Consider the following 226,842-nt stretch of genomic DNA (forward strand, 5'->3'; position numbering starts at 1 on the left):
GATCTTCGCGCTCTCCGCGTTCCTCTCCGGCGGCACGCTGGTCCTCGGGCGGCGCCCGGCCCCGGACGCCGTCGCGAAGGCGATCACCGAGGACCGGATCACGGCGCTGTGGGCGGGTTCGCCGCAGTTCGTCAGCGCCCTGACCCGCGAGTTCGACACCACCGGCGACGACGTCAGCTGCCTCGACGTCCTCGTCTACGGCTGGGGCGCGCTCCCGCCGAAGACGCACGCGAGGCTGCTCGACCACGCCGGCGAGGACCTCGTCGTCCTGGGCATCTTCGGTCAGACCGAGGCGATCGCCTGCCACCGCTTCTGGCCCCGGCGCTGGCCGGAGACCTACGCGCGGACCGCTCCGGTGGTCAACTACGTCGGCCTGCCGAGCCCGCTGCTCGCCTCCGACGTCTTCGACGAGGAGGGGAACTCGCTGCGTGACCAGCCCGGCGTCCCGGGGGAGGTCGTGTACCGGACGCCGACCGTGGCCGCCGGCTACTACAAGAACGAGGCCGCGACCCGCGAGGCGTTCCGCGACGGCTGGTTCCACTCCGGGGACAGCGCCGCGTTCGACTCCGACGGGCTGCGCGTCGTCGTCGACCGGATCAAGGACATCGTCAAGACCGGTGGCGAGAACGTCTCCAGCCTCCGCGTCGAGTCGGCGCTCTACGAGCATCCCGGCGTCCTGCGGGCCGCGGTCGTGGGCCTGCCGCACGATCACTGGGGCGAGGCGGTGACCGCGGTCGTCGTGCCCGCCGCCGGCGTCGAGGTCACCGCCGAGGAGCTCATCGGGCACTGCCGGAGCAAGCTCGCGGGCTACGAGACCCCGAAGGCGGTCGTGTTCCTCGACGAGCTGCCCGAGACCGTCGGCGGCAAGGTCCTCAAGTACAAGCTGCGGGCCCGCTACGCCGAGCTGTTCGACGACGGGGTCTGAGCGCATGCGGATCGGGGTCAACGTCGGGCACTTCACCGGCCGGCCGCCGCGGGACCTCGTCGGGAAGGTGCGTGCCCTCGACGACGCCGGGTTCGCCTCGCTGTGGTTCGCGGAGGCCTACGGCTCGGACGTGTTCACGCCGCTCGCGTTCTGTGCCGCGCACACGAGCCGGATCCGCCTCGGCGCGGCGGTCGCCCAGATTCCGGCGCGCACGCCCGCGGCCACCGCGATGACGGCGACGACGCTGGACCACCTGAGCGAGGGCCGCGTCGTGCTCGGCCTCGGGGCGTCCGGCCCGCAGGTCTCGGAGGGCTGGCACGGCGTGCCCTACGCCCGGCCGCTCGCCCGCACCCGGGAGTACGTCGAGATCGTCCGGCGCGTGCTGGCCCGTCGCGAGCCGGTGGCGTACGACGGCGAGTTCTTCCGCCTCCCCGCCGACCCGGACGGTCTGGGCAAGCCGCTGCGCTCGTCGCTGCACCCGTACCGGGAGGCGTTGCCGGTGCACCTCGGCGCGGAAGGCCCGCGCAACGTCGCGCTCGCGGCAGAGATCGCCGACGGCTGGGCGGCGATGTTCTTCGCGCCGGCCTTCGACGACTTCTACCGGGCCGCGCTCGACGAGGGCTTCGCGCGGCGGCCGGGCGGGCGTCCGGCCGGGTTCGAGGTCGTGGCGACGGTGCCGGTGGTGATCGACGACGACGTCGAGCGTGCGGCCGACCGCATCCGGCCCGAGCTGGCGCTCTACATGGGCGGGATGGGCGCGCGCGGGGCCAACTTCCACCACGACGTCTTCGTCCGCATGGGCCACGGAGCCGTCGCCGAGCGGGTGCAGGAGCTCTACCTGGCCGGGCGCAAGGACGACGCGGCGGCGGCTGTCCCGACGGCGGTCGTGGAGCAGATCGCGCTGATCGGGCCGGTGGGCAAGGTGCGGCGCGACCTCGACCGGTGGGAGAGCACCGTCGTCGACGAGATCGCGATCCAGGGCCTGCCCGACGACGTGGCCGTGGTCGCGTCTCTCCTCTGACCCGGTTCCGCCCCGCCCCCGCCCCGCCCCGTCCCGGCCTGAGCGAAGGTGCACCTCGGTCAGAAGCTCCGGGGGCGGGCCTCGCTCCGGAATTGCGGACGGCCGCCGCCGGGGCATGATCGCGGCCATGGTGTCCGCCCACATCACGACCAGCGTCCTCGGCGAGCGCGACTTCGACAGCCCGATCGACGACCGCTGGTACGAGGACTACCGGCCCGGCGAGACGTTCGAGTACGGCTGGCTCGCGCTCGACGAGGACGAGGTCGTCGAGTACGCGACACGCTACGACCCGCAGCGCATCCACACCGACCCGACGTGGGCCGCCGAGTCCGGCCCGTTCGGCGGGCTCATCGCGAGCGGGTGGCAGACGGCCGGGCTGATGATGCGGATGTACTGCGACCACTACATCTCGGCGGTCGCGAGCCTGGCCTCGCCCGGCGTGGACGAGCTGCGCTGGTCGACCCCGCTGCGCCCCGGGGACCCCGTGCGGCTGCGGGTCACCGTCCGCGAGGCTCGGGTGTCGCGATCCAAGCCGGACCGCGGGCTCGTGCGGACCGACGTCTCCCTGCTCACCGAGGACGACCGGTGCCCGCTGAGCCTCACCGCGATGAACCTCATCGCGCTGCGCCCGACGACCTGACCGACCCGACCGAGATCACCGACCCGATCGAGATCACCGACCCGACCGAGATCACCGACCCAGCTCAGCGGCCATCGCGTCGAGGTCGGTGAGCAGGTCCGCGAGCCGGCGGCCGGGCACCGCGGCGGTCATCTGCCGGTCGAGCGCGAACACGACGTCGCGGGCGGCCTCCAGCCGGCGCCGGCCGTCGTCGGTCAGGTGGGTGGGCAGCGCACGCCCGTGCTCGCTCACCTCCGCGCGCCGCACGAGGCCCCCGTCCGCCAGCCCGCGGAGCACGACGTTCATCGACTGCCGCGTCACGAACGCGCCCCGGGCGAGCTCGGCGTTGGACAGGCCGGGCTGCGCGTCGAGCAGTTCCAGCGTGGCGTACTGCGGCACCGTCAGCCCGTGCGGCCGCAGGCCCTCGTCCATCCGCGAGCGCAGCGCCGACGCGGCGCGCTTGAGTCGGTAGCCGAGCATCGCGGTGGCTGGGGCGGTGGTGTGCTGGGCCATGTCAGGAGTTTGACATACGACGACGCCCGCGCCTACCGTCGCCCATGTCAGCACATTGACACACCGAGGAGCGCCACCATGCCCACCACGACGATCACCGTCGACACCGACGGCGAGCAGGTCACCCTCGTCAACATCTTCACCGTCGAGCCGGAGCGGCAGGCCGAGCTGGTCGACGCCCTCGACCGCGCCACCGCCGAGGTCTTCGTCGACGACCCCGGCTTCGTGTCCGCGAACCTGCACGCCAGCCTCGACAGCACCCGGGTGATCAACTACGCGCAGTGGGCCAGTAAAGAGGCCTACGAGAGGGCGCTGGCCCGCCCCGAGGTCCGCGAGCACATCGGCGAGGCCGCCGCGCTCGCGCAGGCGTACGACCCGACGCTCGTCCGGGTCCGCGCCATCCACCACGCCTGAGGCCGAGGGTTCAGGTCACCGCGGGCGACCCTTCGAACGTCGGCACCAGCGCCGGGTCGTTGAACGCCGTGATGCGCGCGATCCGACCGGCGGTCAGCGTCAGCACCTGCACCCCGTACGCCGCGTCCCCGCCGTCGTCCGTCCGGCGCCGGACGACGAAGGCGGGCTGCCCGTTGGCGCCCGTCGGCACCATCCGCCACTGCCCCGGCCGGCTGAGCACCCGCGCGCCGAGGAAGCCGATCACCGCGTCCCGGCCGGTGAACCACGTGGGCGTCGGGGGCATCTCCATCTCGACGTCGGCGCGCAGCAGCGCCACCAGCTCCGACGTGTCGGCGCGGGTGAACGCGTCGACGTAGGCCTCGAGCAGGGCCCGCGCATCAGGGGCCTCCGGCTCGGCGAGCTCGTCCGCGACCGGCGCGGCCTCGCCCATCCGGGCCCGGGCGCGGCGCAACGTGCCGTCGACCGCCGCATCCGTCGTGCCCAGCATCTCGGCCACCTCGGCGGTCCGGAAGGCGAGCACGTCGCGCAGGGTCAGCACGGCCCGTTGGCGCGGGGTGAGGAACTGGAGTGCGGCGACGAACGCGAGGCGCACCCCTGCCCTCGACGCGGCCACGGCGCCCGGGTCGTCGCCGGCCAGGAGCGCGTCGGGCACCGGCTGGAGCCAGGACACCGACGGCTCGCGCGGCGCGACCGCGATGCGGTGGTCCTCCGACGGCGGGCCCGCCCCGGAGGGCAGGGGTCGGCGCGACCGGGTCTCCAGCGCCGTCAGGGCGGCCCGCGTCGCGATCGCGTACAGCCACCGCCGCACCGACGAGCGGCCCTCGAACCCGCCGAACGCCCGCCATCCCCGCAGGTAGGTCTCCTGCACGAGGTCCTCGGCGTCGTGGATCGACCCGAGCATCCGGTAGCAGTGCGCGAGCAGTTCCGGCCGGTACGGCTCGGTCACGGCGCTGAACTCCATCGCGACTCCTCCCGCGCTGACGGTACTGCCTCGAGTCACTCGACCGGCCGCACGCCGGACCCCGTGACCAGCAGTTCCGGGTCGCTGCTGGGGTCCTTGGCGACCTCGACGACCGCGGCGCCGACGGCCTCCGGGGTCAGCAGCGGCGCCCGGCGCTGCGCGAACGTCTCCGGGTCGATGCCCTCGAGCGCCGCGTACCCGGCCACTCCGACCGCGCCGACCCCTCCCAGCGGCGTCATCTGCGGGAACAGCGTGACGAAGCGGAGTCCCAGGTCGGCCCGCTCGGACTCGCCGGCGGCGTAGGCGCGCATCTGGCGGACGGTCGCGTTGGCGCCCGCGTATCCACCGCTGAGCGGGGAGCCGAAGAGGGCCGCGCCGCTCGAGATCGACACGACGACGCTGCCCGGGGCCAGCGGCGTGCGCAGGGCGGCCCGGGTCCAGACGAACGCCTGTCGGGTGTCGACGTGCCAGGGCACGCTGAACGACTCCCACGTCTGTTCGGACAGCGGCGCCATGGGCGGCACGGCGCCGGCGTTGAGGACGAGTAGACCGGGACGGTGCTCCCGGAGGATCGTCTCCGCGAGGGCCTCGTCGGTGGCGTCCCCGACGACGGGTGTGAACGGCTCGCCGAGCTGGCCGCGGACGGCGAACAGGTCCTGCTCGCCGCGGGCGATGCCGACGACGGCGGTGCCGGCATCGACGAGCGCGGCCGCGATCGCGCGGCCGAAACCGCGGCTGGCGCCGGTGACGACGGCGGTGGTGGTTGCGGACATCGGAGGACTCCCCACGGGGCGGCGGTCTCGGTCCACATCGAGACCCGTCGTCGCGGGAGAATCCGTCGCGGCCGATGAGTGACGTGGGTCACAACGCTACTGGGGCCGAGGACGCGATCGCGCCGGTGATCCGCACGCTCCAACCTCAGAAGTGATGCGGCGCAACCGAGTCACGGTGACTCGGTTGCGCCACGGTCCTTGCCCTTCCGAGGAGGGACTGCCCACCGGTCGGTCCGGGCCGCAGACGGCGGGCGGGTGTCGAGTTCCGACGGTCGTGCGTCCCGGCATGTCGATTCCCGAGCACTTCCGACTCCGGACGCCGTAGCGACGACGTCGCGCGTTCGACGATGGGCGTGGCGCGGGACCCACCCCGCGGGAGCGGGAGAGAGACATGACCACCGTGGTGATCGGTGCTCGGGGCGCGGTCGGGCGGCACGTCGTCGAGGGGCTGCTGGCCGGGGGCGAGCACGTCCGGGCCTCGGTCCGGAACCTCGCCACCGCCGACTTCCCGGCGGCGGTCGAGGTCGTGCAGGCCGACCTCGCCGACCCGGACTCGATCACCCGGGCCCTCGCCGGCGCCGACCGGCTGTTCCTCTACGCACCCGAGAAGGGAGCGGCCGGCGTCGCCGAGACCATCCGACGGGCCGGGACCGGACACGTCGTCGTGCTGTCTTCCGGCAGCGTGCTGCTGCCCTGGGCGGTGGCCGGCAACGCGATCGCGGCCGAGCACGACGAGATGGAACGCGCCCTGGCCGGCTGCGCACCCCGGGTCACCCCGATCCGGCCGCTGGTCCTGGCCGGCAACGCCCTGAACTGGGCCCGCTCGATCCGCCGCGACCGCACCGTCGAGCTCGTCCACCCGGAGAGTCGTTCGGCGCCGGTCCACGAGGCCGACATCGCCGCCATCGCGGTCGCCGCGCTCACCGGCAGCGCCGCCGCGGACCCCTCGGGCCTGCTCACCGGCCCGGAGGTGCTCACCCAACGCCGTCAGGCCGAGCTGATCGGCGAGGCGCTGGGCGAGCCGATCCACGTCGAGGAGATCGACGAGCACCGCGCCCGCGAGAAGTTCGGCGCTGCGGGAGATCCCGCGACCGTCGACGCGATCCTGGCGTTCATCGCCCGCAACCGCCGCGACGGGGAGTCCCCGGCGACCCCGGTCGCGCGCGAGGTCCTCGGCCGCGAGCCGCTCTCCTTCGCGCGGTGGGCCCGCGACCACGTCGGCGACTTCCGCTGACTCGTCGCGACCCCCTCACCACGTGACCGGCAGCTCCGTGATGCCGCCGGTCAGGCTGTCCGGACGCAGCCGGAGCTCGTCGAGCGGCACCGCCACGCGGAGGTTCGGGACCCGCTCGGTCAGCGCCGCGAAGACCGCCCGCAGCTCGACCCGGGCGAGGCTCGCGCCGACGCAGTGGTGCGCCCCGTGGCCGAAGCCCAGGTGCGGGTTCGGCGCGCGGGTCTCGTCGAGGGTCCCGGGCGCGTCGAAGACCGACGGGTCCTGGTTAGCGGCGCCGATGGAGAGCACGACGGCGTCGCCGGGTGCGACGACGACGTCGCCGACGGCGACCTCGGTGTTGGCGTAGCGGATCAGGCCGCCGCCCCGACCGCCCCCGGGTACGGGCATCCGCAGGAGCTCCTCGACGAAGCCGGCGACGTCGTCGTCGGGCACGGAGTGGGCCGGACCCTCGTGCGGGAAGAGCCGCAGGACGCCGGCGTCGATCCGGTTCACGGTGGTCTCGTGGCCGGCGAAGAGCAGCGCGGTCGCGATCCCGGTGACCATCATGTCCGACAGGGCCGGGTCCTCGCGCTGGGCCGCGACGAGGTCGGAGAGGACGTCCTCGCCGGGGTGCTCCCGCTTCTCGGCGAGCAGGCCGTAGACGTAGGTCCCGAGCGCGGTGATGCCCGCCCGGCTCGACTCCCCGTCGAACGAGCCGGCCTGCTCCGACCAGCCCCGGAAGCGGTCGCGGTCGGCGTAGGGCACTCCGAGCAGCTCGCAGATCACGAGCGTGGGCAGCGGGACGGAGAGGGCGTCGTGCACGTCGGCGGGCTGCTCGCGGGCCAGCAGGTCGTCGATCAGGCCCGCCACGAGCTCGCGGACGTGGTCGTCGAGGGCCCGCATGCGGCGCGCGGAGAACGCGGGTGCCAGGAGCCGGCGCATCCGCTGGTGGAACTCCTGCTCGTGCTCCGGATCCCCGCTCGGCCCACCGAGCAGCATCCCGTCGTGCAGCCGCGCCGCCTTCTCGGGCTCGGGGTGCGAGCGACCCAGTCGGGGGTCGGCGAGCAGCGCCCGCACCTGCTCGTAGGAGGTGACGAGCCACGCCTCGTCGCCGGTCCGCGTCCGCACCCGGGTGATCGGTGCGTGCTCCCGCAGCGACGCGAGCTCCGGCGCGAGGCCGAGCGGATCGGGGGTGGCGAAGGGCAGCTGCGGCAGGGCGGTGTCCAGATCGGTCATGGCGAACCTCGCTCGGTGGGGGACTCTCATCGTGCGCCGCGGGGTGTGGTCCCCGCCTCCACCCGAGGGTCGAGACCGGGTGGATTCTCCCGGTTCACGACGGCGGGTTCACGACGGCGGGTCGGCGCCGGCGGGCGTCGCGGGCCCGCTCCGCATCTCCAGCCCGATCTGGGCGACGTCGACCGCGTCCAACGCGGACGCGAGCGCGGCGGCGCTGAACAGCCCGTCGTCGCGGGCGTCGAGCAGCGCCGTGCGCTGGGCCTCGTACACGGCGAGCCCGTAGGCCTTGCCGCCGCCCTGCTCGCGCTCCGGGTCGTCGGGCGGTGCCGGAACGGTGTCGGCCGCCCGCGTCAACAGGTCCAGCAGCGCCTGGCGTTCCTGCACCGTGGCCTCGTCGTCCACGGTGCCCCTGGCGGGATCCGGTCGCAGCACCCGCAGTACGACGACCGGCAGGAGACCACCCTGGACCAGCAGCGACGTCGCGGCGACCACGAAGGCGATCAGAACCAGGACCGAGCGCTGGGGCGTGGACTCGGGCAGGGTCTGCGCGGCGGCGACGGTCACCGCGCCGCGCATGCCCGCCCAGACCACCACGGTGCCCTCGCGGAATCCGAGCGGGTGGGCGAGCAGGTGGTCGATGTCGGCGAGGCTGCGGCGCACCCGCGTCCGGATCCGGTCGAGACGGCGTTCCGAGGGCGGCCGGCGCTCCCACCGGTCGCCCATCGCCGTCGGGTCGTCCAGCCGGGTCTGGAAGTCGGTCATCTGCGGCCGCATCCGCTCGACGCTCCGTGATTGCCGGTGCAGCAGGTAGAGGACCGGGGCGGTGTAGGCCGCCCGGACGGCCACCGTGATCACCCAGGCGCCCGCGCAGGCGACGACGAGGGTGCTGGTCGCGGTGCGGTCGTCGGGCACGTCGGCGAGCAGCCGGGACAGCTGCAGGCCCATGAGCAGGAACAGGGCGCCCTCGCCCAGGACCTCGACGGTGCGCCAGTTCTGGGTGTCGACGACGCGGTGCACGGGCGGCAGCACCCGGGGGGAGTGGTGCCCCGTGACCAGTCCGGCGACGACCGCAGCGACCAGTCCCGACGCGCCCGCCGCCTCGGCCGGCAGGGACGCGAGGAACGGCGTCGTGAAGGAGACCAGGCTGCTGACGTAGGCGTCGGAGATGCGGGCCCGCACCATGACGACGACGTGGGCGACCACAAATCCCACGACGGCGGCGATCGCCACGGCGAGCGCGAAGTCGCCGACGACGCCCCACACCGAGAGGGTGGCGCCCGCCCCGACGACCGCGGCCCGGAGCAGCACGAGGGCGCTGGCGTCGTTGAGCAGTCCCTCGCCCTCGAGCACGGCGACCACGCGTTCGGGGGCGCCCAGTCGTTTGACGATGGTCGTCGCGACGGCATCGGTCGGGCTCAGGATCGCTCCGAGCGCGAGTCCCCAGCCGAAGCCGATCCCAGGCAGTACCACGGCGAAGAAGAGGCCGAGTGCCACGCTCGTGGCGACCACGAGGACCACCGCGAATCCGCTGACCGGACGGAACTCCCGCCGGAAGTCCATGGCCGGCATCGCCGCCGCCGAGGCGTACAGCAGCGGCGGCAGCACGGCGGTCAGCAGCACCTCGGGCGGCACCGTGACGGCGGGCATGCCGGGGACCAGGCTCGCGGCGCCGCCGAGCACCACCAGCAGGAGCGGCCCGGCGATCCGCAGCCGTGCCCCGACCGTGGTGACGGCGGCGACGGCGAGGACACCCAGGACGATCCCGAACTCGAGCTGCACCGGATCCACCTCCGCCCGGGATCATCCCGAGCCACTCCGGCGGCTGCATGACCGGCAGGCCAGGACCACTAGGGTGGCGACACTGGTAGCGCTTCACTCCGACGGCGCCGGGCCTGATCGGGCAGAGGAGGTGCCGGTGGCGCAAGCAGTACAGGAGTCGGCGGCACCCATGTCCGTGCTGCTGGTCGAGGACGACGACGGCGACGCCCTGCTGGTCGCCGAGCACTTCGCCGACGCCGAGACGGTGAGCGGACTCGCGGTGTCCCTGCAGCGGGTCCGGACCGTGGCCGAGGCCGAGGAGGCCCTGGCCACCGTGGAGTGCGTGCTGCTCGACCTCGCCCTGCCCGACGCGCACGGACTCGACGCGCTGCAGCGGGTCCTGCGGGCCGGGGACGGTCCGGCGGTCGTGGTGCTGACCGGGCGGCACGACGAGATGCTGGGCGCCGAGGCCGTCGGGGCGGGCGCGCAGGACTACCTCCTCAAGGACTCCGTGGACGGTCCCTCGCTGACCCGGGCGCTGCGCTACGCCGCCGAGCGCGTCCGCGGCGAACGGGTCCGGCGCCAGCTCTGGGACGCCAACGCGCGTGCCGAGGAGAACTCCCGGCTGGAACGCGGGCTGCTCCCGACACCGCTGGTCGCCGACCCCGGCGTGCAGATCGCCGTCCGGTACGAGCCCGGTGGCCAGCGGCGGTTGCTCGGCGGCGACTTCTACGACGCCGTCGAGGGGCCGGACGGCACGCTGCACGTCGTCATCGGCGACGTCTGCGGGCACGGTCCCGACGAGGCGGCGCTCGGGGTGAACCTCCGGATCGCGTGGCGGGCGATGATCCTCTCGGGCGCCGACGAGGCCGCCCTGCTCCCGACGCTGAGCCGCCTGCTCGTCCACGAACGGGAGCTCCCCGGCCTGTTCGCGACGCTGGCCCTGCTCACCATCGACCTCGACGAGCGTCACGCGCGGGTCCGCCTCGCCGGTCATCCGCCGCCGATCCTGCTCCAGCAGGACGGGCCGGCGCAGCCCCTGCCCAGCACGCACCTGGGTCGGCCGATCGGCGTGCTGCCGGACGACCACTGGGAGGTCCTCGAGATGCCGCTCCCCGTCCAGTGGGCGTTGCTGCTCTACACCGACGGCCTCATCGAGGGTCGCCCGAACGCTGACTTCGACACGACCGGCACCGACCCGGACGGCGACGAGGGCGTGCTCGACACCGACGGCCTGCTCACGATCGTCGAGCAGTGCGTCGAGGACAGCGAGGATCGTGCCGTCCCCGCGACGCGCAACGGCGGATCGCACGGCCACCGGCCGTGGCCGCCGACCCCGAACCGGCTGCTCGACCGGTTGATCCTCCGGGTCGGGGAGCTGACCGACGAGCGCGCCGACGACGTCGCCGCCGTCCTGCTGGTCTCGCAGCGGTGAGCGCCGTGGAGACCGGGAGCCCGCAGGGGTCCGGAGGCGAGGTCGATCAGCGCTCCCTCAGCCGGCTGCTGGCCCTGTGCACGATCATCGGCCTGGTCGTGCTGCTGCTCGGGGGCCTGGTCACCGGGACCGCGATGGTCGCCCTCGACCGTCACCGGGCCGACCTCCTCGACCGGCTCGACCCCGCCCTGGTCGACGTCGCGCAGCTCAACGCCGCCCTGCTCGACCAGGAGACCGGCATCCGCGGGTACGTGCTCGGCGGGCAACAGGCCTTCCTCGATCCCTACACCCGCGGCCGCGACCTCGAGGCACAGCTCGCCGGCGACCTGCGCGGCCTGATCGGGCCGGCCGAGGGGCTGGGCGACCTCGAGGCGGTGGAAGCGCGCTCGGCGCAGTGGCGTGCGTCGTACGCCGACCCGGCGATCGCCGCGATGAACGCGCGGGCCCCGGCCCCGAACGCCGATGCCGGCAAGGTCGCGTTCGACGGGGTGCGCTCGTCGCTGACCTCGCTCACGACGGTGCTCACGGCCCGCCGCGACGCCGCGCGCCAGGCCCTCGACTCCGCGGTCGGCACGTTGCGACTGGTGACCATCCTCGTGCTGGTGGCGCTGGCGCTCGGGCTCGCCGTGCTCCTGCTGTGGTTGCGCCGGGTCGTCGTCCGCCCCACCGAGCGCCTGGCGGCCGAGGTCCGCGTCGTCGCGGACGGCGACCTCGAGTGGGAGGTCGCGGTCCAGGGCCCGCGTGAGATCGCCGGGCTCGGCCGCGACGTCGACGCGATGCGCCGCGCCCTGACCAGCGAGATGGCGAACATCGAGGCCGCACGCCGCGAGCTCGACGAGCAGGGCCGCGAGCTGCAGCGCTCGAACTCCGACCTCGAACAGTTCGCCTACGTCGCCTCGCACGACCTCCAGGAGCCGCTGCGCAAGGTCGCGAGCTTCTGCCAGCTGCTGCAGCGGCGCTACAGCGGCGAGCTCGACGAGCGCGCCGACCAGTACATCGAGTTCGCGGTCGACGGCGCCAAGCGGATGCAGGTGCTGATCAACGACCTGCTCGCGTTCTCCCGGGTCGGGCGCTCGGAGCTCGGCGACGAGGTGGTGGACGCGGGCACCGTCCTCGATCAGGCCACCGAGAACCTCGCGGGGGCCCTCGAGGAGAACGACGGGCGCATCACCCACGACCGGCTGCCGCGGGTTCGGGCCGATCCCGTGCTGCTGACCACGGTCTTCCAGAACCTGCTCGGCAACTCGCTGAAGTTCCGGGGCGAGGCGCCGCCGCGCGCCCACGTGAGCGCCACCCGCGACGGCGACCGCTGGCTGCTCCGGGTCACCGACAACGGCATCGGCATCGAGCACGAGTACGCCGAGCGCATCTTCACGATCTTCCAGCGACTGCATCCCAAGTCCACCTATCCCGGGACCGGGATCGGTCTGGCCATGTGCCGCAAGATCGTCGAGCATCACGGCGGGGCCATCTGGCTGGAGGACTCCGCCGGCGAGGGGACCACGTTCGTCGTCGCGCTCCCCGTCCTGCCCGAGGAACGGTCCGAGGAAGTGCCCGAGCAAGCGCCGACCCCCGGGGCGACCGCCCCGGGCAACCAGGAGGAGAGCCGTGTCTGATCCGGCCGAGATCGACGTGCTGCTGGTCGAGGACGACGAGGGCGACGTCCTGATGACCCGCGAGGCCTTCGAGCACCACAAGCTGCGCAACCAGCTCCACGTCGTCCCCGACGGCGTGGAGGCGCTCGCATTCCTGCGCCGGGAGGGCGAGCACGCCGGCGCGCCGCGGCCGGGCCTGATCCTGTTGGATCTCAACCTGCCCCGCAAGGACGGCCGCGAGGTGCTCGAGGAGATCAAGTCCGACGAGTCGCTGCGCAGCATCCCGGTGGTCGTCCTCACGACCTCCCAGGCGGAGGAGGACATCCTGCGCAGCTACAACCTCTACGCCAACGCCTACGTCGCGAAGCCCGTCGACTTCGAGCGGTTCATCGACGTGATCCGCCAGATCGACGACTTCTTCGTCAGCGTCGTGAAGCTGCCCCGCTGAGCCGCGTCACTCGGTGATCACGTCGATCGCGGTGAGCACGGCGAGGACGACGAGGAGCGCGGCGGCGATCCGGGTCAGCCACTGGTAGGGCACGACCCGGCGCAGCCGGCTGCCGCCGTAGACCGCGAGGACCGAGACGCCCCAGAGGGCGAGGACCGCGCCGATCCCGATGGCCAGCGGGTCGGCGTAGCGGGCGGTGAGCGTGGCGATGACGATCTGGGTCGGGTCGCCGAGCTCGGCGAGCAGGATGACCCCGAAGCTGGTGGCCACCACCCGCCAGCGTGAACCGGGCGTCCCGGCGAGCTCCAGGTCGTCGTCATCGTCGTCGTCCTCGCGCAGCAGCAGGAACGCGCCGACGAGGAAGACGACGACCAGCGCGATCTCGAGCGGCCGGCGGGGGAGCAGCGCCACGAGGCTCCCGGCGACGACCGCGAGCACGGTGTGCACGACGAACGCCGCCATCACCCCCACCAGCACCAGGCGCGGGGGGAAGCGGCTGCCGAGGACCACCGTGGCCAGGGCGCTGGTGTCGGGCAGCTCGGCGAGCGCGACGATCCCGAACGTGATGCCGGCGACGGCGAGGTTCACGGCGGTGGGCTACTTTCCTCGAGGGCGTGCCCGACCCTCCGGCACGGCGTTGACGAGACGCGGACGGTCTACCAGAACTTGATGCCGACGGCCTTGAGACGACGCTGGTGGAGCTGCTTCACCTTGTCGATGTCGTCGGAGGAGATGAGGTTCCCCCAGGCCTTGGACGCCTCCGTGCCCCGGTTGAGGAGTTCCTCCATCTCGTCGTCGACGATGTCGGCGCTCTGGATCACGCGGGAGCCGAAGCCGATGTGCCAGCGCTCGTCCCGCAGGACGAGCTCCATCCCCTTGTGGACGCCCGGCATCTTCACCGACAGCTGCGAGAGCGCCTTCAGCAGGGCGTGCTGGCCCGCGGTGAGGACCACGCCCTCCAGGATCATGTGGTAGAGCCCGACCGCGGAGGTCAGCTCCTCCTGGTCGTCGGCGAGGGCATAGGCGAGGGCCGGGAGGCGCTCCTCGAACAGTTCGAGCAGCTCCGGGCTGACCCGCTCACGGAGGACCTCGAGGCGCTCGGTCATGTTGGCGCCGGGGATACCGGCCACCTCTGAAACGACCCGGTCGAAGAACCGGGCGTGACGGGCCTCGTCCCGGGCCTGGGACCGGAAGCACGCCGCCATGGAGTCGTCGATCGTGGCCTTGGCCTCGAACGACGTCAGGTGCACGGCGACCGACGTCTCGCCCACGCAGAAGCCGGCGAGCAGCCCGAGGATCTGGTCGTACTCCTGGTCCTCGAGCTTGCCCCAGGCCTCGATGTCGGCCGTGAGGTCGATTGCGGTCTCGTCCCACTGCAACGAATCGGCGAGTTGGACGAAGTGGCCGTAACCGGTGATCATCTGATCGACATCCTCACATCTCCGGGAACTCGCCCGGTTCCAGCGCGCGGAAGTCCGACTTCTCGGCTCCGCAGATCGGGCACATCCAGTCGTCCGGGATGTCCTCGAAGGGCGTCCCGGGCGGGATGCCGCTGTCGGGGTCACCCTCCTCCGGATCGTAGATGAAGCCGCACATTTCGCAGAGCCAGCGGACGGCCTCCGGCCCGGCCATCGTCTGATCGACAGTCATGCCATCTCCTGACGGATCCCGACCGAAATCGACGCTGATACGCCGCAGAGGGGCGCCGGAACTCGTCCGGCGCCCCTCCGCGGCTTGTCTCGGGTCAGTCGTCCATCTGGGCGACGTACATCGTCACCTCAGGGGCGACTCCGATCTCCTCGAACTGCGGGGTCTCCCACGTCTGGATCTCCACGGCTTTCACCTCCTCGTGAGCGGATGTGGTCCTCGTGCATGGTCGGGGTTCACGGGACAAGGCGCCGTGAACCCCGCGGTCCTCACTCCGGCAGCGCGAAGACGAACAGCGCGTCGCCGGCCGCGGCACCCAGGAGGCCGGGCAGGAAGCCCTCGATCCAGCCACCCCAGCCGGTCGGCACGGCCAGGTACTGCCGGCCGTTCACCGAGTACGTCGACGGGCTCGAGTGGTGCCCGCTGCCGCACTGGAACGACCACAGCTGCTCGCCGGTCGAGGCGTCCAGGGCCACGAGTTCACCCGTCGGCGTGCCCTGGAACACGAGCCCGCCCGCGGTGGCCAGCGTCGAGGCGCACATCGGGTACTCGTTGTTCCAGCGCCACTTCTCCTCGCCCGTGAGCGGGTCGATGGCGGCCACGAACCCGTAGTGGTCGTCGAGGTCGACGGCGACGCCGGCCCCCCAGTACGGGATGCTCTCCTTGAACTCGCGGCGCCTGCGGGTCGCGGTCGCCCCGACCTCCTGGACCGGCACGTAGATCAGCCCCGTCTGGGGGCTGTAGCACATGTGGGTCCATTCCTTGCCGCCGGCCGGCCCCGGCCAGAAGTGCACCGGGACGCCTTCCTCGTCCGGGTAGACCTTCGGCGTGACCTTCCCGTCCGGGGTGATCTCGCCCCAGGTGATGCGGTCGACGAAGGGGAACACCCGCACCAGTTCGCCGTTGGTACGGTCCAGGACGAAGAAGTACCCGTTCTTGTCCGCGTGGGCGAGCAGCTTGCGCCCGTCCGGTGCGTCGAACAGGACGTTCTCCATCGTGGAGTCGTAGTCCCACAGGTCGTGCGGCGTGAACTGGTAGTGCCAGCGGATCTGGCCGGTGTTCACGTCGACCGCGATGGTCGAGTCGGTGTAGAGGTTGTCGCCCTCACGGACGCCGCCGTCGAAGTCCGGCGCCGGGTTGCCCGTGCCCTGGTAGAGCAGCTCGAGCTCCGGGTCGTAGCTCGGAGTGACCCAGCAGTTGGCCCCGCCGCGCTGCCAGGCCTCGCCGTCGTCCGGCCAGGTCTCCGAGCCGGGCTCGCCCGGCTTCGGGATGGTGTAGCAGCGCCAGCGGCGCTCGCCGGACTGGGCGTCGAAGGCGTCCAGGTGTCCCCGAAGGCCGAACTCCCCGCCGGAGCTCCCGACGATGACCATGTCCTTGACGATCAGCGGCGCGACGGTGCCGCTCTCCCCGGCTCGGACGTCGCCGTTGGTCACGTCCCAAACCAGGTCACCGGTCTGTGCGTCGAGCGCGATGATGTGCGCGTTGAGGGTGTAGAGGTACACCTTGCCGTGGCCCACGGCGACGCCGCGGTTGACGTTTCCGCAGCACAGCGAGACGTCGTAGGGCGAGGCGTGCTTGTAGCGCCAGAGCTCGTCGCCGGTGACGGCGTCGATGGCCCAGAGCTTGCCTTCCGGACCGGAGACGTACATGACGCCCTCGACGACCAGAGGGGACGCCTCGAACGAGTAGGTCGACGCACCGGAGGTCAGGCCGGCCATGCCGGCCTGGAAGACCCACGCGGGGGTCAACTTCTTGACGTTGTCCTTGGTGATCTGGTCCAGGCCGCTGTAGCGCTGCCCGTCGTAGGTGCCGTAGTAGGTGAGCCAGTTCTGCGGCTCCGACGTCGCGCCCTTGATGCGCTCGTAGTTGACGTCACCGGTGGCGGGCGCGTTGCCCTTGGTGGCGCTGAGGGTCTTGTGCGAGACGGCCTCGCCGGCGTCCACGTAGTCGGTCATGACGAATTCTCCTCTCTCGGTGTGGGCGCGAACTCAGGGACGAGGCTGGGGCGGACGGTCGATCTTGGCCGAGTCGGGGACCTCGCCACCGAACACGAGCGCCGCGGTCAGCCCGCGCCCCTCGTCGTTGCCGGTCGTGGAGCCGTAGTAGTAGGTCCCAGGTCCGCCGAGGCTGAGGCGGGCCGTACCCTTGGAGTGGTTGACCAACCAGATGATCTTGGGGTCACCGTTGTTGGGCAGCACCGCGCAGTGGGTGTTCTTGTCGTCGTTGATGAGCGTGAGCTCGACCTCGCCGCCCTCGGGGAACACGAGGATCGAGGGCTCCCAGATCAGCTCGTCCTCCGGGATCCGCACCGTCGCGCGCATGATCCCGTCGGAGCCCTTCTCGCCGTACCCGACGCTCCCGGTACCGAGCAGGCGGCCGAGGGCCGTCCTGTTCTGCCCGTCCAGGCCCGCTGCGTGCAACTCTTCTGATCGATTGTCCGTGGCCGTCATCGGCCGTACCTCCTCGTCTCGAATGCCCTACCTGTCGGCAGCGAGAGCGAGCGGAGCGAACGTCGTCGCGCGTCCTGCGGACGCGTTCCGGGCGTTGCCATGGGCTCCTCCAAGTCGTGCGCGCGAGATGTCCCCATCCGTGCGCACGGTGCCGCCACAGGTCTCTCTCGACCGTTGAGCTGATCTTTTCGACCGCCGGGCGGCAGGACACACGGTTCTTCCGGCGACCGAATGTGATCAGCCGATGAACGGTGTGTGCTGAGCCACACCCGACCCTAGGGAGCCGACCCGGGGTCGGCAAGGGGGAGCCGGGCCCCGGGCACATCTTGATCATCGACGCAACATGGGTTGTACCACCTGTGCGCAGCACAGACGGTGCCGCGACGACGTCGAGAAAACTTCCGTCCGGCGTGGCGACCCCCTCCGTTCGCCGGGGTCGATGTGCCCGACCGTCCGGGTTCGGCGCCGTGCGCTGTCCGCGTCCGGGGGAGGGAGCTATGGTCCTCTCGGGCGACACCGTCGACGGGGCCGTGTGTCCGCCCGGTGGGAGGCCGATCTGACGTGCAGGAGTTCGGGTCACCCGACACACTCGCCCGGATCGGCGCCGAGTGCGCCCACGCCGACAGCGTCGAGCTCAAGACCCTGCTCCTGCCCCCGGCCGGGCGAGCCGCCGAGGCCCTGACCGGGCGTGGCGCCCCGACCTGGAGCGTCCGCCAGGTGTACCTGCTCGACACCGCCGAGCTCGGCCTGGTCCGCGCGGGCGTGGAGATCCGCCTCCGACGGCGGGCGCGGGGTCGCTTCGACCTCGCGGTCTCGGCCCACCACAACGGCATCTCGCGCGATCGGATACCGCGGCGCGGTGTGCGGGTGGAGATCGACGTGGTGCCCGGGGGGATGTGGCAGGACGTCGAGGTCCGGCGCGAGATCGACTCCGCGGCGGCGGCCGAGGTGATCGCCGGCGTGGTCAAGTCGGGTGAGGTGCTCTCCCCGACGCAGCGGGCGTGGGCCTGCCGCGGCGGCGAGGAGGTCCTGGACGACGCCATGTTGTGGGACCTGCACGTGCACGGACCGCTGGTGGTGCGGCGGGTCAAGGTCTCGGCGCCGGCGCTGGGCCTGCGCCGCGCCGACCTCGAGCACTTCCGGTTCCCCAGCGGCCGTGAGCTCGTGGAGATCTCCACCCGGTGCTCGCCGCGGGAGGTGGGCCCGACCGCGACGGCGTTCGAGCAGCTCCTCGACGAGCGCGGCGTCGCGATCGCGCCGGGCTACCGGACGAAGACCGCGATGTGGCGCGAGGAGATCGACGGCGGGAGCTGACGCCGTCGTCGTGTCGGGCGGAGCCGACCGGCCTACGTCGAGGCGGTCACGGCTCTGGGTGCGGTCGCCCGCCGCGAGCTCGGCTGCGCTTTCGTCCGCTCGGCCCGCTTGCGTTCGTACCAGCGGTGGGCGCCCACCACCGCCCCGGCGACGGCCGCGACGGCCAGCAGTGCACCGGCGGAGTTACCGATCCAGGCCTCGGCGCGGTCGAAGGAGTTCCCGGCGAAGTAGCCGACCAGCACGACCGCGCTGGCCCAGGTGCTCGCGCCCGCCGCGTTCCAGATGGTGAACCGGCCCAGTGGCATGCGGCTCATCCCGGCCACCAGAGGGACCACCGCGCGCAGGATGCCGACCCAGCGCCCGCAGAACACCGCGATCGGGCCGCGGTCGTACAGGAGCTGCTCGCTGCGCTCCCACCGTCCCTCGCCCAACCACTGACCGGCCCGGCTCGAGCGCAACCGCGGTCCCCAGGACCGGCCCATCGCGTAGCCCGCCGCGTCCCCGAGGATCGAGGCCCCGACCGCCGTCGCGAGCATGATGCGCAGGTCGGCCTGCCCGGTCCCGGCCAGGGCGCCGCCGAGCGCCATGGCGGTCTCGCCCGGCAGGACCAGCCCGATGAACGCGGCGGACTCGCCGAACGCGAGCAGGCCGACGACGAGATAGATCGGCCAGCCGTGGACGCTTGCTACCAGCTCGCTGACGGCCGCCCACCCTCTCGTCCGGCGTTGTGGAGGTCCGGCCCGGCGCACGACGGGGGCCTCGGACGGCCGCGACGCTACCGGCCCGGTGCCGGCCGACCCGCGCGACCCCGGTCGGCGTCGCGGCCCGCCACGGCGTTCGGAGGTCACGGCGCGTCGCGGTGATCGCAGGCCCCGTCCCTCTACCGTGTGACTCTTGCGATCCATGAGGCGCACGGGACAGGAGTGACGTGGCTGTTCGGCGACAGCGTGTGAAGCGGTCCCCGTTCGTGTCTCGCTGGGCGGGGCTGTGGGCCGTCGTCGGGCTGGTCGTCGGTGTCGCCTCGGTGGTCCTGCTCGACCGCGGCCCCGCGACGACGCTGGCCGCCGGACCCGTCGTCGTGGTCCCGGTCGACGCCGCCGCCGCCGCTCCGGCGCGGCCCCGCCCGAGTGGCGGGTTGCTCTCGGTCGCCCGGCCCGGCGGCAAGGTCGTCGCGCTGACCTTCGACGACGGGCCGGCCGCGGACACTCCGAGGATCCTCGACGTCCTCGCCCGCAACGACGTCACCGCGACGTTCTGCGAGATCGGGCAGCAGGCCCGGGCGCGGCCGGACCTCGTACGGCGCGTCGTCGCGGCCGGCCACCGGCTCTGCAACCACACCATCACGCACGACCCCGCGATCGGCACCCGCACCCCGGCCGTCATGGACACGCAGCTGCGGGCCAGCCGGGACATGTTGGTGAGCGCCTCCGGCGGTGCGGACGTCGACTACTTCCGCGCCCCGGAAGGTCGGTGGACGCCGACCCTGCTGTCCCGGTCCGCCCAGGCCGGGATGCAGCCGCTCGGGTGGACGGTCGACACCCGCGACTGGACCCGGCCGGGCACGGCGGCGATCGTCGCGTCCGTCGAGCGCGGGGTCCGGCCCGGCGCGATCATCCTGTTCCACGACGGCGGCGGGCCGCGCGGGCAGACGGTCCAGGCGCTCCAACAGCTGATCCCGCGGTTGCGCGCGCAGGGGTACTCGTTCGTCTTCCCGTCCTGATCCCGACGGCGTGGCGAGCCCTCCCGCGGAGTCGACCACGGCCCGGGCTCGAACGCCGCGCGCAGCTACTCGCTCGCCGTCCCGCCCGGTCCGGCCAGCCGCTGCAGGGCCCGGACGAACGGCTCCCGGTCCGCCGCGTCGAGGCCGGACAGCAGCCGCGACTCGAGGTCCCGGATCGCGCTCCGGCACTCCAGTAGCAGGGTGCTGCCGTCGGGCGTGAGGGTGACGACCCGCCGGCGTCGGTCGTCCGGGTCCGGCGCCCGGCCGATCAGCCCCCGGGCCTGGAGGCGCTCGAGGATCGGGATCAGACGGGTCTGGTCGCGGCCGGTGGTCCCGGCGAGCTGGGCCTGGGTCGGTGCCGGGCCGGAGCCGAGCGCCGTGAGCACCACGTAGTCCCACATCGTGAGGTCCCGGGCCGCGAGGATCGGCGCCTCGGCCGCGGCGATCGCCCGCGTGAGGCGGTGGGCCAGCGCGCCGAGGTCAGGGCGGTCGTCGGCCACGGCGTGGACTCTATCGGCTTGACGAATCCATCTACATGAGTAGATGATATACTGATGCAGACGAATGCGGTGGCCGTTCATCGGCGGGCGCTCGACGTGGCGACCTCGCTCATCCGGGATGTGCGGACCGACCAGCTGAGCCGGCCGAGCCCGTGCGCCGGATGGGACCTGCGGGCGCTGCTCGAGCACATGGTCGGGCAGAACCACGGCTTCGCGGACGCCGTGGAGAGTGCGGCGGGCGTGCCGGTCGCCGCGTTCGCCCCGCGGGCGTTCACCGCGGCCGCGTGGGAGGCCTCGGCCGAGCGGGTCGCAGCGGCGTTCGAGGCGGCGCCGGGGGAGCGGGAGGTCCTGCTCGTCGAGATCTCCCCGGAGCGGCGCTTCCCGGTGTCGACGGCGCTCCGCTTCCACCTGCTCGACACCGTCGTGCACACCTGGGACGTCGCGACCACCGTCGGCCTGGAGTTCCGCCCGGACGACGACCTGGCCCAGCTCGTGCACGCCGGGGCGGCCGCGGTGCCGACGGGTCCGGGGCGGGAGGCGCCCGGTGCGGCGTTCGCCCCGCCGCTGGACGTCGAGGGCGACGATCCGTGGATGACGACGTTGGCGCTGCTCGGTCGGAGTGCGGCGTGATCAACGGGACCGCATGGTCGTCCCGCGGGCCCGGCTGCAGCCGTGGCGTCCCGGTGATCGTGATGCGGTCGGCGTTCGAGGGGATGCGGCCGGCTCGCCGTTGATCATCAGCACATGAGGCAGACCGACAGGCGCTTGGCGTCAGTGTCGGCGTGGTGTGCCCGTCGCGCCCGCGCCCGTCATCGCCTCGTTGATCAGGGGCACTCCAGGCGCGCCAGACGGGCTCGCGAGCTGCCTGACGTACCCCTCGTGCCCAGGAGAGGGGCCACCGGCTCCGGAGAGGGGTCCACCAGTCCATCTGACATAATGTCGATTATCGGATCGGGCGGGAGGGTCGGCGGGTAGCGGGCGACCCCGGTGAGCTTGCGTTCGAGCGCGCTGCAGCCCCTAGCGTCGTTCCCATGACCAGTCTTCCGACCGTCAGCCTCGGCAACGGCCTCGACGTCAGCGCGCTCGGGTTCGGGTCGATGGCGCTGTCCGACGTCTACGGCACCACCGACCCCGACGAGGCCGTCCGCACGCTGCACGCCGCGCTCGACGCCGGCGTCACCTTCCTCGACACCGCCGACGTCTACGGCACCCCGCGCGAGGGCACGACCGGCCCGGCCGGCACCAACGAGGAACTGCTCGGCCGCGTGCTGGCCGACCGGCGCGACGAGGTGCAGCTCGCCACCAAGTTCGGCATCACCGGCAAGGTCGGCGACGGCGCGGTGCCCACCCGCGGCGACCGCGACTACGTGCGGCAGGCCTGCGAGAACTCGCTGCGCCGCCTCGGCGTCGAGACCATCGACCTCTACTACATGCACCGCCGGCAGCTCGACCTGCCGATCACCGAGACCGTCGGGGCCATGGCCGAGCTGGTCGCCGAGGGCAAGGTCCGCCACCTCGGGCTCTCCGAGGTCACCGCCGCCGAGCTCGCCGAGGCGACCACCGTGCACCCGATCGCCGCGGTGCAGAGCGAGTGGAGCATCTGGTCCCGCGACGTCGAGGCCAACGTCGTGCCGAGGGCCGCGGAGCTCGGCGTCGGCTTCGTGCCCTACAGCCCGCTCGGGCGCGGGTTCCTCACCGGCACGGTCACCGCGGAGCGGGTGGCCTCGACGATGCTGTCCAAGCAGCCGCGGCTGGCCGACCACTTCGACGCCAACCAGAAGGTCGTCGAGGTCGTCCGGGAGGTCGCCGGCGAGCTCGACGTCACCGCCGCGCAGGTCGCCCTCGCCTGGGTCTACGCCCAGGGCGCGGCGTTCGGTCTGCCCACCGTCCCGATCCCCGGCACCCGGTCCGCGCAGCGCGTGGTCGAGAACGCCGGCGCCGTGGGGCTCATGCTGTCCGCGGACCAGAAGGCGCGCCTGGACGCGGCCGCCGACCTCGTCGAGGGCAGCCGCAACTTCACGTTCTCCTCCGACGACTGGATTTCGTCCGGCCGGGAGTGATCTAGGGTCCGGCCCGTGGAGATGCAGCGGATCAGGCTGGGTGGGCTCGACGTCGCGTACCTGACCAGTGGACCCGACGACGGCCCGCTCGCCGTCCTGCTGCACGGCTATCCCGACACCGCCCACTCGTGGCGCCACCTCGCGCCGGTCCTGGCCGCGCGGGGGTACCGGGTGGTCGCGCCGTTCCTGCGGGGCTACGCCCCGACCGGGCTCGCCCCGGACGGCAGCTACCAGACCGGCGCCCTCGTCGCGGATGCCGTCGCGCTGCGCCGGGCGCTCGGCGACGAGCGGCCCGCGCTGCTGGTCGGGCACGACTGGGGTGCGGTGGCGGCGTACGGCGCCGCGGTGCACGCGCCGGATCTCTGGTCGCGGGTGGTGACGCTGGCCGTGCCGCCGATGGAGTTCGCCGCGGTCGCCGCCCGGAACCGCGACGTCGGGTTGCTCGCCCGCCAGGCCCGCGCGAGCTGGTACATGCTCTTCCAGCAGCTCCCGGTCGTCTCCGAGGCGTCCATCCCCCGGCTCGTCCCGAGGCTCTGGGCCGACTGGTCCCCCGGCTACGACGCGTCCGAGGACGTGCCCCGGGTCCTGGCCGCGCTCGACTCCCCCGCCCGCCGCACCGCCGCGCTGCGCTACTACCGCGCCTGGGCGCAGCGGTGGCGGCAGCTGCCCCGCTACCGCCGTGAGGAGCGCGCGGTGTTCGGCATCCCGCGGCACCCGCTGCTCTACCTGTACGGCACCGAGGACGGCTGCCTGCGGCCCGAGTCGAGCGCCCTGGCCGCCGAGCTGATGCCGCCCGAGCGCGTGGTCGCGGTGCCCGGCGCCGGGCACTTCCTGCAGCTCGAGGCGCCCGAGCGGGTCGCCGCGGCGATCACGGCGTTCCTCGACGAGGAGCGCTAGAGGGCGTCGAACCCGGCGACGAGCCAGCGCCCGTCGTCGGGGTCGGGCTCCAGGACGACCCGGGCGCTGCGGGCGTCGCGGCGGGGTGCCGGGTCGCCGTCGCGGGTGGTGGTCTGGGTGTAGAGCACCACCGTCTCGACGCGCTCCGGTGTCGCGGTGACCACCCCGACGCCCGAGACCGTCGCCGACGAGGTGGCGTGCCCGTCGACAGCGGCCGGGACGACGAGGCCGGCGACGATCGCGTGGTTCTGCGCGGCGAAGGGCCCGGTCGTCGCGGTGTCGATGCGCTCGGCGTCCGCGTCGACGGTGCGCCAGTCGTAGCCCAGCAGCACCGGGGTGAGCGCCCCGGCCGCCTGCGCCGCGTCCCGCGCAGCCGCGTCGGTCTCCCCCGCGACGACCGCGCGCTTCGCGAGCAGCCCGACGACGACGGCGGCGGCGACCACCGCGACCGCGAGGCCCACCACGAGGAGCCGGGCGCGGGTCGTCACGGGACCTCCCGCAGGTCGCTCACGAGCCACCGGCCGTCCGCGCGGGTCAGCCCGGCGTCCACCCGCCAGGCCCGCTGCGACGACCCGTCGGCCACCCGCGCCGCGGCGAGCACGCGGGCGGAGTCGCCGTCGAGGGACTCCAGGCCCACCGCGCGCACGACGACGGCGGAGCCGGCCGCCGTCGGAGGCGTCCCGCTCTCGAGCCGCGCCCGCCAGGGCCCCGTCGCGCCGTCGACGGCCCGGGTGCGTGCGGTCGGCGACGAGGGTGCCGCGACGAGGTCGGTGAGGTGCGTCCGGACGGCGGTGAGGACCGCGGCCTCGTCGTCGGCGTGCGCCGAGGCCCGGCCGCCCACGACGCCGAGCACCACGCCGGCCACGACGAGCACGGCCAGCAGCGCGGCGAGCAGGATCGTGACGCGGGTGCCCGACAGACCCCGTGATCGCATCGCGCCCCTCCCCCTGCGAGGCCCTGATCATCGGGCCCGTGCCTCCCCCGCCGCGTGCCGATACCCGCAGTGCGGCCGTTCGACCGTCCAGAATTCTGCCGAATGGTCTAATAGACACAACCGTCCGGGCGGTACGTGCTAGGACCGCCCGGGCTGACCGCCCACCGTTCGTCGCGACGCGGTGACCGGTGGTGGGCGGCGCCGTCACACGGGTGGCCCTACGAAGTGCCACTGAGGCCACCGGAGGTGCCGCCGGACGACGCGGGCCTTCCGGAGCGGGGAGCCGTCGGTCACGGTGGAGTCACACGACGGCGTGGCCGCGCTGCCCGGTCGGCGACCCCGATCAGGTCGCGGCGACGACGTCAGGTGATCACGACCGGGTCGAGCGGGCTGTCCGTCCCGCACCGGGTGATCGCGTCTGGGGGGTTCGGGGCACGGGTGATCGAGGACGTGGAGCAGCAGACGGTGGCGCCGTGCGCGCCCGCGGGACGGCGAGCGCGGGGATGACCTCGCAGCGCGTCGACTCCGACGAGCATCCCGTCGGCCTGCTCGACTTCCTCCGCCGGCACGACGCCTCCGTCCAGGTGCTCGTGACCATGTTCGGTCACGCCTACGGCGCGTCCCCGCCGGAGGTCTTCCTGCTCACCCGCGCGGCGGTGCACAGCACCTGGGCCGAGCTCGGCGCGCTGGACGAGAACGCCCGCATCCTCGAGATGGGGCTGCTGCTGACCCGGACCGCCCGCAGCCTCGGCGGGCACGCCGCGCCGTCGACCCACCGGCCGCGGCCCACCCTGCCCCCGGCCCCGCGGTCCGTGCTGGCGGCGCGGTCGTTCGAACCCGGCTGGCGTCATCCCGATCCGTGGCGCCTGCTCGCCGCGGACGAGGCCCGCCCGCTGCGGGCGCTGCGCCACCTCGATCCGCTCGCCCGGGACCTCGCCGTGCTGCGCTGGCTGGGGGTGCCCGGCGACCGTGCGGCGCCCGAGCTCGGACTGCCGGTGCCCGGGTTCGCCGGTCGCCTCGACGACGCCATGCGGCAGTGGGCCGCCGTGGTGGCGGCCGCCGACCCGGGGACCGCCGACCGGTGAGCGGTGACCAGATGGACCCCCGCGACCTCGACCGGCTCGTCGCGTCCGCGCTCGCCGGTGAGCGCGGCGCGATGGACACCCTGCTGCGCATCCTGCGTCCGCTGGTGGTGCGGTACTGCCGCAGCCGCCTCGGCGGGTACGACCGGGTCAACGCCACCCCCGACGACGTCGCCCAGGAGGTCTGCCTCGCGGTCCTGCGGGCTCTGCCCGGCTACCAGGACCAGGGCCGGCCGTTCCTCGCGTTCGTCTACGGGATCGCCCAGCACAAGGTCGTCGACGCGCACCGCGCCGCCGGCCGGGACCGGTCCGACCCCGTCGACGAGCTCCCCGAGGGCGAGGACCTCCACGACGGCCCGGAGCAGCACGCCCTCGCGGCCGCCGACTCGAACGAGATGGCCGCGCTGATGGGCGAGCTGCCCGAGAAACAGCGGGAGGTGCTCCGCCTGCGCGTCGTCGTCGGCCTGTCCGCCGAGGAGACCGCGGAGGCCGTGGGGTCCACCGCCGGAGCCGTGCGGGTCGCCCAGCACCGGGCCCTGACGAAGCTCCGCCAGCTGATCACCGAGCGGGGCCTGGCGCCGCCCTCGTCGCCCGACCCCGCCGACGACGCCCCTCGCCGCCGGGGCGGCAGCCGCGGGCCCCGCCGGCCGGCGCACGCCCGCCCCGAGGAGCCCGCGGTCCCGGTGCCGGACTGGCAGGCGGCCCCGCGCACCGGCGACATCGCGCTGGACCGCCTGCTCGATCTCGCCGACGCCCACGTCGCGGGCGTGGCCCGCGACGCCGAGCCGCGCACCGGCCCCGTCGGGGTCACCGACCGCACGGACCAGCAGCGCCGGATCGACGCCGAGGACGCCCGCATGGCCGGGGCCGCCCGCCGCTTCCGCGGCGGGGCGTGACCCGACGTCGTGACTCAGTAGGCCGGTCGCAGCGGGAAGCCGGAGCGGCCGCGGTCGTCCAGCTTGACCCCGAGCACCTGGTGGAGCTGGATGTTGTTGAGGTCGAACCCGACCGCGCACGCGGGCATGTAGAGGTTCCACACCCGGGCCCGGCCCTGGCCCGCCTCGGCGACGCACTCGTCCCAGTTCGCCTCGAGGTTGGCCGTCCACGCCTTGAGCGTCTTGGAGTAGTGCTCGCGCAGGTTCTCCTCGTGGCGGATCTCGAACCCGGCGCCGTTCATCCTCGAGATGAGGAAGCCCGCGGGCAGCAGCTCGCCGTCGGGGAAGACGTAGCGGTCGATGAACGGGTCCGCGTGCGAGCGGTGCCGGGCGTCGGGCCGGGTGATGCAGTGGTTGAGCAGCCGGCCGCCCGTGCGCAGCTTCGAGTACAGGAACGAGAAGTACGACTTGAGCTGCGCCCGTCCGATGTGCTCGGTGAGCCCGATCGAGCTGACGGCGTCGAACTCGCCCTCGGGCACGTCGCGGTAGTCGCAGTGCCGGATCTCGACGAGGTCGGACAGGCCGCGGCGGGCGACCTCCTTCTGCGCCCACAGCGCCTGGTCCCGGGAGAGCGTCACGCCGAGGGCCTGGACGCCGTGGTGCTCGGCGGCGTGCATCGACATCTGGCCCCAGCCGCACCCGACGTCGAGCAGGCGCATCCCCGGCTTCAGCGCGAGCTTGTCCGCCACCAGCGCGTGCTTGGCGAACTGCGCCTCCTCCAGCGTCGCGGTCTCGCTCGGGTACGCGGCGCACGTGTAGGCCATCGACGGGCCGAGGACCAGCTCGTAGAAGCGGTTCGACACGTCGTAGTGGTGGGCGATCGCCTCGGCGTCGCGGGCCTTCGAGTGCATCCAGCCGTGCTGGCGGTGCTCCTGCGGCGGCGGCGCGAGGTTGCGGTGGCGCATCCGGACCGGGGCGAGCTTCAGCGCCGTCGTCGCGAGCGTCGCGGGCGACACGTCGGAGATGGTCAGCTCGCTCATCGCGGTCAGCGCGGTGTACAGGTCACCGTCGACGTCGAGGTGGCCGGACACGTACGCCCGGGCGAGCCCGAGGGTGTTCGGCGAGCCGGCCAGGTAGGCCAGCGCCGTCTCGGTCCGGATCTCGATCTCGGCGACGGAGCCGGCGCCGGTGGGCGTCGAGACACTTCCGTCGTAGGCGCGGACGGTGATCGGGGCGTCCTCCCCCAGCACCGGCCGGAACAGCTCGGCGACTCCCACGGCTCCTCCTCGTTCTCCCAGTTGCGGCGTCAGCCGGTGACGCACTTGGTGTAGAGATCCGGCAGCCGTCCCGCCGGGTCGTAGCGGGCCTTCAGGCGGCGGTAGGCCTCGCCGCCGTAGAGGGCGTCGAACTCCTCGCGGCTGTAGCTCGAGGTCGAGTACAGCGATTTGTGGCCGTCGAGCTCCATGAGCTTCTGCTCGATCAGGCGGTTGTGGTGGTCCGGAGCCATGCCCTCGGTCAGCAGGGCGTCCGACCAGAAGCCGACGTTGACGTAGGTCGTCCCCGGCTCCAGCGGGTACAGCGGCCAGGTCCGGGGGCCGGAGCCGGTGTCGCGCAGGCGCAGCGGGCACACCCAGACCGGCGAGATGCCGATCTCGGCGTGGAAGAACTCGAGGAACTCCGCGAGCCGGTCCGCCGGCACCTCGACGTCCTGGATGATCGGCTCCACGCCGGCCGCACCGGTCATCCGCGTCTGGATGCGCTCGGAGAGCCCGAAGCGTCGGTCGAGGGCGACGAGCCGGCGGTAGACGTCGGAGCGCCGGTAGCGGCCGGGCCAGAACCGGCGCACCAGCGGGTGCTGCACCCCGAGCGCCCGCGAGCACCAGAACCAGTCGGTGTCCCAGCGCCACAGGTAGTCGTGGATGCTCAGGTGGTCGGCCTCGTCCGCATCGGCCAGCCGCGCGATCGAGCGGTAGTAGACGTGCTGGCCGGTGTAGTCCGAGAGCTCCGGCGCCTCGTCGACCATCCGGCCCAGCGTCAGGAACTGCTCGGGGCGTCCGGACGCGGTCTCGGAGGGCCCGAAGACGGTGCCGTCGACGAAGTCGACCGCCTCGCCGTCGTACGAGCGTTCCGCGGCGATCACGTCGACGGCCTTCGCGAGCGCGGACGCGTCGTCGAAGCGGAGGTGCCGCAGCCGTACGAACGGCCGCACCGGCGCGAGCTCGATGCGCAGCGCCACCGCGTAGCCGAGGGTGCCGTAGGAGTTGGCGAGCCCGGCCCACAGGTCGGCGGCGTCGTTGTCCGGGGTGGCGGTGACGATCTCGCCCGCACCGGTCAGCACGTCCGCCGAGAGCACCGACTCGTGCGGCAGCCCGTCGCGGAACGACGTCGACTCGATGCCGAGCCCGACGACGGCGCCCCCGAGCGTGATCGTCTTGAGCTGCGGGACCACCAGCGGCATCAGCCCGTGCGGCAGCGTGGCCGCCACGAGGTCCTCGTAGGTGGTCATGCCCCCGACGTCGGCGGTGTGCGCTTCGGGATCGACGTGCAGCACTCGATCGAGACCGTCTACCTCGAGCCCGCCCCGGCCGTCACGGAACCGGAAGAGGTTCGACGTCTTCTTCTTCAACCGCACCGGGGCGTCGGCGGGCAGCGCCGCCAACCGAGCTCGTGCTGCTGCCACTGCCCCTTCGTGCGCAGCACTCCGAGCCACCGTCATCTCGCCACCCCTGCTCGCGCGGCGTCGGCTCCCCGGCACCGATCGGTTGTCCGGGACCGCAGCGTATGCCCGCATCGGACGGGTGGCACGGGGCTCGGCAGTGGGATCCTTCACCGTGGTGGTACATCCAGTCCGGACGAGAGGGGAAGGAATGGGTGAGCTCGGGACGTATCGGGCCAAACGGGATCCCGGGCGCACGCCGGAGCCGTTCGGCGAGGTCGGCGGGACCGACACGAACGCCGGGGGGCGCTTCGTCGTCCAGGAGCACCATGCCCGCCGGCTGCACTACGACGTGCGCCTCGAGCGCGGCGGCGTGCTGGTGTGCTGGGCGGTGCCCAAGGGGCTGCCGGAGAAGCCCGGCACCCCGCGCCTCGCGGTCCACACCGAGGACCACCCGCTCGAGTACCTCGACTTCCACGGCGACATCCCGAAGGGCGAGTACGGCGGCGGGAGCATGACCGTCTGGGACTCGGGGACCTACGAGACCGAGAAGTGGAGCGACGACGAGGTCGCGGTCACGCTGCGCGGGGAGCGGGTCGACGGGCGCTTCGTGTTCTTCCGGCCGGCGCGCAACGACGACCCGAAGGACTGGCTGGTCACCCGCCGCGTCGACGACGGGAGCACGGCGAAGGAGCGCTCCGCCGGAGCCGTCCAGTCCCCGCGGGTGTCGGTCGGCGGTCGGGCGATGAAGCTCTCGAACCTGGACAAGGAGCTCTACCCGGGGGCGGGCGGGCTGGGGACCAAGAACGCGGTCATCGACTACTACGCCCGCGTCGCCGACACGCTGCTCCCCCACCTCGCCGGCCGCCCGGTGACGCTGCGGCGCTTCCCGGACGGCATCGAGGCCGAGTCGTTCTACGAGAAGAACGCGGGACGCAACGCCCCGTCCTGGCTGCGCACCGTGGTCGTGCCCACGCCCGGCTCCTCGCGCGGGAGCTCGAGCGCGTCGTTCGTCGTGGTCGAGGAGCTCGCCGCGCTCGTCTACCTCGCCAACCTCGCCGTCCTCGAGCTCCACGTCCCGCAGTGGCGGGTCGACGCCGAGGACCACCCGCTGCCGCCCGACGAGCTCGTCTTCGACCTCGACCCCGGCCCCGGCACGGGCCTCCTCGAGTGCGCCGCCGTGGCGCGGCGCATCCGGGCGCGGCTCGACGACGACGGCCTCGTCGCGAGCGTGAAGACCAGCGGCTCGAAGGGCATGCAGATGACGGCGTCGGTCGAGCTCGGTCCCGACGCCGAGGCGTCGTCGACCTCCGAGTACGCCAAGCGCGTCGCCGAGGCGCTGGCGCGGGAGACCCCCGGGTCCGTCACGGCGGTCATGGCGAAGGAGCGCCGGCGCGGGAAGGTGTTCGTCGACTGGAGCCAGAACAACACCGCGAAGACCACCGTGGCGCCGTACTCGCTGCGGGCGCGGGCGGCCGACGGGGCTCCGACGGTGTCCACGCCGCTGACGTGGGCCGAGGTGGAGGAGTGCACCGATGCCACGGAGCTGGTGTTCTCGCCGGAGGAGGTGCTCGCGCGGATCGCCGAGCACGGAGACCTCTACGCGTCGGCGCTGTCGGACGGGGCGCCGCTGCCGTGAGGCAGCGGGTGACCGGGCCCAGCAACTCCGGAGACCTCACCGGTGCGGCCCGGTGCGCCGCTGCCGGGTGACCGGCGTCGGTCAGCCGCCGCCCAGCAGCCCGCCCGCCGTGCGGGCGACACCATTGACCACGCTGCCGCCGGTCTCGACGAGACCGCCGACGAGTCCCTGCTGTTGGCCCCCGGAGGACCCGCCCGACGACCCTCCGGACGGCTTCGACGGGGCCTTGGGCGAGCTCGACGGCGCCTTCGAGGCCGGCGCCGTCGTCGTCCTTGTGGCCGACCGGCCCTGCTCGGTGGACGTGGTCGGGGTGGCCGAGCGCGGGGTGGTGGTGGTCTTCGTCGTGGTGCTCGGCGTGAGCGTCGGCGTCGCCCGGACGACCGCGGCGGGCACGGCCCTCACGGGGACGATCGGCTCGGCGGCGGCCGGCGGCGCCACCACCTGCGGCGCGCCGACCTGCGGTGCGGCGAACACCCCCGCCGTCGCCGGGTCGGTCCCCGCGGCCCCGGGCGCGGCCTGGACGGTGCCCGAGCCGGCGTCGCGTCCGGAGCTCCCGCCGGCCCCGTTCCCGGGCAGCGGGCCGGGCGAGCCGGCCGTGTAGGTGTCGACGCGGGGCAACGGGTCACCGGAGTGGTCGTTGGCCAGCGAGGTGATGGCGAGCGGGACCGCGGTGGCCGCGGCGGCGACCGACACGATCGCGAGGCCCCAGCCCCGGAGCCGGCTCGGCCCGCCCCCCGCGGTGTGGCGGTGCCGGGTGAACGACGACGCGGGCAGACTCGCCGGGACGGAGGTCGGGGCGCCCGCCTCGTCGAGGTGGCGCTGCGCCCACGTGGGGAGCCCGGAGTCGGCCGACGAGGACCCACTCCGTGAGCGCCCGTGCCGCGACCGCGCCATCCGTCCCCCGTATCCGCCTCCGCTGGTGACTGACCGGACACTACTCCATGTGTCGTATCCCCCCAAGGTGGCCACGGAGTGACGTCTGATCATCGTCGTACGGTTTCGATCACGGTTTGTCGTCGCGCCGTGATCGCAATCGGGCGAATATCGGTCCATGTGGGGGTCGCTGACCGTGTCGGGGATCTCCTGGTCGCGTGACGGCCGCGGCGTGGACACCCGCGCGACGCCGCCGTCGGGCACACTGCGGCCCGTGATCCCGGTCGCGCGCAGTCATCCGTATCTCGCCGCTTCCAGGCCACGGGCCTTCGCGCACCGCGGGTGGCACGTCGGGGATCTCGCCGGCCTCGAGAACACGCTGGCGGCGTTCCGACGCGCCCGCGACGAGGGCTACTCGTACGTCGAGACCGATGTGCACGCCACCCGCGACGGGGTCCTCGTCGTGCACCACGACGCCACGCTGCGCCGCGTCGCCGGCCACCCGGGCGTGCTGCGCGCCATGGAGTGGGCCGACGTGGCGCCGGTGCGCGTGCGCGGGCGGGAGAAGCTCCCCCGCCTGGAGGAGGCGCTGGAGGCCCTGCCGGGGATGCGCTTCAACGTCGACCTCAAGTCCCCCGGCGCCCTGCGGCCCATGCTCGAACTGCTCGAGCGCGACGACGTCGCCGAGCGCGTGGCCGTGGCCAGCACCGACGAGGGCAGGCTGCGGGCGGTGCGGCAACGGTTCGGGGACCGCGTCGTCACCGGCGTGTCCGCGCGGGCGGCGCTGTCGCTGCGGACCCGCTCGGTGCTGCCGCGGGCTATCTCGCGCCACGTGCCGGTCGGCGGGGACCTCGCACAGCTCCCGGTGCGCTTCGGCGGGCTGCCGGTCGTCGACGCCACCAGCCTGCGGGCCGCCCACGCTGCCGGCCTGGAGGTGCACGTGTGGACGGTCGACCGGGCCTCGGAGATGCACCGCCTGCTCGACCTCGGCGTCGACGGCCTCATGACCGACCGCCCGGACCTGCTCCGGGACGTGCTCGCGGTGCGCGGGGCGTGGGAGGCTGCTCCCCCGGCGGTGTGATCTGTGCCGACCTCGGGTAACACACTCGTGAACACGTCGATGTGTGCCAGGGGTCGGATACGATCGCGCGTTGCATCGCGTGAGTCGGGTCACGACCACGTGTCCGACGAGTGTCACGGGAACGAACCGGGCCCGTCGGGCGTTGGGACCTGAGCGTCGCCGACGGATCCGTCCGGGAGCGGCGCGCACGCAGTCGAGGAAAGGACAGCATTCATGGCCGACCGCGTCCTCCGTGGAAGCCGCCTCGGAGCCGTCAGCTACGAGACCGACCGCGACCACGACCTCGCCCCCCGTCGCTCCTTCGCCTACCGGTGCCCCAAGGGACACGACTTCGAGGTGCCCTTCTCCGACGACGCCGAGGCGCCGGTCGCGTGGGAGTGCCGCCTCCATGGCGAGGAGGGCAAGCGCATCGACGGCACGGAGCCCGAGCAGAAGAAGAGCAAGCCGCCCAGGACCCACTGGGACATGCTGCTCGAGCGTCGTTCCGTGCCCGAGCTCGAGGAGCTCCTCGACGAGCGCCTCGGACTCCTCAAGGAGCGCCGCTCCGAGAGCGCCTGACGTCGCTCGAACGCTCCGTCACTCCTGTCGGGTGGCGGAGCGTTTTCGCGCGTTCAGACGATCCCGGACGGCCCAGGCGGTGATGCGCCACAGGGCCTCCCGGACGACGGCGCCGCTCATCTTCGAGGCCCCCGCCGCTCGCTCGGTGAACGTGATCGGGACCTCGCGGACGACGTGGCCGCCGCGCTGCACCCGGAACGCCATGTCGACCTGGAAGCAGTAGCCCTGCGACGAGACCGGCGTGCGCGTGACCTCGTCGAGCACCCCTCGGCGGTACAGCCGGAACCCGCCGGTGACGTCGCGCACCGGGAGCCGCAGCGCCCGCCGCGAGTACACGTTCGCGGACCGGGAGAGCGCGTTGCGGTACCAGGGCCAGTTCACGACGCGTCCGCCCGGGACGTAGCGCGACCCGAGCACGAGATCGGCGCCCTCGGCCCGCGCGCTCGCCAGCAGCGCGGGCAGGTCCTCGGGCGCGTGGGAACCGTCGGCGTCCATCTCCACCACCCAGCCGATCTCGGACGCCGGGTGGGTGGCCATGACGTGCGCGAACGCGTCGACGTAGGCGGCACCCAGCCCGCGGCGGGGGTGGTGGTGCAGCACGGACAGGCGCGGATCCCGGGCGGCGAGGTCGTCGGCCAGTGCGCCGGTGCCGTCGGGGCTCCCGTCGTCGACCACGAGCAGCCGGACCGCGGGCAGGGTCGCGAGGATCCGCTCGACGAGGCCGGGCAGGTTCTCGCGCTCGTCGTAGGTCGGGACGACCACGAGCACGCCCCGGCCGTCCGCGGGCGGCTCCGTCGGGTCGGAGGGACCGGCGGCCGTCGGGGAACCGTCGCGACGATCCGCCGTCATGCCGCGTCCCCCGGCGTCCCGGTCGAGCGCCGCCGTCTCACCGCCAGGCCCACTCCGGTGGCGGCCGCTGCGACCCCGAGCGCGGTGAGGACCCACTCCGGTGCCGGCCCGAGCCGCGTCGCCGGGGTCGTCGTCGTGCGCAGCGGGACGCGGTCGACGAGGACGCCGGGGGTGTAGAGCGCCCCGGTCCTGTCCAGGACCGCACCGTCCGGGGCGATGACGGCGCTCTGCCCGCTGGTGGCGGCGATGACGACGGCGCGGTCGTGCTCGATCGCCCGCAGCCGGCTCATCCCCTGCTGCTGGTAGGTCATGTTCGTGTCGCCGAAGGTGGCGTTGTTCGTCGGGACGGTGAGCAGGTCGGCGCCCGCGGTCACGGCGTCGCGGACGTCGTCGTCGAACACCACCTCGTAGCAGGTCGCGACGCCGAGCCGCGCCGGACCGGCGTGGATCATCGGCGTCCCGGTGCCGGGCTGGAAGTCGGTCACCCGGGCCACGTCGCTCGAGAACAGCGAGGCGAGCCCACGCAGCGGGATGTACTCGCCGAAGGGCAGCAGGTGGCGCTTGACGTACTGGTCGGTGGGACCGACGTGCGGGGTCCAGACGACGGCGGCGTTGCGCGGCCCCTCGACGTAGGCCGTGCCGTCGGCGTTGGTCGCGCCGCGCAGCACCGCGCCCACGACGACCGGCACCCCGATCTGGTCGGTGACGGCCTGGATCTCGGTGCGGGCGTCGGCGTTGGCGAACGGGTCGATGTCCGAGGAGTTCTCCGGCCAGATCACCAGGTCCGGGCGGGGACGCTGCCCGGCCGCGACCTGCGCGGCGAGCAGCCGGGTCTCGCGGACGTGGTTGTCGAGCACCGCCCGGCGCTGGCTCGCGAAGTCCAGGCCCGCCCGGGGCACGTTGCCCTGGACCGCGGCGACGGTGACGGTGCGGTCGCCCGGTTCGGCGGCGGCGTGGGCCGGGGTGGCGAGGCCGACGACGGGGCCGGCCAGCACCGCGACCAGCGCGCCGACCGCGACGAGGGCCCGCCGTCGGGGTGGTCGCCGCAGCGTCGTCAGCCACCAGAGCCCGGCGCCGGAGAGCACGACACCGAAGCTGACCAGCGGGGCGCCCCCGAGCGCGGCGAGCTTCGCGAACGCCCCGCCCGCCTGCCCGAACGCGAGCTTGGCCCACGGGAACCCGCCCCACGGGAGCCGCTCGATCAGCGCCTCGCCGGCGACCCACAGGCAGGCCACCCACAGCGGTGTCCCGGGGATCCGTCGGACGAGCGGGAAGAGCGCGACCGGGATCGCCGTCGCCAGCACGACGACCGCCAGCGCCCCCAGCCACACGGCGCCGACGTAGGTGCCGGTCCAGTGCAGCAGCGGGAACTCGTAGGCGAGCGCGGCCAGGACGCCCCACCCGAACGCCGCCCGGCACCGCCGCCCGTCGACCACGGCGCACAGCAGCGCGATCCCGAGCGGCGCCGCCCACCACCAGTCCAGCGGCGGGAAGGCGGCGAACAGGCCCAGCCCCGCGAGGACGGCTCCGAATACCCGGGCCACCGTTCCGAGCGAAGGGCCCCGTCGCTCGGACGGACGGGCCGTGGGCGCCCGTCGCCAGAACCCGGGCCGGCCCTCGGTGCTGGGCGAAGGGTCCCCTCGGTCCGCTAGATCGACCGACGGTGCCCCTCGCTCGGAATCGCCCGCGTTCAGCACGGGAGCAGGTCGTGCGGGCGGGTGTTGACCGCCTCGCACCCGTCTTCGGTCACCACCACGATGTCCTCGATCCGGGCGCCCCAGCGGTCGGGGAAATAGATGCCCGGCTCGATGGAGAACGCCATGCCCGGCTCGAGCGCGAGTTCGTTGCCCGCGACGATGTAGGGCTCCTCGTGCACCTCGAGGCCGATGCCGTGCCCGGTGCGGTGCACGAAGTACTCGCCGAACCCGGCGTCGCGGATGATCGCGCGGGCGGCCTCGTCGACGCTCTCGGCGGTCACGCCCGGGCGGGCCGCGGCGACCGCCGCGGCCTGGGCGCGCTGCAGGACCGCGTAGACGTCGGTGACCTCGTCGGTCGGCCCGCCGACGACGTAGGTGCGGGTGCAGTCGGAGTTGTAGCCCTCCGGCAGCGGCCCGCCGATGTCGACGACGACGACGTCGCCCGTCTCGATCACGCGGTCGGACACCTCGTGGTGGGGGCTGGCGCCGTTCGGTCCGGAGCCGACGATGACGAACGCGGCCTCGGAGTGCCCGGCCGCGACGATCCCGGCGGTGATGTCCGCGCCGACCTCCGCCTCGGTGCGCCCGGGCCGCAGCCAGCCGGGCACCTGGGCGTGGACGGCGTCGATGGCCGCACCGGCCCGGCGCAGGTACTCGACCTCGGCCGGGTCCTTGCGCATCCGGAGCTCGCGCAGCACCGGCGTCGCGAGCTCCTGGGTGGCCAGCGGCAGCGCGTCGCGCAGTCCGAGCACGTGCAGCGCGGGCATGTCGGCCGCGACGGCGACCCGCTTCGCGCCGTCGAGGCACGCCGCGACGAGTCCGTGCGGGTCCTCGCCGTCCACCCAGTCCAGGACGCGGATCCCGGCCTGGTCCACGCCGCTGCCGTCCAGCCCGGGCCGCTCGAGCCGGGGTACGACGAAGGCCGCGTCGTCCTGGGTCGGCAGGACCAGCGCGGAGAGCCGTTCGTGGGAGTGCTTCACGACCCCGGCGAGATACTGGAGATCCGGGCCGGGAGTGACGACGAGGGCGTCGACGCCGGCCGTCGCGGCCAGCCGGCGGGCCCGGTCGAGACGGGACGAGACCTGGTCGGCGAGCGGGGACCCCATGGTGGCGAGCCTAGGTGCCCCTGCCTCGTGAGTTCCAATCCGCCCTGCGCTCCCGCGGCGCCCGCTCAGGTCAGGATGGTGTGGACCGAGGTGATGCGGCCGTCGACCACGAGCACGATGTCCAGCCCGGTGACCACCGGCGCCTCGCCCTCCGGCCCGAACTCCCAGCCCAGCAGGCCCAGGTCGTCGCACTCGCGCAGTGGCCCCGCCGCCCGGAAGACGAACCCCGGGGCACCGTCGAGCAACGTCTGCACCTTCGCGTCGAGTGCGTCCCGGCCGGTCACCACGCCCTCGGGATCGTGCATGACGACGTCCTCGGTGTAGGTCCGGGCGATCGCCGCGCGGCGCCGGTCGCGGTCCCGCTCGCCGAAGACCTCGAGCAGGTTCGCGTGCATCAGGTCGGGAATCGTCGCGTCCATGACCACCAGAATGCCCGCATCGGACCGGGTGCCGGGTCTGTCCGGGTAGTCCGGTCGGTGGCGACTAGGTAGAAGTCCCCTCCCCCGCCGCGCCGTCGCCGGACAGGCTGGCGCCATGACGCACCCCGCGGACCACACCGCCCTGCTCGACCGGCTCGACGGCGAGCTCGCCGACCTCGGCACCCGTCTCTCCCGGGTCCGCGCCGACCTCGGGTCCCTGCGCGCCTCGACGCCGAACACGGGCGCGGCTCCCGCCGGCTCGACGCCGGGCGTACCGATGGCGCCCGCCGGCCCGGTCCGTGAGCCGGCGCCGCCGTATCCGGCCGGGCTCGGTCCCTGGTATCCGGGCGGGCCGGCGTCCGGCCCCGGCGCCGGTGGCGCTCCGTGGGGTCCGCGGCCCGCCTCCGCACCGACCGCACCCTGGCCCGCGCCGGCCCGTCCGGTGGCCCCGCCCCGATCGGCCGGCCCGGGCTTCCGCCTGCCCCGCCTCACGGGCGCGCGCCTGCTCGCGGTGACCGGGGCGGGGGTGACGCTGCTGGGCGTCGTGCTCCTGCTGGTCCTCGCGGCCTCGCGCGGCTGGTTCGGTCCCGAGGCGAGGGTGGTGCTCGGCGCCGTCGTCGGGCTGGGCCTCGTCGCGGCCGGCGTCGTGCTCCAATCCCGCCGGGCCGGTTCCCCCGACGACGACGCCGCGGACCCCGGCCCGGTCTCGCTCGCCGCGACCGGCATCACCGCGCTGTACCTCACCGTCGCGGCCGCCGCGTCCCTCTACGACTTCCTGCCCGCACCGGTCGCGCTCCTGCTCGCCCTGCTCGTCGCCGGTGGCGGGCTCGCCCTCGCGGACCGCTGGCGCCGCCACGGGCTGGCGCTCGGCGTCGTCGTCGGGGCCGGCGTGCTGCTGCCGCTCGTCGTGAACACCGCGGGCGCCCTGCTCGTGGCCCTGTTCGTCGTCCTCGTCGTCGTCACCCTCCCGGTGGCCGCGCGGCGCGGCTGGCCGTCGCTGGTCGGTGCCGCGGTCGCCGGGGCGTCGCTCGCCGGGCTCGTCGCGACGACGGTCGTCGCCGCGGTGTCCGGCGGTGCCGGGTGGCCGGCCGTCGAGCTCGCCGCGGCGATCGGGGCGCTCGTGCTCGTCGCCGGGCCGGCGGCGCTCCTGCTGGTCGCCACAGCGGGGACACCAGGGACCCGGCCGTCACGGGCCGTCGTCGTCGCCGGGATCGTGCTCGCGCTGCCGGTGCTCCCGCTGCTCTCGATCGCTGCGGTGCTGCCGCGCCCGGCGGGGGCGATCGTCGACGTCGTCGCGGTCGTCGTCCTGCTCGCCGTCGGGGCCCTCGCCGAGCGTGGACCGGGTCGCGTGCCCACGAGCCCGGTCCTCGCCACCACCGCGGCCACCGCGGCCGCCGTCGTCGGGCTCCAGGCGATCCCGCTGGCCCTGACCGGGGTCGCGCAGGGCGGGGTCCTCCTCGCGGTGGCGACGGTGCTCGCCGTCGTCGCCCGCGGCACCCGTCGGACCGGGGTGCTGCTCGCGGCCGGGGCGTTCGGCGCGATCGGGTTCGTCCTGGCGCTCGGCCGGGACCTGCCCGTGGACGTGGTGGTCGACGGCCAGGTGGGTGAGCGCGGGTCGCTGATCGCGATGGCGGTGGTCGGGCTGCTCGTGATCACGACGGCCGCCGCGCTCCTCGTGGCGCTCGGCCGGCTCGGGTACCTCGGCTCGCGTGAGCGCTCCGCGATCGCGACCGCCGTGCTCGGGCTCCTCGGGCTCTACGGCGCCGCCGGGCTCGTCGTGACGGTGGCCCTGGCGATCTCCCCGGACCGCACCGGGTTCCTCGTCGGGCACGTGCTCGTGACGATCTCCTGGACCGCGCTGGCGCTCGTCCTCCTGGTCCGGGGCCCCCGCGACGAGGCGGTGAGCCTGCCGCGGGTGCTCGGCGGCGTGCTCGTCGTCGCGGCGGTGGTCAAGCTGATCCTGTTCGATCTCGTCGCGCTGGACGGGCTCGCACGCGTCGCGGTGTTCCTCGGCGCGGGCCTGGTGCTGCTGGTGGCGGGCACGCGGTACGCCCGGTGGGTCACGGCGGGCACCGAGGACGCCCAGGATGCCTCCGCCACGATGTCGGACGAACCTGGCAGGCTTGCCGACCATGAGTGACGGCCCGGTGATGCTGCTGGACTCGGCGAGTCTGTGGTTCCGCGCGTTCTACGGGGTGCCCGCCTCGCTCACCGCCGACGACGGGACGCCGGTGAACGCGGTGCGCGGGTTCTGCGACATGGTCGCCCGGCTGGTGCGCGCCCGGCAGCCCGGCACCGTAGTCGCCTGCCTGGACCGGGACTGGCGCCCGGCGTTCCGCGTGCGCGCCATCCCGTCCTACAAGGCGCACCGCGTCGACACGTCGAACGGCATCGACCCCTCGGACCCGAACACCGGCGGCGGTCCCGACGCCGAGGCGGCTCCCGCGGAGCTCGGGGTCCAGGTCCCGATCATCCTCGACGTCCTCGCCGCGGCCGGGGTCCCGACGGCGGGTGCGGAGGGCTACGAGGCCGACGACGTGATCGGGACGCTGTGCGCGACGGAGGCGACCGCGCCCGTCGAGGTCGTCTCCGGGGACCGCGATCTGCTCCAGCTCGTCCGGGAGGAGCCGACCCCCACGCGGATCATCTACATCGCGCGGGGCGTCTCGAAGTACGAGGTGTACGGGCCCGAGGAGGTCGCCGCCCGCTACGGCGTCCCGGTCGCGCGCGCCGGCGACGGCTACGCCGAGATGGCGATGCTGCGCGGCGACCCCTCCGACGGGCTGCCCGGCGTGCCCGGGGTCGGCGAGAAGACCGCCGCGCAGGTGGTGTCGAAGTTCGACTCGTGGGCCGACCTCATCGGCGCCGTCGTCGAGGGCGGCGACCCGCGGCTGTCCTCGGCGGTCCGGGCCAAGATGGTGAAGGCCGCCGAGTACCTGACGGTGGCGCCCGGCGTCGTGCGGGTGGCGCCGGACGCGCCGATCGACTGGACCGGGACCACGCGCGCCCTCCCCCACGAGTCCGTCGACACCGACCGGCTCGCCGAGCTCTCCGAGCGCTGGAACCTCACCGGCTCGGTGGACCGGCTGACCGCGGCCCTGGCCGGGCGGGACGCCTAGCCGGGCCGGGGCACGGTCTTCGCGAGGGTCGCGGGGGCGCGGGCGAACCACGCCTCGGAGACGAGCTCCCCCAGCTCGTCGGCGCCGATCCGCTCGAGGTGCACGAGCACGCTGGCGTGCCCGTCGAAGTGCGGGGTCGTGAAGTAGACGTCGGGCTCCTCGGCGAGCAGGGCCTCCTTGGCGCCGAGGTCGGGGACCCGCGCCCCGAGGACCGGGCCGGGCTGCTCCGCCCAGCCGAGGTCGGTGAGATCGCGGGGGCGCAGGGGGCGCTCCCAGACGAACAACTTCCCCTTCACCTTCCACGACGCCGCCCCGCCGAACGTGGGCAGCTCCGCCACGCCGGGCAGCGCCGTCGCGTGCCGGCGCACGTCGTCCCAGGTCGCCATGTCGCGGAACGCTAGCGCGGCTGGCCGACCTCGTAGGTGCCGTTCTCGTCGACGATGTCCACCGGGACCTGTTGCGGGTGGCCGTCGACGGTCGCGGTGCAGACGAACGACGTGTCCGGCCGGACCCGCTGGTCGTCGGGGCAGGTCACGCCGGACACCTGCCGGTGCCAGTCCCGGGTGAGCACGTCGCTCACCCCCCGCTCGACGGTCGCCCGGTCCAGGACGTCGTAGCGGGCGAAGCGCGGACCGACGAGGAACGCGAGCAGTGCGACCACCACGGCGGCGATCACGACGACGCCCAGCACCACGCCGAGGAGCATCCGACGGACGCGGCGACGCCGCGCCGGGTCGCGGGCGGCGGGCGGGGCCCAGCCGGGCGCGGGCTGCTGCCAGGCCGGGGACGACCCGTGGGGGAAGCCGGGATGCGGCCAGGTCCCCGGGGTGGTCCGCCAGGCGGGCACTCCCGACGGCGGGGTGGGGTCGTCATCTGTGACGCCCTCCGGGGTCGCGCCGGCCGCCGACGTCTCCCCGCTCTGCGACCACCGGATGCCGGTCGCGGTCCGGGGCTCGCTGGGCTCGTCGGACCTGCTCGGCTCGTCGGACCGGGGCTGCTCGACGGCGGCAGGTGTCCCCTCCGCGGGCGTCCACGGGTTCTCGTCCGGCGTCGGAGCGGGGGTCTCCTCCGACGACGCGGCGTGGGAGTCCCCCGACGACGAGGGGGCCTCTCCCGGCGACGAAGCGGACGGGGCTCGGCCCTCGGCGGCCGAGGACTCCTCGCCGCCGGTGTCCCCGGCGCCCGTCGGGCTCGTCACGGGATCACACTCTCACGGCCCGTCGGCGCCCGACGGCCGACCACACCACCAGGGGCACGTCACGCACCTCGGAGGCTCCTCCGGCACGTCTGACGCGCCCCTGATCAACGTCGGTGGCGTCGCGAGTGCCGGAGCTCGCGACGAGAGGCACACCAGGCAGCTCGGACGGCGATCAGGCATGCCTCATGTGCTGTTGATCAACGGGAGAACGGGGCACTGAGGGCACCCAGGCGCGCGAGTCAGCTCTCCCCCACCGCGACCACCCCGCGCCGGATCGCGCGCCCGGCATCGGAGGCCGCGCGCCCCACCGGGTCCTCGCCGCCGCAGACCGCACGGATCTGGTCGAGCAGGTCGAGCACCTGGCGGCACCAGCGAACGAAGTCGCCCGCCGAGAGCTCGATCCCGTGCGAGCGGGCGGACGAGAGCACCGCCGACAGCGCGTCGCCCTTGGCCCAGCGGTGCACCGGCCAGGCGAAGCCGAGGTCGGGCTCACGGGTGCGGTCCAGGTGGTGGCGGCGTTCGTCGGCGACGAGGTCCTGCCACAGCTGCACGGTCGACGTCACCGCGCTCTCGGCGGCGTCGGGCACCCGCGGCATGCCGCCGTCGTCGCGTCGCGAGTCGTAGACCAGCGACGACGCGACCGCGGCCAGCTCGGCCGCGCCGAGCCCGACCCACACGCCGTGGCGCAGGCACTCGGCGACGAGCAGGTCCGACTCGCCCCACAGCCGCGCGAGCCGGCGGCCGTCGGCGGTCAGCTCCTCGCCGTCGAGGTACTCGCGCTCGGCCAGCAATCCGCGGATGCGGTCGAAGTTCCGGGCGAGGGAGTGGGTGGTCGAGCGGACCCGCTGCTCGAGCTGATCGTTCTCGCGGGCCAGCTTCGCGTGGCGCTCGGCCCAGCGGGCGCGGTCGTCGCGGTCGGAGCGCCCGTGCATCGGGTGGGAGCGCAGCGCGCGCCGCAGCGACGCGAGCTCCGGGTCTTCGGTGTCGGCCCCGCGACGGCGCCGCGAGCCCTGCCGGGACGGCGCTTGGAGGCCGGTCTCGCGCAGGGCGTTCGCGAGGTCGCGGCGCACCCGCGGCACCTTGTGGTCGACCCGCTTCGGGAGCTTCATCGTCCCGAGCGCGGTGACCGGGTCGGGGAAGTCGGCGATGGTGAGCCGGCCGGCCCACCGGTCCTCGGTGAGCACCAGCGGGCGGGGCTCCATCCCGCGCCCGGAGCGGTCCACCCCGGGGTCGATGACGACGGCCAGCCCGGCGCGCTTGCCGGACGGCACCGCGATGACGTCCCCGGTCCGCAGCGCCTCGAGCGACGCCGACGCCTCGGCCTTCGCCTGCGAGCGGCCCTGCCGGGCGAGCTGCTTCTCGCGCTCGGACAGCCGTCGCCGTAGGTCCATGTACTCCTGGAACCCGGCGAGCGACTCCTCGGTGCCGTCCTCGCCCGCCATCGCCTCGGCGTAGCCGTCGAGCGCCTCGCGGTTGCGCTCCACCCGCTTGGCGAGGTGCACGACGGAGCGGTCGGCCTGGAACTGCGCGAACGACTGCTCGAGCAGCTCGCGCGCGTCGGCGATCCCGAGCCGGTCGACGAGGTTGACGGCCATGTTGTAGCCCGGCCGGAACGACGAGCGCAGCGGGTACGTCCGGGTGGACGCGAGGCCCGCGACCTGCGCCGGGTCCATCCCCGGCGCCCAGAGCACGACCGCGTGGCCCTCGACGTCGATGCCGCGCCGCCCCGCCCGGCCGGTGAGCTGGGTGTACTCCCCCGGGGTCAGCTCGACGTGGGACTCGCCGTTGTACTTGACGAGCTTCTCCAGCACGACGGTGCGCGCCGGCATGTTGATCCCGAGCGCCAGCGTCTCGGTCGCGAACACGGCGCGCACGAGGCCGCGGACGAACAGCTCCTCGACGGTCTCCTTGAACGCGGGCAGCATCCCGGCGTGGTGGGCGGCGACCCCGCGCTCGAGGCCCTCGCGCCACTCCCAGTAGCCCAGGACGTCGAGGTCCGCGTCGGGCAGCGCCGAGGTCCGCCGGTCGACGATCGCGCGGATCTCCTCGACCTCGGAGGCCTCGGTGAGGCGCAGCCCGGAGCGCACGCACTGCGTGACCGCGGCGTCGCAGCCGGCGCGGCTGAAGATGAACGTGATGGCGGGCAGCAGCCCCGCCGCGTCGAGCCGCTCGATGACGTCGACGCGCGACGGCGGGCGGTACGACGGACCGGAGCGCCCGTTGCTGCGGCCCGGTCCCCCGGAGCCGCGGTCGTCACGACGCCGGCCACCGTCCCGGCCACGGCGCGGCGGCGGTCCGGAGCGGCTCCGCCGGTGCCCGCCGCCGTCGCGGTCGACCTCGGCGACGGCCTTGGCCAGCGTCGGGTCGACCTTGACCTCGTGCCCGCCCGCCTGCTGCTTCTCCTCGCTGAACAGGTCGAACATCCGCGACCCGACCACCATGTGCTGCCACAGCGGCACCGGACGGGTCTCGTCGACGACGACGGTGGTGTCCCCGCGGACCTCGACGAGCCAGTCGCCGAACTCCTCGGCGTTCGACACCGTGGCCGAGAGCGAGGCGAGTTGCACGTGGTCGGGCAGGTGGAGGATCACCTCCTCCCAGACCGCGCCGCGGAAGCGGTCGGCGAGGTAGTGCACCTCGTCCATCACCACGTACGCGAGGCCGTCGAGCGCCGGGGCGTCGGCGTAGAGCATGTTCCGCAGCACCTCGGTCGTCATGACGACGACGGGTGCGGACCCGTTGACGGCGGTGTCCCCGGTGAGCAGGCCGACCGAGTCCGCGCCGTGGCGGGCCGCGAGGTCGGCGTACTTCTGGTTGGAGAGCGCCTTGATCGGGGTGGTGTAGAAGCACTTCTGGCCCCGGGCGAGGGCCAGGTGCACCGCGAACTCCCCGACGACGGTCTTGCCCGCGCCGGTCGGCGCGCACACGAGCACGCCGTGCCCCTCCTCCAGCGCGAGGCACCCACGGCGCTGGAAGTCGTCGAGCTCGAAGCTCAGGGTGGGGACGAAGTTGCCGAGCTCGGGGTGCGCGGCGCGGGTGCGCGCCTGCGCGTAGGCCTCGGCGGGAGAGCGCATGGCCACACCCCCACCGTGTCACATCAGGGTGGCACCGCGCCCGATCAGGCGTACGACGGTCGCGTCACTCGCTGCGACGGGCCTCGTCCGTGACCGTCCCGCGGGCCGGGGCGGCCGGTTCGCCGGACTCGACCGGCTTCGGCTCGGAGCGCGCGTCGTCCTCCTTGAGCCCCCGGGTCTCGGCCTTGAAGATGCGCATCGACTGCCCCAGGCCGCGGGCCATGTCCGGCAGCTTCTTCGCGCTGAAGAGCAGCACAACACCGACAATTGCGACGATGATCCATTCGCTCACTGGTGAGCTCCCTCCGACAGCGGCGACGTCACTGCCGAGTCTACCGACGCCGGATCATCCGGTTCGCCCGTTCCGCGCAGGCGGGCGATGCGGACCTTCACCGCCGCGAGCCGCGCACGCAGCATCCCCGTGCGGTCGGAGAGGAGGTCGGTGAACGCGCCGAGCACGGTGGTCGTCCGCCCGACGGCGCGCAGCGTCCCGGTCAGGAGGAGCGCGAGCACCACGAGGGCCACGAGGACCGCGATGATGCTCCAGACGATGGGGCCGATCGACACGGCGCGATCGTAACGGTAGGTGCACTGCGTGCTCGTGAGCAGTAATTGACGCCATGGCGTCAATTAGTGCTCACGAGCCGTAGGCACCTAGGGCCTCGGCCGCCCGGTCGGCCCGGGCCGCCGCGAGCTCCGCCGGCCAGAGCACCTCGACGTGCTCGCCGAGCCCGAGCAGCAGACGCACCATCCACGCCCGGTCGCCGTAGCGCATCTGCACCCGCGCCCCGCCGTCGTCGTCGGCGACGACGTCCTCCATCGGGTAGTACTCGGCCACCCACCGGGCCGCCGGCGCGAGGCGCAGCGCGGCGAGCTGCTGGCGTCCGTCCGGGGTGAGCAGGCCCGCCGCGTCGGCCGGGACCTCGCGCGGGGTCGCCGTCGACGGCGGCGACGACGGCTCGTCCAGGACCTCGGCGTCGTCGACCCGGTCGAGCCGGAACATCCGGACCCCCTCGGCGCGGCGGCACCACGCCTCCAGGTAGGTGCTGCCGTCGACGAGGAGCAGCCGCATCGGGTCGACGTCACGGCGGCCGACGGCGTCCCGGGAGGCCGAGTAGTAGGTCAGGCGCAGCGCGCGGTGACGGGCCACGCCGTCGCGGACCGCCGCCTCGGCCGCCGCGTTGCCCGGCGCCCGCCCCAGCCCGACGGCGACCGCGTCCTCCACCGGCCCGTCCGTCGCCTGCCCGGAGGCCTGCTCGATCTTCGCGAGGGCGCGCTGGACGGCGTCGGTGTCGGCGACGCCGGGCGCGTCGGCCAGCGCGCGCAGCGCCACCGCGAGGGTGGCCGCCTCCGGCCCGGACATTCGCAGCGGGCGGGAGAGCCCGGCGTCGTAGACGACGGTGACGGTGTCGCCCTCGAAGGAGAGGTCGACCAGGTCGCCGGGGCCGTAGCCGGGCAGGCCGCACATCCACAGCAGCTCGAGGTCGCGGCGCAGCTGCGACTCGGTGATCCCGAACTCCGCCGCCGCGTCCGCGACCGGCACCCCCGGCCGCGCCAGCAGCCACGGCACCAGCGTGAGCAGCCGCGGCAGCCGGTCGGTGACACCTTCGGCGGTCATCGGGCGAGCTCCGCGGCCGGGGCGCCCGCGTCGGCGTCCCGCGCGGCCCGCAACGTGTCGATCACGGCCGCGCGCAGCTCCGGCGGCTCGAGCACCAGCGCGTCCGGGCCGTGCCCGGCGATCCAACGGGCCAGCGTCTCGATCCGGGAGAGGTCGAGCTCGACGACGTCCGGGTCGCCCTGCGGGTCCGGGCGTCCCGCGCGACGCAGCCCGGCGGCACGGCCGGGGACCAGCCGGACGCGGGCGGTGCCGGTCGCCGGGGGCGGGCCGGCCGAGCGCGCGACGAGATCGAGGAGGTCGACGCCCTCGGGCCGGGTGACCGCGCCGCGGGAGCCGACCGCGGTGACGTCGTCGGCGATGCGCGAGAGCCGGAAGCAGCGGACGTCGTCGCGGTCCCGGTCGTGCCCCACGAGGTACCAGCGGCCGCGGTAGGACACGACGCCCCAGGGCTCGACGGTGCGGGTGCGGGGGTCTGCCGCCGGGTGGCTGCGGTGGGTGAAGGTGACGACGCGTCCGGCCCGTGCGGCGGCGAGCAGCGGCGCGAACGCCGGCTCGGTGGTGCGCACCCGGGGCTGCACCTCGGACGCGGCGGCCGGGTCGACCTCCACGCCCGCGGCGCGCAGCTTGGTCACGGCGGTGCGTGCGGCGCCCGCGAGCTGCGGGGAGTCCCAGAGGCGGGCGGCGAGGGCGACGGCGGTCGCCTCGTCGGGGGCCAGGTCGATGGCCGCGAGCTCGTAGTCGCCGCGGGCGATGCGGTAGCCGTCGACGGTGTCGAACACCGACTGCTTCCCGGTCTCCAGCGGCACCCCGAGCTCCCGGAGCTCGGCCTTGTCCCGCTCGAACATCCGGTAGAAGGCCTCGTCGGTGCGGGCCTCCTCGTAGCCGGCGACGGTCGTGCGGATGCGCTCGGCCGTGAGGAACTGCCGGGTCGAGAGCAGCGCCAGCACGAGGTTCACCAGGCGCTCGGCACGCGCGGTCGGGGGCGGCACGACGCCGAGGGTAACGGGGACGACCGGAGCGACGGGGGATATCCGGGCCCATCGATCGACCGGGTGTTCGACAGCCCGCCGACCCGGCGCGCCCGATCGGTGCCCCGCCGGGTCAGGCCGAGTCGGCCCCGCCCCGAGCTGCGGACTGGATCTCCAGGCGTCCCTGGTCGTTGCGGTCCACCTCGAAGTGGTAGGTCTCCCGTGAGGTCCGCCCGTCCGCGGTGACGAACTCGAGCTGGGCGCGCGCCGAGGTGCCGTCGACCTGCACGTCGTCCGCGGAGACCGAGCTGATGCTGCTCCAGAAGCTCTGGTACCCGCCGAAGCCGCCGGAGGCGTTCTGGGCGTCACCGGAGAGGTAGGACCACGCACCGGGGATGTCGCCGGGCAGGCTCGCGTAGTAGTCGGACACCGTCATCCGGACGTCGTCCGAGCTGACCGGGTCGCCCGGGTTGCCCTGCAGGCCCGCCGGTGCCGGCGCGGCGGGGCTGTCCGGGGACAGCGGTGCCCCGGCGGCGGGCGGCACGGTGTCCGGCGCCGCGGCGGGCGGCACCGTCAGGGCGGGCGCGGTCGTCGGGGCGAGGGCGTGCGGAGCCGCCGCCTGCGCACCGGGGTGGTCGGAGCGGGTCGGGCCGACCGCGGCGACGGCCGCGCCCACCCCGGCGGAGAGCACGACGGCGGAGGCCGCGGCGACCGCGAGCACGCGGCGCCGGCCCGCGAACGGCCGCACCGCGCGGGCGGGCGTGGTCGGCGGCCCGGTCCGGGACGGACGGGCCGCCAGGGCCTCGTCGTCGGAGTCGGCGGGGTCGGCCGGGTCGTCGGGCTCCCCGGGAGTGCTCATGCCGATCGCCGGGGCGGTCGGTGGCCCGGGGACCGGCGGCTGCGCCGGCTCGTCCGCCGACGGGGTGCCCGCGCCGTCGTCCGGGGTGCCGGCGTCGGCGGCGGGGTCCACGGGCGGCGGGGCGGCGACCGGGGTCGACGACGGGTCGGGCTCCCGCGCGGCACGCGTCGCGAGCGCGGTGCGGAGCAGGGCGGTGTCGGGGCGGTGGGCCGGGTCCAGGCGCAGCATCGCGGACAGCGGCCGGCCGAGCACCCCCGCGCGCTGCGCGGGACGCAGCCGTCCCTCGGCCATCGCGTGCAGCACGCCGAGCGTGTTGTCCATGGGCCCGCACACCAGCTCGTTCTCGACCGCGGCGTAGAGCGTGGCGCCGAGGGAGAACACGTCGGAGGCGGGCGTCGGGTCCCCGCCGCGGGCGACCTCGGGCGCGAAGTAGCCGGGCGTCCCGGCCACCACGCCGCCCCCGGTCGCCGTGGTGTCCCACGAGGCCCGCGAGACCCCGAAGTCGGTGAGCTTGGCGACGCCGTCGTCGGTGAGCAGCACGTTCCCGGGCTTGACGTCGCCGTGGACGATGCCCGCCTCGTGCACCGCGGAGAGCGCGTCGGCGATCTGCGCACCGATCCGCGCCACCTCGCCCGGCGGCAGCGGGCCCCGCGCAGCGAGCACCGTCGCGAGCGAGCGCGAGGGCAGGTACTCCATGACCAGCCACGGCATCGAGTCCTGGGTGACCACGTCGAACACCGCGATGGCGCGGGAGTGCACCACCCGCGCTGCGATCCGGCCCTCGCGCAGCGCGCGGGTGCGGGCGGTGCGGACCTCGACCGGGTCGCCGTCGCGCGGCAGCGCGAGCTGCTTGACCGCGACCGTGCGCGCCAGCCGCCGGTCCCACGCCGTCCACACGACGCCCATCGCGCCGGTGCCGATGCACTCACCGACCCGGTAGCGCCCCCCGAGCAGCGTGCCCCCGACCGCCGGGTCGGGGACCGCGGGCTCGCGGTCGTGCAGGGTGCTCGGTTGCCCGCCCGGCGGCGCCACCACCCTGTCCGTGCGGTCCTGGTGCTCCATCGCTCTCGTGCCTGCCGTCCTCGTGATCGGTCGTGCGCTGGCTCGACGTCGCGGCCCCCGCGACGGGTCCCCGACGGACCGACCGATCACGCCGACGGCGTGACGATCGCGCTACAACGTCGCGATCAGCCGGTCCACCCGCTCGTCCACCGCGCGGAAGGGGTCCTTGCACAGGACGGTTCGTTGGGCCTGGTCGTTGAGTTTGAGATGCACCCAATCCACGGTGAAATCGCGACCGGCGTTCTGGGCGGCGGCGATGAAGTCGCCGCGGAGCTTCGCGCGGGTGGTCTGGGGCGGGGTGTCCTTCGCGGCCTCGATCTCGCCGTCGTCGGTCACCCGGTCGACGAGGTCCTTGCGCTGCAGGAGGTCGAACACCCCACGACCACGGCGGATGTCGTGGTAGGCGAGGTCGAGCTGGGCGATGCGCGGGCTGGAGAGCCCGAGGTCGCCCCGTGAGCGGTAGCGCTCGACGAGCTTGTGCTTGATGGCCCAGTCGATCTCGCGGTCGATCATCGACAGGTCCTGGCGCTCGACGGCGTCGAGCGTGCGGCCCCACAGCTCGAGCACCCGGTCGGTCACCGGGTCGCTCCCCCGGCGCGCGACGTGCTCGACGGCGCGGGCGTGGTACTCGCGCTGGATGTCCAGCGCACCCGCCTCCCGGCCGCCGGCGAGGCGCACCGGACGACGGCCGGTGAGGTCGTGGCTGATTTCGCGGATCGCGCGGATCGGGTTGTCCAGCGTGAAGTCCCGGAACTGGATCCCCTGCTCGATCATCTCCAGCACCAGGTGCGTGGTGCCGACCTTGAGCAGCGTGGTCACCTCGGACATGTTCGAGTCCCCGACGATGACGTGCAGCCGCCGGTAGCGCTCCGCGTCGGCGTGCGGCTCGTCGCGGGTGTTGATGATCGGACGGCTCCGCGTGGTCGCGGAGGAGACGCCCTCCCAGATGTGCTCCGCGCGCTGCGAGAGGCAGTACACGGCGCCGCGCGGGGTCTGCAGCACCTTGCCGGCGCCCGCGATGAGCTGGCGGGTGACCAGGAACGGCAGCAGCACGTCCGCGATGCGCGAGAACTCCCCGGACCGGCCGACGAGGTAGTTCTCGTGGCAGCCGTACGAGTTGCCCGCCGAGTCGGTGTTGTTCTTGAACAGGAAGATGTCCCCGCCGATGCCCTCGTCGGCGAGGCGGCGCTCGGCGTCGAGCAGCAGGTCCTCGAGGATGCGCTCGCCCGCCTTGTCGTGGGCCACGAGCTGCTCGAGCGAGTCGCACTCCGCGGTGGCGTACTCCGGGTGGGATCCGACGTCGAGATAGAGCCGTGACCCGTTGCGCAGGAAGACGTTCGAGGACCGTCCCCAGGAGACGACCCGTCGGAACAGATACCGCGCCACCTCGTCCGGCGAGAGTCGACGCTGACCGTGGAAGGTGCAGGTCACCCCGAACTCGGTCTCGATGCCGTAGATCCGCCGCTGCATGCCCTCCAGCCTAAGCGACTCGGAGCCGTCATGAGCCCCTTCGCGCGGGGTGGTGCCGGACCGCCGGGAAACCGGACACCGGGGTCTAGGGTGCCGTCACATGCTCCGGAGGCGGCGTGCCCGCGACGCGCAGGTGACCCCGCAGTCGGCCGCCCGGGCGGCCGCCGACGTGGTCCTGCCGCACACGATCACCTCGGGCGCCCGGGCCGGTCTGCGCCGCAGCCGCCGCTCGCTGCGGCCGGTCGGCCGGCTGGACCGGCGGCTGACCACCGCGATCGGGCGGCTGCCCCGCAGCTCCGTCGACGACGCGATGCTCGCCCTCACCCGGTCGGCGAACCACAGCGGGCTCTGGTTCGCGACGGCGTCCGTGCTGGTCGCGGGCTCGCGACGCACCCGCCGGGGCGCCATGCGCGGGTTGATGGCGATCGGTCTGGCGAGCCTCGCCGCGAACGGGCTCCTCAAGCCCCTGGTCCCCCGCCGGCGCCCGGCCGCCGACCTGCTGCCCGTCGAGCGGGCGCTGCCCGACCGGCCCACGTCGTCGTCGTTCCCGTCCGGTCACTCCGCGTCGGCGATGGCCTTCGCCGTCGGGGTCGCGATGGAGAGCCCCCGCACCGGGCTGGTGCTCGCCCCGCTGGCGGCCACGGTGGCCTACTCGCGCGTCCACGTCGGCGTGCACTGGAGCAGCGACGTGGCGGTCGGCTCGGTCCTCGGCGCCGGAGTGGCACTGCTCACCCGGCGCTGGCTGCCGGTCCGTCCGATCGACGAGGCCGTCGCCCGGCCCTGGGCGGGCGCCCCGGAGCTCGTCGACGGCGACGGACTCTCGATGGTGGTCAACTCCGGGTCCGGCCGGCCCGGCACCGACCCCGTCGAGGAGATCGCGGAGGCGCTGCCCAAGGCGCACCTGGTGCGGCTGGACCCCGGCGACGACCTGATGGCCCTGCTGCGGGAGGCCGCCGACCACCCCGGCACGCAGGCGCTGGGGATCGCGGGCGGCGACGGCTCGGTGGCCGCCGCGGCGCGGATGGCCGAGGACCTCGACCTGCCGCTGGCCGTGATGCCCGCGGGCACGCTGAACCACTTCGGGCGCGACGTCGGCGTGTACGACCTGCAGGAGGTCGTCGACGCGACCGGCTCCGGGGAGGCCGTCGCCGTCGACATCGGTGAGCTGCAGGCCTACTCCGCCTCGACCGGTCCGGCGGGCGGCGAGCGGGTCGTGTTCGTCAACACCGCCTCCTTCGGCGGCTACCCGGAGATGGTCCGCGAGCGCGAGCGGTGGGAGGACCACTGGGGCAAGTGGCCCGCCGCGTCCGCGGCGCTGATCCGCACCCTCGTGCGCGCCCGCCCGATCCGGTGCCGCATCGACGGCGACACGACGGCGGTGTGGATGCTCTTCGTCGGCAACGGTCCCTACGCGCCGTCGGGCATGGCGCCGTCGTACCGGCCGCGGCTCGACAGCGGGCTGCTGGAGGTCCGCTACCTCCGCGCCGACCGCCGGTTCTCCCGGGCACGCGCCGTGGTCGGGCTGCTGCTGGGCACGCTCGGCCACACCCGCACCTACGTCGAGCACACCGCCACGACGCTGGACGTGGAACTGCTCGACGGGCCGGTCGAGGTCGCGACCGACGGCGAGGTCATGGTCGCAGGCGAGCGGCTGTGCTTCTCGGTGGCCGACCACCCGGTGCCGGTGTACCGCCGGGACGAGTCCCGGTGGCCGGAGCGCACCTCTCCCTGGTGAGCCCGCGCCGTGGTAGCCAGGTCAGGCGTCCGCGCCGCCCGCGCCGGAGACCTCGTCGCCCGCGCCGGTGTCGTCCGCGCCGGCCTCGGCCTGCGCCGACGCACCCTCGGGCAGCAGCGCGGCGAGCGCCGTCCCGGAGATCCGGCGGAACGCGCGCCTGCCGCGGCGGGCACGGTCGAGCAGGGCGACCTCGAGGGCGTCGACGCCGAGGTTGCGGTCGTCGGAGCCCGACGACGAGGAGGACGACGAGCCCGACGACGACCCGTTCTGCGCCGACAGCGCCTCGAGCGCGATCCGCAGCGCGGCGCGGGTGTCGAGCCCGTCCTCGTAGGACGACTTGAGCGCGGCGGACACCGGCTCCGTCGTGCCGCCCATGACCACGAACCCGGGCTCGTCGGAGATCGAGCCGTCGTAGGTGATGCGGAAGAGCTGGTCGCGGTCCGGGGACTCCCCCACCGCGGCCACGCAGAGCTCGACCTCGAACGGCTTCTGCTGCTCGATGAAGCTCGCGCCGAGGATCTGGGCGTAGGCGTTGGCCAGGGCGCGCCCGGAGACGTCACGGCGGTCGTACGAGTAGCCCTGCACGTCCGCGTAGCGGATGCCGGCGCGGCGCAGGTTCTCGAACTCGTTGTACCGCCCGACGGCCGCGAACCCGAGCTGGTCGTAGATCTCGGAGACCTTGCGCAGCGACTTCGAGCGGTTCTCCGCGACGAACAGCACGCCGTCGGCGCACGTCAGCACCACGACGCTGCGACCGCGGGAGATGCCCTTGCGGGCGAGCTCCGAGCGGTCGCGCATCAGCTGGTCGACCGACGCGTAGAACGGCATCGTCATGGCGGGGAGGCTCCCTGGGAGAGGTGCGGGTGGGGGTCCGGACTCAGCCGCCGGGCCGCTCGCGGCGGCCGGCGACGACGGCCTCGGCGACCGTCTGCACGTCCTCGTGGGGCAGCCGGACCGCGCCCTCCGCGTCGATGGCGACCACGACGGGGTAGATGTTGCGGATCGTGTCCGGGCCGCCGGTCGCCGAGTCGTCGTCGGCGGCGTCGTAGAGGGCCTCGACGACGGTGCGCACGCAGGCGTCGCGGTCGGCCGCCGGGTCGTGCAGCTTCTTGAGCGACGACTTCGCGAACAGCGACCCGGAGCCCACCCCGGCGTACCCGACATGCTCCTCGTAGCGCCCGCCGACGACGTCGTAGGAGACGATCCGCCCCGCCCGGGCGGGATCCTCGACCTCGGCGTCGAAGCCCGCGAACAGCGGGACGAAGGACAGGCCCTGCATCGCCGCGCCGAGGTTGCCGCGGATCATCGAGGCGAGCTTGTTCGACTTGCCGTCGAACGTGAGCGGCACGCCCTCGAGCTTCTCGTAGTGCTGCAGCTCGACGGTGAACAGTCGCAGCGCGTCGACCGCGATCCCCGCGGTGCCGGCGATCCCGGCCGCGGAGAAGTCGTCGGTGACGTAGACCTTGTCCATGTCCCGCTGGGAGATCAGGTTGCCCATGGTCGCCCGGCGGTCACCGGCGATGACGACGCCGCCCGAGAAGACCGCCGCGACGATCGTCGTGCCGTGGGGCACCGACGCGAGCCCCTCCGGCGTCAGGCCACGGCCGTCGGAGGACGGCAGCAGGTCGGGGCGGGCGGTCGAGAGGAAGTCGACGAACGAGGACGTGCCGGCGTCGAAGTACGCGGCGGGCAGCCCCGGGTGGATCCGGGACGACGTGAGATCCATCGGCGGTCGTCGCTCCTCTTCCTCGCGGGCGGAACATCCGCCGTGGTCGGGCTGCGCCCTGATCGGGACACTGCCTGGTGAGACGGCACGGCGGGCCGGAACCCTAGTCCCGGCCCGCCGTGTCCGCACTGCCGACTCACCGCGCCACGGAGGGCGCGGGGAGTGGGGTCACTGGCCACCCTTCTGCACGTAGGCACGCACGAAGTCCTCGGCGTTCTCCTCGAGCACGTCGTCGATCTCGTCGAGGATGGTGTCGGTGTCCTCGCCGAGCTTCTCCCGGCGCTCCTGGCCGGCGGCGGTGGTGTCCTCGCCGCCTTCGCCGTCGTCGCCACCGCCCTGCCGCTGGGTCTGTTCCTGCGCCATGGCTGCCTCCCGGGTGCTGAAGGTGTTGCGAGCATGACCCTACCCGGCGAGGGCGCCGCAGGGCGGGACGAACATCACGCCGGTCGTCAGCCGCGGGTCAGGGCCTCGACCAGCGCGGTGGCGTTCGCGGAGTTGTCGATGAGCTCCCCGACGTGCCCGCGGGTGCCGCGCAGCGGCTCCAGGGTCGGGATCCGGACCAGCGACTCGCGCCCGAGGTCGAAGATGACCGAGTCCCACGACGCGGCCGCGACCTCCGTCGGGTAGCGCTCCAGGCAGCGGCCGCGGAAGTACGCGCGGGTGTCCTCGGGAGGCTCGGTGACGGCCCGGCGGACGTCGTCCTCGCTGACCAGGCGCTTGATCGAACCGCGCGTGACCAGGCGGTTGTAGAGCCCCTTGCCCTGGCGGACGTCGGAGTACTGCAGGTCGATGAGCGAGAGCTTCGGCGAGTCCCAGGGCAGGTTGTCGCGGTCCCGGTAGCTCTGGAGCAGCTTCAGCTTGGCCACCCAGTCCAGCCGGTCGGCGCAGGCGAGCGGGTCGCGCTCGAGGTCGTCGAGCACCGTGCCCCAGATGTCGAGGACCTCCTGGGTCATGGCGTCGATCTCACCGCCCTGGGTCTCCTCCTCGTGCTTCCAGGCGCGCTCGAAGTACTGCCGCTGAATCTCCAGGGCGGTCATCGTGGAGCCGTTCGCCAGCTCGACCTTGGTCTGGAGGGTGGGGTCGTGGCTGATGCGGTGGACGGAACGCACTGGTTCGAGCAGCCGAAGGTCGTCGAACCGGATGCCGTCCTCGATCATCGACAGGACCAGCGCCGAGGTCCCGACCTTGAGGAACGTCGAGTACTCGGAGAGGTTCGCGTCGCCGATGATGACGTGCAGGCGCCGGTACTTGTCGGCGTCGGCGTGCGGCTCGTCGCGGGTGTTGATGATCCCGCGCTTGAGCGTGGTCTCGAGGCCGACCTCCACCTCGATGTAGTCCGCGCGCTGCGAGAGCTGGTAGCCGGGCTCGTCGCCGGAGGACCCGAGCCCCACGCGCCCGGCCCCGGTGACCACCTGGCGGGACACGAAGAACGGCGTGAGCCCGGTGATGATGCTCGGGAAGGGGGTCTGGCGGGCGCACAGGTAGTTCTCGTGCGAGCCGTACGAGGCGCCCTTGCCGTCGATGTTGTTCTTGTAGAGCTGGATGCGTCCGGTGCCGGGGACGGTGGCGGCGCGGTCGGCCGCGTCCTCCATCACCCGCTCGCCCGCCTTGTCCCAGATGACCGCCCCGCGCGGGGTGGTCACCTCGGGGGCGGAGAACTCCGGGTGCGCGTGGTCGACGTAGAGCCGGGCGCCGTTGGTGAGGATGACGTTGGCGGCGCCGAGGTCGTCGAGGTCCCCGGTGTCCGGCGGCGGGCCGGCGCTCGGGCCCAGGTCGAAGCCGCGGGCGTCGCGCAGCGGGGACTCCACCTCGTAGTCCCACCGTGCGCGCCGGGCCCGCGGGACCTCCGCGGCCGCCGCGTAGGCCAGGACGACCTGGGTCGAGGTGATGACGGGGTTCGCCGTCGGGTCGCCCGGGACGGAGATGCCGTACTCGATCTCGGTGCCCATGATGCGCCGCGCGGTCATGGGCCCGACCCTAGTTGTCCGCCGGTTCCGCCGCCGTCGTCCGGGCCGCCGTGTCCGGTGCCGCGGCCGGTGCCCGTCGCCACACCAGGGCGAACACGACGAGCCCCGCCAGCGCGGCCACGACCATCGTCAGACCCATCGGCACCGCGGTGCGCCCGCCCCCGATCCCCACCAGCGGGGCGGCGAACCCGCCGACGAGGAACTGCGAGGTCCCGAGCAGCGCCGAGGCACTCCCGGCCCGGGAGGGATGCCCGGCCAGCGCCAGCGTCGTCGCGGAGGGCAGCACGAACCCGACCCCGCAGACGGTGACGAACAGGCCCGGGACCAGCGCCCACGGCCCGGCCGGTGTCAGGGCACCGAGCAGGACCGACGTCGAGCCGAGGACGGTGACGACGAGCCCGATCGCCACCGACCGCTGCGGGGACACCCGCTCGGCCGCGACGAGCCGGCCCGCCACCTGGGTCGCCGCGACGATCCCGACCGAGTTGACCGCGAACACTCCGCTGAACGCCTGCGGGGACAGCCCGTAGAGGTCCTGCAGCACGAACGTGGAGCCGGAGATGTAGGCGAACATCGCGGCGAACCCGAGCCCGGCCGCGCAGACGCAGGCGAGCACCCGCCGGTCGCCGAGCAGGATGCGGAACGACTCGCCGGTGGTGCGCAGGCCCGCCGTGACTCCCCCGCCCCGCGCCCGGGCCGCGCGGGGCAGGGACTCGGGCACCGCGAGCAGCACCCCGACCGCGAGCACCAGGCCCAGCGCGGCGAGCACCACGAACACCCCGCGCCACGACGTGACCCGCAGCAGCTGGCCGCCGACCACCGGCGCGACGATGGGGGCGACCCCGGAGACCAGCATCAGCGCCGCGAACCCGCGCGCGGCGGCCGGCCCGTCGTAGAGGTCGCGGACCACCGCCCGCGCCAGCACGATCCCGACCGCCCCGAGCAGCCCCTGGCCCAGCCGAAGCACGACGAGGGTCCCGACGTCGGGGGCGAGCGCGCACGCCGCGGAGAGCAGGGCGAACCCGAGTGCCCCGGCGACCAGCGGCCAGCGTCGCCCGAGGACGTCCGAGAGCGGCCCGGCGACCAGCTGACCCACGGCGAGGCCCACCACGCAGGCGGTGAGGGTGAGCGCCACCAGGGGGGCGGCGGCGCGCAGGTCGCTCGTGACGCCGGGCAGCGCCGGCAGGTAGGTGTCGATCGAGAGCGGGGCGGCGCCGGTGAGCCCGCCGAGCACGGCCAGGCGCGCGCCCCGTCGGAGGCGACCCTCGTGCTGCGGGCGTCCCGCACCGGCGGCGCCCGGGGCGCTCACCGGACGGCGCCGTCGTCGGGCGCGTCCTCTCCGTCGGGGCTGACAGCGGGCTGGACGGTCGGGGCGATCGCGAGGTCGGCCCCGTCGTCCTGCTCGGGGTCGGCGGCCAGCCAGCGGAGCAGGTGCTCGTGGACGCGGGGGTCGTTGAGCAGGTGGAAGTGGTGCGACGACGGCAGCGTCTCGACGTCGGTGATCGCGCCGCGGGCGGAGTCCACCGGCACGAGCAGGTCGCCGAGGATCGTCGCCAGGGGGTGGTGCTCGCTGGCGGTGATCGCGGCGGCCACCCCGTGGTGGGTGGAGTGCGCGAGCAGCGGGACGTCGGTGTCCGCGACGCCGGCGACGAGGTCGCGGATGCCGGCCGAGCGCCGGTCGAGGAACTCGCCCCAGGTGCGGGACTGTGCGTACTTCGCGAGCCGGCCCGCGAGCCGGTCGACCTGGTGGGCCAGCGGCGCCCCCCGGTGGGGCGAGCCGAGGTAGACCATCCGGCGCACGGCCCGGACCCACGGCTCGCCGGCGACGACCGCGGCGTGGCACGCGTGGCGCAGCACCAGCCCGCCCATGGAGTGCCCGACGAGGTCGAGGCGGCGGATCGGGACCGGCCAGCGCTCGGTGAGCTCGGCGAGCAGCACCGAGAGCGCGGCGCCGTTGTGGGCGATCCGCATCCCGGAGTTGTAGCGCAGCAGCAGCGGGACGGCGCCGACGCTCGAGGCGATCCGCTCGGCGTAGCCCTCCCCCGCGCTGTCCTCGTCGGCCAGGCGCCAGGCGTGCTCGGTCTCGCCGAGGCCGTGGACGAACAGCACGACGTGGCCGAGGTCGCGGTCCGGGTGGTCGGCGACGGTGTCGCGGATCGCCTCGGTCTCCATCGGCAGTGCGGCGTGCCGGGTCTCCCCCTCGGCGTCGATCGTCGAGGTGTGGAGGGCCATCGGAACGGCCAGGTCGTTGCTCACCGCGACCATGTGGTCCCCGACGAGGCCGTTGACCGCGCCCGCGATCACCGCGCCCGCGGGCCGCGAGGTGATCGGCGTCCACTCGGTGCGCCCGGACGCGGTCCGGTAGATCTCGGCGGCCAGGCCCACGCCGGTCCCCGCGGCGTGCCCGATCCCGCGGACGGCGGTGTAGACGCCGCCGGTGATGCCGTCGTGGAGCACCTGGACGGGGCGCGACGCCGGGCCCAGTCCGACCTTGCGGAGCGTGGCGAAGACGGTGTCCGAGATCGCGCGGTGGGTGCCCTCGACGGGCCGCGACACGATGTCGACGGTCTCGGACGCGACACCGGCCGCCCCCCGGACCTCGTTGCGAGGTGCGGGGAGCGGCCGGCGCTCGTCGTCCTGGGCGTCGTCGGCGCTCATGGCCCCGACGGTACCCGGTACTACAGGTACTGACCCGTGTTGGACGCGGTGTCGATCTCCTTGCCCTGGGTCTGCCCCTTGCCGGTGACGAGCGTGCGGATGTAGACGATCCGCTCGCCCTTCTTGCCCGAGATGCGGGCCCAGTCGTCGGGGTTGGTCGTGTTCGGCAGGTCCTCGGACTCGGCGAACTCGTCCACCACGGCGTCGAGCAGGTGCTGGACGCGCAGACCGGACTGCTTGGTCTCCAGGTGGGACTTGATCGCTGACTTCTTGGCCCGGCCCACGATGTTCTCGATCACCGCGCCGGAGTTGAAGTCCTTGAAGTAGAGGACCTCCTTGTCCCCGTTGGCGTAGGTGACCTCGAGGAACCGGTTGTCGTCGGTCTCGGCGTACATCCGCTCGACGACCCGCTCGATCATGCCGTCCAGGCACGCCTGGCGGTTGCCGCCGAACTCGGCGACGTCCTCCTCGTGCACGGGCAGGCCGTCGATCAGGTACTTCCCGAAGATGTCGATCGCCGCCTCGGCGTCCGGGCGCTCGATCTTGATCTTCACGTCGAGGCGTCCCGGGCGCAGGATCGCGGGGTCGATCATGTCCTCGCGGTTGGACGCGCCGATGACGATGACGTTCTCGAGCCCCTCGACACCGTCGATCTCGCTCAGGAGCTGCGGCACGATCGTCGTCTCGACGTCGCTGGAGACACCCGAGCCACGGGTCCGGAAGATCGAGTCCATCTCGTCGAAGAACACGATCACCGGGGTGCCCTCGGACGCCTTCTCACGCGCCCGCTGGAAGATCATCCGGATGTGCCGCTCGGTCTCGCCGACGAACTTGTTGAGCAGCTCCGGGCCCTTGATGTTGAGGAAGTGCGCCTTGACGTCGCGGCTGTCCTCGCCGCGGGTCTCCGCGACCTTCTTCGCCAGCGAGTTCGCCACCGCCTTGGCGATGAGCGTCTTCCCGCAGCCGGGCGGGCCGTAGAGCAGGACGCCCTTCGGCGGGCGGAGCTGGTAGGTGCGGAACAGCTCCGAGTGCAGGAACGGCAGCTCCACCGCGTCGCGGATGGAGTCGATCTGCCGCGAGAGGCCGCCGATGTCGGTGTACGCGACGTCCGGGACCTCTTCGAGGACGAGCTCCTCGACCTCGGCCTTCGGCACCTTCTCGTACGCGTAGCCGACCTTGGTGTCGACCATCAGCGAGTCGCCCGGCTTCAGCTCCGGGGCGTTCTCGTCGAGCAGCGAGTCCGCGAGGTGGATGACGCGCTCCTCGTCGGCGTTGCCGATGATGAGCGCCCGCGTCCGGGACCCGTCCTCGTCGGTGAGGATCTCGCGCAGGGCGCAGACCTCGCCGATGCGCTCGTAGTCGCCGGCTTCGACCACCGTCAGGGCCTCGTTGAGCCGCACCGACTGCCCGCGGGTCAGCTCCGAGGCCTCGACGGCCGGGGACACGGCGACCCGCATCTTGCGGCCCGACGTGAACACGTCGACCGTCGAGTCCTCGTGCACGGTCAGGAAGACGCCGTAGCTCGACGGCGGCTGCGCAAGACGGTCCACCTCCTCGCGGAGCGACACGAGCTGCGCCCGCGCCTCCTTGAGGGTCTCGGTGAGCTTGTCGTTGCGCTCGGTCAGTTGGGACACCCGCGCCGCCGAGTCCGCGAGCCGCTGCTCGAGGATCCGGGTATGACGTGGGGACTCGGTCAGCTTCCGACGCAGCAGGGCGACCTCTTCTTCGAGGAATCGCACCTGCGCCGCCATGTCCGCCGCGCCTCGGTCGCGGCCCTGGTCGGATCGGCCCCTGGGGTCGTCGTTCATGCTCACGGCGCCCTCCTCCCGCTACTCCGTGGCGCAACCGTACCCGTGAACACGGGTGTCCGTGGAGTAGCGAGCCGGTGACGGACTTCTCGCGTCGCGCTCTTGCGTTGCGTCACCGAGGGTGGTTCTTACCTGTCAAGTTGATCACTGAGAGTGCTTGACAGGTCGCTATCCGCGACTGGGCCGTCGCTGGACGCGAGGCGGCACGACCCCGTCCGCGAGGCGCCTCGCCGTCACCAGGAACGCGGTGTGGGCGATCATCCGGTGTTCCGGACGGACCGCGAGACCGACGCTGTGCCAGGGCCTGACCAGCGACTCCCACGCCTGCGGCTCGGTCCAGCAGGCCTGCTCGCGCAGCGCCTCGGTGAGGCTCGACAGCTGGGTGGTGGTGGCGACGTAGCCGACGAGGACCCCGCCCGGCACGAGCACCGTACGGACGGTCTCGAGCACCTCCCACGGAGCCGCCATGTCGAGGATGACGCGGTCGTAGGTCTCGGCCTGCCCGGCGGCGTCGGCGACGTCGCCGAGGTGCAGGGTCCAGTTCGACGGGTGCTCGCCGAGGAACTTCGCGACGTTGCGCTCGGCGTGGTCCAGGTGGTCGTCGCGGATCTCGTAGCTGGTGACCGTGCCCGCGGGGCCGACGGCACGCAGCAGGCTCAGGGTGAGCGCGCCCGAGCCGGCGCCCGCCTCGAGCACGTTCGCGCCCGGGAAGACGTCGCCCCACGTGACGATCTGGGCGGCGTCCTTCGGGTAGATCACCTGCGCGCCGCGGGGCATGGCGAGCACGTAGTCCGGGAGGAGCGGGCGCAGCGCCAGGTAGGGCGTGTTGGAGGCGGAGTGCACGACGCTGCCCTCGGGGGCGCCGATGAGCTTGTCGTGGGCGATCGCGCCGCGGTGGGTGTGGTAGCTCTGGCCCGGCTCCAGGACGAGGCTGAAGTGGCGGCCCTTGGGGTCGGTGAGCTGCACGCGGTCGCCGGGGAGGAAGGGCCCGCTGCGCGCGGGACCGCGGGGGACGTCCTCGTCGGGGTCGTCCCGTGCGGGGTCGGCGGTGCCTGGTGCGGGGTCGGCGCTGTGTGGTGCGGGGACGGCGCTGTGTGGTGCGGGGTCGGCGCTGTGTGGTGCGGGGTCGGCGCCGTCGTCCGGGGTGGCCACGACCCCGGCGTCGGCCGGCATCTCGTCGGCCGCGTCCTGGGGTCCGGTCACCTCGTCCTGCACGGCGCGCCAGCCTAGGCGGAGCGCCCCGGGTGACCGAGCGCCCGGTCCCCCGAGTCGGCCGGTCGTGGTGCGGGCTCGGTTCCCGCCCGCGTGGCCCGGCCCCTGTTGTCCGCGCTCGCCCGCCCCCGCGCTTCCTCGCCCGTGAGCCTCCACGCGCTCCTCCACTGGCCGGACCGAGCCGTGATCGTCAGTTCGGGAGCGACACGCGCAAGATTTGACGCGACTCGCGACCGAACTTCAGATCTTCTCCAGCGAGTCCCGCCCAGCCAGGGCTTCGCGAACGTTCCGGACGAACCGCTCCGGCTGCTCGTGGAGCTCGAACCAGTTCGTCCGGATGACCGTCCAGCCGTCGAGCACCAGGGCGTTCTGCCGATCGGCGTCACGAAGGAACGCGCGGAGGTCGCGGTGATAGGCCCAGCCGTCGATCTCGACGAGCACCCGCGGCTCGAGGAACGCGAGATCGAGGATCGCCGACCCGTAGCCGCGGAGCTGCAGGCCGTGGTCGGCGCGCCACCCGGCGATCCCGGCGCCGTGCAGCTCCCGGTGCGCGATCCGCTCGGCCTCGGAGCGGGCTCCGCCGGAGGCGAGGGTCAGCAGCTGTGCGGCGAGTGGGGCGCCGTACCGGCCCGAACCGCGCAGGTGTGCTCGTCGGAGTTGGGCGAGGCCGACCCCGGTCTGGAGAGCGCGGTCCATCAGCCGGGCGCCAACCAGGAGGCCGAGTGTCGCCACGGCCGCGAGGATCGTCGGCGCCTTCTTCGTCACCGCGACGCCGTCCACGATCACCCGGTCGGACGGCTCCACCGCCCGGCGGATGATCCGCACGCCGGCTCGCGGGCGCGGCCGGCACCCGTGCGGGACCGCGACCTCGATCTCGGACGCCGCCAGGTCGGTCATGCGCCACCAGAACGCGGCGGATCGTCCGGTGAGCGTCGCGTCCTCACCGAGGGACAGCATCGCGGCCCGGATGCGCGATCGTGGTGTGACCGGGTGGTCGGTGGCTCGCAGCACGCCGCACAGGTCACGCTCCCACCGGCCGCTCCGCACCCGCGCGGCGATCGCGGCCCGGGACAGCCCTGCGCTCATCGCCTGCGCCACGCTGATCACGCCGTCCTGGGTGCGGAACAGGGCCCGGAGGTGCTCTTCACATCGGTCGTCCTTCACGGGGGTTGGACGGCGCCGGCGCTCCATCGGCTCCCACTACGGCAAGATCAAGATTTCGGTCGCGAGTCGCAGCAAATCTTGCGCGTGTCGCTTCCGAACTCGTGATCATGGGCCGGCCGGCGCCGAATACCCGGGCGGGGCGGGAATCTCGGGCGGTTCCGTGAAGCGGACCGTGGCTGTCAGGGGGTCGTCGTAGCGTGCGGCGCATGATCGAAGCCGACCGCGCCGCGACCGGGGACACCCTCGCGGTGCCCCTCCCCCGCCCGGCGCCCGACGGCGCTCGTCCGGTCACCCCGCTGCGCCTCGACGAGGAACGCCCACGGCGCCGCCCGGCGCTCTCGCCCTCGCGCGCCGCCGACTTCAAGCAGTGCCCGCTGCTCTACCGGTTCCGCGTCGTCGACCGGCTGCCCGAGGAGCGGTCGCCGGCCCAGGTGCGGGGCATCGTCGTGCACGCGGTCCTCGAACGGCTCTTCGGCCTCCCGGCCCTGGAACGCGTCCCCACCCGGGCGCACGCCCTGCTCGCCGAGGTCGTCGCCGAGCTGACCGAGCAGGACCGCGCCCTGATCGACGAGGCCGACGCGGCCCGCCTGATCGACGCCTACTTCGCGATGGAGGACCCGAGGCGGCTGGCCCCGGAGGCGTGCGAGGTGTTCCTGGAGGCGGAGCTCGAGTCCGGGGTCGGGCTGCGCGGGTACGTCGACCGGCTCGACGTCAACGCCGCGGGCGACGTGCGCATCGTCGACTACAAGACCGGCACCGCCCCGCGCGCGGTCTTCGAGGCCCGGGCGCTCTTCCAGCTGAAGTTCTACGCGCTGGTGCTGCTGCGCAGCCGCGGCGTGCTGCCCCGCCAGCTCCGGCTGATGTACCTCGGCGACGGCGAGAGCCTCAGCTATCACCCGGAGCGCGACGAACTGGAACGGTTCGAGCGCACCCTCGTCGCGCTGTGGCAGGCGGTGCTGCGTGCGGCCCCGACCGGCGACTTCCGACCCAACCCCGGCCGGATGTGCGGGTGGTGCTCGCACCAGGCGACCTGCCCGGCCTTCGGCGGCACCCCGCCCGCGTACCCGGGCTGGCCGGATGATCTCCCTGCCCGATCGGGGGCAGACTGCGAGCCATGAGCTCCCCCGCGCCCGAGCCCTACTTCACGGTCGTCGACGTGGACACCGCCCAGGGCGGCACCGTCACCCGCGTCGAGGCCTCGGGGTCCACGGCCGGGCCCTGGTTCGCCGACGCCCAGCACATGGGGCCGCCGAGCGCGCTCCTGGTCCGCGCCCTGGAGCGCGAGTCCGGGCGGGACGACGTCCGGCTCGCCCGCATGACGGTGGAGGTGCTCGGCAAGGTGCCGGTCGGGGCGCTGGAGCTGCGCGCCCACGTCGCCCGGCCCGGCCGGACCATCGAGCTGGTGTCGGCCGAGCTCGCCGCGCCGGACCCGGCGTCCGGGAAGTCGCGGGCGGTGGCCCGGGCGGCCGGCTGGTTCCACGGGGTCGTCGACACGGCCGGGGTCGGGACGGTGCCCGGCTCCGCCATGCCTGGGCTGCCCGGGCCCGAGGAGGGGACCCGACGGGACATCCCGGACGGGTGGCTCCCCGGCTACCTGACCTCGGTCGACTGGCGCTGGATCGACGGCGGCCTCGACAAACCCGGGCCGGGGCGGGCGTGGGGGCGGGTGCTCACCCAGGTCGTCGCCGGCGAGGAGCCCTCCCCGGCGCAGCGCCTCGCCGCGCTGGCCGACTCGACGAACGGGGTCGCCTCGCGCCTCGACCTGCGCGACTGGCTCTTCGTCAACACCGACCTCACCCTGCACCTGCACCGGGCGCCCCGCGGCGAGTGGACGGGGCTGGACGCGGACAGCGTGATCGGGCCCGAGGGCACCGGGACCGCGTACTCGGTCCTGCACGACGAGGCGGGCCCGGTCGGGCGGGCCGCGCAGGCCCTCACGGTCCGGCCCCGCTGAGGCAGAAACCGAGGGTCTGACCCCGGCAGCCGGGTACGGACGCCGAGGCTCAGCCCCCGGCGACGCCCAGCTGGCTCGCCGTGGGGTCGGACGTCGACGGTGCCTCCGCCGGTGGCGGCGTGGCCCCCGGCATCGAGCTGACGCCGCCGTGGCCGGGCAGCACCGCGCGGCAGGACTGCAGCGAGGCGGTGACGATGCCGGTGCAGCCGAGGTCGGCGAGCTCGTCCATCACGTCGTTGACCCGGCTGCGGCGCACCATCGCCCGCACCGCGACCCAGCCGTCGAGCGACAGCGGCGCGACCGTCGGCGCCTGCACACCCGGCGTGACGCGGACCGCCTCGTCCTGGACCTGCTCCGGGCAGTCGTAGTCGAGCATCACGTACTGGCGGGCGAACACCACACCGCGCAGCCGCTCCACGAAGCGGTACTTGGACTTCATGATGTCGCCCGGGTCGGGTTGCTGGTCGAACTTGGCGTTCCGGTCCACGATCACGGCCTGCGACGACAGGATCGGGTCGCCGATCGTGGCCAACCCGTGCTGGGCGAGCGTGCGGCCGGTGGAGACGACGTCCGCGATGGCGTCGGCGACCTCGAGCTCGATCGACACCTCGACCGCGCCGTCCAGGCGGATGACGTCCTTGGCGGCGATGCGCTGCTGGGCGAGGTTGGCGCGCACCAGCCGGGGGAACGAGGTCGCGATCCGCTTGCCGGCGAGGTCCTGGACGGTCCAGCCGTGGGCCTGCGGGGCGGCGTAGCGGAACTGCGACTGGCCGAAGCCGAGCTCGAGGACCTCGTTGACCGACGCCGACGACTCCTCGGTCAGGTCGTGACCGGTGATGCCGAGGTGCAGCTGACCCTCGGAGACGTACGTCGCGATGTCCTTGGGACGCAGGTAGAAGAACTGCACCCCGTTCGCGTCGTCCGTGAGGGACAGGTCGCGGTTGTCCGACCGTTGCCGGTAGCCGGCGTCACGCAGCATGCGCGACGCCTCCTCGGCGAGGGATCCCTTGTTCGGGACGGCGACACGGAGCATGGCTGCTTCTCCTGGTGGACGCGATCAGGCTCGCGCCCGGCGGTGTGGAACGGGGATCAGAGGTACTTGTAGACATCCTCGAGCGTGAGGCCACGCCCGAGCATGATCACCTGGGTGCGGTAGAGCAGCTGGGAGACTTCCTCGGCCAACTTGTCGTCGGTCTCGTGCTCGGCGGCCAACCACACTTCCCCCGCCTCTTCGAGAACCTTCTTGCCCTGCGCGTGCACCCCGGCGTCGAGCGCGGCGACCGTGCCCGAGCCCTCGGGGCGGTCGCGTGCTTTCGTGCTGAGCTCCTCGAAGAGCTCCTCGAACGTCTTCACGTTGGACGATGGTCGCATCATCGGGTCCGTCCCCGCCCACCGGATGGTTCATCGCGCCGCGGGCGGTCGTCGCCGATCGGCGGGCGCGCCGCGGTCGGTGGCACCCCAGTAGGCCGAACGGCCTAACGTGCGCCGAGCGGAAGCAACCCCCGGAGATCGTCCACGGTGAGCCCCACCAGTGAATCCCGGAACGTCCGCCGCTCCCTCGCCGGCACGTCCACCCCGGCGGGCACCACCAGCACCGACGCTCCGGCCGCGGCCGCCGACGCCGTGCCCGTCGGGGAGTCCTCGACGGCGACGCACCACGCCGGGTCCACGTCGAGCAGCTCCGCGGCGCGCAGGTACGGGGCCGGGTCCGGCTTGGTCGCCGCCACCTCGTCCCCGCAGACCGTGACGTCGAAGAACTCGCGCCCGATGGTGTCCAGCGCGACCTCGGTGAGCTCCCGGTAGGTGCTCGTCACCAGCGCCGTCGGTAGTCCGGACGTACGCACCGTCGCGAGCGCCTCCCGGGCCCCGGGGCGCCACGGGAGGCCCCGGGCGAACACCTCGAAGGTGCGGTCGAGCAGCCAGCGGCCGTCCCGGTCGACGCCCTCGGCGTCGTCGGGGTCGGGCACCCCGACCTCGCGACGCACCGTCGTGACGGTGCGCCGCAGGCTCGAGCCGGTCAGGTCCTCCCGGGTCGCGGCCGAGAGCTCGCCGCCCAGGTGGGCGGCGAGCTCGGCCATCGTGATCGACCAGAGGCTCTCCGAGTCGACCAGGGTGCCGTCCATGTCCCAGAGGACGGCCGAGAGACCCGTCATGCGTTGAAGTACTTCGCCTCCGGGTGGTGCACGACCAGCGCGTCGGTCGACTGCTCCGGGTGGAGCTGGTCCTCCTCGGAGAGCTCGACCCCGATGCGGCTCGGGTCGAGCAGCTCGACGATCTTCGCCCGGTCCTCGACGTTCGGGCAGGCGCCGTAGCCCAGCGAGTAGCGGGCACCGCGGTAGCCGAGCTTGAAGTACTCGTGGACGTCGGCCGGGTCCTGGTCGGCCATCGTCGAGCCGTCCGCGAAGGAGAGCTCCTCACGGACGCGACGGTGCCAGTACTCCGCCAGCGCCTCGGTGAGCTGCACGCCCAGCCCGTGGACCTCCAGGTAGTCGCGGTAGGAGTTCTCCGCGAACAGCTGGTTGGCGAAGTCCGCGATGGGCTGGCCCATCGTCACGAGGTTCATCGGCATGACGTCCACGCCGCCGAGCTCACGGGCCTCGTCGCGCGTGCGGAAGAAGTCCGCGAGGCACAGGCGCCGGTCGCGCTTCTGGCGCGGGAACGAGAAGCGGTGCAGCTCGTTCGCGTCCGGCTTGGCCTCGTCGAGCACGACGACGTCCTGGCCCTCGGAGATCACCGGGAAGTACCCGGCGACGACCGCGGCGTGGGCGAGGATGCCCTCGGACTGCAGCCGGTCGAGCCAGTAGCGCAGCCGCGGCCGGCCCTCGGTCTCGACGAGCTCCTCGTAGGAGGGGCCGTCGTCGCCCTTCTGGCCGCGCAGGCCCCACTGCCCGAAGAACGTGGCGCGCTCGTCGAGCAGCGCCGAGAAGTCCTGCAGGCGCAGGCCGCGCACGACGCGGGTGCCCCAGAACGGCGGCTGCGGGACCTCGATGCGCCGGGCGACGTCAGACAGCGCGTCCGGGTCGAACGACGGGTTCTCGCCGCCGGCCTCCTCGTCGCGCTTGGCCTTGATCCGCTCGGAACGCTCGCGGCGCTCCTTGCGCTCGGCGGCCTTCTGCTGCTCCTCCTCCGACGGGCCCTCGCCGGTCATGACGGAGTCCATGAGCTTGAGGCCCTCGAACGCGTCCTTCGCGTACCGGACGTCGCCCTGGTAGACCTCGCCGAGGTCGTTCTCGACGTAGGAGCGGGTCAGCGCCGCGCCGCCGAGCAGCACGGGGTACTGCTCCGCGACCCCGCGGTCGTTCATCTCCTGCAGGTTGTCCTTCATGACCACGGTGGACTTCACCAGCAGCCCGGACATCCCGATGGCGTCGACCTTGTTCTCGTCCGCGGCCTCGAGGATGGCGTTGATCGGCTGCTTGATGCCGATGTTGACCACGTCGTAGCCGTTGTTCGACAGGATGATGTCGACGAGGTTCTTGCCGATGTCGTGGACGTCGCCCTTGACCGTCGCCAGCAGGATCTTGCCCTTGCCGGAGTTGTCGGACGCCTCCATGAACTGCTCGAGGTGCGCGACGGCGGCCTTCATGACCTCGGCCGAGGCGAGCACGAACGGCAGCTGCATCTTGCCGGCGCCGAACAGGTCACCGACGACCTTCATGCCGCCGAGCAGGTCGGAGTTGATGATGTCGAGCGGCTGCTTCTCCTGCATGCCGGCGTCGAGGTCCTCCTCGAGGCCGTTGCGGTCGCCGTCGATGATGCGCTGCGCGAGGCGCTCGAACAGCGGCATGGCGGCGAGCTTCTCGGCCCGCTCGTCCTTGGCGGACTGCGCCGAGACGCCCTCGAAGAGGTTCATGAAGTGCTGCAGCGGGTCGTGCTCCTCGCGCCGGTCGTAGACCAGGTCGAGCGCGGCCGCGCGCTGGTCCTCGTCGATCTGCGAGAACGGCAGGATCTTGGAGGCGTTGAGGATCGCGGTGTCGAGACCGGCGTCGACGCACTCGTTGAGGAAGACCGAGTTCAGCACCTGGCGCGCGGCCGGGTTGAGGCCGAACGAGATGTTCGACAGGCCGAGCGTCGTCTGGACCTGCGGGTACTTCTCCTTCAGCTGCTTGATCGCGTTGATCGTCTCGATGCCGTCCTTGCGGACCTCCTCCTGGCCGGTGGAGATCGGGAAGGTCAGGCAGTCGATGATGATGTCCTCGACCCGCATGCCCCAGTTCTCGGTGAGGTCCTCGATGAGGCGGAAGGCCACGCGGGTCTTCCACTCCGCGGTGCGGGCCTGTCCCTCCTCGTCGATGCAGAGGGCGACGACGGCGGCGCCGTGCTCGTGCACGAGCCGCATGATCTTCTGGAACCGCGAGTCGGGCCCGTCGCCGTCCTCGTAGTTCACCGAGTTGATCGCCGAGCGGCCGCCGAGCTGCTCGAGGCCGGCCTCGAGGACCTCGGGCTCGGTGGAGTCCAGCACCACCGGCAGCGTCGAGGCGGTGGACACGTCGTGGGACAGGCGGTCCATGTCGGCCCGGCCGTCACGCCCGACGTAGTCGATGCAGAGGTCCATCCAGTGCGCGCCCTCACGGGTCTGCGCCTTGGCGATCTCCACGCACTGCTCGTAGTCCTCCTCGACCATGGCCTCGCGGAACGCCTTCGAGCCGTTGGCGTTCGAGCGCTCGCCGATCATGAGGAGGCCGGTCTCCTGGCGGAACGGGACCGAGTGGTACATCGAGGAGATGCCCGGCTCCGGCTTCGGGTCCCGGGTGGCCGGCGTGAGGCCGCGGCAGGTCTCGGCGAGGGCGCGCACGTGGTCGTTCGTCGTGCCGCAGCAGCCGCCGACGAGCTGCAGGCCGTAGTCGGTGATGAACGAGGCGCAGTAGTCCGCGAGCTCCTGGGGCTGCAGCGGGTACTCCGGGCCGTTCGGGCCGAGCTCGGGCAGGCCGGCGTTCGGCATGACCGTCACCGGGATGCGGCTCTGGCGCGACAGCGCGCGCAGGTGCTCGCTCATCTCGGCCGGGCCGGTGGCGCAGTTCAGGCCGATGCCGTCGATGCCGAGCGGCTCGAGCGCCGTCAGGGCCGCCGTGATCTCGGAGCCGACCAGCATGGTGCCGGTCAGCTCGACGGTGACGTGGCAGATGACGGGGACACGGCGGCCGTACTGCTCCATCGCGCGGAACGCGCCGAGGATGGCCGACTTGGACTGCAGGAGGTCCTGACACGTCTCGACGAGGATCGCGTCGGCGCCGCCCTCGAGCTGGCCGAGCACGGACTCCACGTAGGCGTCGCGCAGCTGCGCGTACGGCGCGTGACCCAGCGTCGGCAGCTTGGTGCCGGGCCCGTTGGAGCCGAACACGAAGCGCGGACGGTCCGGGGTGGAGAACTCGTCGGCGGCCTGGCGGGCGATCTTCGTACCGGCCAGGGACAACTCCCGGATGCGGTCCGGGATGTCGTACTCGTTGAGGTTCGGCCAGTTGGTGCCGAAGGTGTTCGTCTCGATGATGTCCGAGCCCGCGTCGAGGTGCCCCTGGTGCACCGCGAGTACGGCGTCGGGACGCGAGACGTTCAGGATTTCGTTGCAGCCCTCGAGGTCCTGGAAGTCTTCGAGGGTGAGATCCTGGTCCTGCAACGCGGTGCCCATGGCACCATCGCCGATGAGGACGCGCTCGTGGAGTGCGGTCAGGAACGGTGACTCACTCTCGGTTGCCATCACACGATCGTAACGTGACATCCGGGGTCAACCGGTTCCCGTGCGAGCCTCATCACGACCCGTAAGCTTGCGCAGGTGTCCGACTCCGATCACCTCGACCCGACGCACGAGCTGACCGATCCGGTCATGCTCTGCGCGTTCGAGGGCTGGAACGACGCTGGTGACGCGGCCAGCACCGCCGTGGAGCATCTCGCGCTGAGCTGGGACGCCAGCGAGCTCGGCGCGATCGATCCCGAGGACTACTACGACTTCCAGGTGTCACGGCCCACGGTGCGTCTCGTCGACGGGATCAGCCGCGCGATCGACTGGCCGACCACCCGGTTCACGCTGTGTCGCCCGCCGGGCTCCGCGCGGGATCTGGTGCTGGTGCGGGGCATCGAGCCCAACATGCGGTGGCGCTCGTTCGTCGCGGAGATCGTGGCGAAGGCCGAGGAGCTCGGCATCACCACGGTGATCACGCTCGGGGCGCTGCTCGCGGACACCCCGCACACCCGCCCGGTGCCGGTCACCGGGTCGTCGTTCGACAAGGACTCGGCGGCCCGCCACGGCCTCTCCCGGTCCCGCTACCAGGGGCCGACCGGCATCACCGGGGTGCTCCAGGACGCGTGCGTGCAGGCCGGGATCCCGGCGATCTCGTTCTGGGCCGCCGTCCCGCACTACGTCTCGCAGCCGCCCGCGCCGAAGGCCACCATCGCGCTGCTGCAGCGGGTGGAGGAGGTCCTCGACGTCGAGGTTCCCCTCGGTGCGCTGCCCGAGCAGGCCGAGAAGTGGGAGCGGACCGTCTCCGAGATGGCCGACGAGGACGACGAGGTCCGCGAGTACGTCAAGGCCCTCGAGGAGGCCGGCGACGCCGAGAACGACCTCACCGAGGCCTCCGGTGAGGAGATCGCCGCCGACTTCGAGCGCTACCTGCGTCGCCGCGACCCGGGCAACGGTCCGGGTGGCGCCGGCGGGGTGGCGGGCGGCCCGAATCTGGGCGGTCCCTGGGAGCGGTAGGTCAACGCAGCGTGCGCGCCGCGTCGACGTCCAGCGCCGGGCCGCGCGGCAGGAGGCCGACCACGCTGCGTGGCGCCGGGCGCGGTGCGCCGAGCCCGAGCGCGGTCGCCGCGCGCACCCCGGGCACCGGGAACACGCGACCGACCGTGTCCACGACGACGCCCCGCGCCGGGTCCGCCTGCTCCCCCGGCCCGACCGGCACCACGTAGGCGCCCGACCCGGCGATGCGCACCGCGTCCACGGCGCGTGGTCCGGGGATCGTGGGGTCCGACGCCGGGGTGGGCGGTACCGGCGTCGGCAGCGTGCCCGCGACGGTGATCGCGGTGGCGACCCCGGGCCGGGCCGACGGCTGCGCGCAGACCACCGGGGCCGTGTCCACGCCGAGCAGCCGCGGGAAGTCGCGCGGGTAGGCGCCCAGGTCGACGCCGGCCGCCCGGGGCAGGCCGGCCACGGCCGCCGTCGGGACCGTCGCGATGCCGGGGTCGGCGCCGGGGGTCGGGTCCGCGAACCGGACGAGCTGCGCGACGACGGCCGGGACCTCCTGCACGCCCCGGTCGAGCACCAGCACGAACCGCGGTGACGCGGGCGGGCCGGTCGTCGCCACCGACCCGACGGCCAGGCCCAGCGCCCGGGTCGCCGGGTCGCTCGGCGGCACGCCGGCACCGGCGACCCGCGGCGGCACCAACGGCGCGCCCACCGGCAGCGTGCCGAGCAGCGCGGACCCGACGGGACGGGCGGGTTCCCCGGCGATCCCGAGCGCCCGGACGACCGCGCCCTGCGTCGGGTCCAGCGCCGCGCGGCGCCCGTCGGCGACGAGCCAGGTGACGCCGTCGTCGCCCCGCAGGAGCACGGCCTCGTCGCCGCCGAGGGGACGCCCCAGGGACGGGAAACCGCCGAGCACCGCCGTCGCCCGCTGCAGCGCGGCCGGGTCGGCCGCCGGGCCCGCGGCATCCCGCACCGCGTCGCACACCGCCCACGCGTCCGCGACCGGCGGGGTCCCGGTGTCGGGCAGCTCCGAGGGGGCGCCCGCCAGCCCGGCGGGTGCGGTCCGCGGGGCGGCGACGAGGGCGTCGTCGCGCACCGGCATCGGGTCCACCGCACCGTCTCCCGACGACGGGTCGGCGCGGGCCGGGTCGACGCCGGCGGCCAGCAGGCGGGCCGAGGCGAGATCGGTGGTGGGGACGAGCCGGTCCGGCCCGTGTGCGACGACCAAGAGCGTCCCGGACGGCGTGCCGCGCACGATCACCGCCGCCCGCCAGTCGGTGTCCCCGCGCACCAGGCCCACCACCGCGGCCACGCCGAGCGCGAGCACCCCGAGCGCCGCCCCGACGACGAGGGCTCGACGACGGGTCCGGCCGGGGTCCGCGCCCGACGGGTCGGCGTGCGGATCCCGCCCGACGAGCGCCGACTCCAGCCGCCGCGTGACCACGCGCTGGGCGTGGACGCGCGACGGCGTGGGCGGGGCCGCCCGCATCCCGCCGTCGGCGGACCCGCGCACCGGGCTCATGACATCGCGGTCAGCGGAGGGCCACGCCGAGCAGTGCGTCGAGGGCGTCGGTCACGCGCTCCCCGGCGTCCTGGACGGTCCCCGACGACGACCGGCGCAGCGCCTCGTCGGCCCAGGCGTCGACCGCGGTGAGCGCGCCGGGGCTGTCGAGGTCGTCGGCGAGGTGGAGCCGCACGCGCTCGATCATCCCGGCCGGATCCGGTCCCGAGCCCAGCGAGGCCGCCTCGCGCCAGCGGTGCAGCCGGGCCTGGCCGCCGGTGAGCAGGTCCGCGGTCCACGAGCGGTCGGTGCGCCAGTGCCCGGAGAGCAGGGCCAGACGGACGGCCATCGAGTCCACGCGGTCGCCCCGGAGCCGGGAGACGAAGACGAGGTTGCCCTTGGACTTCGACATCTTCTCGCCGTCGAGCCCGATCATCCCGGCGTGACAGTAGTGCCGGGCCATCGGGTGCATCCCGGTGAGGGCCTCGCCGTGCGCCGAGCCGAACTCGTGGTGCGGGAACGCGAGGTCCGAGCCGCCGCCCTGGACGTCGTAGGTGTCGCCGAGGCGGTTGAGGGCGATCGCGGTGCACTCGACGTGCCAGCCGGGTCGGCCGTCGCCGAGGTCGGAGGGCCAGGACGGCTCCCCCTCGCGCGCCATCCGCCAGAGCAGCGCGTCGAGTGCGTGGCGCTTGCCCGGACGGTCGGGGTCGCCGCCGCGCTCCGGGAACACCTCGGCCATCTGCCGGGTGGAGTACCGCGAGACGTAGCCGAAGTCGGCGGTGGCGGTGTGGTCGAAGTAGACGTCGGGGAACTCGGCGTCGTCGGCGCGGTAGGCCGCGCCCGAGGCGAGCAGCTTGCCGACGAGCTCGCTGATCTCGTCGACCGCCTCGACCGCCCCGATGTACTCGCGCGGCGGCAGCACCCGCAGCGACTCCATGTCCTCGCGGAAGAGCGCGGTCTCGCGCATCCCGAGGACCATCCAGTCGAAGGAGTCCCGTTCCGCGCGCTCGAGCAGCGGGTCGTCGATGTCGGTGACGTTCTGGACGTAGTGCACGTCGTGCCCGGCGTCGCGCCAGCTGCGGTTCACCAGGTCGAACGCGAGGTAGGTGGCCGCGTGGCCGAGGTGGGTGGCGTCGTACGGGGTGATGCCGCAGACGTACATCCCGGCGCCCGAGGGGCCGGGCGTCGTCGGGCGGATCTCCCCGCTCGACGTGTCGTAGAGCCGCAGCGGCGGCGGGGTGCCGGGTACCTGGGGAACCTCGACCGATGACCACGAGCGCATGGCCCCGACCCTAAGCCCCAGACCACCGTCGCCGGGGTCGAACCGTGGCGCACCGAACCGGGCCGGACACTCGCGCGAACACCCCGCTGGGACCCGGCCGGGTCCTGCCACAGGGTCGTCGCGGGCGAGCACGACGGCCCTGGTGTGACGGAAGGACCCGGCCGGGGCGGCCGGAGTCGCGGGGGGTTCGACTCCTGCCTACTGTCACAGTAACTCACCGCTAGCGCCGATCGGGTGGATCACCCGGTTGGGCGACCAGCGACGGCGTCACGTTCGTCACTCTGAGCCATCGCAGGGGCGAATGTCTCAGCGCCGACGGCTGTGGAGGTAGTCGCTGACGACCGCGGCGCCCAGCCCGTCGAGATCCGGCGCGACCACCCGGCCACCGCTGCGCCGGGCCACCATGTCGACGAACTCCTCGAGGCGCGGGTCCTCCCCGAGCATGAAGACGGTCAGCGCCGCCTTCAGCCGGGCGATGGCGTCCACCTCGTTCAGCGTCGCCCGCAGCGTCTCCGGGCTCGGCGGGTAGTCGAAGACCGCGTGCCCGTCCTGCTCCAGGTGCGCGGTCGGCTCGCCGTCGGTCACGACGAGCACGACGGGCGCCGCGTCGGAGTGCCGGCGCAGGTGGCGCCCCGCGAGGAGCAGCGCGTGGTGCAGGTTGGTGCCCTGCTCCCACGCCCCCTCCAGGCCGGTGAGCTCCCCCAGCTCCACGGTCTTCGCATGCCGCCCGAAGGTGATGATCTGCAGCGCGTCGCCCCGGAACCGCGTCGAGACGAGATGGTGCAGCGCCAGCGCGGTGCGCTTCATCGGCACCCACCGGCCGTCGGCGACCATCGACCACGAGGTGTCGACGCAGAGCGCCACCGCCGCCCGGGTGCGCTGCTCGGTCTCCACGATCTCCACGTCGGTCACGTCGAGGGCGCGCTCGTCCCCCGACGCGTGCCGCATCTCCGCGTTGAGCAGCGTCCGGGACACGTCCCAGCGCTCGGTGTCGCCGAACTCCCACGGCCGGGTCGCGCCGCTGGCCTCGCCCGCCGCGCCGCTGCGCTGCGTCTCCCGCTCGCCCCGCCGTGTCGACATCGACCCGACGACGTCGCGCAGCGCGGACTGCCCGAGCTGGCGCAGCGCCTTGGGCGAGAGCGTCAGCGAGCCGTCCGGCCCGCGCTCGAACACGCCCTGGCTCTCCAGCTCGCGCTCGAGCTCGGCGAGCCGCTGGGCGTCCACCCGGGCCTGCCGGCCCAGCGATGCCTCGAGCGCCTCGAGGTCGATGTCCTCCATCCGCGCGCCCGGGTAGGACTGCGAGAGCTGCTCGGACAGCGCGTCCAGCTGCGCGAGCTGTTCCATGGCCCGGGTCGCCTCGCCCATGCCCATCGGGTTGTCGCCCCGGAAGCGGCCCTGGCCGTCCCAGTCCTCCCCCGGCCGCATCGCCTGCAGCTGGGAGTCGAGGCGGGCGAGCTGCTCGGCCAGGCGCGGGTCCCCGAACGCGGACTGCATGAGGCTCTCGAGCTCGGCGCGCTGCTCGGGCGACAGCGAGTTCATCATCCGCTGGGCGGCCGCCGCCCGCTGCGCCAGCAGGTCGACGAGCTCCTCGACGTTGCCGGGGTTCTCCGGGAAGAACTGCCCGTGCTTCTCCATGAACTCGGAGAACTGCTCCTGCGTGTCCTCGCCCCGCCCGTGGGCGTCCAGGAGCTCGTTGAGGTCGGAGAGCATCTCCCGGACCCCGTCGACGTCCTCCTGGGTCGCGTTCTCCATCGCCTCCTTCATGCCCTGGAAGCGCTGGTCGAGCGCCTCCCGGCCGAGCAGGTCCTGGATCTGCTGGTAGGCCTGACGCGCCTCGGCGTTGCGCCAGTCGTAGTTCTCCAGCTCCCGGACGGCGCCGGCGGGCGAGTCCGGCAGCGCGTCGAGCGACATCTCGCGGAAGCGGGCGTCGTCGGAGTCCTCGGCCTGCAGCGAGTTCCGCTCGGCCTCGAGGGCCTGGTTGAGCAGCTCCCGGACCTCCTGGAGCGTCCCGTCGATCCGGTTCTCGCGCTGCAACCGGCGGCGCTGCTCGTGCAGGCGCCGCTGCAGGTCGTCGAGACCCTGCTGGTCGCGCAGGCCGCGGCGCATCAGCTCGCGCATCGCCTGCCGCGGGCTGGTGCCCTCCATGACGTCGCGCCCGAGGGCGTCCATGGCCTCGCGCACGTCGAACGGCGGCGCCAGCGGGTCGGGCCCGTCGTAGAAGCGGCCGTAGGTGTAGCGCCCGGAGCGGGGGCCGACCGGGCCGTGCCCGGCCGGCGTCGCGTCGTCGTTCCCGCCCACCCCGTCAGCCGCCATAGGCCACCGTCCCGGCGTCCTCGTCGTCGTCCTTGGCGAGCTTGCGGGTGAGGTAGAGGTGCTCGAGCGCCAGCTCGACGGCGCTGGCCAGCGGGCCGGGCGCCTCGGTGTCGCCCGCGCCGAGCCGCTCGGCGACGGTGCGCACCACCGGCACCGCCGGCAGCGTCGCCACCACCTCGCGGGCGGGTACCCGCTCCCCCGTCACCACCCGGCGGCCCTCCGCGACGGCGTCCGCGAGCGGGCCCAGGTCCACCCCGGCCAGGCGCTTGCGGGCGGTCTCGGCGATCGCGCGGCGCAGCAGGTGCGTCAGCAGCTCCTCCTCACGCCCCTCCTCGCCGGACTCGAACTCGAGCTTGCCGCGCAGCACCGGCGGCACCGACTCGAGGTCGACCGGCCGCGCGACGGCGGCGTCCTCGCCGGTGACGGCGGCCCGGCGCAGCGCCGCGGCGGCGACCGTCTCGGCCGCGGCGACCGAGAACCGCGCCGAGACGCCGGAGCGCTGGTCGATCGCGGAGGCGTTGCGCAGGTTGCGGGTGAAGCGGGCGATGACCTCGACGAGGTGGTCGGGCACCTCGGCGACGGTGTCGGACTCCTGCCGGATCAGCGCGATCTCGCCCTCGACCTCGAGCGGGTAGTGCGTGCGCACCTCGGCGCCGAACCGGTCCTTGAGCGGGGTGATGATCCGCCCGCGGTTCGTGTAGTCCTCGGGGTTCGCGCTGGCGACGAGCAGGATGTCCAGCGGCAGCCGCAGCGTGTAGCCGCGGACCTGGATGTCGCGCTCCTCCATGACGTTGAGCAGCGCGACCTGGATGCGCTCGGCGAGGTCGGGCAGCTCGTTGATCGTCACGATCCCGCGGTGGGTCCGCGGGACGAGGCCGTAGTGGATGGTCTCCGGGTCCCCGAGGCTGCGGCCCTCGGCGACCTTGACCGGGTCCACGTCGCCGATGAGGTCGGCGACGCTCGTGTCCGGGGTGGCGAGCTTCTCGGCGTACCGCACCGAGCGGTGGAGCCAGGAGACTCCCAGGGCGTCGCCCTCGACGGCGGCGCGGCGGATGCTCGCCGGGATGATCGGCTCCTCGGGGTGCTCGCCGAGCTCGGAGCCGGTGATCACCGGGGTCCATTCGTCGAGCAGGGCGACGAGGCTGCGCAGCAGGCGGGTCTTGCCCTGGCCGCGCTCGCCGAGCAGGACGACGTCGTGGCCGGCGAGGATCGCGCGCTCGAACTGCGGGAGCACGGTGCGCTCGAACCCGACGATGCCGGGCCAGGGGTTCTCGCCGGCCTTCAGGGTGGCCAGCAGGTTGTCGCGCAGCTCGTCGCGGACGCTGCGCGGGGTCTTCGCGGGGTGATCGCTCGCGCGGAGCTCACCGAGGGTCGTGGGGAGGCCGTCCGGCGAGGCCGGGGTGCCTGCGGTCCGATCGGCTGGGCGAGGAGAACTCACCTCCGCCACGCTACGACGACCTCGGCGCTCGTGCTCCCCGTTACCGGGGGACGGTTGATCCCCGGCTCCCGTCCCGGCCCCTCCGGGCGCGAACGACCCGAACGTGTCCGGCGTGCCGGTCGGTCGGGACGCCGACTCTCGACACCTACACGAGTTGACTCTGCGCTCCGGCCCGATCACCTCCGGTGACACGGGCTCCGTGCGACGAGGACCCGGGGGAACGAGTGGAGACGATGCTGGCGATCACCGGCGTGGTGGCGGCGGTCGGTGCGGTGCTCGCGCTGCTCGGGGGACTCGCGCTCTGGGTGCGGGCCGCGACCGGCCGCTGACCGTGACCCTGCTCGAGGAGGCCGGGCCCGTCGACCGGGTGCGCCGCGTGGCGGGCGCGGTCGTGGCCACACCCCCGCCGAAGGCGACGATCCTGCTCGCCGTCGTCGCCGCCCTGCTGCTCGGCCTCGCCGTCGTCGAGGTGCGCCCGCTCGCCGAGACGCACTGCGCCCCGGTCGGCGTGCCGCAGTACCGCGACCGCACTCCCCTGGCGGCCTCCGACCCGGTCGCGATCACCGTCGGGTCGATCGACGCGTGCTCGTCCCTGCTGCCGGTCGGGGTGGACGCCCAGCGGCGCATCGAGGTGCCGTCGGTGCACACCCCGGAGCAGGCCGGCTGGTACCGGCTCGGCCCGACGCCGGGCGCGGTGGGCCCGGCCGTCGTCGTCGGGCACATCAACGGCGACCACCGGGAGGGCGTCTTCGCCGATCTCGACGACGTCGGGTCCGGCGACCGCGTCGCGATCTCCCGCCAGGACGGCCGGACCGCGTTCTTCACCGTCACGAACGTCGTCCAGGCCGACAAGGACGCCTTCCCCACGACGGCGGTCTACGGCGACACCCGCGATGCCCAGCTCCGGCTCATCACCTGCGGCGGAGCGCTCGACCGCTCAGCCCACCGCTACGACGACAACGTGATCGTCTTCGCGACCTACGACGGCTGGTCGCCCACCCGCGCCTGATCGCACGACCCACCAGGAGGAGACACCCATGAAGCGCACGATCTCGGCGACCATCCTCGCCGCCGCCGTGCTGTCCGCACCGATCGCCGCGGCGGGCACCGCGTCGGCGGCGACCTACTACCCGAACTGCAAGGCCGCCTTCGCCGCCGGTCACCGGAACATCCACGTCGGCCAGCCCGGCTACCGCCTGCCGCTGGACCGCAACCACAACGGCGTCGCCTGCGAGTCCGGCGACCCCGCCGCCGCGAACGAGGGCGTCGGGTCGGGGAACCAGGACGTGGCCCCGTCGCACCCGGTGACCGGGTCGGGGACATCGAGCACCTCCGGCGGCTCGAACACCGCGATCGGTGCCACCGGCTCGACGGGCGGTGAGGTCGCCCTCGTGCCCGCGGGCGGCGCCGAGACCGGGGACGGCAGCACCGAGGGCCACACCGGCTGGTGGGTCGGCGGCGCGTTCCTGGCGGTCGTGGCCGGGCTGGTCACGGCGCGCCGCGTGCGGGTCGCCGGCCGGCGGTGAGCGCGCTCCGGGGGCCGGAGCTCAGGGAGTGACGACGCGCGACCCGCCGATCGGCAGGTCCCAGAGGTCGGCACGGTCGCGCCCGGTGCGCCGCCACTCCCGCCGCGTCTGTTCGAGCGGCTCGAGCACCGGCTCCCCGGAGAGCACGAAGGTCCCCCAGTGCACCGGCACCATCCGGCGCGCCCGCAGCGTCCCGGCGGCGCGGACGGCCTCCGTCGGGTCCATGTGGACGCTGCGCAGCAGCGCCCGCGGGCGGTACGCGCCGACCGGGAGCGCCGCGATCTCCAGGCGCCGGTGCCGGGCGGCGATGCGGGACAGGAACGGGCCGTACGCGGTGTCGCCCGCGTGGTAGATCGCGCGGCCGTCGGACCCGGTCACCACCCAGCCGCCCCAGAGACGACGGCAGGTGTCGGTGGCGGTGCGCCGCGACCAGTGCCGGGCCGGCACGAACTCGACCGACACCGGACCGGTGCGGCCGGACAGCGTCACCGAGGACCACCAGTCGAGCTCGGTGACGTCGGTGAACCCCCGGGCGCGCAGGAAGGGCCCGGTGTTGAGCCCGGCGAGCATCCGGGTCGAGCGCGGGAGCCGGGCGAGCGTGCGGACGTCGAGGTGGTCGTAGTGGTCGTGGCTCAGCAGGACCGCGTCGACGGGCGGGAGCTCCTCGACGGTGCGGCCGGGCGGGGTGAGTCGCCGCGCCGCACCGGGGATGCCGGGTGAGAGCACCGGATCGACCAGGACGGTGACGCCGTCCACGTAGAGCAGCGTCGACGCGTGCCCGAGCCAGGTGATCCCGAGCGTCCCGGCGACCGGCTCGGGCAGCGGCGCGTCGGCGGCCACCGGCACCGTCACCGCGTCGCGGCGCGCGACCTCGTCCCGCGGGAACGACCACCACAGCTGCAGCGCCCCCAGCGGGCCGAGCAGGTGCGAGTCGAGGCGGTGCCGGAAGTCCGGGGGCGCGGGCTCCCCGGTCCGGTCGGCACCGGCCCGGTTCAGAAGGCCGGCCACGGGATCGGCGGCCACCCGCCGGACGGGGACGGGAGCTCGTTCGCGTGCAGCAGGCGGTCCACCCGCGAGCGCAGCGCCTTCACCTCGGCGCGGGTGATGTGGTCGCCGATCTCGTCGCCCAGGGCGGCCGCGTTGCCGGGCGAGAGCGCGGCGCGCAGCCGTTTCAGCCCCGCCGTGACGTCGTCGTCGAGGGACTCGCCGACCCAGCCCCACAGCACCGTGCGCAGCTTCGTCTCCTGGTGCAGGCAGATGCCGTGGTCGACGCCGTAGACCCGGCCGTCGGCGCCGGCCAGGACGTGCCCGCCCTTGCGGTCCGCGTTGTTCACGACGACGTCGAGCGCGGCCATGGCCCGCAGCGCCGGGTCGTCGGCGTGCACGAGCAGTGCGGGCTCGCCGTCGTCCCCGCGGGCCCGCAGCACCGTCCGCCACCCCGGCCCGACGTCGCGCGGCGCGAGGATGTCCACGAGCTCGCGCTCCTCGTCGAGCTCGATCCACCGCTGCACCATGCCGGGCCCGAACGGGCCGTCGCGGTGCACCGTCGCGGGCACGACCCCGAAGCCGGAGGCCTTGCTGACCAGGTACGTCGCGACCTCGCGACCGGCGAGCGTCCCGTCCGGGAAGTCCCACAGCGGGCGCTCGCCGCGGACCGGCTTGTAGACGCACAGGCCCTCGACGCCGTCGAGGGTGACGGTGCAGAGCATCGTCGCGTTGGACGCCTCGGTGATCCGGCCCTGGACCTCGATCTCACCGCGGCGCAGCAGGTCCTCGACCTGGTCGACGGTCAGGTCCGCGACGGCGTCGTCGCTGGTGTCCTCGCGCTTCTCGGGACTGGTCACTCGCCGCTCGACACCGGTCTCACGACTCCGCGGGGACCCGACGGAAGCCGTTCTGGCGCGGGCAGACGTGGCCCTCGGAGTCCAGCGGCTGGGTGCAGAGGGGGCACAGGCGGCGGCCGGCGCCGACGACCCGCTCGGCGCGGGTGGCGAAGGCGCGCGCCCGCTCCGGGGAGAGGAAGACGCGCAGCGCGTCCGGGCCCTCGTCGGTGTCGTCGAGCACCACCGACTCGTCGACCTCCTCCTCGGTGACCGCGAGCAGTTCGACGACGACGCTGCGGGACTCGGCGTCCCAGCCCAGCCCCATCGTCCCGACCCGGAACTCCTCCTCGACCGGCACCTCCAGCGGCGAGGTGTCGACCTCGTTCTCCGGCGTGGTGGGCGGGACCTCCGCGCCGAAGCGGCGCGAGACCTCCTCGAGCAGCGTGCCGATCCGTTCCGAGAGCACCGACACCTGCTGCTTCTCCAGCAGCACCGACACGCGACGCGCCTCCTCGGAGGCCTGCAGGTAGAACGAGCGGTCGCCGGGCTCCCCGACCGTGCCGGCGATGAACCGGTCGGGCTGGCGGAAGACGTGGATCACCCTGGGCATGGCCCCTCGATCATGTCGTGCGTGGTCGGGTCGGGATGTGCGGGACTCCCGTCGGACTGGACTGGCGGTCAGTTTACGCCGGTGGACCCGCCGACCACCGCCTCGGAGCCGTCGTCCGCGGCCCCCTCGGCGCCCTCCTCCGGCTTGTCCTCGTCGGGCTTGGGGACCAACGACGACAGGTCACCACCGGTGTCGTTGACGCGCACGACGAAGGGCCGCGTCGGGGTGTAGCTGATCACACTGATCGAGCAGGGATCGACCGAGATGCGCTGGAACGAGTCCAGGTGCAGCCCGAGCGCATCCGCGATCACCGACTTGATCACGTCGCCGTGGCTGCACACGACCCACAGCGCCTTCGGGCCGTGCTCCTCGGCGATGCGCGCGGCGTGGCGGCGCACCGCGGCGACGCTGCGGTGCTGCATGTGCGCCAGCCCCTCGCCGCCGGGGAACACCGCGGCGGACGGGTGGGCCTGGACGACCTTCCAGAGGTCCTCCTTGCCCAGCTCGCCGAGCGTCTTGCCGGTCCAGTCGCCGTAGTCGACCTCGGAGAGCTCGTCGTCGACGACGGCGGTCAGGCCGCGTGCCTCGAGCAGGGGGGCGACGGTCTCCTCGCAGCGCTGCAGCGGCGAGCGCACGACGGCGGCGAGCGGGAGGACGGCGAGGCGGTCGACCAGGGACTTGGCCTGGGTGCGCCCGTGGTCGTCGAGGCCCACTCCGGTGGAGCGGCCGGCCAGGACCCCCGAGACGTTCGCCGTGGAGCGTCCGTGCCGGAGGAGGATCACCGTGGTCACGTCCGCCCACCCTAACGGCCGCCGTCAGACCGCGGCGATCATCCCGCCCGAGACGGCGAGCAGCACCAGCAGGCCGAGGATCACGCGGTACCAGACGAACAGGTACACGGTGTGCTGCTCGACGTAGCGCAGCAGCCACGCGATCGAGGCGTAGCCCACGACGAACGCGACGACGGTGGCCACCACCATCTGCGCCGGCGTGGGCTGGGCGCCCGGGCCGGAGGTGTCGGCGATGTCGGGCAGCGAGAACAGCCCGGCCGCGGTCACCGCGGGGATGGCGAGCAGGAAGCTGAAGCGCACCGCGGCCGGTCGCTGCAGGCCGAGGAAGAGCCCGGCCGACACCGTACCGCCCGAGCGCGAGACCCCCGGCAGCAGCGCGAGCGCCTGGGCGAGGCCCATGAGCACGCCGTCGCGCAGCGTCAGGTCCTCGACCGGTCGGCGCTGACGGCCGTAGCGCTCGGCCAGCCCCAGGACCACGCCGAAGACGATGAGCGAGGTCCCGATGAGCCACAGGTTGCGCGCCGGACCCTCGATCGCGTGCTTGAACAGCACGCCGAGGATGCTGATCGGCAGCGTGCCGATGATCACGTACCAGGCCAGCCGGTAGTCCAGGCCCCGCGCGTTCCGGTCCCGCAGCCCCGCGAACCAGGCCTTGATCAGTCGCCAGATGTCCGGCCAGAAGTAGATGAGGACCGCGGCCTCGGTGCCCAGCTGGGTGACCGCGGTGAACGCGGAGCCCGCGTCGTTGGCGAAGAAGACCTCCGCGACGATCCGCAGGTGGCCCGACGACGAGATCGGGAGGAACTCGGTCAGCCCCTGGACGAGTCCCAGGACGATTGCCTCGAGCCAGCTCATCTGCACGGGGACGGGACGGTAACGGACGAGCGGAACATCCCGGTTGCGGTGGGGTCCCGGCCCGGCGTCCGCGCCGAGCGGCGTCGCGCCCCCTATCCTGCTGCGCCGTGGAACAGCGACGCGTCGGCGCCAGCGGGCTGCGGGTCTCCCGGCTCGCGCTGGGCACGATGACCTGGGGTCGCGACACCGACGCCGACGAGGCGGGCGCGTCGCTGCTGGCGTTCCTCGACGCGGGCGGCACGCTCGTCGACACCGCCGACGTCTACGGCGACGGCGAGGCGGAGGCGATCCTCGGCGGGCTGTTCGCCGACGTGATCCCCCGCACGGAGGTCGTCCTCGCGACGAAGGGCGGGGCCCGCCGCGAGGACGGGCCGTTCGGCGGCGGGGCGTCGCGGTCGTCGCTGCTCGCCTCGCTCGACGCGTCCCTGGACCGGATGGGCACCGACTACGTCGATCTCTGGCAGCTGCACGCCTGGGACCCCGAGGTCCCGCTCGACGAGACCCTCTCCGCCGTCGATCTCGCGGTCTCCTCCGGCCGGGTCCGCTACGCCGGCGTCGCCAACTACGCGGGCTGGCAGCTCGCGGCCGCCGCCCGCTCGGCCGGCCTGCCGCTGGTGAGCGTGCAGTCGGAGTACTCACTGCTCGACCGGGGTGTCGAGGACGAGGTGCTGCCGGCCGCCACGTACCACGGGATGGGCCTGCTGCCCTGGGGCCCGCTCGGGCGCGGGGTGCTCACCGGGAAGTACCGCGACGGCACGCCCAACGACTCCCGGGGCGCCTCCGCGCACCTCGGCCCCTACGTCGGGCGCCACCGGACCGACCGCGCCGCCCGGATCGTCCAGGCCGTGGTCACCGCCGCGCACGGCCTCGGGACCTCCCCGCTCGCCGTCGCGCTCGCCTGGGTGCGGGACCGGCCGGGGGTGGTGGCGCCCGTGGTCGGGGCCCGCGACGGGGCGCAGCTGCTCGGGTCGCTCGCCGCCGAGGAGCTCACGCTGCCGCCGGCCATCCGCGGGGCCCTCGACGACGTGTCCTCGGCGCCGCTCGTCCCCGTGCCCTCCGGAGACCCCGGGACCGACGGGGTGATGGTGGAAGACGAGCCCGCCCCCTGGACATGAGCCGACGAGTCCTGCCGCCGCCGTCGCGCAGGACGTACGGTGGTTGCCGGACAGCGACCTGGAGGTTGCCCGTGAGTGACGCGACGGGGCTCGACCCCTCACAGGTGGCCCTCGAACCCGGCGTGGTCGAGGGCGACTGGGAGTACCAGCCGGTGCGCCTCCCGCCGGACGTGTCGCGGCTCTCGGCGACCACCGAGCTCGGGCTGCGCTCGCAGTTCGGCGGGTGGGAGCTCGCGCGGACGCTGCTCTACGCCGACGGCACCCGGAAGGTCTGGTTGCGGCGCAAGCTCTCCCGTCGGCTCGGGGCCCTCTCCGCCTGAGCCTCCGGGCTATGGCCGAGCCGGCCCTGCCGCCTTGTCGCGGGCTTTCGCGCCCGCCCGGGCGCCGGAGGCCACGACAAGGGCTGGGCGGCCGAGGTGCCGGGCCGCTCAGGGCGTGACGACCACGCGACCCGTCGTCGTGCGCGCGGCGATCGCGTCGAGGGCGTCGGGCAGGTCGGCCAGCGCGTACTCCGCGCCCACCAGCGGATCGATCGCGCGGCGCGCCCACAGCGCCTCGAGCTCCCGCTGCCACGCGTCCACGAGTTCCGGCGCGCGCTTGCGGTAGGCGGCCCAGTGCACGCCGATCACGTCGTAGTTCTTGACCAGCGCGTGGTTGGTCGGGGCGTCGGCGATCCGTCCGCCGGCGAACCCGATCACCAGGAGCCGACCCTCCCACGCGGTCACCCGGCGGGAGGCGTCGAAGGTGTCGCCGCCGACCGGGTCGTAGACGACGTCGGCGCCGCGCCCGTCGGTGAGGTCCTTCACCGCAGGGATGAGCGCATCGGGGGCGCCGTCGAGCACGATCACCTCGTGCGCCCCGAGACGACGGGCCACCTCGGCCTTGTCGGCCGACCCGACCGTCGCGATCACCCGGGCACCCGCCGCCACGCCGAGCTGGACCGCCGCCGCCCCCACCCCGCCGGCGGCCGCGTGCACGAGCAGGGTCTCCCCCGCGCGCAGCGAGGTCCGGTGGTGCAGCGCGCACCACCCGGTCTGGTACGCCACGAAGAACCCGGAGGCCTGCGCCGCCGTCATGCCCTCGGGCCACGGGTGCCAGGAGCTCAGCACGGCCTGCTCGGCGTACCCGCCGTGCGGCATGACGACGGGGCCGAAGATCCGCTCTCCCGTCGTCGGGTCGGTGCCCGCGACCTCGAGGCCCGGGGTGAACGGCAGCGGCGGCTTCTCCTGGTACGTGCCCCGGCAGTAGAGGATGTCGGCGAAGTTGACCGACGCCGCCTCGACCGCCACGAGCCGTTCTCCGTCGCCAGCGACCGGGTCGGGGAGGTCGGTGAGCTCCAGCACCTCGCGCGGCTCGCCGAACCGCGGCACCGTCCAGCCCCGCACTAGCCCTCCCAGGCGAGCTGCGGCGGCTCGTCGCCGGTCTTGGGCCCCGGCACCCCGCGGAACGCGTACGGGCCGGGGTCCCGGCCGGGCTGGACGTACCAGCACTCGCCCGCCTTGCCGTCGGCGAGCATCCGCTCCACCGCGTCGGCCACGTCGCCGGCGTCGAGCAGCGGGAACCCGGCGAACTGGTCGCGCAGGTGGGCGATCAGCGCGGTGTCGGCGAACCCGGGGCACAGCGCCATCGCCCGGATACCCTCGGGCGCGAGCGTGGCGGCGGCCGAGCGGACGTAGCCGACGACGGCGTGCTTGGTCAGCGTGTAGATCGCGTCGCCGGGCAGCGGCACCAGGCCGGCCAGCGACGCCGTCGCGATGATCGTCCCGCCGCCCGCGCGCCGGAGGGCGGGGACGGCCGCGGTCAGGCCGAAGACCACGTGGTCGACGTTCACCCCGACGACGCGGCGGTAGGCCTCGGTGTCGAGGTCGGTGATCCCGGACTGGCCGCCCACCGAGCCCGCGTTGAGGTGCACGAGGTCCAGGCGCCCGCCCCAGGTCTCGGCCTCGGCGACGGCGGCGGACATCGCGGCCTCGGAGGTGACGTCGCAGGCGATGGCCAGTCCCTCGACCTCCGCGGCGACCGCGGCGGCGGCCACCGCGTCCCGGTCGACGACGGCGACGCGCGCACCCGCCGTCGCCAATCGGCGGGCGACGGCCGCGCCGATGCCGGACGCGCCCCCGGTGACCAGGGCGACGGAGCCCTCGGTGATCAGCATGTCCGCAGGATCCTCTCCAGCACCCGGGTCCCGAAGTGCAGTGCGTCGACCGGCACCCGCTCGTCGATGCCGTGGAACAGGGCGGTGAAGTCGAGGTCCGGGGGCAGGCGCAGCGGGGCGAACCCGAAGCAGCGCATCCCGAGTTTCACGAACGCCTTCGCGTCGGTGCCGCCGGACATCATGTAGGGCAGCGTGCGGGCGTCGTCGTCCTCGGCCTTCACGGCGGCGGTGATGGTGTCGACGAGGTCGCCGTCGAACCCGGTCTCGACCGCCTCGAGGTTGCGGATCCACTCCCGCTCGACATCCGGGCCGAGGATCTCGTCGAGCTCGCGCTCGAACGCCTCCTGACGCCCCGGCAGGACGCGGCAGTCGACCGTGGCCTCGGCGACCGACGGGATGACGTTGGCCTTGTAGCCGGCGGAGAGCATCGTCGGGTTGGCGGTGTCGCGGGTGGTGGCACCGACGACGCGGGCCACCCCGCCCAGCTTGGCGACCGCGCCATCGAGGGCCGCGGCGGACTCCGTCGGGAACTCGATCCCGGTCAGCGTCGTGACCTCGTCGAAGAAGCCCTGCACGGTGTCGGTGAGCGTGAGCGGGAACCGGTGACGACCCAGCCGCGCGACGGCCTCGGACAGGACCGTCACGGCGTTCTCGTCGTGGATCATCGAGCCGTGCCCGGGGCGGGAGCGCACCCGAAGCTTCATCCAGGCGATCGACTTCTCGGCGGTCATCACCGGATAGACGCGGACGTCCTCCCCGAGCGTCACCGAGAACCCGCCCACCTCGCCGAGGGCCTCGGTGCAGCCCTCGAAGAGGTCCGGCCGGTGCTCGGCGAGCCAGTGCGAGCCGTACGCGCCGCCCGCCTCCTCGTCGGCGAGGAACGCGAACACGAGATCCCGCGGCGGCACCACGCCCTCGGCTTTGAACTGGCGCGCGAGCGCCAGGATCATCGCGTCCATGTCCTTCATGTCGACCGCGCCGCGACCCCAGACGTAGCCCTCGCGCACCGCGCCGGAGAGCGGGTGGACCGACCACTCGTCCGCGGCGAAGGGCACGACGTCGAGGTGACCGTGCACGAGCAGCGCCGGCCGTGACGGGTCGGCGCCTTTCAGACGGCAGAAGACGTTGTGCCGGCCCGGTGCTCCCGACTCGACGACCTCGGTCTCGTACCCGACCTCACGCAGCTTCGCGTCGACGTAGGCGGCGGCCTCGGCCTCGCCCGTGGTGGTCTCGAGCTCGCCGGTGTTGCTGCTGTCGATCTGGATCAGCTCGCTCGTGAGCTGCACGACCTCGTCCTCGGCGGCGCTGCCTGTCCGGGTCGAGCTCCGCTGCGCTCCGTCTCCCATGCGCCGCATCCTCTCACTGCGCCGACGGGCCGCAGCGCCGCTGGAGAACCTGACCCGGTGTGATCGTCGCGGCGGGGGGCTGTAAGCTTTCCCCTCGCAGGTCCGAGTGGCGGAATGGCAGACGCGCTAGCTTGAGGTGCTAGTCCCCGAGTAGGGGGTGGGGGTTCAAGTCCCCCCTCGGACACACACGAAGGGCCGTCGATCCGACGGCCCTTTTGTCATTCCCGACGACGGGTCGCGCGTGCCCGTCCACCCCTCGAACCGGAGCCTTCGATGCCGCAGGGAACCGTCCGTTGGTTCGACGTGGAGCGCGGTTTCGGCTTCCTCGCCCCCGACGAGGGCTCGCCGGACGTGTTCGTGCACGCCTCCGAGGTCGTCGGGGACGGGACGGTGCTGCGCGAAGGCCAGGCCGTCGTGTTCGAGATCGGCGAGAACGACCGCGGGCCCCAGGCGCTCCGCGTTCGCGTCACCGCCGACGCGGCCGCCGGCAGCACCGTGGGGCTGCTCGGCACCGTGAAGTGGTACGAGCCGGCCAAGGGATACGGCTTCGCGTCGCCGGACGGCGGCGGTCCCGACGTCTTCGTGCACAGCTCGGCGATCGTGACCGGCGGGGTGGTCGCCGAGGGACAGCGGGTGGCCTTCGTGGTGGTCGAGGGCGAGCGCGGCCCGCAGGCCGGACACGTGATCCCGCTCGGAGCCGACGTCGGCCCACCCGCCGCGACCGGCACCGCGGACGGTGCCGACGGCACGGTGGCCTGGTACGACGAGGACAAGGGTTTCGGCTTCATCACCCCCGACTCCGGCGCCGGGGACGTCTTCGTGCACGCCCGCGCCCTGGACGACGGGCTGACGTGGCTCGCGGAGGGCGACCGTGTCGCCTACGACGTGGCCGATGGGGAGAAGGGTCCCCAGGCCCGCGCCGTGGGCTTGGTCCGGGGCGCCGAGCCCCCGGCAGCGCCGCAGCGGTCGGCACCGGCCGCGAGGCCGGGATCGCGGAACGCACCCGCACGAGGCGGCGAGGGCGTCGTCGCGCGCTACGACGAGGAGCGCGGTTTCGGTTTCATCACCCCGGACGCCGGCGGCGACGATCTCTTCCTCCACGTGTCCGTGATCGTGGGGTCGGAGCCGCTGCAGAAGGGCGACCGGGTCCGCTACAAGGTGCGTCAGAGCGACCGGGGCCCGCAGGCCGACCGCGTCGAGCGCCTCTGAGCTCTCGGCCCTACCGGCCGAGGGAGCGATCGTGTTGTTCTCTCGTTCCCGACGACGGGTGCCGTTCCTGCGATCGCGCGGGCTCGGGTTTCGATGCCCAGGTATAGCGATCGGTACACTGGTCGTGTGGCGACCGGCGAGTGGCAGGTCTACGTCGTCGACGACGTGCGGTCCTGGATCGACACGCTCGACGACGTCGCACTGCGGCGCGTCGTGCAAGCCATCGACATGCTCGCCGACCACGGGCCGGGCCTCGGGCGGCCTCTCGTCGACACTCCTGTTCGCCTTCGACCCGTGGCGCGACAGCATCCTGCTCGTTGCCGGGGACAAGTCGGGGCGCTGGAACCAGTGGTATCGCGAGGCCATCCCTCTCGCCGAGCAACGGTACGAGGGCTATCTCAAGGATCGGCGAGACGAGGAGGAGCGCCAGACATGAGTGACCACGTGGCCTGGAGGGACATCCGGTCCGACTACGTCGAGCGTGCCGGCGGGGAGGAGGCCGTGGACGCGGGCAAGCAGGAGCTGCTCGCCGAGGTGGTCGGTCACCGCCTGGCCGAGGTGCGCCGGGCCCGAGGACTGACCCAGCAGCAGGTCGCCGATCGGATGGAGGTCACGAAGGGCCGTGTCTCCCAGATCGAGCGCGGCAAAGTCTCCGGGCAGGAAGTCCTGGCGCGCTACGCGGTGGCCCTCGGGGGTCGGCTCCACCAGGCGATCTACTTCGACGACGGCGACATCAGCGCTATCGCCTGAGCGAGGGCTCTCGCGGAGGCTGCTGCTCAGCCCGGAGATCACCTTCTACGCGACCGCGGCCGCGCAGTCGGCGGGCGCTTGACGCGATCGCGGCCGAACAGGGCAGCGTTGGAGCCGTCCCGCCCGACTCGAACCGCGCGACCGCCGACCGCGAGAGCCGAGGACCGATCGGCGGATGGCAGGCTGTGCGCTCGCCGGCGGCAGAGGAGGTGGGCCGGTGCGGCTCGTCGTCGACCCGGCCCGGCTCGCCCTGGCCGCGGTGCTCGCCGTCGTGTCCACCCACACCGCGATGAACCTGGGCGGTCCCGTCGGGGTCGCGGTCTACGCCGTGGTGATGGCGTGCGTGGTCCTGCTGGCGCTCCCGCTCCTGACCGACCTGCTCGAGAGGGCACCGTCCTGGGTCGCGCCGACGCTCGTCGTCCTCGGCCTGGCCGTGCTGATCGTCGGCTTCGTCCACGGCGTCCCGCCGTCCTGGGCCTATCCGCTGGGTGCGGGCAGTGACCGGGCCGACGCCCTCGACGTCGGGCTCGCGCGCCTCGCGGCCGGGCTCTACCCGTACACCGGTTTGACCTACCTGCAGAACCCGATCACGCCACTGCCCGGGTCGCTGGTCCTCGCCGCGCCGTTCTGGTGGCTGACCGGGTCGTCGGCCGCCCAGAACGTCTTCTGGACGGCCGCCCTGCTCCCCGTGCTGTGCGGCGGGTGGCGCCTGCGTCGGGAGGCGACGGTGCTGTGGCTGCTCGTCGTGATGGGCTGCCTGGAGGCCGGGCGCGAGTACCTCGTGGGCGACGACCTCGTGACGAGCGTCGTCCCCGCCGTGGCCGCCACGGTCTGGGTCCTGCACGCCCGGTCCCCCCGGGTCCTGGCAGCGGCCGCGGTCGCCCTCGGGATCGCGACCTGCACCCGGCCGCACCTCGCGCTCGTCGTCGTGATCGTCGCCGTGGCGGTCGGGCTGCGGGCCGGGCGACGCCGGGCGCTCCTGGTCGGCGGGGTCGCGGCGGCGACGTGGGCGGTGCTGATCGTGCCGTTCCTCCTCGGCGGTCCGGGGCGCTTCTCGCCGCTGCACGTGGGCGCCAAGGTCACCGGCGAGCGCGGCGTGCACCCGGCGATCGTCGTGATCACCGTTGTGGCCCTCGGGCTGCTCGCCGCGTTCCTGCGGTGGCTGCGGCCGGCCACCGACGCGGCCGTCGGCTGGTGCGCCGCCGCGGTGCTGTTCGCGCCGACCGTGCTCTCGGCCGGGCTGTGGCTGCTGCTCACCGGCGGCGTGTGGGACGCGGACCTGACCCTGGGGGCCGGTGCCGTGCCGTTCGCGGCGTGGGCGGTGGCCGTCCGGGATCGGTCGCCGTCGCTCGCGCGAGGGGAAGAGCCGGTCGCTCTAGCCTGCTGAGGGTTCCCCTCGCGCCACGGGGGCCGGCGAGAGGACGATGACCCGGTGCACGCCGCCGTGCCCCCGCCGCCGTCCCCGGTGTTCCTGCCCTGGGGGCCGTCGCACCTCGCCGTCCTGGCGATCACGGTCCTGGGGGCGGTCGCCCTCGTCGTGATCGGGCGGCGGGCCGGCGTCCGGACGGTCCGCGTGACGGGCCTGGTGCTCGCCGGCGTGCTCGTGCTGATGACGGCCGGGTACCAGATCAGCGCGTTCGACCCGGCGCACCCGTGGCTGACCCTGCCGCTGCAGCTCTCCGACCTCGCGCCCTACGCCGCCGCCTACGCGGTGGTGTCCGGGCGCCCGTGGGCCTACGCGCTGACGTACTACTGGGGTCTGACGCTGAGCGTCCAGGCCCTGCTCACCCCGGCCCTCGGCGGCGGCGACTTCCCGGCGCCGTCGTTCCTGGTGTTCTTCACCGACCACGTGCTGGTCGTGTGGATCGCGGTGCTGCTCACGTGGGGCATGCGGCGCCGCCCGACGTGGCACGACTACCGGTTCGCGCTGGCGGCGACCGTCGTGTGGGCCGCCCCGACGCAGGTGGTCAACGCGCTGTCCGGCGCGAACTACGGCTACCTCGACCACAAGCCCGAGACCGCCTCGCTGCTGAACCTGCTCGGGCCCTGGCCGTGGTATCTGCTGGTCGAGGCGGTCCTCGTCGTCGGGATCTGGGCGCTGATCACGCTCCCGTGGCAGCGCTCGACGGGGACGCGCCCTGCCGGAAGCGGCCGAAGCTGGTGGCCACGTCCGCGGTCGTCATCACGTTCGGCAGTATCGCCGACGGCACCTGCGCCACCCCCTCCGGAGAGTCCTCCCAGGTCTCGCCGCGGCCCGTCGGCGTGAGGTCGAGCAGCGAGGTCACGAAGGCCAGGTGCTCGATGCCCCGTCCGGTCGTCGCGTACGAGCGGTAGATCTGCGCGCCGTTCCGCACGAAGATCGTGAAGGCGAATCCCTCGCCCGCGCCGGTGTCGGTCGAGAACGAGGTGCCCCGGGAGGACACGGCGGGCATCGTCCAGCCCCGGTCCTGCCAGTAGCTCCGGATCTGCTCGAGCGGCATGTCCGAGATGTGCAGCCAGGTGACGTCGTGCTCGGCGAGCAGCCGCGGCGCGCTCGCGGGGACGTTGTCGGTGAACCAGGTGCAGCCGCCGCAGTAGCGGTCGGGTCCGCGGTCCATGAACTGGTAGACGGCGAGCGTGCCGCGGCCGTCGAAGAGATCGAGCAGGGTCCGGGGGCCGTCCGGGGTCGCGAAGACGTGGTCGGAGGGGAACGGCGTCACCGGGAGCCGACGACGGCGGGCCGCGACGGCGTCCCGGGCGTGGGTGAGGTCCTTCTCGGCGGTGAGCAGGTCGGCGCGGGCGCGTTCCCATTCCTCGGTGCTGACGACGGTGGTCATGGCTGGGTCTCCTGGGTCTGCTGGTCGAGATGGTCGGACAGTGCGGCGAGCGGGCCGTCCCAGTCGCGGGCCAGGGCGGCGAGGTAGCGCTGCGCCGTGCGCATGGGCGCCGACCGCAGTCGGTGCCGGATGCGGCGCCGCTCCCCCGGCTCGGTGGTGACGAGGCCCGCCTCCGCCAGCCGGTCGAGGTGCTTGGTGACGGCCTGGCGGGAGATCGGCACGCGGCCCGCGAGGTCGGTCGCGGTGGACGGGCCGTGCGCGGCCAGGTCGGCGAGGATCACGCGCCGGGTGGGGTCGGCGAGTGCGGCGAAGACCGCCTCGGCGACGCTCTCGTCGGTCCCCTCAGGCGGCATGGACGCCGTCGAGGTGGGCGGCCAGGTCGCCGAGCTCGTGGGCCCAGCCCGCCGTGTTGCCGCTGTGCGCCGAGGCGTGCTCCTCCGGGCCGAGCTGGGCGAAGCCGGTCTCGACGACCTGCAGCCGGGTGCCGGCGCCCGTCGGCTCCAGGATGAACTCGACGTAGGTCCGCCGCGGGTCCTCCTGCGGCAGGCCGGCGATCCGCCAGGTGAAGCCGAACACGCGGGGCTCCTCGACGCGCTCCACCCGCAGCTGCTGGTCGTGGCCCTCGGCGGTCCAGACGACGCGGGCGGCGCCGCCCGGGCGCAGGTCGATCTCGGCGCGGTCGCCGAACCACGCGGCGAGGCCATCGGCGGTGGTGATCGCGCTCCAGACCCGCTCCGGCGGGTGGGCGAGATCGATGCTGCGCTCGATCCGGTCGGGGAATCCCATGTCGCCTCCTGGTGCAACCGTGCGATTGCGATAAAAGCTATGGCAACCGGAGAGTTGCGTCAAGGGGCTGTGTCCGCGCTACTCCCCCGTCTCGCCGTCGGCCGCCTCGCGGAGCAGGTCGGCGTGGCCGTTGTGTCGGGCGTACTCCTCGATCATGTGGACGAGGATCCAGCGCAGGTTCATCGCCGGGGGTGGCTTCGGGTCGACGGCGAGGTGGTCGAGCCCGCCGTCGGCCAGTGCCTCGGCCACCCGCTCCCGGGAGCGCGCCACGGAGGTCTCCCACTGCGCGAGCAGTTCCTCCGGGGGCCGGTCGGCCGCCCACCGCCAGGCCTCCCGGTCGGTGTCCCAGGGCGGGGGCGGCGGCAGGCCCGCGAGATCCTCGGTGAACCAGCTGTCCTCGACCTGGGCCAGGTGCCCGAGGAGCCCGCCGAGGGTGATCGTCGAGGCCCCGACCGTGGTACGGAGCCCCTCGGCGTCGAGCCCGGCGCACTTCCAGCGCAGCGTCGCCCGTCCGAACTCGAGGAAGCCGAGCAGCGTCGCGGTCTCGTCACCCCGCATCGGCGGCTCGGGGCGACCGCGCAGGTCGAAGTCGTTCACGGTGCGTTGACTATCAGCGACCCCCGACAGTCACCGTGTCGCCCAGATGGGAGTCCCCTTCCGTTCCTGGGCCGGATGGAGCAGGGTCGCGGGCGTGACGAGCACCGAGCACCCCGCCACCGAGGACCGACCGGCTCCGCTCGGGCTGCGCCGCGACGGCCTGGACCCGGACCCGGAGGTCACGGAGCTGCGCGAACGGGACGGGGTGTGCCCGGTGACGACGCTCGCCGGCCACCGTGCCGAGCTCGTGGCCGGGTTCCAGGACGCTCGGCGGGTGCACGGCGACCCGGCGTTCAGCTTCGAGGCGGTGCCGCCCCCGCCGGGCATGAGCGCGTACGTCGATTCCGAGGAACTGCTGCGCCGCCGCGCCGGGATGCTGCTGGCGATCGACCCGCCGCACCACACCCGACTGCGCCGCATGCTCACCGGCCGCTTCACCGTCCGCGCGATGAAGGCGCTCGAGCCGCGCGTCACGACGATCGTCGACGACGCCCTCGAGCGGATGACCGCCGGTGGCCCGCCCGCCGACCTGGTCGCCGACTTCGCCCTGCCGGTGCCCTCGCTGGTGATCTGCGAGCTCCTCGGCGTCCCGTACGCCGACCGCGACGAGTTCCAGGAGCGGGCGGCCCGCACCCTCGAGTCCGACCTGAGCCCGCGCGAGCGCTCCCAGGTGATCGACGCGTCGCGCGCCTACATGGGCGGCCTCGTCGAGCGTGCCCGTCGCGACCCCGGCGACGACCTCATCGGGATGCTCATCCGAGAGCACGGCGACCGCTCGGCGGACGAGGGCGGCATCGACGACGACGAGCTCGCCGGCCTGGCCAACCTGCTGCTCGTGGCCGGCCACGAGACGACCTCGAACGTCATCGCCCTCGGTACCCTCGCCGTCCTCACCGACCCCGACCAGATGGCGGCGCTCCGGGCCGCCGTGGACGCGGATGAGCCCGCTCCGCTGAACGCCGCGGTCGAGGAGATGCTGCGCTTCATCTCGCCGGTCTCGGCCGGGTTCCCGCGCATGGCGACCGACGACGTCGCCGTCGGCAGCCACGACGTCCCGTCCGGGACGCTGATGACCGCCTCGCTGTGCGCGGCCAACCGGGACCCGGCGCTGGGCGGCGGCGACCTCGAGCACCTGGACCTGACGCGCGCGCCGCTGCCGCATGTCGCGTTCGGCTACGGCATCCACCACTGCCTCGGGGCCCCGCTCGCCCGGATCGAGCTGCGGATCGCGTTCACCGCGCTGCTGCGCCGGCTGCCGGACCTGGCCCTCGCCGTCGATCCGTCGGACCTGCGCTACCGGCAGGACAACCTGATCCACGGCGTGGAGGCCCTGCCGGTCACCTGGTGAGGCGTCAACGCGGCGCGACGCGCTCCCGGTTCAGTTCGGCGTAGCGGTCGGGCAGGACGAGCCGGGGCGCGCCGTCCGCGCCGAGCTCCAGCCCGGGCATGACCGGCTCCGGGATCGGGCGGTCGGCGGCGTCGACGATGTCGCCGACCGAGTGGTGCTGCGCCAGCTCGAGGAACGTGCAGTACTGCGGCGGGAGCATCGCCACCGACTCGCCGGCCGCGGCCAGCGCCGCCTCGACACCCAGCCAACCGGCGGCGTCGGACTCCGTCGACCCGGCCGCCGCGCGCTGGCCCGCCGGGCTCGCCGTCACGAAGAAGAACGTCCGGTAGCGGCGCGGCTCGAACTCCGGGGTGATCCAGCAGGTCCACGCCCGGAGCAGATCCGTGCGGACGACGAGGCCGCGCTCGCGCAGGACGTCGGTGAACGCCGTCTCCCGGGCCTCCAGGGCGCGCCGCGCCTCGGCCCACTCGGGTCCGGAGGTGTCGGAGACGACGGAGTCCGCGTCCGGTCCGGCCAGCAGCACCCCCGACTCCTCGAACGTCTCCCGGATCGCCGCGCACACCACCGCGCGGGCCGCGGACACGTCGTCGAGTCCCAGGCGCTGTGCCCACGCGGACGGCGAGGGGCCGACCCACCCGACGTCGTCGGTGGCATCACGCGGATCGACGCCCCCACCGGGGAAGACGACCATGCCGCCGGCGAAGGCCATCTGGGTGCGGCGGCGCATGAGGAACGCCTCGGGGCCGTCCTGGCCGTCGCGCAGCAGGATCGTCGAGGCGGCGACCTTCGCCTCGACCGGCGCCGCGGCCCGGGCGCTGTACTCCGCGAGCTGGTCGGCGAAGCCCGGCGGCAGGGCGGTCGGGTCCATCGTCATGGCCCCATCTGATCACACGGCGGCGCTCAGCCCAGGGCATCGAGGTCGAGCGTCACGGACGCGACGAGTGCCAGGAGGTCTCGTCCTGGAACCACGCCCCCGCCGCGCACACCGCGTCGTCGGCGCCGGTCGGACCGGTGAGCTGCATCCCGACCGGCATGCCCGACGACGGGTGCGGTCCGACGGGCACCGTGAGCGTCGGCCCGCGGTGCACCGCCCACGGCGCGGTCAGCTCGCCGATGCGCTTCGTGAGCGCGAGGACGTCGGGGTCGTCGCCGATGCGCGGGACGTCGACCGGCACCGTCGGGGTCAGCAGCACCTCGACCTCGGCGAGCAGGGCGTCCACGCCGGCCCGGAACGCGGCGAGGCGGTCCATCGCGGCGGCCCGGTCGGCGGCGGTGAAGTCGAGCCCGAGCCGCAGCCGGGTGAGGGTGTCGGGCTGGAACCGCTCGGGGGCGTCGCGCAGGCGCTCGGCGTGGAACGCGGCGAGATCGTGGTAGACGACGACGTAGAGGTCGTCGCGGACGGTCTCCAGCCCCGGGACGGTCACCTCCCGCACCGTCGCGCCGGCGTCGGCGAAGACCCGCGTGGCCTCGTCGATCCGTGCGGCGACCCCGGCCTCGACCGGGACCCCCGCCAGGCCGACGATCCCGACGACGTCGGGTCGGCGCGGCTCCGGGACGACCGGCTCGCGGCCGGTGAGCACCGCCGTGACCAGCGCCGCGTCGCGTGCGGTCCGGGTCAGCGGCCCGGTCGCGTCGGTCTCCTGGCAGCACGGGAAGACGCCGTCCTCGGGCACCGTCCCGTAGGTCGGCCGGAGCCCGGTCACCCCGCACATCGCCGCGGGCAGCCGCACCGAGCCGCCGGTGTCGGTGCCCAGCGCGGCGTCGACGAGCCCGCCCGCCACTGCCGCGCCGGAGCCCCCGCTCGACCCGCCGGGGAGCCGCGTCGGGTCCCACGGGTTGACGACGCCGCCGTGCACCGAGTTCTGCGAGGTCACACCCAGCGCGAACTCGGCCATGTTCAGCGTCGCGACGACGCCGGCGCCCGCCGCCCGCAGCCGGGTGACCACCTCGGCGTCGTGCTCGGCCACGTGGTCGACGAAGAACGCCGAGGCCCGGGTCGAGCGCACGCCGGCCACGGCCACGTTGTCCTTCACCCCGACCCGCCACCCGGCGAGCGGCCCGGTCGTGCCCGGGGACGCGTCGATGGGGGTGACGACGGCGTTGAGGTCGGTGACGGTCATGCGTCCGCGATCTTGGGGACGACCTCGCCGAGCAGCTCGATCGAGTGCAGCAGGTCCGCGTGGCGCAGCCGCGGGTTCGTCATCTGCAGGTTGATCCGGTCGACCCCGCCGAGCTGCTCGGAGATGCGCGCCAGCTTGGTGGCCACCTGGTCCGGATCGCCGACCACGTACGCGCCGTCGGGCCCGCGGGTCGCGTCGAACTGGCGGCGGGTGGGCGGCATGCCGCCGCGTTCGCGGGCGATCGTCGTGAACATCGCCTCCCAGCCCGGGTAGAACGCGTTGGTCGCCTTGGCGACGTCGTCGCCGAGGAACCCGAAGCAGTGCAGGCCGACCTTGAGCTGGGCCGGGTCGTGCCCGCCCTGCTCCCCCGCGCGCCGGTAGAGGTCGATCAACGGGGCGAACTGCCGGGGCTCGCCGCCGATGATCGCGACCATCAGCGGCAGGCCCAGCAGTCCGGCCCGCACGAACGACTCGGGCGAGCCGCCCACCCCGACCCACACCGGCAGCGGGTCCTGTGCCGGGCGCGGGAAGACCGGCTGGTCGTTCAACGCCGGGCGGTGCTTGCCCGACCACGTGACCCGCTCGCTGCGCGTCAGCGCCACGAGCAGGTCGAGCTTCTCGGTGAAGAGCTCGTCGTAGTCGTCGAAGGACAGCCCGAACAGCGGGAACGCCTCGGTGAACGACCCCCGCCCGACGACGAGCTCCACCCGGCCGCCCGAGATCAGGTCGACCGTGGCGTACTCCTGGAAGACGCGCACGGGGTCGGCGGCCGACAGCACCGTCACCGCCGAGCGGAGCCGGATCTGCCGGGTGCGCGCCGCCGCGGCCGCGAGGATGACCCCGGGCGCGGCGTCGTAGTACTCGGCGCGGTGGTGCTCGCCGATCCCGTAGGAGTAGAGCCCGGCCCGGTCGGCCGTCTCGATCTCCTCGAGCAGGTGCTGGAATCGCTCGACCGGCCCGACGACCGCCTCGGTGTCGGGGTCGGTGACCTTCGCGACGAAGCTGTCGACGCCGACCTTCACAGCGTGGCTGCCAGGCGCTGCGCCAGCTTCCCGACGAAGGCCGACGGCTCCTTGAGCTCCCCGCCCTCGGCCAGCAGGGCCATGTCGTAGAGCAGCGAGGCGGTGTCGGCGATGCCGGTGTCCTCGGGCTTGGCCTCGTGGGCGGACCTGAGGTTCTCGACGAGCGGGTGCTTCGGGTTGAGCTCCAGCGCCCGCTTCTGGACCGGCACCTCCTGGCCCATCGAGCGCATCATCTGCTCGAGCTGCGGCGGGATGCCGCCGACCTCGCCGACGAGGCAGGCGGGCGAGGTGGTCAGCCGCGTCGAGAGCCGGACCTCGGAGACGTCGTCGGCGAGCGTCGTCGTCATCCAGGTCAGCAGGTCCTCGTAGCCCTCGGGCTTCTCGGCGTCGTCGCCCAGGTCGACGTCGCCCTGCGAGATCGAGGCGAACGGCTTCGCGTCGTCACCGGAGCCGAACGCCGGGACCATCCCGACCCACACCTCGTCGACCTGGTCGGTGAGCAGCAGGACCTCGTATCCCTTGGCGCGGAACGCCTCGATGTGCGGGGAGTTCTCCACGCTCGCGCGGGACTCGCCGGTCACGTAGTAGATCGACTCCTGCCCCTCGGGCATCCGCTCGACGTACTCGGCGAGGGTCGTGAGCTTCTCCGGGTCGTGCGTGGAGGCGAAGGTCGAGGCCTCGAGGATGGCCTGGGTGTTCTCCTGGTCGGTGAGCAGGCCCTCCTTCACCGCGCGGCCGCACTCGGACCAGAACGTCGTGTACTTCTCGGCGTCCTCGGAGCGCATCGACGTGATCGTCTGCAGCACCCGCTTCACCAGCCGCTTGCGGATCAGCTGGATCTGGCGGTCCTGCTGGAGGATCTCGCGGGAGACGTTGAGCGAGAGATCCTGGGCGTCGACGACACCCTTGACGAAGCGCAGGTACTCCGGGACCAGCGCCTCGCAGTCCTCCATGACGAACACGCGCTTGACGTAGAGCTGCACGCCGCGCTTGGCGTCGCGCATGTAGAGGTCCATCGGCGCGTGGGCCGGCAGGAACAGCAGCGCCTGGTACTCGAAGGTGCCCTCGCCGGTGAACCGCATGGTCTCCAGCGGCTCCTGCCAGTCGTGCGAGACGTGGCGGTAGAACTCGGCGTACTCCTCGTCGCTGACCTCCGAGCGCGGGCGCGCCCACAGGGCCTTGCGGGAGTTGATCGGCTCGAGGGAGGAGTCCTGGGTCTCCTCGTCCTCGGAGTCGTCCTCCTCGGCCCCCTCGACGGCCTCCGGCGCACCCGGGTTCAGCAGGATCGGCCAGGTGATGAAGTCCGAGTAGCGCTTGACGATGCGCTTGACGACGGTGGGGTCGGCGTAGTCGTGCAGGCTGTCCTCGGCGTCCTCCGCCTTCAGGTGCACCGTGATGCTGGTGCCCTGCGGGGCGTCCGGGACCTCGGCGAGCTCGTAGGTGCCCTCGCCGGTCGACTCCCAGTGGACCCCGCTCTCGGTGCCCGCCCGGCGAGTGGTCATCTCGACCTTGTCGGCGACCATGAAGCTCGAGTAGAAGCCGATGCCGAACTGGCCGATCAGCTCGGCGCGCGTCTCCTCGCTGACCTCCTCGCCGCTGCCCTGCGCCTCACGCAGCTTCGCCAGCGTCTCCGCGGTGCCCGACTTCGCGATCGTCCCGATCAGGCTCACGACGTCGTCGCGGCTCATGCCGATGCCGTTGTCGCTGATCGTGAACGTGCGGTTCTCCGCGTCGGTCCGCAGCTCGATGTGCAGGTCCGAGGTGTCCACTCCGAGGTCCTTGTCCCGGTAGGACTCCATGCGCAGCTTGTCCAGCGCGTCGGAGCCGTTCGAGATCAGCTCCCGCAGGAACACGTCCTTGTCGGAGTAGATCGAGTGGATCATCAGCTGCAGCAGCTGACGGGCCTCGGCCTGGAACTCGATCGTCTCGCTCATCGCTGTACTGCGTCCTCTCCTGGATCGTCCTCGGGGGTCGATCGCCACGATATCGGCGGACTCGTCCGAACCGGCGCCCCGTGTCGACGTCGCCGGTCAGAGGTCGAGTGCGACGCGCAGCGCCGTATCGACGCGGGCGAGGGTCAGGGCGTCCAGCCGGCCGGCCCGATGTGCGAACCAGGCCCGGTACAGCCTGCCAGCAGGGCGCGGCACGTCAGGACGTCGAGACGCCGCTCCAGCACGGCGCCGACGGGCCACTGCGCTGCCAGGTCGGCGAGCTCGTCGGCGACCTCCGCACACTCCCGGGAGGAGAGTTCCCACCCCTGCGCCACGAGGCCGGACCGAACGGCTTCCCCGAACTCCGATCGATCCATCGCCAGTTCGGCGACGCGCGTCGTCGTGGTGGCCCGGTGCGAGCTCAAGCCGGCGAAACCGCGGCCGCACCCACAGCCGCCGTCGGGATCCCGGCGGTCCGTCGCGCACACCTCCCCGATGCGGACGAGTTCGCCCTCGATCGCCCAGTGGTAGTCGTTCTCCCGCGTGCCCTGGGTCTGCCCCGTGGCCACCAGTACCTTCATCGGCCCTCCTCGGTCGGTCGACCGATGAACTACCAGGGCGCACCGACAGCCTCGGCCGGTCCGGACGGCCCGTGATCGCGAAGTGTGCGGCGGGATACGTCAGAACTGACGCTTTCCGCGCCACAGATGTGGATCATGGTTCGTGGGGCGCTCGGCAAGATCAATTGCCTGGGGTCGACGGGCCCGGTCGCCTCCGGGAGACAGGCGTGACCCTGGGTGAGCGACGGCGGAGGGGTCGCTGACCTGGTCGGCCGCCCCGCCGACCTACCATGGGCCGTTCGGAACAATCGAGTTGGGAGCTGTGCGATGGCGGGCGGGGACGGGACGGCGTTCGAGAAGCAGGTGCTCGAGGCCTCGGAGCGTCTCTCCGGCATTGCCGAGATCACGCCGCTGCAGTACAACCCGCGCCTGTCCGCCGACTCCGGCGCCAACGTCTGGTTCAAGCGCGAGGACCTCCAGGTCGGGCGCTCCTACAAGCTCCGCGGCGCCTACAACCTGATCTCCCAGCTCGACGACGAGGCCCGCGCGGCCGGGGTGGTCTGCGCGAGCGCCGGCAACCACGCGCAGGGCTTCGCGTTCGCCTGCCAGGCCCACCGTGTGCGCGGGCGCGTCCTCATCCCGAGCACCACCCCCCGCCAGAAGCGCGAGCGGATCACCGCGCTCGGCGGCGACATGGTCGACCTGGTCGTCCAGGGCGACACCTACGACGAGGCGTCAGCGGCGGCGACCGCCTTCGCCGAGGACACCGGCGCCACCCTGGTTCCGGCGTTCGACGACAGCCGGACGGTCGCGGGACAGGCGACGCTGATCGCCGAGATCGTCGAACAGCTCGGGCACGCACCTGACGTCGTCGTCGTGCCCGTCGGCGGGGGCGGCCTCCTCGCGGGCACGGCCACGTGGCTGGCGTCGGCATACCCGCGGACCCGGGTCATCGGGGTGGAGCCTTCCGGCGCGCGCAACGTCGCCGCCGCCCTGCACGCCGGCAGCCCGGTGATGCTCGACGAGGACGGGTTCGACCGCTTCGTCGACGGCGCGGCCGTGCGCAAGGCGGGCGCGGTGACGTTCCCGCTGATCCGGCGCTCCGGTGCGCAGCTGCTCGCCGTCGACGAGGGTCTGGTCTGCACCGAGATGCTCGCGCTGTACCAGACCGAGGGCATCATCGCCGAGCCCGCGGGCGCCATGGCGGGCGCCGCGCTGCGCTCCGACGGCCCGGAGCTCGACCTCACCCCGGGCGAGACCGTGGTCGCCATCCTCTCCGGCGGCAACAACGACGTCTCCCGCTACGCCGAGGTCATCGAGCGCTCGCTGCGCTTCCAGGGCCTCAAGCACTACTTCCTGGTGGAGTTCCCGCAGGAGCCCGGTGCGTTGCGGCGCTTCCTCGACGAGGTGCTCGGGCCGGACGACGACATCACGCGGTTCGAGTACGTCAAGCGCGACAACCGGGAGTCCGGGACGGCCCTCGTCGGGGTCGAGATCGGGCGGCGCGCCGACTACGAGCCGCTGCTCGAGCGGATGGCACGCTCGCCGCTGGAGATCGAGGCGCTCGAGCCCGGCTCGCCCGCGTTCCGCTTCCTCGTCTAGGTGGCCTCCGGCCTCGTGAGCGGTAATCCGTGCCAGAGCACGGATTACTGCTCACGAGCGCGGAGCGCACCTCGCTCGCGGGACACCGGCACCACGGCGATCGCCACGAGCGGGGCGATCGCGGCCGCCGCGAAGCCGACCCCGTAGCTCGTCGCGCCGATGATCGCCCCGAGCACGGGCGGGGCGGCCGAGGCGACGACGTTCTGGGTGGTGTTCTGCACGCCGAGCGCCCGGCCGGACCACGCCTGGCCGGCCATCTCGGCCGTCGAGACGAACGCGAGCCCGTTGTCGGCCACCGTCACGATCGCCCCGACGACGATCGCCGCGATCGCGATGACCGGCACCCATGCCGATCCCACCGCGAACCCCAGCATCACCAGCACGGACCCGAGGGCGAGCTGGCGCATCGGGCGCAGCCGGGAGCCGACGCGGTCGGACCACCAGCCCGTCGCGATCCGCCCGACGGCGCCGAGGATCTGCGCGACGGCCACGAACACCCCGGCGACCCCGGGTGACCAGTGCTGCTCGCGCACCAGGTACTCCAGCGCGAACGCCGAGATCGCGAACTGCGGCAGCACGAGCAGCGCCGACGACGCGTGCAGCCGGTAGAGCGTCGGCGTGCGGTAGGGGTTGCCGGTCGGCTCGTGTGCGGCCGGGGCGTGCCGCGGGGCGTCCTGGGCGACCACGACGACGAGCACCGCCGCGATCAGGCAGGCCAGCCCGGTCCAGCCGAGCGCGACGAACGAGCCCTGCGTCGTGGCGAGCACGGGCAGGACCAGGGCGGCGAGCGCGACCCCGAGCGGCTGTGCGGTCTGGCGGATGCCCATCGCGATGCCGCGCTCGTCGACGGTGAACCAGCCCATGATCAGCCGACCGCTCGCCGCGTTCACCGACGCCGCGCCCATCCCGCCGACGCCGAGCAGCAGCGCGATCGTCACGAGCGACGAGGGCGGGGACAGGGCGACGCCGCCGACGACGAGCCCGGCCACCCCGAGCCCGATGGCCATCGGGAACCGCTCCCCCACCCGGTCCACCACGAAGCCCCACGCGACCAGCGTGAGCAGCAGGCCCGTCGTCGGGGCGGCGACCATGACGCCGGCCTCGGCGAGCGAGAGGCCCCGCTCGTCGCGCAGCGTCGGGATCAGGAACGGGATGCCGTAGACGAAGGACGACGCCGCGGTCTGGGCGAGCACCCCGACGGCGAGGATCGCCCACCGTCGCCGTGGCCGACCCGGGCTGGTGGCGAGATCGGTCGCGGGTTCGGCGCTCACGAGTCGTCAGCATGCCTCACGAGTGCTCATCATGCGAAACGCGAGTCTCACGATATGGGACAGCGTGACCGACGCGTCAGACCGCGTCGTCTCGCCGTGATCGCCCTCAGCGGCGGGAGGCGAGCAGGTTGCGGGTCGCGGCGTCCTCGGCGGCGCCCGCCCGGTGCCACTGCACGAGCAGCACGATCACCACGGCGAGCAGCGGCGCGTCGCCCATGCCCCACGCGAGCAGGGCGGCGACGTGCTGGTCGGCGAGCAGATCCACTGCCCACGGCAGCCGCAGGTGCGAGTAGAAGTCGGTGACGAACACCTGCCCGCCCCCGCCGTCGGCCGCGAGCGTCGACGGGATCTGGGCGACCGGCTGGTTCGCCGCGAGCAGGATGACGCCGAACAGCGCATGGAACGGCATCGAGGCGACGAGGACCGCGAGGCGGGCGACGTGCGGGAGCCGCGCGCCGGGGGGCGGGTCGACCCCGACGAGCACCCAGAAGAACAGGTAGCCGACACCGAGGAACCACAGCGAGATCGCCGGCATCAGCCAGCCCAGCGGCTGGAGCAGCGAGAACGCGGGCGTCAGGTAGAGCAGGAACGGCGAGCCGACGACGAGCACGGCCGCGACGGCCGGGTGGGCCACCATCCGCAGCGCGGGCGCGGCGAGCAGGGCCTCGAGCCGGTCCCGGGCGTCGCCGTCGTCCGGCAGGGCCCGGCGCGCGAGGGTCACGGGCCCGCCGAGCACCAGCAGCACCGGCACCACGATCCCGACCAGCATGTGCTCGGCGATGTGCGCGCTGAACAGGGCGTCGGCGTAGCGGCCGAGGCCCGAGGAGGTGGCCAGCACGAGGACGGCGCAGCCGGTGAACCACGCGACGGCGCGCCCGGTCGGCCAGCCCTCGACCCGGCGCAGCCACCGCCCGTAGACCAGCGCCAGGACGACGGCGAGGGCGACCATGACGACGTCGGGGCGCCAGTCGCCGAGCAGCGTCGCGACCGAGGGCGGGTCGGGGATGCCGAACCCGAGGACGGCCTCGGTGGGCGTGGTGTGGAACGGCGCCTGGACCGGCGGGACCGCGCGGGTCATGGCGACCGAGAGCCCGGTGACGACGGCGAGCAGGGCGAGCTCGAGCGCGGCGTTCCGGACGTCAGCGATGCGGCACCGCTGACGTTGAGCGTCCCCGGCTCCACATCCTCGATCGGCCAGCCGTCGGCGCGCCAGCACGGCGAGCACCACCACGGTCACCGCGGCCGCGAGGAGCACCAGCACCCCGTACGCGCTCGCCAGCTCCCCCATCGACGGCACGAGCACGCCGGCCGCCAGCACCCCGCTCAGCACCGTGAGCACCGCGCACACCGTCGACACCGCACCGGCCCGGCGGGCGAACCGGGCCGAGGCAGCGTCGTCGTCGGGCGCTCCGACCAGCAGCGCGCCGACCGTCCCGAGCCAGACCGTCGCCGCGATCACGTGCAGCCCGACGGCGGGCGCGCCGAGGTCCTTCCCGACGCCGTCGATGGCATGCCCCGTCACCACCGGCCCGAGCAGCGCGATCCCCGCGAGCACTGCCGCGCCCAGCGTCGAGGACCACGTCCGCGCCTCGCGCACCCACACCGCGACCACCGCCGCGCCGGCCGCGCACGCGAGCCACCCCACCGGCGCCGCCCGCACCACCAGCTGCACGACGAGGTCCGGCCCGGGCGCGGTGAGCCCGCCGGAGGCGTCCGCGACCGTGAGCAGCGCGGTCAGGACCGCGAGGACCGCCCACGTCCACGCCGCCCCCGACGCCACGGCCCGCTCACCCGCCGACGGACCACCCGCGCCGTCGGCGAGCACCAGCGACCGGGTCAGCGCGCCGAACGCGACCGCCGCCGCCCCCGCCGTCGCGACCCGCACCACCGGCAGGCCCAGGCGGACCAGCTCGCCCGGGTCCGCGAGCCCCAGCACGGGGTAGGCCGAACGGCCCAGCAGCAGAGCGGCCACCAGCACCGTCACCGCACCCGCGACGAGCGCGGGGACGAGACGGCGGGTCACGGGTCGAGTCGGTCGGGGTAGCGGGCCCGGTACTCCGCGAGGTGCTGCGACTTGCAGACGTGCTGTTCCTTCTCGTTGATCGCCTGGCGCATGCACTCGTCGAGCGTCCGGGCCTGCGAGGCGTGCAGGTAGGTGACCGCGCTCTCGATGGTGGGCCACTCGACGGCCGTGCCGATCGCCACCGCGACCAGCCCGACGACGAGGGCGGCCACCGGCTTCGCGCGTCCCACGGCCCGCCCGGAGCGCACCCGCATCAGCGCGACCAGCGCCGCCACGAGCGCGACGAGCCCGAGAACCACCCCGCCCCAGCCGGTCCACGAGCTGATCAGGCCCATGACCGCGACGACGAGCGCGAACGTCGCCGCACCGGTGGCGCCGGCGGCGGACTCCTCCTGCGCAGCGGGGCCGGACTCAGCGGTGACGGAGTCCGCGGTGGTTTCCGGCTCGTCGTCGGGATCCTGCGACCCGACCGGGGACGACCCTCCCGAATCCGACGCGCTGGTGCTGGTCACGGCCTCGATGGTGACACCCGCTGCGCACGCACCCACGCTCGGGGCGCACCATCGAGGGCATGACCGAGCTGACGAGCCCCGCCGGAGATGTCCGGGATCGTCCGGATTCGGGAGCCTCGGACGCGGGATCGGCCGAGTCCGGCGAGGACTTCCTGCTGACCGGGATGACCTGCGCCGCGTGCGCGTCGCGGATCGAGCGGCGGCTGAACAAGGTCGAGGGGATCTCGGCGACCGTCAACTACGCGACCGAGCGGGCCACGGTCCTGCTCGACCCGACGGTCGACCGGAGCACCGTCGTCGACGTCGTCGCGAAGCTCGGCTACAGCGCGACGTCGCTTCGGACGGCACCCGACGACGACCGTCCGGTGCCGGCCGGGAACGACCGCGTCGCCGACCTCTGGCGCCGCCTCGTCGTCGCGGCGGTGCTGTTCATCCCGATGGTCGACCTGCCGCTGGCGCTCTCGGTGCTGCCGGCCGCGCGGTTCCCCGGCTGGGAGTGGGTGGTCGCCGCGCTCGCTGCGCCGGTGGTCGTGTGGTCGGCGTGGCCGCTGCACCGGGCCGCGTTCGTCAACGCGCGCCACGGCGCCTCGTCGATGGACACGCTGATCTCGCTGGGGATCTGCGCCGCGACGGTGTGGTCGCTCGGGTCGATCCTGCTCGGGCATCTCCCCGACCCGGCCGAGGGCGGCGCGCTGCGGGTGTTCCTCGACCCGGTCGGGCCGCTCTACCTCGAGGTCGCCGCCGCGGTGACGACGTTCGTGCTCGCCGGGCGCTACGTCGAGGCCCGCGCCAAGCGCGCGGCCGGCGCCGCGCTCGCCGCCCTCGCCGCGCTGGCCGCCCGGGACGTCGCGGTGCTGCTGCCGGACGGCACCGAGACCCGCGTCCCGGCGTCCGCGCTCGCCGTCGGGACCCGCTTCGTGGTGCGGCCGGGCGAGAAGGTGGCGACCGACGGCGTCGTCGAGTCCGGCGCCTCCGCGGTGGACCGCTCGATGCTCACCGGCGAGACCGTGCCCGTCGAGGTCGCCGAGGGCGAGTCCGTCACGGGCGGCACCGTCGCGACCAGCGGCCGTCTGGTGGTGACGGCGACCGCGGTCGGCTCGGCCACCCAGCTCGCCGGGATGATCCGGCTGGTCGAGTCGGCGCAGGCGTCGAAGGCCTCGGTCCAGCGGCTCGTCGACCGGATCTCGTCGGTGTTCGTGCCGGTCGTGATCGGACTTTCCGTCGTCACCGCGCTCGGCTGGTGGCTCGCCGGCGGTGACGCCGGAGAGATCTTCGCCGCCGCGCTCTCGGTGCTGGTGATCGCCTGCCCGTGCGCGCTCGGACTCGCGACGCCGACCGCGATGCTCGTCGCCTCCGGCCGCGGCGCCCGAGAGGGGATCTTCCTCAAGAGCCACCAGGCGCTGGAGTCGAGCCGCGTCGTCGACACCGTCGTGCTCGACAAGACCGGCACCGTCACGACGGGGGCCATGACGGTCCGCGCGGTCCACGTCGCCCCGGACACCGACCGGGCACGGGTGCTGCGGCTCGCGGGCGCCGTCGAGGACTCCTCGGAGCACGCCGTCGCCCGGGCGATCGCGGCCCGCGCGCGCGACGAGGTGACCGACCTGCCCGCCGTCGAGGGGTTCGAGGCGCTGCCCGGGCTCGGCGCGCAGGGGACCGTCGACGGCGTGGCGGTGCGGCTCGGCCGGCCCACGCTGGTCGGCGGTCTGCCGGACTGGGCGCCGGAGCCCGCCGCGGACTCGACGCTGGTGGTCGTCGAGTGCGACGGGTCCATGGTCGCCGTGCTCGAGCTCGCCGACGAGATCAAGCCCTCGGCGGCGCCCGCCGTCGCCCGGCTGCGGGCCGCAGGCCTGCGCACGGTGCTGCTCTCCGGCGACCGGGCCGGCGCCGCGGAGGCCGTCGGCGCCGCGATCGGGGTCGACGAGGTCGTCGCCGAGGTGCTGCCGCAGGACAAGGTCACCGCGATCGCCGCGCGCCAGCAGGACGGGGCGCGCGTGGCGATGGTCGGCGACGGGATCAACGACGGCCCCGCCCTCGCGGCCGCCGACCTCGGGCTCGCCGTCGGCGCGGGCACCGACGTGGCGCTCGAGGCCGCCGACGTCATCCTCGTGCGCGACGACCTCGGCGCCGTCCCGGACGCGCTCGACCTCGCCCGCCGGACCGCGACGACGATCCGCCGCAACCTGGTCTGGGCGTTCGGCTACAACGTCGCCGCGCTCCCGCTGGCCGCGTTCGGGCTGCTCAGCCCGCTGATCGCCGGGCTGGCGATGGCGCTGTCGAGCGTGCTGGTGGTGTCGTCGAGCGTGCGGCTCCGCCGCATGTGAACGAATGTGGTCGCCGGAACGACTACATTCGTTCACATGCGCCGGCGGCGCTCCGCCAGCACGGCGGCCAGGTAGGTCTCGGCCGGGACGCCCGGCGGCGGGGGCGGGGCCACCCGCGACGCGACGTCGGACGCCAGGCGCTCCCCCAGCGTGCGGCGCACCGCCGGGGCCAGCTCGCCGGTGCGGCCGAGGAACTGCCGCGCGGCCAGCGCGAGGTCGTCGGGCAGGGCCGCGAGCTGCAGCGTCGACGCCCACCCCGCCAGGGCCGGGTCCGGCGGGGGCAGCGCCCGCAGGCGGGTCGAGCGCGGCACCCGCTCCCGCAGCACGAGCGTGCCCGCGAGCAGGTCGCCGACCCGCTGCCCCTGCGGCGAGCACGCCGAGACGACCATCGCGATCACCCCGGACAGCAGCCCGAAGTCCACGACGAGGCCGGTGAGCGCCCGGACCAGCGCGTGCCGGAACCGGATCGGCCCGCCGTCGTCGCGCACCACCCGGAGCCCGAACGCGAGCTTGCCCGGGGTCCGGCCGCGGGTCAGCGTCTCCCAGGCCGTCGGCCAGGCCACGAGCCCGAGGACGACGAGCGCCACGGTCAGCGCCGCCGCGAGCGCCGAGTCGAGCTCCACCCCGGCCACCACGACGACGATGAGCACCACGGTCAGCAGGAACCCGACGATCACCGCGTCGAGGGCGAAGGCCAGCGCCCGGGTCGGTAGCTTGGCGGGAACGAGATCCAGCTCGACCGCCTCGCCGACGACGACGCCCGGGGCGTGCTCGGGTGGGGTCACGCCCGCACATGCTGCCAGGGAGGGAGCGCCACCGAGTGGACGTCGACGCCTACAGCGACGCCCACCGGGTGGAGTGGGACCGTCTCGAGGCCCTGCTGCGCCGGCGACGCTGGACCGTCGAGGAGGCCGACGAGGCCCTCGACCTCTACCGCCACGTCGCGACCCACCTCTCCGTGGTGCGCTCCTCCTCGCCCGACCCCTCGCTGGTGTCGCGGCTGTCCTCGCTCGTGGCGCGGGCACGCGCGGCGGTGACGGACTCGTCCTCGTGGTCCTGGCGCGACCCGCTGCGCTTCGTCACCGACGAGTTCCCCGCGGCGCTCGCCGCGTCGGCCCGCTGGTGGGTGACGACGGCGCTGTGCTCGCTGGTCGCGATGGTGGTCACCGGGTGGTGGGTCGCGACGTCGCCGGGGGTCGCGGCCGCGATCTCCACCCCGGAGCAGACCCGACGGCTGGTCGACCAGGAGTTCGCGTCGTACTACTCGTCGAACCCGGCCGGGTCGTTCGCGGCGCAGGTCTGGACGAACAACGCGCTGGTGGCCGCCACCTGCCTGATCACCGGGATCCTGCTGCTGCCGGTGCTGTGGGTGGTGCTGCAGAACGTCGTGAACGTGGCTGTGGTCGGCGGGATCATGACCGCGAACGACCGGCTGGACCTCTTCCTCGGGCTCATCGTCCCGCACGGGCTGCTGGAGCTGACCGCGGTGTTCGTGGCCGCCGGCGCGGGGCTGAAGCTCGGGTGGACGTGGATCGACCCGGGCCCGGAGCCGCGTCGAACGGCGCTGGCCCGGCAGGGACGGGTGACGGCGGGGATGGCGCTGGGGCTCGCCGGGGTGCTCGCGGTGTCCGGGCTGATCGAGGCGTTCGTGACGCCGTCCGGCCTCCCGACCTGGGCGCGGATCGGGATCGGGGCGCTCGCCGAGGTCGGGTTCATCGCCTACGTCCTGCGGGGGCGCCGGCTGCTCCGCTCGCGCGCCGGAGTGCCGCTCGCCGACGACGGGAGCTGAGGCCCCGGCCCGGATGGCCCCTTGCCCGGCCGTGCCGACCGACGAACCCTGAACGGTCTACGGGCCGGACAGGGGGACGCCGCGATGGACCAGGACGCCGACCCGGAGCTCGCCGAGCTGCTGGCGCGCACCGAGGAAGCCACGACCGCCTTCATGCGCGGCGAGATGGACCGCTACCTCGAGCTGACCGGCCACGTCGAGGGCTTCACCCTGTGCAACCCTGGGGCGACACGCTCGTCCTGGTCATGATCGAGCGGCAGCACGGGGAGGTCGGCGGGCTGCCCGACCAGGACTGGTCGTTGCGGGTCACCCAGGTCTACCGCCGGGTCGAGGGCGAGTGGTTGGTCGTGCACCGTCACGCGGACCCGCTGGTGCACCCCGTCGACCTCGACCGGGCGGCCGCACTCGCCCGCGGGTGACGCACGTCCCGAGCCCCAACCTCAGAGCCGGCCGCGCGCCTTGAGCGCGAGGTAGCGGTCCGCCAGCGCCGGGGCGAGGTCGTCCGGGGCGGCGTCGAGGACCTCCACCCCGCGCCGGGACAGCCGCGCCGCCACGTCCCGCCGCTCGGCGAGCGCGACCTGACCCGCCGCGGCGCCGTAGACCGCCGCCGCGTCCCCGCGCTCCGCGGCCATCGCCGTCACCACCGGGTCGGCCACCCCCGCGACGAGCAGCGTGTGTCGGTGCAGCAGCGGGCCGAGCAGCGGCTCCAGGCCGTCGGCGAGCACCGCGTCGTCCAGCCCGGTGAGCAGCACGACGAGCGAGCGCCGCGACGCCCGACGGAGCACCGTCGCCACCAGCGCGGCCATGTCCGTCTCCACGAGGGAGGCCTCGACCCCGGAGAGCGCCGCGGTCATCGCCGGCAGCGGGTCGCGGGCGCCGAACACCGAGGCGCGCGGCATCCGGTCGTGGGCGAGGAGGTCCACTCGGTCTCCCCCGCGCGAGGCCAACGCGGCGAGCAGCAGCGCCGCATCGAGTGCCGCGTCCAGGCGGGGAACCGCGGCCTGACCCGTCCCCACCAGCCCCGCCGCCGTCCGGCCGGTGTCCAGGACGACGAGCACGTGCCGGTCCCGCTCGGGCCGCCAGGTCCGCACCACGAGATTCCCCGTCGCTCCGCTCGCCCCGGAGGTCGACGTCGACCGCGCCGACGCCCGCCAGTCGATCGAGCGGACGTCGTCGCCGTCGACGTACTCCCGCAGCGAGTCGAACTCCGTCCCCGCCCCGCGGACCTGCGTCGCGCGCCGGCCGTCGAGCTCCCGCAACCGCGCCAGCCGCGCGGGGAGATGCCGCCGGGACGCGAACGCGGGCAGCACCCGCACGCGCCCGCCCGCCGTCGTCGAGACCTGCCGCGCCGCCAACCCCAACGGGCCCCACGAACGCACCGTCACCCGGTCCGCGGCGTGCTCACCGCGCCGGCCCGGCGTCAACGTCGTCGTCACCCGGCGCCGCTCCCCCACCGGCACGTCCACGGCAGCGACCTCCGGCGACGCCCCACACGACGGCGGCCACGCGTCCCGCAGCTCCCCGCGCACCCGCCGCGGCCCGGAGTTCGTCACGACGAGCCCCACCGCGAGCGACTCCCCCAGCCGCACCTGCACCCCGTCGTCGGGACGCTCGATCCGCAGCCCGCGCACCGACCCGGCCAGCAGGAGATCGACCAGCACACCGACCACCAGCACGAGAACCACACCGACGAGCCCGGCCCAGTTCGGCACCGCCAGCCCGACGACCAGGGCGCCCACCACCGCCACCAGCGCGAGGCGCCCGCCGACGGCGGGGCCGCCCCGCCGCGGGGTGCTCATCTCGGGACCGGCACCGAGTCGAGCACGCCCGTCACCACCCCGTCCGTCGTGACCCCCTCCAGCTCCGCCTCGGGCCGCAGCGCCAGCCGGTGCCGCAGGACGGGCAGGGCGAGCGCCTTGACGTCGTCGGGCGTCACGTAGTCCCGGCCCGAGAGCCAGGCCCACGCGCGGGCGGCGAGCACCAGCGCGGTCGCCCCGCGCGGCGAGGCGCCCAGCGACACCGACGGCGAGGACCGCGTCGCCCGGCACACGTCGACGACGTAGGCCAGCACCTCCGGCCGCGCCGCGACCCGGCCCACCGCCGCCCGCCCCGCCGCGAGGTGCGCGGCCCCGGCGACCGGCCGGACACCGGCGGCGGCCAGGTCGCGCGGGTCGAACCCGGAGGCGTGGCGGGTCAGGACCGCGATCTCGTCGTCGCGCTCCGGCAGCGGCATCACGAGCTTGAGCAGGAACCGGTCGAGCTGCGCCTCGGGCAGCGGGTAGGTGCCCTCGTACTCCACCGGGTTCTGGGTGGCGGCGACGACGAACGGGTCGGGCAGCGGGCGCGGCGTCCCGTCCACCGAGACCTGGAACTCCTCCATCGCCTCGAGCAGCGACGCCTGGGTCTTCGGCGGCGTCCGGTTGATCTCGTCGGCGAGCAGGAGGTTGGTGAACACCGGGCCGGGGCGGAAGTCGAATGCGGACGTGCGCGCGTCGTAGACCAGCGAGCCGGTGACGTCGCCGGGCATGAGGTCGGGGGTGAACTGCACGCGGCGCTCGGTCAGCGAGGACGCCGCCGCGACCGCCCGTACGAGCAGCGTCTTCGCGACGCCGGGCACGCCCTCGAGCAGCACGTGGCGCCGGCACAGCAGCGCGATGACGAGCCCGGTGACGGCGGCGTCGTTCCCGACGACCGCCTTCGCCACCTCGCCGCGCAGCGCGGTCAGGGCCTCGCGCGCCTCCTCGGGCCCGACGGCGGCCGTGGCGGCGTCGGTGTCCGTGTCGGTGGCCGTGTCCGTGGCCTCGTGGCTGGTCACCCCTGGTCCTCCCCTCTCCCGGCCGGGACCCGGCCGGATCCCGCGGCGGCCCCGCGGAGCTCGTCGAGCGCGCCGGCGAGCACGACCAGCGCGCGGTCGTCGGGCGGGGCCGCACCGTAGAGCAGGTCGGCGACGGCGGCCGGGTCGTACCCCGGCGCGGCGGCCACGACGGCGGCGGTGAGCGCCTCGGCCGGGGTGTGCGCGGACAGCCCGACCCGGGCCGCGAGCCGGCGCCGGGCGTCGTCGCGCAGCACCTCCGCAGCGCGGGCGCGTGCTCCGAGCCGGCGGTAGAGCCCGGCCCGGCCGCGCGTGGTCTCGGCCGCGGGCACCCGGACGGGCAGGCGCTCGGCCACCAGCGGGCCGAGGCGTCTCCCCCGCCACAGCGCCGTGACCAGCGCGGCGAGCAGCAGGGTCGCCCCGCCCCAGACCCAGCCCGGGGGGACGAGCCGCACGAGCGGGGTCGGCCCCGCGGTGTCGTCGGGCAGCACCGGCGGGACGTACCAGAGCACCCGGGGTCCCGCCCCGAGCAGGCGCATGGTCAGCGCCGCGTTCCCGGCGTGGTCGAGGGCGTCGTTGCGGAACGGGGTCGCGGACCCGACGACGGTGGTCCGCCCGCTGACGGCGAGGGCAGCCGTCCCGCCCTGCGGATAGCACCCGACGGCGGGTGGGGTCACCTCGTAGACGTCGCCGTCGGTGTCGATCCGCCCGGCCGCGACGGCCGCGGGCACGGGGCACGACGGGTCGGGGCTCTCCGTCGTGAGCAGCGCGGGCGGGGGCGCGCCGGCCCGGACGCCCGGCGCGAGCGCCTCGAGCGGCCGCGACCCGGGGGCGACGAGCACCATCCGGGCCCCGGAACGGGCGAGGGTGTCGAGGTCCGCGCGCCGCAGCCGGTCGGGGGTCGCGACGAGGACCGTGGTGCCGGGGTCGGCGGCGGCGAGCGCGTCGGGCCGGTCGGCGACGTCGACCCGGACCCCCTGGTCGCGCAGCAGCGCGACCAGCGCGGCTCCACCCGCCGGGTCGACCGAGTCGGGGTCGAGCAGGCCGCGGTCGGCGCGGGTGCCGACGACGGTGAGCACAACCGCGGCCAGCAGGACCAGCGCGCCGATCACCACGGGGCCCCGCGCGCGGCGCCACCGTGCGCGCAGCGGCGTGCTCACGCGGGGACCGGGCGGGTGGCCCGCACCGTCTCGTCCGCGGCGCGCACCCGCGCCACGGCGTCCGCGTCGGCGGGGTGCCCGCCGTAGACGGTCTCGTCGAAGCAGCGCGCCGCGTCGGCGATCGCCTCGGCCGCCGCGGGCAGGGCGGCCCCGGCCTCGCGGGCGGCCTCGCCGGCGGTGCGGCCGGCGCGGGTGGCGAGCAGGTCGCGCTCCTCGAGGCCCCGGACCAGCGCTCGCATCCACTCGCGGACCGCCTCGTCGTGATGCCCGGCGGCCTCGTGCTCGGCGGCTCGGCGGCGGTGATCGGCCGCCGTCGTGCCCGTCGGGTCGAGCGCGGCCGACCCGACGCGGGCGGTGCGCGCCGCGCGTCCGAGCCGCCATCGGACCACGACCACGAGGACGACGATCAGCGCCAGGACGACCAGCACCCCGCCCGCTCCCCCGGCCCGCGTGCTGGTGAGCAGTTCGACGAGGTCGGAGAGCCGGGCGAGCAGCCACTGCCCGACCTGCTGCACGAACCCCGGCTCGGCGGCCCGGTAGGCCGGCTTCGCGAGCTCCTGGGCCGCGAGCTCGCGCGCCTGGTCCGCGGAGACCGTCACCGGCACGCCGTGCGGCACGGGTGGGGGCGGTGCGGCCATCAGCCCTGCTCGCGGGCGGCCCGCTGCAGTTCGATGTCGAAGCCCTCGCGGCGCATCCGCTGGTCGATGTAGAGCAGGCCGGTGACGCCGGCCTGGAACGGCGAGGTCAGGGCCGCGCCGATCACCGTCCCGATCGAGCTGATCAGCAGCGGCAGCGGCGCGTACGCGCTGGGCTCGCCGACGGCGTTCCCGGCGGCGGACGCGATGACCCCGAACGGGATCCCGATGATCCCCGCGACGATGGTCACGATGATCGCGGTGAGCAGCAGGATGCCCAGCACCGGCCAGAAGCGGCCCCGCACGAGATCCCGGGAGCGGCGCAGCGCCGTCGTCACGGAGATGCCCTCGAGGACGTAGGCCGGGGCGGCGAGCGCCAGCCCGACCGCGACGATCACCGCGAGCACGGCCCCCACGACGATCCCGAGCAGCGCGAGTCCGGCGGTCGCCCCGGTCGGCGCGCGGAGCAGCCCGAGCACGCCGGCGGGGATCAGCGGCACGAGGAACGTGACGACGGTGATCAGGGCGACGAGGACGACGACGCCGAGCAGTCCCGGCAGCCGGGGTCGGGCGGCGTCCCAGACCTGCCGCGCGTCGACCGCGGCTCCGAGGACGGAACGGCTCAGCACGACGATGAGCAGGCCGGTGAGCACGGTGTTGGCGAGCAGGCTGACGAGCAGGCCCACTCCGGCGAGCCAGACCGCCCCTCCGACCAGCCCGCCGAGCTGGCTGAGGTTCACCGTCCGGGAGCCGCCGCCGGTGCCGACCAGGCCCTCCAGCGACGTCCCGAACGACGCCTGGAACGGCGACTGGATCAGCACCGTGATCACCGCGATCACCGCCGAGATGCCCAGCACGACCCGCGGGTGGGCCCGGATGTACTGGTAGGCGCCGTCGAGCAGCTCCCCCAGGGCGAGCGGACGCAGCGGCACGATCCCGGGCCGCGGGGCGGCGAGCGAGCCCCCGAAGCCCCACGGGTCACCGGGCCGGTTCTGCGGCCCCGGCTGGTGCTGCGACGGCGGGGGTCCCCACTGCTGGGGCCCCGACTGCTGGGAGCCCGACGGCGGGCCGGGGGACGGGGTCGGGGTCGTCGGCGGGACCGGGCCTCCCGGGCTCTGCCATCCCCCGGTGGACGGCCGGGGCGCGGGCGCGTCCGGGCCGGAGGCGCGCGACGGGTCCCAGGGCGGCACCGCGCCGGGGCCCCGGCCTTCCTCCCCGTCCTCGCGGCGACGGTCCTCCGGCTCGCTCACCTCGACACCCTTCCCTGGGTAGTGCCACGACCACGCTCTGATCGTCTTCGTCCCGAACCGATCGTGCCACGATGGCGCCGTGGCCCTGATCTCCGCACTGTGGCGCCGACTCGACGAACCGCACGGCCTCGTGCACGGCGCGATCTCCGAGCTGGAGCCGACCCCGGACCATCCGGACGGAGCCTTCCTCCTCGACGGCGCGGCGATCGGCACCGACTCGCCCGACGACACCGGCCCGATCGGGGAACAGGACGCTCCCCGACCGTGGTCGACCCGATTCTCCGTCGTCGTCGACGCCCGCTGGCAGACCCGTTCCTGCTTCGTCGAGACGATCGGCGGGGACGGGCTCGACCGGGTCACGCTCACCGTCGACGCCCTCGGGCACTGGACCCTCGACGGCCGCGACTGGACCGAGCTCGAGGGCTGCCTGGACGTCGACGTCTCGATCTCGCCGCTGACGAACACGCTGGTCGTGCGCCGTCTCGGGCTCGAGGTCGGCGAGGAGCGCAGCATCGACGTCGCGTGGCTCGACGTGCCGTCGCTGGCGGTCGCCCGGGTCACGCAGACCTACCGCCGCGAGCCCGACGGCCCCCACGGCCCCCAGTTCGTCTACGCCGACCCGACCTACGGATCCTTCACGTTCACCACGGATCCATCCGGTGTCGTCCGGGAGTACCAGGGCCTGTTCGCCCGCGTCGCCTGACTACCCTCGAGAGCACGGCGAGGGGGGGTACAGGTGCGCAACCGGACGCGAGGGCTGGTGCTGCTCGGCCTGCTCGTCGTCGCCCTGGTCGTCGCGCTGACGGTGCCCCTGCCCTCGCCGCTCGAGCTGCGCGACTGGGCGATCCGGATCGGGCCGACCGCCCCGCTGATCTTCTTCCTGGCGCACGCGGTCATCACGACGACGCCCGTCCCCCGCACTGCGTTCACCCTCGCGGCGGGCCTGATGTTCGGGCCGGTCTGGGGGCTCGGCCTGGCGGTCACGGCGTCGATGGTCTCGGCGGTGCTCGGGTTCGCGATCGCGCGCCGGCTCGGCGGGCGGGCGATCGCCCGGCTCGGGCCCGAGCGCGTGCGCGCCCTCGAGGAACGGCTCTGCGAGCGCGAGCTGCTCACCGTGACCTCGACGCGCCTCGTCGGGATCCCGTTCGCACCGCTCAACTACACGCTCGGGGTGACGAGCGTCGGCCTGCGCGCCTACCTCGTCGGGACCATCGTCGGCCTGATCCCGGGGACGGCGGCCGTGGTGCTGCTCGGCGACGCGGTCACCGGCGGCTCCTCGCCCGGGATGATCGCGATCCTCGCCGTGACGGCCACCCTCGGGGCGGTCGGGATCCTCGTCTCGGCCCGCGGCCGTCGACGGATCGGCTCCGACCCCGGCGGTCCGGAGGCCGGCGGCTCCGGCCCCGAGGCCGGCGGCTCCGAATCTGCCGGTCCCGAGGCCGCCTGAGGCGCGATCAGCCGCCGGACGGGGCCGGCGTGCCGGTCTCCGCGGGACCGCGGGTCGGGGTGGCGCCGGTGGCCGGCCGCGGCACGTTCGCGGGCTGCGGGGCCTGGACCGTCCCCGGGACGGTCTGACCCGGCACCGGCGCGGGGCCGGGCGGCGGGAAGCCCGAGGTGGAGTACTCGTTCGGGCTGGCGGGCTGATCCGGGGCCGGCTCCGAGGAGTAGGTGCAACCGGCGAGCACGGCGGCCGCCGCCGCCACCACGACCAGCCAGGACGCCGTCCGTCGGATTCGCACGCCTGTTCTCTCCTCGGGTGTCGCTCGCTACCGGTGCCCGAGCACCCTAGCGCCTGGCGGTGATCACGTCCGGGTGCGTCCCGCCAGGACCCCGCGCGGCGCGATCGAGGCGATCGGCTCGGGGGCGGCGCCCTCCTCGCGCAGCACGTCGTTGGCCGCGAGCACCCCGGTGACCGCGGCGCGCTCCATCAGCGCCGACGGGACGTCGGAGGCCACCCAGTCCCCCGCCAGGCGCAGCCCGCGGGCGTCGGTGACGACGCCGGGCCGGTGCGGATGGAACCCGGGGTCGAAGCCCGGCGCGTTGGTGTAGCGGTGGGCGTCGGTGTCGAGCACCTCGACGTCCGCGAACTCGGGCCACAGCGCCACCAGTTCGGTGCGCATCGCGGCCACCAGGTCGTCGAGCCCGGCGTCGTGCGGGCACGCGTAGGAGTGCAGCTCGATCACCGAGCCGGCGGCGCCCCGCGCCCAGGCCGCCGACTCCGACTCCAGCCGGTGGAACAGCGTCACCGAGTCGAGGACCCGTTCCCGCGTCACCCCGGTGAACGCGGCGCGGTGGGCGGCGACGTCGCCGCGGCAGTACAGCCGGGCCACCACGTACGGCTCGCCACCGGGCAGCCGGTCCACCTGGGCGGCCAGGCGCGGCGCCGTCGTCGCGAACCCGGGCGACGCGCCGAGCAGCCCCCGCGTGCCGGGTACGTCGGTGGCGACGACGAGGTGTCGCGCGGTCCGCGTCGGCCCGCCGTCGACCCCGACCGACCAGCCGCCCGGACCGTTCACGACGACGGTGGCCCGGGCCCCCGTCGTGACCGTCGCGCCGTGCTTCTCGAGCAGCCGGCCCAGCGGCTCCCAGAGGGTCGTCGCGTAGTGGTCGCGCGGGGCGTCCATCCCGAGGCCCTCGGGGTTGCCGGTGAAGTAGAAGTGGCACATCGCGAGGAACTCGGCCGCCGAGTACCGCTGCTCGGTGTTGAAGAACGAGTGCGCGAAGACCTCGAAGAGCATCGCCCGGCCGCGCTCGGAGAACCCGAGGGCGTCGAGCAGTTCCGCGGTGGTGCGGTGGTCGTGGCGGGCGAACGTGGCGACCGGGTCGTAGCGCAGCATCTCCAGCGCCTCGCGGGCGTCGACCTTGCGCAGGTCCCGGAGCCGGAAGCTCGGTGACTTCCAGACCAGCGCCGCCAGGTTGGCGAGCGGCACGCGGGGCAGGTCGGTGAAGTCCTCGGGCTCCCACGCCGGGTCGCGGCCCTCGATGGGGTAGCCGCCGACGTCGTGCAGGAAGGCCAGGTCCGGGTCGATCCGCCGCAGGATCGCGCGCAGCGTGTAGTACTGCCGGAAGAACCCGTGGTAGCCGTGCTCGACGGTGACCGGGGTCCCGTCGGGGAGCGTCCGCGGCCACGTGCCCAGCCGACCCCCGAGGGCCGGGGCGGCCTCGAGGAGTTCGACGGAGACGCCGCGCTCGGCGAGCACCAGGGCGGCCGTGACCCCGGCGATGCCGCCTCCGACGACGACCGCCGCGCCGGCGTCGTCACCGACCCGGGACGGCAGGTCGGGTCGGGCGGCCACGGCGGTGTGCGGGGAGAACACGTCCCCGAGAGTAGGGATCACACGGACGAACCGCCCACCCGGTGCGACGAGCCTCCTCACCCGGTGTGAGCGTCCCGCCCACCGGGCATCTCACCGGCCGAATCCCAAGCCCGGTCGAGGGGAGCAGGCAGGTCATGGCTGACGCCGCACGGGAGCGCCGGATCGTCGAGGACGTCCCGAAGAAGCTGCTGATCGGCGGGCGGGAGCGCGACGCCACGGACACCAGGACGTTCCCGGTCGAGGACCCGTCCACCGGCGAGATTCTCTGCGAGGTGGCCGACGCGTCCCCCGAGGACGGGATGGCGGCCCTCGACGCCGCGGCCCGGGCCCAGGCCGACTGGGCCGCGACCGCGCCCCGGGAGCGCGGCGAGATCCTGCGCCGCGCGTTCGAGATGATCATCGAGCAGTCCGACGAGATCGCGATGCTGATGACCCTGGAGATGGGCAAGCCGCTCGCGGAGTCGAAGGCCGAGATCACCTACGCCGCCGAGTTCTTCCGCTGGTTCTCCGAGGAGGCCGTGCGGATCACCGGCGAGTGGAGGACGAACGCGAACGGCAACGGCCGGGTGCTGGTCATGCGCCAGCCGATCGGGCCGTGTCTGCTGATCACGCCGTGGAACTTCCCGCTGGCCATGGGCACCCGCAAGATCGGGCCCGCCATCGCCGCGGGCTGCACCATGGTCATCAAGCCGGCCGCGCTCACCCCGCTGACGATCCTCAAGCTGGCCGACATCCTCACGAAGGCCGGGCTGCCCGAGGGCGTGCTCAACGTCGTCACGACGAAGTCGACGGGCCGGGTGATGGGCCCGCTGATCGCCGACGGCCGGATCCGCAAGCTCTCGTTCACCGGGTCTACCGAGGTCGGGCGCACCCTCATCGAGCAGTCCGCGCAGCAGGTTCTCAAGACCTCGATGGAGCTCGGCGGGAACGCGCCCTTCATCGTGTGCGCGGACGCCGACGTCGACGCCGCTGTCGAGGGCGCGATGCTCGCCAAGATGCGCAACATCGGCGAGGCCTGTACCGCGGCGAACCGGTTCTACGTGCACGCCGACGTGGCCGAGGAGTTCACCAAGAAGCTGGTGGACCGCATGGGGTCGATGACGATCGGCCGCGGCGTCGACGAGGGCGTCGAGGTCGGTCCGCTGGTGGAGGCCGACCAGCGCGACAAGGTCGCCGAGCTCGTCGACGACGCCGTGCAGAAGGGCGCGAAGGTGCGCACCGGAGGGCAGGTGCCGAGCGGCGCGGGCTACTTCTACCCCCCGACGGTGCTCGCCGACGTGCCGACCTCGGCGCGCCTCGTCAAGGAGGAGATCTTCGGGCCGGTGGCCCCGGTGTTCACGTTCACCGAGGACGAGCAGGCGGTCCGCGCGGCCAACGACACCGAGTTCGGCCTGGTCAGCTACCTCTACACGAAGGACCTGCAGCGGGCGATCCGGCTCTCGGAGCGGCTCGAGGCCGGGATGGTCGGGTTGAACCAGGGCATGGTCTCCAACGCCGGCGCCCCGTTCGGCGGCGTGAAGCAGTCGGGCCTGGGCCGTGAGGGCGGCGACGTGGGCATCGACGAGTACCTGGAGATCAAGTACGTCGCGCTGACCGTGTAGGCCTCTCCCTGATGTGACGTGGGCTCACTAAATGATCACACTACGTGATCGACGTGAGCCGTACCGCAGTGCAGTAGTCCGCTACTGCATACGGCCGGAGTAGTCGCAGGCCAACCTCCTCCCGACGGGTGACGTCTGTCACCGCGCGCGAGGAGGAGGTCTCGATGGGCAAGGACACGTCCCCGGGCGGACCGGATCCGACCGGATGGACGCCGCGGTACGCACCGCCCGGCGGCGTCGGGGGAACGCCGACCCAGGGCTGGGGGGCCGTCGGCCAGGCGCCGCCGACCCAGTCGCCACCCACGTACCCGTCCGTGCCCCAGCAGCAGTGGGGTGGACAGTCGGGTTCCTGGGGCCCCGGCGGGCCGGGTGGGCCCACGGGTCCCGGCGCGCCGCCCCCGCCGTTGGGCAGCAGCGCCCCGCGCTCGCGTCGGCTCCGTATCGCGGTCGCGATCGGCGTCGTCGCCCTGCTCGTGATCGGTGGGGTCGCCTGGTTCGCGTTCTCGGGTGCCTCCAGCGCCGAGGCCGCCCAGGTCCAGCTGGAGGCGACCTCCACGGCCGGCCCCTCGCCGTTCACCGCTCCGGTGGGCGAGGACGCGGCCGGCGTCGTGGCACCGGCCAACGCGCAGGGCTCCCAGCCGGGCAACACCGGCGGGCTCTACGCCCAGGACCCGGCGAAGGCGTCGTGTGACTCCGCCGCCCTGGTCTCGCAGCTCAGCTCCGACCCCGCGAAGGCCGCGGCCTGGGCCCAGCCGCTCGGGATCGACGCGAACGGCATCAGCGGGCTGGTGAACAGCCTCAGCCCGGTCACCCTCCGGGCCGACACCGCCGTGACCGAGTACGGCTACGGCAACGGGCAGTTCCTGCCCTACCCGGCGACGTTGCAGGCCGGCACCGCGGTGCTGGTCAACAGCTACGGCGAGCCCACTGTCAAGTGCTACAACGGCGACCCGCTGGGCAACCCGACCGCCTCGAACAGCTCGACCACGGTCGTCGGCACCCCGTGGAACGGCTACGTCCGCGAGCGCACCATCGTCGTGACGCCGGCCCCCGTGTCGCAGACCCAGATCGTCGTCGTCAACCCGGGCACCAACACCCCGACGCCGAAGCCGCTGCCGCCGAACCCGAACCCGAAGCCGAACCCGGGGGCCCCGACCACCGGCGGCGGCCAGCTGCTGCTGACCGGGATCCACAACTACGACGGCACGGTGACGCTGTCCGACGGCCGCGTCATGGACGCCAGCGGCAAGATCCTGCCGCCGAAGGTGGCCGTGACCCACCCGGCGGGGAGCAAGACCTTCGCCGACGGTTCGATCCAGGAGCCCCCGCCCCCGGCGGGTAGCGGGCTCATCTTCAACAAGAACGGGACCGAGCGCCGGGCGATCAGCATCGCCGGCGTCCTCACCATCAACCCGGACGGGACGACGAATCCGCTCCGGGACGGGGTGACGTTCAAGTGGAACTACGACGGCACCGTGACGGCGTACCGCACCGGCGCGACCGATCCGAACACCGTCGTGGTGATCGGGGCGGACGGCAACGTCAAGAAGGTCACCCGGGTTCCCCCGGGCGGGGTCATCCAGCAGGACGGCTCGGTCAAGAACCCGAACGGGACGATCACGAACCCCGACGGGACGCCGCGCCAGCAGCAGAAGCTGCCGGACGGGACCACCCTCGACCCGCAGGGCGGCAACACCCCGCCCGCCGACTCCACCGTCGACAAGACGTTCAAGGAGACGGACGGCAAGGTCGGGGGGCAGGAGACCCTCGTCGCGCCCCAGCAGCCCGGCACCGCGGGCCAGGCGACCGATCCGCTGACCGGGCAGGCGGGGACGGCCGGGCAGCCGGGCACCCCGACGTGCGTGCCCGGAACGGCCGGCGCGGCGAATCCGGCCTGCGCCCAGCAGCAGAAGAAGCCCGAGGTCTGCACGCCCGACCCGGCGACCGGGGTCTGCCCGGCGACGACGGACAAGTCCGGTCAGTCGGGCACGCAGTCGGGCCAGGGCACGTCCGGGACCGAGGGCGGCAGCGGCTCCTCCGGGAGCGGCAGTGGCAGCGGTTCCTCCGGCAGCGGCGGCGGCAGCAGCGGCTCGGGCAGCGGCAGTGGCTCGGGCAGCGGCAGTGGTTCGAGCGGCGGCAGCAGCGGGAGCTCGACCTCCGGCAACTGATTGCCTAGCGCACGGTCGACGGGCCCCGGCACCTCCTGGTGTCGGGGCCCGTCGTCGTGTGCGGGGTCACGAGGGGCCAGCGCCGTCGCCGCCGAGGCGCGAGGATCGGCGCGTGACCGGACGACGGAGTCAGGCGCGGCGCGGCGGGGACCGGCCGTGAACGCGGCGCTCACCGCCGTCCTCGTCGCGGTCCCCGTTGCCGCCGGCGCGACCCTGCAGCGCACGACGGGCCTCGGCCTCGCCCTGGTCGGCGGGCCGTTCCTCGTCGCCGTGCTCGGTGCGCAGGACGGGGTGTCGTTCGGGAACGCGCTGCAGACCGTGCTGTGCCTGCTGGTGCTCGCCGGGACGTGGCGGGCCACCCGGTGGGGCGCGGCGGGGGCGCTGCTGCTCGGGGCGGCGGTCGGGGTGCCGCTCGGGGCACTGCTGGTCGGCCGGCTCCCGGAAGGGCCACTGCTGATCGTCGTGGGGTCGCTCGCGCTGCTGGGGATCGCGCTCGCGGTCGTGCCGCAGGTCGGTGCCCTGCTGCGGGGGTTCCCGGGCGCGGTGTCGTCCGGGCTCGTGGCGGGCTTCGTCAACGCCTCCGCGGGCGTCGGCGGCCCGCTGATCTCGGCGTACGGGATGGCGCAGCGCTGGGACCGGACGAGCTTCGTCCCCACCGCCCAGGTCGTGCTCCTGGCGATCAACGTGACGTCGCTGCTGGTCAAGGGGCTGCCCGACCTGCACGCCGGGGTGTGGGCGGCGGGCGCGGCGGCGCTGGTCGTCGGGGTCGCCGCGGGCGGACCGGTGTCCCGGCGCATCGGGCCGGTCGCCGGGCGGCGCCTCGTGCTCGCCGTCGCCTCGGCGGGCGCGCTCGCGACGGTGGTGCGCGGCGTGCTGACCCTCTGAGGCGACTCAGACCACGAAGCGGGCGCGAGGTCCGGAGGCCGGTCAGGACGTCCCCCCTGCATGGAGTGCGGCCCGAGACGGTCGGCCGCCGGACTGTCGTGCAGCACCAGCAGCGCGTCCTCCCCGACGACGGCGATCGCCTCGGGATAGTCCTCGCCGTCGCCGGCGGCGAGCTCGCACACCGGGTCGACGTCCGCGGCGGGGAGCGCCCCGATCGGCCCGCGCCGCCCGGCGGGCAGCCGCGCCCCTGCCCAGGGGACCGGGCGCCCGTCGGCCAGCGGCACCCGGGCGAGCACGCGGCGCGGCTTCTCGGCGCTGACCTTCGCGAGGCGTGCCAGCACCTCGGACGGCGGGGTGCCGGGCTTGACCCGCCGGCGCCGCGCGGAGCGCGATCCGGTGACCCACAGCAGTCCGTCGTGCAGGGACCCCTGGACGTCCATGCCCTCGACGTCGACCTCGTCGTCGCCTCCGCCCGCACGGCGATTCGTCACGAAAGTGGCCTTCGGTCTCACGGGCGCGCGGCGCAGCTCCCGATCCGCCGCACCACCTCCTCCGCCCCCAGCACGCGGGTGACCTCGTAGAGGTCCGGGCTGCGCTGTGCCCCGGTGACCAGCACGCGGATGACGTTCGCGGCGTCGCGCAGCATCCCGGGGTAGGCGTCGGGGTCCTTCTTGTAGGTCTTCGGGTTGGGGGCGAACCCGTGGCGCTCGGCGAGGTCGCGGACCTGCTGGAACCACGTCGGCTGGTCGCCCTCGTGGGTGTAGTGCGCGGCGAAGTCCTCGGCCAGCGCGGCCACCAGTGCCGGGTCCAGCCCGCCGAAGCGCTCGTCGGCGGGGTCGGTGACGTCGGCGTGCAGCCCCGGGAAGAAGAAGCCGTACGCGGTGCGGAAGTCCGACCATCGCGCGAGGTCCTTGCGCGGGTTGTCCACCCCGACCCGCTCGACGTCGATCGCGGCGAGCGCCAGCGGCTCGTGCTCGTCGAGGACCTCGACCAGCTCCGGGTCGTACGTCGACGCCCACGCACGGACCCCGGCGAGCACCTCGGGGGCCGGGAGCGTGGCGATGTAGTCGGCGCAGATGTCGGCGAGCTTCACGGTGTCGACCAGCGGCCCGGCGGACTGGAACTCGTCGAGGCGCAGCGGGGTGGCCAGCGCCTCGGGCACCGGCAGCTCGGCGAGCGGGGAGTTCGCGAGCCCGCGCAGGTAGGAGAGCACGGCCTCGGAGGGGTAGCCGGACTCGAGGTAGAAGTCGACGGAGGCCTCGGCGTCCTTGCGCTTGGAGAGCTTGCGACGCGAGCTGCCCTCCTGCTTCATCAGCGGCGCGAGGTGGGCGTACTCGATCGCCGGGAACCCGAGCGCGGCGAAGAGCTGCAGGTGCGTCGGCACCGAGGAGAGCCACTCGTCGCCGCGCACCACCAGCGAGGTCCGCATCAGGTGGTCGTCGACGGCGTGCGCGAAGTGGTAGGTCGGCAGCCGCGGCTCGCTCGCCGAGGTCTTGAGGATCACGACGTCGTTGTGGTTGTCCTCGGCCTCGACGCGCCCGCGCAGCCGGTCGGTGAACGCGACCCGCTCCCCCACCTTGCCCTCGGAGCGGAACCGCACGACGTACGGCTTCCCTGCCGCGAACGCCTCGGCGACGGCGTCCTCGGAGGCGTCGCGCCACGGCGCCCACCGGCCGTAGTAGCCGGTCGGCAGCTTCAGGGTGCGCTGCGCCTCGGAGATCTCGGTGAGCTCGTCCTTGGTGGCGAAGCACGGGTAGGCCACGCCCTGCCGCATCAGCTCGCGGACGAACGACAGGTAGATCGTCGCCCGCTGCGACTGCCGGTACGGCGCGTAGGGCCCGTCGTCACCGGTCGACGACGTCGGGCCCTCGTCGGGACGCAGGTCGAAGGCGTCGAACGCGCGGGCGAACTGGGCGTCCGCGCCGGCGACCTCCCGGGCCTGGTCGGTGTCCTCGATGCGCAGGTAGTAGACGCCGTCGGAGGAGTGCGCCAGGTCCCGGGAGACCATCGCGGTGTAGATCCCGCCGATGTGCACGAACCCGGTCGGGCTCGGGCCGAAGCGGGTGACGAAGGCACCGTCGGGCACGTCACGCGCCGGGTACCTCCGCTCCCACTCCCCGGTCTCGGGCAGGTCGGCCGGGAAGAGGGAGTCGACGGTCGCGCGATCGAGCATGGGCCCAGGCTAGTGGGCGCTCCCGTTCGAGTCGGCGTCGGTGATCCCCTGCGTGGCCATCTCCTCCGCCTTCGCGACGGCCTTGGCGATCTCCGGGTCGGTGCGGGTGTCGAACCAGTCGGCGACGTCGTCGTCGGTGTCGCCGGCGCGCTTCGCGGCGGCCTCCTCGTCGACGGGCGACGGCTGGAACCGGAAGACGCCGTCCTCGCCCGGGGCGCCGAGCATGCGGGTGAAGCCCTCGAGGGCCTTGCCGAAGTCGCTCGGCACCACCCACATCTTGTTCGCGTCGCCCTGCGCCATCTGCGGCAGCGTCTGCAGGTACTGGTAGGCCAGCAGCTCCGGGGTCGGCTTGCCCGCCTTGATCGCCGCGAAGACCTTCTCGATCGCCTTGGCCTGCCCCTGCGCCTGGTAGTAGCGCGCCGCGCGCTCACCCTGCGCGCGCAGCATCCGGGACTGCCGGTCGGCCTCGGCCTCGAGGATGGCGGCCTGCTTCGCGCCCTCGGCGTTGAGGATCGCGGCCTGCTTGTTGCCCTGCGCCTCGGCGACCGACGCCTCGCGGTGCCCCTCGGCGGTGAGGATCATGGCGCGCTTCTCGCGGTCGGCGCGCATCTGCTTCTCCATGGAGTCCTGGATCGACGGCGGCGGGTCGATCGCCTTGAGCTCCACGCGGACCACCCGCAGCCCCCACGGCCCGGTCGCGTCGTCGAGGGCGCGGCGCAGCCCGGTGTTGATCGTCTCCCGGGAGGTGAGGGCCTGCTCCAGGCTCATGCCGCCGACGACGTCGCGCAGGGTCGTCGTCGTGAGCTGCTGGACGCCGTTGATGTAGTCGTTGATCTCGTAGACGGCGTTGCGGGGCTCGGTCACCTGGTAGTAGACGACGGTGTCGATCGACACCGTGAGGTTGTCCTGGGTGATCACCGGCTGCGGCGGGAACGAGACGACCTGCTCCCACAGGGCCACGCGCTCCCGGATCCGGTCGATGAAGGGCACGAGCAGCGCCAGGCCGGGTTCGGCGGTGCGCTGGTAGCGGCCGAGGCGCTCGATCACGGCGGCCTCGGCCTGGCGGATGACGGTGACGCTCTTGGCGATCGTGGTGACCACGAGGATCACGACGAGGACCACGAGCACGGCGACGACGACGGACACGTCCATCGCTCCTCCCTGGGGTGTGCGGGTGGTTCAGTCGGTGGCGGTGACGACGGCCGTCGCCCCGGAGATCTCGACGACGACGACCTTGGTGCCGGTCGGGAGGTCGTCCTCGTGCAACGAGCGTGCGGACCAGAGCGAGCCCGCGAGGCGGACCGTCCCGGTGTCGGTGCCGATCGAGTCGACCACCTCGCCGTGGGTCCCGAGCAGGCCGCGGGTCCCGGTGTTCACCGGGTCGTGCACCTGCATGCGCCGGCGGACGACCGGGCGTGCGACCAGCACGAACAGCCCGGCGAGCACCGCGAAGACCGCGAGATCGGGTCCCAGTGGCAGCCCGGCCGCGGACACCGCCGCGGTGCCGAGCGCGGCGGCGCCGAGCATGAGCAGCACGAGGCCACCGGTGAGGACCTCGGCGACGACGAGCACCACTCCCGCGATCGCCCAGATGAGCGGGATCACACCGTCCAGTGTGCCGCATCGGGCGTCAGGTGGTGACGAAGTCGATCAATTGCTCCATCGCGTTGATGAGCGGGGTCTCGAGGTCGTTCCAGGTCGAGACCGCGCCGAGCACCCGACGGGCGCCGTCGCGGTCGTCGCCCCACCCGAGGGCCTCGCACACGCCCCTCTTCCACTCGGTCCCGCGCGGGATCGTCGGCCACTCGCGGATCCCGACGGCCGCGGGCTTCACGGCTTCCCAGATGTCGATGTACGGGTGCCCGAGGACCAGGACGTGCTCGGCGGCGGGTCCGAGGTCGCGGCGCAGCCCCTCGGCGATGCGGGTCTCCTTGGAGCCGGTCACCAGGTGGTCGACGAGCACCCCGAGGCGACGGTCCGGGCCCGGACCGAACTCCTGCGCGGCCTCGACGAGCACGTCGGCCCCGTGCAGCGGCTCGACGACCACGCCCTCCACGCGCAGGTCGTGGCCCCACACGCGCTCGACGATCGCCGCGTCGTGGACACCCTCGACCCAGATGCGGTGCGGGCTCGCCACCTTGGCCCGGCGGTCGTCGCCGCGGACCGAGCCGGAGGCCGACCGCAGCTGCTCGGGCGACTCGCGCGGGCGCGGCGGGGTCAGCGTCGCGAGCCGGCCCTCGAACAGGAACGACGCGGGCTTCATCGGGAACAGTCGACGCCGGCCGGCGGCGTCCTCGAGCACGACCTCGCGGACGTCCGCGCGGATCACCGCGCCGCAGAAGCTCCCGCTGGCGTCCTCGACGACGAGGCCGGGCTCGGCCTCGACGGTGACGATCTCCTGCTTCGGGCGGTGGCTGGTCAGCCCGGGGAGGCCGCCGGATCGTCCGGCGCCGCTGCTCGGGCCGCCGGCCTTCGGGCCGCCCGGACCGCGCGAGAGGCCACCGGTCGTCCGGAACCCCGCGTCACCGGTCGAACCGTTCATGCCCCGGCCCTGCGATCTCGCCACGTTCGCGACGGTAGTGCCGTCGCCGTCGTCGATCGGGCCGCGACACGCGCCCGGTGATGACGTGGGATGTCCGACGCCGCGTTGGTCGTCCGCGTCCGGTCGTGCCTAGGCTGATGGTCATGCCTTGTGCGAGCGCGTCCCTGGCGGTGTGGAGCGCGGCGTGGATCGCCGGTGCGGCCGCCGCCGACGACGTCCTCGACGCGCTCGCCCCGTGGTCCGACGCGCACGACGTGGTCGCCGCCGACGCGGCGGTCGCGGCGGAGACGGAGCTGCCGACCCCGGACCACGCCGGTTCCGGGGTCGCCGCCCTGCTGGTCCTGCTGCGGCGCCGCTGCGCCGGGGGTGATCTCGACGCGCGGGTCGTCCTCCCGGTCGCGGGCGACGTCCGCGGGCTGCCCGGGCCGGACGCGCTGCGGGTGGCGGCGATGTCGGCCGGGGAGTGCGCGGTGTTCCCGGGCGCGGGGCTGGCGGTGGTGCCCTCCACCGTCGCCGACGGGGTGCTGCGCTGGACCGTCCACGTCGTCGACGAGGTCCCGCCGCAGGCCCACCCGAGCCTCGCCGACGCCGAGCACGACCTGCGCACCGGTGTCCGCGACGCCGCCACCACCCTCGCGGACATGGACGTCGCCCGGCCGCGCGCCGGGGTGCGCGAGGAGATCGCGGCGTCGTTGCGGCGTCGTCCGCAGCCCACGTGGCCGGCCGGGACGCCGGGACGCCCGCTGCGGGTGCTCCAGCACGCCGACGAGGTCGAGGCGATCCTGCTGGCGGCGTCGGGCGACGACCCGGGCGGGGCGCTGACCTCCGCCACCGCTCTGGCCCGCACCGACGCGCTCCGACCGCTGGCTTCGGCCGTCCGGGCCGCGCGGGTGGCCGCCGTCGCGGAGACCGTCCGGGTCCTGACGACCGTGTGACCGCGCCCCGGAACCCACGAACGGCACTCTCGTCACCTTCTCAGGTGACGAACGCGCCGTTCGTGGTTCGGGGGTGGGCCGCGAACGGCGCAGTCGGCTACGTCAGGTGGACGGGCGACGCCGGGCCGGGGGCTCGCAGCAGCCGGGCGCGCAGAGCGTCCCGTTGCACCCGACCCCACCCCGTGGGCCGGTCCCGCACGCCCGCGGCTCGGCCCCGGACACCTGCTCGGCGATGAGCTCGACGATCATGCGGATGAAGCGCGGGTCGGAACCGGCGCTGGCCGCCCGCGCCATCCGCACCCCGAGCTCCCCGGCCTGCTCGGCGAGCTCGGTGTCGAGGTCGAAAGCCACCTCGACGTGGTCGGAGACGAATCCGACGGGGCTCACGACGACATCCGTGACCCCCTTGCCGGCGAGCGCCTCCACGTGGTCCTCGATCTGCGGGTCGAGCCACGGGATCTGCGGCGGGCCGGAGCGCGACTGCCAGACCTGGTCGTAGTCGCCGACCCCGACCTCGCCCGCGACCAGCCGGGCGGCCTCCCCGACCTGGCGCGAGTAGCGGTGCCCGCCCTCCTCGGGCGGACCCGCCGTCTCGTCGGCCGAGACGGGGATCGAGTGGGCGGTGAACACGAGCCGGGCGTCGTGGCCCTCGTCGAGGGTCTCCCGCGCGGCCCGCACCCCGTCGGCCACCGACGCCACGAACAGCGGGTGGTCGTAGAAGTGGCGCAGCTTGGTGAGGTCGGGCACGAGGGCCTCGTCGCCGAGCCGCTCGATCGCCGCGGCGCGGGCCCGGGCGATGTCCTCGTGGTACTGCCGGCAGGCCGAGTAGCCGCCGTAGGCGCTGGTGGCGAAGACCAGGGCGTTCCGGACGCCGTCCTGGGCCATCTCGGTGACGGTGTCCTCGGCGAACGGGTGCCAGTTGCGGTTGCCGAAGTAGACCGGCAGGTCGTACCCGGCCGCGTCCAGCTCCCGGCGCAGCGCCGCGATCATCTCGCGGTTCAGGCCGTTGATCGGGGACATGCCGCCGAAGTGGTGGTAGTGCTCCTCGACCTCGTCGAGGCGCTCGGGCGGCACGTTGCGGCCGCGCACGACGTTCTCGAGGAACGGTCGCACCTCGTCGGGCGCCTCCGGACCGCCGAAGGAGAGGACGAGGACGGCGTCGACGGGATTCGTGCTCACCCCACCATGGTTCCCCGCCCGGCGCGGCCTGCCACGTGTGACCCCGAACTGCTCCGAATGGCCTATCCCCTGTGTGGGTGATCGGCTTTACCTTCTCATGACGGCGCCGAGGGGGGCTTGGGCCGCTGGGGGGAACGTGGGATGGACGATCTCATCGGTGTGCCCGTGGTCGGGCAGCCCGTGGTGTACGCGGCCGGCTTCATCGCCCTGCTGCTGGTCGTGTTCACCGGCTCGTGGGCAGGGTCGCTCGTGACGTTGGCGCACGAGGGTGGGCACGCGCTGACGAGCGTTCTCGCTCTACGGGGGCTGTATGGCGTGCACTTGGAGGACGGCGGCGGTGGGTTCACGCGGTTCGGAGGAGGTTGGGGTGCCTCCCTCTACGTGATCTACCCGGCGGGGTATCTCACCCCGCCCCTGCTGGGACTCGGCGGTGCCGCGGTGCTCGTCGACGGCAACGCGTGGGGCGTCCTCGTCGGGGCGGTGGTGATCCTCGCGGTCTCGTTCCTGGTCGCCGCCAATGCCCTGGCGAACGTCGTCGCGGCGGTCGCGTCGGTCGGCGTCATCGCGGCGCTCGTGTGGGGCCCGGCCACGCTGCAGGTCGCCCTCGCCGTGGTCGTCGTCTGGTGGCTCCTCCTCGGCGGGGTCCGCTCGACGGTGAGGATGGGCCGGAGCTCTGACTCCGACGCAGGGGTGATGTCCCGACTCACCCTCATCCCGCCGATCATCTGGCAGGCGTTCTGGGTCACCGTCGCCCTCGTCTGTCTCTACGCCGGTGGCCGTCTCCTGCTCGTCGGCACCGCCTGGCCTCCCGGGGTCTGGCCGTTCGGCCTCCCCGCCTGACCTCAGCCGTCCGCGGCCGGGAACGACAGGTGCTGGTGGACCATCTGCCACTCCCCTTCACGCCGCTCGAAGACCCGCGTCGCGCGTGACCGGACCTCCGCCCCGTCGGCGACGACGCGGTCGATCCCCCACGCCACCGCCAGGTCCCCGTCGGCGCGCACCCGCAGGTCGGGAACGTCGAACGTGATCGGGCCGGCGGAGGACTCCAGTCCGGTCCGACACACCTCGCGGACCGCGTCGACGCCCTCGTAGCTCAGCGGACCGGCGTGCTCGTAGGAGACGACGTCCGGGGCGATGTTCGCCATCATCCCGTCGAGGTCCTCGGCCGCGGTCTGCTCGAACCACTGCTGGTGCACCGCGCGCACCTCGTCGACCGAGGTCTCCTCGGCGCCGCTGTGATCGGCGAACGAGTGGTGCTCGTGCGCGACGACCCACCGGCCGTCGTCACGCCGGAGCCCGAGGGTGAGGCGCAGCCGCCGGTCCGGGGCGCGCTCGAGCTCCGCCTGTGTCCCACAGCGCAGCAGCGCGTGCGCGAAGGCGACGTCGGTGCCCGCCGTCACCTCGAGCGAGACGATCTCGAAGCTCGCTCCCGACGCCTGCCAGTCGAAGAACCCCGGCCAGGTCTCCTCGTAGTCCGCGATCCCCCGGACGCCGTCCTCCGGGGGCGGGACGTCGAACATGACGATGTCGGGTGCGTGGTCGGCGAGGACGCCGGCCATGTCACCGGTGTGGACGGCCGCCGCCCACCGTTCGATCAGCTCGCGGATCCGCTGCTCGTCGTCCATGGCATCGCCTCCGTCTCGGATGGACGGATGAAACCAGGAACCCGGCATTCCGGGCGAGCCTCGATGTCCCGACTGCCCGGCCCGACCATCCCCCCACATCGGTCGGGCCGGGCCCCGCTCCCCCCGGGCCTCACCGCGGCGCGGACCACCGCCCGGTACCCCTACGACGGTCGGTCCGTCCCGTCCGCTCCGAGTGCGACGATCCGCGCTACGGCACTCGGGGGGATCCGGAGAATCCCTGGTCGTCGCCCTCGTCGATCCGCCTACGGTCGGTCGGGTGGAGGGCCGCGAGGAGGAAAGACGGTCGATCCGTGCCCTTCTCGACGAGGCCCGGACGGGCCATGCGGGCATCCTCGGGTTCCGAGGTGCGGCTGGTACCGGGAAGACCACGCTGTGCGACGACGCGTTGGTCGCCGCGACCGACATGACCGTGCTGTCCCTCTGCGGGGTCGAGAGCGAACGGGACCTCCCGCTCGCGGCGCTGCTCGCCTTGCTGCGTCCCCTGGACGAGTTCGTCGACGATCTCCCCGGTGCGCAGCGCGCGGTGGCCGGAGCGTTGCTCGAGGGCGTCGGCTCCCAGGTCGGGGACTCCTTCGCCCTCGGCGCCACCTGCCTGGCCTTGCTCGCCGTCGCTGCCGAGAAGGAGCCGTTGCTCGTGATCGTCGACGACCTGCAATGGGTCGACGAGGTGTCCGGCCGCGCGATGGCCTTCGCCTTCCGACGCCTTGCGCGGGACGCGGTCGCCGTGCTCCTCGCCTCTCGGGAGACCGAGCCCGACGACGGGCGCCCCGACCCCCTGCCCGGCCCGTGGCCGTGGACCGAGCTCGGCGGCCTCGACGCCGACCAGTGCACCCGCCTGCTCGGCGCCAACGGGGTCGCGCCCGCCGTCGCGGACCGGCTGTGCGTGCTCTGCGCCGGCAACCCGCTGGCCCTGCTCGAGGTGGCCGACGGGCTGACCGTGGCGCAGCGCCTCGGGACGGTCCCGCTCCCCGACCCGGTGCCGCTCGGTCCGCGCGGGACGGCAGCCATCGGCCGGCGTCTGGCCGGGCTGCCCGCGGACTGTGTTGAGGCGCTCGTCGTCCTGGCCGTCGGCGGGGACGCTGACCTGCCGGACCACGCGCGGGCTCTCTCGGCTCGCGGGACGGAACCGACGGTGCTCGTCGCGGCCGAGCGAGCTGGGGTGGTCCGGGTGGACAGCGGGCTGCCCCGTTTCGCACACCCACTGCTGCGCTCGGCCGTCATCAGCCTCGCGAACCCGGCGATGCGACGGCGGGCGCACGCGGCGTGGGCCGAACTGGACGGCGTTCCCGTGGGACGACGCGCGCGCCACCTCGCTGCTGCCACCGTCGGGGCGTCAGAAGAGGTCGCTGCCGCGCTCGAAGAGGCAGCCGACGTGGCTGCTGAGCGCGGCGGGGTGGCCGCGGGGGTCGACGCGCTGGTCCAGGCCGCGCTCGTGTCGCCGGAGCCGTCCGCGAGGGCGCGCCGTCGCCTCCGGGCTGCGGAAGGCGCGTTCCTCGCCGGTCGGCGTGAGCTCGCTCAGGAGCTGGTGAGTTCCGTGCTCGCCGAGGAGGCCCCGACGCTCGATCCGGCGCCGGCGGGTCTACGGGATCAGGCGCTCGCCCTGGACGCCTCGCTGAGGGTGTGGACGACGGAGGTGGGCGACGCCAGAGCAGTTGTCACGCCAGTCATCGATCGGCTGGCCGGACCAGCTCCGGAACTCGCTGCGCTACTCGGTGTTCAACTCGTCATCACAATGTGGAGTGCGGGCGAGACTCGAGCCAGGATCGATCTCTGCCACCGCATCCGCGCGCTTGCCATCGAAGACCCTGCGCTCAGGCATCTCGTTGAGTTCACCGATGCGACGTTCTCTCTGGCCAACTGCGACCCCGGCCCGACGCGAGAGATGTTGTGTGGAGGCGACCCCGCCTCGTGGCGAGACGAGTTGCTCCGGCGATATCCCGCGTACTACACGGGCCTACACCATTGGTGGCGCTGGACGGATCGCATCGATCAGGGTCGTTTCGAGATCGAAGCGCACATCGCGGACGCACGCCGCCGCATGGCGACCACCTTGCTGCCTCACCCGCTGATGCTTCGCGCGGATATCCACTTCGAGACCGGGGAGATCGCGCGAAGCCGCGCCGATCTCACCGAGGCGATCGGACTGTGCGAAGAGACCGGCCAGGACGGCTTGCTTGGCTACGCCCATGCCTTGAGGGGTAAGGCCGCCGCCCTCGAGGGCGATGAGTCACTCGCACGAACTGAGGCCGAGCTCGCTCTGGAAATTGCACGCCGGAGTGGCCTCCGCCCGATCACGTTCTTCGCACACCACACGCTGGGGCTGCTCGAGCTCGGGCTCGGCCGCCCAGGGGAGGCTGCTCGGCATCTGGCATTCCTTCGCACAACAGCTCTCGATCTCGGCTCTCATCACCCCAAGTCCGTCCCCTGGCACGCCGACCACGTGGAGGCCCTGCTCGGCGCCGGCCGCCGCGACGAGGCCGCCGTCGTCTCCGCGGAGCTCGCCGCCGACGCGGAACGGTGCGACAGCGCCTGGGCTCGCGCGGTCGCCCTCGGTACCGAGGCGCGCGTCGCTCCCGATGACCAGGCCGACGGGAAGCTGGAACAGGCGATCGACGCCCAGGAGGGAATGCCCCTCGAGCAGGCCCGCACGCGTCTCTTCCTCGGCGAGCACCGCCGTCGTCATGGTCGGGTCCGCGACGCGCGCGACCCCCTGGCGGCCGCCGCCGCGACCTTCGCCGGCGCCGGCGTCCTCCCGTGGGCACGGCGAGCCGACGCGGAACTGCGGGCCGCGGGCGGACGTGCGGCGACGACGCCCGCTCCTGACCTCGGAGGCCTCACCGACCGCGAGCTGCAGATCTGCCTCGCCGTCGCCGACGGTGCGACGAACAAGGAGGTCGGCGCGGCGCTCTTCCTGTCCCGGAAGACCGTCGAGTACCACCTCGGCAACGCCTTCCGGAAGCTCGGCGTCACGAGCCGGGCACAGCTCGTCCGGCTCGTGGCCGCCCGGTGAGGCTCAGACGCCGACCGCGTGGAACCCGCCGTCGGCGTGCACCATCTCGCCGGTGGTCGACGGCAGCCAGTCCGAGAGCAGCGCGCAGGCGGTCTTCGCGACCGGCGTCGGGTCGGTGAGGTCCCAGCCCAGCGGCGCGCGGTCGGTCCAGGCCTGCTCGAACGACGCGAAGCCCGGGATCGAGTTCGCGGCCATCGTCTTGATCGGGCCGGCGGCCACCAGATTGACGCGGATGCCGTCCGGGCCGAGGTCGCGCGCGAGGTAGCGCGTGGTGGACTCGAGGGCGGACTTCGCGACGCCCATCCAGTCGTAGGACGGCCACGCGACGGTGTTGTCGAAGTCCATCCCGACGATCGACGACCCGCGCGAGAGCAGCGGGCGGCAGGCGACCGCGAGCGACTTCAGCGAGAACGCCGAGACCTCGATCGCCGTCGAGACGTCGGACCATTCCGCGCTGAGGAAGGCCCCCTCGCCCAGGGCGCCGGCCGGGGCGAAGGCGATCGAGTGCAGCACCCCGTCGAGACCGTCGACGTGCTCGCGCACCTGGTCGGCCAGCCCGTCGAGGTGCTCCTGGTTCTGCACGTCGAGCTCGATGACGGGAGCGGGCTCGGGCAGGCGCTGCGCGATCCGCTTCACCAGCGAGAGCCGGCCGAACCCGGTGACGACCAGCGTCGCGCCCGCCTCCTGCGCCGCCTTGGCGACGTGGAACGCGATCGACGCGTCGGTGATGATCCCGGTGACCAGGATGCGCTTGCCTTCCAACAGCCCCACGAAGGTTCCTTCCGGTTGATGATGAGGGACCTAGTGGCCCATGCCGACGCCGCCGTCGACGGGCAGCACGGCGCCGGTGATGTAGGCGGCGTCGTCGGAGGCGAGGAACGCGACGGCCTTCGCGATCTCCTCGGGGCTCGCGGTGCGCCCGAGCGGGATCGCGGCCATGAGCTCCTCGCGGCGCTTGTCGGAGAGCTCCGCGGTCATCTCGGTGTCGACGTAGCCGGGCGCGACGACGTTCGCGGTCACGCCGCGCCCGCCGAGCTCGCGGGCCACCGACCGCGCCATCCCGACGAGTCCGGCCTTCGAGGCCGCGTAATTCACCTGACCGGGTGCGCCGGTCAGCCCGACCACGCTGGAGATGTAGATCAGGCGGCCGAAGCGGGCCTTCATCATCCCGCGCGTCGCGCGCTGGGTGACCCGCCAGGCGCCGGTGAGGTTGGCGTCGAGGACGTCGGTGAACGCCTCCTCGGGCATGCGCATCAGGAGACCGTCCTTGGTCACGCCCGCGTTCGCGACGAGGACCTCGACCGGCCCGTGCTCGCTCTCCACCTGGGAGAACGCCGCGTCGACGGCCGCGGAGTCGGTGACGTCGCACGTCACGCCGTGCAGGCCCTCCGGCGGCTCCCCGCTGCGATGGGTCACGACGACGGTGTTCCCCGCCGCCGCGAACTCCCGGGCGATCGCGAGGCCGATGCCCCGGTTGCCTCCGGTCACGAGCACGACCCGGCTCACGCAGCTCCTCCAGCGTCGATGGCGATGGCCGGGCGCACGCTATCGGCTACCCCCTGGTAGCGCCGAGGAGGCGGGCCAGATCACGGGAGTCGGGCACCGAGCGCGAACGCCGCCCCCAGACCGATCACGACGAGGATCGTCCCGGCCATGAGCCAGTCGCTCCCGGTGTCGACCTCCTGCGACTCGTAGCCGATCTGCTCGCGCAGCGTGTCGTAGGTGGCGCGCAGGTCCTGTTGGCTCGCCGCCTTGGAGAAGTCGCCGCCGGACCGTCGCGCGATCTCCTGCATGTCGGAGTCGGCCACCGCGACCGGCACCGGCCGCCCCTCGATCTCGATCTCGCCGTAGTCGGTGCCGAAGGAGATCGCCGAGATCGGCACGCCCTGCTGCTTGGCCTGGTCGGCGGCGGTGAACGCGCCGCGCGGGGCCTCGAGGTCGGACGGGATGGTCTGCTTGCCGTCCGAGAGCAGGATGATCCGCCCCGGCGGCGGCTGCTCGGGGCCCTGGATCTGGGTCGCGACGGACCGGATCGAGGCCAGCGACGCCTGGATCGCCTCACCGGTCGCGGTCGACTCGGCGAGCTGCAGCGTCGAGATCGCGCGCTTGACGGTGTCGCGGTCCCGGGTGGGCGACACGAGCACCGTCGCGGTCCCGGCGAACGACACCAGGCCCAGGTTGATCCCCGGCGGCAGCTGGTCGACGAACTCGGTGGCCGCCTGCTCGGCGGTCTGCAGCCGGCTGGGGCTCACGTCGGTGGCCCGCATCGAGAGCGACACGTCGATCGCGAGCATGACGGTGGCGCGGTTGCGCGGCACCTGCTCGGTGGTCAGCGGCCCGGCGAGCGCGACGACGAGGCAGGTCAGCGCCACCAGGATCAGCGCGATCGGGACGTGGCGGAGCTTCCCCGGCCGCTTCGGCGCGATCTTCTCCAGGACGCCGAGGTTGGTGAAGCGCATCGTGTTGCGGCGACGACGGCGCTCGTTCCAGACGTAGGCCGCGGCGAGGGCGACGACGACGAGGAGGGCGAGCAGCCACCACGGGTGCGAGAACACTGGGGATCAGCTCCTCCCGGCGCGGAGCCCGGAGAGCACCCCGGCCCCGGACACCGCCGTCGTTCCCTGCCCCGACCAGCCCCGTTTGCGCGCGACCACGAAGCGCACCATGTCGGCGATCCAGTCGCGGTCGGTCCGCAGCCGCAGGTGCCCCGCCCCCGCGCCCCGCAGCGCCGTCGCGACCCGGTCGCGGTGGGCCGCGGCCTCGGCGGCGAAGCGGCGCCGCAGCGTCGGGGTGGTGGTCACCTCGCGGGAGTGCCCGGATTCGGGGTCGGCCAGTACGACCGTCCCGACGTCGGGCAGCTCCTCGTCCCGCTCGTCCCCCACCTCGATGGCCAGCACCTCGTGGCGCATCGCGAGGCCGCGCAGGGAGCGGTCCCAGTCGACGTCGCCGAGGAAGTCCGAGATCACGACGGCGAGCCCCCGACGGCGGGGTGGGTTGCGCAGCGCCTCCAGGGCGCCGACGAGATCGCCGCGGGTGCCCTCCGGGGCGCGCGGGGTCGCCGCGATCCGGCGCATCAGCCCGTGGGCGTGCTCGGTGCCGCCGCGCGCCGGCAGGCGGACGAGATCCTGTCCCGTGGCCACGATCGCCCCGACCCGGTTCCCGCCGCCGCGCGTGAGGTGCACGACCGCCGCGCACGCCGCGACCGCGAGGTCGCGCTTCTCGCAGCCGCCGGTGCCGAAGTCCAGGCTCGGCGAGAGGTCGACGACGAGCCACGTCTCCAGCTCGCGGTCGGCGATCGTCTCGCGGATGTGCGGCTCGGAGGTGCGGGCGGTGACCGACCAGTCCATGCGGCGCACGTCGTCGCCCGGCTGGTAGACCCGCGCGTCGCCGGCCTCCGACCCCGGGCCCGGCACGAGCCCGAGGTGGTTGCCCTGCAGCAGCCCGTCGAGGCGCCGCCGGACGGTGAGCTCGAGGGTGCGCAGCGCCGCGTCGAGGTGCTCGCTGCCCGGCGCGAGGCTCGGCGGGTGCGGCTCGGCGCCCCGGCCCTCGCGCGGCGGCCGCCCCGCACGGTCAGCGGCGCCAGACCCGCCGTCGGAACCTCCGGGTTCCGACTCGTCGTGGTCCTCGCCCTCCCCCGCGACGCCGAGGCGCCCGAGGAGCTTCGGCCACCACGACACCCGCGCGGGGTCCTCGTCGCCGCTCACGAGCCGGCCGCGGCCCGGCCGGGCGCCGGGCCGGACTGCTGGCCCGCCGGGCCCGAGACCGCGACGGGACGGGCGCTGACCTGCGGCAACGGCACCGTCTGCAGCAGCCGGGTCACCACGTGGTCGACCGGGACGCCGTCGGCGAGCGCGTCGTAGGAGAGCACCAGGCGGTGGCGCAGCACGTCCGGGGCGATGTCGACGACGTCCTGCGGCAGCACGTAGTCCCGGCCGCGGACCAGCGCGAGCGCGCGGGCGGCGGAGATGATGCCCAGCGAGGCGCGCGGGGAGGCGCCGTAGGCCACCCAGCCGGCGACGTCGGACATCCCGTGGGTGCCGGGCTCCCGGGTGGCGATGACGAGGCGCACCACGTAGTCGACGAGCGCGTGGTGCACGAACACCTGCGACGCGACGTCCTGCAGGCGGCGCAGCTCGGCCGGGTCGAGCACGGTGTGCGGCTCCGGCGGGTGCACCCCCATCCGGTAGACGATCTCGCGCTCCTCGTCGGCGGTCGGGTACTCGACGAGGATCTTGAAGAGGAAGCGGTCGCGCTGGGCCTCCGGGAGCGGGTAGACGCCCTCGTTCTCGATCGGGTTCTGGGTGGCGAGCACGAGGAACGGGTCGGGCATCGGGTGGGTGGTCCCGCCGATCGACACGGTCCGCTCGGCCATGACCTCGAGCATCGCCGACTGCACCTTCGCGGGCGCGCGGTTGATCTCGTCCGCCAGCACGAAGTTCGACACGACCGGGCCGAGCTCGACGTCGAACGCCTCGCGGCCCTGTCGGTAGATCCGGGTGCCGAGGATGTCCGAGGGCACCAGGTCGGGCGTGAACTGGATGCGGGCGAACGAGCCGCCGACGACCCGCGCGAAGGTCTCCACCGCCAGGGTCTTCGCGACGCCGGGCACGCCCTCGAGGAGCAGGTGGCCCCGGGCGAGGAGGCCGACCAGCATCCGCTCGACGAGGCGATCCTGCCCGACGATCACCCGCTTGACCTCGAGCACGGTGCGTTCGAGCTGCTCGGCGTCGTGCGCCGGGGTGTCCGGTCCCTGGTGCTCACTCGCCGTCTGCTCGCTCACCGCGGGCCCTCCGAATCCTGCGGGCGCCGTGCCCGGTCCTGCTCTGCTGCGCTGCGGCACTGTCGGGGCGTGACGGTACCCACCCGTCCGGACACGCTGTGCCAGGCGTTCCGGGTCGGGCCCGTGGGAGTCAAGGGAAAGGACGACGGCGTGAGACCCCCGTGAGGGGAGGTCATCCGAGCGGGCGGGTCACGGTCGGGACGATCTCGTCGTCGAACCGGACCGGGGTGATCCGGACGACCTTCCCGGACTCCGGGGCCTCCACCATCTTGTCGTCGCCGAGGTAGAGCGCGACGTGGTGGACGTCGTCGCCCTCGGCCCAGAAGAGCAGGTCGCCGGGCTTGCGCTGGTCCAGCGGGAGCTTCGGGCCCGCGTCCTCCTGGTAGCCGCTGTAGTGCGGCAGCGACTTCCCGGCGGCGGCGAACGCGTAGACCATCAGCCCCGAGCAGTCGAAGCCGGTCTTGTCGTAGTCGCCGAACGCGTCCGCCACCCCGCCGTCGTGGATGCCCTGGGTGGGGCCGTTCGCGTCGCCGCCGCCCCAGGCGTAGGTGGTGCCCAGCTCCGAGAGGGCCCGGTCGATGACGGTCTGCGCCGGGTCCTGCCCGGACTGACCCGACGGGCTCGAGGGCGCGGTGGTGTCGGACGTCGACGGCGAGGGCGACGGCGTGGGGGTGCTGACGGCGGGCGCGGGCCCACGGGCGAGCCGGGCCCGGGCGGCGTCGCGCGCCGCCGCGTCGGAGGCGTCCTGCGCGCGCTGCTGGGCCGCCTGCGCGGCCTCGGCCCGCTGACGCTGCGCGGCGAGCGCCGCGTCGGAGGCCTCGAGCTGGGCGAGCCGGGCCTGGGCGGCGGTGCGCTGGGCGTTCACGCCGGCGATCTGGCGCTGACGGTCCGCGACGGCGTTGCGGGCGGCGTCGAGCTCGTGGCTCGCGGCGTCGCGGGCGGTGGCCGCGCGGGCCGCGGCGTCGGCGGCCGCGGCGGCGTCGGCGCGGGCCCGGGAGTCGGAGTTCGCGGCCTCGACCCTGGCGTTCTCGTAGCCCTGCAGGTCGGCGGACTGCTCGGCGGTGACCAGCCCCTGCAGCTGCAGCCGGTCCGCGACGTCCTGCGGGCCCCGCGTCCCGGCCAGCGCGGCACCGATGCTCGCGGCGTCGGCCTGCTGGTACTGCGCGGCCACCCAGGTGTCGACCCGCGTGCGGGCGGCCTCGGCGTCCGCGTCGACCCTGTCGGCGGCCGTGCGGCTGGCCGCCGCGGCCTGCCGGGTCTGTTCGACGCGGCCGCGGGCGGCGGTGTCGTCGGCGACGGCGCGGTTGGCCAGCTCCTGGCGGTCACCGGCCTGGGCGGCGAGGTCGTCGAGCTGGCTCTGCAGGGTGGAGAGCTGCGCGACCAGGCGTCCCACCTCCGCCCCTTCGGCCGCCGTGCCACCACCGGGCGGCGGGGGCGGCGCGGTCTGGGCGCTCGCCGGCACGCCGGCCAGCAATATCGCGACGGCACAGGCGAGGACGAGCCCCGTGGCCGCGCCGGTCCTTCTCCGACGGACCCCTCGCGCCACGGCGAACCTCCTCCACTGCCACGGCGGCCCTGGGCGGGATCGAGTGGATCACCTGGGCACACCGAAGCGGTGGCACCACTCCGCCGTGGGCGTGTCCGGTTCACATGCCCCCGGCGACGGGCACCCGTCAGCTGGGTCGGGTCGGCATCGCTCAGGTGTGCTCGGTGATCATCGATCCGTCCGGGTGAGCCGCGGCACGCCGACGGTCGGACGTGATGGTCGTAACCTGGAAGGTGCAGGTCCGGGGGTGCGAGTGCGCCGCCGCTGACCGTGCGCGAGACTCCCGGCAGGACGGGATCGTCTCCGCACGGCACGCACGACGCGACGCGCCCGCGGGCCAGGCCGCGGGCCGGCGCGCGAGGGTGCTCCGACGGGTCACCGCGGATCGGTCCCGCACCCGCGGATCGACCGGTCGGCGTACCACCACCCCCCGGTCGGCCCACACATCCGACGGCTCGCACGCACGGGCCGACCAGAGCAGCGGGCCGGTCCCCCACCACGGGACCGCCCCACCAGGGAGGACAGGCGTGAGCGAAGAGGCCAGCAGCGTCGACAGCTTCGGGGCCCGCGGGACCCTCGACGTCGGCGGCACCAACTACGAGATCTTCCGGTTGAACGCGGTGGAGGGCTCGCGGCGCCTCCCGTTCAGCCTCAAGGTGCTGCTCGAGAACCTGCTGCGCACCGAGGACGGCCTGGTCACCACCAAGGACTCGATCAACGCGCTGGCGCACTGGGACCCCACCGCCGAGCCGGACACCGAGATCCAGTACGTCCCCGGCCGCGTCGTGATGCAGGACTTCACCGGCGTGCCCTGCATCGTCGACCTCGCCACCATGCGCGAGGCCGTCACCGAGCTGGGTGGTGACGCCGAGAACGTCAACCCGCTCGCCCCCGCCGAGCTGGTCATCGACCACTCGGTCGTCGCCGATCTGTTCGGCACCCCGGACGCGTTCGAGAAGAACGTGGAGCTGGAGTACGAGCGCAACGAGGAGCGCTACAAGTTCCTGCGCTGGGGCCAGACGGCGTTCAACGAGTTCAAGGTCGTCCCGCCCGGCACCGGCATCGTCCACCAGGTCAACATCGAGCACCTGGCCCGCGTCGTGATGAGCCGCAACGCCCCGGGCAACGGCCCGCTGCAGGCCTACCCCGACACCCTGGTCGGGACCGACTCGCACACCACGATGGTCAACGGCCTGGGCGTACTGGGTTGGGGCGTCGGCGGCATCGAGGCCGAGGCCGCGATGCTCGGCCAGCCGGTGTCGATGCTGATCCCGAAGGTCGTCGGCTTCCAGCTCTCCGGCGAGCTGCCCCCCGGGGCCACCGCCACCGACCTGGTCCTGACGATCACCGAGATGCTGCGCGAGCACGGCGTCGTCGGGAAGTTCGTCGAGTTCTACGGCGAGGGCGTCGGCGCGGTGCCGCTGGCCAACCGCGCCACGATCGGCAACATGAGCCCCGAGTTCGGCTCCACCTGCGCGATCTTCCCGATCGACGACGAGACGCTGAACTACCTGCGCTTCACCGGCCGCGACGACGAGCAGGTCGCGCTCGTCGAGGCCTACTGCAAGGAGCAGGGCCTCTGGCACGACCCGCAGCACGAGGCCGACTACTCCGAGACGCTCTCGCTGGACCTGTCGACCGTCGTCCCGTCGATCGCCGGCCCGAAGCGCCCGCAGGACCGCATCCGGCTCGACGCCGCGAAGAACTCCTTCCGGAGCTCGCTGCCGGACTACGTGGGTGACGGCAACGGCGCGCCCTCCTCGCAGTCCGAGCAGTCCGACGCCGAGTCCTTCCCGGCGTCCGACCCGCCGAACGAGACGAACGACGACAACGACCGGCCGATCGTGCACCGTCAGCCGGTGGACCCGAGCGGGCGTCCCTCGCACCCGGTGCCCGTGACGATGTCCGACGGCACCCAGCTCGAGCTCGACCACGGCGCCGTCACGATCGCCGCGATCACCTCGTGCACCAACACCTCGAACCCGTCGGTGATGGTCGGCGCGGCCCTGCTGGCCCGCAACGCCGTCGAGAAGGGCCTCGAGCGCCGTCCGTGGGTCAAGACCTCGCTCGCGCCCGGGTCGAAGGTCGTCATGGACTACTACGAGCGCTCCGGTCTGCTGCCCTACCTGGAGAAGCTCGGGTTCAACCTGGTCGGCTACGGCTGCACCACCTGCATCGGGAACTCCGGGCCGCTGCCCGAGGAGATCTCGAAGGCGGTCAACGACGGCGACCTCGCCGTCACCGCGGTGCTCTCCGGCAACCGCAACTTCGAGGGCCGCATCAACCCCGACGTGAAGATGAACTACCTGGCCAGCCCGCCGCTGGTGGTGGCCTACGCGCTCGCCGGGACGATGGACCTCGACCTGGCCACCGAGCCGCTCGGTCACGACACCGACGGCAAGCCGGTGACACTCGAGGACATCTGGCCCACGCCGCAGGAGATCCAGGACGTGATCGCCTCGGCGCTCTCGCCGGAGCAGTTCACCCAGGGCTACGCCGACGTGTTCGCCGGCGACGAGCGGTGGACCTCGCTGCCCACCCCCGAGGGCGAGACGTTCACCTGGGACGACGGCTCGACCTACGTGCGCAAGCCCCCGTACTTCGAGGGCATGAGCCGCGAGCCGTCGGCCGTCGGCGACCTCGAGGGTGCCCGCGTGCTGCTCAAGCTCGGCGACTCGGTGACCACCGACCACATCTCCCCCGCCGGGGCGATCAAGGAGGAGTCGCCCGCCGGGCGCTACCTCAAGGAGCACGGCGTCGAGCGCAAGGACTTCAACTCCTACGGCTCGCGCCGCGGCAACCACGAGGTGATGATCCGCGGCACCTTCGCCAACATCCGGCTGCGCAACCTGCTGCCCACCGGCGACGGCGGGTCGCTCGACCAGGGCGGTAACACCGCCGACTACACCAACGGCGGCCAGCAGGCCGCGGTGTACGACGCGGCGCAGAACTACGCCGCCGAGGGCACCCCGCTGGTGGTGCTGGCCGGCAAGGAGTACGGCTCCGGGTCCTCGCGTGACTGGGCCGCCAAGGGCACGACGCTGCTCGGCGTGCGCGCCGTGATCGCCGAGTCCTACGAGCGCATCCACCGCTCGAACCTCGTCGGGATGGGCGTGCTGCCGCTGCAGTTCCCCGAGGGGCAGAACGCCGACTCGCTGGGCCTGACCGGCACCGAGACGTTCTCCGTCACCGGCGTCACCGCGCTCAACGACGGCGGCGTGCCGGACACCGTGCACGTCACGGCGCAGCCCGCCGACGGCGGGAACGCCATCGAGTTCGACGCGCGGCTGCGCATCGACACCCCCGGCGAGGCGCAGTACTACCTCAACGGCGGCATCCTGCCGTTCGTGCTCCGCAAGATGCTGGGCTGATCACCCGCGCCGCTGATCAGTCCCCCGCTCCGGGACGAACGACTCGTTCGTGCACGTAGACGCCACGAACGAGTCGTTCGTCCCGTCGAGGGGACCGGTCAGTCGTTCCGGGGGCCGATGTGCTGCGCCAGCCGCTCCTCGACGTCCTCCGGCAGCTCGGGCAGCGACTCCAGCCCGCTCTCGGCGAGCATCCACCCGACGTCGTCCGTGGTCAGCGCCTCACCCGCGCCGTCGCGGTCGTCGAGCACGGTGCGCAGGTAGGCGACGAAGTCGGCCTCCGGGTCGGGCTCCTCGGCCGCGAGTGCGTGCTCGAGCACGGCGCCGAGATCGCTGCCCTGCTCCACGGCCTGCAGCGGCAGGGCGATGATCGTCGCGCCGAGGACGACCTGCGGGTGAGCCAGGACGCCGTCGTCGGGCTCCCAGTGGGCGTCGTCGCCGCGCTCGTCGAGGATCCGCCGCCCCAGCAGCAGCCCCACGTCGAGAGTGAGCGACGGCGTGGCGGGGTCGGCCGGCCGCTCGACGAGCCAGGTCCCGATCGCGGTCCAGGAGGCCGGGTCGGCGTCGTGGGCGAGGCCCAGCCGGTCCAGCAGCGTGGTCACCGCGGCCACGCGGTCGGGCTCGGCGGCGATGAGTCTCCGCGCGACGGTGCGGGCACGGCCGTCGTCGACGGTCGCGCCCGGGGGTTCGTGGGGCGCGTCGTACGGCCGGTAGTCCCCGAGGTCCGCGGGGACCGGTTCGGCGGCGAGCCGGCGGTAGGTCGGCGTGCCCGGCACGCGGACCCAGGGCAGGAAGGTCGACCAGAGGAGGTCACGCACGTGTGAAGGATCGCAAGCGCGGGGCCGTCAGTTACCGTCGGTCCCCGCATCGTGTTCGGCCATCGCCTCCGCGGCGGCCTGATCCTCGCTGCGTCCGCGGCGCCAGTAGCCCTGGAACTGGACGTCGGCCCGGTCCACGCCGCGCTCCCGGACGAGGTGGCGGCGCAGGTCGCGCACGCGGGACGCCTCCCCCGCCAGCCACACGTACGGCCGTCGCCCGGGCAGGTCGTTCTGGCGGACGACGTCGAGCAGGTCCGGTCCGCCGTGCACCCACGTCACCTCCACGCGGCCCGCGGTCTCCCAGCGCTGCACCTCCGCCGCCGTCGACACCTCGAGGACCACCTCGGCCCGCTGCCCCGGCCGGAGCGACTCGACGATCGCGCCCGCCGCGGGGACGGCCGTCTCGTCGCCGACGAGGAGCAGCGCGTCGTGCTCCGGGCGCGGGGCGTAGAGGCCGTACGGACCGGTGAAGCAGAGCCGGTCGCCCGGTGCGGCGTCCCGGGCCCAGGTGCTCCCGGGGCCGTCGCCGTGCAGGATCAGGTCGACGTCGATCTCCACGCCGTCGGGGTGGTCCCGGCGTCGCCGCAGCGTGTAGGTCCGCATCGGGGGCCGCTCGCCGTCGGGCATGGCCAGGTAGGAGCGGTACCAGCGCCCGACGTCGCCGTCGGCCGGGATCTCCGGCAGCACGGGGAGCTCGCCGCGGTTCCGGGGGAAGAACAGCTTGAGGTAGCCGTCGGGGGCCGCGGTCGGGAGGTCGTCCAGTGCCGGCCCGCCGAGGGTGACGCGCACGCTGCCCGGGCTGATCCGCCGGGCGTCGCGCACCTCCACCTGCCGCAGTGCAGAGGCCGTGGCCGGTCTCCTGGTCGCCTCCGCGGTCATCGCGCCCTCCTTCAGTCGGTGAAGTAAGGCTAACCTAACCCAGCAGCGTCGTGATCTCGTCGGCGGCGGCGCGGAGTTCGACGGCGAAGCGGGACATCTGCTCCCCCACCGCGGCCGCGGTGCTCAGGTGCACGATCCACCGGTCCGGCAGCAGCACGTAGGCGACCCCGATGCACTGCGTGCTGGTCGAGCCGAACCCGAACACGCGCACGTTGACCGAGGGAGCGGAGCTGGTCGACATGAAGTCGTCGCGCATGATCCGCCAGCCCGGGGACTCGACGACGGCGAGCGGTTCCGACGCTCCCCTCCGCTGGTGGATCAGCGAGAGCTCCCACAGGTGCTGCTCCGGGGCCTCCCCCGCCTGGCACGCGCGGGCCCGGTTCCCGTGCGCGGTGGCCGCGGCGTCGAACGCGGCGCGACGGGCCCCGTCGTCGGAACCCGGGTCGTCCATGGCCGCCGTGAAGGCGAGGATCTCCGGGGTGACCACCCGCATCGCCTCGGTGCGCCCGTGGTGGAACTGCAGGGTCGCGATCGACTCGTAGGTCGCCCCGATGAAGCCCTTCGCGCGCCGGTGCGCGAGCTGGTACGCCATCTGTGCGAACGCGTCCGGGGACACGCCGAGCTCCTTGGCGCGCTCGCTGCCGTGTTCGAAGATCACCAGTTCGGTGGCGACGGAGTCGGCGAACGCGGTGAAGTCGTCGCCCGCGGCCCGGATGTCGGCGGCGCGCTCGTCGGTGATGCTCCACCCGATCTCGGTGGCGGTGGGCTCGCCCTGAGCGTGGGCGCCGAGGTGCTCGGCGTGCGCCGCCGTGGTCTCCGCGAAGATGCCGTCGACGAGGGCGAGGACGGTGGTCCCGTCGAGGCGGCAGTGCTCGGTGTTGATGCCTGCCGCCCCGTCGGCGAACACGACGAAGGTGACCGCCTTGTCGAACCACCGGTTCGCGGCGTTCCCGGCGAGCAGCTGCTTGCCGCGCGCGAGGTCCTCGCCGGGGGCGCCGTCCTCGAGGCTGACGCAGAACAGGGCCGTCTCGATCGTCTCGAGTGCCGCAGCGTTGTCGGGGTGCTCGTCGCGCAGCGCGCGCCGGCTCGCCGCCCAGGCGGCGCGGGCCTTCGTCGTGAGCTTCCCGACGGCGGGTCCGGGGCCGGTAACGCGGTCCCTCACGGCTCGGAGCGCGGCGGCGATCTCCGCGGCCGTGTGCGGGGTGCCGTCGGGTCCGAGGACGTCGAGGCGGACGGCGTGGCCGTTCGTGAACACGACGACGTGGCGCTCGCGGGAGGGGCCCGGCCAGGTGTCGGTGTACGGGGTGCGGGCGGTGTCCTGCTCGTCACCGGGGATGCGGGTCGCCGAGAACAGGAACTTGTGCTGGTCCATCGTCATCGGCGCCCCGCGGCGGGTGGTCGGCGGCAGGGTCTCGGTGTCGACCCGGTGCTTGTGGTCCAGCGCGCCGAGGATCAGCCCGGCGGCGCGTCCGGCCTGGTCCTGCTCCGCGGGATCGTCGCTCGGCCGGAAGAGGAAGAAGAAGTTGGCGTTCAGCGCGATGCGGTCGCGCCGCCCGAGGTAGCGGGACTCCCAGAACTCGTCGAGCCAGCTGTGGGTCGTCGGCGCGGCGGCGTACTCCTCGAGCGCAGCCTGGAGTCCCGGCCCCGGGCCGGTGACGAGCTGGTCGACGGCCGCCTTCGTCTGCGCGATCTGGTCGTCGTCGAGCAGCGGGGAGCACCACTCGAGGAACTGGGCGGCGCTGTCGGCCAGGGCGGGCACCGGGACGCGGGGCAGGTCGTCCTCGGCGTCGAAGGTGCCGATGGTGGGGGCGGCGTCGCTCATGGACGTCCTCTCCGGGTGGGGCCTGGTCAGTCGAGCAGCGTGTCGGACCGGACCGAGGCCGCCGCGAGGTGGGCGGGATCGACCCGTCCGAACAGCTGCCGGGTGCGCGTCGGTGATCCCACCACCCCGGGCCGGTCGCTGTAGGCGAAGATCGCGGTGTGTCTGGCGGTCGGTCCCGCGACCGGGGTGACCCGGTGCAGCGAGTACCGCCCGCGGAAGAGCTGCAGGTCACCGGGGCGCAGGTCGAGGCTCCGGACCGGGCCGCGGTCGCCGTCGAGCACGGCGCGCACTCCGGCGAGGTTCTCCCCGTCCGGCGTGCGGATGCCGGGGCAGTACTCGAAGGAGCCACCCTCGTCGGGCGCCCGGGTGAGCAGGCTGACCGCGATCTCGTTGGTGTCGAAGTGCCAGGGGTGGTCGTCCCCTGGAGCGACGACGTTGAGGGTGAGCGCCGAGTACGGGTCCGCGAGCGGGTGGACCGCGGGCAGCTCGAAGCAGGCGGCGAGGAGTTCTCGGAATCCTGCGTTCTGGTAGAGGGTCTGGATCAGGTGATCGGCCGGGATGTGGTCGCGGGCGACGAACGCGTTGCGGCGGGTGAGGGCGACCCGGGACGGATGCTCGGGCGGGAGCGTCGGGTTCGGGTCGGTGTTGTAGACGTTGACCTGCGCGGTCGCGGTGTGGGCGTGCGGGGCGACGGCGTCGCCCTCGGCGCGCAGCCGGTCGCGCAGCTCGGGCCGGACGACGTCGCGCAGCACCGTCGCGCCCTCCGCCCGCAGGTCCCGACGGGCCTGCTCGACGACGGCGTCCCAGGCCGGGGCGCCCGGGTCGTCGAGGGGATAGCGGTCGGTGTCGATGATCCCGTCCACTGCCGCACCGCCGGTGACCACTGCGCCGTCGATCACGTTCGAGCCCACGTCGGCCCCCTCTCGCCCCACGGGCGACCCTAGGGGTGATCTCCACGCGGCGGGACCGGGCGCTCGGGGAATTCCGATCAGTCCGCCGGTCGGGCCCGCCCGTCCGGGCGGGTGGTGGGCCCCGTCGGCCGTCGGTGGCGCTGAGCGCCTCGATCGTGCCCTGACCTGCGGGATCGGTCGTTTCCGGCGTGACTGTCAGGGGGTCGCGCTAGCGTGCGGACCATGGTGGACGAACTGTGTTCGAAGCGCGGGAGATGCTCGCCGAGGTCATCGCCGGGCAGTACCCGCCCGCACCACCGGGAGGTCGAACGGATAGCCGGCGCCGGGAGCGTCGGACGCATCCAGCCCGAAACTGCTGCAGGAACACCTCGGCCGACCCGGGCGGCAGCGCGTCGTCGGCGCTGCCCACCCGGGTACGGCCCGGTCCGCGCCGCGTTGTCACCCGCGGAGCATCGCAGGCGTGCTCAGACTCCGCGGCGGATGAAGTCGGCGCACCGCTCGCCGATCATCATCGTCGTGATGCACGGGTTCACCGTGATCAGGTCGGGCATCACCGAGCCGTCGGCGACCCGGAGCCCGTCCACGCCCTTGAGCTTCAGCGTCGACGTCACCGGCGCCATCCGGTCGTCGTCGGCACCCATCTTCACCGTGCAGGAGGGGTGGTAGACGGTGTTGTGGGTGGTGCGGATGTACTCGAAGAGCTCCTCGTCGGTCGCGGCCGCATCCCCCGGGGCGAGCTCGGTGCCCACCCACTCCTTCAGCGCGGGCGCCGCGGCGATCTCCCGGGCCACCCGGATGCCGCGGATCATCACCTCGCGGTCGTGCTCGTGGCTGAAGTAGCGCGGGTCGACCTTCGGCTTGTCCTGGTACCCGCGCGTCGAGAGCCGCACCGTGCCCTTCGACCGGGCCCCGGTGACGTTCGGCGTGAGACAGAAGGCGTTCTCGGAGGACGGGTAGCCGTAGCGGGTCAGGTTGAGGTCGAACGGCACCGAGCCGTAGTGGAACATCAGGTCGGGCGTCGAGCGGCCCTCGGCGCCGGCGAAGATCCCGATCTGCCACCACTGCGTCGACGCCGTCGGCATCGGCTGCAGTGCCTCCCACTGCACGAGGCCCTCGGGGTGGTCCTGGAGGTTCTCCCCGACGCCGGGTGCGTCGACGACGACCTCGACGCCCACCTCGCGCAGGTGATCGGCCGGCCCGATGCCCGAGAGCATCAGCAGCTTGGGGCCGTCGATCGCGCCCGCGGACAGGATCGTCTCGCGGCGCGCCGACACGTTCACCGCGTGACGCGTGTCCGGGGTCCGCAGCCGAGCACCGGTGATGCGGGGACGGCCCGGCGCGGTGGTGTCGACGTTGAGCTTCTCCGCCCGGTAGCCGGTCAGCACGGTCAGGTTCGGCCGCGACAGGTTCGGGTGGATGTAGGCCGACGAGGCCGAGGAGCGGCTGCCGTCGGGCTTGGCGTTGACCTGGAACCAGTTGGCACCGCGGTGCACCGTGCGCCCGGTGTTGAACGGCGTCGTGGGCAGCCCGACCTGCTCGCAGGCCTCGAGGAGGGCGACGCCGCACGGGTCCTGGTCGCCCACGGTGCGGATGGTGACCGGGCCGTCGGTGCCGCGGCCGGGCGCCTCCGCCTCCGCGGTCGTGTCCAGCGCCGTCTCGAGCTTGCGGTAGAACGGGTAGCACTCGGCGGCCGACCAGCCCGCCGCTCCGCCGGCCGCCCAGTCGTCGAGGTTCTCCTTCGGAGCCCAGAACGCGATCGCGGAGTTGTGCGACGAGCAGCCGCCCAGCACCTTGGCGCGGGCGTGACGCATGTAGGAGTTGCCCGAGGCCTGCGGCTCGATCGGGTAGTCCCAGTCGTAGCCCGACTCCAGCAGCTCCATCCAGCGCGAGAGGTCGAGGATCGCGTCGTCGCCCACGTCGGAGGGGCCCGCCTCGATGAGGCACACCGACACGTCGGCGTCCTCCGAGAGCCGGGCGGCGACGGCGCACCCCGCGGTGCCACCGCCGACCACCACGTAGTCGAACTCTGCCGGGAACGAGAGCGGCGGCATGTCAGGCCTCCCCGAGGGCGGTGGTGTCGGTGGCGGTGGTGTCGGTGGCGGTCTCCTCGCGTGCGTGCGCGGCGACGACCCCGGTCTTGTGTCGCTGGACGAGCCAGTAGTAGGCGAACCCGGCGCCGAGGATGACCCCCGGGAGCAGGATGCCGCCGTACTGGAGATACCAGTGGAACGGCTCGGTGGCGTTGTAGACCTCGTTGCGCGGCCAGGCGAGGTTCACCGTCATGACCCCGCCCCAGATCACGGCGAGGATGTTGACGGGGATCCCCCAGCGGCCGAGCGAGAAGGCACCCTCGCGCGGCTCCCACTGTCCGCGGAGCCGCTTGACGAGCATCGGCACCGTGACCAGCAGGTACGCCGTGTAGATCATGATGATCGCGATCGAGGTGACCACGGTGTAGATCTGCGGGCTGAACGTCACGAACAGCAGCACGACCGCGATGACGCCGATGGACACCGACGCGACGATCGGGGTGCCGAAGCGCGGGCTGATCGTGCACAGCCGCTCGCCCGCGGGCAGGTTGTTGTCCCGGCTCATCGCGAAGGCCAGCCGGATCGCGGCCGCGTGCACCGCCAGCGCGCAGACGATCACCGCGACGGCCACCGCCACGAGGATCACCTTGCCCAGCGGCCCGCCGAGCACGGCGAGGACCAGGGCCTGCAGACCGCCGAGCGAGCTGAACGCGGGATCGGACAGGTCCGGCGCCGACATCAGCGCGAACAGCAGGATCAGGCCGCCGAGCAGGAACGAGAAGAACAGCGCCCGCAGGATCGCCTTCGGGGCGTTGCGGCGCGGGTCGTGCGACTCCTCGGCCAGCGACGACGCGGTGTCGAACCCGTACATGACGTACAGCGAGGCGAACATCGCCACGAGGAAGGCGCCCGCGTAGCCGAGTGGTCTGCCGCTCGCGTCGATACCGCCGGTGTCCAGCACCACCTGGGGACCGCGCACGATGTTGACGGCCAGCAGGATGATCAGCACGACGGCGGCGATGAGCTCGATGAACACGCCCGCCGAGTTGATCTGCGCCATGAGCTTGGTGCCGAAGGCGTTGATCGCCGTGGTGAACACGATGAGCAGCGTCGCGAGGATGACCCCGTTGAGGGCCTCCGCGGTGGTGTCGTCGGGCCCGCTCTTGGCGATGAACTGGAAGCCCGACCAGAGCTGCGGCAGCGTGGCCTGCAGCGCCAGCGCGACCGCCGCGATCGAGACGATGGACGCGGTGAGCATCGTCCAGCCGGCCAGCCACGCGATGTGCGGGCTGGTCAGCCGCTTCGTCCAGTTGTAGATCGACCCGGCGACGGGAAAGCGTGCCGCCAGTTCGCAGAAGCACAGCGCCACCATGAGCTGGCCGAGGAACACCATCGGCCACGACCACCAGTACGCCGGGCCGCCGCTGCCGAGCCCGAAGTAGAACAGCTGGAACGTGCCGGTCAGGATCGAGATGTAGCTGATCCCGGCGGCGAACGTGTGGAAGCTGCCGAGGGACCGGACGAGGCTGGGCTTGTAGCCGAACTCGTCGATGTCTGCGCTGTCGGTCGAGCCTTCGGTGCTGCTCACGAACCACTCCCTTGGCTGGAAGAGGGGAACCAGCCGGTCGGACCCGGCCGGGTGTTCGTCCAGATGTGCTTGGGCTCCTGGTACTCGGCCAGGCCGGCACGTCCGAGCTCGCGCCCGAACCCGGAGTGGCCGAAGCCGCCCCACTCCGCGGCGGGCACGTACGGCCCGAAGTCGTTGATCCAGATCGTGCCGTGCCGCAGGCGCGCGGCGACCTCCTCGCACGTCCCGTGGTCGGCGGAGAACACCGCGCCGGCCAGGCCGTACTCGGTGTCGTTGCCGATGCGGACGGCGTCGTCGAGGTCGGTGAAGGTCTCGACGGTGAGCACCGGCCCGAACGACTCCTCGTGCACGACGGTCATGTCCTGGGTGCAGCCGTCGAGGATCGTCGGGGGGTAGAAGAAGCCGTCGGCCAGGCGCGGGTCCTTCGGGCGCTCACCGCCGCAGCGCAGCACCGCGCCCTCGGCGATCCCCTTCGCGACATAGGCCTCCACCTTGTCCCGGTGCGCCGCGGAGATCAGCGGGCCGGTCTCGGTGGCGGGGTCGTCGGGCCCGCCCATGACGATGCGTTGCGCGCGTTCGACCAGGTCGTCCACCACGCGGTCGTGCGCCGACTCCTCGACGACGAGCCGCGCGCCGGCCGAGCACACCTGCCCGGAGTGCAGGAAGATCGCGGTGAGGGCGTTGTCGACGGCGGTCTCGTGGTCGGCGTCGGCGAAGAGCACGAACGGGTTCTTCCCGCCGAGCTCCAGGGCGATCTTCTTGACGGTCGCCGCCGCGTTCGCCATGAGGATCTTCCCGGTGGCGAGGCCCCCGGTGAAGCTGACCATGTCGACGCGGGGGTCGGTCGACAGCGGGGCGCCCGCGGTGGCCCCGGGGCCCAGGACGAGGTTCGCGACGCCGGGCGGGACGCCCGCCTCCTCCAGCAGCTCGACGAGGATGATCGCGGTGTGCGGGGTGAGCTCGCTGGGCTTGAGCACGAACGTGCACCCGGCCCCGAGCGCGGGCGCGACCTTCCAGGCCGTCTGCAGCAGCGGGTAGTTCCACGGCGTGATCAGCGAGCACACGCCGACCGGGTCGTGGACGACCTTGCTGCGCGCGGTGGCGTTGCCGGTGTCGACGAGCCGTCCGTCGTCGGTCGCCGTGAGCTGTCCGAACCACCGGAAGCAGTTCGTGATGTCGTCCATGTCGATCTCGGACTCGGCGACCCGCTTGCCGGTGTCGAGGGTCTCGGCGCGGGCCAGCCGGTCGCGGTCGCGCTGGAGCAGGTCGGCGACGCGCAGCAGCAGCGCTCCGCGCTCGGGAGCGGGGACGTTCGACCAGCGCCCGTCGTCGAACGCGGTCCTGGCGGCTCCGATCGCGCGCTCGGTGTCCGCCGGCCCGGCCTCGCTGACCTCGGCCACGAGCCGGCCGTCGGCCGGACAGCGGATCTCGCGGTGGGCGCCGTCCTCGGCGTCCGTCCACGTCCCGTCGATGTAGAGCTGCCCCACGGTTCTCCTGCCAGGGTCGATGTGAGCTGGGCGTACGAACGTACAACCGGGGTGTACGTATGTACAGGTGCGGTACCGCGGTCGGTATACTCGTCGTGCCGATCTTGCGACGGAGAGTGACACGGAGATGCGGGAAGCACCTTGGGACACGGCGGGCCGGCCGGCGGTGCGGGCCGACCCCTCCCGCCGTGAGCGGATCGCGCGCGCGGCCATCTCGGTGGTGGCCGAGCGCGGCGTCGACGGGCTCACCCACCGCGCTGTGGCGGCCGCCGCCGACGTCCCGCTCGGCTCGACCACCTACCACTTCCAGACCCTCGACGATCTCCTCGAGGAGGCCCTGCGACACGCCGCCGACGACAACATCGGCGCGATCCGTGCCTGGGAGTCGGGCCTCGCCCCGGACGGGGCCTTCGCCGAGGCCATGACCGATCTCGTGATGGGCTACGTCGGCGAGAACCGGAGCCACACGGTCGTCGAGTACGACCTCTACATCGCCGCCCTCCATCGGCCGGCCCTCCGACCGGTCAGCGCGGCGTGGGACAACGCCCTCGTCGAGGTGTTCGGCCGCCGGACCGACCCGCTGACCGGCCGGGTGCTCGCGGGACTCTTCTGTGGCCTGCTGATGCAGTCGGCGATGGCCGATCCGCCCCCGTCCGCCGAGGCGATCCGGGAGGTCTTCCGCCGCGCCATCGAGGGTCCGCACACGGCCGCCTGATCCGTGCCCCTACGATCCCGGCCACACCGGCGACGTCCGCCGGTCGTCTCACCAGGGGGACGCATGGGGCGCAGGGCATGGGTCCGGTCGGTCGGCGCACTCGTAGGGGCCGCGGCGGTCCTGATCGTGGGTGCCTGTTCCAGCGACCCTCCCCCGCCCGGACCCCAGCACACCGTCGAGTTCTCGGCGACGGGGACGGCCGGTGGCACCGCCTTCGGCCGCTACGTGGGGGTCGGCTACCTCGGCAGCACGTCCGAGACCACGTTCAGCGGCCTGCCCTTCGACCTCACCCTCCCGCTGGGCTACGTGCCGCAGCCGAAGATGCAGGTGTCGCTGGTCGGCGTGCCGCCGAACTCCCGGATCTCGTGCCGGATCACGGTCGACGGGCGGGTGGTGGCGGCGCAGACCGTGACGGCGCCCGGCCAGGACGCGGTCTGCGCCGGCTCTTGACCCTCACACCGGCGGCGCGAGCTCGTGCCGCTCGGCCAGCCAGGTCTCGATCTCGTCCGCGGCCAGCTGGTTGCCCGTCGGCTCGCCGGGCGCGATCGCCCCGCCGAAGTGGGTCCCGCGCACCGCGACGTGGGTGAGGTCGTCCGCGCCGAGCGCCCCGACCATGCGTGCCGAGTCGGCCGGGAACGCCGCCTGGTCGCCCGTGAGCTCGACGAACAGCGTCGGGACCCGGACGCCCGGGGCGCAGCGCGCGAAGTCCGCGTACGAGCTCAGTCCCGACCACGTCGAGAGCCAGGCCTCCGGCGTGGTGAGCCGGCCGAACCCGACCTGCCCGTAGTTGATCAGGTCCGGCCGTGCGCCGAACAGCGATCCGTAGGGCCGTTCGCTGGGGTCGAGCGAGAGGTCGACCGTCCGCGGGTCGGCGTCGGTGCGGAACACCGTGATCAGCTGCGGGGCGAGGGCGCGGCGCCGGTCGGCGGCGGTACCGGTGCGCTGGTGGGCGGCCCGGGCGTCCGCGGTGCGGGCCACCAGGGCGCGGGCGGTGGCGTCGATGCGGGCGACCCGGTCGTGCTGGGCCGCGCGGTAGCGCGCCAGGAACTCCGGCGCGTACGACGAGCTCGCGGGCGGCTCCGCGAACCCGTTGGCCGGGTCGAACGGGTCCAGCTCTCCGACCGCGGCCAGCGGATCGCGCTCGTCCGACACCGAAGGGTCGATGCAGCCGAGCAGCAGGCGCCCCTGCCCCGGGTGCGGCGCGAGGAAGACGACGCCGTCGGTCATCGGCATCTCGGCGTCGGCGAGCTTCGTCGGCCGGCCGCCCGGGGTGGTGGCGATCCGGTCGCGTCCCGCCAGCCCGGCCTGCTCGAGGTAGTAGGCGAACAGCGTGCCGCCCCCGGAGTGCCCGAGCGGCACGATCGCGGCGAACCCCTGCTCGCGCAGGAAGACCATGCCCGCCGCGACGTCGAGCAGGGCCTGCTCGTGCACCAGCGTCAGGTCGTTGTTCACCGAGCGGGTGTGCTGGGTCCAGACCGCCACGCCCGCCGCGAGCAGGGCGGGCACCAGGGCGTGGTGCGTGAGGTCCTGGCGCGGGTGCATCAGGCAGACCACCGTCCGCGCTCCCGGCACCGTGGCCAGCACGCCGCGCACCGTCGCGCCGTCCGCCGTCGTCAGCTCGTGGACGCCGGTGACGGTGGCCGCGGGCCGCTCCCCCGCGGCGATGTAGCGGCCGGCGCCGAGCTGGGAGGTGGGCGTGCTCATGCCGGGTCGACCCGCAGGGCGTTCTTGTCGTGCTGCACGATCCGCCCGCCCCCCACACCCGCGACGCAGCTGTACCAGACCGCGTGCCGGCAGCCGGTCGCGCGGCGGTCGACGACGATCGCGCCGTCGGCGGAGATCTCGAAGTACGGTCCGAGCTTCCCGACGGTGACCGCGGGGTCCTCGGCGGCGACCTTCGCCACCGTGGTGTTCTCCGGGACGTCGAGGACGTAGAGCGCGGTCACTGCCGGGCCCCCTCGGTGGTCCGGGACAGCTCCCAGTCCGCCGCCCGCTCGACGATCAGCTCGGCCTTGCGGGCCAGGAGCTTGCCGAAGCTGGGCTCCGGCTCGGCCACGACGTCGAGCAGCGCGTCGATCGTCAGGGTGGCGTCGAGGTCCTCCTGCGGCGTCACCGGGCGCATCGCGCGGGTGAACTCGACCATGTAGCCGTTCGGGTCGTGCGTGTAGATCGACTCGATGGTCTCGTGCTGGATCTGCATCTCGACCGGCCACGCGGAGTCGTCCAGCCGCCGGCGGTACTCGAGCAGGTCGTCTTGGTCGTCGACGTGGATCGCCAGGTGCCGCGACCGGACGAAGAACTCCGGCACCTCGGGCCCGAAGCCCGCGTAGACGTCCCCGCGCTCCCGGTCGTGGATCGGCTCGAGGCCGAAGTAGTAGAAGAACGCGATCCGGTCGTCGTTGCCGATGTCGAAGAAGAAGTGGATGAAGTCCGGGTGGTCCTCCGGGCCCCAGCCCGCGGCGCAGATCGAGTGCACCACCGGGAACCCGAGGGTGTCGCGGTAGAACCGCACCGTCGCCGCCGGATCGAACGTGGGGAACGCGGTGTGGTCCACCCCGCGGACCTTGTGCTCGAGCCCCGTGGCGTCCCGGCTCGTCCCGTCTGTCATGTCCTCGACCTCCCGCGTCGTCGCACGATCGTCCTCGGCAACGAGGTCGAGAGTACGGTCGTTCGGCGCTGGCGTCAATCTTTCGACGGTGGCGACGAAGTCGTGATGATGTGCTCGAGGTAGTCGAGGTCCTGGCGCAGCAGGTGCAGGGCGGCGGCGGGGTCGTCTGGGCGGGGTGACTCCGGCGTGCGGTCCGGGCTCTGGGCGACGAGCGCCACGGCCATCTCCGCCATCTGGTCGGCGACCTCGTCGGCCGACTGGGCGCCGCCGGGGTGGAACCACCAGGCGACCCAGTTGCACATCCCGATGAGCGCCAGCGCGGTGGTCCGGACCGGCCGCGGCCGGAACTCCCCGCTGCGCACGCCCTGGTCGACCACGCGGACGAAGCCGTCGAGCACCCGTCGCTTCGCGGTCTCGTGCGCCGTCGCCAGCTCCGGCGGCAGCTCCGACTCGGAGCGGATGACGAGTCGGAACCGCGCGGAGTGGTCCGCCTGCCGGGCGGCGATCAGCCGGACGAGCTCGCGCAGCTTGTCCGGGGCGTCGAGATCGCGCCCGGCGATCTCCTCGGCGGCGTCGGCGGGACCCGAGGTGATCTCGGTGACCAGCTGGGCGAGCAGCTGGTCCTTGTTCTTGACGTAGTAGTAGAGCGCCGAGCGGGTCATGCCCATGGCGTCGGCGACGTCCTGCAGGCTCGTCCCCGCGAAGCCCCGCTCGGCGAACAGCCGCGTGGCCTGCTCGTATATCTGGGCCTCGACGAGCTCACGGCGGGCCGACGCACGACCGTGGGGAGCGACGGATTCCGCGGAGCTCATGACGGGCGACGATACCGACGCCGGATCAGCGGACCGGCGTCCCGGAGCGCTGCCGCAGCAGGGACCCGGCGTCGGGGAGGTCGGCGCGCACACCGAGGCTGCGCAGCAGGCAGAACGCCCCCGCCGTCGCCGCCGAGAGCACCGGCAGGCCGAACTCCGCCTCGGCGACCGGGATCAATGGGAGCGACGGCATCTGCACGCAGGCGGAGATCACCAGCGCCTCCGCCCCGGTCAGGTCGAGACCGCGGGCGGCCGCCATCACGCGGTCGCCCGGGATGCACCCCACGTCGGCGTTGTCGGCCACCTCGAGCGCGACCCAGTCGAGCACCTCCAGACCCTCGGCCTCCAGGTAGGCGACCACCTGCTCGGCGAGCGGGCGCATGTACGGCGTCACGAGTGCGATGCGCCGTGCCGGCATCGCGTGGAGCGCCTCCACGAGAGCGCCGGCGCTGGAGACGAGCCCGGCCGGCAGGCCCCGCTCCCGCAGCTGCGCCGCGACCTCCTCCTCGACCCGTCGGTGCTCGCCGGGACCGGCTGCCATCACCGCCACCAGGCACGCGTAGAGCAGCGCGTCCACGCCGGCGTCGGCGAGCTCGTCCACGCAGCGTCCGCGCTGGGCGTTCATCGCGGCGAGCTCCTCCGGCGACACCGTGTGCATCCGCATCCGGCTGCCGTGGAAGGAGAACGTCGCGTCCGCGTGGTGGGCGAGCAGGGCCGGGATCTCGGTCTCGACCGTGACGTTCGAGCTCGGGACGATCATCCCGATGCGGTGGTGAGTCACGTCAGGGCTCCTTCTGCACGCAGGGTCTCGGTGATGTCCGCCGCCATCGCCTTCTTGTCGAGCTTGCCGATCCTGGTGCGGACCATCTCGGCGACGACCTCCACCCGCTCGGGCCACTTGAAGGTGGCGACCTCGAGTGCCCGCAGGTGGGCGCGGACGTCGTCGAGCGTGATCGGAGTGCCGTCGGTGACGACGAAGGCGCAGCCCCGCTCCCCCAGCCGCGGGTCCGGCATCGCGACGAGCGCCGCCTCGACGATCCGCGGGTGCCGCAGGAGGAGGAGCTCGACCTCCTCGGCGTTGATCTTCTCGCCGCCGCGGTTGATGAGGTCCTTGATGCGGCCCTCGATCGAGATCGCCCGGTAACCGTCGAGCAGCCGCACCGCCGCGAGGTCCCCGGTGCGGTAGAAGCCGGTGGACGTGAACGCCCCGCCCTCCGCGCCCGGGACGTTGCGCTCCTCGGCCGCGTAGTAGCCCCGCAGGGTGTACGGACCCCGCGCGCAGAGCTCCCCCACGCCGCCGTCGGGCACCGGCTCCTCGGTCCCCGGCTCGAGCAGGACGACCTCGTCGTGGGTCGAGATCGGGACGCCGACGGTGGTGCGGCGCAGCTCTGGTGAGGTGCCCAGCGGCGTCACCAGGAACAGGCCCTCGGCCATCCCGAACAGCTGGCCCACCCAGGCCCCGTGGCCGGTCACCGTCGCGAAGAGGTCCTCGGAGACCTTCGCCCCGGAGAGCACGACGATCCGCAGCGACCGCGCGAGCTCGGGGTAGGCGGGGTGGTCCGGCGCGCGGTAGTGCACGTGGCCGAACAGCACCGACGTCGTCCGCTCGGCCGCGAGCAGCGGCAGCGCGGTGTCCAGGTCGTGGCCGGTCAGCACCAGGCACGCTCCGACCGTGTGGGGCGCGTGCACGCCGCACACGACCCCGGCGTTGTGGATCACCGGGATGAGGTGCCCGACGCGGTCGTGCTCGGTCCAGCCGAGCGTCCCGGCGTAGGCGCGGGCGTTGTACCAGTACTCGGCGTGGGCCCGCGGGATGAGTTTCGGGACGCCGGTGGTGCCGCCGGAGAGCTGGAAGACCGCGACGTCGTCCGGGTTGAGACCGGACTGGATCGCCTCGACCCGGGCGCGGGCGTCCGCCGGGTCGATCTCCGTACCGAGCTCGAGCAGGTCGACGGCGTCGTCCGGGAGCGGGCCGTCGGCGCCGAGGACGAGGATCCGTCCCAGCGTCGGGTGGTCCCGGGCCTGCTCGACGGCGAACGCGACCAGGTCGATGCCACCCAGAGATCGACCATGTGACAGCCCGGCCTCGACGAGGTGGGCCCGCGCGCCGACCGTCCGGCTGATCTGGCCGACCTCGTGGCCGCGGTGCGCCGCGAGCGTCGCGACCGGGACGAGGCCGGCCTTGAGCATCGCGTACCAGGCGATCACGGTCTCGAGCCGGTTCGTGGCCTGCACGATCACCGGGTCGCCCGGTTCGAGGCCCGTCCCCGCCAGGCCGGCGGCGATCCGGTCGGTCCGGGCGTCGAGCTCGGCGTAGGTCAGTCGCCCCTCGGCGGCGACGACGGCGTCGCGGTCGGCGAAGCGCAGCGCGGCGGCATGGAGCTCCTCGCCGAGGGTCCGCGTGCCCCACAGCCCGGCGTCCCGGAAGGTCGTGACGAGGTCGTCGGGGTAGCGGACCCGGAGGGCGTCCCAGCGCGAGCGGTGGGCCTGGTCGGTGCTCACGGCTGCTCCTCCCGGACGGCCACGAGATGGGTGCGGTCGGCGGCGAGCCCGTCGGCGAGGTCGGTGCGCAGGTCGGCCGGCCCGACCACCACGACGAGGGCGTCGGTCCGGCGCCGGACCAGCTCGGCGACCTCGAAGCGGGTCAGGACGCTGCCGCGGTCGTCGCCGCCGTCGAACCACACGACGTCGGCGGTGGCCGCGGCCAGCTCCGCGCGGCGGACCGCGTCGTCGACGTGCTGCTCGGTCCCCGCCGGCCGGGCGTCGGTACCGAGGTCGACGACGGCGGCGCCGAGCGCCTCGGGATCGTCGGGGACGGTCCGGGAGTCGAAGCCGCGGGAGCCGAGGGGGTCGCCCTCGGCCAGCGGTTCCTGGCCGGGCGCCGACGGCCGCAGCGGCCGCGCGAGCACCCACTCCGCCAGGGAGTCGCCGCTCGGCTCCTCCCCCGCCCACTGCGTCAGCGCCGCGTGCACGACCTCCGGCGAACCGCCGGCGAACCGGTCGAGCGGCACGTTTCCCGCCCGGCTCATGTACGCGACGAGCAGCTGCTCGACCGGCAGTTCCACCCGCTCCGGGAACGTCTCCCACCAGCGGCGCGAGCGTTCGGCGATGTCCTGCAGCCGCGCGACGGCGGGTCGGCGGACCGCGGTGTAGGCCTCCAGCGCCGCCTCGAGGTCGTCGTGGGCACCGAGGGCGTCGACCAGCGCGATCGCGTCCTCCATGGCCAGCTTCGTGCCGGAGCCCACCGAGTAGTGCGCGGTGTGGGCGGCGTCGCCGAGCAGCACGACGTTGCCGTGGTGCCAGTGCTCGCAGCGCACCGTCCGGAACTGCAGCCAGCGGGTGCGGTTGCCGATCAGGCGATGGCCCCCGAGGTGCTCGGCGAACGCCTCCGACAGGTAGGCCAGCGCGGTCTCGTCCGACTCGTCCGCCGGGGTGGCCGCGGTGGTCTCGTCGAACCCGGCCGCCCGCCACGTCGCCTCGTCGGTCTCGACCAGGAAGGTGCTCCGGGTCGGCGAGTACGGGTAGGCGTGCGTGACGAACGTGCCGTGCTCGGTGTGGGCCGGCGCGAACAACGCGTGGTCGAGCGCGACGTCCGTGCCGGCCCAGAGGTACCAGCCGGAGCCGGTCTCGACCTCGGCGCCGAAGGCCTCCGGTGCGGCGGCGCGGGTGGCGCTGCCGACGCCGTCGGCCGCGATCACGAGGTCGGCGTCGAGGTCCTCGGCCCGGCGGCGCACACCGAACTCGAGCTTGACCCCGGCGTCCTCGGCATGACGCTGCAGGACCGCCAGCAGCTCCGCCCGCCCGACGGCGACCAGGCTCGAGACGTCCATCCCGGCCTCGCGGCCGGCGACCCGCATCCGCATGTCGTGCGAGTACGAGCACGCGAGGATGTCGTGCAGGGTCGCGGGGTCGGCCTCGGAGAGCTTCCGCTGGGTGCGGGCGGCGAGACCCACCCCGAACCCGAAGGTCTGGTCGGGCACGCCCTGCTCGTGGACGACGACCTCGCAGTCGGGCCGGGCGAGCTTGAGCAGCCGCGCGGCGTAGAGCCCTCCGGGGCCCCCGCCGAGCACGGCGACGCGGTGCAGCGTCATGGGACGGCGTCTCCTAACGGGAAGCGTCGGCGAGCACGCGGCTGGTGCGGACGACGTCGTCGACGTGGTCGACCGGCACGACGGCCGTCCACAGCGCGGTGAAGCAGCCGGGGCAGCAGTACTGGCGGAAGTGGACGGCCTGGTCGACGTAGAGCTCGGCCGACGACGCGACCTGCGGTCCCGCCTCGGTCACCGGGCCCTCGTGGCGCACCAGGTCGAGGTCGCCGACCGAGCCCGACCCGAGCACCGTCGAGCAGTGCCGGCAGGCGACCTGCGCGTCCGCGCCGTGGCCGACCGCGACGAGGTTGTCGTCGAGGCGGCGCCCGTCGGCGACGTCCACGGTGGTCCGGGACGCCTCGCCGGCGCCGGCGCGGGTGCGGCGCACCTCGCGCAGTTCCTCCCGACGTCGGCGGGTGGCGTCGAGATCCGGCGCCCCGGTGGCGTCGAGGATGACGCCGTAGCCCACGGTGGCGTGCTCGGCGCTGACCTTCTGCTCGCGCACGTCGCGGGCGACGTCCTCGGGCTCACGCGTCAGCGGGTCGCCGTAGCCGCCGCCGCCCTGCCAGAACATGGTGAAGACCTCGCCGGGCGCGACGTAGGTCTCGCCGTAGCAGGGGCAGAGCTCCTGCTCGCCGCCGACCTCGTCGAGCCCGGCGGGCAGTCGGCCGCCGGCCAGCATCGTCGTGAGGTCGCTCCCGCGGGCGATCTTCTCCACGCCGGTGTTGCCGGGGTAGCCGCCGGCGAGGCCGTTGTTCTGGCTGACGGCCTTGCCCGCCGAGGCCAGGACCAGCCCGATCGGGAAGCTGGTGCCGTGCGGGGTGATCGCCATGCTCGCGGCGACGCCGCCACGACGTCGTCCGGGGCCGCCGGAGTCGGGCTCCTCCCGGCGCCACAGGGCGAGGACCGGGTAGAGGAACTCGGTCATCTCGACGTCCGGGACGCGACCGAGCGGGATGCAGAACAGCCCGCCGGTGTCCATGCCGTCGGCCTGCGGCTGGGCCCCGTAGCCGCCCGCCATCGGGTCCATCATGATCGACAGGAACGGGTTCGGGACCGGGCCGCGCTCGTCGAGCCCGGCGATCACCGCGGTGTCCCAGGTGCCGCAGCAGGTGGCCTGCACGTGGGCGTCGAGCGCCGTCGACTGGTCGAGCATCTGGCTCAGACACTCGGCGACGAGGTTGCCGGTCAGCCACGCCGGGCCGATCGGGCCGCGGCTCACCGCGGCCGGGAAGCTCGCGTTGTTGATCGTGCCTTCCTCGGCGACCAGGTCGAAGCAGCGCATCAGCCCGCCGGCCGACCACGGGATGTCCCCGGCGAGGATCGGCAGCAGCGCGAGCATGACCCCGCCGCGCATCCCGGCGTAGGTGCAGTTGATGACGCCGGCCTGCGGGTCGGTGCCGGTGAAGTCGAGCGTGAGGTGGTCGTCGGCCTTCGTCATCGCGACGGTGATCTTGTGCAGGTTCCGGTCGCCGGTGTGCGACTGGTCCTGGTAGCCGGTGGCGTGCCACGTCCCGTCGGGCAGGTCGCGCAGCTTCCCGCGCAGCCGCGACTCGGCGTCGGACATCATCCGCTTCATCACGGCCTTGACGGTGTCCGCGCCGTACTGGGCGATGACTGCGAGCAGCCGGTCCCGGCCGACGGTGTTGGCGCCGACCTTCGCGCGCAGGTCGAGTCCGATCATCATCGGCACCCGCGAGCGGCGGACCCACATGTCGGCCACGTCGTCCTGCAGCAGCCCGTCCCGCACGACCTTGACCGGTGGGGTGGGCAGCGACTCGGAGAACACGTCCTGCGCGGCCGGGGAGAACGACCCGAGCCCGACGCCGCCGAGGTCGGGCTGGTGGGCGATCGCCGAGGTCCAGCCGAAGAGCTTCCCCTCCCAGAACACCGGCTGGTAGACCATCGCGTCGTTCTGGTGCAGCCCGCCGCCCACCCACGGGTCGTTGGTCAGGAACATGTCGCCCTCGACGATGCCGGGGTTCGTCGCGCGGTGCTGCAGCGTCCAGTAGATCGCCAGGTCGACGGCGCCGACCAGCATCGTGTTGTAGAGCCCGACCTGGACCTCCTGGCCCAGCTCGTCGCTGACCGCGAAGTCGAAGTCGTTGGCGTCGGTGACGATCGGCGAGCCGGACATGCGCTTGAGCGCCTCGCCCATCTCGTCGGTGACCGACCAGAGCCGGTGGCGCACCACCTCGTAGGTCAGCGGGTCCAGGGCGTCGATCTGCTCCTGGGTCACGGTGTGGACCGGGAGGCTCGCCGGCAGCTGGGCGGCCAGCGTGGCGGGGTCGGTCGGGCGGCTCGAGAACCTCTCGGAGCCGGGGACGGCCATGGTCATGGTCAGGCTCCCTGGTTCTGGGTCGGGCGGATGGTGAGGTTGCCGAGCTGGTCGACGGTGCCGGTGCGTCCGGCGGGCACGACGACGGTGGTGGTGGGGACCTCGATCACCGCGGGCCCGGTGATGACGTGGCCGGCCCGCAGCGCGGCGTAGTCGTAGATCGGGGTGTCCTCGTAGCCGCGGCCCACCTGCAGGAACACCGGCCGGCGGGACGCCTCGGCGACGGCGGGGTCCGGGCCGTCGCCCGCGTCGAGGGGCGGCAGCTCGGGGGAGAACGGCAGCACGCCCCGGCCGCGGACGCGGTAGGTGATCGCCTGCACGCCGGCCTCGCGGAAGCCCGAGCCCTGGCCGAAGAGCTCGGCGTAGCGGGTCTCGAAGCGCGCTGCCGCCTCGTCGAGCGCCGCCGCGTCGAGCGGGCCGCCGGTGACCGGGACGGTGACCTCGGCCAGCTGCATCGCGTAGCGCATGTCGAGCTCGCGGGTGATCTCGACGGCGTCGAACTTCAGTCCCTGGCGGTCGAGGCCCTGCCGGACCTGGTCCTCGAGCTGCGCGAACGACTTCTCCGCGCGGACCGGGTCGATCGGCAGCGTGGCGGGGTCGGAGAGCTCGGCGGCGAGCTCGATGTCCGACGAGGCCAGGCCGTAGGCCGAGAACGCCGACGCGACCGCGCCCAGCGGGACGACGACCTCCTCGACGCCCAGGTGCGCGGCGTACGCGGCGCAGAACGCGGGCCCGGAGCCGCCGAAGGCGTAGAGCACGAAGTCGCGGGGGTCGTAGCCGGCCTCGACGACGGTCTTGCGCAGCAGGTCGCCGGTCTGGGCGTTCTGCGCGGCGTGGATGGCGGCCGCGGCGTCCTCGACGGACAGTCCGAGCGGCTCGGCGATCCGGGTGCGGATGGCCTTGCGGGCCTTCTCCACGTTCAGGGCCTTGCGGCCGCCGAGCAGACCCGTCGTCGGGAGGATGCCGAGCACGAGGTTGGCGTCGGTGTTGGTCGGCTCGGTGCCGCCCTGGTCGTACGACGCCGGGCCGGGGACCGCGCCCGCGCTGTGCGGCCCGATCCGCAGGTTGCCGCCCGGGTCGACCCAGGCGATCGCGCCGCCGCCCGACCCGATGGCGTGCACCCGCAGCGTCGGGACGTTGATCGGGTGGTGGTTGATGACCGTCGTCGTCTCGCGCTCCGGCTCGCCGTCGACGACCATGCCGACGAGGAACGTGGTGCCGCCCACGTCGGTCGAGATGATGTTGCGGTGCCCGAGCCGGCGGCCGAGCGCGACCGAGCCGATCACACCGCCGGTGAGGACCGAGCCGACGGTGCTGATGGCCTGGGCGGGTGCCTCGGCGGCGGCGACCGCTCCCCCGTTGCTCTGCATGACGAGCAGCGGTCCGGAGAGTCCGCGCTCGCGCAGGCTCGACTCGAGGTTGGTCAGGTAGTCGCGCAGCCCGGGCCCGACCTGCGTGCTCATGATCGTCGTGGAGTGCCGGGCGAACTCGCGGATGCGGGGGCTGACCTCGCTGGAGAGCGCGACGAACACGTCGGGGTCGATCTCGTGGACGAGCTCACGGATGCGGCGCTCGTGGGTCGGGTTGCGGAACGCCCAGAGCAGCGAGACCGCGATGGCGCGGACGCCGTCGGCCAGCAGCGTGCGGACGCGGTCGCGGGCCTCGTCCTCGTCGAGCGCGACGACGACCTCGCCGTCGCGGTCGATCCGCTCGGTGACCTCGAGGGCGTGCCGTTTGGGGAGCAGGTGGTGCTGCTTGTCCTGGGCGAGGACGTGCTGCAGTTCGTGCGGGGAGCGGCCCAGGTACCGGCCCTCGACGTTCATGATGAAGATCGAGTCCCGGTGGCCCCGCGTCGTCAGGAACCCGACCTCGGGGACCTTGCGCTGCACGAGCGCGTTGAGCGACGAGGTCGTGCCGTGGGCGATGTGGTGGGTCTCGGCCAGCATCGCCTCCACCGACTTCCCGAGCTGCTCGGCGAGCAGGTCGAGCACGTCGAGGACCCCTTGCGAGTAGTCGGGAGGGGTCGACGGGGCCTTGGCGGCGACGATCGAGCCGGAGTCGTCGTCGAGTACCGCGTCGGTGAACGTCCCGCCCACGTCGACGCCGATCACGTAGGCCATGACCACACTCCTCGTTGAGGCAGCGCGTGACCCAGGCCACGCGTTTGACGGATGCGTGGATTGTTTGACACCAGCGCCGACAAGTCAAGAGGTGGTTCGGCGATGACGACGGCAGCTCCGTGTGCGGGACGCGCACGGATCGGGGCGGTCGCCACTGTCGCCATCCGCTGTGTGCGGGATGCGCACCGATCCGTGCGGTCACCACGGCCCCGATCCGTCGTGTGCTGGACCCCATGCGGTGTCAGGGTGGGGCGCAGCCGGTCCTGCCCCATCGTTCAGCCGGTCAGCTCAGACGGAGCTTCTCCGCGTCGCGCGCCATCTCGTCCGACGCCGCGGCCCGTTTACCGAGCTCTTCGGCCTGCGCGGCGACGATCTTGGCGTGTCCCTCGAGCTGCGCTCGGAACCTGGCCTGCGTCACGACCTTTGACACGGGCGAGTGAGGCGAGGGTGTTGCGGATCGTCCGTGCCTCGCCCGCGAGCGCCCTCTGCGATCTCACGAGCGCCGCGGCGGCGCCTCCGTCAGTCCGCCTGCTCGCGCGCGGCCTCGGCTCGACGATCGGCGAGGAGCTCGTCCACGACCGACCCGACGACGCCGGCGCTCGCGATGTCCCGCCGGGTCCGCGCGGCGAGCTGGTCACGGGGCTCGACGACCGGGCGCCCGTCCTCGACGTGCGCGATCGTCAGGGCCGTCGTCTCCCACATCCTGCACATGAAGGCCGGCGACGTGGAGTCAGTTCCGGCGGGCGACCAAGTGTGCCTCGCCGTGCCCCTCCTCGTCGACGAGCACCTCGAGGTGGCTGAACGCCGCGCGCAGCTCCCCCGGCGCGGCGCGGTACGAGCCGCCCTCGTCGCCGACCGTCGAGAGCACCGACACCACGAGCAGCCCGCCCGGCGCGAGCAACCGCTCCAACGCCGGGTAGAGCCGTGGGTCGCGGAACCGCTGGCACACGACCACGTCGAACGGTCCGACGACCGCTGCGGGCAGACCGTCGTCGAGATCGGCGCCGACAGTGGTGACGTCGACGCCCAGGGAGGAGGCCAGCTCCGTCGTCAGCCGCAGCGCCTCCGGTGAGACGTCGACGGCCGTCGTCGCGAGCCCGCGTCCGGCGAGCCACACCGCGACGGTGCCGCGCCCGCACGCGACGTCGAGGGCGCGGGCGGGGCCGTCGGGCACCAGCTCCTCCCGCCCGACGAGCACGGACGGCGGGCCGGGCAGGCCGGGACCGACGGTCGCGAACCGCCGGTCCCAGCGCTCCCGGTCCTGCGTGCTCACCCCCGGGATTCTCCGCTCAGCGCCGCCGCGCGAGCGTCAGCCCGAAGCGCGCGCCGGGGTCGGTGACCCAGTGCGCGACGTCGAACCCGGCGGTGTCGAGCTCGGCGGCCACGCCCTCGCGCGTGAACTTCGTCGAGATCTCGGTGCGCATCTCCTCGCCCGCCGCGAACTCGACGGTGAGGTCGAGCGCCGGGACCTGCACCGTCATCGGGCGACGGGCGCGCACCCGCATCTCGATCCGGCTCGCCTGCGGCACCCACACCGCCGCGTAGGAGAACCCGTCGACGTCGAAGTCCGCTCCGAGCACCCGGTTCAGCACGGTCAGCGCGTTGAGCTCGAACTCCGCGGTGACCCCGGCCGCGTCGTCGTAGGCCGCGACGAGCGTCTCCTCGTCCTTGATCAGATCGGTGCCGACGAGGAAGTGCTCCCCGGGATCGAGTGTCTCGGAGAGCGCCTCGAGGAAGCGGCGGCGGTCGTCGGGCTCGAAGTTGCCGATGGTCCCGCCGAGCAGCACCACCAGCCGGCTGCCGACCTTCGGGACGCTGCGGAGGTCCGCGATGAAGTCCCCGACGACGCCGTGCACGTCGAGATCCGGGTAGTCGGCGACGAGCCCGGGGACGGCCTCCTCGAGCGCCGACGCCGAGACGTCGACCGGGATGTAGTGGCGCAGGTTCCCGGTCCGGGAGAGCGCGTCGAGCAGCAGCGTCGTCTTGGTCGACGACCCCGAGCCGAGCTCGACGAAGGTGTCGGCACCGGTCAGGCGGGCGATGTCCTCCGCCCCGAGCGCGAGGGCGTCGCGCTCGGCGGTGAACGGGTAGTACTCGGGCAGCGCGGTGATCTGCTCGAACAGCTCCGAGCCGCGCGCGTCGTAGAGCCACTGCGGCCGCAGGACCTTCGGGGTCGATGTCAGGCCGGTGCGGGCGTCGGCGCGCAGGGCGGCGTCCGCGTCGGCCTCGGTGAGGTGTACGTCCAGGGCGGCCAGGGTCCCAGGAGTGTTCACGGCGGGATGTCACGTCCGATCGGTCACGGCTCGTCCGGGCAGGGACGGGCCTGGTTCACGTCGTCGGGAACGGCGTCGGCGTGCGGCCCGGGCGGCCGCGCGGGATCAGGTCAGCGGGGTGACCTCGGGGGTGGCGTCGTGACCACGCACGACGACGGCGGAGAGGTCGGGCACGGAGGTCCAGCCGGGGTCGTCGTCGAGCGGCTCCGAGGCGACGGTGACCCCGTCGTCTCCGACGAGGTAGGACAGCGCGTGATCCACCGCGGTCGCCACCAGGGTGGGCTCGCCGCGCTCGTCCGCGATCAGCAGCAGCAGGTTGAGGCGCGATCCGGGGGCGGCCGCGAGAGCCCGCGTCACGACGTCGACCACGGCGTCGGCCGGGTCCTTGCCCGCGTCGAGGTGCCGGCGCACGAGTGCCCACAGGACGGCGGAGTCGGTGGGGGCGTCCAGCGTCATCAGGGTCTCGGTGTCGAGCTCGGCGGCGAGGTCGGCCAGGCTCGCCGGCCAGCCCCGCACGACGCCGTTGTGGCTGAAGATCCGGGTGCCGTCCCGGAAGGGCGCGCAGGCGCCGACCGAGACCGGCATCCCGACAGTGGCCGAGCGGACCGCCGCGACGAACGCCGTGCTGCGCACCGCTGTCGCGAGGTCCAGGAACGACGCGTCGGTCCACATCGGCACCGGCTGCCGGTAGGAGTGGCCGGCGCCGTCCTCGGCGAGCCAGCCCACGCCGAACCCGTCGGCGTTGACCGTCCCGCCGCCGCGCATGTCCGCCGGGGCGTAGGCCTGCACGAGCAGCGAGTGCGGCGGCTCGGTCACCCGGGACGCCAGCGTCACCGGCCGCGGCCCGACGTGGGCCAGATGTCGACACATGGGGGCGCCGGGTCAGGCGTGCTCGGCTGATCGTGCGCAGCGGAACCCGGAGAAGATCTGCCGACGGATCGGCAGGTCCCAGTTCCGGAACGTGGTGCGCGCGTTGACGGCGCCGACCCCGAACGACGAGCCCCGCAACATGCGGAAGTCGCCGCCGAAGAAGACTTCGGAGTACTCCTTGTACGGGAACGGCGCGAAGCCCGGGTAGCCCTCGAAGCCGGAGTCGCACCACTCCCAGACGTCGCCGATGAGCTGGTGCACGCCCAGCGGGGACGCGCCGTCGGGATAGGCGCCGACGGGAGCGGGCTGCAGGTGCCGCCCGTCGAGGTTCGCGCGCTCCGGCGACGGGTCGTCGTCGCCCCACGGGAAGCGGCGGGTGCTGCCCGTCGTCGGGTCGAACCGCGCGGCGTACTCCCACTCGACCTCGGTGGGCAGGCGCTTGCCCGCCCACGTCGCGTACGCCAGGGCCTCGTGGAAGCAGACGTGCAGGACGGGCTGGTCGGCGACGCCGCTGATCGCCTCGCGCTCCCCGAACGACGTCCGGTACCAGGCACCGTCGACGTTCTCCCAGGTCATCGGCGCGGACCAGCCCTCGCCGGTGATGTGCTCCCACCCGGCGTCGGACCACAGCTCGCGCCGGGAGTACCCGCCGTCGTCGACGAAGCGGGCGAACTCGGCGTTGGTCACCGGGGCCGCGTCGAGGTGGAAGGCGGCGACCTCGACCCGGTGGGCCGGGCGCTCGTTGTCCAGCGCGTAGACGTCCGGGCCTCCTGCGTCGGTGCCCATCGTGAAGGTCCCGGCGGGGTGGAACACCTCGCTGCCGATCAGGTCCCGGGCCTGCGACGAGGTCGGCGGCGGGTCGGCCCGCAGCGCCCGGGGACCCTGCCGCAGCTGATGGGTGGCGAGCATCGTCTCGACGTGCTGCTGCTCGTGCTGGGCGATCATGCCGAACACGAACCCGTCGTCGAGCAGGGCACGGCCGTCGGTGCCCGCCTCCTCGAGGATCTGCAGGGCGCGCTCGCGCACCGTGGCCCCGTAGGCGCGGGCCTCCACCGGGTCGAGCAGCGGCAGCTCCGGGCGCCCGGACCGCGGGTTGGTGAACGCGTCGTAGAGGTGGTCGATGTCCTCACGAACGCCGGGGCTCGCGGTCTCCCCCGGGGTCGCCCGGCGCACCAGCCAGAAGTCCTCCATGTTCGCGATGTGCGCCACGTCCCAGTGCAGCGGCGACATCAGCGGGGAGTGCTGCTGCATCAGCTCGGCGTCGTCGACGGCGTCGGTGAGGGCCTGCGTCCGGTCGCGCGCGGTGGCGAGCTCGGCGGCGAGGCGCCGGCGCAGAGCGTCCGGGTAGCGGGCGGCGGACAGGGGTCGGTCGGTGTCGGCGTCGCTGGTCATCCGTGGTCGCCTCCGGGGAGGGGGTCGTCCGGGTACGGGCTCTCGTCGGCGGGTCGGAGCTCGCCCTCGCCGGGCTCGCCGACCGGCTCGTCGGCGGGGCAGCGACCGCGCAGGACACGGCGCTCGGCGACGTCGCCGACGAGGGCGGCGAGGTCGGGGTCGGTGGTGAGCAGGCGCTGGTGGGCGAGCTCGACGAGGGTGCCCGCCGCGCGGCGCAGCACACCGTCGGCGAGCCCGTGCCGGGCTGCGGCGGCCCAGCGGTCCTGCGCGGGGGCGACGGCGTCGCGGGCGCGGTCGAGCGTGGCGCGGTCCGAGAGCAGCGCCGTGACCACCGCGACCGGGACCGCCCACTCGTCCCCCGGCTGCTGGTCGAGGTAGCGGACCTCGACGTGCCCGTGCGGGCGGACCGGCGGGAAGAGCGTCGTCAGGTGGTAGTCCAGGTCGGCCCGGGTGGGGCGGAAGGCGATCCCGCCGTGGCCCTCGATCCAGTCGCCGAAGGTCACGGCGGGCGGGGCGCTCCACGTGTCGCCGTGCGGCACGCAGAGCAGGCTGGTGTCCAGGGCGCGCCGCGCCCACTCCTCCGCCGGGTCCGGGCCGAGGGTCGCCGGTGGGCTGGTCCGCTCCGGGTCGAGCGACAGCCAGCTCGCCATGCGGGACGACTTCCAGCCGGTGCGCCTGCCGTGGACCGCGGGCGAGTTCGCGAAGGTGGCGACCAGCGTCGGCCCGAACTCGTGCAGCGCCTGCCACCGCTCGGTGACCGCGGCGCCCTCGCCGGCGTCGACGCAGACCTGGACCGCGGAGGTGGAGCACATCATCGTGCGTCCGTGCGGGCCGACGCGGTCGAACGCCGCCTCCATCGCCGCGTAGCGCGGGACCTTGAGGATGCGGCGGGGCGGACGCAGCGGGTCGGACGCGCGACCGGAGAGCACGAGGCCCTCGGCGTCGAGCAGCGCCCGGATCGCGTGGGTGTCGGCGCGTACCGCGTCGACGAGCGAGGACAGACCGTCCAGCGGCGGCGTCGCGATCTCGACCTGGCCCCCCGGCTCGACGGTCACCGTGCTCCCGGCGGGGAGCGGTTCCGGAGCATCGGAGGGGACTGGCACCGGTCCCGCGCCGGTGTCGGCGGGGACCGAGGAGAGGAGCGTGCCGGGGGCGTGGGGGCCGAGGGCACGGAGGAGTGCGGCGGGATCGAGACGTTCGGTCGGGCGGGTCGCGGAGCGGACGAGCCATTCGAGCTCGGCGCCCAGGAGCCGCGGCGGACCGTGCTTGAAGCAGATCGACGCGACGTAGGCCGCCGCGGCCGCACGGTCCGGGATCGGCGCGGCGGGGTCGAGCTCGATCACGGGCGCTGCCATCCCCGCTCCTCTCACCGAACCGCGTCGTCCGCTGCTGCTGGTACCCCGGCAGACCGGGTGACCGAACGTGTCACTCCTCCCACGGCCCCGGGGGACCGTCGGAGCGCTGCTGCGTCCCTCGAGTCCCAGGGACCCCGGGAGACACGGCGAAGGACGCTACACGGCGCGATGGTCCATCGCAGGTGTTCGTGCCTTCGGTGTTCGGTGTATCACCGACCCCTGACAACGTCACCCAACGTGATCGACTTCGGTCAGGCCGCGGGGGCGAACTGCGTGTGGTGCAGGTCGGCGTAGCGGCCCCCGCGCGCCAACAGGGATCCGTGCGGACCCTGCTCGACGACCCGTCCGTCCTCGACGACGGCGATGGTGTCGGCACTGCGGATCGTCGAGAGTCGATGCGCGATCACGACCGCGGTCCGCCCGACCAGCGCTTCCGCCAGCGCCTCCTGCACCGCCACCTCCGACTCCGAGTCGAGGTGCGCGGTGGCCTCGTCGAGGATCACGACCCGGGGCGCGGCGAGCAGCAGCCGCGCGATGGTGAGGCGCTGGCGCTCCCCGCCCGAGAGTCGGTAGCCGCGCTCGCCGATCACGGTGTCGAGGCCCTCGGGGAGCTGGCGCAGCAGCGGACCGAGACGGGCGCGCTCCAGTGCGGCGACCAGTTCCGCGTCGGTGGCCCCGGGCTTCGCGTAGCGCAGGTTGCCCGCGACGGTGTCGTGGAACAGGTGGCCGTCCTGCGTGACCACGCCGACCGTGCCGCGCAGGTCGGCGAAGGACAGGTCGCGGACGTCGGTCCACCGGGTGTCCCCGGCCCCGCCCGACCAGCCGACCTCGACGGCCCCGGAGTCGACGTCGTAGAGCCGCGGCACGAGGGACGCGATCGTCGACTTCCCCGCCCCCGACGGGCCCACGAGCGCGAGCATCTGCCCCGGCTCGACCTCGAGGTCCACGCCGTGCAGGACCTCGGAGTTCTCGACGTGGTCGAGGGTGGCGACCTCCTCCAGGCTCGCCAGCGAGACGTCCTCGGCGCTCGGGTACGTGAAGCGCACCCCGCGCAGGCGCACGCCGACGGCCTGGCCGGCGGGCACCGGCGTCGGGTCGGGACGCTCGACGATCGTCGGGGGCAGGTCGAGGACCTCGAACACCCGCTCGAAGCTGACCAGCGCGCTCATGACGTCCACGCGGGCGTTCGCCAGCTGGGTCAGCGGACCGTAGAGCCGGGTCAGCAGCAGGGCGAGGCTCACGACGGTGCCCGCGTCGATCCGCCCGGTGATCGCGAGCCAGCCGCCGACCCCGTAGACCATCGCCTGGGCGAGCTGGCTGACCAGGGTGAGGCTGGTCATGAACACCCGGTTGGCCATCGCGGTGCGCACGCCGATCGCCCGCACCCGGTCGGCCCGGTCCCCGAACTCCGCCGCCTCGGCCTCGGGGTGCCCGAACAGCTTGACGAGGGTCGCGCCGCCGGCCGAGAACCGTTCGGTCATCTGGCCGGTCATCGCCGCGTTGAGGTTGGCCGACTCGCGCTGCAGGCTCGCGATCGTCCGTCCGACCCGCCGTGCCGGGAGGATGAAGATCGGGAGCAGGACGAGGGCCAGCAGCGTCACCTGCCAGGCCAACGTGATCATCACGGCGACCGTCAGCACGAGCTGGATGACGTTGGTGACCAGGCCGGACAGCGTCGAGGTGAACGCCCGCTGGGCGCCGATGACGTCGTTGTTGAGGCGGCTGACGAGCGAGCCGGTCCGCGTCCGGGTGAAGAACGCGATCGGCATCGACTGCACGTGCCCGAACACCGCGCGCCGGAGGTCGTAGATCAGCCCCTCCCCGATCCGCGAGCTCATCCAGCGCTCGAGCAGTCCGGACAGGGAGTCGACGACGGCCAGCGCGGCGATCGCCGCGGCGATGACGATGACCGTGCCCAGTCCGCTGCGGTGGACGATCGCGTCGACGACCTGCCCGGCGAGCACCGGGACGCCCACCGCGATGACCGCCGACACCGTGGTCAGCGCGAGGAACGCGTAGAGCATCTTGTGGTGCGCCCCGGCGAAGCGCCAGATGCGCCCGAGGGTGCCGCGGGGGACGGAGCGCGGCAGCTTGTCGTCGCGCGCCATCGACATCATCAACATCCAGGCGTTCTCCACGCCGCTCACCCCGTTCGCTCGGACCTCGGCGCCGAGCGTGCGACCTCGACAATTGTTGAGGTCAAGCGGGACGAGCAGGCGCTGGTCGCGTCCGGCGGGTGGTGGTCCGCCGATCCGCGCGTCAAGTATCCGTGAGGGAGCGGGATCACGCTCGCGTTCGGAGGTCGCGTTCGCGCTGGGCGGAGCGCCCGGCGCGCCCGGGTGCGTGTGGTGGCGGCGCCCTGCCCCGATCATGAGGAGCACCTGGCGCAGGAGTCAGCGGCGCGTGGGATGCGTGGCGTGCCCCTCGTGCTCGGAAGCGGCGGGAACCGCGGCAGCCGACGATGATCAGGAGCACGTCAGGCAGCCGCCACCGGCTCGCCGGATGCCTGGTGTGCCCTTCGTGCTCGGGAGCGCAGGAGCGGCTCACGCCCAGCACAGGGCCGACTCGCTCCCGCTGCGAGGTCGTCGGCCTACGCCGCGACCCGCACCCCGATCATGCGCACACGTGCACACCGCACCCGCCCCGGCGCGCTTCCGTGATCTCCGGCCGGACGGATCGCCGGCCCGGAGCTCAGGACTTCTTGGTGCGCGTGGCTCCGCCGCGCCCGCGCAGCGTGACGCCGGACTCCGAGAGCACCCGGTGCACGAAGCCGTACGACCGGCCCGTCGACTCGGCGAGCGAGCGAATGCTCGCGCCCTTCTCGTACTTCTTCTTGAGATCCGTGGCGAGCTTGTCGCGCTGGTCGCCCGTGATGCGGGCGCCCTTCTTCAGATCGGCCATGGTTCGGTCCACCCCTCCCCCGGACGGTGCCCGGTGGACCCATGATGATCGTGAATGCCGGTGTGCGCCACGGCACATTCCACATGATCGGTGAGCGGTTGCGCCGTTCGGAGCGTGATCCGCCCGGGAGGACCAGCGCCTGATCGTTCCAGCTCACGAAGGCCCTACGCCGCGCGGCGGGGTCGGGCCGGTCGCGCTCAGGCGAGTTCGACGAGCTCGAGGTGCTCGGTGGAGAAGTGGTCCTCGGTGCCGTCGGGCAGGAGGATGACCCGCTCCGGCTCGAGGGCCTCGACGGCGCCCGGGTCGTGGGTCACGAGCACGACCGCGCCCTCGTAGTGGCGCAGCGCGTCGAGCACCTTCTCGCGCGAGGCCGGGTCGAGGTTGTTGGTCGGCTCGTCGAGCAGCAGCACGTTCGCCGCCGAGGAGACCAGCCCCGCGAGCGCCAACCGGGTCCGCTCGCCGCCGGAGAGCGTCCCAGCCGGCTGCTCGAGCTGCTCCCCGGAGAACTGGAACGCGCCGAGCAGGGTCCGCAGCTGCTGCTCCGGGGTGTCCGGCGCGGCCGAGCGGGCGTTCTGCCAGACCGTCCGGCCCATGTCGAGCGTGTCGTGCTCCTGGGCGAAGTAGCCGGTGCGCAGCCCGTGCCCGGGAAGGACGTCGCCGGTGTCCGGCGTCTCCACCCCCGCCATGATCCGCAGCAACGTCGTCTTGCCCGCGCCGTTGAGGCCGAGGATCACCACGCGGGAGCCGCGGTCGACCGCGAGATCCACCCCGGTGAACACCTCGAGCGACCCGTAGCTCTTCGACAGCCCGGCCGCCGTGAGCGGGGTCTTCCCGCACGACTGCGGGGTCGGGAACCGGATCGCGGCGACCCGGTCGTCCTGCCGCTCGTCGTCGAGCCCCTCGAGCAGCGCGGTGGCCCGCCGCTGCATCTGCTTGGCCGCGACGGCCTTCGTCGCCTTCGCGCCCATCTTCGCGGCCTGGGTCTGCAGCGCCGACGCCTTCTTCTCGGCGTTCGCCCGCTCCCGCTTGCGCCGGGCCTCGTCGTCGGAACGCGCCCGCAGGTAGTTCTTCCAGTTCATGTTGTAGGTGTCGAGCTCGCCGCGGGTCGCGTCGAGGAACCACACCTTGTTGACGACGTCGGCCAGCAGCTCGGTGTCGTGGCTGATGACGACGACGCCGCCCTCGTGCGACTTGAGGAACCCGCGCAGCCAGGAGATGGAGTCCGCGTCGAGGTGGTTGGTCGGCTCGTCGAGCAGCAGCGTCGTGCCCGCGTTGCCGCCGTCGCCGGAGGCCGCGAACAGGATCCGGGCGAGCTCCACGCGGCGGCGCTGACCGCCGGAGAGCGTCTCGAGGGACTGGGCCAGTACGCGGTCGGGCAGGCCGAGGTTGGAACAGATCCGCCCGGCCTCGCTCTCCGCGGCGTACCCGCCGAGATCGGCGAACCGGGTCTCGAGCCGGCCGTAGCGGGCGACCGCCTTGTCGCGCTCGTCGTCGTCGGCGAGCTCGGCCATCGCCGTCTGGACCTTCTCCATGTCGCGCAGGATCTGGTCGAGCCCGCGCGCGGAGAGCACCCGATCCCGGGCCAGCACGGACAGGTCGCCCTCGCGCGGGTCCTGGGGCAGATAGCCGACCGGGCCGGTGGACCGGATCGTGCCGCCGTAGGGCTCGGACTCCCCCGCGATCGCCCGCAGCGACGTCGTCTTGCCTGCCCCGTTGCGCCCGACCAGGCCGATGCGGTCCCCCGGCTGCACGCGGAGGGTGACCCCCGAGAGCAGGACGCGGGAGCCGGCGCGCAGCTCGAGATCGGACGCGGTGATCACAGGGGGCCTTCCGGGTCGTGGTCGCGGCGTGGTGCGGCGATGACGGGCGCCGAGCGGCCCGCCGCCGCCTCCAGGGCGGCCCCACCGGCACGGCCGGGGCTCGGCGACGCTCCGCCGCGGGCGCGTACGCCGGGTTCCAGTGTAGGTGAGGGGTTCGCGCCACCCCCGGGTGTCCGGGCGTCGAGTGACCGAGGTCGGGGTGTCACGCGCGTCACCGCGGGGTGGCGGACCTCACGCACGGCGATCTCTTCACACGCCTCTGCCGGACCTCGGGGACACTGGGGCCATGGGCCTGTTCAGCTGGTTGCGCGGGAGCGGCACGTCGGGTTCCTCCGGCGTGGGCGCCGACGGGCGTCGCCAGGTCCTCGATCGTGAGGGCGGCCCGGCGGACCTGGACCACCTGCGCTCGTTCGCCAAGACCCGGCGTGGCGTGGAGTTCTTCGTCGAGCCGGAGACCACGGCGACCGACACCACCGTCGTCGCGGTGGCCGTCGACGGCGAGTGGACCCGGCGTCGCGTCGGGACGCCGCGGGCCGCCGAGCGCCTCGCCCGCAAGTGCGGCGTGCCGGTCTACGACGTCACCGTCACCGGCTACCCGCAGGCCATGCGGGACTGGAACGAGCGGGCCAAGCGCGACCGCGAGACGCTCCGCTCGTGGGACCGCGAGCTGGGCACCGGGGAGAGCTGAGCCCGGCCGACCTGCTGGTGGCGGGCGGCGGCCCGGCCGGCTGGTCCGCGGCACGGGCGTGTGCCCGGCGCGGGCTCGACGTCGTGCTCGTCGACCCCCGCCCGGACCGGACCTGGCGTCACACCTACGGCGCGTGGGCCCACGAGCTGCCGCGATCCGGGCCGGACGCGCTGCCGCCCGAGGTCGTGGCCGCGCAGGACGTCGGCTGGGCGATCGCCACCCGCACCCACCGCCTCGACGACGAGTACGCCGTCCTCGACACCCCCGCGCTGCAGCGGGCCCTGTACGACGACGGGGTCCGGGTCGTCCGCGGACGGGTGGTCACCGCCGGGGCCGGGCGCGCGGTGCTGGCCGACGGCCGCGAGTGCCGGGCCGGTCTCGTCGCCGACGCGACGGGCGCGCCGCAGGCCCTGAGCGCCCACCGCGGGCGGGGACGGCGGGCCGAGCAGACCGCCGTCGGCGTCGTCGTGGACGAGGCGACGGCGGCGCGGGTCACCGGGGGCCGGTTGTTGTTCATGGACTGGCGCCCGCTGCACGGCGTCCCCGGCTGGCCCACGTTCCTCTACGCCGTGCCGCTCGGCGGCGGTCGGGTGCTGCTCGAGGAGACCTCGCTGGCCCGGCGACCCGGTCTGCCGCTGCCCGATCTCAGCGAGCGCCTCCGGCGTCGGCTGCTCGCCGCGGGCCTGCGTGGGGCCGAGATCCCGCTCGACGACCCCGCCCGGGTGGAGCACGTCCGGTTCCCGGTCGACACCCCGGATCATCGCCCGCCCGACGGTGTCGTCGCGCTCGGCGCCGCCGCGCCCCTCGTGCACCCGGCGACGGGGTTCTCGGTGGCGCGGTCGCTGCGCGTGGCCACTCGTCTGGCTGACGCGTGTGTCGCTCGATCGGATCATCCAGCGGTGATCGACGGGTCCGGTGGAGCGGCCTGGGCCCGGCGCGCCGTGCGGGGTGGATCGGCCGGGATCGTCCACGCGATGCGCGGCCGGGGCCTCGACGTTCTCCTGCGTCTCCCGCCCGGAGAGGTGCCCGAGTTCTTCGACCGCTTCTTCTCGCTCCCGACGGCCCCGCGGCGGGCCTACCTGGGCGCCGACGACGACGTGGCGGAGTCGCTGCGGGCGATGGTGTGGGTGTTCGCACGTCTGACGCCGCGTCTGCGCGGGCATCTGATCATCGGGTCGCTGGCCGGACCCGGACCCGCCCAGCGGCCCTGAGGGCCCGGCACACGGGGGGTCGACGTCGTCCGATCGGACGATCGCGATACCATCCGCGATCTCCGGGCCACCCTTCGTTCCCCATGTCCGGAGAGACCCCCAGATCGGAGTACGCATCATGGGCGCCTACCAGCTCGTCGCCGTCGGCACCGACGGTTCCGACTCCTCCTTCCGCGCCGTCGACCGCGCGGCCAGCGTGGCCGCCGACTCGGCGGCCGCCCTCCTGATCATCTGCGCCTACCACCCGGCGAAGAACACCAACTCGGCCCAGGACCAGCTGGGTGAGGACGCCGCGTACCACGTGGTCGGCTCGACCCCGGCCGAGGAGACGCTGCGCGACGCCAAGGAGCGCGCGTCCCGCAAGGGCGTCGGCGATGTCCAGACCCTGGCCGTCGAGGGCGACCCCATCGAGGCCGTCACCGACGTCGTCAACGACCGCAAGGTCGACCTGCTCGTCATCGGCAACCGCGGGCTGAACAGCCTGTCCGGCCGACTGCTCGGCTCGGTGCCGCAGGGCATCTCCCGCAAGGCGCCGACGGACGTCCTCATCGTCCACACCACGTGAGTCGTCCGCCGCGGAACGCACGACACCGCGCGGGTGCGGGCCCGCGCGACGACCGCGGTGAGGACGACGTGGATCCGCCCGCTCCGGGGCCCGACGACGGGTCGGGCCCCTGGAGCGAGGCGCAGCGCGAGGTCGAGGAGTTCCTCCTCGGCGGCGAGCGCTTCCTGCGTCGCGGCGACATCGCCGGGCGTTCCGGGGTGTCCCTGGAACAGACCTCGCGGCTGTGGAGCGCGCTCGGGTTCCCGAGCGTGCCCGACGACGTGTCCGCGTTCGGCCAGGCCGACCTGGACGCGCTCGAGCTCGTGCAGGAGCTGCTCGGGGACGAGGCGCTCGACGAGGCCGAGGCCCTCGCGATCGCGCGGACCCTGGGCCAGAGCATGGCGCGGCTCGCCGAGTGGCAGTCCAACCTGCTGCGGCGCAGCATCGCCGACCGCGGCACCGCCGGCGAGCCGGACGCCGTCGTCGACTCCGTCCGGACCCTGGTCCCGCTGCTGGAGAAGCTGCAGGCCTACACGTGGCGGCGCCACCTCGCGGTGACCGCCGGGCGCATGATGTCCGCGATCGCCGAGTCGGAGTCCGAGGACGACCCGCGGGCGACACCCACGACCGTCGGCTTCGCGGACCTCGTCGGGTTCACGTCGATGTCGCGGCAGGTCGACGCCGACGAGCTGCGCTCACTGCTGGAGCGGTTCGAGGGCGTCAGCACCGACGTGGTCTCGCGGCACGGCGGGCGCATCGTCAAGACCCTCGGCGACGAGGTGCTCTTCGTCTGCTCCGACGTCCGCTCGGCCCTGCAGATCGCCTTCGACCTGCACGCCGACGTCCCGGACGACGACGGCCGTCTCACGCTGCGGATCGGCCTGGCCCACGGGGAGGTCCTCCCCCGCTACGGCGACGTGTACGGCCCGGTGGTCAACATCGCGAGCCGGCTGACCTCGCACGCGCGCCCGGGCACGACGCTGCTCGACGACGACCTCACCGACGCGGTGCGCGACCTCGGCCTCGACGTCGAGCTCCGCTCGGTGCCCCCGCTGGCGGTTCGGGGCTACAAGCACCTGAAGCCGCACGTGGTGCGGCCGCGTTCGAGCTGACGCTCCCGTGCGTGCGTTTCCGTGCTCAGGCTCGACTTGGTGCGCTCGTGATCAAGGAGTCGCTGCAAGGGTGAGCAAAGATTCGATCGGCACGCAGCGACTCCCTCGCCCTGTTGCGGGGGCGAGCTTCGACCTCTAAGTCGGAAAACTAGAGTACTGCTCGTGCACGGCGACGTGGTTACCGAGATGCCGACCTGGGAGGGCTTCCTCCGGCCGATTCTGACCGCGCTGGAAGACGGCGAACCCCACCTGGCGCGAGAGTTGGGAGATACCGCGGCGGACATCGCGGGTCTGACGGCGGAACACCGACTCGAGACGCTCAACTCCGGCCTGACCAGGTACCGAGATAGAGCTGGCTGGGCGATGTCGGCCCTCGCTCGGGCAGGTGCCGTTGACAGGCCCAAGCGTGGAACCTACGTCATCAACAAGACCGGCCGGATGCTGTTGGAGGCCTTCCCTCACGGGTTTACCGAGAAGCACCTCCTGCAGCAGACCCCCGGCTATCCGATTGCTGGGGGCGCGCATGGCGGTGCAGGCCCGACGCCGCCCGTTGCAGGCCCGGGTGATCCCCTGAACCCGCGTGAACAGATCGCCGCCGGCGTCGATCGGCTCCACGCGAGCGTGGCGACCGACCTGCTCCAGCGTCTACGGAGCGTGGACCCGACATTCTTCGAGACCACTGTCCTGGCCCTGCTGGTGGCAATGGGGTACGGCGGCGCCGACGAGGACCGTGCTCGCCGTATCGGTGGTAGCGGTGACGGCGGTGTGGACGGCGTCATCGACCAGGACCCGCTTGGTCTCGGCCGTATCTACGTTCAGGCCAAACGCTACGCATCAGATAACGTCGTCGGTCGTCCGCAGATTCAAGGGTTCGTTGGCGCTCTACACGGTCAACAAGCCAGCCAAGGTGTCTTCATCACCACGAGCAGCTTCACCAAAGAGGCTACGGAATACGCTCGTCAGGTCAATGCATCCGTCGTACTCATCGATGGCGCGCGCTTGGCGAACCTGATGATCCGGTACGGGGTAGGCGTCCAAGTCGAGAACACCTACACCGTTGTGGGAGTCGATGAAGACTTCTTCGAGAAGGCATAGCTGTGAGCACTAATCGGTGCTATGGCACTGATTAGTGCTCACGAGCGCGGAGCGCACCTACACGGTGAAGCCGAGCGCGCGCAGCTGCTCGCGGCCGTCCTCGGTGATCTTGTCCGGGCCCCACGGCGGCATCCAGACCCAGTTGATCCGGACGTCGTTCACGAGGCCGCCGCCCGGGCCCTTGGTCAGCGCCGCCCGCGACTGGTCCTCGATGACGTCGGTCAGCGGGCAGGCCGCCGACGTCAGCGTCAGGTCCAGGGTCGCGACGGTGCCGACGTCCTCGCTGTCGACGTGGATGCCGTAGAGCAGGCCCAGGTCGACGACGTTGATCCCCAGCTCGGGGTCGACGACGTCGCGCATGGCCTCCTCGAGGTCGTCGATCGACGGCATCTCGGCCCTGGGGGCGCTCGTCTCGGGCATGCCCTCGGCGCCACGGGGCGTCTCGGTCTCGGTCACTGGTGTTCCTCCAGCTCGGGAGCGTTGTCGTCAGCCTGCGCCACTGCGTCCTTGAACGCGAACCAGCCCAGCAGCGCGCATTTGACGCGCGCCGGGTAGGCGGCGACGCCGGCGAAGGCGACGGCGTCGTCGAGCACGTCCTCGTCGGGCTCGACCTTGCCACGGCCCTGGACCATCTTCTGGTACTCGGCCAGGACGTCGAACGACTCGCCGACGGTGCGCCCGACGACGAGGTCGTTGAGCACCGACGTCGCGGCCTGGCTGATCGAGCAGCCCATCGCGTCGTAGGAGACGTCGACGACCTTCGCGTCCGGACCGGAGCCGTCGAGGTGCACCCGCAGGGTCACCTCGTCGCCGCAGGTCGGGTTCACGTGGTGGACCTCGGCGTCGAACGGGTCCCGCAGCCCGTGGCCGTGCGGGTTGCGGTAGTGGTCCAGGATGATCTCCTGGTACATCGTCTCGAGCTTCACGGCGTCACCCCTCCACTCAGAGCACAACGCCGTCGCGGGCGAAAAAGTCCTGCACCCGGCGCACGCCGTCGAGCAGCGCCGCGACCTCGTCGAGGGTGTTGTAGACGTGGAAGCTCGCGCGGATGGAGCTCTGCACGCCGAACGCGCGGTGCAGCGGCCAGGCGCAGTGGTGGCCGACGCGGACCGCGATCCCGGAGTCGTCGAGCACCTGCGACGCGTCGTGCGGGTGCACGCCGTCGATCTCGAACGACACCGCTCCCCCGCGCGCCTCGGTGGTGCGCGGGCCGATGATCGTCACGCCGTCGATGGCCTGCAGCCCCTCGAGCGCCGCGGCGGTGAGGACGTTCTCGTGCGCGTGGACGTTCTCCATGCCGATCTCGGAGAGGTAGTCCACGGCGGCACCGAGCCCGACGGCCTGCGAGGTCATCGGGACGCCGGCCTCGAACCGGGCCGGCGGGGCCGCGTAGGTCGAGCCCTCCATGCGGACGAGCTCGATCATCGACCCGCCGGTCAGGAACGGCGGCAGCGCCTCGAGCAGCGCGCGGCGGCCGTAGAGCACCCCGATGCCGGAGGGCCCGAGCATCTTGTGCCCGGAGAACGCCGCGAAGTCCACGTCGAGGGCGCGCACGTCGACCGGGGCGTGCGGCACCGACTGGCAGGCGTCGAGCACGGTGTACGCGCCGACCGCCTTCGCCCGCTCCACCAGCGTCCCGACCGGGTTGACGGTGCCCAGCACGTTGGACTGGTGGGTGAACGCGACGACCTTGGTCCGCTCGTTGATCACCGACCGCGCCTCGGCGGAGTCGAGATCGAGCCGCCCGTCGGAGGTGACCGAGAACCACCGCAGCGTCGCCCCGGTGCGCCGGCAGAACTCCTGCCACGGCACCAGGTTGGCGTGGTGCTCCATCTCCGTGACGACGACCTCGTCGCCGGGGCCGACCCGGAAGCGCTGCGCGGCCGGGTCGTCGGAGAACGTCGCGTTCGACATCGAGTACGCGACGAGGTTGAGCGCCTCGGTCGCGTTCTTGGTGAACACGATCTCGGAGGTCTCGATGCCGGGGTCGGCGCCGATGAACGCCGCGATCCGCGACCGGGCCGACTCGTAGGCGTCGGTCGCCTCCTCGGACAGCGCGTGCGCGCCGCGGTGCACCGCCGCGTTGGACGTCTCGAGGAACGTCCGCTCGGCGTCGAGCACCTGGCGCGGGCGCTGTGACGTCGCCCCGGAGTCGAGGTAGATCAGCGGCTTCCCGTCGCGGACGGTGCGGCTCAGGATGGGGAAGTCCGCGCGGATCTTCTCGACATCCAGCGTCGCACCCGTGACGGGTGCGAGTGCGGTCATGCCGGCTGCTCCTCCTTGCTGGACTCCGCGGCGCTGCCCGTGAAGCGGACGTAGCCGTTCTCCTCGAGCTCGTCGGCGAGCTCCGGGCCGCCGGACTCGACGACCTTGCCGTTCACGAACACGTGCACGCGGTCCGGCGAGATGTAGCGCAGGATCCGGGTGTAGTGGGTGATCAGCATGATCCCGACGTCGGACTGCGCCTTGTACTCGTTGACGCCCTTGCTGACGATGCGCAGCGCGTCGACGTCGAGGCCGGAGTCGGTCTCGTCGAGCACCGCGAACTTGGGCTTGAGCAGCGAGAGCTGCAGCACCTCGTGGCGCTTCTTCTCACCGCCGGAGAAGCCCTCGTTCACGGAGCGCTCCGCGAAGGACGGGTCGATCTCGAGGTCGCTCATCGCGTTCTTGACCTCCTTGACCCAGTGCCGGACCTTCGGGGCCTCGCCCCGGGTGGCCGTGGCGGCCGAGCGCAGGAAGTTCGACATCGAGACGCCGGGCACCTCGACGGGGTACTGCATCGCGAGGAACAGGCCGGCCCGGGCGCGCTCGTCGACGGCCATCTCGAGGACGTTCTCGCCGTCGAGGAGCACGTCGCCCTGGGTGACGGTGTACTTCGGGTGGCCCGCGATGGAGTAGGCCAGCGTCGACTTGCCGGAACCGTTCGGGCCCATGATCGCGTGGGTCTCGTTCGAGTTCACGGTCAGGTCGACGCCGCGCAGGATCTCCTTGGGACCGGACTCGGTCTCGACCTCGACGTGCAGGTCGCGGATCTCGAGGGTGGACATCAAGCCTCTTTCACTGACGCGTTCGTGTGGTGGTGGGGAGCGGCGTGCTCAGGCGCCGACGGCTTCGAGCTCGGCCTCGATGGCCGCCTCGAGCCGGTCGCGCAGGGCGGGCACGCGGACCTTCTGGATGACCTCGCCGAAGAACCCGCGCACGACGAGCCGTCGGGCCGCCGCCTCGGGGACGCCGCGGGACATCAGGTAGAACAGCTGCTCGTCGTCGAACCGGCCGGTCGCGGAGGCGTGGCCGGCACCGACGATCTCGCCGGTCTCGATCTCGAGGTTCGGCACCGAGTCGGCCCGCGCGTTGTCGGTGAGCAGCAGGTTCCGGTTGAGCTCGTAGGTGTCGGTGCCTTCGGCCGCCTTGCGGATCAGCACGTCGCCGATCCAGACGGTGTGGGCCGCCGTCCCGCCCTCGACTCCCTGCAGCGCGCCCTTGTACATCACGCGCGACCGGCAGTTCACCACCGAGTGGTCCACGAGCAGGCGCTGCTCGAAGTGCTGCCCGCCGTCGGCGAAGTACAGCCCGTCGAGCTCGGCGTCGCCGCCCGGCGCCCGGTAGTTGATCACCGGCGAGAGGCGGACGAGGTCGCCGCCGAGCGTCACCGACGTGTGCCGGATCGTCGCGTCGCGGCCCACCGAGAGGTGCTGGGCCCCGACGTAGACCGCGTCGTCGGCCCAGTCGTGCACCTCGACGATCTCGAGCTTCGCGCCGTCGGCGACGACGAACTCGGTGTTCGCCGCGACCGTGCCGGAGCCCCGGTGGTCGAGGACGACGACGGCCTCGGCGTGGTGCTCCAGGCGCAGCTGCAGGTGCGCGTACGCCGTCGAGCCCTGGCCGGGGCCGGTGACGGTGATCGTCAGCGGCTCGTCGTCGGAACGGGCCTCGTTCACGGTGACCACGTGGGCCCGCGTGAACCCGGACCACGCCTGCGCCGCGACGCGGTCGGCGGGGATGCCGCCGTCGCCGAGGCGCGGGTCGTCGCGGCCGACGGTCTCGTGCCGGACGCCGCCGAGGTCGGACGACGCGGCGTCGCCGAACCCGGAGACGACCGCGACGTCGATCTGGCCGTCGACGGACGCGGAGCCGTCGTGCAGACCGCGCAGGCGCCGCAGCGGCGTGAACCGCCACTGCTCCTCACGTCCGCCGGGGACCTCGAAGGCCTCGACGTCGTAGGAGGTGAAGCGCTCCTCCCACGGAGCGGTCTTGACCGCGGCTGCCGTCGGGATTCCGGGGTCCGTGTCCTGGACCGTCATCCGACAGCACCCTCCATCTGCAGCTCGATCAGGCGGTTGAGCTCGAGCGCGTACTCCATGGGGAGCTCGCGCGCGATGGGCTCGACGAACCCACGCACGATCATCGCCATGGCCTCGTCCTCGGTGAGGCCGCGGGACATCAGGTAGAAGAGCTGGTCCTCGCTGACCTTCGAGACGGTCGCCTCGTGGCCCATCGTCACGTCGTCCTCGCGGACGTCGACGTACGGGTACGTGTCGCTGCGGCTGATCGTGTCGACGAGCAGCGCGTCGCACTTCACCGTCGACCGCGAGTGGTGCGCACCCTTGTTCACCCGCACCAGGCCGCGGTAGGAGGTCCGTCCGCCGCCGCGGGCCACCGACTTCGAGATGATCGTCGACGACGTGTGCGGCGCGAGGTGCACCATCTTGGCACCGGCGTCCTGGTGCTGGCCCTCGCCGGAGAACGCCACCGAGAGCACCTCGCCCTTGGCGTGCGGACCGGTCAGCCAGACGGCCGGGTACTTCATGGTCACCTTGGAGCCGATGTTGCCGTCGACCCACTCCATGGTCGCGCCCTCTTCCGCCTTGGCGCGCTTGGTGACCAGGTTGTAGACGTTGTTCGACCAGTTCTGGATGGTCGTGTAGCGGCAGCGGCCGCCCTTCTTCACGACGATCTCGACGACCGCGGAGTGCAGCGAGTCCGACGAGTAGATCGGCGCCGTGCAGCCCTCGACGTAGTGGACGTAGGCGTCCTCGTCGACGATGATCAGCGTCCGCTCGAACTGGCCCATGTTCTCGGTGTTGATCCGGAAGTAGGCCTGCAGCGGGATGTCCACGTGGACGCCCTTGGGCACGTAGATGAACGAGCCGCCGGACCACACCGCGGAGTTCAGCGCGGAGAACTTGTTGTCCCCGGCCGGGATCACCGACCCGAAGTACTCCTCGAACAGCTCCGGGTGCTCGCGCAGCCCGGTGTCGGTGTCCATGAAGATGACGCCCTGCTGCTCCAGGTCCTCGCGGATCTGGTGGTACACGACCTCGGACTCGTACTGCGCGGCCACACCCGCGACGAGGCGCTCCTTCTCGGCCTCGGGGATGCCGAGCTTGTCGTACGTCGCCTTGATGTCCTCGGGCAGGTCCTCCCAGGAGGCGGCCTGCTTCTCCGTCGAGCGGACGAAGTACTTGATGTTGTCGAAGTGGATGCCCGACAGGTCCGAGCCCCACTGCGGCATCGGCTTCTTGTCGAACAGGCCCAGCGCCTTCAGTCGGCTCTGGAGCATCCAGTCGGGCTCGTCCTTCTTGGACGAGATGTCGCGGACGACCGCCTCGTTCAGGCCGCGCTGGGCGCTCGCGCCCGCGTCGTCGCTGTCGTGCCAGCCGAACTGGTAGCTCCCCAGGGAGGCGAGGGTCTCCTCCTGGCTGAGGGGCTCCTGCGGTGTGGTCCGCTCCGCAGCGGTGGTCATACGACCTGCCTTCCCTTGACGTCGGGCCCCGCACCGGTGGTGGCGGCGGGGGTGGTGCCCGTCTGGTCGTGCTGCTCGTCCGCCCCGCGCGCCTGCTGCGCCGGGACGTGGGTGGTGCACGCGGCGTCGCCGCGCGCGATCGTGGCGAGCCGCTGGACGTGGGTGCCCAGCAGTTCGGCGAACACCTCGGCCTCGGCCTCGCACAGCGCCGGGAACTCCGCGGCGACGTCGGCGACGGGGCAGTGGTGCTGGCAGAGCTGCTCGCCCGTCACCCGGGCGTCGAGGCCGTCGTCCGCGCCGGCGCCCCGCGTGGTCGCGGCGTAGCCCTCCGCGGTGAGCGCCCCGGCCAGCCGGGCCGCGCGCTCGGCGCGGTCGGTTCCGGCGAGGACGTGCTCGCGGTGCTCCCCCACCATCGCGAGGGCCCGCTCCCGGGCGAAGGCCTTCACGGCCTCCTCCCCGGCGGCCTCGCCGAGCCGGCGCAGGGCGGCCACCGCGAGCTCAGCGGGGCCGTCCTCCCCTCGCCCGACCCGGGCGCGGCCGCTCGCCGTCAGGAGGAACTGGCGCGCGGGGCGGCCCCGCTTGCGGCCCGCGGCCTGCGGGGCGTCCCGGGTCGCGACGCTGCCCTCGGCCACCAGGGCGTCGAGGTGGCGCCGCACGCCCGGACCGGAGAGGTGGAGCTGGTCGGCGAGCACACCCGCCGTCGTCGGGCCCTGCTCGAGGAGTACGCGCACGACGGCGTCGCGGGTGCGGCCGTCGGCCGCCGACCGGGCGTGCTCGGCGTGGGCCGCGTCGGGCTGGTCCACCACCACGTCGTCCACCTCCGTCCGCTCCGATCGATGATGTCCGGGTCCACGGCCGATCATGAACCTCGGGCCCGGCTTTTGACAACACCAGTCTTGCGTATATCCGCGAGGGCGGCAAAGCCGGTGCCCACGGGCGTGTCACGGGTCACCCGAGCGGGCCTCGAACAGGCGGGTCACGGGCCCTCGGTATCGTTCCCGAGGTGACGGCCACGGCACCGACGGCCCCCTCGGAGGAGTCCTCGCCGTCGGGACCCTCCCCGGCGGAGAGCGACGTGCGGCGCGCCGAGGCTCCCGCCACCCCCGACGAGCGTCGCCGGCTGCGGTTCTGCCGGCGCTTCGGGTTCACCGGCTCGCTGCTCATGGCGGTCGGCGCGCTCGGCTGCGGCGCCACCCCCGCCTCGGCGTACAACCCGCTGCTCGGCGTCCGGGTGCTCGGCCTGCCCGCGCGGCTGCCGACGGTCTCGCTCGCGATCGCCTACGTCGGCATGGGCATGATGGTGCTGGCCTGGCTGTGGCTGGGCCGGCTCGCCTGGCCGGGGCGGGTCCGGCTCACCGTCCGCCAGCTCACCCGCATCCTCGTCATGTGGGCGGCGCCGCTCGCCGTCGCGCCGCCGCTGTTCTCCACCGACGTCTACGGCTACCTCTCGCAGTCCGAGGTGGTCTCCCGCGGGTTCGACCCGTACGTCTTCGGCGCCGCGCAGGCGCTGGGGCTCGACGATCCCCTCGTCGCGAGCATCCCGACGATATGGCGCACCACGCCGTCGCCGTACGGCCCCGGCTTCCTCACGTTCGGCCGGCTGGTCACCGCGATCGCGGGCGACGACATCGTGCTCGGCGTCTACCTGCACCGGGTCCTGGCGCTGGTCGGCATCGGCCTGGTGATCTGGGCGGCGCCGCACCTGGCCCGCCGCGCGGGCGTCGAGCCGATCGCGGCGCTGTGGCTGGCGATCAGCCCGCTGGTGCTGTTCCACCTGGTCTCGGGCATCCACAACGACGCGATCATGCTCGGCGTCGTGTTCTTCGGTCTCGAGATCGGTTTCCGCCGTTCCTGGATCCTCGGCGCGGTGATCATCGGGCTGGGGGCCTCGGGGAAGATTCCGGCGATCCTGGCGCTGGCGTTCCTGGCCGCGCACGTCGCGCGGGAGCGCTGCCTCGCCTCCGGCCGGGACCCGCAGGGCAAGGACGGGATCCTCGCGCTGGTGCGCTGGGGCGCGCTCGTGTCGGCCACCGGTCTGGCCGTGGTGGCCGCGGTGTCGGTGTTCTCGGGCCTGGGCTTCGGGTGGATCGCCGCGCTGTCGGTGCCGAACCTGCTGCGCAGCTGGCTGTCGGTCACCACCGACCTCGGCGTGCTCGGCGGGCAGGTCGGCATCGCGCTGCAGCTCGGCGACCACACCGACGCCGTCCTCGCGCTCACCCGCTCGGCCGGGCTCGGCGTCGCGGCGCTGGTGTGCGCGCTGCTGGTGCTCGCGGTCCTGCGCGGGCGGCTGCACCCGGTGGCGGGCGTCGCGTACGGGTTCGGGGCGGTCTTCCTGGCCGGCCCGGTGCTGCACCCCTGGTACCTGCTGTGGCTGATGGTCCCGCTGGCCGCGTCGGTCACCGCGCCGCGCATCCGGGGGGTGGCCGTGGCCGTCTGTGCCTCGGTGGCGCTGCTCGTGCCGCCGACCGGCAACGACTTCACCTTCCGCGCCTACCAGCTCCCGATGGCGATCTTCGCCGCGCTCGCGGTGGCCGTGGTCCCGCTGCTCGCCTCGCGCGGCCACACCCCGCGCATCCCGCCCCGGCGCACCGACGAGGACACCGAGCAGCCGGTCACCGAGGAGGTCTCCTGAGCGGGCCGTCCGGTCGTACCCGTGCACCCCTGTCCGCTTCCCCGCGACCTAGGGTGGTCGCCGTGGGGACCACTCCGGCCGTCGAGGTCCGCGACCTCGTCGTGCGCTACGGCGAGACGACCGCCGTGGACCACCTCGATCTCGACCTCCACCACGGCCGCGTCCTCGCGCTGCTCGGCCCCAACGGCGCGGGCAAGACGACGACGGTGGAGGTCTGCGAGGGCTTCCGCGAGCGGACCTCCGGCTCGGTGCGGGTGCTCGGCGCCGACCCCACCGGGGCGCCCGAGGCGCTGCGCGCCCGCATGGGTGTCATGCCGCAGGGCGGGGGCGCGTACCCGATGGTGCGCGTGCGCGAGATGCTCGACCTCGTCGCCGCCTGCTCCGCCCGGCCGCTGGACACCGGCTGGCTGGTCCGCACCCTGGGGCTCGACTCGTGCGCCCGGCTGCCCTACAAACGCCTCTCCGGCGGCCAGCAGCAGCGCCTGAGCCTGGCGTGCGCCGTCGTCGGGCGCCCGGAGCTGGTCTTCCTCGACGAGCCCACCGCCAGCCTCGACCCGCAGGGCCGCCACCTGGTGTGGGACCTGGTGCGGTCGCTGCGCGCCGACGGCGTCGCCGTGCTGCTCACCACGCACCTCATGCAGGAGGCCGAGGCGCTCGCCGACGACGTCGTCATCGTCGACCACGGCCGGGTCGTCGCCGCGGGATCGCCCGACGAGCTGACCGCCACCGGCTCCGAGCGGCGGATGCGATTCCGCGCCGCGCCAGGCATGAACCTGGCGCTGCTCGACGAGGTCCTCCCCGAGGGCCACGCCAGCTCCGAGGGACCACCAGGGCAATACACGATCGAGGGCGACATCGACCCGCAGGTGCTCGCCGCGGTCACCGCGTGGTGTGCGCGCCAGGGCGTGCTCGCCGACGAGGTCCGGGTCGGCCGCCGCAGCCTCGAGGACGTCTTCCTCGACCTCACCGGACGGGAGCTGCGCTCGTGAGCACCGAGACTCCCCCGGGCACGCCGTTCCCGAGCGGCACCTTCACCCCCGACCCCGGTATCGGCTCGCGGGCCCGCATGCTCGCCGTCCACACCCGGACCGAGACGCTGCTCGCGCTGCGCCACTCCGAGCAGCTGCTCCTCACGCTGGTCATCCCGCTCGCGCTGCTCGTCGGGCTGACGCTACTGCGCGGCCTGGTCGACCTGCCCGACCCGCGGGTGAACGCCGCGCTCGGTACCGTGCTCGCCCTGGCGATGATGTCCACCGGTTTCACCAGCCAGGCCATCGCGCTCGGCTTCGACCGCCGCTACGGGCTCATGCGCCGGCTGGCCGCGACGGCGATCCCCCGCTGGCTCGTGATCACCGGACGACTCGGCGGGATGGCCGCCGTCGTCCTCATCCAGGTCGTCGTGCTGGGCGGGGTCGGGCTGCTGCTCGGGTGGCGGCCGGAGGCGGCGGCGATCGGCTGGGCGCTGCTGCTCGTGGTGCTCGGCGCCGCGGCGTTCGGGGCGTGCGGGCTGCTGCTCGGCGGAGCGGTACGGGCGGACCTCGTGCTGGTGATCGCGAACGTGGTGTGGTTCGTGCTGCTGTTCGTGGGCGGGATCGTGGTGCCGGCCGACCAGCTGCCCGGCGGGTTGGGCGCGGTGGTCGAACTGCTGCCGAGCGGGGCGCTCGCCGAGGGGCTGCGCGCCGTGCTGCTGGGCGGCACGCCCGGGGTGTCGCACGTGGTGGTGCTCGTGGTCTGGGGGGTCGTCGCCGGGCTCGTGGCGGCGCGGACGCTGCGGTGGGACTGACCGTGCCGGCTCTCCTACCGACTGTCGTAGGCTGGCCCGCGTGATGACACGGTGGTCCACGCCCCCGGTGCTCATGCGCGTGCTCGCGGTGCTCGCCGTCGTCGGGCAGGGCGGCATCGCCGTCACCGGCGCCGTCGTCCGCGTCACCGGATCCGGGCTGGGCTGTCCGACGTGGCCGGAGTGCTTCCCCGGCAGCCTCGTGCCGAAGCCGAACCCCGAGGTCGCGGCGCTGCACCAGTGGGTGGAGTTCTCGAACCGGCTGCTCGGGATCGGGCTGGTGCTGGTCACGGGCGCGTGCGTGATCGCGGCGCTGTTCGTGCGTCCCCGCCGTCGTCGGCTGCTGTGGTTGGCGTGCGCCATGCCCCTCGGCGTGGTGGCGCAGGCCGTGCTGGGCGGGATCACGGTGCTGACGGGGCTCGCCTGGTACACCGTCGCCCCGCACTTCCTGGTGTCGATCCCGCTCGTGTGGCTGGCCGTGCTGCTCGCGCGCGACGCGTGGGCGCTGGACCGTGGGTCCTCGGAGCGCGTGCCGACCGTCGGCCGCTCGGTGCGCGGACTGCTCGCGGTGAGCGCGACGGTCCTCGGGGCGCTGCTCGTCGTCGGGACCCTCGTGACCTCCGCCGGCCCGCACGCCGGCGACGCCTCGACCCCCCGGCTGGAAGCGCTGTCGGTGCCGCAGCTCGCGACCGCCCACGCGGACCTGCTGTTCGCGTTCCTCGGGCTGCTGGTGGGGCTCGGGTTCCTGCTGCACGCCGTCGGGGCGCCGCGGCCGGTGGTCGTGCGCTTCCGGGTGCTCGTGCTCGTGACGCTCGCGCAGGGCGCGCTGGGCGGGATCCAGTACGCGCTCGGCGTGCCCGAGGTGCTGGTCGCCTTCCACGTGCTAGGCGCGATGGTGACGACGGCGGCCATGGCCTGGCTGTGGGCGGCGACGACGGAGCCGGCTCACGCGCTGCCGTCCGGCGGGGCGGACGCGGTGGCGGCGCCGGCGTTGTCGGCGCGGTAGGGGTTCGCTCTCGGGGCGCTGGGCTCTCTGCCCCTCGCCCGCCTCGCCTCGCCCTCTGCTGATCAACAGCACATGGCGCAGGTAGAGCGCGTTGCGGGCCTGCGTGATGTGCCCGTCATCAGGTGGGTGAGCGCCGCCGACACCAGCCTGATGATCAGGAGCACGTCAGGCCTGTCCGGCGGCCGCTCGGGCTGCGTGATGTGCCCGTCGTCGAGCCAGGGAACCGAAGACGCGACGCGGGGCTCCAAGAGGCATGGAGGACATCGCTGGGCCGTTCCGGGCGAGCGAGGCGATCGCGGCCGGGAAGATCAGCCGCGGTCGGGTGGCCGGTCCGTCGGTCGAGCGGCTCTTCCCGGACGTGCACGTCCTGAGCGACCAGGTCGCGGGCCCGGCCGACCTCGCGGGGCGGGCGGCCGAGGCCGCGCTCTACGTCGAGGGGGCTGTGATCGGCGGGTACGCGGCGGCGGAGCTCCTCGGGGCGAGCTGTGGGCGTCGGACGGCGCCGGTGGACCTCGTCGTCGGGCGGCGGCGGGTCCGTCCGCGGCCGGGCCTGCGGATTCGTCAGGACGTGCTCGCGCCCGCCGAGATCGAGCAGGTCGAGGGCCTGCTGGTCACCACCGCACTGCGGACCGCGTGGGATCTCGTCCGCGAGCTTGACCCGATCGAGGGAGTCGTGGCACTGGACGCACTCGCCCGGAGAGGTGGCTTCGACCCGACGGAGCTGCTGGCGACGGTGGAGTCCCGGCCACGATCCCGCGGCGCGAGCCGGGTGCCCGAGGCGGTGGCCCGGGCGGACCGTCGGTCCGGCTCGCCCCCGGAGACCCGGATGCGGCTCGGGCTCGTCGATCACGGGGTGCCGCCGCCGGTGCCACAGCTGGAGGTGTGCGACGGCGAGGGCTGGTTCGTCGGGCACGTCGACCTCGGCTGGGAGGAGGCGAAGGTGGCCGCCGAGTACCAGGGGGATCACCACCGCACCGATCGCGACCAGTGGATGCACGACCAGGCGCGGTTCGCCGAGCTCGCGGGCGCCGGCTGGCTCGTGCTCCCCTGCACGGCGCAGGACCTCCGCTTCCCCCGTGCGTTCGCGAAGCGGGTCCTCGCGGCGCTGGCCGCACGGAAGCCCTGATCAGGGCCACGTCAGGCGGGCGCACCGCGTGTCACACGTGCGTGGTTTACCCCTGGCGAGGTGGCCGGGCGGAGCGAACGAGCGCAGCCGCCCCACCTCAGCCGTCCCAGCCCCGCCAACAGACCGAGGAAGAGCCCTAGAAGGGCCACCCCAGCGCCGGCCACCCGAACGCCGAGTCCACCGCGACCGCCACGAAGAGCCCCGTGAGGTAGGTGTTCGACAGGTGGAACAGCCGCATCGAGTTGACGACCTCGTCGCGGTGCACGGCCCGGTCGAGCCGGTGCGCCGCGATCAGGAACCAGAGCCCGCCGACGACGGCCGTCCCCAGGTAGATCCACGAGGTCGCCGGGATCAGCAGCGCCGACCAGGCCACCATCGCCCACGAGTAGAGGACGATCTGCCGGCTCACCCGCTGGGGCGAGGCCACCACCGGGAGCATCGGCACCCCGGCCGCCGCGTACTCGTCGCGGTACCGCATCGCGAGGGCCCAGAAGTGGGGCGGCGTCCAGAAGAAGATGATCCCGAAGAGCACGAGCGCCGGCCAGCCGACGGTGCCCGTCACGGCCGCCCAGCCGATCACGACGGGCATGCAGCCGGCGGCGCCGCCCCAGACGATGTTCTGCGAGGTCCGGCGCTTGAGCACCAGCGTGTAGACGACGATGTAGAAGGCGATCGCCGCGACCGAGAGGCCGGCCGCGACCCAGTTCGCCGTGAGTCCCAGCCACACCGCGGAGCCGGCGCCGAGCACCAGTCCGAACACCAGCGCGTGGGAGCGGGGCACCGCGTCGCGCGCCAGCGGCCGCTTGCGGGTGCGGGCCATCTTGGCGTCGATGTCCGCGTCGATGACGCAGTTGAGGGCGTGCGCGCTGGCCGCGGCCGCGGCACCGCCCACGAGGACGGCGAGCACGAGCCACAGCGACGGCACCGCCCGCTGCGCGAGCATCATCGCCGGGACCGTGACCACCAGCAGTTGCTCGATGATCCGGGCCTTCGTCAGCGCGAGGTACGCGCGGACGGTGGCCACGGAGCGGGCCCACAGCCCACCGAGCCTGGTCCGGTCCCCCGTCGGCGCCGGACCGACCGCCGTGCTCACCCGATCACCCGGTCCTCTCCCGCGTCCCGCCGGCGGCGCCTCGGGAGTCACCCGACCGCCACCTCCTACACGCTGTCGTCGGTGCAGTCTGCACCCCGGGCGTCCGGCCCGCTCGCCCGGCCCCCGCGCGTGTTCCACGCGTGCGAGGCAGCTCACCGACGCCGCGCGTCGGAGGGCCTGGCCGGAGCAGGCGCCGATCCTAGGCGGCGGGTGTCCTCGCGCGCGGGAACGGGTAGTCGCCGGGCAGGCCCCGATGGTGCACCTGCGGGACACCTCGGCGTGGCAACATGGGTTCCCGACGGGCATTCGGGATCGATCCAGCCGCACCCCGGCTGATCGTGACCCCGAGTCCCCCGCCGGCAGGTTCGAGCCGGTGGTTCGAGAGGGACCGGGACACACCGAGCCGTGGGCATCCGCGCCGCGGCTCACGACGCACCAGGGAGAGCAGGTTCGTGACCACGACCGACGCTGGAAGCGCTGCCAGCACCCCGCTCAGTGAATCGCCGGCGGAGATCGCCGCCCTCACCACACCGAACCGCCCGGACGACTGGTCCGACCTCGACCAGCGCACGGTCGACACCGTGCGCGTCCTGGCCGCCGACGCGGTGCAGAAGGTCGGCAACGGGCACCCGGGCACGGCCATGTCGCTGGCCCCGCTGGCGTACACGCTGTTCCAGCACACCATGCGCCACGACCCGGCCGACCCGAGCTGGCCCGGACGCGACCGCTTCGTCCTCTCGGCCGGTCACTCCAGCCTCACGCTCTACATCCAGCTCTTCCTCGCCGGCTACGGCCTGGAGCTGAAGGATCTCGAGGCGCTGCGCACCTGGGGCTCGCTGACCCCGGGCCACCCCGAGTACCAGCACACCAAGGGCGTCGAGATCACGACCGGCCCGCTGGGCCAGGGGCTCGCGTCGTCGGTGGGCATGGCGATGTCGGCGCGTCGCGAGCGCGGCCTGTTCGACCCGGACGCCGCGCCGGGCGAGAGCCCGTTCGACCACTTCATCTACGTCATCGCCTCGGACGGGGACATCGAGGAGGGCGTGACGGCGGAGGCGAGCTCGATCGCCGGCCGCCAGCAGCTCGGCAACCTCGTCGTCTTCTACGACGACAACCACATCTCGATCGAGGACGACACCACGGTGGCGCTCTCGGAGGACGTGGTCGGGCGCTACGAGGCCTACGGCTGGCACACCCAGGTGGTGCGCGGCGGCGAGAACGTCGTCGGCATCCGCGAGGCGATCGACAACGCCAAGGCGGTCACCGACCGGCCGAGCTTCATCGCGCTGCGCACCGTGATCGGCTACCCGGCGCCCGACAAGATGAACTCCGGCGCCGCGCACGGTGCCGCCCTCGGCGCCGACGAGGTCGCCGCCGTCAAGAAGATCCTGGGCTTCGACCCCGACAAGTCGTTCCAGGTCGAGGACGAGGTCCTCGCCCACGCCCGCAAGGTCGGCGAGCGCTCGAAGGTCTCCCACGACGCGTGGACCAAGGTGTTCGACGACTGGTCGGCGGCCAACCCGCAGCGCCGGGCGCTGTTCGACCGGATGGCCAAGCGCGAGCTGCCCGCCGGCTGGGCCGATGCCCTGCCGACCTGGGGCACCGACGAGAAGCCGCTGGCCACCCGCAAGGCGCTGCAGAAGATCCTCGGGAACATCGGGCCGGAGCTGCCCGAGCTCTGGGGTGGCTCGGCCGACCTCGCGGAGAGCAACAACACGACGATCGCCGGCGCCGACTCGTTCGGCCCGTCCACGGTCACCACCGAGATGTGGGGGCAGATGAGCCCCTACGGCCGCACCCTGCACTTCGGGGTCCGCGAGCACGCGATGGGCTCGATCCTCAACGGGATCGCCCTGCACGGCGGGACGCGGCCCTACGGCGGCACCTTCCTCATCTTCTCCGACTACATGCGGCCCCCGGTCCGCCTGGCGGCGCTGATGAACCTGCCGACGATGTACGTCTGGACCCACGACTCGATCGGTCTCGGCGAGGACGGCCCGACCCACCAGCCGATCGAGCAGCTCGCGAGCCTGCGCGCGATCCCGCGGATGTCGGTCGTCCGCCCTGGCGACCCGAACGAGACCGCGCACGCCGTCAAGGCGGTGCTCGACAACCCGACCGGCCCGGCGGGCCTCGCTCTCACCCGGCAGAACCTGCCGGTCCTGGAGGGCACCTCGGCCGAGGGCGTCGCGAAGGGCGGCTACGTGCTGGCCGACGCGACCGGCGGCGACCCGCGGGTGGTCCTCATCGCCACCGGCTCCGAGCTCCAGCTGGCCGTCGAGGCCCGCACGACGCTCGAGGCCGACGGCGTCCCCACCCGTGTGGTGTCGATGCCCTGCCTCGACTGGTTCGAGAACCAGGACGAGGCCTACCGCGAGAGCGTGATCCCCGCGAAGGTCACCGCACGGGTCTCGGTCGAGGCCGGGGTCGCCCAGCCCTGGTACCGGCTGATCGGCACCGTCGGCGAGCCCGTCTCGATCGAGCACTTCGGGGCGAGCGCCGACTACAAGACCCTGTTCGAGAAGTTCGGCTTCACCGCCGAGGCCGTCGTGGACGCGGCGCGCCGCACGCTGGCCCGTACGTCGTCCTGACCCGGCCAACACCGTCCATCCGGAGGACATCATGAGCACGACCCCCCTGGCCGACCTCTCAGCCGCCGGTGTCTCCATCTGGCTCGACGACCTCTCCCGCAAGCGGATCGAGACCGGCAACCTGGCGTCGCTGATCTCCGAGAAGCACGTCGTCGGGGTCACCTCGAACCCGACGATCTTCGCGGGCGCCCTGGCCGACGCCGCCGGTTACGCCGACCAGCTCGACGACCTCGCCCGCCGCGGCGCCTCGGTCGACGACGCGGTCCGCGAGATCACCACCGACGACGTCCGCCGCGCCTGCGACGTGTTCCGCGGCGTGTTCACCGAGACCGGTGGCGTCGACGGCCGCGTCTCGCTCGAGGTGGACCCGCGCAAGGCCCACCAGACCGACGCGACCGTCAGCGAGGCGATCGACCTCTGGAAGACGGTCGACCGGCCCAACCTGATGATCAAGATTCCGGCGACGCCGGAGGGCCTCCCCGCGATCACCCGCACGCTCGCGGAGGGGATCAGCGTCAACGTCACGCTGATCTTCTCGGTCGACCGTTACCGCGCCGTCATGGACGCGTTCCTCGCCGGCATGGAGCAGGCGCGGGCCAACGGCCACGACCTCACGACGATGGGGTCGGTCGCCTCGTTCTTCGTCTCGCGCGTGGACTCCGAGGTCGACAAGCGCCTGGACAAGATCGGCACCGACGCCGCCCTCGCGCTGCGCGGGACGGCCGCCGTCGCGAACGCCCGGCTGGCCTACCAGGCCTACCTCGACGTGTTCGGCACCGAGCGGTGGGCGACGCTGCAGGGCGCGGGGGCGAAGGCCCAGCGGCCGCTGTGGGCGTCCACGGGCGTCAAGAACAAGGCGTACCCGGACACGCTCTACGTGACCGAGCTGGTCGCCCCGAACACCGTCAACACGATGCCCGAGGCCACCCTCGACGCCTTCGCCGACCACGGCGAGCTGCACGGCGACGCGGTCTCCGGCACGGCGAGCGCCGCGGCGGAGGTCTTCGCCGCCCTGGCCGAGGTCGGGATCGACGTCGGCGACGTCTACCAGGTGCTCGAGAACGAGGGCGTCGACAAGTTCGACGGTTCCTGGAAGGAGCTCCTCGACACCGTGTCGGAGCAGCTGACGAGCCGTTCCCCGGAGCAGTCGTGAGCGCCGGCGGGGTCTCGGTCTCGCTGGTCGACCCGCAGCTGGCCGACGCCGCCGCGGCGCTGGTCGAGAAGCTCGTCGGCGACGGCGTCGCGTCCGCGCTGGCCCGTCAGGACGCCACGCTGTGGGGCCCGGACGCGCAGAGCGAGGCGTCCAGGCGGCTGAGCTGGGTGTCGCTGCACGAGTCGTCGCGCCCGCTGGTCGACCGTCTCACCGCCCTGCGCGGGGACCTGCACGCCGAGGGCGTCGACCGCGTCGTCCTCGCGGGCATGGGCGGCTCGTCGCTGGCGCCCGAGGTCATCTGCCACACCCGCTCCGGCTCGGCGGTCGGCGGCGAGCACCCGATCACGGTGCTCGACACCACCGACCCCGGCCAGGTCTCCGACGCGCTCGCAGGTGACCTCTCGCGGACCGTGCTGGTGGTGAGCTCGAAGTCCGGCGGCACCGTCGAGACCGACAGCCAGCGTCGCACGTTCGCGCAGGTGTTCGCCGCGAACGGCATCGACGCCGCGAGCCGGATGGTCGTGGTGACCGACCCGGGCACCAAGCTCGAGGAGCTCGCGGGGAACCTGGGCTACCGCGCCACGATCGAGGCCGACCCGGACGTCGGCGGGCGCTACTCGGCGCTCACCGCGTTCGGGCTGGTGCCCTCGGCGCTCGCCGGGGTCGACGTCGGCGCCCTGCTCGGCGAGGCCGCCGCGGCCGCGCCCGCGCTGGCGGCCGACAGCGCCGACAACCCGGCGGTCCTGCTGGGTGCCGCCCTCGCCGCGGCCCACAACGCGGGTGCCGAGAAGGTCGTGCTGGCCGACTCCGGCTCCGGGCTGATCGGCTTCGGCGACTGGGCCGAGCAGCTCATCGCCGAGTCCACCGGCAAGCAGGGCCTCGGGCTCCTGCCGGTCGTCGTCGAGAACCCCGACGCCCCCGGCTTCGTCGACCACGGCAGCGACGCCACCGTGGTGACCATCGGACCCGCCGTCGGGAACGCCCAGATCGCCGCCGAGGGCACCCTCGGCGGCCAGTTCCTGCTCTGGGAGACCGCGGTCGCCCTCGCCGGACGGCTGATCGGGATCAACCCGTTCGACCAGCCCGACGTCGAGTCCGCGAAGCAGGCCACCCGTGACCTGCTCGCCGAGGCCGACTCCGGCTCGGCGCCCTCGAAGGACGAGGCGCCGGTGCTCGTCGACGGGTCGGTCGAGGTCCGCGGCGGCCCGTGGCTCGGCAGCCCGGGCACGCTCGCCGAGGCGATCCAGACGCTGGTCAACGCCGCACCGGACCACGGCTACGTCGCCGTGCAGGCCTACCTGGACCGGCTCGACGACGCGTCCGCGATCGTGCTGCGCGCCGAGGTCGCGGCCCGCACCGGCCTGCAGACCACCTTCGGCTGGGGTCCCCGGTTCCTGCACTCCACCGGGCAGTACCACAAGGGCGGCCACCAGAACGGCGTGTTCCTGCAGATCACGGGCTCGGTGGCGGACGACCTGGCCATCCCCGACCAGCCCTTCACGTTCGGGCAGCTCCAGCACGCGCAGGCGGCGGGCGACGCGCAGGTCCTCACCGACCACGGACGTCCCGTCCTCCGTGTGCACCTGGCCGACCGTGCCGCCGGGCTGGTGGCCCTGGCGAACGCGGTCACGGAGGTGACGCGGTGAGCCTCACCGGCTCCCCGACGATGTCCTGGGACAACCCGCTGCGCGACGCGCGGGACAAGCGGCTGCCGCGGATCGCGGGGCCGAGCGGGCTCGTGCTGTTCGGCGTGACCGGCGATCTCGCGCGCAAGAAGCTCATGCCTGCGATCTACGACCTCGCGAACCGGGGGCTGCTGCCGCCCGGCTTCGCGCTCGTCGGGTTCGCCCGGCGGGACTGGGCGCACGAGGACTTCGCCGAGGTCGTGCACGACGCCGTGCGCGAGCACGCCCGCACGCCGTTCCGGTCCGAGGTGTGGGACCGGCTGGCGGAGGGCCTGCGCTTCGTGCAGGGCACCTTCGACGACGACGACGCGTTCGACCGGCTCGCGGCGACCGTCGGCGAGCTGGACTCCGAGCGGGGCACGAACGGCAACCACGCCTTCTACCTCTCGATCCCGCCGGACGCATTCCCGACCGTGTGCAAGCAGCTCTCCCGTGCCGGGCTCGCCGAGTCGACCGAGGAGGCGTGGCGCCGCGTCGTCATCGAGAAGCCCTTCGGCCACGACCTCGGCTCCGCGCGGGAGCTCAACGGCATCGTCAACGACGTCTTCCCCGAGGAGTCGGTGTTCCGCATCGACCACTACCTCGGCAAGGAGACGGTGCAGAACCTGCTGGCGCTGCGGTTCGCCAACGAGCTGTTCGAGCCGATCTGGAACTCCCACCACGTCGACCACGTGCAGATCACGATGGCCGAGGACATCGGGGTGGGCGGCCGGGCCGGCTACTACGACGGCATCGGCGCCGCCCGCGACGTCATCCAGAACCACCTGTTGCAGCTGCTCGCGCTGACCGCGATGGAGGAGCCGCTGTCGTTCTCCCCGCACGACCTGCGCGAGGAGAAGATCAAGGTGCTGTCGGCGACGAAGCTCGCCGAGCCGATGGACGAGACCACCGCGCGCGGGCAGTACGCCGCCGGCTGGCAGGGCTCGAGCGAGGTCAAGGGCCTGCAGCAGGAGGACGGCTTCCCGCCCGACTCCGTCACCGAGACCTACGCCGCGATCACCTGCGAGGTGAACACCCGCCGGTGGGCGGGCGTGCCGTTCTACCTGCGCACCGGCAAGCGGCTGGGACGGCGCGTCACCGAGATCGCCGTGGTGTTCAAGCGGGCGCCGCACCTGCCGTTCGACCAGACGATGACCGAGGAGCTCGGACAGAACGCGCTGGTCGTGCGGGTCCAGCCCGACGAGGGCGTGACGCTGCGGTTCGGCTCGAAGGTCCCCGGCTCGGGGATGGAGGTCCGCGACGTCACGATGGACTTCGGGTACGGCAGCGCGTTCACCGAGGCCTCCCCCGAGGCCTACGAGCGCCTGCTGCTCGACGTCCTGCTCGGTGAGCCGTCGCTGTTCCCGACCAACACCGAGGTCGAGCTCTCGTGGCGCATCCTCGACCCGGTGATCGAGAAGTGGCACCGCGAGGGGACCCCCGACGCGTACGCCGCGGGCACCTGGGGCCCGCGCTCCGCCGACGAGCTCCTCTCGCGCACCGGCCGCACCTGGAGGAGGCCCTAGATGGTGGTCAGCCAGTGATCGTGGACCTGCCGTCGACCGACACGTCGGCGGTCAACCGCAAGATGGTGGAGCTGCGCGAGAGCGCGGGTGCCGTGGCCCTCGGCCGGGTGCTCACTCTCGTGATCTCCACCGAGGACGGGCCGGACGCGGAAGCCGCGATCCAGGCGGCCAACGACGCCTCGCGCGAGCACCCGTGCCGGGTCCTGGTGCTGGCCAAGGGCGCCCGGCGCGCCGCCTCCCGCCTGGACGCCCAGATCCGCATCGGCGGTGACGCCGGGGCGAGCGAGGTGATCGTGCTGCGGATGTACGGGCCGCTGTCCGACCAGGGCGGGAGCATCATCGTGCCGCTCCTGCTTCCCGACGCCCCGATCGTCGCGTGGTGGCCCGGCGAGCCCCCGGCCTCGCCGGCGGAGGACCCGGTCGGCTCGGTCGCGGGCCGGCGGATCACCGACGTCGCCACGACGCGCTCGCCGTCGAAGACGCTCGCCAAGCTGGCGGCGCGCTACCACCCGGGCGACACCGACCTCGCCTGGACCCGCATCACCTCCTGGCGGGGCCTGCTCACGGCGGCGGTCGACGAGCCGCCGCACGAGAGCGTCACGCGGGTCGCGGTGTCCGGCGAGGCGGACTCGGCCTCCGCGGACCTGCTGGCCGGGTGGCTCGCGTCCCGGCTCGGCGTGCCGGTCGAGTGCAGCGTCGCCGAGGTCCCGGGCGGCGGCATCGGCGCGGTGGTCCTCGAGCGTCCCTCCGGGGCGGTGGAGCTCCGCCGGGTCGACAGCAAGACCGCCCGCCTCTCCCAGCCCGGTCAGCCGACCCGTCGTGTGGCGCTGGCGCGTCGCACGGTGCGGGAGTGCCTCGCCGAGGAGCTGCGCCGCCTGGACCCCGACGAGATCTTCCGGGAGGCCCTCGAGTCCGTCCCGCGGTCCGGGGCCCGTCGCTCGTCGCGCGCGAAGGCGAAGGCATGAGCGCCGGCGCCCGCATCGTGGCGGGCCGCGAGGTGGTCGTGCACGACGACGAGGAGGCGGTGGCCACCGACGGCGCCGCCCGCCTGATCGCGGCGCTGGCCGCGGCGCAGGCGGCGCGCGGTCACGCGTCGGTGGTGCTGACCGGCGGGGGAGTCGGCATCGCGATGCTGCGCGCCGTCGCCGCGTCCGCCGACCGGGACACCGTGGACTGGACGCGGGTCGAGGTGTTCTGGGGCGACGAGCGCTTCGTGCCCGCCGGGGACGCCGAGCGCAACGACGCCCAGGCCCGCGAGGCGCTGCTCGACGCGCTCCCGCTCGACCCCGCCCGGGTGCACCCGATGGCGTCGTCGACCCCGGGTCACGCCGCGCTCGAGGCCGGTGACCTCGAACTGGTGGGCTCCGCCGACCCGGACCAGGGCGCCGGCGCGTACGCGCAGATCCTCACCGCGGCCGCCGCGCGGCTCGGTGAGTCGCGCGAGGTGCCCGGCATCCCGGCGTTCGACGTGCTGCTCGCCGGCTGCGGGCCCGAGGGCCACACGCTCTCGGTCTTCCCCGACTCCCCCGCCGTGCACGCCACGGCGCCCGGGGTCGTCGCGGTCCGGGACTGCCCCAAGCCGCCGCCGACGCGCATCTCGCTGACCCTCGCCGCGTCACGGGCCGCCCGCGAGGTCTGGCTCGCGGCGGCCGGCTCGGGCAAGGCCGAGGCGCTGGGCCGCGCGGCCCACGGGGCGAGCGAGGTCGACATCCCGCTCGCCGGGCTCGCCGGGACCGAGCGGACGCTGTGGCTGCTGGACGGAGCGGCGGCCGCTCAGCTCTGAGCACCACTCCCGACGACGAGGGGCACACCCCGCAGGCCGGACGCTTCCGTCGCCTGCCCGGTGTGCCTCTCGTCGTATGTGGGTCACACGCGCTCGCGCGAGCGCTCCCGCTCCCACGGCCGCAGCGCGCGGTCATAGGCCTGCCAGGCCCGGCCGTGCGCCGCGACGCGCCGCCCGAACGCCGCGAGCAGGCGGAGGTCGGCGGCCGGGGTGTGCGCGTACTGCGGTCCCCGTGGCCGGACGGGATCCCGGGGATCGGGGCCGGAGTCGAAGCGGGTGTCGGCGCCGTAGCGCGCGACGGCCAGGACGGCGAGGACGACGACGGCGCCGAGAACGGTGATCATGGCGGTCTCCTTCGATGTGGCAGCTTCATGGTCTAGAGTGGCCGCCTGGTGGCAGGTGATGCGACGGCTAATGAGGGCCAAATGGCAGCCTGATTGGCAGGAGTGGCAGGTGGCCAGGTGGAATCGCAGCTGAACGGCACGGCGTTCGTCCGCCACCTCGGGACGGTGTCCGGGGACGGCCGTGCCGGATACGCCGCGCTGGCCGACCGTGTCCGGACGCTGCTCTCCGACGGCAGGCTCGCCGTCGGCACCCGGGTCCCGAGCGAGCGGGAACTGGCGACGGCGCTCGGGATCGGCCGGGGCACCGTCGCCGCGGCCTACGAGCAACTGCGCGAGACCGGGCACCTCGCCCGTCGTCGTGGTTCCGGGACCTGGACGGCGCTGCCCAGCGGCACCTCGACCACCCCCGTCGTGCCGTTCGCGCCGACCAGCGGGGCGGGTCCCTCCGAGATCGCGCCCGGGGTCATCGATCTGGCGCACGCCGCGCCCGCGGCGCCGGTCGACGCGGTGGCCGCCGCCGGGCAGGAGGCGCTCGCCGCACTGCCCGACCACCTCGTCGGGCCCGGCTACGACCTCCTCGGCCTGCCGGTGCTGCGCGCGGTGATCGCCGAACGCCTGACCGGCCAGGGACTGCCGACCGCACCCGACGAGGTGATGGTGACCGCGGGCTCGCAGCACGCCCACGCCCTCGTCGTGCGCGCTCTCGTCCGGCCCGGGGACCGGATGCTCCTCGAGCAGCCCACCTACCCGAACGCGATCGACCTGGTCCGCCACGCGTCCGCGCGCCCGGTCCCGATGGCCCTCGACCGCGACGCGCTCGGGCGCACCCGCTGGGACGTCGCCGGGTTCGCGGCGATCCTGCGGGAGTCCGCGCCGGCGCTCGCGTACCTGGTGCCCGACCACCACAACCCGACGGGCGGGGTCATGGACGCCGAGACCCGGGGCGCCGTCGTCGCCGCGGCCCGCCGCCACGGGGTGCCGCTCGTGATCGACGACTGCCTGCGCGACCTGTGGCTCGACGATCCGGTCCCGCCGCCGGTCGGGGCGTGGGCGACGGTGCCCGGCGAGGCCCCGGTGCTGACGCTGGGGTCGTTGTCCAAGACGGTCTGGGGCGGGGTGCGGATCGGCTGGCTGCGCGGACCGCGGGCGGTGCTGCGCCGCGTCGCCACCAGCCGGGCCTCCGACGACATCGCCTCGCCGGTGCTCGAGCAGCTGGTCGCCGCTTCTCTCCTGCGCCGCGTCGACGACCTGCTGCCCGAGCGGCGCGCGACGATGCGCGAGCGCCGCGACCACCTGCTCGGCGCCCTGGCCCGGGTGCTCCCGGACTGGTCCGCGCCGCGCCCGACCGGTGGGCTGAGCCTGTGGGTCGACCTCGGCGCGGCCCGGTCGAGCGCACTCGTCGAGGCCGCGGCCCGCCAGGGTGTGCACCTGGCGGCCGGGCCGCGCTTCGGCACCGGAGGCGCCTTCGAGGGCTTCGTCCGCGTGCCCTACACCCACCCGGTCGACGTCATCGACGACGCCGTGGCGCGCCTCGCCACCGCGTGGGAGACGCTCGACGCCGGCGCTCCGGCGATGCTCTCGCCGGTCGTCTGACAGCGGTCCCGGCTACCGGCTCGACATGGGCCGGTGGGGGTCGACGGCCGGGGTCACCGGGGCGAGGAACCGCAGCACCCGCGCGGTGGCATCGCGGTCCGCCGCGGCCTGGTCGGCGCGCTCGCCGCCGAGGGCGATCCCGCCGGTCCACGGGGCGTCGGTGGGCACCGTGCCCAGCCGGGTGAGGTGCCCCGCGCCGGGGTGCGCCACGTGCTCGTCGTCCGGGCGGGCGCGCCGCCGGAGCAGCGCGTCGGCCATCGGGCTGCCGGGCCACACCGCGTCGTCGTCGCCCGAGATCAGCAGGAGCGGGGCCGCGATCCGCTCGGCGGCGATCTCCCCGGGGCCGTCCGCGGCGAGCCCCGCCCGGTAGGCGGGCCGCAGTCGCAGCAGGCTCGGCCGGTGGGCGCGCTCGTCGGCGCCCAGCCGCCACGCGTTGCGGACGATCTGCGGCATCAGCGCTCCCGCGGGCAGCGGCCGCCACGGCACCGATCGACCGCCGAGGGTCCAGGATCCGGTGTCCGGCACCTCGCCGTCGTCGCCCACGGCCTGCCACGTGACGCTGCTCGGGCTGATCAGCACGAGACCGCACAGTGGCGGCATGCCCGCGCCGGCGCACGCGGCCAGCAGTCCCTCCGCGCCGCGGGAGATCCCCATCGCCGCCACGCGGTCGGCGTCGACGTCGTCATGGCCGGCCAGGGCGGTGGCCGCGGCGGCGAACCGCTCGAGGGGCACCTCCGTGACGGCGACGTCGCCGCCCGGCCCGGGCTCGACCCAGCTCGCGGCGAGGGCCGCGAACCCGTGCGAGGCCAGGAGGAGCGCGGGGCCGATCTGGGACTCGTGTCCGCCCTCCGAGCCGCCGAGGCACACCACCCCCGGCCACCCGCCGGGAGGCGGCGGACCCGCCGGCACGGCCAGCAGCCCGGGGCGGCCCTGCACCGGGCACGGTTCGGCGTGCACCCCGGGGTCGACGGGCCGACGCCGGACCACGACCCCGCCCGACGCTCCCCCGGCGACGGCGGCGCGCACCGTGACCTGCCACGGCTCGGCGGGCGGCACGAACAGGTCGGGCACCGCGCCGGTCTCGGCGAAGCGCATCGCCCAGAGCGCCGCGTCGGGGTCGGCCGTGGCCCAGTCCCCGGCCACCGGCGCGGTGGTGGCCGCGTCGAGAGCGCCGTCCGATCCGGCGACCAGGTCCGCCGTGGCCCGCCAGGTCCGCCCGGCGAGGTCGGTGCCCTCGCTCGTGACCCGCACCCTCGCCCCGGCGGGAGCGCCGCGCACGACGAGCCCGAACGGCTCGTCGTGACGGGAGTCGGGCGGGGCCTCGACGACGAGGCCGACCGCGGCGGGCGTCGGCGGGACCGGCTGGGAGGTGGGCGGTGGGTCGGCGGTCGGGCGGGCGTCGAGCTTCGCGCTGGCCCGCTCGAACCACGGTGGGAATGCCGCGGACACCGCGCCGGCCAGCCCGAGCAGCAGGAACGGCGCCACCCAGTAGCAGACGACCGAGAGGGTGTCCCCGGCGTCGCGGATCGTCGCGGCCCCGTCGAGCACCGGCGGGATCGCCGAGATCAGCGTCATCGCCGCGAAGACCCCGACCCACAGCCACGTCATCGCCGTCGTCACGACCCGGAAGCCGTCCGAGCGGGCGGTCGCCGCGTCCACCGAGGCCGTCGCGTAGTCCCGGACGAACGGGTGCCCGGCCAGCACCCCGGCGAGGGCGACGACCAGCAGGCCGGCGTTGCCGAGCGGCTGCAGCCAGCGTTCGAGCACGGGATCGGGCACGACGAACGCCGCCAGGGCCAGCACGACGAACACCCCGACGTTGCCGAGGTCGAACGCGGTCGGCCGGGTCCCCCGGACGGCGCTGACGACGGTCCCGAGCACGGCCACCGCGAACGCCGCCAGCACCGCGACCGTGAACGGCGCGTTGCCCACGAGCACCCAGTAGACGATCCACGGCACGAAGCCCAGGACGACGGTCACCGTCGGCCCCCTCCCGCGCCGCGGACGACGACGGCGCGTGACGATGCTGCGCCGTCCGGGAGTCCCGGGACCAGCACGAACCGGTGTCGGGCTGACGCCCCCGTGCGTGCGTTTCCGTGCCTGGGCACGGAAACGCACGCACGGGCCGACCGCAGGGAGGCAACGACGTGGGTGTGCTCGACGGACGGGTCGCGATCATCACCGGAGGTGCTCGGGGCATCGGGGCGGCGATCTCGCGCCGGTTCGCGGCCGAGGGCGCCGCGATGGTGATCAACGACCTCGGCGGCGCGGCCGACGGCACCGGCAGCGACGCGAGCGCCGCGGAGACCCTCGCGCAGGAGATCCGCGATGCCGGCGGCCGGGCGGTCGCCGACGGCGGCGACGTCGCCGACACCGCCACCGGCACGCGCCTGGTCGAGACCGCGGTCGCCGAGTTCGGCCAGCTGGACATCCTCGTGAACTCGGCCGGGGTGCTCCGGGACCGGATGATCTTCAACATGTCCGACGACGAGTGGGACACCGTCATCCGCGTCCACCTGCGTGGTCACTTCTCGACGAGCCGTGCGGCCGCCGCGTACTTCCGTTCCCGACGGGAGCCCGACGGCCACTTCCGCATCGTCAACTTCACCTCGCACTCCGGACTCGAGGGTTCGCCGGGGCAGGCCAACTACGCGAGCGCGAAGATGGGCATCATCGGGCTGACCTACTCACTGGCCCAGGGCCTGGCCCGCTACGGCGTGACGGCCAACGCCATCGCGCCGGCCGCCGCCACCCGGCTCGTCGCCACCGTCGACCCGTCGAAGCGCGCCATCCAGGACCGCCCGCCCGAGGACGACCCGAGCCGCTCCCCCGACAACATCGCCGAGCTGGCGCTCTACGTCGCGAGCCCCCGCGCCGACTGGCTCTCGGGCCGGGTGCTCGGGTCGATGGGCTTCCAGGTCGACCTCTACGAGAACCCGACGGTCGTCGCGAGCGCCACCTCGGACGGTCCGTGGGCGTTCGACGACCTCGCGGCACAGCTCGAGTCGTCCGTGCGCCCGCAGGCCGACGGGCTCCCGACGAGCCTGTTCGCCGACCAGGCCAACCGGTGAGATGACCGCCGACGTCGAGGCGCCGGAGTACCCGACGACGCACGCCGCCCGCGCGCCGGACCGGGCCGCCGTCGTCGACGCCCGCACCGACGCGACGCTGACCTACCGCGCCCTCGAGGCCCGTTCCCGAGCCGTCGCGCACCGGCTGTGGGAGATCGGGCTGCGCCCCGGGCAGCACGTCGCCCTCGCCGTCGCGAACCGGCTCGAGTTCTACGAGTTCTGCTGGGCCGCGCACCGTATCGGGCTCTACTACACCGCGGTCAACACCCACCTGACCGCCCGCGAGGCCCGCCACGTCGTCACCGACTGCGGAGCCGAGGCCCTGCTGCTCGACGACGCCCTGCCCGAGCTCGTCGACGCGCTCGCCGACCTGCCCGAGGTGCGTCTGCGGCTGCTCCTGGGCCACGCCCGCCCGGGTCACGAGCCCTACGAGGAGGTCGCGGCGGCCGGCACCGGCCCGCTGCCCCACGAGGGCGAGGGCGAGAAGATGCTCTACACCTCGGGCACCACCGGCACGCCGAAGGGCGTCGCCCGGCCGCTGACCGACGGCCCGCCCGGGTCGGTGTTCCTCATCCGCCCGCTGATGCGCCGGATGGGGTTCGACGGGTCCTCGGTGCTGGTCAACCCGGGTCCGCTCTACCACTCGGCGCCGCTCGGTTACGGGATGGGGATGCACCGGCTCGGCGGCACCGTGGTGATCGGCGGCCGGTTCGACGCCGGGCAGTGCCTGGCCGCGATGGAGCGTCACCGCGCCACGCACGGCCTGTTCGTCCCGACGATGTTCTCGCGGATGCTCGCGCTGGAGGGCCACGAGCGCTACGACGTGTCGTCGCTGGTCACCGCCGCCCATGGCGCCGCGCCGTGCCCGGTCGGGGTGAAGCAGGCGATGATCGACTGGTGGGGCCCGAAGATCGTCGAGTACTACGCGGGCACCGAGGGCGCCGGCATGACGCTCATCGACTCGGCGGACTGGCTGGCCCATCCCGGCTCCGTCGGCCGCCCGGTGGCGGGTGCGGTGCACGTCGTCGACCAGGTGTCCGGCGACCAGCTCGGCCCCGGCGAGACCGGCGCGGTGTACTTCTCCGGCGGCTCGGCGTTCCGCTATCACGGCGACGACGCCAAGACCGCCGACGCGTACGACCACCGCGGCTGGAACACCCTCGGCGACATCGGCCACCTCGACGCCGACGGCTACCTCTACCTCACCGACCGCGCCTCGTTCACCGTGATCAGCGGCGGGGTGAACATCTACCCGCGCGAGGCCGAGAACGTGCTCGCCGAGCACCCGGCGGTCGGTGACGTCGCGGCCTTCGGCGTTCCCGACGACGACCTCGGCGAGGTGCTCGTCGCCGTCGTCGAGACCACCGAGCCGGTGACGGCCGAGGCGCTGGACGCCTGGTGCGCCGAGCGCCTGACCCGCCAGAAGTGCCCGCGGCGGATCGCGTTCACCGAGCGTCTCCCGCGCACCGAGGCGGGGAAGTTGGCCACGCGGCAGGTGCGGGATGACTACCTGGGTGCGCTGCGCGCTTGTGAGCACCAATTGACGCTATAGCGTCAATTAGTGCTCACAAGCGCGGAGCGCACCTAGTACGACCGCTCCAACCCCAGCACGCTCTGGGCCAGGTAGTTGAGCGCCATCGCCTGCGGGAGCGGGGCGAGCCGCTGCAGCCGCGCCTCCCGGAAGTAGCGCTCCACGTGGTACTCCTCGGCGTAGCCGAACCCGCCGTGGGTCTGTACCGCGGTGTCGGCGGCGAAGAACCCGGCCTCGGCCGCCACGTACTTCGCGGTGTTCGCCGCCTCCCCCGCCGGCTCGCCGCGGTCGACCGTCCACGCCGCCTCGCGCACCACCAGCGACGCCGCGTGCAGCCGCGCGTGCGCCTCGGCCAGCGGATGCGCGACCGCCTGGTTCGCGCCGATCGAGCGCCCGAACACCCGACGCTCCTTCGCGTAGAACACCGCCCGCCGCAGCGCCACGCGCCCGGTCCCGAGCGCCTCCGCGGCGATCAGCACCCGCTCGGCGTTCAGCCCGTCCAGCAGGTACCGGAAGCCCTTCCCCTCTTCGCCGACGAGGTCGTCCGCGGACACCTCGAGCCCGTCGTAGGCGACCTCGCAGGAGGCGACCGCATTGCGGCCGAGCTTCGGGATCGGGGTGATCGTGACGGCGGGATTCTGGAGATCGGCGAACAGGAGCGACAGCCCGTCGGTCCGCTTCGCGCACTCCGCCGCCGGGGTGGTGCGCACCAGGAGCAGCACCTTCTCCGACTCGAGCGCCTTCGAGGTCCAGACCTTGCGGCCGTGCACCCGGTAGACGTCGCCGTCCCGCTCGGCGCGGGTGGTGATCGCGGTGGTGTCCAGCCCGGCGTCGGGCTCGGTGACCCCGAACGCCACGTGCAGGTCGCCGGTCGCGATCCGCGGCAGGTAGCGCGCCCGCATCGCGTCGCTGCCGTGCAGCACCACCGGGTGCATCCCGAACACCGACATGTGGATCGCGCTCGCGCCGTTCATGCACGCCCCGGAGGCGGCCACCTCCTCGAGCACGATCGACGCGGCGTCGATCCCCTGCCCGCCACCGCCGTACTCCTCCGGGATCGCGATCCCGACCCAGCCGCCGGCGGCCATCGCGTCGTAGAAGTCCCAGGGGAAGGCGTGGTCGCGCTCGCAGGTCGCCCAGTACTCGTCGTCGAACTTCCGGCAGACGTCGCGCACCGCCTCCCGGATCAGCCGGTGATCCTCGGACTCGGTGAAGTCCACGGGCTCGAACCTCCCTGCTCAGGGCATCGTCAGGACGATCTTCGTCTGCCCGGTGGTGGGGGCGGCCGCCCGATCGAACGCCGCCTGCACGTCCTCGACGTCCAGGATGTGCGTGATGTAGCGCTCGCGCAGCTCCGGATGGGTCCGCAGGTGCTCATCGGCCGCGGCCAGCACCCGACGTCGTTCGAGCGCCACCCCGGAACGCAGGGTGAGGTTCTTGCGCAGGAAGGTCCGCATCGCGAACGGGTAGACGAGGTCGTCGGCCACCCCGAAGTAGAAGATCTCGCCGCCGAACGCGACGGCGTCGACGGCCTGGTTCAGGGTCCCGGTCTGGTGCCCGATGGCCTCGACGACGACGTCGGGTCGCTCGGCCGACGACAACGTCGCCAGCCAGCGGTCGACCGGGGCATGGACCGTCTCGTCGACCCCGAACGTCGCCGCCACGTCCGCCCGCTCGACCCGGTCCACCCCGATCACCCGCGACGCCCCGGCACCCGACGCGAGGTGGCTGAACAGCAGCCCGATCGGCCCCTGGCCGAGGACCGCGACGGACCGTCCCTCGAGCGGCCCGAGCTGCTCCACCGCGTACAGCGCGCAGGCCAGCGGCTGGATCGTCACGGCCTCCCACGGCAACAGGTCGTCGGCGTAGCGGTGCAGGCCGTCCCCGGTCGAGACGACCTGCTCGGCGATCCCGTCGAACCCGGACGCCCACCCGACGACGGCGTCGCCCCGCGTGTGCTCCGGGTGCGCCGACGCGACGACCTCGCCGACCACCTCGTGCATCGGGAATCCGGGCGAGCCGTACGACGGCCGCTCGGGCGGCGCGTCCGGCGAGGTACCGCCGCGGAAGAACGGCAGGTCGGAGCCGCAGATGCCACCCGCCGTCGTGCGGAGCAGGACCTGCCCGGGCGCCAGGTCCGACGGCGAGGGCGCGCGCGTCTCGCAGGGTTCGAAGTGCGACGGCGCGGTCAGCCGCTGGGCCCACATCAGCGGGCACCACTGTTCCGCGCGAGCAGCCGCGCCGGCGTCGTCACCATCATCTGCTTGAGATCCTTCTCGTCGACGCCGGCCTCGCGCAGCGCGGGCAGCACGACGTCGCTGACGTGGGTCGGCACCCAGGTCGCGGGATAGGCGTCGAAGGAGTCGAGCCAGTCGCACGCCATCAGGCAGTCGTGGGAGAGCACGATGCGGTCGCCGTAGCCCTCCCCGCAGAGCCGGGCGATCGTCGCGATCCGCTGCTCCTCGGTGGCGCGGCCGGCGCCGTTCAGCCCGAACCGGTCCGAGGCGATCACCGACCCCGCGTCCATGAGCGCCCGCAGGTAGTCGAGGTCGGTCGAGTCGCCGGAGTGCCCGATGACGACGCCGGCGAGGTCGAGCCCCTCCTGCGCGAAGATCGCCTGCTGGGCGAGGCCGTTGCGCGCCGGGGCGTGGGTGTGGGTGGTGATGGGTGCGCCCGTCTCCATCGCTGCCTGGGCCGCCGCCCGCAGGATGCGCTCGTTGTTCGCGGTCACCCCCGCCGTGTCCGTCATGACCTTGATGTTCTGCGCGCGCACCCCGGTGTGGCCGATGCCCTCGACGAGGTCGGTCACGAACAGCTCGGTCAGGACGTCCACGACGCCGGGACGCTTCGGCCGGTGCTTGATGTAGAAGGGCAGGTAGTCGTCGGTGTAGATGCCGGTGGAGACGACGACGTTCAGGTCCGGCACGGCGGCGTTCGCCTCGACGACGAACGCCGTGTCCCGACCGTGGTGCAGGGCGGTGCAGTCGACGATCGTGCGGATGCCGCGGTCGTGGACCTCCCGCAGCCGCGCGACGACCGTGGCGAGGGCCGCGTCCCGCCCGCCGGGCCACGCGCGGTCGGGATAGTCGCGGGCGAACTCGGTGGAGCTGACCACGAGGTGCTCGTGGGTCAGGGTCGGGCCGAGTCGCTCCGCGGGCACCGGCCCGCGCACGGTCTGGACGTCAGGCACCGTCACTCCTCTCCTTGGCACTGGACAGAGCCCGCGCCATCCCGCTCGCGATCACGGCCCGGTCCGCGGCCACCGTCAGGAAGGTCAGCCCCCGCCCGACGAGGTCGGTGACCGCGTCGGCGTCGGCGGCCACCCCGCCCACCGGGAGGTCCCGACGACGGGCCGCGGCGACGGTCGCATCGACCGCGGCGGCCAGCCGCTCCGGCAGCGGGCCGGAGACGACGCCGAGGCCCAGATCCAGGCCGAGGTCGACGGTGCCGAGGAAGAGCCCGTCGACGCCGGGGACGTCAGCGATCTCGTCGAGGCGATCCAGCGCGGCCGCCGTCTCGACCATCGGCAGCACCAGCGGCCGCTCGGTCCGCGACCCGTGCCCGCCGTGGCGCGCGGGACCGAACGACCGCGCGCCCTCCGGCGGGTAATGAGCAGCGCGCACCGCGAGCGCGGCATCGTCGGGACCCGACACCAGCGGCACGACGACGCCCCGCGCCCCGAGGTCGAGCGCCGACCCGATGAGGCGCTCGTCGATCGCCGCCACCCGCACCAGCGGGACGGCCCCGCCGAGCTCGACCGCCGGGAGCACCGCGGGCAGCGCCGCCTCGGTCACCGTGCCGTGCTGGGTGTCGACGAGCACCCACGCGAACCCGGCCGCCGCGACCGCCTCGGCCTGCACCGGGTCGGGCGAGGTGACCCACGCGCCGAAGCTCGGGCCGTCGAGGAGGCTCATGCGCGCGTCGCCGTCACGGGCACCGAGCCCCAGCCCCACTGGAAGCTCGACGGATGCCGCTGCGCCCGGGACTCGTCGACGGCGTACTCCCCGACCCGGGTCAGGAACTCCTCCCCCAGCACCGCCATCTCCAGGCGCGCCAGATGGACCCCGACGCAGAAGTGCTGCCCGCGCCCGAACGCGATCTGGCGCGGGATCGGCCGGTCCCAGCGGAACTCGTCGGGCGCGTCGAACTCCCGCTCGTCCCGGTTGGCCGACGCGATCAGCGACATCACCCGCTGGCCGGGCCGCATCGTCACCCCGGAGACCTCGACCGGCTCGCGGACCGTGCGCAGGAACCACTGCGCCGGCGCGCAGTAGCGCAGGAACTCCTCGACGGCGACGGGCATCGTCGTCGCCGGATCCACGCGGACCGCGGCGAGCTGGTCGGACCGGCGGGCGAGCTCCCAGAGCCCGTGCGCGGTGACCTTGGGGACGGTCTCGGTGCCGCCGACGAAGATGCAGACCAGGTTGATCGCGATCTCCCGGTCGGTGAGCCGGCGGCCCCGGAACTCCATCCCGAGCAGCCCGTCGATCATCCGGCTGCGCCAGGGCGCGTCGTCCTCGGCCGCTCCGGCACGGTGGCGTTCGACGGCGGGAACCAGGATCTCCATGGAGCGCCCGAAGAGCTTCTCCTTGTCCAGGCCGCCGTCGTCGCGCCCCCGCCCCTCCTGGTGGGTGCCGGTGGAGGAGTTGACGACGTCGAGCACGTCGTCGGCGAGCTCTTCAGGGAGCGCGAGCAGGTGGCAGATCGTCCCGGCGGCGACCCGCCCGCCGTACTCCTGAGCCAGGTCGAACGGGCCGCCGCGGTCGAGCAGCTCGTCGAGCCGGGTCCGGGCCATGTCCCGGACGACGTCGGCGAGCCGGCGGACCGGGCCGTAGCGCAGCGGACCGCCGGACGCGTGGCGGAACTGCTCGTAGACCGGCGAGCCGAACATGTTCGCGCTGCCCATGGGGTCGGTCGGCGGGTCGGGCACCGGCCCGTCGTTGGGACTCCGGAGCGTGCTCGGCGACGGCAGGCTGGACTCGCTGGAGACGAAGGTCCCGCTGGTGTCACCGAGGACGGACCAGACGTCGGCGAACCGGGACAGCGCGAACGTGTCGTAGCGCGGGAGGTAGTGGGCCGGGCTCTCGTCGCGCAGGCGCCGGTAGAACGACGGCGGGTCGGCCATGACCGCCGAGGAGAACGGGTCGTACTCCGCGGGCGCCGGCGTCGCCGTCGTCATGATCGCCTCCGGTGGCGTGCTTTTCCCGACCCAGCGTTTGGTTATCCCCGTGGCGAGGCTAACATCGCCGGCGGCTCGTGCCACCGGACGACGTCGAGGGAGTGGTCGCGATGGGCGTGTTCACCGCGAGCGGGGAGACGCTGCTGGCGGCGACCCCCGAGGAGGTCTACGACTTCGTCAGCAACCCGCACAACTGGCCGAAGCTCTACCGCGGCAGCGCGGGCGTCCAGTCGGAGATCCGCCTGCCCGTGCAGGTCGGCGACACCTGGAGCGAGACGGTGGCCGTCGGCGAGGACTTCTCCTGCCGGTCGACGTGGACGCTGATCACCGCGGTCCGCCCCCGGAAGTGGGTGTTCCAGCAGGTGAACGGCATCGGCGCGGCCCCCGACGGGAGCGGTGGGGTCGACGGGATCACGACGATCTCCTACACGTTCGCCCCGGCCGGCGACGGGACGCTCTTCCACCGCTCGATCCACTGCGAGATGCCACACGGCACCGTCATCGCCGAGAAGCTGCTGCTCGCACGGGCCAACCCGGCGAACATCGAGCACTACCAGCTGGGTGTGGAGCGCGAGATCCTCAAGGAGCGGGCGAACGCCTGAGCCGACCTGGCGGCCGCCCCGGGCGGAGCTGCAGCCATGATCAGGGAGCCCTCACCGGGCGAGACGGAGATCCGCTCGGCGCGCAGTGACTCCTTGATCATCGAAGCCGCCGTCCGGCGGCACGCCTGAGACCCGTCAGGCCTGCGGAACGCGCGAGGTCTGCTCCGGCCGCCACCCCGGCGGGCCGAAGACGTGCCCGAGCTTCGCGCGCACCCCGGAGGCCGCCCGGACGTCGGAGGCCATGGCGGCGTACTCGCCGTACTGGAGCCGGAAGACGTTGTAGGTCTCGACCGGCTTGGTGAGCCCGTAACGGGGCCGCTGCCGCTCCTCGGTGAACGTCCCGAACAGGCGGTCCCAGATGATCAGTATGCCGCCGTAGTTCTTGTCCAGGTACTCCGGATCGCTGCCGTGGTGCACGCGGTGGTGCGAGGGCGTGTTCATGACGAGCTCGATCGGCCGCGGGAGCCGGTCGATCGTCTCGGTGTGGATGAAGAACTGGTAGACGAGGTTCACCGAGAACGCGATGTAGATCGTCCACGGCGTGAACCCGAGCAGCGGGAACGGCAGCCAGAAGATCCCTTCGACCCACGGGTTCCATTTCTGCCGGACGGCGGTGCTGAGGTTGAAGTACTCGCTGGAGTGGTGGGCCTGGTGGCCGGCCCAGGCGAAGCGCACGCGGTGCGAGAACCGGTGCGTGACGTACCAGGCCAGGTCGACGCCCACGATCAGCAGCAGCCAGCTCCACCAGGTGTCCGCCGGGACGTGCCACGGCGCCGCGTAGGTCCACAGGAACACGTAGACGACCAGCGACACCGTCTTGAGCAGCGTCGAGAACACCAGCGATCCGGCGCCCATGGTGATGCTCGTCCGCGCGTTCCGGGCCTCGTAACCGCGCAGGTCCTCACGGGCGGCGTGACGGACGGCCGCGACCTCGATCGCGATGAACAGCACGAAGAACGGCAGGGCGTAGAGCAGCGGGGTGTTGATCTGGTCCCAGACCGAGGCCGTCATGGTGCGCTCCCATCGTGACTCGTCGGTAAGTTACCGCACGGTCATATCGACGGGTCAAGGGTCAGATCGGGTTCCCCATCGCGACGAGGACGCGGGCGCACCGCGCGACCATCGCGTCGGCGGCCAGGTCGGGGTGCTCGAGCCACCAGGTGACCACGGCACTGACGGACTGGGCCCACACTCGGGCGAGCAGGTCGTGGTCGAGCGGGTCGGCGTTCCCGGCCCGGCGCAGCACGTCGGCCGCCCCCTCGGCGCCCATCGCGGCGAGGTCGGCCCGGTAGGAGCGCGCCAGCGCGTGCACGTCGCTGCCGCGGGGGATGGTCGGGTCGTAGAGCACCGACCACGCGTGCCGGCAGTCGTCGAGGACGGCGAAGATCGCGGCGAAGGTGTCCAGCGCCCGCCGACCGGCGTCGGCGTCGACCCGCGCCGCGGCCACGCCCGCCACGAGCAGATCCCCCGCCCGGCGCACGCAGGCGGAGGCGAGCCCGTCCCGGGAGCCGAAGTAGCTGTAGATCAACGGCTTCGAGATGTCGGCGCGGCGGGCGACCTCGGCGACCGAGACCTGGGCGTGGCCACGCAGGCCGAACTCCTCGAACGCGACGCCGAGGATCTGTTCCTCCCGCTCGGCGCGCGAGACTCCCTTCGTCCCTGCCTTCGCCACGACGACCGAGCGTACGGGGAGCCCTCCGGTCAGGGCGTGCGACGACGGGCGTGCGCGAGCCGCGTCGTGGCGACCGAGTGCCGAGCGGGGTCGAAGGTCTCGAAGACCGCCCCGCCGATCGCGAGGAGCCCCCGCTGCGGCAGCCAGAAGTCGCCGAGGCGGTCCTGGCGCGGCAGCGGGCCCACCGGTCCGACGTCGACGCCGTCGACGACCGCGCGACTCCCGGGAACGACCCAGAGCCGGCGGGGGCTCGCCCGGAACCCCTGCCCGTTGGGCGCGGTCCCGCCCAGACGGAGCCGCCCGGCGCCGAGCAGGGCACCGGCGGCCGACGCCAGCACGCGCAGGACCGGATCGCTGCGCCACAGCCGGGCCGGCATCGCGCCGCCCGCCAGCGTCATCAGCCGGGTCGCGACGGTGGACGCCAGATCCACCTGCCAGCGGAGATGCCCGGGGACGGTCACGGTGAACGAGCGCGGACCGTCCCAGACGATCTCGATCGGCGCCGACTCCTCCCGGTCCAGCCGTCCTCCGAAGTAGCGGATGCACGCGTTCCGCGGCTCGGTGTCGGCGTACATGGTCCACCGGTCCTGCGGGTCGCGGTGCCACACCGACCGGAACGTCGGCCCGATCGAGGACGCGAAGTGGCGCAGCGCCAGACAGTGCCCCGAGCGGAACGGCAGCCCCATCACGCTCCATCCGGCGAACCGCTCCCCCGGGCCGTCCGGGAACCGGGGCGCCCGCTCGGCGGCGCGCACCCGGTCCCGCGGCTCGGCCCCTGCCGAGGTGTCCATCTCAGTAGCTGAACGTCGTGGCGCCGTCGTCGCCGATCCACTGCCACATCGGCACGCTGCCCTGCAGCTGCGCCCCGGCGATCATCCGGTCGGTGTCGAGTGCCTTGGCGGTGAAGCAGATCGGGCAGACGTAGAACTCCCCGCCCGCCGCCTGATATCGCTTCACCAGGTCGGCCAGGGGCGGGCAGCCGTCACAGGCCACCCCCGTCGCGGTGCCGTCGATCACCAGTCGGACGGCCTCCTTGGTGAGGAACATCAGGGTGGGGCGCCCGGTCTCCGCGGCTCCGACGGCCACGAGGAACGCCACCGTCGCCTTCTCCGCGTCCTCCAGGCCGGTCGTCAGGCTGATCACGGCCTTGTTCGTCATCGCTTCCTCCTCGGTGCACCGGCGGCGGCGCCGGGTCGGGAAGCGACCGGGAGGGACGTCGTCGTCGATACCGACAACGCTAGGAACGCCGACCGCCGGCGTCGTCCGGAGTTCTCCCGACGAAACGCGCGGCCTCGGGCCGCGTCGGCCGGTGCAACAGGGGGCGCCGACTACCCTGGCCCGGTGCCGATGACCGCGAAGTACGCCACCAGCTGCGGGGTCTGCGCCTCCCCCGTCCGTCCCGGCGAGGACATCGCGCGCTCCGGTGAGCGCTGGGCCCACGCGGCGTGCGCCGACGCCTCGCCCGCCCCTTCCGGCGCCGGCGCCACGAAGGCCGCCGGGAAGGCGAAGAAGGCGCCGCGTCCCGACATGCCCGCCGCCGAGGGCGCCCTCGAGGTGTGGACCGACGGCGCCTGCTCGGGCAACCCCGGCCCCGGCGGCTGGGCCTGGGCGACCCGTGACGGTCGGCAGGCCAGCGGTGGGGAGCCGGACACCACCAACCAGCGCATGGAGATCCGCGCCGCGCTCGAGGCGGTCCACGCGCTGGACGGCCCGCTCGTCGTCGTGAGCGACTCGACCTACGTCGTCAACTGCTTCCGTGACGGCTGGTGGAAGGGGTGGCTCGCGCGCGGCTGGGTGACCAGCGCGAAGAAGCCGGTGGTCAGCCGCGACCTGTGGGAACCGCTGATCACCGAGGTCAACGACCGCGGCGACATCTCCTTCCGCTGGACCAAGGGTCACTCGGGGGACGAGATGAACGATCTCGTCGACCAGCTCGCCGTCGAGCAGTCGAAGGCCGTGTCGCGGGGCTGACCGTCCCCTCAGCCGGCCTGCCGGTGGTCCGGCGCCGGACGACGGGTGTGGGCGTCGCGGTAGGCGAGGAACACCTCGGTCAGCTCGACCGCCTCGAGATCCGGGATCACCCCGGGGTGCAGGCCCTGCAGCGTGGTGCACAGGCCGGCCCGGGCGCGGCGATCACGCAGGGCGCACAGCTCGGCGAGCAGGCGCCCGGTGCCGCAGCGGGCGTGGTCGAGATCCACGACGATCGGACTCGTGGTGCTGGTCAGGCCCTCGAACATGTCGCGCACGCGGGCGAGCGCGGCGCTGTCGATCTCGCCGCGGACCGAGACGGTCACGCTCACGTCGACGTCGCCCTCCACGACCGCGCGGTGACCGCGGAGCGCCGCCGTCAGCGACTCGGCCGCACCGAGATCCCCCGGCGGGCAGGGTGTCCGGGCGATGCCGCCCGCGGGTGTCCCGTAACCGGCGGCCGCATCGTCGTCGTCGGCCCGGATCGGATCGGTCGCGCTCGTCGAGCTCATGGCATCCCCCGCCGCTCGCGGTTCTCCGTCGCCTGCACCCGCGCCGCGGCGCGACGCCCGTCCCAGCCCCGGGCGCGACACGCGACGACAGGAGCCGATGCCGACGTCACTCGGCGACCCCACACCGGTGACGTCACACCCCCTGGTCATGACGCCCACGCGCCGCCGGCATCAACCCCTGTCTCGCGCCCCCACCGTCGGAAGGGCGGGCGGGCATGCTCGCCGGAACCGGGCGCTTGTGCCAGTACACACCCGGCCCCTGAAACAGGTCAACGGAAATGACAAGGCCGTGTGGCGAATGATGTTCATCCATTATGCGCACGAAGAGCCGCTCCGCGAAGCGCCGCGGAGGTAGGCTCGACCGCCATGCCCCCCGATCACCGACGCGCCCCGCCCACCGACGGCGCCGACGAGCGACGCGGGTCGTCGGACGCCGCGGTGCTCGCGTCCGCGGCCGCGGTGCTCGCGCGCGCCGAGGCCCGTCGGCTGACCGGTGCGGCCCGTGCGGCACGCGCACTGCACCGCGAGCTCTCGGCCCACCCGAGGGCGGAGCTGGCCGGCGCCTGGGCCCGGATCGAGCAGGCCAAGGGCATGCTCATGACCACGGGGCTGCACCACGAGGGCGACGCGTTGAGCGCCCTGTTCACCGCGGGTCTCGCCGGCCGCCGGAGCATCATCGATCTCGCCGCCGCCCTCATCGAGAAGGTCACCGCGGGCGAGGCCGTCACCTCCGCCCTCGAGGCCCTCAGCGACGCCGGGACCCCGTCGGACACCCGGCCCGCCGCGGGCTCCGCGACCGAGGTCGGGGACGCCGTCGCGCGGGCCACCGCGTTCATCGACGCCAACGCCGTGCGCGACATCGGGACCGCGGAGATCGTCGCGGTCACCGGGATCGGCGCCCGGGCCCTCCAACAGGCCTTCCGCACTCAATTGGGGACCACGCCCAGCGCCTACCTGCGCGACGCGCGCCTGGCGGGTGCCCACCACGACCTCCTGCTCGCCGACTCCCGGAGCCAGACCGTGGCAGCCGTCGCCAGCCGGTGGCACTTCGAGCACCACGGCCGCTTCGCCGACTACTACCGCCGTATCTACGGCCGGACCCCCAGCGCCACGCTGCGCCGGCCCCCGGGCCCGGAGCGGACGCGCGCCCGAGGGGCCGCGAAGCGCGACCCGCGCTGACCGACCGGCCGACGAGGGGGTCCCCCACGTCGCGTGGCCGGCCGGGCACCGTGCGAAGTACCGATTGACGCCCCGCTCGCCTGTCCCCCAGCTTGGTTGGGTAACCAATCAAAAGCGGCGGAGGACGAGGGTCATGGGCACCACGGACGTGCTGGTGGTCGGGGCGGGACCGGTGGGGCTGACGGCGGCATGCCAGCTGGCGCGCTCGGGCGTCGCGGTGCGGGTGGTCGAGACACTGGCGGAGCCGACGACGGAGTCGCGCGCGGTGGCCGTCCACGCCCGGAGCATGGAGATGCTCGCGTCCCTGGGGGTGCTGCCCCGGCTGGAGGCGCGGGGGCGACGGATCCCGGCGCTCGAGATGGTCGACGGGCACACCGGGCGCACCCGGGCACGCCTCTCGCTCGACGAGGCGCCGAGCCGGCACCCGTACATCCTGGACATCCCCCAGCCCGACACCGAGGCGGTGCTCGCCGAGCGGGCCGCCGAGCTCGGGGTCGAGGTGGAGCGCGGCGTGACCCTGACCGCCCTCGACCAGCACGACGACGGCGTCGACGTCACCCTCGCGACCGCCGACGGCGAGCGGACCGAACGGGTCGGGTGGGTCGTGGGCGCGGACGGTGGGCACAGCGCCGCCCGCCATCTCGTGGGCACCCACCTCGACGGCTCCTTCCACGGCCAGCACTTCGCGATGGCCGACGTCGACATCGAGACCGAGCTGGACCGGGACACCATGCGGATGTTCACCAGCCCGGACGGCCTGGGCATGCTCTTCCCGCTGGCCGGGAGCCGGGCACGGATCATGTTCCTCGTCGAGGACCCCGGGCCCGACGCACCCGATCCGACGCTCGAGCAGATCCAGGCCCTCGCCGACGAGCGGATGGGCGGTCGGGTCACCGTGGGCAACCCGCGCTGGCTGACCTACTTCGAGATCCACCACGCGCAGGTGCCGCAGTACCGCCACGGCCGGGTGCTGCTGGCCGGCGACGCCGCGCACATCCACAGCCCCGCGGGCGCGCAGGGCATGAACACCGGCATCCAGGACGCCGCGAACCTGGCGTGGAAGCTCGCCGCGGTCGTCCGGGGCCGGGCCGACGCGCGCCTGCTCGACTCGTACCACCAGGAACGCCACCCGGTCGGGGCCGACGTCGTCCGCTCGACGACGGTGCTCACCGACGTGGGCACCGCGCCGGGGGTGGGCGCGATGGTCCGCGACCTCGCCCTGTTCGTCGTCGGGCACGTCCACCGGCTCGGGGCCGCCGGAGCCACGACCGCCGCCGAGCTGCGGGTGAACTACCGCCACAGCTCGCTGTCGGTGCAGCACGGCCACCGCCCCCACGACGTGGTCCGGGCCGGGGAGCACGCCCCCGACCCCGAGGGCCTGACGCGTCACGACGGCACCGCGGTGGCCGTCGAGGATCTGCAGGCCCGCCCGGGCTTCCTGCTGCTCGTCCGCGGCCCCGCCGACACCGTCGCCGCTCTGCGCCGGACCCTCGGCGACCTGGGCACCGTGATCCGGGTGGTCGGCGCTCCGGACGAGGACGACGACGGCGACGGCGACGGCGAGCACGTGATCGACACCGACGGCACCGTCGCCCGCCACTACGGGCTCGACCACGACGGACTGGCACTGATCCGGCCCGACGGCTACCTCGGCCTCGTCGCCGACACCGCCGACCCGACCCTCCTGCGCCGCTACCTGGTCGACACGCTGCACGTCGTCGAGCCGGCGGTGGTGTGAGTGCCGGAGAAGCCCGACCGGCGCCGGACGATCGTGGCGGCCGCGCTCGAGGTGATCGGCGAGTCCGGACTGGGCGGATTCACCCAGCCCCGCGTCGCGGCCCGGGCCGGGATGCGCCAGAGCCACCTCACCTACTACTTCCCGACCCGCGACGACCTGCTCCTCGCGGTCGCCGACGAGGCGGTCCGTCGTCGGGTCGAGGTGCTCCGGGAGGCCCAGGCGGGCACCGCGGCCGCCGGCGAGCAGGTCGCCGCCCTGGCGGCCGTGCTCACCTCACCCGAGCACACCCGCGTCCTGCTGGCCCTGACCCAGGCCGCCGACCAGCACGACGCCGTGCGCCGCTCCTTCGGGTCCCTCGCCGCGCAGCTCGCCCCGCTGAGTGCGGATCTGCTCACGACGGCGGGTGTGGACGCGGATCCGGCCGCTCTCGCGCTGCTGCAGGCCACCTCGACGGGCATCGCCGTGCTGGCGCTCGCGCGGGGCGAGGACTTCGCCCCGCTCGCCGGGCAGCTGCTCGGTGCCTTCCTGGACCGGCTCGCCGGGTCCCCCGCGCCGTCGTGATGTCCGTGACGCTCCCGACGGCCGGGGTGCTGGGCGGGGTATTCCCCTGACCGGTCGCCCCGACGACCGGAGGAGGAACAGTGCTGCACGGACCGTCCGGCCCCGATCCCCACGTGACGCTGAACAACGGCGTCCGCATGCCGCTGCTCGGCTTCGGGGTCTCCGAGGCCCACGACGCCGAGGCCTCGGTCACCGAGGCGCTGGCGCAGGGCTACCGCAGCATCGACACGGCCGCGGTCTACGGCAACGAGGACGGAGTCGGCGCGGCGATCGCCGCGTCTGGCCTGGATCGTGAGGACCTGTTCGTCACCACCAAGGTCTGGAACGGCGCCGCGGGCTGCGAGCACGCCCTGGACTGCGCCGCCCGGAGCCTCGAGCGCCTGGGTCTCGACCACGTCGACCTCTACCTCGTGCACTGGCCCTCCGACGGGCTCGACGAGTGCGTGGCCACCTGGGACGCGATGGAACAGCTCCTCGACGAGGGCCGGACCCGGGCGCTCGGCGTCTCCAACTTCCGGGCCGGCCACGTGCGGCGGGTCCTCGGCCTCGGCGGCACCGTGCCCGCGGTCAACCAGGTCGAACTGCACCCCCACCTCCAGCAGCGGGAGTTGCGCGCCCTGCACGCCGCCCACGGCATCACCACCGAGGCCTGGAGCCCGCTCGGGCGGGGCGCGGTGCTCGACGAGCCGGTGCTCGTCGCCATCGCCGACCGCCTCGGCCGCTCCCCCGCCCAGGTGGTCCTGCGCTGGCACCTGCAGCAGAACACCGTCGTCATCCCGAAGTCGGACACCCCGGCGCGCATCGTCGAGAACCGCTCGGTCTTCGACTTCGCGCTCACCGATGACGACATGGTCGCCCTGGCCGGTCTGCACGTCGCGAACGGCGCGGGCCGGATCGGTCCGATGCCGGACGAGCCGAGGTTGGTGACCGCCCCGGGGTGATCCCCGGCCACGGCCGTCAGACCCGGACGGGTGCGCGGCGAGCTGGGGTCGCGAGCGCGGCCTCGAGCTCCTCATGGGTGGGCTGCGCCATCGGTGGCGGGGTTCCGCCGGCGAGCACCCGCCGGACCCGCGCGACCAGGTCGGGATCCCGGTAGACGTCGTCCGGCCGCGACACCATGCCGAGTACCAGCCACAGGGCGCGGAACGCCACCGCGTCGAGCTGGCTCGCCGACCGGAGCTCGCCGAACGAGATCCGATCTTCCGCCCGGGCCGCCGCGGGGAGCGGGGCGCCGAGCACCGTGTGTCGGAGTCCAGCGAGCCGGGCGGCGTCGGAAGCGGCCTGGTCCTCGTACCACGGGACGACGGTGCGGGTGATCGACTCGTCCATCTGCAGGGCCTGCGCACGCGGGTCCCCGGGG

209 protein-coding genes, 1 tRNA gene and 2 pseudogenes (2 of these 212 only partly in view) are annotated in these 226,842 nt (G+C 73.6%); 76 read left to right on the forward strand and 136 right to left on the reverse strand.

Annotated elements, in window-relative coordinates:
• The 3 genes from LQ327_RS16190 to LQ327_RS16200 form a co-directional block, all read left to right on the forward strand.
• Positions 1-925, forward strand: the 3' portion of a protein-coding gene (locus tag LQ327_RS16190; RefSeq protein WP_230735478.1) for an AMP-binding protein. 764 nt of this gene lie to the left of the window's left edge; only the last 925 of its 1,689 coding nucleotides appear in the window; its start codon lies off the left edge, out of view; the stop codon is at positions 923-925.
• A gap of 4 nt (positions 926-929) precedes the next feature.
• The gene (locus LQ327_RS16195) at positions 930-1,946 is read left to right on the forward strand and encodes an LLM class F420-dependent oxidoreductase (protein ID WP_230735480.1); all 1,017 of its coding nucleotides are present in this window, start codon (positions 930-932) and stop codon (positions 1,944-1,946) included.
• Between the two features lie 127 nt (positions 1,947-2,073).
• Positions 2,074-2,586: a MaoC family dehydratase gene (locus LQ327_RS16200; RefSeq protein ID WP_230735481.1), complete on the forward strand. Its 513-nt coding sequence runs from the start codon at positions 2,074-2,076 to the stop codon at positions 2,584-2,586.
• A gap of 51 nt (positions 2,587-2,637) precedes the next feature.
• On the opposite strand, the gene LQ327_RS16205 is transcribed toward LQ327_RS16200, so the two are convergent.
• Positions 2,638-3,078 carry a MarR family winged helix-turn-helix transcriptional regulator gene (locus tag LQ327_RS16205; protein WP_230735483.1) on the reverse strand — a complete coding sequence of 147 codons (441 nt, stop codon included), beginning with the start codon at positions 3,076-3,078 and terminating at the stop codon, positions 2,638-2,640.
• 78 nt (positions 3,079-3,156) lie between these two features.
• On the opposite strand from LQ327_RS16205, the gene LQ327_RS16210 reads away from it, so the two are divergent.
• Positions 3,157-3,492 carry an antibiotic biosynthesis monooxygenase family protein gene (locus tag LQ327_RS16210; protein WP_230735485.1) on the forward strand — a complete coding sequence of 112 codons (336 nt, stop codon included), beginning with the start codon at positions 3,157-3,159 and terminating at the stop codon, positions 3,490-3,492.
• A gap of 10 nt (positions 3,493-3,502) precedes the next feature.
• On the opposite strand, the gene LQ327_RS16215 is transcribed toward LQ327_RS16210, so the two are convergent.
• Together LQ327_RS16215 and LQ327_RS16220 are read right to left on the reverse strand one after the other, a co-directional pair.
• Positions 3,503-4,492, reverse strand: coding sequence for an RNA polymerase subunit sigma-70 (locus LQ327_RS16215; RefSeq protein ID WP_308286327.1), 990 nt, complete (start codon positions 4,490-4,492; stop codon positions 3,503-3,505).
• Positions 4,489-5,226 (reverse strand): SDR family oxidoreductase, encoded by a 738-nt coding sequence (locus LQ327_RS16220; RefSeq protein ID WP_230735489.1) that lies wholly within the window; start codon positions 5,224-5,226, stop codon positions 4,489-4,491. Before LQ327_RS16220 ends, LQ327_RS16215 begins: the two co-directional genes overlap by 4 nt.
• A gap of 391 nt (positions 5,227-5,617) precedes the next feature.
• Here LQ327_RS16220 and LQ327_RS16225 point away from each other — a divergent pair, with 391 nt between their 5' ends.
• A complete protein-coding gene (locus LQ327_RS16225; RefSeq protein ID WP_230735491.1) occupies positions 5,618-6,460 on the forward strand; it encodes an NAD(P)H-binding protein in 843 nt (280 codons plus the stop codon).
• Between the two features lie 15 nt (positions 6,461-6,475).
• On the opposite strand, the gene LQ327_RS16230 is transcribed toward LQ327_RS16225, so the two are convergent.
• Entirely contained in the window at positions 6,476-7,675 is a 1,200-nt protein-coding gene (locus LQ327_RS16230) for a cytochrome P450 (protein WP_230735494.1), read from the reverse strand.
• Positions 7,676-7,783: 108 nt separating this feature from the next.
• Entirely contained in the window at positions 7,784-9,454 is a 1,671-nt protein-coding gene (locus LQ327_RS16235) for a cation:proton antiporter (RefSeq protein WP_230735496.1), read from the reverse strand.
• A gap of 136 nt (positions 9,455-9,590) precedes the next feature.
• Here LQ327_RS16235 and LQ327_RS16240 point away from each other — a divergent pair, with 136 nt between their 5' ends.
• The 3 genes from LQ327_RS16240 to LQ327_RS16250 are packed head-to-tail and all read left to right on the forward strand — an operon-like array spanning position 9,591 to position 12,911.
• Positions 9,591-10,868: a PP2C family protein-serine/threonine phosphatase gene (locus LQ327_RS16240; RefSeq protein WP_230735498.1), complete on the forward strand. Its 1,278-nt coding sequence runs from the start codon at positions 9,591-9,593 to the stop codon at positions 10,866-10,868.
• Positions 10,865-12,484, forward strand: coding sequence for a sensor histidine kinase (locus LQ327_RS16245; RefSeq protein ID WP_230735500.1), 1,620 nt, complete (start codon positions 10,865-10,867; stop codon positions 12,482-12,484). The genes LQ327_RS16240 and LQ327_RS16245 overlap by 4 nt, the downstream gene beginning before the upstream one ends.
• Entirely contained in the window at positions 12,477-12,911 is a 435-nt protein-coding gene (locus LQ327_RS16250; RefSeq protein WP_230735502.1) for a response regulator, read from the forward strand. The genes LQ327_RS16245 and LQ327_RS16250 overlap by 8 nt, the downstream gene beginning before the upstream one ends.
• 6 nt (positions 12,912-12,917) lie before the next feature.
• On the opposite strand, the gene LQ327_RS34795 is transcribed toward LQ327_RS16250, so the two are convergent.
• From LQ327_RS34795 to LQ327_RS16280, 6 genes are all read right to left on the reverse strand, one after another.
• Entirely contained in the window at positions 12,918-13,499 is a 582-nt protein-coding gene (locus LQ327_RS34795) for a TMEM165/GDT1 family protein (RefSeq protein WP_230735504.1), read from the reverse strand.
• Positions 13,500-13,567: 68 nt separating this feature from the next.
• Positions 13,568-14,332: a ribonucleotide-diphosphate reductase subunit beta gene (locus tag LQ327_RS16260; RefSeq protein WP_230735506.1), complete on the reverse strand. Its 765-nt coding sequence runs from the start codon at positions 14,330-14,332 to the stop codon at positions 13,568-13,570.
• Between the two features lie 13 nt (positions 14,333-14,345).
• A complete protein-coding gene (rd, locus tag LQ327_RS16265; protein ID WP_308286328.1) occupies positions 14,346-14,561 on the reverse strand; it encodes a rubredoxin in 216 nt (71 codons plus the stop codon).
• 94 nt (positions 14,562-14,655) lie between these two features.
• Entirely contained in the window at positions 14,656-14,745 is a 90-nt protein-coding gene (gene pqqA / locus LQ327_RS34800; protein WP_230735509.1) for a pyrroloquinoline quinone precursor peptide PqqA, read from the reverse strand.
• 82 nt (positions 14,746-14,827) lie between these two features.
• Positions 14,828-16,513 carry a pyrroloquinoline quinone-dependent dehydrogenase gene (locus LQ327_RS16275; protein WP_230735511.1) on the reverse strand — a complete coding sequence of 562 codons (1,686 nt, stop codon included), beginning with the start codon at positions 16,511-16,513 and terminating at the stop codon, positions 14,828-14,830.
• Between the two features lie 33 nt (positions 16,514-16,546).
• Positions 16,547-17,008, reverse strand: a complete 462-nt coding sequence (locus LQ327_RS16280; RefSeq protein WP_230735514.1) for an MSMEG_3727 family PQQ-associated protein — start codon at positions 17,006-17,008, stop codon at positions 16,547-16,549.
• A gap of 561 nt (positions 17,009-17,569) precedes the next feature.
• On the opposite strand from LQ327_RS16280, the gene LQ327_RS16285 reads away from it, so the two are divergent.
• Entirely contained in the window at positions 17,570-18,322 is a 753-nt protein-coding gene (locus LQ327_RS16285; RefSeq protein WP_230735515.1) for a hypothetical protein, read from the forward strand.
• 32 nt (positions 18,323-18,354) lie between these two features.
• Here LQ327_RS16285 and LQ327_RS16290 read toward each other — a convergent pair whose 3' ends face one another.
• A complete protein-coding gene (locus tag LQ327_RS16290) occupies positions 18,355-19,170 on the reverse strand; it encodes a DedA family protein (RefSeq protein WP_230735517.1) in 816 nt (271 codons plus the stop codon).
• 119 nt (positions 19,171-19,289) lie between these two features.
• Here LQ327_RS16290 and LQ327_RS16295 point away from each other — a divergent pair, with 119 nt between their 5' ends.
• Entirely contained in the window at positions 19,290-20,042 is a 753-nt protein-coding gene (locus LQ327_RS16295; RefSeq protein WP_230735519.1) for a polysaccharide deacetylase family protein, read from the forward strand.
• A gap of 65 nt (positions 20,043-20,107) precedes the next feature.
• On the opposite strand, the gene LQ327_RS16300 is transcribed toward LQ327_RS16295, so the two are convergent.
• On the reverse strand, positions 20,108-20,542 hold the full coding sequence (locus LQ327_RS16300) for a MarR family winged helix-turn-helix transcriptional regulator (protein WP_230735522.1): 435 nt from the start codon (positions 20,540-20,542) through the stop codon (positions 20,108-20,110).
• A gap of 54 nt (positions 20,543-20,596) precedes the next feature.
• On the opposite strand from LQ327_RS16300, the gene LQ327_RS16305 reads away from it, so the two are divergent.
• The 3 genes from LQ327_RS16305 to LQ327_RS16315 all read left to right on the forward strand — a co-directional run bounded on the left by LQ327_RS16305 (position 20,597) and on the right by LQ327_RS16315 (position 23,499).
• Positions 20,597-21,172: a TIGR03086 family metal-binding protein gene (locus LQ327_RS16305; RefSeq protein WP_230735523.1), complete on the forward strand. Its 576-nt coding sequence runs from the start codon at positions 20,597-20,599 to the stop codon at positions 21,170-21,172.
• Positions 21,173-21,573: 401 nt separating this feature from the next.
• Complete coding sequence (locus LQ327_RS16310) at positions 21,574-22,602, forward strand: aldo/keto reductase (RefSeq protein WP_230735525.1); 1,029 nt, start codon at positions 21,574-21,576, stop codon at positions 22,600-22,602.
• A 21-nt stretch (positions 22,603-22,623) separates the two neighbouring features.
• Complete coding sequence (locus LQ327_RS16315) at positions 22,624-23,499, forward strand: alpha/beta fold hydrolase (protein ID WP_230736234.1); 876 nt, start codon at positions 22,624-22,626, stop codon at positions 23,497-23,499.
• Here LQ327_RS16315 and LQ327_RS16320 read toward each other — a convergent pair.
• The gene (locus tag LQ327_RS16320) at positions 23,496-23,987 is read right to left on the reverse strand and encodes a hypothetical protein (protein ID WP_230735527.1); all 492 of its coding nucleotides are present in this window, start codon (positions 23,985-23,987) and stop codon (positions 23,496-23,498) included. The genes LQ327_RS16315 and LQ327_RS16320 overlap by 4 nt on opposite strands.
• Positions 23,984-24,433: a hypothetical protein gene (locus tag LQ327_RS16325; protein WP_230735529.1), complete on the reverse strand. Its 450-nt coding sequence runs from the start codon at positions 24,431-24,433 to the stop codon at positions 23,984-23,986. Before LQ327_RS16325 ends, LQ327_RS16320 begins: the two co-directional genes overlap by 4 nt.
• A gap of 473 nt (positions 24,434-24,906) precedes the next feature.
• Here LQ327_RS16325 and LQ327_RS16330 point away from each other — a divergent pair, with 473 nt between their 5' ends.
• The gene (locus tag LQ327_RS16330) at positions 24,907-25,518 is read left to right on the forward strand and encodes a hypothetical protein (RefSeq protein ID WP_230735532.1); all 612 of its coding nucleotides are present in this window, start codon (positions 24,907-24,909) and stop codon (positions 25,516-25,518) included.
• Entirely contained in the window at positions 25,515-26,411 is an 897-nt protein-coding gene (locus LQ327_RS34805; protein WP_308286329.1) for a sigma-70 family RNA polymerase sigma factor, read from the forward strand. The genes LQ327_RS16330 and LQ327_RS34805 overlap by 4 nt, the downstream gene beginning before the upstream one ends.
• 14 nt (positions 26,412-26,425) lie before the next feature.
• On the opposite strand, the gene LQ327_RS16340 is transcribed toward LQ327_RS34805, so the two are convergent.
• Complete coding sequence (locus LQ327_RS16340) at positions 26,426-27,667, reverse strand: SAM-dependent methyltransferase (RefSeq protein WP_230735534.1); 1,242 nt, start codon at positions 27,665-27,667, stop codon at positions 26,426-26,428.
• A 29-nt stretch (positions 27,668-27,696) separates the two neighbouring features.
• Positions 27,697-29,106, reverse strand: coding sequence for an FAD-binding oxidoreductase (locus LQ327_RS16345; RefSeq protein ID WP_230735537.1), 1,410 nt, complete (start codon positions 29,104-29,106; stop codon positions 27,697-27,699).
• A 151-nt stretch (positions 29,107-29,257) separates the two neighbouring features.
• Here LQ327_RS16345 and ligD point away from each other — a divergent pair, with 151 nt between their 5' ends.
• A complete protein-coding gene (gene ligD / locus LQ327_RS34810) occupies positions 29,258-30,685 on the forward strand; it encodes a non-homologous end-joining DNA ligase (RefSeq protein ID WP_308286330.1) in 1,428 nt (475 codons plus the stop codon).
• Positions 30,686-30,766: 81 nt separating this feature from the next.
• On the opposite strand, the gene LQ327_RS16360 is transcribed toward ligD, so the two are convergent.
• A complete protein-coding gene (locus tag LQ327_RS16360; protein WP_230735538.1) occupies positions 30,767-31,579 on the reverse strand; it encodes a hypothetical protein in 813 nt (270 codons plus the stop codon).
• Positions 31,580-31,736: 157 nt separating this feature from the next.
• Here LQ327_RS16360 and LQ327_RS16365 point away from each other — a divergent pair, with 157 nt between their 5' ends.
• Positions 31,737-32,639: a glycerophosphodiester phosphodiesterase family protein gene (locus LQ327_RS16365; protein ID WP_230735541.1), complete on the forward strand. Its 903-nt coding sequence runs from the start codon at positions 31,737-31,739 to the stop codon at positions 32,637-32,639.
• A gap of 213 nt (positions 32,640-32,852) precedes the next feature.
• The gene (locus LQ327_RS16370; RefSeq protein ID WP_230735543.1) at positions 32,853-33,197 is read left to right on the forward strand and encodes an RNA polymerase-binding protein RbpA; all 345 of its coding nucleotides are present in this window, start codon (positions 32,853-32,855) and stop codon (positions 33,195-33,197) included.
• Positions 33,198-33,215: 18 nt separating this feature from the next.
• Here the strand turns inward: LQ327_RS16370 and LQ327_RS16375 are convergent, their stop codons facing one another.
• From LQ327_RS16375 to LQ327_RS16390, 4 genes are all read right to left on the reverse strand, one after another.
• Entirely contained in the window at positions 33,216-34,046 is an 831-nt protein-coding gene (locus LQ327_RS16375) for a polyprenol monophosphomannose synthase (RefSeq protein ID WP_230735545.1), read from the reverse strand.
• Positions 34,043-35,590, reverse strand: a complete 1,548-nt coding sequence (gene lnt, locus LQ327_RS16380) for an apolipoprotein N-acyltransferase (protein WP_230735547.1) — start codon at positions 35,588-35,590, stop codon at positions 34,043-34,045. Before lnt ends, LQ327_RS16375 begins: the two co-directional genes overlap by 4 nt.
• Positions 35,591-35,736: 146 nt before the next feature.
• Complete coding sequence (locus tag LQ327_RS16385; protein WP_230735549.1) at positions 35,737-36,849, reverse strand: M24 family metallopeptidase; 1,113 nt, start codon at positions 36,847-36,849, stop codon at positions 35,737-35,739.
• A 65-nt stretch (positions 36,850-36,914) separates the two neighbouring features.
• Positions 36,915-37,268 carry a nuclear transport factor 2 family protein gene (locus LQ327_RS16390; RefSeq protein ID WP_230735551.1) on the reverse strand — a complete coding sequence of 118 codons (354 nt, stop codon included), beginning with the start codon at positions 37,266-37,268 and terminating at the stop codon, positions 36,915-36,917.
• Positions 37,269-37,383: 115 nt separating this feature from the next.
• Here LQ327_RS16390 and LQ327_RS16395 point away from each other — a divergent pair, with 115 nt between their 5' ends.
• Together LQ327_RS16395 and LQ327_RS16400 are read left to right on the forward strand one after the other, a co-directional pair.
• On the forward strand, positions 37,384-39,408 hold the full coding sequence (locus tag LQ327_RS16395; RefSeq protein WP_230735553.1) for a DUF2339 domain-containing protein: 2,025 nt from the start codon (positions 37,384-37,386) through the stop codon (positions 39,406-39,408).
• Positions 39,401-40,387, forward strand: a complete 987-nt coding sequence (locus LQ327_RS16400) for a 5'-3' exonuclease (protein ID WP_230735555.1) — start codon at positions 39,401-39,403, stop codon at positions 40,385-40,387. The genes LQ327_RS16395 and LQ327_RS16400 overlap by 8 nt, the downstream gene beginning before the upstream one ends.
• On the opposite strand, the gene LQ327_RS16405 is transcribed toward LQ327_RS16400, so the two are convergent.
• The 9 genes from LQ327_RS16405 to pafA all read right to left on the reverse strand — a co-directional run bounded on the left by LQ327_RS16405 (position 40,384) and on the right by pafA (position 50,636).
• A complete protein-coding gene (locus LQ327_RS16405) occupies positions 40,384-40,773 on the reverse strand; it encodes an MmcQ/YjbR family DNA-binding protein (protein WP_230735557.1) in 390 nt (129 codons plus the stop codon). The genes LQ327_RS16400 and LQ327_RS16405 overlap by 4 nt on opposite strands.
• 11 nt (positions 40,774-40,784) lie before the next feature.
• Positions 40,785-41,585 (reverse strand): DUF4333 domain-containing protein, encoded by an 801-nt coding sequence (locus LQ327_RS34815; protein ID WP_230735559.1) that lies wholly within the window; start codon positions 41,583-41,585, stop codon positions 40,785-40,787.
• Between the two features lie 239 nt (positions 41,586-41,824).
• Complete coding sequence (locus tag LQ327_RS16415; protein ID WP_230735561.1) at positions 41,825-44,659, reverse strand: DEAD/DEAH box helicase; 2,835 nt, start codon at positions 44,657-44,659, stop codon at positions 41,825-41,827.
• A 64-nt stretch (positions 44,660-44,723) separates the two neighbouring features.
• Positions 44,724-44,951: a Sec-independent protein translocase subunit TatA gene (gene tatA, locus LQ327_RS16420; RefSeq protein WP_230735563.1), complete on the reverse strand. Its 228-nt coding sequence runs from the start codon at positions 44,949-44,951 to the stop codon at positions 44,724-44,726.
• Positions 44,948-45,226 (reverse strand): hypothetical protein, encoded by a 279-nt coding sequence (locus tag LQ327_RS16425; RefSeq protein ID WP_230735565.1) that lies wholly within the window; start codon positions 45,224-45,226, stop codon positions 44,948-44,950. The genes tatA and LQ327_RS16425 overlap by 4 nt, the downstream gene beginning before the upstream one ends.
• A gap of 70 nt (positions 45,227-45,296) precedes the next feature.
• Entirely contained in the window at positions 45,297-46,277 is a 981-nt protein-coding gene (locus LQ327_RS16430; RefSeq protein ID WP_230735566.1) for a helix-turn-helix transcriptional regulator, read from the reverse strand.
• The gene (locus tag LQ327_RS16435) at positions 46,274-47,266 is read right to left on the reverse strand and encodes a helix-turn-helix transcriptional regulator (RefSeq protein WP_230735568.1); all 993 of its coding nucleotides are present in this window, start codon (positions 47,264-47,266) and stop codon (positions 46,274-46,276) included. The genes LQ327_RS16430 and LQ327_RS16435 overlap by 4 nt, the downstream gene beginning before the upstream one ends.
• Before the next feature lie 112 nt (positions 47,267-47,378).
• Positions 47,379-49,166: a serine/threonine-protein kinase gene (locus LQ327_RS16440; RefSeq protein WP_230735571.1), complete on the reverse strand. Its 1,788-nt coding sequence runs from the start codon at positions 49,164-49,166 to the stop codon at positions 47,379-47,381.
• Between the two features lie 111 nt (positions 49,167-49,277).
• A complete protein-coding gene (gene pafA, locus LQ327_RS16445) occupies positions 49,278-50,636 on the reverse strand; it encodes a Pup--protein ligase (RefSeq protein WP_230735573.1) in 1,359 nt (452 codons plus the stop codon).
• A 100-nt stretch (positions 50,637-50,736) separates the two neighbouring features.
• On the opposite strand from pafA, the gene LQ327_RS16450 reads away from it, so the two are divergent.
• Positions 50,737-52,371: a bifunctional phosphatase PAP2/diacylglycerol kinase family protein gene (locus LQ327_RS16450; protein WP_230735574.1), complete on the forward strand. Its 1,635-nt coding sequence runs from the start codon at positions 50,737-50,739 to the stop codon at positions 52,369-52,371.
• Between the two features lie 21 nt (positions 52,372-52,392).
• Here LQ327_RS16450 and prcA read toward each other — a convergent pair whose 3' ends face one another.
• From prcA to LQ327_RS16495, 9 genes are all read right to left on the reverse strand, one after another.
• Positions 52,393-53,205 (reverse strand): proteasome subunit alpha, encoded by an 813-nt coding sequence (prcA, locus tag LQ327_RS16455; RefSeq protein ID WP_230735576.1) that lies wholly within the window; start codon positions 53,203-53,205, stop codon positions 52,393-52,395.
• Between the two features lie 43 nt (positions 53,206-53,248).
• Positions 53,249-54,097: a proteasome subunit beta gene (gene prcB / locus LQ327_RS16460; protein ID WP_230735578.1), complete on the reverse strand. Its 849-nt coding sequence runs from the start codon at positions 54,095-54,097 to the stop codon at positions 53,249-53,251.
• Between the two features lie 168 nt (positions 54,098-54,265).
• Positions 54,266-54,460 (reverse strand): ubiquitin-like protein Pup, encoded by a 195-nt coding sequence (locus LQ327_RS16465; protein WP_230735580.1) that lies wholly within the window; start codon positions 54,458-54,460, stop codon positions 54,266-54,268.
• An 86-nt stretch (positions 54,461-54,546) separates the two neighbouring features.
• A complete protein-coding gene (gene dop / locus LQ327_RS16470) occupies positions 54,547-56,064 on the reverse strand; it encodes a depupylase/deamidase Dop (RefSeq protein ID WP_230735581.1) in 1,518 nt (505 codons plus the stop codon).
• A 10-nt stretch (positions 56,065-56,074) separates the two neighbouring features.
• Positions 56,075-57,373, reverse strand: coding sequence for a multidrug effflux MFS transporter (locus tag LQ327_RS16475; protein ID WP_230735583.1), 1,299 nt, complete (start codon positions 57,371-57,373; stop codon positions 56,075-56,077).
• Positions 57,370-58,722 (reverse strand): DUF7379 domain-containing protein, encoded by a 1,353-nt coding sequence (locus tag LQ327_RS16480; protein WP_230735585.1) that lies wholly within the window; start codon positions 58,720-58,722, stop codon positions 57,370-57,372. The genes LQ327_RS16475 and LQ327_RS16480 overlap by 4 nt, the downstream gene beginning before the upstream one ends.
• A gap of 20 nt (positions 58,723-58,742) precedes the next feature.
• A complete protein-coding gene (gene arc / locus LQ327_RS16485) occupies positions 58,743-60,530 on the reverse strand; it encodes a proteasome ATPase (RefSeq protein ID WP_230736238.1) in 1,788 nt (595 codons plus the stop codon).
• 168 nt (positions 60,531-60,698) lie between these two features.
• Positions 60,699-61,682 carry a tRNA (adenine-N1)-methyltransferase gene (locus tag LQ327_RS16490; RefSeq protein ID WP_372460695.1) on the reverse strand — a complete coding sequence of 328 codons (984 nt, stop codon included), beginning with the start codon at positions 61,680-61,682 and terminating at the stop codon, positions 60,699-60,701.
• Between the two features lie 300 nt (positions 61,683-61,982).
• Positions 61,983-62,906, reverse strand: coding sequence for a type IV toxin-antitoxin system AbiEi family antitoxin domain-containing protein (locus LQ327_RS16495; protein WP_230735587.1), 924 nt, complete (start codon positions 62,904-62,906; stop codon positions 61,983-61,985).
• A 206-nt stretch (positions 62,907-63,112) separates the two neighbouring features.
• Between LQ327_RS16495 and LQ327_RS16500 the strand changes: the two genes are divergently transcribed.
• Both LQ327_RS16500 and LQ327_RS16505 read left to right on the forward strand, forming a co-directional pair.
• Entirely contained in the window at positions 63,113-64,024 is a 912-nt protein-coding gene (locus tag LQ327_RS16500; protein ID WP_230735589.1) for a RecB family exonuclease, read from the forward strand.
• On the forward strand, positions 64,021-64,860 hold the full coding sequence (locus LQ327_RS16505; RefSeq protein WP_230735591.1) for a thioesterase family protein: 840 nt from the start codon (positions 64,021-64,023) through the stop codon (positions 64,858-64,860). The genes LQ327_RS16500 and LQ327_RS16505 overlap by 4 nt, the downstream gene beginning before the upstream one ends.
• A 49-nt stretch (positions 64,861-64,909) precedes the next feature.
• Here the strand turns inward: LQ327_RS16505 and hisG are convergent, their stop codons facing one another.
• From hisG to metH, 4 genes are all read right to left on the reverse strand, one after another.
• Positions 64,910-65,893 (reverse strand): ATP phosphoribosyltransferase, encoded by a 984-nt coding sequence (gene hisG, locus LQ327_RS16510; RefSeq protein ID WP_230735593.1) that lies wholly within the window; start codon positions 65,891-65,893, stop codon positions 64,910-64,912.
• A gap of 56 nt (positions 65,894-65,949) precedes the next feature.
• A complete protein-coding gene (locus LQ327_RS16515; RefSeq protein WP_230735595.1) occupies positions 65,950-66,213 on the reverse strand; it encodes a phosphoribosyl-ATP diphosphatase in 264 nt (87 codons plus the stop codon).
• A gap of 122 nt (positions 66,214-66,335) precedes the next feature.
• A complete protein-coding gene (locus LQ327_RS16520) occupies positions 66,336-67,013 on the reverse strand; it encodes an HAD family hydrolase (RefSeq protein WP_230735597.1) in 678 nt (225 codons plus the stop codon).
• Complete coding sequence (metH, locus tag LQ327_RS16525; protein ID WP_230735600.1) at positions 67,010-70,555, reverse strand: methionine synthase; 3,546 nt, start codon at positions 70,553-70,555, stop codon at positions 67,010-67,012. Before metH ends, LQ327_RS16520 begins: the two co-directional genes overlap by 4 nt.
• 126 nt (positions 70,556-70,681) lie before the next feature.
• Here metH and LQ327_RS16530 point away from each other — a divergent pair, with 126 nt between their 5' ends.
• Positions 70,682-71,551 carry a PAC2 family protein gene (locus LQ327_RS16530; RefSeq protein ID WP_230736242.1) on the forward strand — a complete coding sequence of 290 codons (870 nt, stop codon included), beginning with the start codon at positions 70,682-70,684 and terminating at the stop codon, positions 71,549-71,551.
• A gap of 1 nt (position 71,552) precedes the next feature.
• On the opposite strand, the gene eccB is transcribed toward LQ327_RS16530, so the two are convergent.
• The 4 genes from eccB to LQ327_RS16550 form a co-directional block, all read right to left on the reverse strand.
• Positions 71,553-73,058: a type VII secretion protein EccB gene (gene eccB, locus LQ327_RS16535; RefSeq protein ID WP_230735602.1), complete on the reverse strand. Its 1,506-nt coding sequence runs from the start codon at positions 73,056-73,058 to the stop codon at positions 71,553-71,555.
• Positions 73,059-73,068: 10 nt separating this feature from the next.
• Positions 73,069-74,319, reverse strand: coding sequence for a cysteine--1-D-myo-inosityl 2-amino-2-deoxy-alpha-D-glucopyranoside ligase (gene mshC / locus LQ327_RS16540; protein WP_230735604.1), 1,251 nt, complete (start codon positions 74,317-74,319; stop codon positions 73,069-73,071).
• 306 nt (positions 74,320-74,625) lie between these two features.
• Positions 74,626-76,632 carry a vWA domain-containing protein gene (locus tag LQ327_RS16545; RefSeq protein WP_230735605.1) on the reverse strand — a complete coding sequence of 669 codons (2,007 nt, stop codon included), beginning with the start codon at positions 76,630-76,632 and terminating at the stop codon, positions 74,626-74,628.
• Positions 76,622-78,070, reverse strand: a complete 1,449-nt coding sequence (locus tag LQ327_RS16550) for a sigma 54-interacting transcriptional regulator (RefSeq protein WP_230735607.1) — start codon at positions 78,068-78,070, stop codon at positions 76,622-76,624. Before LQ327_RS16550 ends, LQ327_RS16545 begins: the two co-directional genes overlap by 11 nt.
• Before the next feature lie 331 nt (positions 78,071-78,401).
• On the opposite strand from LQ327_RS16550, the gene LQ327_RS16555 reads away from it, so the two are divergent.
• Together LQ327_RS16555 and LQ327_RS16560 are read left to right on the forward strand one after the other, a co-directional pair.
• Positions 78,402-79,079, forward strand: a complete 678-nt coding sequence (locus LQ327_RS16555) for a class F sortase (RefSeq protein WP_230735609.1) — start codon at positions 78,402-78,404, stop codon at positions 79,077-79,079.
• Positions 79,080-79,107: 28 nt separating this feature from the next.
• The gene (locus LQ327_RS16560) at positions 79,108-79,596 is read left to right on the forward strand and encodes an excalibur calcium-binding domain-containing protein (protein WP_230735612.1); all 489 of its coding nucleotides are present in this window, start codon (positions 79,108-79,110) and stop codon (positions 79,594-79,596) included.
• Positions 79,597-79,617: 21 nt separating this feature from the next.
• Here LQ327_RS16560 and LQ327_RS16565 read toward each other — a convergent pair whose 3' ends face one another.
• From LQ327_RS16565 to LQ327_RS16585, 5 genes are all read right to left on the reverse strand, one after another.
• A complete protein-coding gene (locus LQ327_RS16565) occupies positions 79,618-80,604 on the reverse strand; it encodes an MBL fold metallo-hydrolase (protein ID WP_230735614.1) in 987 nt (328 codons plus the stop codon).
• Positions 80,589-81,389 (reverse strand): SCO1664 family protein, encoded by an 801-nt coding sequence (locus tag LQ327_RS16570; protein ID WP_230736244.1) that lies wholly within the window; start codon positions 81,387-81,389, stop codon positions 80,589-80,591. The genes LQ327_RS16565 and LQ327_RS16570 overlap by 16 nt, the downstream gene beginning before the upstream one ends.
• A 70-nt stretch (positions 81,390-81,459) precedes the next feature.
• Entirely contained in the window at positions 81,460-82,029 is a 570-nt protein-coding gene (locus LQ327_RS16575) for a DUF3090 domain-containing protein (RefSeq protein WP_230735615.1), read from the reverse strand.
• A 68-nt stretch (positions 82,030-82,097) separates the two neighbouring features.
• Positions 82,098-82,820 (reverse strand): histidine phosphatase family protein, encoded by a 723-nt coding sequence (locus tag LQ327_RS16580; RefSeq protein ID WP_230735618.1) that lies wholly within the window; start codon positions 82,818-82,820, stop codon positions 82,098-82,100.
• Between the two features lie 24 nt (positions 82,821-82,844).
• A complete protein-coding gene (locus LQ327_RS16585) occupies positions 82,845-83,675 on the reverse strand; it encodes an undecaprenyl-diphosphate phosphatase (RefSeq protein WP_230736246.1) in 831 nt (276 codons plus the stop codon).
• 107 nt (positions 83,676-83,782) lie between these two features.
• Here LQ327_RS16585 and LQ327_RS16590 point away from each other — a divergent pair, with 107 nt between their 5' ends.
• Positions 83,783-84,790 (forward strand): aldo/keto reductase, encoded by a 1,008-nt coding sequence (locus LQ327_RS16590; RefSeq protein ID WP_230735620.1) that lies wholly within the window; start codon positions 83,783-83,785, stop codon positions 84,788-84,790.
• A gap of 71 nt (positions 84,791-84,861) precedes the next feature.
• Entirely contained in the window at positions 84,862-85,110 is a 249-nt protein-coding gene (locus tag LQ327_RS16595) for a DUF5703 family protein (RefSeq protein ID WP_230735622.1), read from the forward strand.
• Positions 85,111-85,218: 108 nt separating this feature from the next.
• Here LQ327_RS16595 and LQ327_RS16600 read toward each other — a convergent pair whose 3' ends face one another.
• From LQ327_RS16600 to LQ327_RS16610, 3 genes are read right to left on the reverse strand one after another with little or no spacing between them, the layout of a single operon-like run.
• Positions 85,219-86,175, reverse strand: a complete 957-nt coding sequence (locus LQ327_RS16600; RefSeq protein ID WP_230735624.1) for an NADPH:quinone oxidoreductase family protein — start codon at positions 86,173-86,175, stop codon at positions 85,219-85,221.
• Positions 86,175-86,945, reverse strand: a complete 771-nt coding sequence (locus tag LQ327_RS16605) for an SDR family oxidoreductase (protein ID WP_230735625.1) — start codon at positions 86,943-86,945, stop codon at positions 86,175-86,177. Before LQ327_RS16605 ends, LQ327_RS16600 begins: the two co-directional genes overlap by 1 nt.
• Positions 86,939-88,291 (reverse strand): M20/M25/M40 family metallo-hydrolase, encoded by a 1,353-nt coding sequence (locus LQ327_RS16610; protein ID WP_230735627.1) that lies wholly within the window; start codon positions 88,289-88,291, stop codon positions 86,939-86,941. The genes LQ327_RS16605 and LQ327_RS16610 overlap by 7 nt, the downstream gene beginning before the upstream one ends.
• A 100-nt stretch (positions 88,292-88,391) precedes the next feature.
• On the opposite strand from LQ327_RS16610, the gene LQ327_RS16615 reads away from it, so the two are divergent.
• The 6 genes from LQ327_RS16615 (at position 88,392) to LQ327_RS16655 (ending at position 92,516) form a co-directional block, all read left to right on the forward strand.
• Positions 88,392-88,475: transfer RNA gene (locus tag LQ327_RS16615), tRNA-Leu, on the forward strand.
• Between the two features lie 89 nt (positions 88,476-88,564).
• A complete protein-coding gene (locus tag LQ327_RS35245; RefSeq protein ID WP_372460689.1) occupies positions 88,565-89,500 on the forward strand; it encodes a cold-shock protein in 936 nt (311 codons plus the stop codon).
• A gap of 124 nt (positions 89,501-89,624) precedes the next feature.
• Positions 89,625-89,936, forward strand: coding sequence for a type II toxin-antitoxin system RelE/ParE family toxin (locus LQ327_RS16640; RefSeq protein ID WP_308286332.1), 312 nt, complete (start codon positions 89,625-89,627; stop codon positions 89,934-89,936).
• The gene (locus LQ327_RS16645) at positions 89,933-90,250 is read left to right on the forward strand and encodes a helix-turn-helix domain-containing protein (protein WP_230735629.1); all 318 of its coding nucleotides are present in this window, start codon (positions 89,933-89,935) and stop codon (positions 90,248-90,250) included. Before LQ327_RS16640 ends, LQ327_RS16645 begins: the two co-directional genes overlap by 4 nt.
• Before the next feature lie 175 nt (positions 90,251-90,425).
• Entirely contained in the window at positions 90,426-91,637 is a 1,212-nt protein-coding gene (locus tag LQ327_RS16650) for a hypothetical protein (RefSeq protein ID WP_230735631.1), read from the forward strand.
• A gap of 45 nt (positions 91,638-91,682) precedes the next feature.
• Positions 91,683-92,516: a YwaF family protein gene (locus LQ327_RS16655; RefSeq protein ID WP_230735633.1), complete on the forward strand. Its 834-nt coding sequence runs from the start codon at positions 91,683-91,685 to the stop codon at positions 92,514-92,516.
• 34 nt (positions 92,517-92,550) lie between these two features.
• Here LQ327_RS16655 and LQ327_RS16660 read toward each other — a convergent pair.
• From LQ327_RS16660 to LQ327_RS16675, 4 genes and pseudogenes are all read right to left on the reverse strand, one after another.
• Positions 92,551-93,066, reverse strand: a pseudogene (locus LQ327_RS16660) (DUF899 family protein); the annotation flags it as partial.
• Entirely contained in the window at positions 93,063-93,419 is a 357-nt protein-coding gene (locus LQ327_RS16665; protein WP_230735635.1) for an ArsR/SmtB family transcription factor, read from the reverse strand. The gene LQ327_RS16665 and the pseudogene LQ327_RS16660, both read right to left, overlap by 4 nt.
• A complete protein-coding gene (locus LQ327_RS16670; protein ID WP_230735637.1) occupies positions 93,409-93,852 on the reverse strand; it encodes an SRPBCC domain-containing protein in 444 nt (147 codons plus the stop codon). The genes LQ327_RS16665 and LQ327_RS16670 overlap by 11 nt, the downstream gene beginning before the upstream one ends.
• Before the next feature lie 78 nt (positions 93,853-93,930).
• The gene (locus LQ327_RS16675) at positions 93,931-94,449 is read right to left on the reverse strand and encodes a DinB family protein (protein ID WP_230735640.1); all 519 of its coding nucleotides are present in this window, start codon (positions 94,447-94,449) and stop codon (positions 93,931-93,933) included.
• 94 nt (positions 94,450-94,543) lie between these two features.
• On the opposite strand from LQ327_RS16675, the gene LQ327_RS16680 reads away from it, so the two are divergent.
• Positions 94,544-95,797: a cytochrome P450 gene (locus LQ327_RS16680; RefSeq protein ID WP_230735642.1), complete on the forward strand. Its 1,254-nt coding sequence runs from the start codon at positions 94,544-94,546 to the stop codon at positions 95,795-95,797.
• A gap of 4 nt (positions 95,798-95,801) precedes the next feature.
• Here the strand turns inward: LQ327_RS16680 and LQ327_RS16685 are convergent, their stop codons facing one another.
• The 5 genes from LQ327_RS16685 to LQ327_RS16705 all read right to left on the reverse strand — a co-directional run bounded on the left by LQ327_RS16685 (position 95,802) and on the right by LQ327_RS16705 (position 101,451).
• Entirely contained in the window at positions 95,802-96,671 is an 870-nt protein-coding gene (locus LQ327_RS16685) for an NUDIX hydrolase (RefSeq protein WP_230735644.1), read from the reverse strand.
• A 52-nt stretch (positions 96,672-96,723) separates the two neighbouring features.
• Positions 96,724-97,917: an amidase gene (locus LQ327_RS16690; RefSeq protein WP_230735646.1), complete on the reverse strand. Its 1,194-nt coding sequence runs from the start codon at positions 97,915-97,917 to the stop codon at positions 96,724-96,726.
• The gene (locus tag LQ327_RS16695; protein WP_230735648.1) at positions 97,914-98,939 is read right to left on the reverse strand and encodes an LLM class flavin-dependent oxidoreductase; all 1,026 of its coding nucleotides are present in this window, start codon (positions 98,937-98,939) and stop codon (positions 97,914-97,916) included. Before LQ327_RS16695 ends, LQ327_RS16690 begins: the two co-directional genes overlap by 4 nt.
• A complete protein-coding gene (gene htpG, locus LQ327_RS16700) occupies positions 98,936-100,873 on the reverse strand; it encodes a molecular chaperone HtpG (protein ID WP_230735650.1) in 1,938 nt (645 codons plus the stop codon). Before htpG ends, LQ327_RS16695 begins: the two co-directional genes overlap by 4 nt.
• Positions 100,874-101,016: 143 nt before the next feature.
• Complete coding sequence (locus LQ327_RS16705) at positions 101,017-101,451, reverse strand: DUF7715 family protein (protein WP_230735652.1); 435 nt, start codon at positions 101,449-101,451, stop codon at positions 101,017-101,019.
• A 306-nt stretch (positions 101,452-101,757) separates the two neighbouring features.
• Here LQ327_RS16705 and ilvA point away from each other — a divergent pair, with 306 nt between their 5' ends.
• The gene (ilvA, locus tag LQ327_RS16710) at positions 101,758-103,032 is read left to right on the forward strand and encodes a threonine ammonia-lyase IlvA (RefSeq protein ID WP_230735653.1); all 1,275 of its coding nucleotides are present in this window, start codon (positions 101,758-101,760) and stop codon (positions 103,030-103,032) included.
• A 44-nt stretch (positions 103,033-103,076) separates the two neighbouring features.
• On the opposite strand, the gene LQ327_RS16715 is transcribed toward ilvA, so the two are convergent.
• From LQ327_RS16715 to LQ327_RS16725, 3 genes are all read right to left on the reverse strand, one after another.
• Entirely contained in the window at positions 103,077-104,303 is a 1,227-nt protein-coding gene (locus tag LQ327_RS16715; protein WP_230735656.1) for an MFS transporter, read from the reverse strand.
• Positions 104,304-104,409: 106 nt separating this feature from the next.
• A complete protein-coding gene (locus tag LQ327_RS34825; RefSeq protein WP_230735658.1) occupies positions 104,410-106,326 on the reverse strand; it encodes a cytochrome c oxidase assembly protein in 1,917 nt (638 codons plus the stop codon).
• Entirely contained in the window at positions 106,323-106,838 is a 516-nt protein-coding gene (locus LQ327_RS16725) for a hypothetical protein (RefSeq protein ID WP_230735660.1), read from the reverse strand. The genes LQ327_RS34825 and LQ327_RS16725 overlap by 4 nt, the downstream gene beginning before the upstream one ends.
• 59 nt (positions 106,839-106,897) lie before the next feature.
• On the opposite strand from LQ327_RS16725, the gene LQ327_RS16730 reads away from it, so the two are divergent.
• Positions 106,898-109,162, forward strand: a complete 2,265-nt coding sequence (locus LQ327_RS16730) for a heavy metal translocating P-type ATPase (RefSeq protein ID WP_230735662.1) — start codon at positions 106,898-106,900, stop codon at positions 109,160-109,162.
• 32 nt (positions 109,163-109,194) lie between these two features.
• Here the strand turns inward: LQ327_RS16730 and LQ327_RS16735 are convergent, their stop codons facing one another.
• Positions 109,195-109,947, reverse strand: a complete 753-nt coding sequence (locus LQ327_RS16735) for an RDD family protein (RefSeq protein ID WP_230735664.1) — start codon at positions 109,945-109,947, stop codon at positions 109,195-109,197.
• A 35-nt stretch (positions 109,948-109,982) separates the two neighbouring features.
• Here LQ327_RS16735 and LQ327_RS16740 point away from each other — a divergent pair, with 35 nt between their 5' ends.
• The 3 genes from LQ327_RS16740 (at position 109,983) to LQ327_RS16750 (ending at position 111,370) form a co-directional block, all read left to right on the forward strand.
• On the forward strand, positions 109,983-110,951 hold the full coding sequence (locus LQ327_RS16740; RefSeq protein WP_230735666.1) for a stage II sporulation protein M: 969 nt from the start codon (positions 109,983-109,985) through the stop codon (positions 110,949-110,951).
• Between the two features lie 84 nt (positions 110,952-111,035).
• Positions 111,036-111,200: a hypothetical protein gene (locus LQ327_RS16745; RefSeq protein WP_230735668.1), complete on the forward strand. Its 165-nt coding sequence runs from the start codon at positions 111,036-111,038 to the stop codon at positions 111,198-111,200.
• Positions 111,197-111,370: a hypothetical protein gene (locus LQ327_RS16750; RefSeq protein ID WP_230735670.1), complete on the forward strand. Its 174-nt coding sequence runs from the start codon at positions 111,197-111,199 to the stop codon at positions 111,368-111,370. Before LQ327_RS16745 ends, LQ327_RS16750 begins: the two co-directional genes overlap by 4 nt.
• Before the next feature lie 21 nt (positions 111,371-111,391).
• On the opposite strand, the gene LQ327_RS16755 is transcribed toward LQ327_RS16750, so the two are convergent.
• From LQ327_RS16755 to LQ327_RS16775, 5 genes are all read right to left on the reverse strand, one after another.
• Entirely contained in the window at positions 111,392-112,750 is a 1,359-nt protein-coding gene (locus LQ327_RS16755) for a DUF58 domain-containing protein (RefSeq protein ID WP_230735672.1), read from the reverse strand.
• Entirely contained in the window at positions 112,747-113,676 is a 930-nt protein-coding gene (locus LQ327_RS16760; RefSeq protein WP_230736250.1) for an AAA family ATPase, read from the reverse strand. The genes LQ327_RS16755 and LQ327_RS16760 overlap by 4 nt, the downstream gene beginning before the upstream one ends.
• A gap of 86 nt (positions 113,677-113,762) precedes the next feature.
• Positions 113,763-114,923, reverse strand: coding sequence for a DUF4350 domain-containing protein (locus LQ327_RS16765; protein WP_230735674.1), 1,161 nt, complete (start codon positions 114,921-114,923; stop codon positions 113,763-113,765).
• Positions 114,920-115,561: a DUF4129 domain-containing protein gene (locus tag LQ327_RS16770; protein WP_230735676.1), complete on the reverse strand. Its 642-nt coding sequence runs from the start codon at positions 115,559-115,561 to the stop codon at positions 114,920-114,922. The genes LQ327_RS16765 and LQ327_RS16770 overlap by 4 nt, the downstream gene beginning before the upstream one ends.
• Positions 115,561-116,808 carry a glycerophosphoryl diester phosphodiesterase membrane domain-containing protein gene (locus tag LQ327_RS16775; RefSeq protein WP_230735678.1) on the reverse strand — a complete coding sequence of 416 codons (1,248 nt, stop codon included), beginning with the start codon at positions 116,806-116,808 and terminating at the stop codon, positions 115,561-115,563. The genes LQ327_RS16770 and LQ327_RS16775 overlap by 1 nt, the downstream gene beginning before the upstream one ends.
• A 79-nt stretch (positions 116,809-116,887) precedes the next feature.
• On the opposite strand from LQ327_RS16775, the gene LQ327_RS16780 reads away from it, so the two are divergent.
• Both LQ327_RS16780 and LQ327_RS16785 read left to right on the forward strand, forming a co-directional pair.
• Complete coding sequence (locus LQ327_RS16780) at positions 116,888-117,511, forward strand: putative glycolipid-binding domain-containing protein (RefSeq protein ID WP_230735680.1); 624 nt, start codon at positions 116,888-116,890, stop codon at positions 117,509-117,511.
• Positions 117,512-117,544: 33 nt separating this feature from the next.
• Entirely contained in the window at positions 117,545-118,255 is a 711-nt protein-coding gene (locus LQ327_RS16785; RefSeq protein ID WP_230735682.1) for a TVP38/TMEM64 family protein, read from the forward strand.
• Positions 118,256-118,262: 7 nt separating this feature from the next.
• Here LQ327_RS16785 and LQ327_RS16790 read toward each other — a convergent pair whose 3' ends face one another.
• Positions 118,263-118,547 carry a hypothetical protein gene (locus LQ327_RS16790; protein ID WP_230735683.1) on the reverse strand — a complete coding sequence of 95 codons (285 nt, stop codon included), beginning with the start codon at positions 118,545-118,547 and terminating at the stop codon, positions 118,263-118,265.
• 63 nt (positions 118,548-118,610) lie between these two features.
• The gene (locus tag LQ327_RS16795; RefSeq protein ID WP_308286333.1) at positions 118,611-120,125 is read right to left on the reverse strand and encodes an FAD-dependent oxidoreductase; all 1,515 of its coding nucleotides are present in this window, start codon (positions 120,123-120,125) and stop codon (positions 118,611-118,613) included.
• A gap of 134 nt (positions 120,126-120,259) precedes the next feature.
• Here LQ327_RS16795 and LQ327_RS16800 point away from each other — a divergent pair, with 134 nt between their 5' ends.
• From LQ327_RS16800 to LQ327_RS16810, 3 genes are all read left to right on the forward strand, one after another.
• Positions 120,260-121,726: an NAD-dependent succinate-semialdehyde dehydrogenase gene (locus tag LQ327_RS16800; RefSeq protein ID WP_230735685.1), complete on the forward strand. Its 1,467-nt coding sequence runs from the start codon at positions 120,260-120,262 to the stop codon at positions 121,724-121,726.
• Positions 121,727-121,890: 164 nt separating this feature from the next.
• Complete coding sequence (locus LQ327_RS16805) at positions 121,891-123,894, forward strand: DUF6777 domain-containing protein (RefSeq protein ID WP_230735687.1); 2,004 nt, start codon at positions 121,891-121,893, stop codon at positions 123,892-123,894.
• A 156-nt stretch (positions 123,895-124,050) separates the two neighbouring features.
• Positions 124,051-124,779, forward strand: a complete 729-nt coding sequence (locus LQ327_RS16810; protein WP_230735689.1) for a TSUP family transporter — start codon at positions 124,051-124,053, stop codon at positions 124,777-124,779.
• A 272-nt stretch (positions 124,780-125,051) separates the two neighbouring features.
• Here the strand turns inward: LQ327_RS16810 and LQ327_RS35250 are convergent.
• The 5 genes and pseudogenes from LQ327_RS35250 to LQ327_RS16830 form a co-directional block, all read right to left on the reverse strand.
• Positions 125,052-125,291, reverse strand: a pseudogene (locus LQ327_RS35250) (DUF3616 domain-containing protein); the annotation flags it as partial.
• The gene (locus LQ327_RS16815) at positions 125,288-126,952 is read right to left on the reverse strand and encodes a glutamate--tRNA ligase (RefSeq protein WP_230735691.1); all 1,665 of its coding nucleotides are present in this window, start codon (positions 126,950-126,952) and stop codon (positions 125,288-125,290) included. The pseudogene LQ327_RS35250 and the gene LQ327_RS16815, both read right to left, overlap by 4 nt.
• A 9-nt stretch (positions 126,953-126,961) precedes the next feature.
• Positions 126,962-128,104: an SPFH domain-containing protein gene (locus tag LQ327_RS16820; protein WP_372460691.1), complete on the reverse strand. Its 1,143-nt coding sequence runs from the start codon at positions 128,102-128,104 to the stop codon at positions 126,962-126,964.
• 27 nt (positions 128,105-128,131) lie between these two features.
• Complete coding sequence (locus LQ327_RS16825) at positions 128,132-128,557, reverse strand: NfeD family protein (protein WP_230735693.1); 426 nt, start codon at positions 128,555-128,557, stop codon at positions 128,132-128,134.
• A gap of 25 nt (positions 128,558-128,582) precedes the next feature.
• Positions 128,583-129,494, reverse strand: coding sequence for a DUF3097 family protein (locus LQ327_RS16830; protein WP_230736255.1), 912 nt, complete (start codon positions 129,492-129,494; stop codon positions 128,583-128,585).
• Positions 129,495-129,637: 143 nt separating this feature from the next.
• On the opposite strand from LQ327_RS16830, the gene LQ327_RS16835 reads away from it, so the two are divergent.
• On the forward strand, positions 129,638-130,429 hold the full coding sequence (locus LQ327_RS16835; protein WP_230735695.1) for an Rv1486c family protein: 792 nt from the start codon (positions 129,638-129,640) through the stop codon (positions 130,427-130,429).
• A 102-nt stretch (positions 130,430-130,531) separates the two neighbouring features.
• On the opposite strand, the gene LQ327_RS16840 is transcribed toward LQ327_RS16835, so the two are convergent.
• Positions 130,532-131,608, reverse strand: a complete 1,077-nt coding sequence (locus tag LQ327_RS16840) for a ferrochelatase (protein ID WP_230735697.1) — start codon at positions 131,606-131,608, stop codon at positions 130,532-130,534.
• Between the two features lie 141 nt (positions 131,609-131,749).
• Between LQ327_RS16840 and LQ327_RS16845 the strand changes: the two genes are divergently transcribed.
• On the forward strand, positions 131,750-132,448 hold the full coding sequence (locus LQ327_RS16845) for a M50 family metallopeptidase (RefSeq protein ID WP_230735699.1): 699 nt from the start codon (positions 131,750-131,752) through the stop codon (positions 132,446-132,448).
• Between the two features lie 2 nt (positions 132,449-132,450).
• Here the strand turns inward: LQ327_RS16845 and LQ327_RS16850 are convergent, their stop codons facing one another.
• Positions 132,451-133,233, reverse strand: a complete 783-nt coding sequence (locus tag LQ327_RS16850) for a YybH family protein (protein ID WP_230735701.1) — start codon at positions 133,231-133,233, stop codon at positions 132,451-132,453.
• A gap of 277 nt (positions 133,234-133,510) precedes the next feature.
• On the opposite strand from LQ327_RS16850, the gene LQ327_RS16855 reads away from it, so the two are divergent.
• Positions 133,511-136,264, forward strand: coding sequence for a helix-turn-helix transcriptional regulator (locus LQ327_RS16855; protein WP_230735703.1), 2,754 nt, complete (start codon positions 133,511-133,513; stop codon positions 136,262-136,264).
• A gap of 3 nt (positions 136,265-136,267) precedes the next feature.
• On the opposite strand, the gene fabI is transcribed toward LQ327_RS16855, so the two are convergent.
• The 6 genes from fabI to LQ327_RS16885 all read right to left on the reverse strand — a co-directional run bounded on the left by fabI (position 136,268) and on the right by LQ327_RS16885 (position 142,590).
• Positions 136,268-137,035, reverse strand: coding sequence for an enoyl-ACP reductase FabI (fabI, locus tag LQ327_RS16860; RefSeq protein ID WP_230735705.1), 768 nt, complete (start codon positions 137,033-137,035; stop codon positions 136,268-136,270).
• A gap of 30 nt (positions 137,036-137,065) precedes the next feature.
• Positions 137,066-137,770 (reverse strand): 3-oxoacyl-[acyl-carrier-protein] reductase, encoded by a 705-nt coding sequence (gene fabG, locus LQ327_RS16865; RefSeq protein ID WP_230735707.1) that lies wholly within the window; start codon positions 137,768-137,770, stop codon positions 137,066-137,068.
• Between the two features lie 80 nt (positions 137,771-137,850).
• Positions 137,851-138,819, reverse strand: a complete 969-nt coding sequence (locus LQ327_RS16870; protein ID WP_230735708.1) for a VWA domain-containing protein — start codon at positions 138,817-138,819, stop codon at positions 137,851-137,853.
• 6 nt (positions 138,820-138,825) lie between these two features.
• Positions 138,826-139,746, reverse strand: coding sequence for a DUF58 domain-containing protein (locus LQ327_RS16875; protein ID WP_230736258.1), 921 nt, complete (start codon positions 139,744-139,746; stop codon positions 138,826-138,828).
• A 218-nt stretch (positions 139,747-139,964) separates the two neighbouring features.
• Positions 139,965-141,044 (reverse strand): AAA family ATPase, encoded by a 1,080-nt coding sequence (locus tag LQ327_RS16880; RefSeq protein ID WP_230735710.1) that lies wholly within the window; start codon positions 141,042-141,044, stop codon positions 139,965-139,967.
• A 172-nt stretch (positions 141,045-141,216) separates the two neighbouring features.
• A complete protein-coding gene (locus LQ327_RS16885; RefSeq protein ID WP_230735712.1) occupies positions 141,217-142,590 on the reverse strand; it encodes an NlpC/P60 family protein in 1,374 nt (457 codons plus the stop codon).
• Positions 142,591-143,117: 527 nt separating this feature from the next.
• Here LQ327_RS16885 and LQ327_RS16890 point away from each other — a divergent pair.
• Positions 143,118-145,961: an aconitate hydratase gene (locus LQ327_RS16890; RefSeq protein ID WP_230735714.1), complete on the forward strand. Its 2,844-nt coding sequence runs from the start codon at positions 143,118-143,120 to the stop codon at positions 145,959-145,961.
• Between the two features lie 98 nt (positions 145,962-146,059).
• Here the strand turns inward: LQ327_RS16890 and LQ327_RS16895 are convergent, their stop codons facing one another.
• The 7 genes from LQ327_RS16895 to LQ327_RS16925 all read right to left on the reverse strand — a co-directional run bounded on the left by LQ327_RS16895 (position 146,060) and on the right by LQ327_RS16925 (position 155,493).
• The gene (locus LQ327_RS16895) at positions 146,060-146,776 is read right to left on the reverse strand and encodes a hypothetical protein (protein ID WP_230735715.1); all 717 of its coding nucleotides are present in this window, start codon (positions 146,774-146,776) and stop codon (positions 146,060-146,062) included.
• A gap of 27 nt (positions 146,777-146,803) precedes the next feature.
• Positions 146,804-147,655, reverse strand: coding sequence for a siderophore-interacting protein (locus LQ327_RS16900; protein ID WP_230735717.1), 852 nt, complete (start codon positions 147,653-147,655; stop codon positions 146,804-146,806).
• Positions 147,656-147,689: 34 nt separating this feature from the next.
• Positions 147,690-149,477 (reverse strand): choline/carnitine O-acyltransferase, encoded by a 1,788-nt coding sequence (locus tag LQ327_RS16905; RefSeq protein ID WP_230735719.1) that lies wholly within the window; start codon positions 149,475-149,477, stop codon positions 147,690-147,692.
• 26 nt (positions 149,478-149,503) lie between these two features.
• Positions 149,504-150,388: a HalD/BesD family halogenase gene (locus LQ327_RS16910; RefSeq protein ID WP_230735721.1), complete on the reverse strand. Its 885-nt coding sequence runs from the start codon at positions 150,386-150,388 to the stop codon at positions 149,504-149,506.
• A 464-nt stretch (positions 150,389-150,852) separates the two neighbouring features.
• A complete protein-coding gene (locus tag LQ327_RS16915) occupies positions 150,853-152,439 on the reverse strand; it encodes a GMC family oxidoreductase (protein ID WP_230735723.1) in 1,587 nt (528 codons plus the stop codon).
• Position 152,440: 1 nt separating this feature from the next.
• The gene (locus LQ327_RS16920) at positions 152,441-154,006 is read right to left on the reverse strand and encodes an APC family permease (RefSeq protein WP_230735725.1); all 1,566 of its coding nucleotides are present in this window, start codon (positions 154,004-154,006) and stop codon (positions 152,441-152,443) included.
• Positions 154,003-155,493 carry an aldehyde dehydrogenase family protein gene (locus tag LQ327_RS16925; RefSeq protein ID WP_230735727.1) on the reverse strand — a complete coding sequence of 497 codons (1,491 nt, stop codon included), beginning with the start codon at positions 155,491-155,493 and terminating at the stop codon, positions 154,003-154,005. The genes LQ327_RS16920 and LQ327_RS16925 overlap by 4 nt, the downstream gene beginning before the upstream one ends.
• A gap of 127 nt (positions 155,494-155,620) precedes the next feature.
• Between LQ327_RS16925 and LQ327_RS16930 the strand changes: the two genes are divergently transcribed.
• Positions 155,621-156,208 (forward strand): TetR/AcrR family transcriptional regulator, encoded by a 588-nt coding sequence (locus LQ327_RS16930; protein WP_230735729.1) that lies wholly within the window; start codon positions 155,621-155,623, stop codon positions 156,206-156,208.
• Between the two features lie 126 nt (positions 156,209-156,334).
• Complete coding sequence (locus LQ327_RS16935; protein ID WP_230735731.1) at positions 156,335-156,658, forward strand: hypothetical protein; 324 nt, start codon at positions 156,335-156,337, stop codon at positions 156,656-156,658.
• A 3-nt stretch (positions 156,659-156,661) separates the two neighbouring features.
• On the opposite strand, the gene LQ327_RS16940 is transcribed toward LQ327_RS16935, so the two are convergent.
• The 19 genes from LQ327_RS16940 to LQ327_RS17025 all read right to left on the reverse strand — a co-directional run bounded on the left by LQ327_RS16940 (position 156,662) and on the right by LQ327_RS17025 (position 178,785).
• Positions 156,662-157,912: an alpha/beta fold hydrolase gene (locus tag LQ327_RS16940; RefSeq protein WP_230735733.1), complete on the reverse strand. Its 1,251-nt coding sequence runs from the start codon at positions 157,910-157,912 to the stop codon at positions 156,662-156,664.
• Positions 157,909-158,154 (reverse strand): hypothetical protein, encoded by a 246-nt coding sequence (locus LQ327_RS16945; protein WP_230735735.1) that lies wholly within the window; start codon positions 158,152-158,154, stop codon positions 157,909-157,911. Before LQ327_RS16945 ends, LQ327_RS16940 begins: the two co-directional genes overlap by 4 nt.
• Positions 158,151-158,816: a VOC family protein gene (locus LQ327_RS16950; protein WP_230735737.1), complete on the reverse strand. Its 666-nt coding sequence runs from the start codon at positions 158,814-158,816 to the stop codon at positions 158,151-158,153. The genes LQ327_RS16945 and LQ327_RS16950 overlap by 4 nt, the downstream gene beginning before the upstream one ends.
• Positions 158,817-158,890: 74 nt before the next feature.
• On the reverse strand, positions 158,891-159,628 hold the full coding sequence (locus tag LQ327_RS16955; RefSeq protein WP_230735739.1) for a TetR/AcrR family transcriptional regulator: 738 nt from the start codon (positions 159,626-159,628) through the stop codon (positions 158,891-158,893).
• A gap of 25 nt (positions 159,629-159,653) precedes the next feature.
• A complete protein-coding gene (locus LQ327_RS16960; protein ID WP_230735741.1) occupies positions 159,654-160,409 on the reverse strand; it encodes a maleate cis-trans isomerase family protein in 756 nt (251 codons plus the stop codon).
• Positions 160,406-162,130: a (2,3-dihydroxybenzoyl)adenylate synthase gene (locus LQ327_RS16965; protein WP_230735743.1), complete on the reverse strand. Its 1,725-nt coding sequence runs from the start codon at positions 162,128-162,130 to the stop codon at positions 160,406-160,408. Before LQ327_RS16965 ends, LQ327_RS16960 begins: the two co-directional genes overlap by 4 nt.
• Positions 162,127-163,719 carry an FAD-dependent monooxygenase gene (locus LQ327_RS16970; RefSeq protein WP_230735744.1) on the reverse strand — a complete coding sequence of 531 codons (1,593 nt, stop codon included), beginning with the start codon at positions 163,717-163,719 and terminating at the stop codon, positions 162,127-162,129. The genes LQ327_RS16965 and LQ327_RS16970 overlap by 4 nt, the downstream gene beginning before the upstream one ends.
• Positions 163,720-163,732: 13 nt before the next feature.
• Complete coding sequence (locus LQ327_RS16975) at positions 163,733-166,054, reverse strand: hydantoinase B/oxoprolinase family protein (protein WP_230735746.1); 2,322 nt, start codon at positions 166,052-166,054, stop codon at positions 163,733-163,735.
• A 2-nt stretch (positions 166,055-166,056) separates the two neighbouring features.
• Positions 166,057-168,174: a hydantoinase/oxoprolinase family protein gene (locus LQ327_RS16980; protein ID WP_230735749.1), complete on the reverse strand. Its 2,118-nt coding sequence runs from the start codon at positions 168,172-168,174 to the stop codon at positions 166,057-166,059.
• A 283-nt stretch (positions 168,175-168,457) separates the two neighbouring features.
• Positions 168,458-168,592 (reverse strand): hypothetical protein, encoded by a 135-nt coding sequence (locus tag LQ327_RS34000; protein ID WP_269070262.1) that lies wholly within the window; start codon positions 168,590-168,592, stop codon positions 168,458-168,460.
• A 101-nt stretch (positions 168,593-168,693) separates the two neighbouring features.
• Positions 168,694-168,876 (reverse strand): hypothetical protein, encoded by a 183-nt coding sequence (locus LQ327_RS16985; RefSeq protein WP_230735751.1) that lies wholly within the window; start codon positions 168,874-168,876, stop codon positions 168,694-168,696.
• A 28-nt stretch (positions 168,877-168,904) separates the two neighbouring features.
• Positions 168,905-169,447, reverse strand: a complete 543-nt coding sequence (locus LQ327_RS16990; RefSeq protein WP_230735753.1) for a class I SAM-dependent methyltransferase — start codon at positions 169,445-169,447, stop codon at positions 168,905-168,907.
• A 16-nt stretch (positions 169,448-169,463) separates the two neighbouring features.
• Positions 169,464-170,447 carry an L-histidine N(alpha)-methyltransferase gene (egtD, locus tag LQ327_RS16995; protein WP_230735755.1) on the reverse strand — a complete coding sequence of 328 codons (984 nt, stop codon included), beginning with the start codon at positions 170,445-170,447 and terminating at the stop codon, positions 169,464-169,466.
• Positions 170,448-170,552: 105 nt separating this feature from the next.
• Positions 170,553-171,317: an ergothioneine biosynthesis protein EgtC gene (gene egtC, locus LQ327_RS17000; RefSeq protein WP_230735757.1), complete on the reverse strand. Its 765-nt coding sequence runs from the start codon at positions 171,315-171,317 to the stop codon at positions 170,553-170,555.
• Between the two features lie 12 nt (positions 171,318-171,329).
• Positions 171,330-172,709 carry an ergothioneine biosynthesis protein EgtB gene (gene egtB / locus LQ327_RS17005; RefSeq protein ID WP_230735759.1) on the reverse strand — a complete coding sequence of 460 codons (1,380 nt, stop codon included), beginning with the start codon at positions 172,707-172,709 and terminating at the stop codon, positions 171,330-171,332.
• Positions 172,706-174,064 carry an ergothioneine biosynthesis glutamate--cysteine ligase EgtA gene (gene egtA / locus LQ327_RS17010; RefSeq protein WP_230735761.1) on the reverse strand — a complete coding sequence of 453 codons (1,359 nt, stop codon included), beginning with the start codon at positions 174,062-174,064 and terminating at the stop codon, positions 172,706-172,708. Before egtA ends, egtB begins: the two co-directional genes overlap by 4 nt.
• Before the next feature lie 251 nt (positions 174,065-174,315).
• Complete coding sequence (locus LQ327_RS17015) at positions 174,316-176,187, reverse strand: ABC transporter ATP-binding protein (protein ID WP_230736260.1); 1,872 nt, start codon at positions 176,185-176,187, stop codon at positions 174,316-174,318.
• A 568-nt stretch (positions 176,188-176,755) separates the two neighbouring features.
• Positions 176,756-176,965 carry a helix-turn-helix domain-containing protein gene (locus LQ327_RS17020; protein ID WP_169183063.1) on the reverse strand — a complete coding sequence of 70 codons (210 nt, stop codon included), beginning with the start codon at positions 176,963-176,965 and terminating at the stop codon, positions 176,756-176,758.
• Between the two features lie 197 nt (positions 176,966-177,162).
• Entirely contained in the window at positions 177,163-178,785 is a 1,623-nt protein-coding gene (locus LQ327_RS17025) for an ABC-F family ATP-binding cassette domain-containing protein (protein WP_230735763.1), read from the reverse strand.
• Between the two features lie 286 nt (positions 178,786-179,071).
• Between LQ327_RS17025 and LQ327_RS17030 the strand changes: the two genes are divergently transcribed.
• The 5 genes from LQ327_RS17030 (at position 179,072) to LQ327_RS17050 (ending at position 183,435) form a co-directional block, all read left to right on the forward strand.
• On the forward strand, positions 179,072-179,473 hold the full coding sequence (locus tag LQ327_RS17030; protein WP_230735765.1) for a hypothetical protein: 402 nt from the start codon (positions 179,072-179,074) through the stop codon (positions 179,471-179,473).
• Positions 179,440-180,684: a lycopene cyclase family protein gene (locus LQ327_RS17035; RefSeq protein WP_230735768.1), complete on the forward strand. Its 1,245-nt coding sequence runs from the start codon at positions 179,440-179,442 to the stop codon at positions 180,682-180,684. The genes LQ327_RS17030 and LQ327_RS17035 overlap by 34 nt, the downstream gene beginning before the upstream one ends.
• 118 nt (positions 180,685-180,802) lie before the next feature.
• Complete coding sequence (locus LQ327_RS17040; protein ID WP_230735770.1) at positions 180,803-181,249, forward strand: universal stress protein; 447 nt, start codon at positions 180,803-180,805, stop codon at positions 181,247-181,249.
• Between the two features lie 68 nt (positions 181,250-181,317).
• Entirely contained in the window at positions 181,318-182,340 is a 1,023-nt protein-coding gene (locus LQ327_RS17045) for an adenylate/guanylate cyclase domain-containing protein (protein ID WP_230735772.1), read from the forward strand.
• A gap of 162 nt (positions 182,341-182,502) precedes the next feature.
• A complete protein-coding gene (locus LQ327_RS17050) occupies positions 182,503-183,435 on the forward strand; it encodes a restriction endonuclease (RefSeq protein WP_230735774.1) in 933 nt (310 codons plus the stop codon).
• Positions 183,436-183,492: 57 nt separating this feature from the next.
• Here the strand turns inward: LQ327_RS17050 and LQ327_RS17055 are convergent, their stop codons facing one another.
• Genes LQ327_RS17055 through LQ327_RS17085 form a run of 7 tightly spaced genes read right to left on the reverse strand, consistent with a single transcriptional unit; the run spans position 183,493 to position 189,987 of the window.
• Positions 183,493-183,855, reverse strand: a complete 363-nt coding sequence (locus LQ327_RS17055) for a metal-sulfur cluster assembly factor (protein WP_230736262.1) — start codon at positions 183,853-183,855, stop codon at positions 183,493-183,495.
• Positions 183,856-183,887: 32 nt separating this feature from the next.
• Positions 183,888-184,361: a Fe-S cluster assembly sulfur transfer protein SufU gene (gene sufU, locus LQ327_RS17060; RefSeq protein WP_230735776.1), complete on the reverse strand. Its 474-nt coding sequence runs from the start codon at positions 184,359-184,361 to the stop codon at positions 183,888-183,890.
• Between the two features lie 16 nt (positions 184,362-184,377).
• Positions 184,378-185,700: a cysteine desulfurase gene (locus LQ327_RS17065; RefSeq protein ID WP_230735778.1), complete on the reverse strand. Its 1,323-nt coding sequence runs from the start codon at positions 185,698-185,700 to the stop codon at positions 184,378-184,380.
• Positions 185,697-186,482, reverse strand: coding sequence for a Fe-S cluster assembly ATPase SufC (gene sufC / locus LQ327_RS17070; protein ID WP_230735779.1), 786 nt, complete (start codon positions 186,480-186,482; stop codon positions 185,697-185,699). Before sufC ends, LQ327_RS17065 begins: the two co-directional genes overlap by 4 nt.
• 48 nt (positions 186,483-186,530) lie before the next feature.
• Positions 186,531-187,736, reverse strand: coding sequence for a Fe-S cluster assembly protein SufD (sufD, locus tag LQ327_RS17075; RefSeq protein ID WP_230735781.1), 1,206 nt, complete (start codon positions 187,734-187,736; stop codon positions 186,531-186,533).
• A complete protein-coding gene (gene sufB, locus LQ327_RS17080; protein WP_230735783.1) occupies positions 187,733-189,178 on the reverse strand; it encodes a Fe-S cluster assembly protein SufB in 1,446 nt (481 codons plus the stop codon). Before sufB ends, sufD begins: the two co-directional genes overlap by 4 nt.
• Positions 189,175-189,987: a helix-turn-helix transcriptional regulator gene (locus LQ327_RS17085; RefSeq protein ID WP_230735785.1), complete on the reverse strand. Its 813-nt coding sequence runs from the start codon at positions 189,985-189,987 to the stop codon at positions 189,175-189,177. The genes sufB and LQ327_RS17085 overlap by 4 nt, the downstream gene beginning before the upstream one ends.
• A gap of 194 nt (positions 189,988-190,181) precedes the next feature.
• Between LQ327_RS17085 and mptB the strand changes: the two genes are divergently transcribed.
• The 5 genes from mptB to LQ327_RS17110 all read left to right on the forward strand — a co-directional run bounded on the left by mptB (position 190,182) and on the right by LQ327_RS17110 (position 195,722).
• Positions 190,182-191,810: a polyprenol phosphomannose-dependent alpha 1,6 mannosyltransferase MptB gene (gene mptB / locus LQ327_RS17090; protein WP_230735786.1), complete on the forward strand. Its 1,629-nt coding sequence runs from the start codon at positions 190,182-190,184 to the stop codon at positions 191,808-191,810.
• Positions 191,811-191,872: 62 nt separating this feature from the next.
• Positions 191,873-192,799, forward strand: coding sequence for an ABC transporter ATP-binding protein (locus LQ327_RS17095; RefSeq protein ID WP_372460692.1), 927 nt, complete (start codon positions 191,873-191,875; stop codon positions 192,797-192,799).
• 77 nt (positions 192,800-192,876) lie between these two features.
• Positions 192,877-193,593 (forward strand): ABC transporter permease, encoded by a 717-nt coding sequence (locus tag LQ327_RS17100; RefSeq protein ID WP_230736264.1) that lies wholly within the window; start codon positions 192,877-192,879, stop codon positions 193,591-193,593.
• A 43-nt stretch (positions 193,594-193,636) separates the two neighbouring features.
• Positions 193,637-194,596: a COX15/CtaA family protein gene (locus LQ327_RS17105; protein WP_230736266.1), complete on the forward strand. Its 960-nt coding sequence runs from the start codon at positions 193,637-193,639 to the stop codon at positions 194,594-194,596.
• Between the two features lie 253 nt (positions 194,597-194,849).
• Positions 194,850-195,722 (forward strand): endonuclease domain-containing protein, encoded by an 873-nt coding sequence (locus LQ327_RS17110; protein WP_230735791.1) that lies wholly within the window; start codon positions 194,850-194,852, stop codon positions 195,720-195,722.
• 136 nt (positions 195,723-195,858) lie between these two features.
• Here the strand turns inward: LQ327_RS17110 and LQ327_RS17115 are convergent, their stop codons facing one another.
• Positions 195,859-196,815: a heme o synthase gene (locus LQ327_RS17115; protein WP_372460693.1), complete on the reverse strand. Its 957-nt coding sequence runs from the start codon at positions 196,813-196,815 to the stop codon at positions 195,859-195,861.
• A gap of 512 nt (positions 196,816-197,327) precedes the next feature.
• On the opposite strand from LQ327_RS17115, the gene tkt reads away from it, so the two are divergent.
• The 6 genes from tkt to pgl are packed head-to-tail and all read left to right on the forward strand — an operon-like array spanning position 197,328 to position 205,532.
• Positions 197,328-199,406: a transketolase gene (tkt, locus tag LQ327_RS17120; RefSeq protein ID WP_230736269.1), complete on the forward strand. Its 2,079-nt coding sequence runs from the start codon at positions 197,328-197,330 to the stop codon at positions 199,404-199,406.
• Between the two features lie 31 nt (positions 199,407-199,437).
• The gene (gene tal, locus LQ327_RS17125; RefSeq protein WP_230735792.1) at positions 199,438-200,559 is read left to right on the forward strand and encodes a transaldolase; all 1,122 of its coding nucleotides are present in this window, start codon (positions 199,438-199,440) and stop codon (positions 200,557-200,559) included.
• The gene (locus LQ327_RS17130) at positions 200,556-202,205 is read left to right on the forward strand and encodes a phosphoglucose isomerase-related protein (RefSeq protein ID WP_230735794.1); all 1,650 of its coding nucleotides are present in this window, start codon (positions 200,556-200,558) and stop codon (positions 202,203-202,205) included. The genes tal and LQ327_RS17130 overlap by 4 nt, the downstream gene beginning before the upstream one ends.
• Positions 202,206-202,225: 20 nt before the next feature.
• Complete coding sequence (zwf, locus tag LQ327_RS17135) at positions 202,226-203,749, forward strand: glucose-6-phosphate dehydrogenase (RefSeq protein WP_230736271.1); 1,524 nt, start codon at positions 202,226-202,228, stop codon at positions 203,747-203,749.
• A gap of 14 nt (positions 203,750-203,763) precedes the next feature.
• Complete coding sequence (opcA, locus tag LQ327_RS17140) at positions 203,764-204,714, forward strand: glucose-6-phosphate dehydrogenase assembly protein OpcA (RefSeq protein ID WP_230735796.1); 951 nt, start codon at positions 203,764-203,766, stop codon at positions 204,712-204,714.
• Positions 204,711-205,532 (forward strand): 6-phosphogluconolactonase, encoded by an 822-nt coding sequence (pgl, locus tag LQ327_RS17145; protein ID WP_230735798.1) that lies wholly within the window; start codon positions 204,711-204,713, stop codon positions 205,530-205,532. The genes opcA and pgl overlap by 4 nt, the downstream gene beginning before the upstream one ends.
• An 83-nt stretch (positions 205,533-205,615) precedes the next feature.
• Here the strand turns inward: pgl and LQ327_RS17150 are convergent, their stop codons facing one another.
• Positions 205,616-205,876 carry a hypothetical protein gene (locus LQ327_RS17150; RefSeq protein ID WP_230735800.1) on the reverse strand — a complete coding sequence of 87 codons (261 nt, stop codon included), beginning with the start codon at positions 205,874-205,876 and terminating at the stop codon, positions 205,616-205,618.
• Between the two features lie 117 nt (positions 205,877-205,993).
• Here LQ327_RS17150 and yczR point away from each other — a divergent pair, with 117 nt between their 5' ends.
• Positions 205,994-207,469, forward strand: a complete 1,476-nt coding sequence (gene yczR, locus LQ327_RS17155) for a MocR-like transcription factor YczR (RefSeq protein ID WP_230735803.1) — start codon at positions 205,994-205,996, stop codon at positions 207,467-207,469.
• 12 nt (positions 207,470-207,481) lie between these two features.
• Here the strand turns inward: yczR and LQ327_RS17160 are convergent, their stop codons facing one another.
• The gene (locus LQ327_RS17160) at positions 207,482-209,449 is read right to left on the reverse strand and encodes an acyl-CoA thioesterase/BAAT N-terminal domain-containing protein (RefSeq protein ID WP_230735805.1); all 1,968 of its coding nucleotides are present in this window, start codon (positions 209,447-209,449) and stop codon (positions 207,482-207,484) included.
• 167 nt (positions 209,450-209,616) lie between these two features.
• On the opposite strand from LQ327_RS17160, the gene LQ327_RS17165 reads away from it, so the two are divergent.
• Positions 209,617-210,540 (forward strand): SDR family NAD(P)-dependent oxidoreductase, encoded by a 924-nt coding sequence (locus tag LQ327_RS17165; RefSeq protein WP_230735808.1) that lies wholly within the window; start codon positions 209,617-209,619, stop codon positions 210,538-210,540.
• A 1-nt stretch (position 210,541) separates the two neighbouring features.
• On the forward strand, positions 210,542-212,092 hold the full coding sequence (locus LQ327_RS17170; protein WP_230735810.1) for an AMP-binding protein: 1,551 nt from the start codon (positions 210,542-210,544) through the stop codon (positions 212,090-212,092).
• Positions 212,093-212,124: 32 nt separating this feature from the next.
• Here LQ327_RS17170 and LQ327_RS17175 read toward each other — a convergent pair whose 3' ends face one another.
• Genes LQ327_RS17175 through LQ327_RS17195 form a run of 5 tightly spaced genes read right to left on the reverse strand, consistent with a single transcriptional unit; the run spans position 212,125 to position 217,250 of the window.
• On the reverse strand, positions 212,125-213,291 hold the full coding sequence (locus tag LQ327_RS17175) for an acyl-CoA dehydrogenase family protein (RefSeq protein WP_230735812.1): 1,167 nt from the start codon (positions 213,289-213,291) through the stop codon (positions 212,125-212,127).
• 18 nt (positions 213,292-213,309) lie between these two features.
• On the reverse strand, positions 213,310-214,278 hold the full coding sequence (locus tag LQ327_RS17180) for a zinc-binding dehydrogenase (RefSeq protein WP_230735814.1): 969 nt from the start codon (positions 214,276-214,278) through the stop codon (positions 213,310-213,312).
• Positions 214,278-215,261, reverse strand: a complete 984-nt coding sequence (locus LQ327_RS17185; protein WP_230735816.1) for a phosphotriesterase family protein — start codon at positions 215,259-215,261, stop codon at positions 214,278-214,280. Before LQ327_RS17185 ends, LQ327_RS17180 begins: the two co-directional genes overlap by 1 nt.
• Positions 215,254-215,985 carry an HpcH/HpaI aldolase family protein gene (locus tag LQ327_RS17190; protein ID WP_230735818.1) on the reverse strand — a complete coding sequence of 244 codons (732 nt, stop codon included), beginning with the start codon at positions 215,983-215,985 and terminating at the stop codon, positions 215,254-215,256. Before LQ327_RS17190 ends, LQ327_RS17185 begins: the two co-directional genes overlap by 8 nt.
• Positions 215,982-217,250 carry a cytochrome P450 gene (locus tag LQ327_RS17195; RefSeq protein WP_230735820.1) on the reverse strand — a complete coding sequence of 423 codons (1,269 nt, stop codon included), beginning with the start codon at positions 217,248-217,250 and terminating at the stop codon, positions 215,982-215,984. Before LQ327_RS17195 ends, LQ327_RS17190 begins: the two co-directional genes overlap by 4 nt.
• Before the next feature lie 77 nt (positions 217,251-217,327).
• On the opposite strand from LQ327_RS17195, the gene LQ327_RS17200 reads away from it, so the two are divergent.
• Positions 217,328-217,852 carry an SRPBCC family protein gene (locus tag LQ327_RS17200; RefSeq protein WP_230735823.1) on the forward strand — a complete coding sequence of 175 codons (525 nt, stop codon included), beginning with the start codon at positions 217,328-217,330 and terminating at the stop codon, positions 217,850-217,852.
• A 135-nt stretch (positions 217,853-217,987) separates the two neighbouring features.
• On the opposite strand, the gene LQ327_RS17205 is transcribed toward LQ327_RS17200, so the two are convergent.
• From LQ327_RS17205 to LQ327_RS17220, 4 genes are all read right to left on the reverse strand, one after another.
• Positions 217,988-218,863, reverse strand: coding sequence for a sterol desaturase family protein (locus LQ327_RS17205; protein ID WP_230735824.1), 876 nt, complete (start codon positions 218,861-218,863; stop codon positions 217,988-217,990).
• A 61-nt stretch (positions 218,864-218,924) separates the two neighbouring features.
• Positions 218,925-219,524, reverse strand: a complete 600-nt coding sequence (locus tag LQ327_RS17210; protein WP_230735826.1) for a TetR/AcrR family transcriptional regulator — start codon at positions 219,522-219,524, stop codon at positions 218,925-218,927.
• A 29-nt stretch (positions 219,525-219,553) separates the two neighbouring features.
• Positions 219,554-220,315: a hypothetical protein gene (locus tag LQ327_RS17215; protein ID WP_230735828.1), complete on the reverse strand. Its 762-nt coding sequence runs from the start codon at positions 220,313-220,315 to the stop codon at positions 219,554-219,556.
• Between the two features lies 1 nt (position 220,316).
• Positions 220,317-220,682, reverse strand: coding sequence for a DsrE family protein (locus tag LQ327_RS17220; RefSeq protein ID WP_230735830.1), 366 nt, complete (start codon positions 220,680-220,682; stop codon positions 220,317-220,319).
• Between the two features lie 189 nt (positions 220,683-220,871).
• Between LQ327_RS17220 and LQ327_RS17225 the strand changes: the two genes are divergently transcribed.
• Entirely contained in the window at positions 220,872-221,495 is a 624-nt protein-coding gene (locus tag LQ327_RS17225; RefSeq protein WP_230736273.1) for a ribonuclease H family protein, read from the forward strand.
• A gap of 8 nt (positions 221,496-221,503) precedes the next feature.
• Here LQ327_RS17225 and LQ327_RS17230 read toward each other — a convergent pair whose 3' ends face one another.
• Entirely contained in the window at positions 221,504-222,004 is a 501-nt protein-coding gene (locus LQ327_RS17230) for a hypothetical protein (protein ID WP_230735832.1), read from the reverse strand.
• Between the two features lie 366 nt (positions 222,005-222,370).
• On the opposite strand from LQ327_RS17230, the gene LQ327_RS17235 reads away from it, so the two are divergent.
• The 4 genes from LQ327_RS17235 (at position 222,371) to LQ327_RS17250 (ending at position 226,423) form a co-directional block, all read left to right on the forward strand.
• Positions 222,371-223,183, forward strand: a complete 813-nt coding sequence (locus tag LQ327_RS17235; protein WP_230735835.1) for an AraC family transcriptional regulator — start codon at positions 222,371-222,373, stop codon at positions 223,181-223,183.
• Positions 223,184-223,316: 133 nt separating this feature from the next.
• Positions 223,317-224,921, forward strand: coding sequence for an FAD-dependent monooxygenase (locus LQ327_RS17240; RefSeq protein WP_230735837.1), 1,605 nt, complete (start codon positions 223,317-223,319; stop codon positions 224,919-224,921).
• Positions 224,922-225,482, forward strand: a complete 561-nt coding sequence (locus LQ327_RS17245; protein WP_230735839.1) for a TetR/AcrR family transcriptional regulator — start codon at positions 224,922-224,924, stop codon at positions 225,480-225,482.
• A gap of 137 nt (positions 225,483-225,619) precedes the next feature.
• Complete coding sequence (locus tag LQ327_RS17250; protein ID WP_269070390.1) at positions 225,620-226,423, forward strand: aldo/keto reductase; 804 nt, start codon at positions 225,620-225,622, stop codon at positions 226,421-226,423.
• Positions 226,424-226,439: 16 nt separating this feature from the next.
• On the opposite strand, the gene LQ327_RS17255 is transcribed toward LQ327_RS17250, so the two are convergent.
• Positions 226,440-226,842 carry the end of an NAD(P)/FAD-dependent oxidoreductase gene (locus LQ327_RS17255; RefSeq protein WP_230735844.1) on the reverse strand. 1,004 nt of this gene lie beyond the right edge of the window, so 403 of the gene's 1,407 nt are visible here — the last part of the coding sequence; the start codon falls outside the window, past its right edge; the stop codon is at positions 226,440-226,442.

It is taken from the genome of Actinomycetospora endophytica, from assembly GCF_021026375.1.
Classification (GTDB): Bacteria; Actinomycetota; Actinomycetes; order Mycobacteriales; family Pseudonocardiaceae; genus Actinomycetospora; species Actinomycetospora endophytica.

What these genes read in the sequence shown, in the direction of transcription:
- LQ327_RS16465 (WP_230735580.1), bottom strand. Translation starts at nt 54,460, where the DNA reads ATGGCGCAGGAACAGACCCAGCGGCAGGGCGGTGGCGACGACGGCGAA.
- LQ327_RS17250 (WP_269070390.1), top strand. Translation starts at nt 225,620, where the DNA reads ATGCCGCTGCTCGGCTTCGGGGTCTCCGAGGCCCACGACGCCGAGGCC.
- LQ327_RS17030 (WP_230735765.1), top strand. Translation starts at nt 179,072, where the DNA reads ATGGGCCTGTTCAGCTGGTTGCGCGGGAGCGGCACGTCGGGTTCCTCC.
- LQ327_RS16650 (WP_230735631.1), top strand. Translation starts at nt 90,426, where the DNA reads ATGGCAGGCTGTGCGCTCGCCGGCGGCAGAGGAGGTGGGCCGGTGCGG.
- arc (WP_230736238.1), bottom strand. Translation starts at nt 60,530, where the DNA reads ATGAACGACGACCCCAGGGGCCGATCCGACCAGGGCCGCGACCGAGGC.
- LQ327_RS16575 (WP_230735615.1), bottom strand. Translation starts at nt 82,029, where the DNA reads ATGCCCAGGGTGATCCACGTCTTCCGCCAGCCCGACCGGTTCATCGCC.
- LQ327_RS16900 (WP_230735717.1), bottom strand. Translation starts at nt 147,655, where the DNA reads ATGACCGCGGAGGCGACCAGGAGACCGGCCACGGCCTCTGCACTGCGG.
- sufD (WP_230735781.1), bottom strand. Translation starts at nt 187,736, where the DNA reads ATGACGGTCCAGGACACGGACCCCGGAATCCCGACGGCAGCCGCGGTC.
- LQ327_RS16850 (WP_230735701.1), bottom strand. Translation starts at nt 133,233, where the DNA reads ATGGACGACGAGCAGCGGATCCGCGAGCTGATCGAACGGTGGGCGGCG.
- LQ327_RS17040 (WP_230735770.1), top strand. Translation starts at nt 180,803, where the DNA reads ATGGGCGCCTACCAGCTCGTCGCCGTCGGCACCGACGGTTCCGACTCC.
- LQ327_RS16940 (WP_230735733.1), bottom strand. Translation starts at nt 157,912, where the DNA reads ATGAGCACGCCCACCTCCCAGCTCGGCGCCGGCCGCTACATCGCCGCG.
- LQ327_RS16195 (WP_230735480.1), top strand. Translation starts at nt 930, where the DNA reads ATGCGGATCGGGGTCAACGTCGGGCACTTCACCGGCCGGCCGCCGCGG.
- LQ327_RS16975 (WP_230735746.1), bottom strand. Translation starts at nt 166,054, where the DNA reads ATGACCATGGCCGTCCCCGGCTCCGAGAGGTTCTCGAGCCGCCCGACC.
- ligD (WP_308286330.1), top strand. Translation starts at nt 29,258, where the DNA reads ATGGGTGAGCTCGGGACGTATCGGGCCAAACGGGATCCCGGGCGCACG.
- egtB (WP_230735759.1), bottom strand. Translation starts at nt 172,709, where the DNA reads ATGACCAGCGACGCCGACACCGACCGACCCCTGTCCGCCGCCCGCTAC.
- LQ327_RS16375 (WP_230735545.1), bottom strand. Translation starts at nt 34,046, where the DNA reads ATGACGGCGGATCGTCGCGACGGTTCCCCGACGGCCGCCGGTCCCTCC.
- LQ327_RS16930 (WP_230735729.1), top strand. Translation starts at nt 155,621, where the DNA reads ATGCGGGAAGCACCTTGGGACACGGCGGGCCGGCCGGCGGTGCGGGCC.
- LQ327_RS16980 (WP_230735749.1), bottom strand. Translation starts at nt 168,174, where the DNA reads ATGGCCTACGTGATCGGCGTCGACGTGGGCGGGACGTTCACCGACGCG.
- LQ327_RS16585 (WP_230736246.1), bottom strand. Translation starts at nt 83,675, where the DNA reads ATGAGCTGGCTCGAGGCAATCGTCCTGGGACTCGTCCAGGGGCTGACC.
- LQ327_RS16345 (WP_230735537.1), bottom strand. Translation starts at nt 29,106, where the DNA reads ATGACGGTGGCTCGGAGTGCTGCGCACGAAGGGGCAGTGGCAGCAGCA.
- LQ327_RS16500 (WP_230735589.1), top strand. Translation starts at nt 63,113, where the DNA reads ATGATCGAAGCCGACCGCGCCGCGACCGGGGACACCCTCGCGGTGCCC.
- LQ327_RS16205 (WP_230735483.1), bottom strand. Translation starts at nt 3,078, where the DNA reads ATGGCCCAGCACACCACCGCCCCAGCCACCGCGATGCTCGGCTACCGA.
- LQ327_RS16820 (WP_372460691.1), bottom strand. Translation starts at nt 128,104, where the DNA reads ATGGACGTGTCCGTCGTCGTCGCCGTGCTCGTGGTCCTCGTCGTGATC.
- LQ327_RS16365 (WP_230735541.1), top strand. Translation starts at nt 31,737, where the DNA reads ATGTGGGGGTCGCTGACCGTGTCGGGGATCTCCTGGTCGCGTGACGGC.
- LQ327_RS16360 (WP_230735538.1), bottom strand. Translation starts at nt 31,579, where the DNA reads ATGGCGCGGTCGCGGCACGGGCGCTCACGGAGTGGGTCCTCGTCGGCC.
- LQ327_RS16845 (WP_230735699.1), top strand. Translation starts at nt 131,750, where the DNA reads ATGGACGATCTCATCGGTGTGCCCGTGGTCGGGCAGCCCGTGGTGTAC.
- LQ327_RS16520 (WP_230735597.1), bottom strand. Translation starts at nt 67,013, where the DNA reads ATGACGGGTCTCTCGGCCGTCCTCTGGGACATGGACGGCACCCTGGTC.
- LQ327_RS16830 (WP_230736255.1), bottom strand. Translation starts at nt 129,494, where the DNA reads ATGAACGGTTCGACCGGTGACGCGGGGTTCCGGACGACCGGTGGCCTC.
- LQ327_RS17220 (WP_230735830.1), bottom strand. Translation starts at nt 220,682, where the DNA reads ATGACGAACAAGGCCGTGATCAGCCTGACGACCGGCCTGGAGGACGCG.
- LQ327_RS16390 (WP_230735551.1), bottom strand. Translation starts at nt 37,268, where the DNA reads ATGGACGCGACGATTCCCGACCTGATGCACGCGAACCTGCTCGAGGTC.
- hisG (WP_230735593.1), bottom strand. Translation starts at nt 65,893, where the DNA reads ATGCTCCGTGTCGCCGTCCCGAACAAGGGATCCCTCGCCGAGGAGGCG.
- LQ327_RS17240 (WP_230735837.1), top strand. Translation starts at nt 223,317, where the DNA reads ATGGGCACCACGGACGTGCTGGTGGTCGGGGCGGGACCGGTGGGGCTG.
- LQ327_RS16305 (WP_230735523.1), top strand. Translation starts at nt 20,597, where the DNA reads ATGCAGACGAATGCGGTGGCCGTTCATCGGCGGGCGCTCGACGTGGCG.
- tal (WP_230735792.1), top strand. Translation starts at nt 199,438, where the DNA reads ATGAGCACGACCCCCCTGGCCGACCTCTCAGCCGCCGGTGTCTCCATC.
- LQ327_RS17190 (WP_230735818.1), bottom strand. Translation starts at nt 215,985, where the DNA reads ATGAGCCTCCTCGACGGCCCGAGCTTCGGCGCGTGGGTCACCTCGCCC.
- LQ327_RS17205 (WP_230735824.1), bottom strand. Translation starts at nt 218,863, where the DNA reads ATGACGGCCTCGGTCTGGGACCAGATCAACACCCCGCTGCTCTACGCC.
- LQ327_RS17180 (WP_230735814.1), bottom strand. Translation starts at nt 214,278, where the DNA reads ATGTGGGCCCAGCGGCTGACCGCGCCGTCGCACTTCGAACCCTGCGAG.
- LQ327_RS16815 (WP_230735691.1), bottom strand. Translation starts at nt 126,952, where the DNA reads ATGCTCGATCGCGCGACCGTCGACTCCCTCTTCCCGGCCGACCTGCCC.
- LQ327_RS16370 (WP_230735543.1), top strand. Translation starts at nt 32,853, where the DNA reads ATGGCCGACCGCGTCCTCCGTGGAAGCCGCCTCGGAGCCGTCAGCTAC.
- LQ327_RS16955 (WP_230735739.1), bottom strand. Translation starts at nt 159,628, where the DNA reads ATGAGCTCCGCGGAATCCGTCGCTCCCCACGGTCGTGCGTCGGCCCGC.
- LQ327_RS35245 (WP_372460689.1), top strand. Translation starts at nt 88,565, where the DNA reads ATGCCGCAGGGAACCGTCCGTTGGTTCGACGTGGAGCGCGGTTTCGGC.
- LQ327_RS16915 (WP_230735723.1), bottom strand. Translation starts at nt 152,439, where the DNA reads ATGCCGCCGCTCTCGTTCCCGGCAGAGTTCGACTACGTGGTGGTCGGC.
- LQ327_RS16395 (WP_230735553.1), top strand. Translation starts at nt 37,384, where the DNA reads ATGACGCACCCCGCGGACCACACCGCCCTGCTCGACCGGCTCGACGGC.
- LQ327_RS16665 (WP_230735635.1), bottom strand. Translation starts at nt 93,419, where the DNA reads ATGCCGCCTGAGGGGACCGACGAGAGCGTCGCCGAGGCGGTCTTCGCC.
- LQ327_RS17100 (WP_230736264.1), top strand. Translation starts at nt 192,877, where the DNA reads ATGCTCGCCGTCCACACCCGGACCGAGACGCTGCTCGCGCTGCGCCAC.
- mshC (WP_230735604.1), bottom strand. Translation starts at nt 74,319, where the DNA reads ATGCGCTCGTGGTCATCGGTCGAGGTTCCCCAGGTACCCGGCACCCCG.
- LQ327_RS16405 (WP_230735557.1), bottom strand. Translation starts at nt 40,773, where the DNA reads ATGGCGACCTGGGACGACGTGCGCCGGCACGCGACGGCGCTGCCCGGC.
- dop (WP_230735581.1), bottom strand. Translation starts at nt 56,064, where the DNA reads ATGACCGCGCGGCGCATCATGGGCACCGAGATCGAGTACGGCATCTCC.
- LQ327_RS16450 (WP_230735574.1), top strand. Translation starts at nt 50,737, where the DNA reads ATGCTCCGGAGGCGGCGTGCCCGCGACGCGCAGGTGACCCCGCAGTCG.
- LQ327_RS16730 (WP_230735662.1), top strand. Translation starts at nt 106,898, where the DNA reads ATGACCGAGCTGACGAGCCCCGCCGGAGATGTCCGGGATCGTCCGGAT.
- LQ327_RS16985 (WP_230735751.1), bottom strand. Translation starts at nt 168,876, where the DNA reads ATGTGGGAGACGACGGCCCTGACGATCGCGCACGTCGAGGACGGGCGC.
- LQ327_RS16415 (WP_230735561.1), bottom strand. Translation starts at nt 44,659, where the DNA reads ATGCGCTCTCCCGCCGAGGCCTACGCGCAGGCGCGCACCCGCGCCGCG.
- LQ327_RS16545 (WP_230735605.1), bottom strand. Translation starts at nt 76,632, where the DNA reads ATGGCGGCTGACGGGGTGGGCGGGAACGACGACGCGACGCCGGCCGGG.
- LQ327_RS17215 (WP_230735828.1), bottom strand. Translation starts at nt 220,315, where the DNA reads ATGGACACCTCGGCAGGGGCCGAGCCGCGGGACCGGGTGCGCGCCGCC.
- LQ327_RS16325 (WP_230735529.1), bottom strand. Translation starts at nt 24,433, where the DNA reads ATGCGATCACGGGGTCTGTCGGGCACCCGCGTCACGATCCTGCTCGCC.
- htpG (WP_230735650.1), bottom strand. Translation starts at nt 100,873, where the DNA reads ATGAGCGAGACGATCGAGTTCCAGGCCGAGGCCCGTCAGCTGCTGCAG.
- zwf (WP_230736271.1), top strand. Translation starts at nt 202,226, where the DNA reads ATGTCCTGGGACAACCCGCTGCGCGACGCGCGGGACAAGCGGCTGCCG.
- LQ327_RS16315 (WP_230736234.1), top strand. Translation starts at nt 22,624, where the DNA reads ATGCAGCGGATCAGGCTGGGTGGGCTCGACGTCGCGTACCTGACCAGT.
- LQ327_RS16835 (WP_230735695.1), top strand. Translation starts at nt 129,638, where the DNA reads ATGCCTTGTGCGAGCGCGTCCCTGGCGGTGTGGAGCGCGGCGTGGATC.
- metH (WP_230735600.1), bottom strand. Translation starts at nt 70,555, where the DNA reads ATGGCAACCGAGAGTGAGTCACCGTTCCTGACCGCACTCCACGAGCGC.
- LQ327_RS16230 (WP_230735494.1), bottom strand. Translation starts at nt 7,675, where the DNA reads ATGACCGATCTGGACACCGCCCTGCCGCAGCTGCCCTTCGCCACCCCC.
- LQ327_RS16480 (WP_230735585.1), bottom strand. Translation starts at nt 58,722, where the DNA reads ATGAGCGCCGACGACGCCCAGGACGACGAGCGCCGGCCGCTCCCCGCA.
- LQ327_RS17170 (WP_230735810.1), top strand. Translation starts at nt 210,542, where the DNA reads ATGACCGCCGACGTCGAGGCGCCGGAGTACCCGACGACGCACGCCGCC.
- LQ327_RS17015 (WP_230736260.1), bottom strand. Translation starts at nt 176,187, where the DNA reads ATGTTGATGATGTCGATGGCGCGCGACGACAAGCTGCCGCGCTCCGTC.
- LQ327_RS16430 (WP_230735566.1), bottom strand. Translation starts at nt 46,277, where the DNA reads ATGACCGCCGAAGGTGTCACCGACCGGCTGCCGCGGCTGCTCACGCTG.
- LQ327_RS16560 (WP_230735612.1), top strand. Translation starts at nt 79,108, where the DNA reads ATGAAGCGCACGATCTCGGCGACCATCCTCGCCGCCGCCGTGCTGTCC.
- LQ327_RS17020 (WP_169183063.1), bottom strand. Translation starts at nt 176,965, where the DNA reads ATGGCCGATCTGAAGAAGGGCGCCCGCATCACGGGCGACCAGCGCGAC.
- LQ327_RS17195 (WP_230735820.1), bottom strand. Translation starts at nt 217,250, where the DNA reads ATGACGACGGCGACGCCGGCGCCCGCGGAGTACGACCCGTTCTCCTCG.
- LQ327_RS16670 (WP_230735637.1), bottom strand. Translation starts at nt 93,852, where the DNA reads ATGGGATTCCCCGACCGGATCGAGCGCAGCATCGATCTCGCCCACCCG.
- LQ327_RS16610 (WP_230735627.1), bottom strand. Translation starts at nt 88,291, where the DNA reads ATGGGAGACGGAGCGCAGCGGAGCTCGACCCGGACAGGCAGCGCCGCC.
- LQ327_RS16225 (WP_230735491.1), top strand. Translation starts at nt 5,618, where the DNA reads ATGACCACCGTGGTGATCGGTGCTCGGGGCGCGGTCGGGCGGCACGTC.
- egtC (WP_230735757.1), bottom strand. Translation starts at nt 171,317, where the DNA reads ATGTGTCGACATCTGGCCCACGTCGGGCCGCGGCCGGTGACGCTGGCG.
- LQ327_RS16440 (WP_230735571.1), bottom strand. Translation starts at nt 49,166, where the DNA reads ATGGAGCACCAGGACCGCACGGACAGGGTGGTGGCGCCGCCGGGCGGG.
- LQ327_RS16805 (WP_230735687.1), top strand. Translation starts at nt 121,891, where the DNA reads ATGGGCAAGGACACGTCCCCGGGCGGACCGGATCCGACCGGATGGACG.
- LQ327_RS17110 (WP_230735791.1), top strand. Translation starts at nt 194,850, where the DNA reads ATGGAGGACATCGCTGGGCCGTTCCGGGCGAGCGAGGCGATCGCGGCC.
- pafA (WP_230735573.1), bottom strand. Translation starts at nt 50,636, where the DNA reads ATGCAGCGGCGGATCTACGGCATCGAGACCGAGTTCGGGGTGACCTGC.
- sufC (WP_230735779.1), bottom strand. Translation starts at nt 186,482, where the DNA reads ATGTCCACCCTCGAGATCCGCGACCTGCACGTCGAGGTCGAGACCGAG.
- LQ327_RS16275 (WP_230735511.1), bottom strand. Translation starts at nt 16,513, where the DNA reads ATGACCGACTACGTGGACGCCGGCGAGGCCGTCTCGCACAAGACCCTC.
- prcB (WP_230735578.1), bottom strand. Translation starts at nt 54,097, where the DNA reads ATGGATCTCACGTCGTCCCGGATCCACCCGGGGCTGCCCGCCGCGTAC.
- LQ327_RS16685 (WP_230735644.1), bottom strand. Translation starts at nt 96,671, where the DNA reads ATGACGATGGACCCGACCGCCCTGCCGCCGGGCTTCGCCGACCAGCTC.
- LQ327_RS16905 (WP_230735719.1), bottom strand. Translation starts at nt 149,477, where the DNA reads ATGAGCGACGCCGCCCCCACCATCGGCACCTTCGACGCCGAGGACGAC.
- prcA (WP_230735576.1), bottom strand. Translation starts at nt 53,205, where the DNA reads ATGACGATGCCGTTCTACGCGTCGGTCGACCAGCTGATGCGCGACCGC.
- LQ327_RS17055 (WP_230736262.1), bottom strand. Translation starts at nt 183,855, where the DNA reads ATGCCCGAGACGAGCGCCCCCAGGGCCGAGATGCCGTCGATCGACGAC.
- LQ327_RS16950 (WP_230735737.1), bottom strand. Translation starts at nt 158,816, where the DNA reads ATGACAGACGGGACGAGCCGGGACGCCACGGGGCTCGAGCACAAGGTC.
- eccB (WP_230735602.1), bottom strand. Translation starts at nt 73,058, where the DNA reads ATGAGCCCGGTGCGCGGGTCCGCCGACGGCGGGATGCGGGCGGCCCCG.
- LQ327_RS16505 (WP_230735591.1), top strand. Translation starts at nt 64,021, where the DNA reads ATGAGCTCCCCCGCGCCCGAGCCCTACTTCACGGTCGTCGACGTGGAC.
- LQ327_RS16200 (WP_230735481.1), top strand. Translation starts at nt 2,074, where the DNA reads ATGGTGTCCGCCCACATCACGACCAGCGTCCTCGGCGAGCGCGACTTC.
- LQ327_RS17150 (WP_230735800.1), bottom strand. Translation starts at nt 205,876, where the DNA reads ATGATCACCGTTCTCGGCGCCGTCGTCGTCCTCGCCGTCCTGGCCGTC.
- LQ327_RS16745 (WP_230735668.1), top strand. Translation starts at nt 111,036, where the DNA reads ATGGACCAGGACGCCGACCCGGAGCTCGCCGAGCTGCTGGCGCGCACC.
- LQ327_RS16260 (WP_230735506.1), bottom strand. Translation starts at nt 14,332, where the DNA reads ATGATCACCGGTTACGGCCACTTCGTCCAACTCGCCGATTCGTTGCAG.
- LQ327_RS16400 (WP_230735555.1), top strand. Translation starts at nt 39,401, where the DNA reads ATGAGTGACGGCCCGGTGATGCTGCTGGACTCGGCGAGTCTGTGGTTC.
- LQ327_RS16210 (WP_230735485.1), top strand. Translation starts at nt 3,157, where the DNA reads ATGCCCACCACGACGATCACCGTCGACACCGACGGCGAGCAGGTCACC.
- LQ327_RS17235 (WP_230735835.1), top strand. Translation starts at nt 222,371, where the DNA reads ATGCCCCCCGATCACCGACGCGCCCCGCCCACCGACGGCGCCGACGAG.
- LQ327_RS17230 (WP_230735832.1), bottom strand. Translation starts at nt 222,004, where the DNA reads ATGAGCTCGACGAGCGCGACCGATCCGATCCGGGCCGACGACGACGAT.
- LQ327_RS16750 (WP_230735670.1), top strand. Translation starts at nt 111,197, where the DNA reads ATGATCGAGCGGCAGCACGGGGAGGTCGGCGGGCTGCCCGACCAGGAC.
- LQ327_RS16605 (WP_230735625.1), bottom strand. Translation starts at nt 86,945, where the DNA reads ATGCTGATCACCGAGGGCTCCGTCGCCCTGGTCACCGGGGGCGCGTCC.
- LQ327_RS16770 (WP_230735676.1), bottom strand. Translation starts at nt 115,561, where the DNA reads ATGGCCGCACCGCCCCCACCCGTGCCGCACGGCGTGCCGGTGACGGTC.
- LQ327_RS16645 (WP_230735629.1), top strand. Translation starts at nt 89,933, where the DNA reads ATGAGTGACCACGTGGCCTGGAGGGACATCCGGTCCGACTACGTCGAG.
- LQ327_RS16220 (WP_230735489.1), bottom strand. Translation starts at nt 5,226, where the DNA reads ATGTCCGCAACCACCACCGCCGTCGTCACCGGCGCCAGCCGCGGTTTC.
- LQ327_RS16970 (WP_230735744.1), bottom strand. Translation starts at nt 163,719, where the DNA reads ATGACGCTGCACCGCGTCGCCGTGCTCGGCGGGGGCCCCGGAGGGCTC.
- LQ327_RS16530 (WP_230736242.1), top strand. Translation starts at nt 70,682, where the DNA reads ATGCTCTGCGCGTTCGAGGGCTGGAACGACGCTGGTGACGCGGCCAGC.
- pgl (WP_230735798.1), top strand. Translation starts at nt 204,711, where the DNA reads ATGAGCGCCGGCGCCCGCATCGTGGCGGGCCGCGAGGTGGTCGTGCAC.
- LQ327_RS16385 (WP_230735549.1), bottom strand. Translation starts at nt 36,849, where the DNA reads ATGGGGTCCCCGCTCGCCGACCAGGTCTCGTCCCGTCTCGACCGGGCC.
- LQ327_RS17105 (WP_230736266.1), top strand. Translation starts at nt 193,637, where the DNA reads ATGACACGGTGGTCCACGCCCCCGGTGCTCATGCGCGTGCTCGCGGTG.
- LQ327_RS16690 (WP_230735646.1), bottom strand. Translation starts at nt 97,917, where the DNA reads ATGACCGTCACCGACCTCAACGCCGTCGTCACCCCCATCGACGCGTCC.
- LQ327_RS17065 (WP_230735778.1), bottom strand. Translation starts at nt 185,700, where the DNA reads ATGACCGCACTCGCACCCGTCACGGGTGCGACGCTGGATGTCGAGAAG.
- LQ327_RS16705 (WP_230735652.1), bottom strand. Translation starts at nt 101,451, where the DNA reads ATGAAGGTACTGGTGGCCACGGGGCAGACCCAGGGCACGCGGGAGAAC.
- LQ327_RS16755 (WP_230735672.1), bottom strand. Translation starts at nt 112,750, where the DNA reads ATGAGCACCCCGCGGCGGGGCGGCCCCGCCGTCGGCGGGCGCCTCGCG.
- LQ327_RS17225 (WP_230736273.1), top strand. Translation starts at nt 220,872, where the DNA reads ATGACCGCGAAGTACGCCACCAGCTGCGGGGTCTGCGCCTCCCCCGTC.
- egtA (WP_230735761.1), bottom strand. Translation starts at nt 174,064, where the DNA reads ATGGCAGCGCCCGTGATCGAGCTCGACCCCGCCGCGCCGATCCCGGAC.
- sufB (WP_230735783.1), bottom strand. Translation starts at nt 189,178, where the DNA reads ATGACCACCGCTGCGGAGCGGACCACACCGCAGGAGCCCCTCAGCCAG.
- LQ327_RS16280 (WP_230735514.1), bottom strand. Translation starts at nt 17,008, where the DNA reads ATGACGGCCACGGACAATCGATCAGAAGAGTTGCACGCAGCGGGCCTG.
- rd (WP_308286328.1), bottom strand. Translation starts at nt 14,561, where the DNA reads ATGACTGTCGATCAGACGATGGCCGGGCCGGAGGCCGTCCGCTGGCTC.
- LQ327_RS16310 (WP_230735525.1), top strand. Translation starts at nt 21,574, where the DNA reads ATGACCAGTCTTCCGACCGTCAGCCTCGGCAACGGCCTCGACGTCAGC.
- ilvA (WP_230735653.1), top strand. Translation starts at nt 101,758, where the DNA reads ATGGCGGGCGGGGACGGGACGGCGTTCGAGAAGCAGGTGCTCGAGGCC.
- LQ327_RS16800 (WP_230735685.1), top strand. Translation starts at nt 120,260, where the DNA reads ATGGCTGACGCCGCACGGGAGCGCCGGATCGTCGAGGACGTCCCGAAG.